At 48.9% G+C, this 230,686-nt stretch carries 151 protein-coding genes, 4 tRNA genes and 7 pseudogenes (2 of these 162 cut by a window edge); 98 read left to right on the forward strand and 64 right to left on the reverse strand.

Going from position 1 to position 230,686, the window contains the following annotated elements; all coding sequences use genetic code 11:
* The 6 genes from ACX9GV_RS06910 to ACX9GV_RS06935 all read right to left on the reverse strand — a co-directional run.
* A protein-coding gene (locus ACX9GV_RS06910; RefSeq protein WP_473197520.1) for a 5-bromo-4-chloroindolyl phosphate hydrolysis family protein crosses the window boundary here: on the reverse strand, positions 1 to 262 show its 5' end (the start). It extends 782 nt beyond the left edge of the window; the window shows 262 of its 1,044 coding nt (coding positions 1–262); the start codon lies at positions 260 to 262; its stop codon lies off the left edge, out of view.
* A 122-nt stretch (positions 263 to 384) separates the two neighbouring features.
* The gene (locus ACX9GV_RS06915) at positions 385 to 1,491 is read right to left on the reverse strand and encodes a toxic anion resistance protein (RefSeq protein WP_473197521.1); all 1,107 of its coding nucleotides are present in this window, start codon (positions 1,489 to 1,491) and stop codon (positions 385 to 387) included.
* A 420-nt stretch (positions 1,492 to 1,911) separates the two neighbouring features.
* Positions 1,912 to 4,215, reverse strand: a complete 2,304-nt coding sequence (locus ACX9GV_RS06920) for a heavy metal translocating P-type ATPase (protein ID WP_473197522.1) — start codon at positions 4,213 to 4,215, stop codon at positions 1,912 to 1,914.
* 211 nt (positions 4,216 to 4,426) lie between these two features.
* Positions 4,427 to 4,864: a universal stress protein UspF gene (gene uspF, locus ACX9GV_RS06925; RefSeq protein ID WP_023490403.1), complete on the reverse strand. Its 438-nt coding sequence runs from the start codon at positions 4,862 to 4,864 to the stop codon at positions 4,427 to 4,429.
* Between the two features lie 73 nt (positions 4,865 to 4,937).
* Entirely contained in the window at positions 4,938 to 6,395 is a 1,458-nt protein-coding gene (locus tag ACX9GV_RS06930) for a Cu(+)/Ag(+) sensor histidine kinase (protein WP_473197523.1), read from the reverse strand.
* Positions 6,385 to 7,068, reverse strand: coding sequence for a copper/silver response regulator transcription factor (locus tag ACX9GV_RS06935; protein WP_473197524.1), 684 nt, complete (start codon positions 7,066 to 7,068; stop codon positions 6,385 to 6,387). Before ACX9GV_RS06935 ends, ACX9GV_RS06930 begins: the two co-directional genes overlap by 11 nt.
* 191 nt (positions 7,069 to 7,259) lie before the next feature.
* Here ACX9GV_RS06935 and ACX9GV_RS06940 point away from each other — a divergent pair, with 191 nt between their 5' ends.
* The 11 genes and pseudogenes from ACX9GV_RS06940 (at position 7,260) to ACX9GV_RS06990 (ending at position 17,832) form a co-directional block, all read left to right on the forward strand.
* Complete coding sequence (locus ACX9GV_RS06940; protein WP_473197525.1) at positions 7,260 to 8,645, forward strand: Cu(I)/Ag(I) efflux RND transporter outer membrane protein; 1,386 nt, start codon at positions 7,260 to 7,262, stop codon at positions 8,643 to 8,645.
* Between the two features lie 29 nt (positions 8,646 to 8,674).
* The gene (cusF, locus tag ACX9GV_RS06945) at positions 8,675 to 9,028 is read left to right on the forward strand and encodes a cation efflux system protein CusF (protein WP_473197996.1); all 354 of its coding nucleotides are present in this window, start codon (positions 8,675 to 8,677) and stop codon (positions 9,026 to 9,028) included.
* 126 nt (positions 9,029 to 9,154) lie between these two features.
* The gene (locus tag ACX9GV_RS06950) at positions 9,155 to 10,453 is read left to right on the forward strand and encodes an efflux RND transporter periplasmic adaptor subunit (RefSeq protein WP_473197526.1); all 1,299 of its coding nucleotides are present in this window, start codon (positions 9,155 to 9,157) and stop codon (positions 10,451 to 10,453) included.
* Positions 10,454 to 10,463: 10 nt separating this feature from the next.
* Positions 10,464 to 13,600, forward strand: a pseudogene (locus ACX9GV_RS06955) (CusA/CzcA family heavy metal efflux RND transporter).
* Positions 13,601 to 14,074: 474 nt separating this feature from the next.
* Complete coding sequence (locus tag ACX9GV_RS06960) at positions 14,075 to 14,626, forward strand: aldehyde dehydrogenase family protein (RefSeq protein ID WP_473197527.1); 552 nt, start codon at positions 14,075 to 14,077, stop codon at positions 14,624 to 14,626.
* Entirely contained in the window at positions 14,601 to 14,768 is a 168-nt protein-coding gene (locus tag ACX9GV_RS06965; RefSeq protein WP_473197528.1) for a hypothetical protein, read from the forward strand. Before ACX9GV_RS06960 ends, ACX9GV_RS06965 begins: the two co-directional genes overlap by 26 nt.
* Positions 14,769 to 14,857: 89 nt before the next feature.
* Positions 14,858 to 15,388 (forward strand): hydrogenase maturation nickel metallochaperone HypA/HybF, encoded by a 531-nt coding sequence (locus ACX9GV_RS06970; RefSeq protein ID WP_473197529.1) that lies wholly within the window; start codon positions 14,858 to 14,860, stop codon positions 15,386 to 15,388.
* A gap of 325 nt (positions 15,389 to 15,713) precedes the next feature.
* Positions 15,714 to 15,789 (forward strand) — tRNA-Gly (locus ACX9GV_RS06975).
* Positions 15,790 to 16,120: 331 nt separating this feature from the next.
* A pseudogene (locus ACX9GV_RS06980) lies at positions 16,121 to 16,339 on the forward strand (Arm DNA-binding domain-containing protein); the annotation flags it as partial.
* 177 nt (positions 16,340 to 16,516) lie between these two features.
* Entirely contained in the window at positions 16,517 to 16,834 is a 318-nt protein-coding gene (locus ACX9GV_RS06985) for a tyrosine-type recombinase/integrase (RefSeq protein WP_473197997.1), read from the forward strand.
* Between the two features lie 80 nt (positions 16,835 to 16,914).
* Positions 16,915 to 17,832 carry a hypothetical protein gene (locus ACX9GV_RS06990; RefSeq protein ID WP_473197530.1) on the forward strand — a complete coding sequence of 306 codons (918 nt, stop codon included), beginning with the start codon at positions 16,915 to 16,917 and terminating at the stop codon, positions 17,830 to 17,832.
* Positions 17,833 to 18,689: 857 nt separating this feature from the next.
* Here ACX9GV_RS06990 and ACX9GV_RS06995 read toward each other — a convergent pair.
* From ACX9GV_RS06995 to ACX9GV_RS07005, 3 genes are read right to left on the reverse strand one after another with little or no spacing between them, the layout of a single operon-like run.
* Positions 18,690 to 18,845, reverse strand: a complete 156-nt coding sequence (locus ACX9GV_RS06995; protein WP_473197531.1) for a hypothetical protein — start codon at positions 18,843 to 18,845, stop codon at positions 18,690 to 18,692.
* Positions 18,846 to 18,847: 2 nt separating this feature from the next.
* Positions 18,848 to 19,018 (reverse strand): type II toxin-antitoxin system RelE/ParE family toxin, encoded by a 171-nt coding sequence (locus ACX9GV_RS07000; protein WP_473197532.1) that lies wholly within the window; start codon positions 19,016 to 19,018, stop codon positions 18,848 to 18,850.
* Positions 19,019 to 19,020: 2 nt separating this feature from the next.
* Positions 19,021 to 19,290, reverse strand: a complete 270-nt coding sequence (locus ACX9GV_RS07005; protein ID WP_473197533.1) for a type II toxin-antitoxin system Phd/YefM family antitoxin — start codon at positions 19,288 to 19,290, stop codon at positions 19,021 to 19,023.
* A gap of 208 nt (positions 19,291 to 19,498) precedes the next feature.
* Here ACX9GV_RS07005 and ACX9GV_RS07010 point away from each other — a divergent pair, with 208 nt between their 5' ends.
* The gene (locus tag ACX9GV_RS07010) at positions 19,499 to 19,714 is read left to right on the forward strand and encodes a HigA family addiction module antitoxin (protein WP_473197998.1); all 216 of its coding nucleotides are present in this window, start codon (positions 19,499 to 19,501) and stop codon (positions 19,712 to 19,714) included.
* A 49-nt stretch (positions 19,715 to 19,763) separates the two neighbouring features.
* Here ACX9GV_RS07010 and ACX9GV_RS07015 read toward each other — a convergent pair whose 3' ends face one another.
* Positions 19,764 to 20,150, reverse strand: a complete 387-nt coding sequence (locus tag ACX9GV_RS07015) for a nuclear transport factor 2 family protein (RefSeq protein WP_473197534.1) — start codon at positions 20,148 to 20,150, stop codon at positions 19,764 to 19,766.
* A gap of 1,207 nt (positions 20,151 to 21,357) precedes the next feature.
* Between ACX9GV_RS07015 and ACX9GV_RS07020 the strand changes: the two genes are divergently transcribed.
* The 9 genes from ACX9GV_RS07020 to ACX9GV_RS07060 all read left to right on the forward strand — a co-directional run bounded on the left by ACX9GV_RS07020 (position 21,358) and on the right by ACX9GV_RS07060 (position 29,729).
* Positions 21,358 to 21,921 (forward strand): fimbrial protein, encoded by a 564-nt coding sequence (locus ACX9GV_RS07020; protein ID WP_473197535.1) that lies wholly within the window; start codon positions 21,358 to 21,360, stop codon positions 21,919 to 21,921.
* Positions 21,922 to 22,136: 215 nt separating this feature from the next.
* The gene (locus ACX9GV_RS07025) at positions 22,137 to 22,868 is read left to right on the forward strand and encodes a fimbrial biogenesis chaperone (protein WP_473197536.1); all 732 of its coding nucleotides are present in this window, start codon (positions 22,137 to 22,139) and stop codon (positions 22,866 to 22,868) included.
* A complete protein-coding gene (locus ACX9GV_RS07030; protein ID WP_473197537.1) occupies positions 22,852 to 23,466 on the forward strand; it encodes an SH3 domain-containing protein in 615 nt (204 codons plus the stop codon). Before ACX9GV_RS07025 ends, ACX9GV_RS07030 begins: the two co-directional genes overlap by 17 nt.
* 16 nt (positions 23,467 to 23,482) lie before the next feature.
* Entirely contained in the window at positions 23,483 to 23,848 is a 366-nt protein-coding gene (locus ACX9GV_RS07035) for a hypothetical protein (RefSeq protein WP_473197538.1), read from the forward strand.
* Between the two features lie 23 nt (positions 23,849 to 23,871).
* Positions 23,872 to 24,117: a hypothetical protein gene (locus ACX9GV_RS07040; protein ID WP_473197539.1), complete on the forward strand. Its 246-nt coding sequence runs from the start codon at positions 23,872 to 23,874 to the stop codon at positions 24,115 to 24,117.
* Positions 24,118 to 24,134: 17 nt separating this feature from the next.
* Positions 24,135 to 24,878, forward strand: coding sequence for a fimbrial biogenesis chaperone (locus ACX9GV_RS07045; RefSeq protein WP_473197540.1), 744 nt, complete (start codon positions 24,135 to 24,137; stop codon positions 24,876 to 24,878).
* 32 nt (positions 24,879 to 24,910) lie between these two features.
* Positions 24,911 to 25,696 carry a fimbrial biogenesis chaperone gene (locus tag ACX9GV_RS07050; RefSeq protein WP_473197541.1) on the forward strand — a complete coding sequence of 262 codons (786 nt, stop codon included), beginning with the start codon at positions 24,911 to 24,913 and terminating at the stop codon, positions 25,694 to 25,696.
* A gap of 80 nt (positions 25,697 to 25,776) precedes the next feature.
* Positions 25,777 to 28,326 (forward strand): fimbria/pilus outer membrane usher protein, encoded by a 2,550-nt coding sequence (locus ACX9GV_RS07055; protein WP_473197542.1) that lies wholly within the window; start codon positions 25,777 to 25,779, stop codon positions 28,324 to 28,326.
* Positions 28,327 to 28,514: 188 nt separating this feature from the next.
* The gene (locus ACX9GV_RS07060; protein ID WP_473197543.1) at positions 28,515 to 29,729 is read left to right on the forward strand and encodes a hypothetical protein; all 1,215 of its coding nucleotides are present in this window, start codon (positions 28,515 to 28,517) and stop codon (positions 29,727 to 29,729) included.
* A gap of 131 nt (positions 29,730 to 29,860) precedes the next feature.
* On the opposite strand, the pseudogene ACX9GV_RS07065 reads toward ACX9GV_RS07060, so the two are convergent.
* Positions 29,861 to 31,747, reverse strand: a pseudogene (locus ACX9GV_RS07065) (glycosyl hydrolase family 28 protein); the annotation flags it as partial.
* A 770-nt stretch (positions 31,748 to 32,517) separates the two neighbouring features.
* Between ACX9GV_RS07065 and ACX9GV_RS07070 the strand changes: the two are divergent.
* A tRNA-Gly gene (locus ACX9GV_RS07070) sits at positions 32,518 to 32,593 on the forward strand.
* A gap of 473 nt (positions 32,594 to 33,066) precedes the next feature.
* Here ACX9GV_RS07070 and ACX9GV_RS07075 read toward each other — a convergent pair.
* On the reverse strand, positions 33,067 to 35,358 hold the full coding sequence (locus ACX9GV_RS07075) for an FG-GAP-like repeat-containing protein (protein WP_473197544.1): 2,292 nt from the start codon (positions 35,356 to 35,358) through the stop codon (positions 33,067 to 33,069).
* A complete protein-coding gene (locus ACX9GV_RS07080) occupies positions 35,355 to 42,011 on the reverse strand; it encodes an Ig-like domain-containing protein (protein ID WP_473197545.1) in 6,657 nt (2,218 codons plus the stop codon). The genes ACX9GV_RS07075 and ACX9GV_RS07080 overlap by 4 nt, the downstream gene beginning before the upstream one ends.
* A 285-nt stretch (positions 42,012 to 42,296) precedes the next feature.
* On the opposite strand from ACX9GV_RS07080, the pseudogene ACX9GV_RS07085 reads away from it, so the two are divergent.
* Positions 42,297 to 42,791 (forward strand): annotated as a pseudogene (locus tag ACX9GV_RS07085) (IS5 family transposase); the annotation flags it as partial.
* A gap of 51 nt (positions 42,792 to 42,842) precedes the next feature.
* Here the strand turns inward: ACX9GV_RS07085 and ACX9GV_RS07090 are convergent.
* The 3 genes from ACX9GV_RS07090 to ACX9GV_RS07100 form a co-directional block, all read right to left on the reverse strand.
* Positions 42,843 to 43,790 (reverse strand): OmpA family protein, encoded by a 948-nt coding sequence (locus ACX9GV_RS07090; protein ID WP_473197546.1) that lies wholly within the window; start codon positions 43,788 to 43,790, stop codon positions 42,843 to 42,845.
* 148 nt (positions 43,791 to 43,938) lie between these two features.
* Positions 43,939 to 59,238 (reverse strand): Ig-like domain-containing protein, encoded by a 15,300-nt coding sequence (locus tag ACX9GV_RS07095; RefSeq protein ID WP_473197547.1) that lies wholly within the window; start codon positions 59,236 to 59,238, stop codon positions 43,939 to 43,941.
* Positions 59,239 to 59,560: 322 nt separating this feature from the next.
* Positions 59,561 to 60,499 carry a LysR substrate-binding domain-containing protein gene (locus ACX9GV_RS07100; RefSeq protein ID WP_473197548.1) on the reverse strand — a complete coding sequence of 313 codons (939 nt, stop codon included), beginning with the start codon at positions 60,497 to 60,499 and terminating at the stop codon, positions 59,561 to 59,563.
* Positions 60,500 to 60,611: 112 nt separating this feature from the next.
* Between ACX9GV_RS07100 and ACX9GV_RS07105 the strand changes: the two genes are divergently transcribed.
* Positions 60,612 to 61,361, forward strand: a complete 750-nt coding sequence (locus ACX9GV_RS07105) for a DsbA family protein (protein ID WP_473197549.1) — start codon at positions 60,612 to 60,614, stop codon at positions 61,359 to 61,361.
* A 42-nt stretch (positions 61,362 to 61,403) separates the two neighbouring features.
* On the opposite strand, the gene ACX9GV_RS07110 is transcribed toward ACX9GV_RS07105, so the two are convergent.
* A complete protein-coding gene (locus ACX9GV_RS07110) occupies positions 61,404 to 61,838 on the reverse strand; it encodes a DoxX family protein (RefSeq protein ID WP_023492414.1) in 435 nt (144 codons plus the stop codon).
* A 783-nt stretch (positions 61,839 to 62,621) separates the two neighbouring features.
* Between ACX9GV_RS07110 and ACX9GV_RS07115 the strand changes: the two genes are divergently transcribed.
* Both ACX9GV_RS07115 and yrIlm read left to right on the forward strand, forming a co-directional pair.
* Positions 62,622 to 63,518, forward strand: a complete 897-nt coding sequence (locus ACX9GV_RS07115; RefSeq protein ID WP_473197550.1) for an SMP-30/gluconolactonase/LRE family protein — start codon at positions 62,622 to 62,624, stop codon at positions 63,516 to 63,518.
* 1,385 nt (positions 63,519 to 64,903) lie between these two features.
* Complete coding sequence (gene yrIlm / locus ACX9GV_RS07120; protein WP_473197551.1) at positions 64,904 to 72,541, forward strand: YrIlm family inverse autotransporter adhesin; 7,638 nt, start codon at positions 64,904 to 64,906, stop codon at positions 72,539 to 72,541.
* Between the two features lie 183 nt (positions 72,542 to 72,724).
* Here yrIlm and ACX9GV_RS07125 read toward each other — a convergent pair whose 3' ends face one another.
* Together ACX9GV_RS07125 and ACX9GV_RS07130 are read right to left on the reverse strand one after the other, a co-directional pair.
* On the reverse strand, positions 72,725 to 74,599 hold the full coding sequence (locus ACX9GV_RS07125; protein WP_473197552.1) for a beta-L-arabinofuranosidase domain-containing protein: 1,875 nt from the start codon (positions 74,597 to 74,599) through the stop codon (positions 72,725 to 72,727).
* Positions 74,599 to 75,861 (reverse strand): MFS transporter, encoded by a 1,263-nt coding sequence (locus ACX9GV_RS07130; protein ID WP_473197553.1) that lies wholly within the window; start codon positions 75,859 to 75,861, stop codon positions 74,599 to 74,601. The genes ACX9GV_RS07125 and ACX9GV_RS07130 overlap by 1 nt, the downstream gene beginning before the upstream one ends.
* Before the next feature lie 1,120 nt (positions 75,862 to 76,981).
* On the opposite strand from ACX9GV_RS07130, the gene ACX9GV_RS07135 reads away from it, so the two are divergent.
* Entirely contained in the window at positions 76,982 to 77,626 is a 645-nt protein-coding gene (locus tag ACX9GV_RS07135) for an acyl-homoserine-lactone synthase (RefSeq protein WP_473197554.1), read from the forward strand.
* On the opposite strand, the gene ACX9GV_RS07140 is transcribed toward ACX9GV_RS07135, so the two are convergent.
* Complete coding sequence (locus ACX9GV_RS07140) at positions 77,627 to 78,343, reverse strand: helix-turn-helix transcriptional regulator (protein ID WP_473197555.1); 717 nt, start codon at positions 78,341 to 78,343, stop codon at positions 77,627 to 77,629.
* 531 nt (positions 78,344 to 78,874) lie between these two features.
* Here ACX9GV_RS07140 and ACX9GV_RS07145 point away from each other — a divergent pair.
* From ACX9GV_RS07145 to ACX9GV_RS07160, 4 genes are all read left to right on the forward strand, one after another.
* Entirely contained in the window at positions 78,875 to 79,972 is a 1,098-nt protein-coding gene (locus ACX9GV_RS07145; RefSeq protein WP_473197556.1) for an ISAs1 family transposase, read from the forward strand.
* Between the two features lie 395 nt (positions 79,973 to 80,367).
* A tRNA-Cys gene (locus ACX9GV_RS07150) sits at positions 80,368 to 80,441 on the forward strand.
* 7 nt (positions 80,442 to 80,448) lie between these two features.
* Positions 80,449 to 80,535, forward strand: a tRNA-Leu gene (locus ACX9GV_RS07155).
* A gap of 332 nt (positions 80,536 to 80,867) precedes the next feature.
* Positions 80,868 to 81,917: a DUF2157 domain-containing protein gene (locus ACX9GV_RS07160; RefSeq protein ID WP_473197557.1), complete on the forward strand. Its 1,050-nt coding sequence runs from the start codon at positions 80,868 to 80,870 to the stop codon at positions 81,915 to 81,917.
* Between the two features lie 222 nt (positions 81,918 to 82,139).
* On the opposite strand, the gene ACX9GV_RS07165 is transcribed toward ACX9GV_RS07160, so the two are convergent.
* Entirely contained in the window at positions 82,140 to 84,098 is a 1,959-nt protein-coding gene (locus tag ACX9GV_RS07165; RefSeq protein ID WP_473197558.1) for a hypothetical protein, read from the reverse strand.
* Positions 84,099 to 84,987: 889 nt separating this feature from the next.
* On the opposite strand from ACX9GV_RS07165, the gene ACX9GV_RS07170 reads away from it, so the two are divergent.
* Both ACX9GV_RS07170 and uhpC read left to right on the forward strand, forming a co-directional pair.
* Positions 84,988 to 85,797 (forward strand): inositol monophosphatase family protein, encoded by an 810-nt coding sequence (locus ACX9GV_RS07170; RefSeq protein WP_473197559.1) that lies wholly within the window; start codon positions 84,988 to 84,990, stop codon positions 85,795 to 85,797.
* Positions 85,798 to 85,832: 35 nt separating this feature from the next.
* Complete coding sequence (gene uhpC / locus ACX9GV_RS07175) at positions 85,833 to 87,179, forward strand: MFS transporter family glucose-6-phosphate receptor UhpC (protein ID WP_473197560.1); 1,347 nt, start codon at positions 85,833 to 85,835, stop codon at positions 87,177 to 87,179.
* 193 nt (positions 87,180 to 87,372) lie between these two features.
* Here uhpC and ACX9GV_RS07180 read toward each other — a convergent pair.
* Positions 87,373 to 87,594, reverse strand: a pseudogene (locus ACX9GV_RS07180) (adenosylmethionine decarboxylase); the annotation flags it as partial.
* Positions 87,595 to 88,195: 601 nt separating this feature from the next.
* On the opposite strand from ACX9GV_RS07180, the gene ACX9GV_RS07185 reads away from it, so the two are divergent.
* From ACX9GV_RS07185 to ACX9GV_RS07220, 8 genes are all read left to right on the forward strand, one after another.
* The gene (locus ACX9GV_RS07185; RefSeq protein ID WP_473197561.1) at positions 88,196 to 89,182 is read left to right on the forward strand and encodes a substrate-binding domain-containing protein; all 987 of its coding nucleotides are present in this window, start codon (positions 88,196 to 88,198) and stop codon (positions 89,180 to 89,182) included.
* 160 nt (positions 89,183 to 89,342) lie between these two features.
* A complete protein-coding gene (locus ACX9GV_RS07190) occupies positions 89,343 to 90,839 on the forward strand; it encodes a sugar ABC transporter ATP-binding protein (RefSeq protein WP_473197562.1) in 1,497 nt (498 codons plus the stop codon).
* Complete coding sequence (locus ACX9GV_RS07195; RefSeq protein WP_473197563.1) at positions 90,832 to 91,821, forward strand: ABC transporter permease; 990 nt, start codon at positions 90,832 to 90,834, stop codon at positions 91,819 to 91,821. Before ACX9GV_RS07190 ends, ACX9GV_RS07195 begins: the two co-directional genes overlap by 8 nt.
* Before the next feature lie 2 nt (positions 91,822 to 91,823).
* Positions 91,824 to 92,777: an ABC transporter permease gene (locus tag ACX9GV_RS07200; RefSeq protein WP_473197564.1), complete on the forward strand. Its 954-nt coding sequence runs from the start codon at positions 91,824 to 91,826 to the stop codon at positions 92,775 to 92,777.
* Between the two features lie 18 nt (positions 92,778 to 92,795).
* Complete coding sequence (locus ACX9GV_RS07205) at positions 92,796 to 94,433, forward strand: FGGY-family carbohydrate kinase (protein ID WP_023490741.1); 1,638 nt, start codon at positions 92,796 to 92,798, stop codon at positions 94,431 to 94,433.
* Entirely contained in the window at positions 94,430 to 95,035 is a 606-nt protein-coding gene (locus tag ACX9GV_RS07210; RefSeq protein ID WP_473197565.1) for an SIS domain-containing protein, read from the forward strand. The genes ACX9GV_RS07205 and ACX9GV_RS07210 overlap by 4 nt, the downstream gene beginning before the upstream one ends.
* A gap of 726 nt (positions 95,036 to 95,761) precedes the next feature.
* A complete protein-coding gene (locus ACX9GV_RS07215; RefSeq protein ID WP_473197566.1) occupies positions 95,762 to 99,076 on the forward strand; it encodes an STY4851/ECs_5259 family protein in 3,315 nt (1,104 codons plus the stop codon).
* Entirely contained in the window at positions 99,077 to 105,364 is a 6,288-nt protein-coding gene (locus ACX9GV_RS07220; protein WP_473197567.1) for a DEAD/DEAH box helicase, read from the forward strand.
* A gap of 350 nt (positions 105,365 to 105,714) precedes the next feature.
* On the opposite strand, the gene ACX9GV_RS07225 is transcribed toward ACX9GV_RS07220, so the two are convergent.
* The 8 genes from ACX9GV_RS07225 to ACX9GV_RS07260 form a co-directional block, all read right to left on the reverse strand.
* On the reverse strand, positions 105,715 to 107,475 hold the full coding sequence (locus ACX9GV_RS07225) for a UvrD-helicase domain-containing protein (RefSeq protein WP_473197568.1): 1,761 nt from the start codon (positions 107,473 to 107,475) through the stop codon (positions 105,715 to 105,717).
* Positions 107,472 to 109,466, reverse strand: a complete 1,995-nt coding sequence (locus ACX9GV_RS07230) for an AAA family ATPase (protein WP_473197569.1) — start codon at positions 109,464 to 109,466, stop codon at positions 107,472 to 107,474. The genes ACX9GV_RS07225 and ACX9GV_RS07230 overlap by 4 nt, the downstream gene beginning before the upstream one ends.
* A gap of 13 nt (positions 109,467 to 109,479) precedes the next feature.
* On the reverse strand, positions 109,480 to 110,100 hold the full coding sequence (locus ACX9GV_RS07235; protein ID WP_473197570.1) for a restriction endonuclease subunit S: 621 nt from the start codon (positions 110,098 to 110,100) through the stop codon (positions 109,480 to 109,482).
* Positions 110,082 to 110,654: a restriction endonuclease subunit S gene (locus ACX9GV_RS07240; RefSeq protein WP_473197571.1), complete on the reverse strand. Its 573-nt coding sequence runs from the start codon at positions 110,652 to 110,654 to the stop codon at positions 110,082 to 110,084. The genes ACX9GV_RS07235 and ACX9GV_RS07240 overlap by 19 nt, the downstream gene beginning before the upstream one ends.
* The gene (locus ACX9GV_RS07245) at positions 110,651 to 112,246 is read right to left on the reverse strand and encodes a type I restriction-modification system subunit M (protein ID WP_473197572.1); all 1,596 of its coding nucleotides are present in this window, start codon (positions 112,244 to 112,246) and stop codon (positions 110,651 to 110,653) included. Before ACX9GV_RS07245 ends, ACX9GV_RS07240 begins: the two co-directional genes overlap by 4 nt.
* 118 nt (positions 112,247 to 112,364) lie before the next feature.
* On the reverse strand, positions 112,365 to 115,757 hold the full coding sequence (locus ACX9GV_RS07250; RefSeq protein ID WP_473197573.1) for a type I restriction endonuclease subunit R: 3,393 nt from the start codon (positions 115,755 to 115,757) through the stop codon (positions 112,365 to 112,367).
* Positions 115,758 to 115,828: 71 nt separating this feature from the next.
* Positions 115,829 to 117,331 (reverse strand): sigma-54 interaction domain-containing protein, encoded by a 1,503-nt coding sequence (locus tag ACX9GV_RS07255; RefSeq protein WP_473197574.1) that lies wholly within the window; start codon positions 117,329 to 117,331, stop codon positions 115,829 to 115,831.
* Positions 117,332 to 117,728: 397 nt separating this feature from the next.
* Positions 117,729 to 117,812: a helix-turn-helix domain-containing protein gene (locus ACX9GV_RS07260; protein ID WP_473197999.1), complete on the reverse strand. Its 84-nt coding sequence runs from the start codon at positions 117,810 to 117,812 to the stop codon at positions 117,729 to 117,731.
* Positions 117,813 to 117,907: 95 nt separating this feature from the next.
* Here ACX9GV_RS07260 and ACX9GV_RS07265 point away from each other — a divergent pair, with 95 nt between their 5' ends.
* The 3 genes from ACX9GV_RS07265 to ACX9GV_RS07275 all read left to right on the forward strand — a co-directional run bounded on the left by ACX9GV_RS07265 (position 117,908) and on the right by ACX9GV_RS07275 (position 121,565).
* Complete coding sequence (locus ACX9GV_RS07265; protein WP_473197575.1) at positions 117,908 to 120,109, forward strand: DUF4401 domain-containing protein; 2,202 nt, start codon at positions 117,908 to 117,910, stop codon at positions 120,107 to 120,109.
* On the forward strand, positions 120,099 to 120,638 hold the full coding sequence (locus tag ACX9GV_RS07270) for a GDYXXLXY domain-containing protein (protein WP_473197576.1): 540 nt from the start codon (positions 120,099 to 120,101) through the stop codon (positions 120,636 to 120,638). Before ACX9GV_RS07265 ends, ACX9GV_RS07270 begins: the two co-directional genes overlap by 11 nt.
* A gap of 429 nt (positions 120,639 to 121,067) precedes the next feature.
* Positions 121,068 to 121,565 carry a hypothetical protein gene (locus tag ACX9GV_RS07275; RefSeq protein WP_473197577.1) on the forward strand — a complete coding sequence of 166 codons (498 nt, stop codon included), beginning with the start codon at positions 121,068 to 121,070 and terminating at the stop codon, positions 121,563 to 121,565.
* 211 nt (positions 121,566 to 121,776) lie between these two features.
* On the opposite strand, the gene ACX9GV_RS07280 is transcribed toward ACX9GV_RS07275, so the two are convergent.
* From ACX9GV_RS07280 to ACX9GV_RS07315, 8 genes are all read right to left on the reverse strand, one after another.
* Positions 121,777 to 123,237, reverse strand: a complete 1,461-nt coding sequence (locus ACX9GV_RS07280) for a TrkH family potassium uptake protein (protein WP_023490746.1) — start codon at positions 123,235 to 123,237, stop codon at positions 121,777 to 121,779.
* A gap of 278 nt (positions 123,238 to 123,515) precedes the next feature.
* On the reverse strand, positions 123,516 to 125,237 hold the full coding sequence (locus ACX9GV_RS07285; RefSeq protein WP_473197578.1) for a potassium/proton antiporter: 1,722 nt from the start codon (positions 125,235 to 125,237) through the stop codon (positions 123,516 to 123,518).
* A gap of 338 nt (positions 125,238 to 125,575) precedes the next feature.
* Entirely contained in the window at positions 125,576 to 127,129 is a 1,554-nt protein-coding gene (locus ACX9GV_RS07290; RefSeq protein WP_473197579.1) for a peptide MFS transporter, read from the reverse strand.
* Between the two features lie 227 nt (positions 127,130 to 127,356).
* Entirely contained in the window at positions 127,357 to 127,641 is a 285-nt protein-coding gene (locus ACX9GV_RS07295) for a YciI family protein (protein ID WP_473197580.1), read from the reverse strand.
* Between the two features lie 22 nt (positions 127,642 to 127,663).
* Positions 127,664 to 128,587: a Kdo(2)-lipid IV(A) acyltransferase gene (locus ACX9GV_RS07300; RefSeq protein WP_473197581.1), complete on the reverse strand. Its 924-nt coding sequence runs from the start codon at positions 128,585 to 128,587 to the stop codon at positions 127,664 to 127,666.
* Positions 128,588 to 129,097: 510 nt separating this feature from the next.
* Positions 129,098 to 130,192 carry an NADH:flavin oxidoreductase/NADH oxidase gene (locus ACX9GV_RS07305; protein WP_473197582.1) on the reverse strand — a complete coding sequence of 365 codons (1,095 nt, stop codon included), beginning with the start codon at positions 130,190 to 130,192 and terminating at the stop codon, positions 129,098 to 129,100.
* A 235-nt stretch (positions 130,193 to 130,427) separates the two neighbouring features.
* Positions 130,428 to 131,009 (reverse strand): YceI family protein, encoded by a 582-nt coding sequence (locus tag ACX9GV_RS07310; RefSeq protein ID WP_473197583.1) that lies wholly within the window; start codon positions 131,007 to 131,009, stop codon positions 130,428 to 130,430.
* Positions 131,010 to 131,033: 24 nt separating this feature from the next.
* On the reverse strand, positions 131,034 to 131,588 hold the full coding sequence (locus tag ACX9GV_RS07315; protein WP_473197584.1) for a cytochrome b: 555 nt from the start codon (positions 131,586 to 131,588) through the stop codon (positions 131,034 to 131,036).
* Between the two features lie 775 nt (positions 131,589 to 132,363).
* Here ACX9GV_RS07315 and ACX9GV_RS07320 point away from each other — a divergent pair.
* Positions 132,364 to 133,422 carry an AI-2E family transporter gene (locus ACX9GV_RS07320; RefSeq protein ID WP_023492570.1) on the forward strand — a complete coding sequence of 353 codons (1,059 nt, stop codon included), beginning with the start codon at positions 132,364 to 132,366 and terminating at the stop codon, positions 133,420 to 133,422.
* A 10-nt stretch (positions 133,423 to 133,432) separates the two neighbouring features.
* On the opposite strand, the gene ACX9GV_RS07325 is transcribed toward ACX9GV_RS07320, so the two are convergent.
* From ACX9GV_RS07325 to rne, 5 genes are all read right to left on the reverse strand, one after another.
* Positions 133,433 to 134,056: a LuxR C-terminal-related transcriptional regulator gene (locus ACX9GV_RS07325; protein ID WP_473197585.1), complete on the reverse strand. Its 624-nt coding sequence runs from the start codon at positions 134,054 to 134,056 to the stop codon at positions 133,433 to 133,435.
* Between the two features lie 478 nt (positions 134,057 to 134,534).
* Positions 134,535 to 134,789, reverse strand: coding sequence for a biofilm formation regulator BssS (bssS, locus tag ACX9GV_RS07330; protein ID WP_037386300.1), 255 nt, complete (start codon positions 134,787 to 134,789; stop codon positions 134,535 to 134,537).
* 257 nt (positions 134,790 to 135,046) lie between these two features.
* On the reverse strand, positions 135,047 to 135,286 hold the full coding sequence (dinI, locus tag ACX9GV_RS07335; RefSeq protein WP_023492207.1) for a DNA damage-inducible protein I: 240 nt from the start codon (positions 135,284 to 135,286) through the stop codon (positions 135,047 to 135,049).
* Positions 135,287 to 135,365: 79 nt separating this feature from the next.
* Complete coding sequence (gene pyrC, locus ACX9GV_RS07340) at positions 135,366 to 136,418, reverse strand: dihydroorotase (RefSeq protein ID WP_473197586.1); 1,053 nt, start codon at positions 136,416 to 136,418, stop codon at positions 135,366 to 135,368.
* A gap of 240 nt (positions 136,419 to 136,658) precedes the next feature.
* A complete protein-coding gene (gene rne / locus ACX9GV_RS07345) occupies positions 136,659 to 139,967 on the reverse strand; it encodes a ribonuclease E (RefSeq protein WP_473197587.1) in 3,309 nt (1,102 codons plus the stop codon).
* A gap of 615 nt (positions 139,968 to 140,582) precedes the next feature.
* Here rne and rluC point away from each other — a divergent pair.
* Complete coding sequence (gene rluC, locus ACX9GV_RS07350; RefSeq protein WP_473197588.1) at positions 140,583 to 141,545, forward strand: 23S rRNA pseudouridine(955/2504/2580) synthase RluC; 963 nt, start codon at positions 140,583 to 140,585, stop codon at positions 141,543 to 141,545.
* A gap of 3 nt (positions 141,546 to 141,548) precedes the next feature.
* On the opposite strand, the gene ACX9GV_RS07355 is transcribed toward rluC, so the two are convergent.
* A complete protein-coding gene (locus tag ACX9GV_RS07355; RefSeq protein WP_473197589.1) occupies positions 141,549 to 142,130 on the reverse strand; it encodes a Maf family protein in 582 nt (193 codons plus the stop codon).
* Positions 142,131 to 142,271: 141 nt separating this feature from the next.
* On the opposite strand from ACX9GV_RS07355, the gene yceD reads away from it, so the two are divergent.
* The 20 genes and pseudogenes from yceD (at position 142,272) to ACX9GV_RS07455 (ending at position 160,033) form a co-directional block, all read left to right on the forward strand.
* On the forward strand, positions 142,272 to 142,793 hold the full coding sequence (gene yceD / locus ACX9GV_RS07360) for a 23S rRNA accumulation protein YceD (protein ID WP_023492213.1): 522 nt from the start codon (positions 142,272 to 142,274) through the stop codon (positions 142,791 to 142,793).
* Positions 142,794 to 142,809: 16 nt separating this feature from the next.
* Positions 142,810 to 142,977 carry a 50S ribosomal protein L32 gene (gene rpmF, locus ACX9GV_RS07365; RefSeq protein ID WP_004943042.1) on the forward strand — a complete coding sequence of 56 codons (168 nt, stop codon included), beginning with the start codon at positions 142,810 to 142,812 and terminating at the stop codon, positions 142,975 to 142,977.
* A gap of 12 nt (positions 142,978 to 142,989) precedes the next feature.
* Positions 142,990 to 144,024: a phosphate acyltransferase PlsX gene (gene plsX / locus ACX9GV_RS07370; RefSeq protein ID WP_473197590.1), complete on the forward strand. Its 1,035-nt coding sequence runs from the start codon at positions 142,990 to 142,992 to the stop codon at positions 144,022 to 144,024.
* A gap of 6 nt (positions 144,025 to 144,030) precedes the next feature.
* On the forward strand, positions 144,031 to 144,984 hold the full coding sequence (locus ACX9GV_RS07375) for a beta-ketoacyl-ACP synthase III (protein ID WP_473197591.1): 954 nt from the start codon (positions 144,031 to 144,033) through the stop codon (positions 144,982 to 144,984).
* An 18-nt stretch (positions 144,985 to 145,002) separates the two neighbouring features.
* A complete protein-coding gene (gene fabD / locus ACX9GV_RS07380) occupies positions 145,003 to 145,932 on the forward strand; it encodes an ACP S-malonyltransferase (RefSeq protein WP_473197592.1) in 930 nt (309 codons plus the stop codon).
* A gap of 16 nt (positions 145,933 to 145,948) precedes the next feature.
* Positions 145,949 to 146,683 carry a 3-oxoacyl-ACP reductase FabG gene (gene fabG, locus ACX9GV_RS07385; protein ID WP_473198000.1) on the forward strand — a complete coding sequence of 245 codons (735 nt, stop codon included), beginning with the start codon at positions 145,949 to 145,951 and terminating at the stop codon, positions 146,681 to 146,683.
* 154 nt (positions 146,684 to 146,837) lie between these two features.
* The gene (gene acpP / locus ACX9GV_RS07390; protein WP_004719003.1) at positions 146,838 to 147,074 is read left to right on the forward strand and encodes an acyl carrier protein; all 237 of its coding nucleotides are present in this window, start codon (positions 146,838 to 146,840) and stop codon (positions 147,072 to 147,074) included.
* Between the two features lie 80 nt (positions 147,075 to 147,154).
* On the forward strand, positions 147,155 to 148,396 hold the full coding sequence (fabF, locus tag ACX9GV_RS07395) for a beta-ketoacyl-ACP synthase II (protein WP_023492220.1): 1,242 nt from the start codon (positions 147,155 to 147,157) through the stop codon (positions 148,394 to 148,396).
* 105 nt (positions 148,397 to 148,501) lie between these two features.
* Positions 148,502 to 149,302 (forward strand): aminodeoxychorismate lyase, encoded by an 801-nt coding sequence (gene pabC, locus ACX9GV_RS07400; RefSeq protein WP_473197593.1) that lies wholly within the window; start codon positions 148,502 to 148,504, stop codon positions 149,300 to 149,302.
* A 10-nt stretch (positions 149,303 to 149,312) separates the two neighbouring features.
* The gene (gene mltG / locus ACX9GV_RS07405; protein ID WP_473197594.1) at positions 149,313 to 150,341 is read left to right on the forward strand and encodes an endolytic transglycosylase MltG; all 1,029 of its coding nucleotides are present in this window, start codon (positions 149,313 to 149,315) and stop codon (positions 150,339 to 150,341) included.
* On the forward strand, positions 150,331 to 150,969 hold the full coding sequence (gene tmk / locus ACX9GV_RS07410; RefSeq protein WP_473197595.1) for a dTMP kinase: 639 nt from the start codon (positions 150,331 to 150,333) through the stop codon (positions 150,967 to 150,969). Before mltG ends, tmk begins: the two co-directional genes overlap by 11 nt.
* Positions 150,969 to 151,948 (forward strand): annotated as a pseudogene (holB, locus tag ACX9GV_RS07415) (DNA polymerase III subunit delta'). The gene tmk and the pseudogene holB overlap by 1 nt, the downstream one beginning before the upstream one ends.
* Positions 151,949 to 152,072: 124 nt before the next feature.
* Entirely contained in the window at positions 152,073 to 152,861 is a 789-nt protein-coding gene (locus ACX9GV_RS07420; RefSeq protein ID WP_473197596.1) for a metal-dependent hydrolase, read from the forward strand.
* 393 nt (positions 152,862 to 153,254) lie between these two features.
* Positions 153,255 to 154,688, forward strand: a complete 1,434-nt coding sequence (gene ptsG, locus ACX9GV_RS07425) for a PTS glucose transporter subunit IIBC (RefSeq protein ID WP_473197597.1) — start codon at positions 153,255 to 153,257, stop codon at positions 154,686 to 154,688.
* A 163-nt stretch (positions 154,689 to 154,851) separates the two neighbouring features.
* Positions 154,852 to 155,202, forward strand: a complete 351-nt coding sequence (gene hinT / locus ACX9GV_RS07430; protein WP_023492230.1) for a purine nucleoside phosphoramidase — start codon at positions 154,852 to 154,854, stop codon at positions 155,200 to 155,202.
* Positions 155,203 to 155,246: 44 nt separating this feature from the next.
* Positions 155,247 to 155,825 (forward strand): penicillin-binding protein activator LpoB, encoded by a 579-nt coding sequence (gene lpoB, locus ACX9GV_RS07435; protein WP_473197598.1) that lies wholly within the window; start codon positions 155,247 to 155,249, stop codon positions 155,823 to 155,825.
* Positions 155,806 to 156,675, forward strand: coding sequence for a phosphotransferase (locus ACX9GV_RS07440; protein ID WP_473198001.1), 870 nt, complete (start codon positions 155,806 to 155,808; stop codon positions 156,673 to 156,675). Before lpoB ends, ACX9GV_RS07440 begins: the two co-directional genes overlap by 20 nt.
* Before the next feature lie 19 nt (positions 156,676 to 156,694).
* Positions 156,695 to 157,723, forward strand: coding sequence for a beta-N-acetylhexosaminidase (gene nagZ / locus ACX9GV_RS07445; protein WP_473197599.1), 1,029 nt, complete (start codon positions 156,695 to 156,697; stop codon positions 157,721 to 157,723).
* Between the two features lie 66 nt (positions 157,724 to 157,789).
* Positions 157,790 to 158,332, forward strand: a complete 543-nt coding sequence (gene ycfP, locus ACX9GV_RS07450; protein WP_473197600.1) for an alpha/beta hydrolase YcfP — start codon at positions 157,790 to 157,792, stop codon at positions 158,330 to 158,332.
* Between the two features lie 396 nt (positions 158,333 to 158,728).
* Entirely contained in the window at positions 158,729 to 160,033 is a 1,305-nt protein-coding gene (locus ACX9GV_RS07455; protein ID WP_473197601.1) for an NAD(P)/FAD-dependent oxidoreductase, read from the forward strand.
* Between the two features lie 107 nt (positions 160,034 to 160,140).
* On the opposite strand, the gene ACX9GV_RS07460 is transcribed toward ACX9GV_RS07455, so the two are convergent.
* The gene (locus tag ACX9GV_RS07460; protein WP_473197602.1) at positions 160,141 to 161,916 is read right to left on the reverse strand and encodes a sigma 54-interacting transcriptional regulator; all 1,776 of its coding nucleotides are present in this window, start codon (positions 161,914 to 161,916) and stop codon (positions 160,141 to 160,143) included.
* 455 nt (positions 161,917 to 162,371) lie between these two features.
* Here ACX9GV_RS07460 and ygeW point away from each other — a divergent pair, with 455 nt between their 5' ends.
* The 5 genes from ygeW to arcC all read left to right on the forward strand — a co-directional run bounded on the left by ygeW (position 162,372) and on the right by arcC (position 168,635).
* Positions 162,372 to 163,559, forward strand: coding sequence for a knotted carbamoyltransferase YgeW (ygeW, locus tag ACX9GV_RS07465; protein WP_023492242.1), 1,188 nt, complete (start codon positions 162,372 to 162,374; stop codon positions 163,557 to 163,559).
* A gap of 74 nt (positions 163,560 to 163,633) precedes the next feature.
* On the forward strand, positions 163,634 to 164,827 hold the full coding sequence (dpaL, locus tag ACX9GV_RS07470) for a diaminopropionate ammonia-lyase (RefSeq protein WP_473197603.1): 1,194 nt from the start codon (positions 163,634 to 163,636) through the stop codon (positions 164,825 to 164,827).
* A 92-nt stretch (positions 164,828 to 164,919) separates the two neighbouring features.
* The gene (locus tag ACX9GV_RS07475) at positions 164,920 to 166,134 is read left to right on the forward strand and encodes a YgeY family selenium metabolism-linked hydrolase (RefSeq protein ID WP_473197604.1); all 1,215 of its coding nucleotides are present in this window, start codon (positions 164,920 to 164,922) and stop codon (positions 166,132 to 166,134) included.
* Between the two features lie 58 nt (positions 166,135 to 166,192).
* Positions 166,193 to 167,593 (forward strand): dihydropyrimidinase, encoded by a 1,401-nt coding sequence (gene hydA / locus ACX9GV_RS07480; RefSeq protein ID WP_023492245.1) that lies wholly within the window; start codon positions 166,193 to 166,195, stop codon positions 167,591 to 167,593.
* Between the two features lie 109 nt (positions 167,594 to 167,702).
* A complete protein-coding gene (gene arcC, locus ACX9GV_RS07485; protein WP_023492246.1) occupies positions 167,703 to 168,635 on the forward strand; it encodes a carbamate kinase in 933 nt (310 codons plus the stop codon).
* Between the two features lie 487 nt (positions 168,636 to 169,122).
* On the opposite strand, the gene ACX9GV_RS07490 is transcribed toward arcC, so the two are convergent.
* The 3 genes from ACX9GV_RS07490 to yqeC all read right to left on the reverse strand — a co-directional run bounded on the left by ACX9GV_RS07490 (position 169,123) and on the right by yqeC (position 172,983).
* On the reverse strand, positions 169,123 to 170,142 hold the full coding sequence (locus ACX9GV_RS07490; RefSeq protein ID WP_473195432.1) for an IS110 family RNA-guided transposase: 1,020 nt from the start codon (positions 170,140 to 170,142) through the stop codon (positions 169,123 to 169,125).
* 328 nt (positions 170,143 to 170,470) lie between these two features.
* Entirely contained in the window at positions 170,471 to 172,060 is a 1,590-nt protein-coding gene (gene yqeB, locus ACX9GV_RS07495) for a selenium-dependent molybdenum cofactor biosynthesis protein YqeB (RefSeq protein WP_473197605.1), read from the reverse strand.
* 116 nt (positions 172,061 to 172,176) lie between these two features.
* Positions 172,177 to 172,983, reverse strand: coding sequence for a selenium cofactor biosynthesis protein YqeC (gene yqeC, locus ACX9GV_RS07500; RefSeq protein WP_473197606.1), 807 nt, complete (start codon positions 172,981 to 172,983; stop codon positions 172,177 to 172,179).
* Between the two features lie 569 nt (positions 172,984 to 173,552).
* Between yqeC and ygfK the strand changes: the two genes are divergently transcribed.
* The 7 genes from ygfK to ACX9GV_RS07535 all read left to right on the forward strand — a co-directional run bounded on the left by ygfK (position 173,553) and on the right by ACX9GV_RS07535 (position 186,237).
* A complete protein-coding gene (ygfK, locus tag ACX9GV_RS07505) occupies positions 173,553 to 176,660 on the forward strand; it encodes a putative selenate reductase subunit YgfK (RefSeq protein WP_473197607.1) in 3,108 nt (1,035 codons plus the stop codon).
* A gap of 2 nt (positions 176,661 to 176,662) precedes the next feature.
* The gene (gene ssnA, locus ACX9GV_RS07510; protein WP_473197608.1) at positions 176,663 to 177,991 is read left to right on the forward strand and encodes a putative aminohydrolase SsnA; all 1,329 of its coding nucleotides are present in this window, start codon (positions 176,663 to 176,665) and stop codon (positions 177,989 to 177,991) included.
* Positions 177,992 to 178,046: 55 nt separating this feature from the next.
* Entirely contained in the window at positions 178,047 to 178,823 is a 777-nt protein-coding gene (gene ygfM, locus ACX9GV_RS07515) for a molybdopterin-dependent oxidoreductase FAD-binding subunit (protein WP_473197609.1), read from the forward strand.
* The gene (locus ACX9GV_RS07520) at positions 178,823 to 181,702 is read left to right on the forward strand and encodes a molybdopterin-dependent oxidoreductase Mo/Fe-S-binding subunit (RefSeq protein ID WP_473197610.1); all 2,880 of its coding nucleotides are present in this window, start codon (positions 178,823 to 178,825) and stop codon (positions 181,700 to 181,702) included. The genes ygfM and ACX9GV_RS07520 overlap by 1 nt, the downstream gene beginning before the upstream one ends.
* A gap of 300 nt (positions 181,703 to 182,002) precedes the next feature.
* Positions 182,003 to 183,418, forward strand: a complete 1,416-nt coding sequence (locus ACX9GV_RS07525; protein WP_473197611.1) for a nucleobase:cation symporter-2 family protein — start codon at positions 182,003 to 182,005, stop codon at positions 183,416 to 183,418.
* A 26-nt stretch (positions 183,419 to 183,444) separates the two neighbouring features.
* Positions 183,445 to 184,761: a guanine deaminase gene (gene guaD / locus ACX9GV_RS07530; protein WP_473197612.1), complete on the forward strand. Its 1,317-nt coding sequence runs from the start codon at positions 183,445 to 183,447 to the stop codon at positions 184,759 to 184,761.
* A 114-nt stretch (positions 184,762 to 184,875) separates the two neighbouring features.
* Positions 184,876 to 186,237, forward strand: a complete 1,362-nt coding sequence (locus tag ACX9GV_RS07535) for an NCS2 family permease (RefSeq protein WP_473197613.1) — start codon at positions 184,876 to 184,878, stop codon at positions 186,235 to 186,237.
* A gap of 66 nt (positions 186,238 to 186,303) precedes the next feature.
* Here the strand turns inward: ACX9GV_RS07535 and xdhC are convergent, their stop codons facing one another.
* From xdhC to xdhA, 3 genes are read right to left on the reverse strand one after another with little or no spacing between them, the layout of a single operon-like run.
* Positions 186,304 to 186,780, reverse strand: coding sequence for a xanthine dehydrogenase iron sulfur-binding subunit XdhC (gene xdhC, locus ACX9GV_RS07540; RefSeq protein ID WP_473197614.1), 477 nt, complete (start codon positions 186,778 to 186,780; stop codon positions 186,304 to 186,306).
* Entirely contained in the window at positions 186,777 to 187,655 is an 879-nt protein-coding gene (xdhB, locus tag ACX9GV_RS07545; RefSeq protein WP_473197615.1) for a xanthine dehydrogenase FAD-binding subunit XdhB, read from the reverse strand. Before xdhB ends, xdhC begins: the two co-directional genes overlap by 4 nt.
* Positions 187,648 to 189,954 carry a xanthine dehydrogenase molybdenum-binding subunit XdhA gene (gene xdhA / locus ACX9GV_RS07550; protein ID WP_473197616.1) on the reverse strand — a complete coding sequence of 769 codons (2,307 nt, stop codon included), beginning with the start codon at positions 189,952 to 189,954 and terminating at the stop codon, positions 187,648 to 187,650. Before xdhA ends, xdhB begins: the two co-directional genes overlap by 8 nt.
* A gap of 198 nt (positions 189,955 to 190,152) precedes the next feature.
* Here xdhA and ACX9GV_RS07555 point away from each other — a divergent pair, with 198 nt between their 5' ends.
* A complete protein-coding gene (locus ACX9GV_RS07555) occupies positions 190,153 to 190,287 on the forward strand; it encodes a hypothetical protein (RefSeq protein WP_473197617.1) in 135 nt (44 codons plus the stop codon).
* Between the two features lie 421 nt (positions 190,288 to 190,708).
* Here the strand turns inward: ACX9GV_RS07555 and mfd are convergent, their stop codons facing one another.
* Positions 190,709 to 194,188: a transcription-repair coupling factor gene (gene mfd, locus ACX9GV_RS07560; protein WP_473197618.1), complete on the reverse strand. Its 3,480-nt coding sequence runs from the start codon at positions 194,186 to 194,188 to the stop codon at positions 190,709 to 190,711.
* Between the two features lie 533 nt (positions 194,189 to 194,721).
* Between mfd and lolC the strand changes: the two genes are divergently transcribed.
* From lolC to cobB, 5 genes are all read left to right on the forward strand, one after another.
* A complete protein-coding gene (lolC, locus tag ACX9GV_RS07565; RefSeq protein WP_473197619.1) occupies positions 194,722 to 195,924 on the forward strand; it encodes a lipoprotein-releasing ABC transporter permease subunit LolC in 1,203 nt (400 codons plus the stop codon).
* On the forward strand, positions 195,917 to 196,621 hold the full coding sequence (lolD, locus tag ACX9GV_RS07570) for a lipoprotein-releasing ABC transporter ATP-binding protein LolD (protein ID WP_023491788.1): 705 nt from the start codon (positions 195,917 to 195,919) through the stop codon (positions 196,619 to 196,621). The genes lolC and lolD overlap by 8 nt, the downstream gene beginning before the upstream one ends.
* Positions 196,621 to 197,868 (forward strand): lipoprotein-releasing ABC transporter permease subunit LolE, encoded by a 1,248-nt coding sequence (lolE, locus tag ACX9GV_RS07575; protein WP_023491786.1) that lies wholly within the window; start codon positions 196,621 to 196,623, stop codon positions 197,866 to 197,868. Before lolD ends, lolE begins: the two co-directional genes overlap by 1 nt.
* 51 nt (positions 197,869 to 197,919) lie before the next feature.
* Entirely contained in the window at positions 197,920 to 198,849 is a 930-nt protein-coding gene (gene nagK, locus ACX9GV_RS07580; RefSeq protein WP_473197620.1) for an N-acetylglucosamine kinase, read from the forward strand.
* Between the two features lie 64 nt (positions 198,850 to 198,913).
* Positions 198,914 to 199,750 carry a Sir2 family NAD+-dependent deacetylase gene (cobB, locus tag ACX9GV_RS07585; RefSeq protein ID WP_473197621.1) on the forward strand — a complete coding sequence of 279 codons (837 nt, stop codon included), beginning with the start codon at positions 198,914 to 198,916 and terminating at the stop codon, positions 199,748 to 199,750.
* Positions 199,751 to 200,141: 391 nt separating this feature from the next.
* On the opposite strand, the gene ACX9GV_RS07590 is transcribed toward cobB, so the two are convergent.
* Both ACX9GV_RS07590 and ACX9GV_RS07595 read right to left on the reverse strand, forming a co-directional pair.
* Positions 200,142 to 203,543: a calcium-binding protein gene (locus tag ACX9GV_RS07590; protein ID WP_473197622.1), complete on the reverse strand. Its 3,402-nt coding sequence runs from the start codon at positions 203,541 to 203,543 to the stop codon at positions 200,142 to 200,144.
* Positions 203,544 to 203,780: 237 nt separating this feature from the next.
* The gene (locus tag ACX9GV_RS07595; protein WP_473197623.1) at positions 203,781 to 204,206 is read right to left on the reverse strand and encodes a hypothetical protein; all 426 of its coding nucleotides are present in this window, start codon (positions 204,204 to 204,206) and stop codon (positions 203,781 to 203,783) included.
* Positions 204,207 to 204,449: 243 nt separating this feature from the next.
* Between ACX9GV_RS07595 and ACX9GV_RS07600 the strand changes: the two genes are divergently transcribed.
* Complete coding sequence (locus ACX9GV_RS07600; RefSeq protein WP_473198080.1) at positions 204,450 to 204,602, forward strand: hypothetical protein; 153 nt, start codon at positions 204,450 to 204,452, stop codon at positions 204,600 to 204,602.
* Positions 204,603 to 204,874: 272 nt separating this feature from the next.
* Positions 204,875 to 206,107: a peptidase T gene (pepT, locus tag ACX9GV_RS07605; RefSeq protein ID WP_473197624.1), complete on the forward strand. Its 1,233-nt coding sequence runs from the start codon at positions 204,875 to 204,877 to the stop codon at positions 206,105 to 206,107.
* A 57-nt stretch (positions 206,108 to 206,164) separates the two neighbouring features.
* On the opposite strand, the gene ACX9GV_RS07610 is transcribed toward pepT, so the two are convergent.
* Positions 206,165 to 207,286, reverse strand: a complete 1,122-nt coding sequence (locus ACX9GV_RS07610) for a ribosomal protein uL16 3-hydroxylase (RefSeq protein ID WP_473197625.1) — start codon at positions 207,284 to 207,286, stop codon at positions 206,165 to 206,167.
* 254 nt (positions 207,287 to 207,540) lie between these two features.
* Between ACX9GV_RS07610 and ACX9GV_RS07615 the strand changes: the two genes are divergently transcribed.
* Positions 207,541 to 208,248, forward strand: a complete 708-nt coding sequence (locus ACX9GV_RS07615; RefSeq protein ID WP_473197626.1) for a GNAT family N-acetyltransferase — start codon at positions 207,541 to 207,543, stop codon at positions 208,246 to 208,248.
* A gap of 130 nt (positions 208,249 to 208,378) precedes the next feature.
* Here ACX9GV_RS07615 and purB read toward each other — a convergent pair whose 3' ends face one another.
* From purB to ACX9GV_RS07635, 4 genes are all read right to left on the reverse strand, one after another.
* Positions 208,379 to 209,749, reverse strand: coding sequence for an adenylosuccinate lyase (purB, locus tag ACX9GV_RS07620; RefSeq protein ID WP_473197627.1), 1,371 nt, complete (start codon positions 209,747 to 209,749; stop codon positions 208,379 to 208,381).
* 21 nt (positions 209,750 to 209,770) lie between these two features.
* Positions 209,771 to 210,397, reverse strand: a complete 627-nt coding sequence (hflD, locus tag ACX9GV_RS07625; RefSeq protein ID WP_023492469.1) for a high frequency lysogenization protein HflD — start codon at positions 210,395 to 210,397, stop codon at positions 209,771 to 209,773.
* 2 nt (positions 210,398 to 210,399) lie between these two features.
* On the reverse strand, positions 210,400 to 211,503 hold the full coding sequence (gene mnmA, locus ACX9GV_RS07630) for a tRNA 2-thiouridine(34) synthase MnmA (protein ID WP_023492470.1): 1,104 nt from the start codon (positions 211,501 to 211,503) through the stop codon (positions 210,400 to 210,402).
* A 111-nt stretch (positions 211,504 to 211,614) separates the two neighbouring features.
* On the reverse strand, positions 211,615 to 212,061 hold the full coding sequence (locus ACX9GV_RS07635; protein ID WP_473197628.1) for an NUDIX hydrolase: 447 nt from the start codon (positions 212,059 to 212,061) through the stop codon (positions 211,615 to 211,617).
* A gap of 131 nt (positions 212,062 to 212,192) precedes the next feature.
* Here ACX9GV_RS07635 and ACX9GV_RS07640 point away from each other — a divergent pair, with 131 nt between their 5' ends.
* The 3 genes from ACX9GV_RS07640 to ACX9GV_RS07650 all read left to right on the forward strand — a co-directional run bounded on the left by ACX9GV_RS07640 (position 212,193) and on the right by ACX9GV_RS07650 (position 215,706).
* Positions 212,193 to 213,476, forward strand: a complete 1,284-nt coding sequence (locus tag ACX9GV_RS07640) for an IS4 family transposase (protein WP_473195461.1) — start codon at positions 212,193 to 212,195, stop codon at positions 213,474 to 213,476.
* Positions 213,477 to 213,767: 291 nt separating this feature from the next.
* Positions 213,768 to 215,021, forward strand: coding sequence for an NADP-dependent isocitrate dehydrogenase (gene icd / locus ACX9GV_RS07645; protein WP_023492472.1), 1,254 nt, complete (start codon positions 213,768 to 213,770; stop codon positions 215,019 to 215,021).
* A gap of 373 nt (positions 215,022 to 215,394) precedes the next feature.
* Positions 215,395 to 215,706: a hypothetical protein gene (locus ACX9GV_RS07650; protein ID WP_473197629.1), complete on the forward strand. Its 312-nt coding sequence runs from the start codon at positions 215,395 to 215,397 to the stop codon at positions 215,704 to 215,706.
* A gap of 28 nt (positions 215,707 to 215,734) precedes the next feature.
* Here ACX9GV_RS07650 and ACX9GV_RS07655 read toward each other — a convergent pair whose 3' ends face one another.
* The gene (locus tag ACX9GV_RS07655; protein ID WP_473197630.1) at positions 215,735 to 217,585 is read right to left on the reverse strand and encodes an NACHT domain-containing protein; all 1,851 of its coding nucleotides are present in this window, start codon (positions 217,583 to 217,585) and stop codon (positions 215,735 to 215,737) included.
* Positions 217,586 to 218,220: 635 nt separating this feature from the next.
* On the opposite strand from ACX9GV_RS07655, the gene ACX9GV_RS07660 reads away from it, so the two are divergent.
* Together ACX9GV_RS07660 and yddG are read left to right on the forward strand one after the other, a co-directional pair.
* Positions 218,221 to 220,188 (forward strand): gamma-glutamyltransferase family protein, encoded by a 1,968-nt coding sequence (locus tag ACX9GV_RS07660; RefSeq protein WP_473197631.1) that lies wholly within the window; start codon positions 218,221 to 218,223, stop codon positions 220,186 to 220,188.
* Between the two features lie 396 nt (positions 220,189 to 220,584).
* The gene (gene yddG / locus ACX9GV_RS07665) at positions 220,585 to 221,481 is read left to right on the forward strand and encodes an aromatic amino acid DMT transporter YddG (RefSeq protein WP_473197632.1); all 897 of its coding nucleotides are present in this window, start codon (positions 220,585 to 220,587) and stop codon (positions 221,479 to 221,481) included.
* Positions 221,482 to 221,571: 90 nt separating this feature from the next.
* On the opposite strand, the gene hutG is transcribed toward yddG, so the two are convergent.
* From hutG to hutC, 3 genes are all read right to left on the reverse strand, one after another.
* Complete coding sequence (gene hutG / locus ACX9GV_RS07670; protein WP_473197633.1) at positions 221,572 to 222,381, reverse strand: N-formylglutamate deformylase; 810 nt, start codon at positions 222,379 to 222,381, stop codon at positions 221,572 to 221,574.
* On the reverse strand, positions 222,378 to 223,598 hold the full coding sequence (gene hutI, locus ACX9GV_RS07675; protein ID WP_473197634.1) for an imidazolonepropionase: 1,221 nt from the start codon (positions 223,596 to 223,598) through the stop codon (positions 222,378 to 222,380). Before hutI ends, hutG begins: the two co-directional genes overlap by 4 nt.
* A 149-nt stretch (positions 223,599 to 223,747) precedes the next feature.
* Positions 223,748 to 224,503 (reverse strand): histidine utilization repressor, encoded by a 756-nt coding sequence (hutC, locus tag ACX9GV_RS07680; protein WP_473197635.1) that lies wholly within the window; start codon positions 224,501 to 224,503, stop codon positions 223,748 to 223,750.
* Between the two features lie 176 nt (positions 224,504 to 224,679).
* On the opposite strand from hutC, the gene ACX9GV_RS07685 reads away from it, so the two are divergent.
* From ACX9GV_RS07685 to ACX9GV_RS07695, 3 genes and pseudogenes are all read left to right on the forward strand, one after another.
* Positions 224,680 to 226,047 carry a formimidoylglutamate deiminase gene (locus tag ACX9GV_RS07685; RefSeq protein ID WP_473197636.1) on the forward strand — a complete coding sequence of 456 codons (1,368 nt, stop codon included), beginning with the start codon at positions 224,680 to 224,682 and terminating at the stop codon, positions 226,045 to 226,047.
* Entirely contained in the window at positions 226,047 to 226,610 is a 564-nt protein-coding gene (locus ACX9GV_RS07690) for a HutD/Ves family protein (protein WP_473197637.1), read from the forward strand. Before ACX9GV_RS07685 ends, ACX9GV_RS07690 begins: the two co-directional genes overlap by 1 nt.
* Before the next feature lie 146 nt (positions 226,611 to 226,756).
* A pseudogene (locus ACX9GV_RS07695) lies at positions 226,757 to 227,142 on the forward strand (ASCH domain-containing protein).
* A 50-nt stretch (positions 227,143 to 227,192) separates the two neighbouring features.
* Here the strand turns inward: ACX9GV_RS07695 and rsmF are convergent.
* On the reverse strand, positions 227,193 to 228,629 hold the full coding sequence (gene rsmF, locus ACX9GV_RS07700; RefSeq protein ID WP_473197638.1) for a 16S rRNA (cytosine(1407)-C(5))-methyltransferase RsmF: 1,437 nt from the start codon (positions 228,627 to 228,629) through the stop codon (positions 227,193 to 227,195).
* Positions 228,630 to 228,770: 141 nt separating this feature from the next.
* On the opposite strand from rsmF, the gene ACX9GV_RS07705 reads away from it, so the two are divergent.
* From ACX9GV_RS07705 to prc, 3 genes are all read left to right on the forward strand, one after another.
* A complete protein-coding gene (locus ACX9GV_RS07705; RefSeq protein ID WP_473197639.1) occupies positions 228,771 to 229,268 on the forward strand; it encodes a GAF domain-containing protein in 498 nt (165 codons plus the stop codon).
* Between the two features lie 109 nt (positions 229,269 to 229,377).
* On the forward strand, positions 229,378 to 230,136 hold the full coding sequence (proQ, locus tag ACX9GV_RS07710) for an RNA chaperone ProQ (protein WP_473197640.1): 759 nt from the start codon (positions 229,378 to 229,380) through the stop codon (positions 230,134 to 230,136).
* Between the two features lie 19 nt (positions 230,137 to 230,155).
* Positions 230,156 to 230,686 carry the 5' portion of a carboxy terminal-processing peptidase gene (gene prc / locus ACX9GV_RS07715; RefSeq protein WP_473197641.1) on the forward strand. Its footprint extends 1,518 nt past the window's final position, so the window shows 531 of its 2,049 coding nt (coding positions 1–531); its start codon is at positions 230,156 to 230,158; the stop codon falls past the right edge of the window.

Consider the following 230,686-nt stretch of genomic DNA (forward strand, 5'->3'; position numbering starts at 1 on the left):
CGGCTGGGTTTGGCTGAAAGGGGAACAGTAGCAGCATATTTAAATAGATCAGCCCGTAGATATCTCCCTCGAAGTCCTCTGGGGTCTTAAGTGGGAAAACAGCCATCATGTTCAGAGGGCTCTGGATTGCTTTTGCGGAAATAATTACGCCCGTTAAGAGGGCAACAAAGTGGAAGCCAATACGCCGGGCAACCCGTTTGATTTTACTTTTGGTCGACGTTAAAACGTTGACGACGGGATTATTTTGGGGGTTGTCTGACATCAGGTGCTCCGTATGGTCCTTAGTGAATGCTGCGATAACTGGGCAGAGGATAAGGTTTTAGCCCACACCTCATGCCAGTGCGACGAAAGCCACACTAGCATGAGGTGCTATATACCCGCTTATTAGTAGCGTGAAGTGGCCTCTGTGAGTCGCAGACGCAGATTCTCTTCCATGGTGGCGAGTTCTTTTTCCGCTTCGGCACGGCGTGTACGTGCATTATCGGCGATTTTCATTGTCTCTTCGATGGTATTGATCAGTTTGTTTTGTACCTCACGCAGCGTACCCACATCGACGATCGAACGTTCTACCTCGTTGGCGGTGGCAATGCTGCTTTGCTGCAGGATCTCGGCATTTTTCAGCAGAAGCTGATTCGTGGTGTCCGAGACCTCTTTCTGCAGGCGTGCCGCTTTGCTCTGCGCATTCAGTGTCATCGAGAGCACCATTTGGCTTTTCCAAATGGGTAGGGTAGCCAGAATACTGCTCTGTATTTTTTCAGCAAGTTGCTGGTTGGTACTCTGTACCATACGAATCTGCGGTGCAGTCTGAATAGCAATGGTTCTTGACAGATCAAGGTCATGCAAGCGACGTTCAAAGCGGTTGATGTTCTCGATCATGTCTTTGACCTGCTGTGCCATCATCAGGTTTTTAGAGGTATCAGCCTCCTGTTTGAGTGCAGGGAGTTCGATTTCGCTGACGTGTTGCAGCTTTTGCTTGCCCGCATCAATGTAAAGCGTCACTTCGTTGTAAAAATTGAAATTCCGCAGATAAAGCTGCTCGAGTGTTTCGATATCCCGCATTAGGGTGATCATCGATTGGTCGAGGTGGTTTGCAATGTTGTCAACCTGCTCAGTCAATACTTGATTGTTGACTTTGAATTGCTCAGCCTGCTTGAACAGTTTGCCCACAATAGGCAGGCTGGCGAGAAAGTTGCTGCTCTTCTCTTCCTTGGTAAACGGGTCATTTTCACGGATACGTAGAACCAGATCAGACAGCAACTGGCCGACTTCACCACCGTCTCTGGCTTTGATCTTGTGGAGCAGGGTATCGGCAAACTGGGCAATTTCAGCCATCGGTTTTGCCCCATATCCCATCACCATACCGGTTTCGGCAATATTGATCTGCGAAGCCAGTGCGGTGACTTGCACAGGGTCAGGATGGTAGGTTTCAGGGAGCCCTTCCTGGGGATTCTGGATGGCGGTAGAGCTGACAAGTTGTTGGTTATTATCCATGAACATCACTTCCTGGGGATCTGTTTTTGAGGTCAGCAGTAGAGTAAAAAACTGCCCGGATGTTTTGCTGAAAATTTATATAAAAATCAGTGTGATGTCAATCGGTTGCTTTTAGCAGAAAAAGAAGACTCAAGGGTGACTTATCCCGGCTGTTTTTTGGGGAAATACCAGGAAAAGCCTTTTATCTAAGACGCGCACAACAATATGATTGTTTGATGTTTTCACCCTGCTTGAGCTGAACAAATTCAGGTTGATTCCAATTTTTGAAGGCAGCACAAATTCAGGTGAGCTGATGGTACAGCCGATTAAAAGATACCCAACAATTCCCGTCAGGTTTAATCAATCACAGCATTGATGCATTCGGCATTGATTATTTTTATCCAAGCGACAATAAAATTGGCAGACAAGGTGGTTATATTCTCACTGCAGATTTTGGTAAATCTCTTCTTCCTGAGCAAAGTGCAAACGTAAAATGGCATCCAAACTATAGAGAACACGCTGTAATTCGGTGATGGTTTCGCTGTTAGTGCTGCCGTCAGCTGGCATGCTATCAATAAGGCGTTTGAGTCGTCGGCCTAATTCAAAGATTTCTCGGTGAGTTCGACTCATGGCTGCCATGGGGTCGTCACCACCTAAGAGGTCAGCAAGCACCGGATACACATCGCTATCATCTGACCGTTCATGGGGGAATAATTTTTCTTGTAGCATCGCTTCCAATGCCACCGCAGCTTGTTTGACTTGAGCGGGTGCTGTCATATTCAGCCGATTAGTGAAGTCAGTCAGGTGGTCGAGCACCGGGGTGAGAGCAAGGTGATCACCGCGCAGAGCTTGCAGTTGGTTGGCGGATAATGTGTGGTGGCTGACGCGCAGAGGGGCAATCTGCAGCGCGCGCAATGCGTTCAAGATAACCGCAACGTCAATCAATTCCTGGAGTAGTGCACCGTAGAGCGGCGGCAGATAACCCAAGGCGGCAACCAGCATAGCGACGGCGGACAGGCTCATACCGGCAATAACACTTTGTACTGCAATTGAACGCGTCAGGCGTGCGGTATGCAGTGCTTCGGCCAGGCGGTCGAGTCTGTCCACCAAAAGCACAACATCTGCGGCTTCGGACGATGCCGCCGCACCACGCACCCCCATGGCGATGCCCACATCAGCAGCAGCCAGCGCTGGTGCGTCATTCACGCCATCACCCACCATCATCGTGGTACCCAAGGAACGGCCTGATTCAATCGCCGCTTGTTTCCCTGCCGGCGTCTGCTCAGCCAGTACCTCATCAACCCCCACGGCGGCACCAATGGTTTCGGCAATTTGTCGATTGTCGCCGGTCAGCATCACAATACGTTTGATACCCGCTTTGCGCAGCAATCGCAAAGCGCGCGGAGTTTCAACCCGGATCTGGTCCGCTAAATGCAACGCGCCAGCGATTTTCCCATCCAGGGCGACAAAGACCGCAGCGCCACCATCCTCGGCCACTTGCTGAAGAAACGCCGGGATCCACTCAGGGGATGACGCCAGTGTAGAAACGAATTCGTAAGAGCCGATGGCTAAGGGTTGCCCATCCAGTATCCCGCTCAGGCCTGCGCCGCCTTGTTCCTGAACGGCGGAGGGGAGCGATAAGGGAAGGCCTCTTTCCCGTGCGGCAGCGACCACGGCGTTGGCAATCACATGCCCGGACATCTGGTCCATTGATGCAGCGACACCCAGAATGACGTTAGGGTTAATATTGCGACTGGTTCTAATGGAAACCAGGCGCGCCTGTCCGCTGGTCAATGTGCCAGTCTTGTCAAAAAACAACACTTTGGCTTGTGCCAGTTGCTCCAAGGTACCGCCGCCCTTGATCAGAATACCGCGCTTTGCACATATCGACATACCCGACACAATGGCGATCGGAACTGAGAGGATAAGGGGACAAGGGGTGGCGACCACCAGTACCGCCAGTGCTCGCACCGGGTCACCGCTCAAAAGCCAAGCTGCACCAGCGACCCCCAGCGACAAGGGGACAAACCACAGCGCATAGCGGTCAGCAAGGCGAGATGCAGGCGCTTTCGAACTTTGAGCGGCAGAAACCAGCCGAATAATACCGGCGAAAGTGCTTTCATCTGCATTGGCCGTCGCCAGCATTTCAAATGGTGCACCCGCATTGAGCACGCCACTGCGCAGCGCGTCCCCTTTTTTGCGCTCAACGGGGGTTGACTCGCCGCTTAGCATAGATTCATCCAATAGAGCCATTGTCGAGATCAAACTGCCATCAACGGGAATCGTTTCTCCACTGCGCACCAATAGCCGGTCGAGAGGGGCCACCTGCTCCAAGGGGATCTGCACCAGTTCATCTTGGTTGTTGTCAACGCTTTTAAGTCTGTTAGCGGTTCGTGGTGCCTTTGCCAGCAAAGCAGACATTTCCCGCCCGGCACGACGTTGCGCGAAGCTTTCCAGCGCTCTTCCGCTGGCCAGCATGACGGCGATCACCACCCCGGTGAGATATTCATCCAAAACGATAGCGCCGCCGATGGAAATTAAAGCCAGCAGGTCGACTCCGGCCTCACGCCTGGCAAGTGCGCGCAGTGTGTCATATAACAAAAATGTAATCGCAGGGGCCGAGCCGCCGATCCAAATCCAATGAGCCCATTCTCGATAGCCACTCCAGAATAACGCCAGGCCAAAGAACAGGGCTCCCCCAGATATAGCAAGGATCAGTAAGTTGACGGACCAACGTTGTTTCATAGTGAGAAATTCCCCCCAAGTACGGTCATCGACGTATTGGAACCCGTGGGTAAAATACCGGAGTATTAACTCCCAACCTCCGGATAGAGTTGAGTATGACCATTTTTTTCATCTCAAGAGAGGAGAGTGATCGCATTTTGTACTGGAAGAACGGCTGGGTGACGAAACCTTACTATTTCAGTAAGGTTTCGTGTAAAGAGTGATTAGGTATTTAACGGACAACAAGAACCGAACATTTTGCGTGACGAACTACCGCCGCCGCATTTGAGCCCAGTAGATAGTTGATGATCCCAGGATGGTGTGAAGCAATGACAATCAAATCGGCGTTAATGTAATCAGCAAGATTGAGGATTTCGTCTTTGGGGGAGCCTAACGCTAGGTGTTTTTTAATCTTGTCTTTCGGGAGGCCAAATTTATCAATAATTTCAGAAAGCATTGATAGCGCTTCATTTTTAATCTTTTCTTGGTCTGGAACTTCGCCTGAATAAGCCAAGCCAAGAGAGGCGTAATAAGGGAAAATTGGAATCACTGTCAGAAAATGAATCTGAGCTGCATCAATCAGGCCAGACTGCATTTCAACATGAGCCATGATTTTTTGGGTAAATTCGGGATCTGAAATATCTATGGGCACTAGAATTGAGTGATACATATAATCAATCTCCTGCTTTTATGCCTGTGCTAATTATAGCAGCTATCTTGAGCTGTCATTGTCAAGAGAAAGATTATCGGGGCAGAGAGAAGGTGAAGCGGGTTGAAACTGCATCGGAAACAACGCTAATTTTACCCTGATGGGCCGTTACGATGGATTTTACGATAGCCAGGCCGATACCACTCCCTTCACTTTTTCTTTGCCTGGAGGGGTCAACACGATAAAAGCGCTCAAACAGTAACGGTAAGTGTTCATCTGGGATGGGTGAACCAGGATTTTCAACGGTAATATCAACCCAAGCAGCCAATGTGTTAACACGAACGCTGACTTTCATTCCTCGCGGGGTGTGACGAATGGCATTCGATATGAGGTTATTAAGGACTCGGCGCAACATAAGCGGATCGCCGGCAATAATGGCAGGATTACCTTCAAATGACAGGCTCACTTCCTGTTCTTCCGCCCAGGCTTCAAAAAACTCAAAGACCTTAATGGTTTCTAAGCGGATATCTATCATTGATCTTTCAAGAATCAATTGGTTATTGTCCGCCTGAGACAGAAACAGCATGTCATTCACCATTTTTGCCATACGGTTATATTCTTCAAGATTAGAGTAAAGCACGTCTTCCAACTCTTTATCTGGTCGGCGCTGGCTTAGCACAATTTCTGTTTGCGTTACAAGATTGGTAATCGGGGTTCTAATCTCATGGGCAATGTCGGCGGAAAAATTAGCTTGCCGGGTAAAAACCTCCTCGATACGTTCAATCATATGATTGAAGGAAATAACCAATTGCTCCAGTTCAATGGGCACCTGTTCGGGTTTGAGTCTGACATCCAAATGTTCAGAAGTAATATTCTTTATCTTCCGGCTGACATTTCTTAACGGCTGATGCCCTTTATGAACGGCAAATAAAACAATTAAAATAATCATCAGGCTGATGACTGAGGCGATCATCACCAAATTACTTTTTAATTCATTAATATAATGCAGGTGAAAATCGATAGAGAGCGCGACCAGTAAACTGTAGGTGTGCGGTGTGGCGTTTTCCGTTGACTTCACTGCGGACGCAATAAGGCGGTACGGGGTTTTTTCCATCTCTCCACTATCATGCCCGGCATCGTGCCCAGCATGACTGCGCTTTTCTCCTGACCAAAGGAATACCTCACCAGAGCGCAGATATCGTGAAAAATCGGGTAAAGAGGGCACAGGTAGCAGGTCGGGGCCGGTCGGTGAACGATAAAGTAGCTGATTATTTTCATCACGAAGTAATACCGAAATATTGTGATAATTGTCCAACATATTGCTGAGTCGCTCGATTTTCTGTTGTTTAGACTCATCAGGATTTTGCAGTATATTTTCCAACGTCATACTGATTTGTGTCAGATCGCGAATATCCTGTTCCGCAAAATGCTTGTTCACGGAATGCAGCATAAACCAGGTAAAGGCGACAAAGGCGATGGTGGTAGAAAGGCTGATAAAAAAGGTGAGACGGGTGGCAAGAGAGAAAGGGCGATGACGGTAATTAATCTTCATCGGGCACCTCAAGCACATAGCCGACACCGCGTACCGTCTGAATCAATTTGGGGTCGAAATCGTTATCAATTTTTGCCCGTAACCGTTTCACCGCCACATCAATAGCATTGGTATCACTGTCAAAATTCATATCCCAGACTTGTGACGCTATCAATGAACGTGGGAGTACCTCTCCCTGGTGGCGGATGAAAAACTCAAGGAGTGTGAATTCCTTGCTGGTTAGTGTGATTCGGCTCCCCTTACGGCTGACTTTTCTCGACACTAGATCCAGCGTCAAATCGGCTATCTGAAATTGACTTTCCGTTATGACGGCAGCGCCCCGGCGCAACAGCGTTCTGACGCGTGCCAGAAGTTCTGCAAAGGCAAAGGGTTTGACCAGGTAGTCATCAGCGCCCAGTTCGAGGCCTTTAACGCGATGCTCGATGGTACCGAGTGCGGTCAGGAGCAGAATGGGCATGCCTTTATTCGCCGCCCGTAACATTTTCACGATATCCCAGCCATTCACATCCGGCAGCATGATATCCAGCACAATCAGGTCGTAATCAGCGGTCATCGCCAAGTGAAAACCGGTCATACCATTATCTGTCAGGTCAACGACAAAGCCCGCTTCAGTCAACCCCTTGCTAAGATATTCACCCGTTTTAACCTCATCTTCGACGATCAGTATTTTCACGCATCCTCCGCAACCTTGCTACCGTGCAGTCATTCTAGTGGGCCAAGGAACGATATCAATGGATTAAACCGAAAATGACAGTTTTGTCATTATTCTGTCACTCCCCCAACAGAGTCACTCAGGTAAGGTTTTCATCATCATGAAGAAATCATTTGAATCAGCTATCCAGGAGAGTCTGGATGAGAAGCGTTATGTACAAATTAAAACGACTCACGCTCAGTACATTATTTATTTTGGTGGGCTGCACTTCGCTGGCACCGGAATATCACCGGCCTGAACTCCCGGTACCCCAACAATTCTCGCTCTCGCGCAACGCCCTGGTGCCGGCAACAGCAGGCTATCAGGATGCCGGTTGGCGAGTATTCTTTACCGATCCCCAGGTACAAACGCTGATTGATCAAGCGTTACATAACAACCGTGATCTGAAAATGGCGGTGCTCAAAGTCCAAGAAGCAAGGGCGCAATATAAAATAACCGACGCTGACCGATATCCGCAACTGAACGCCTCTGCCGGTATTACTTATAATGGCGGGATTAAAAGTAGCACTACCACCACCAATACCTATACAACAGGCGGGGAGCTCAGCTTTGAGCTGGATTTCTTTGGTAAATTGAAGAGTTTAAGTGAGGCTGATCGCCAGAATTTCTTAGCCAGTGAGGAAGCTCAGCGTGCGGTGCATATTCTTCTGGTCTCCAACGTTTCACAGAGCTATTTCAACCAGCAGTTAGCTTATCAACAGTTGAATATTGCTCAAGAAACCCTGAAGAATTACCAGCAGTCCTATGCCTTCGTGGAACAACAACTGATCACCGGTAGCTCGAATTTACTCTCCCTTGAACAGGCCCGGGGGGTGATTGAGAGTACCCAAGCTGAAATTGCCAAAAGAGAAGGCGACCTCGCGCAGGCGAACCATGCCCTGCAATTGATTGTTGGCAAATATACCGCATTGCCCAGTCATCAAGGCCAGGTGGGAAAAGAGATTAATCCGTTAGCCCTGCCATCGAAACTGTCATCCGATATCTTGTTACAACGGCCGGATATTATGGAGGCGGAACACTTACTGCAAGCCGCAAATGCCAATATCGGGGCGGCCAGAGCGGCATTCTTCCCTTCAATTTCGTTGACGGGTGACCTTTCAGCAAGTAGTACCGAGCTTTCAAGCCTGTTTAACGCTGCGAGTGGAATGTGGAGTTTTATTCCCAAAATTGAAATACCGATATTTAATGCGGGCCGTAACAAAGCCAACCTGACACTGGCGGAAGTACGCCAGCAACAATCCATTGTTAGCTACGAACAAAAAATTCAGACGGCGTTTAAAGATGTTGCCGATGCACTGTCACGTCGAGACAGTATCAATAAACAATTAGCGGCACAACAACGTTATCTGGAATCCCTCCAGGTCACCCAGTTGCGGGCTCGCGGATTATATTCCAGCGGAGCGGTAAGCTATCTCGAGGTACTGGATGCACAGAGATCAATGTTTTCAACACGGCAGGCAATTCTGGATCTGAAATATGCCCAGCAAGTTAATGAAATAAACCTCTTCACCGCTTTGGGTGGTGGGTGGATTGAATGATCTTTTTTAAACAGCAAGGAGTTATCAACATGCGTCAGTCTATAAAAATTGCTTTATTTGCTCTCTTTTCGGTGGGCATGGTGGCAGGAACTCAAGCAGAAGAGCAACACCACAGCGCGACAACCACTACCGCCAACGCCGCGACTCAGGCGGTTATCAGTAGCGAAGGGGTCGTGAAGAAAATTGATCTTAAGAACAGGAAAATCACCATCGCACACGAAGCCATTCCTTCAATAAACTGGCCTGCCATGACCATGCGATTTACCTTTACGGAAGTGAATGACAGCATAAATGTACTGAAAGTCGACAGCCATGTCAATTTCACTTTTATACAACAGGGTGATATTTCATTACTTCAAGAAATTAAAAGCGATCAGCCTTAACTGTTTAGCTCGAATCGGATTTTGGCCTGCCATATCTCGGCTATGGCAGGTTGGTTTCCATTGCCATGACAGTTGCGAGGTGTTTGCTGCTTTCATTCACCCGAATAGTATTCAGTGGAATTAATTATGGCTTCTCCCAAACTAAAATATACCGCAGTGATTATTAGCAGTTTTTTAATAGGTGGGCTGATATCCATTGGCGCTTATCATTATCTTTTTTCTGCTGATGAAACTGAAATGCAGCCACCAGAGCGTAAAGTCCTGTTCTGGTATGACCCGATGAAACCGGATACCAAATTCGATAAACCGGGTAAATCACCGTTTATGGATATGGACTTGGTGCCGAAATATGCCGATGAAGTCGCAGCAGAAAGTAGCAACGCTATCCGTATCGATCCCACTCAGGTACAAAATCTGGGTCTTAAAACAGAAAAAGTCCGCACTGGGCGTCTGACCTATTCTCAGACTCTCCCGGCGACGGTCAGTTTTAACGAATATCAGTTTGTTATTGTCCAAGCGAGATCGGATGGATTCATTGAAAAAGTTTATCCGCTGACGATTGGCGATAAAGTTAAAAAAGGCACTCCGCTGATCGACATGACTATTCCTGCTTGGGTCGAGGCGCAGAGTGAGTACCTGTTACTTTCCGATACCGGCGGGACTGCGGTGCAACTGAAAGGGGTGTTGGAGCGCCTTCGTCTTGCGGGGATGCCTGAAGACGATATTCAGCACTTGCGCAATACACGCAGCATTCAGACCCGCTTCACGATTAAAGCGCCTATCGATGGTGTGATCACCGCGTTTGATTTGAGAACCGGGATGAACATTTCAAAAGATAAGGTTGTTGCCCAAATTCAGGGGATGAACCCGGTCTGGGTTAATGCCTCGCTACCGGAGTCGACCGCTTATTTGCTGAAAGAGAACTCCCAGTTTGCAAGAACACAGTTTGCAATGACTGTCCCCGCTTACCCAGATAGAACATTCAACATCGAGAAATGGAATGTTCTCCCTAGCGTTGATCCAACCACCCGAACTATTCAGGTTCGTCTGCAGGTAAACAATAAAGATGAATTATTAAAACCGGGGATGAATGCTTACTTGAAACTCAACACCCAGAGCCAAGAGATGTTACTTATTCCTTCTCAGGCGGTCATTGATACCGGTATTGAGCAACGTGTTATTACAGTCGACGATAAAGGGCATTTTATCCCTAAAATAATCAAAGTATTACATGAGTCACAAAGCCAGGCCGGAATTGGTTCCGGTTTGACCGAGGGGGAATCGATTGTTGTTAGTGGCCTTTTCCTCATCGACTCGGAAGCGAATATTTCCGGTGCGCTTGAACGTATGCGCCATCCGGAACAACCAGCCACTACGTCGTTAGAAATGTCCGCTCCTTCAGCCAACGAACATTCGGGTCACTGAGGAGACGAAGATGATTGCATGGATTATCAGGCGTTCGGTCGCCAACCGCTTTCTGGTGCTGATGGGCGCCTTGTTCCTGAGTATCTGGGGCGCCTGGACGGTCATCAATACGCCGGTCGACGCTCTGCCTGACCTCTCTGATGTTCAGGTCATTATTAAAACCAGTTACCCGGGGCAAGCGCCACAGATTGTAGAAAACCAGGTCACGTATCCCCTGACAACCACCATGCTGTCGGTACCCGGTGCCAAGACAGTGCGAGGCTTTTCCCAATTTGGTGACTCCTATGTGTATGTGATTTTTGAGGATGGCACTGACCTGTATTGGGCAAGATCCCGTGTATTGGAATACCTGAATCAGGTTCAGGGTAAGTTACCTTCAGGGGCCAGTTCCGCTATAGGCCCAGATGCCACTGGGGTGGGCTGGATATTCGAATATGCGTTGGTCGACCGTAGCGGTAAGTATGACCTGGCAGAATTACGCTCTCTGCAGGATTGGTTCCTGAAATATGAGCTGAAAACTATCCCAAATGTGGCCGAGGTGGCCTCTGTTGGCGGCGTGGTCAAACAATACCAGATCCTGGTAGACCCGATAAAGCTGACGCAGTTTGGTGTCAGCCTGCAGCAAGTTAAACAGGCCCTGGACTCATCCAATCAGGAAGCCGGGGGGTCTTCTGTTGAGATAGCCGAAGCTGAGTATATGGTTCGTGCTAACGGTTATCTGAGCAGCCTGGATGACTTTAATCATATCGTCCTCAAAACCGGTGAGAACCGGGTCCCGGTTTACTTAAGCGATGTGGCACGGGTGCAGATTGGGCCAGAAATGCGTCGCGGTATTGCCGAGTTGAATGGCGAAGGTGAGGTTGCGGGTGGGGTGGTTATTCTGCGCTCAGGCAAGAATGCACGTGAAGTCATTTCGGCGGTCAAGGAAAAACTGGAAACGCTGAAAAGCAGCTTGCCAGAAGGTGTGGAGGTGGTGACCACTTATGACCGTAGCCAATTGATTGACCGCGCCATTCATAACCTGAGCAATAAACTTCTGGAAGAGTTTCTGGTGGTTGCCCTGGTGTGCGGCCTGTTCCTCTGGCACGTGCGCTCCGCACTGGTGGCCATTATTTCGCTTCCTCTTGGGCTATTTATCGCCTTTATCATCATGCGTTTCCAGGGGCTGAATGCCAATATCATGTCACTGGGGGGGATTGCCATTGCGGTTGGGGCCATGGTGGATGCGGCCATCGTTATGATTGAAAATGCCCACAAACGGCTTGAAGAATGGGAACATAATCACCCCAATCAACAAATTGATAATCAAACCCGTTGGAAAGTGATCACCGATGCTTCCGTTGAAGTCGGGCCAGCCTTGTTTATCAGCTTGTTGATCATCACCCTTTCGTTTATTCCTATTTTCACCCTGGAAGGACAAGAAGGGCGTTTGTTTGGCCCGCTGGCTTTCACAAAAACCTATGCGATGGCGGGGTCTGCACTATTGGCCATTGTGCTTATTCCGATCCTGATGGGGTATTGGATCCGTGGCAAAATACCGGCAGAAACCCGCAACCCCCTGAACCGTTTTCTAATAAAAATTTACCATCCGTTATTGCTCAAGGTTCTTCGCTGGCCAAAAATGACGTTACTGGCAGCAGCCCTGTCAATGTTTACCGTTATATGGCCACTTAGCCAAATGGGGGGGAATTCCTACCTAAAATCAACGAAGGCGATTTGCTGTATATGCCTTCAACGCTGCCCGGTGTCTCACCCGGCCAAGCGGCGGCGCTGTTACAAACCACCGATAAACTGATTAGAACGGTGCCGGAGGTGGCCTCGGTTTTTGGTAAGTCAGGTAAAGCGGAAACTGCAACAGACTCGGCTCCACTGGAAATGGTGGAAACCACCATCCAACTGAAACCACAGGATCAGTGGCGCCCAGGAATGACCATTGACCAGATTATCGAAGAGCTGGATCAAACGGTTCGATTACCGGGGTTGGCAAACCTTTGGGTTCCGCCTATTCGTAATCGCATTGATATGTTGTCCACCGGTATCAAGAGCCCGATAGGCATTAAAGTGTCAGGCACGGTTCTCGCTGATATTGATGCTACGGCGCAACATATAGAAGAAGTGGCGAAAACCGTTCCTGGCGTGGTCTCTGCGCTGGCTGAACGTCTGGAAGGCGGGCGCTATATCGATGTCGATATTAACCGGGAAAAAGCAGCACGCTATGGCATGACGGTGGGCGACGTACAGTTGTTTGTCTCGTCAGCCATCGGTGGGGCGACAGTAGGGGAAACCGTCGAAGGGGTCGCTCGCTATCCGATCAATATCCGTTACCCTCAAGGGTTACGTGACGGACCGGGAGCATTGCGACAACTAGCGATATTAACGCCGACCCAGCAGCAAATCACCTTGGGAGAAGTGGCTGAGGTCAAGGTCATTTCAGGCCCGACCATGCTGAAAACAGAGAATGCCCGTCCTGCGAGCTGGATTTATATTGATGCCCGAGGCCGTGACATGGTGTCGGTGGTCAACGACCTTAAAGCGGCCATCAGTGAAAAGGTCAAGCTGAAGCCAGGTACCAGCGTGTCGTATTCGGGACAGTTTGAGTTACTGGAGCATGCCAACAAAAAACTGAAGTTAATGGTTCCCATGACCATCATGATTATCTTCATTTTGCTGTACCTGGCATTCCGCCGCGTTGATGAAGCGTTGTTGATTCTGATGACGCTACCGTTTGCGCTGATTGGCGGTATCTGGTTCCTCTATTGGCAGGGGTTCCATATGTCCGTTGCTACGGGCACCGGGTTTATCGCCCTGACTGGCGTAGCCGCCGAGTTTGGTGTCGTGATGCTGATGTATTTACGTCAGGCGATTGAAGCGGACCCCACCTTGTCCAAGCGGGAAACCTTCACCAGTGCGGGGCTTGATAATGCGCTTTATCACGGCGCGGTATTGCGTGTTCGTCCGAAGGCCATGACGGTCGCGGTGATCATTGCTGGCTTGTTACCTATTCTGTGGGGGACCGGAGCAGGCTCAGAAGTGATGAGCCGAATTGCCGCCCCGATGATTGGCGGCATGATCACCGCGCCTTTGTTGTCTATGTTTATCATTCCGGCAGCTTATAAATTAATCTGGCTGCGGCGACATAAGAAATAAGTGATAAAAATGGCGGGGCTACAGCGCTGTAGCCCCGCCATCAATGCGATGCAAACGGCAAATGTAGCGATGCAAACAATAAATGTAGCGATGCAAACAGCAAAGACGAAAAAGCGTCATCTGTCTCGGTCAACATGACAGCCCTGCACCAGAAGGTAAGCAGATGCAGGGGAGTACTTATCCGCGCCATTCCACATAAACTCTCCTTAAGTTTCCAATACCAACAGCTAACCCACATCTACACCAACGTTGTCGCTGCACCCAGCAAACGTCATTCTCTGCCTTGACGATTTAGTCTTTACAGCAGACGAAAGTATCGATTGTGACGCTAAGCCAACATCCCCCTATTTGTGTGTGTTAACGAACAGACCCCTGTTGAGAATACACGCACAGTCAATCAAGTCAGTTCTGCCGCATGAACTCCATTGTTTGTGCAGAACACTGCGTTCACCCTACCTAAAGAAGGATCTCATCATGGCCTATCAAAGTATCAATCCGAACACCGGAAAGCTCTTGAAAACACATGATCACCTTACCAGCGCGCAGCTCGAAAAATCACTCGCCAAGGCTGAGTCATGCTTCCAGCAGTGGAGGCACACCAGTTACCCTGAGCGAGCCGCTATTGTGAATAAGGCCGCTTTATTGATGGCGGCGCATATTGATGACCTTGCCAAACTGGCCGCGCTTGAGATGGGTAAACGGATCGATGAAGCGCGGGCTGAGGTTAAGTTCAGCAGTGACATCTTGGCCTATTACGCCAAGCATGGTGAAGCATTCTTGCAACCGACCAAGCTACATCCTACCGATGGCACAGCACATATGGAAAGTACGCCTTTTGGCGTGCTGTTATGCGTGGAACCTTGGAACTTTCCTTTCTACCAACTGGCACGTATCGCCCGGCCGCATTTGATGGCCGGTAACACCGTGGTGGTTAAACATGCGAGCTGCGTACCGCAGTGTGCAATTGCCTTCGAGAAACTTGATCAAGCTCGGGGCTCGGTTGCATATGCTGCCGGGGGCGGGTGAGGCGATTCACCTAGAAGATAACGCGTTTCATGGCATGACCTTCATCCCTGATCGCACCGAGTTGGTCAAAGATGCCGATGTGGTGCTTTGCGTTCAACCGCCAGCGCTTGAGGTTGTCGATGCGATGAAGGAGGGGGGGTAATCCTCGCGTGCTTTATCTACGCCAACAATGAGCCAGAACTGGTCAAGCACTTAATCAAACGCAAACTTACCTGCTTCGCCATGGAGCAGGTGCCTCGCATCACGCGAGCGCAGGCGATGGATGCGTTGTCTAGCCAATCGGCGCTGGCGGGTTACTACTCGGTTGCACTTGGCATGGTAAATCTGGCGCGTGTCATTCCAAAGATTACATCGGCCGCTGGGGCGATCGGCCCGGCGCGGGTATTGGTTATGGGGCTTGGCGTTGCCGGGCTTGAGGCCATGGCCACGGCTCAACGGCTCGGGGCAGTAATGGTGGAGGTGGCGGCTGAACGTGAACATTTCACACGGGTTGGGCAATTGCGGCTGGAGGCGGGCGCGTTAGCGTGCATCGAGCCGCAAGCACTGCATTTTGCGTTGGCGGCCCTGGCCCCAGGAACCTGCTTAGACGCTGCAGAGATCACTATTATTGAAACCCCGGGCACTGCCTGGTGCGAGGGATGCAAGAATGAGGTCAGCATAGATAGCCACACAGAACCCTGCCCGCGATGTGGTGCTTATCCATTGCGAATCACAGCGGGCACCGACCTCCGGGTGCTCGATCTAATGGTGTTTGACGACTGAATTCTGCCGTGAAAATTTGCCCACCCTGTCACCGCTCTGGTGATTGGGGTAGGGTATCCCCTTTGCTCAGGTAGCCAAATTCAGTGTGCCGTAATAAGCCACGATCCCGGTGGCACGGTTACGGCTGTTCAAGAATGCATCTTTATGAACGGAAAATATTCACTTGGAATGTCACCGATGTTTTATTAAGAACAGGGGGTTGCCAAGGCAAAACGATTAGTAGATAATGCACTCCATATTGATAGCCGATTCTGTTAAAAGCTTTTGGATATCAACAGGTTAGAACCAAAGTTTAGTCAAGATATTAAAGTAATACCCATGCGACGCGGGAATAGCTCAGTTGGTAGAGCACGACCTTGCCAAGGTCGGGGTCGCGAGTTCGAGTCTCGTTTCCCGCTCCAAATCTCCTCCAGTGCGTGCCTTTGAGCACCACATTTCACTGAAATCAAAGCATAATATTTTCAGTGACAGCCAAGTAGTACCATCACCAAAACACACTCAAAACCATACAGTTAAGCCTACCGATAACGCCATTGCGCTCGTTCAACAAGTCCATCAGGCAATTTCCCTTATCAGCATCTATACCTGCCTTTAACGGTAGTAGGCGTCCGTTTTCTATTCCTCGTCACCACGACCCACAACCGGAAACCAATACAGACGAAATGAACTGCCAATGGTTCACCTGACCGATTTAGCCATTCGCCGTGCCAGAACCACCGGAAACCCTATACGCTTAAAGATGGGGTAGGGCTGTATCTCAACATCAACCCCAATGGCACCAAAAACTGGCTTTTCCGTTTCTATTGGCAAGACCGCCAGAAACGTATCTCTTTTGGCACCTATCCTACTGTAGACCTCAAAAAAGCCCGATCCCTGCGCCAGCAGGCTCACGACCTGTTAGCCAACGGCATCGACCCACGCACCTACCGCACAACCGAACAGGGCGGCTGATCCTCCCGCTACCCCGCAACCGTTTCAGACCGAAACCGTTGGCATCCGCTTTACTGACTATGCCGAACACTGGAAAGCGTTCAAACTTAAAAGACTTGGCATCGCCGACCGCCGCCAAAGCACCGCCATCCAGATTGAACGCTATATGCGGCTGGATATACTGCCGCTACTTGGCAAATTGCCCCTTCACACCATCCCCGCCAGACCCAACTCGGCCTTAAATTTCTGCTTCTGACCGGCGTCAGAACCGGCGAACTACGCCAAGCCAGACCGGAACATTTCGATCTGGATCAATCCCTATGGAAAGTCCTGGCCGAAACCGTCAAACAACTCCAGAAAAAAGTCCGCACCAGCAGAACAGAAATCCCGCCCTACCTTGTCCCGCTTTCCCGTCAGGCCGTTCAATTCATCCGGGAACTGCTGGACATGCGCTTTGCCTCCCAGTCCTACCTAATGCCGTTCCACAGCAATGTGCTAAATCAGTGTCCGATTTGAGTTGACCGGTACAACCGGCCAACTCAAACTACTGAAGCAAGGCCTGAGAGTAAATATTAAATAATAATGGGGCTAGAGTAATGAAAAAAACCAGCAATCCTTTGGAAGTCCTTGCATCATGTGTTGATTTTTTAAAATTGAAGTCCGCTGATGTAAAGAAGTCTTCACTAGGGAAATTCCCAGATAAGAAGGTACTTCGCTCTGATATGCCCAGGCAACTCGCTATTGTTGCGGAGCAGGCTGAAAAGCTGTTATTTCTAAAACCCGGAGATACGTTATTTGGACTGGTATATCATGAAGACGATCGCTTGGCGTTGATTGAGTTATTCATGACAGACTTGGTGCAGTTCGCAACGCTTCATCGCATCGATCTAGGTATTCATGTCGCGATGTGGGGGCAGACGAGGATTGCCGAAAGTGCATTTTTTCACCTCGCTGTTTCCCCATTGCTTCCATCCACATACAAGACGATTGACCAAGTCGGTGGTAGTGTATTTGATATATATTCCATTCCTTTCAAACTGCGTGTTGCGTTGGAGTTGAAGCTCAGGACCATTACCGGATTTGAGAAATGCGAAATTACGCAAAACAGGAAGTTCGCGCCGATTGTTTCTAATGAGCTGCCTTTCTCGCCTTTGCTTAAGGGTCTGCAATCAGTGAATTGCCTTGAACTACCCTGCTCCCTGGGTAACATAAAAAATATTTATCAGTGGGCCTGTAATTTTTGCCATACCGGAGAGAAGGAATATGTGTGGCTCTCTATGAAGGCCTTGGAGCTTGTCTCTCCGCTTTTTATTTATCAAGAACAAAAGAAGACCGAGATAGAAATTTATAAAATTTGGCCGATGGAGGGGATGAGTGAGAAAGAGCAGTGTGAGCGTCTACTGGAGTTTAAGGGGCCTGTAAAGCCGCTCTATTACTTCCAGAAGGGCTGGACGGTTCAACGCTTACAGGACGCCCTCAATGTCGAAGAAGAGAAAAAAGAGGGGCGGTGGTAACGCAAGGCCGCAAGAAGTCAGTTACTGGACCAATCTACAAATATTACTTGTCTGAGATAAATCTTGCTGAGATCTCCTCTTACTATTGCGGTCGTACTTGTCAGCATTATTGAGGATTCCAACGGGCTTTTCTGGAAGCCTATTTATGTTCGAGTAACCATCAAGACGGCACTCAAAATTGGCACGCACTGGACACTCGTCGACCATCAAGTGCGTGCTCTCCAGCAAAACCAGGCAGCTAGAGCGGTGAAGCTGCACCTGGATACAGTGCGCTTCGCCTTCCTTCGCTGGTCAGTTCAAGCGGATTCCGGCCGTCTTACGCCTTGCTTGCTCGCAGAAACAAACCTGCTGATATAAAATCAACCACAAGCCGCAACAAAACAGCCCATTCACGAACCAACTTGTAGACACAGACAAATAAGTCTAAAATAAGTCCAGCGGCTCGGAGAGGAGCGGAAAAACTGTTCGTTTTTCAGTGAGTTAGAATGAGTTGGTCGAGTCTCGTTTCCCGCTCCAAATCTCCTCCAGTGCGTGCCTTTGAGCACCGCATTTCACTGAAATCAAAACATAATATTTTCAGTGGCTGCCAAGCACCATCACCAAAACACACTCAAAACCAGTACAGTTAAGCCTACCGATAACGCCATTGCGCTCGTTCAACAAGTCCATCGGGCAAACTTCCTTATCAGCATCTATACCTGCCTTTACCGGTAGTAGGCGTCCGTTTTCTATTCCTCGTCACCACGACCCACAACCGGAAATCAATACAGACGAAATGAACTGCCAATGGTTCACCTGGCCGATTGTAAGCGTGGATCCCGGCAGGGCCGGGAAGTCACTGAAAGGGAAACGCACTCCTACCGCTCCAGCAATCTGTGGATCAGCAATGACTGCATATCCCGTCGTCCATCCACAATCACAAAAATCACCACTTGCTGCCCGAGAACCCGGTAAATCAGCCGATACAGCTTAAAAAACGTCTGCCGGAACTCACGGATCCCCAGACTCTGCACTCCTACCGAACACTTCCCTTTGCTGGAAAACTACTCAGCGAATGGGAAACTTCAAGCAACTGATCAAGCGCATAATCCGCACGCCCAACCCCATCATGCGCGGCGATATCATCGTAAATATCCTCCAGATCGTCCTCAGCACCCCGAGTTAGCACCACCTCAAACGGTGTCATATTCAGCCCCGCTTGTTCTTCAAACGCTGCACCACCGACTCCACAGGTGCCACCTCACCCGCCTCCACCTGCTGCTGACCCAGCTCCAGTACCTTCAGCAAAGCCAGCGACTCTTGTATTTGCTTATACGCCACAACATCCTGAAGCACCGCCTTCGCCTCCCCATTCTGCGTGATAATCATCGGTGCACCCGACTCAGACAGTGCCGTCAGCACCTCAGCCGCATGCGTCTTCAAATAACTGATAGAGCGGATCTGCTCAGAAAACCGCATAAATACCCCCATACACACAACATACTGAATTAAGACCTTAAAAACACCGATTCATAATGGCTTAGAAAGTGAGGGTTTCTATGCAGGAGGAAGAAATATCAGCGGTGAGTCTTCTGGCTACAACAATTGTCGTGGTACCACCAGTTGGGGCAGCGTAAGGTGTCACCTAACAGCTTTCCTATTCATAAGTTTGCAGTAGGTGGTTTGTATGCCACGGCATAATCCGCCGCATCCGGGTGAGGGGCTGCGTCTGGATGTGTTGCCTGCCCTCGGGTTGAGTGTTACGGCGCTGGCGGCACATCTAGGGTATTCGTGGGGGCAGTCGTCGACGGTGCTGAATGGCCGGGAGGTGATCAGCGCGGAGCTGTCGGTGCGGCTGGAGTTGGCGGAGCAGGGGAGTATGACTTGTGGCCTTGTCGGCTAGGCATATTGCTGATCTCACGCTATGCCAAGCCTTTTGTAGTTGTGTGGGCTCAGCCGGGTTGGGCAAAGGCTGTTTCTCTGTAGATTTGCCATGCGCCCGAGGTGTTTCGCAAATCTAGGCTGAAGATGATTTTTTCAGGTCGTTGACCCATGTTCACGTAACGGGTCACGATGGCATGTGCGGTTGTAGCATTGGCTTCGAGGTAGTTGAATTCAACACTGGTACTCAGTGGTGGGGCTCCACTGGCTTTTTTGGCAGCAAAGAAGTCCATGTTTTCTTGACGATTGAGAGTAATGACCTCGCCTGTTTCGTTGATGATGACGATGTAAAGGTCGGGGTGGTAGAGTTTGTCAAGCTCTTCCAGGTTGTAATGACAACCATTGTGGATAAGCCGCTCAATGGTGGCGCGTACTTCTGTGGTGTAGAGTGTAGTCATATGCCAATAGTCCATATCTAATTATGAGTTGAGACTTGTCGAGGTGACGAATGTCACGTGCTTCATGGAATGCAGATGGGGCTGATCGTGGCAAAAAACAAGGCCAGTTATCATTCGCTCCAATCACTGAAATAAAAGCGTAAATTTGTTCAGTGGCTGCCAAGCACCATCACCAAAACACACTCAAAACCATACAGTTAAGCCTACTGATAACGCCATTGCGCTCGTTCAGCAAGTCTATCAGGCAATTTTCCTTATCAGCATCTATACCTGCCTTTAACGGTCGTAGGCGTCCGTTTTCTATTCCTCGTCACCTCAACTTGTAATTGGTACAAACAGTCAGAGAGGAACTGCCAATGTTTCACCTGGCCGATTGTAAGCGTGGATCCTGGCAGGAGAGGGGCGTCACGAAGCGCAAAACGCACATAAAGAAAAAATCTACCGCCCCAGCAACCTGCGGATCAGCAATGACTGCATATCCCGTCTGCCATCCAAAATCACAAAAATCACCACCTGCTGCCCGAGAACCCGATACTCAGTATCACTGGATTAAACTGCCGATTTCGTTGGCTGCCAGCAGGAATATTACCCCCGACATCATCAAGATAAATCACTATAAGGATAGGATTTCTTGGCTAAGATGGTTGCAAAAGTAATTTTGTGTAGATTATTGCATCGAATATTCATAATTTGTTACTTATTACCCTTGTATTGCTGATTTGTTGTTCTTACAAAAAATCAGCATTTAATGTCGCCAAGTTGTGCACAGACGATATAATTTTTCAATTTAATGGTTTCTTCTAGTTGTTTGCAATAGGATTATTATTACTTATCGGAATATTAATCTATAAAAATAAAAAACTGCAGTTCATAAAACTACTTAAAATATTTGATATGGGTTTTTATATCGCGTATAAAACGGACCAACAGGACAGGAAGTACTGCATTTTATTACCAGACGAACGATGAACTGGTGCCAATTTTTTGGGCTAGATTTGCTAAAGCTGAGCTGACCGGGTTTGAACAATGCTTTTAAGTATAACGTTGAATGCCAGACACCGAATGACCGTCACATCAAACACCGTAGGTTTCATTGTATTGGGACAAACGGCATCAAGGCTTGCCATCCATAAATCCAAACTGTAATGCACTCGTGAATAGGGGTCATATCTGTGTTTTTTTTCATCAAGCCAACATAGGAATCATTATGATTTTAAGAAAGAACGTATTATCCATGGCATTATTTAGCGCGATAGCTGGGTTAAGCTTAAGCGCGAATGCGGCAGATCAAAATACGGCTAATGTCACACTCAGTGGTCTTATCTCTGCCGTCACGTGCGATATTGATGTTAACGGTGTTACTGGCGGAACGACTGTCAATACCGGCGTTCATATCTCCGAGGCGTTTACGGGTAATACCAATAATGTGTCTGGGACACCTGTGACCATGGAAGTGACACTGAAAAACTGCCAAGGTGACACAGGTGCTGGTGAAGGTGGTGGCAATTTATATATTTCCGGCACCACCGCCAATAATGGTAATAACAATATTTTTGTGGGTAATGATTCAGCAACAGGCTTTATGGTACTAAAATCCGGTGGCTCCGATTCAGTTGATGCATTACAAAATCACGCCTCTGTACCTCTAAAGGTATCAGTACCCGATGGCGGCGCGTCATATACCTTTAATGTAGCTATGGCTTCAACCTTAGCTGCGCCCACTGCAGGTTTATATACTGCTCCAATTATTATTTCTTATGCATCAGAATAATTTCCCTGCTAATTAAGAAAGAAAAGTAACTATGGGGGAAACCTCATAGTTATCGCACACACACATTATTTTTTATTGGAAGCCTATGCCAGGGGGAACCAACGTTGTTGCCTGAGCATGATATGAATAGTGTGGAAAAAGCACAGTATAAAAAGAATACCCAAATGGGTTCAGTTTTCGTTGAAAAATTGTTGATAAAGAGAGCACGGGGAAATATGCAGATTCATTCTTATGGGTTAATGCGCCATGCCGCCTTAATGTTGACAATAATGTTATGGTCGGCATCTTCCGTTGCGGGCATTTCACTTACCGCCACACGACTTATTGTTGATGAAAGCCGTGGGGGGAGTAGCATCGGTGTGCGTAGTGATGATAACGCTACAAAACCTTTTCTAATTAGAGCTCAAGTTTTTCGTGATATTGAAGGCCAAGATGCTCAGGTCCCTTTTGTGATCTCCCCCGCACTGTTTAGGCTTGAGCCAGGAAGTCAGCATCAGTTCCGGGTGATGAAAAAAGGGGGAGCATTGCCGCAGGATAAAGAATCCCTTTTTTATCTTCGCGTGGCTGCCTTACCAGCAACATCAGGGCCATCTCAAACCGCGATCCCGACTCCAGAAGGCGCCTTGACGGTGGCGACGGGCAATATCATTAAGTTATTTTATCGCCCTAATGGTTTATCGGTGACACAAAAAGCGGCGATGGGGCAATTGCAATTCACTGTCGTAGGCAACCAGCTCAACGTCGCCAATCCTACACCGTATTACATCACCCTCAGTTCACTGAAGGTGAATGGTAAATCGGTGAATATCCGCACCACGCGTGAACAAAATATGATCGCCCCCTATGGCAACCAGCGCTATGGGAATGCCCCAACCACGGGAAGTGTTCAATGGAGTGCCATTAATGATCATGGTGGCCGGGAAGCGTTTCATGGCTCAATCCAATAATTATCTGCAGCTATTCATCGCTATGGGCTGCTGCCTCATCGGCGGTCAGGTTATCGCCAGTACCCCGATAGGTAGCGCTGGAACAACTCAATTTGTTGCCATCATTAACGATGGCAGTTGTGAGCTGGACTATACCAGCGGGTATGCACTGGCCTTTATGCCGCGGAATGCAGCGGACTTTTCGCCAGGCAAAACGGTTGAAGTTAAGCCGATTGAGGTCAATATGCGCTGCAATTACGCCGTTACTCCGCAAGTGATGATCACCGGTAAGACCCCCTATTCAGCCAACCAGCAGGTGTTTCTTGACGCCAATAGTCAATGGCCCACGAATACTAATGGGGTGGGGTTTATGGTTCAGCCGGTAACGTCGGTGGCAGAGCGCGATACACCGCCGTCATTGAGTGATTTTTATCCCAGTGGTCTGGCAGGCAAGGCTATTGCGAATGGTGAAACCATGACGCTGCTACCACTAAACCAGGCTAACGGGTTCAGTGAAAACCAAGTGCTGTGGGTCGGTTTGGTGGGCATGGTTGACAGCAACCAAATAACACCAGGCGCATTTCAGGCGACGTTAACCATCACAGGGATCATTCCATAATGGAAGGACGGTCAAGATGAGAATGTTAGCATTATGCCAGAAGTCATCTTGGTGTTATGTCGGGTCGTTACTGCTAGGTTTGGGCGGCATAAGTATCACCGCTAGAGCGGCGGATTCGGTGAATGTTAACTTTTCAGCGGAATTTGTCGCACCCACTTGTACCATGAAGGTGCCCTCTTCGGTCAATTTCACCGCCAATGGAGCCTCGCTTCAGTCTTCAACCTTAACCGGTGAAGGGGTGGCAGCGATTGGCGGGGTGGAGCTTGCTTTTAGTAATTGTAGTAACCAGAGTTTTGCCGCCGCAGTCCCACAGATTATCGTTACCGGAAGAACGGTGCGATTGGGGGGAGTGATTACTATTTTGCTGATGCGCCGACGTTAGCAACGCCTGCAAACGGCTATGGCGTGAAATTGTCGGTCAACGGCCAGTCGCTTTTTCAGGACAACAGCAATATTGCTGTGACTGGCGGTGTACTTGGCGGGGGCGTAATTCGTGCAAAAGCGGGGAGTACGGTTACGTCATTAAATGGCACCGCGTTGAATTTAACAGCGCAATTATCATGTGGAAGTTATTCCCCTTGTAGTGATGCACCGTCTCATAAATTGGGGGCGTTTAAAGCAACGGTGACCTTTCAATTGGCTTATGAGTGATCCCCGGAAAAAAACAGATGAAAAAAATTCGTAATGTGTTGACGGTGTTGTGGGTTGCATTATGGGGGGCTTACCCAATGGTGGGGGCTACGGAAGGGATCAAACTGCCCCAGACGCGTGTGATTTATCACGCAGAGAATAAAAGCACCACTGCGGGCATTCAAAACCTGAGTGATATCCCTTATCTGGTGAAGGCCGAGGTGGTGAATCTTCCCGGGCAGCCTGATCAACAGGCCATTCCTTTTTTGGTGACACCGCCCTTATTTCGTTTAGAGCCACAAGAGCAGTTTCGGGTTCGTATTTTACTACAGGGAAAAACAGAGTTACCCACTGATCGGGAATCTGTGTTTTATCTGAGTTTTTTGGCGATCCCCTCCACATCCCAACCGGGTCAGGCGGTGGATACTACAGTCACCGTCCGGTTATCGATAGGGATACAGCCGCTGATTAAATTGTTTTATCGCCCAGCAGCATTACCGATGACGGCGGGTGAAGCACAAAGCAGACTGGTATTTCGTGCTTATCAGGATGAGGTGGTGATGGAAAATCCTACCCCCTATTATCTGACGTTAAATACGCTCGAGCTTAAAGGGAAAAACATCGACTTGGCGCAAACCGGAGCGATGATCGCCCCATTTTCCAAGAAAACCTACCGAGTCATTGGGCAAACAACGAAGGCGACTTATAGCACCATTAATGATTACGGCGCAGTGAGTCAACCCTATCAGTTGGCCATCTCCGTTTCGGGGGGCAGACCATGAGTTTGGGCTGGCATCAAGCATTTGGATATGCAGTGAGAAATCACCGATGTCTGTGGATGGGGATATTACTGTTTCTTTGCGCTGGGCACACTTGGGCTGGAAATGCCAATGAACGCCAGGGCATTACCTTGCAATCTACGCGCGTTATTTATCCGGCTAATGAGACCAAAGGGATAACCTTTGCCGTCACTAACGATACTCAGTCGGTGTATTTGGTGCAATCGCGCGTTGAGGCCTGGCCGTCTTCACTTGCTGAACCGGTCGATGCATCCAGTGAGGTGAAAGCGGCTTCCCCGTTTATCGTCCTGCCGCCATTAACTCGCCTAGAGTCCAAGGATACGCTGACATTGCGTATTCGTTTGATTGAAAAAACATTACCCGCAGACCGTGAGTCTGTCTTTGCGTTTCAGGTCAAAGCGATCCCGAGCCAAAGTGAAGATGACAAACAGTCTGAGAGCAATGGGGCTGGGCAAGCGCGCATTATCCTGGCATTACAAAATACCTTGAAGCTGTTCTATCGCCCTGAGGGGTTACCGCCGTATGACGTTCAACAGGTTGCCCAGGCCTTGCAATTTCAGCGTCAGGGAACGCAGCTTGTCGTGACCAATCCTACCGCGTTTTATGCCACGTTTGATGAGTTGTCAGTAGCAGGAAAACCCATTGAGGCAGACGCATTATTTAGCATGGTGCCACCGTTGGGGCAGCAAAGTTACCCGTTACCCAACGCGTTGCATTCAGGCGAAGTTCGCTGGCGGTTACTTGATGACTATGGTGTCAAGACAGAGCCTGTGACACGCACACTCAATAATAATCGTTGAGAAGATAGATGATTAGGCCTTATTACACCCAGCCTTCCTACAAACGGCTAGGTAAAAAAAAGTTTTCGTATCATCCTTTAATGTTTGCCTTATGTTTGGGGTGTCACCCGGTGTTGGCGGATGATTACTTTGACCCCGCTTTTTTGGGTGAAGCAACACCGGTGGATTTATCGGCATTCTCTAAGCCTGGCGGTGTGGCTGAAGGGGAATACACGGTAGTGGTATTGATCAATCAGCAGGCCACCGGGGAATTTACGCTGAACTTTCAGAAAAATACTCAAGGCCAAGTGGTTCCCTTACTCACGATCGCACAGTTGGAACAGTGGGGGGTGGATGTCAATAATATTCCGACACTCAAAGCCCTTGACCCCCAGACGGTGATTGATGATTTAGCCTCTTATATTCCTCAGGCGACGACTAAGCTGGATCTTGCCAATTCGCGTTTAACCGTCAGCGTGCCACAAATAGCCATGCAGCGTTCCTATGGCAACTGGGCTGATCCCAGTTTATGGGATCACGGCATTCCGGCATTTTTGACTAACTACAGTATTAGCGCTGGTCGGACAACCAATACGGCGGACGGACAAAGAATACAGAATGATAATATGTTTGCCTCGTTCCGCATGGGGGCTAATGTAGGCCCGTGGCGGCAACGCAGTACCATGACCTATACCCAATCCAGTGATAGTGGCGGGGACTATAGTGCTAATCATTCACAAACCCAATTCTCCAATACCTATTTGTCCCGTGATCTTCGGGGATTACGTTCAAGCCTGTTGTTGGGAGAAAGCAGTACCGGCAGTGAGATCCTGGACAGTGTGCCTTTCAAGGGGATCAAACTGAGCTCGAATGAGCAAATGCTGCCCAATCAGTTACGCGGGTTTGCGCCGATTATAAGCGGGGTCGCCAATAGCAACGCGCGCGTCACGGTGCGCCAGAACGGGAGTATTGTCTATGAAACCTATGTGGCGCCGGGGCCTTTTGCGATTAATGACATTCAACAATCCGGGATGTCGGGCAATTATGATGTCACCCTGACCGAAGCGGATGGCACGGTGCGCCAGTTCACTGTGCCTTACTCGTCTTTACCGATGATGTTACGTCCCGGTGGTTGGAAGTATGAATTGACCGGCGGGCGTTATGACGGAGGTTATACCACTCAGTCACGGGATGCCGATTTTCTCTTGCTGACCGGTGTGTACGGGTTACCGCAAGATGTCACGGTGTACGGTGGGACACTGTTGTCCAAAGATTATCGAACGGCCAGTGGTGGCATGGGGATATCGTTGGGCCATATTGGTGCCATTTCTGTTGATATGACTCACTCTGCCGCGCAGTTTGAACAAGAGGGTACCAAAACTGGGCAATCTTACCGTGTGCGCTATTCCAAAAGTCTGTTGTCAACCGGGACCGGGGTTGATTTAACGGCATTACGTTATTCGACCAAGCATTATTACAGTTTCAGTGAATTTAATAGTGAGGGATATCAATTAAGTGAGGGGGTGACTCCGTGGGTGGCACAACGTCGGCGTAGCAGTCTCCAAATCCAGTTAAGTCAGCAGATGGGAGATTGGGGGGCATTGGATTTCCGGGCTAATCGAGATGATTATTGGGGCAGTGACCGAAGCTTGAGGGGGGTGTCTCTGGGCTACAGTAATAATATCAAAGGGATAAACTATGGTATTAATTACAATATTGACCGGGTGAAAAGTAGTTCGGGGTACTGGCCGGAAAATCGCCAAATCTCGCTGAATATCAGTATACCCTTTAGCATGTTGGGCTCTTCACCGATACTGCAATCTCACTATGCGACGACATCGATTACCCATGATAACCGTGGGCAGACGCAGAGCCAAACGGGGCTGAGTGGCCATTTACCGAACAGCAATGTGAATTACAATTTATCGCAAAGCTGGGGTAATCAAGGCCAAACGGCAAACAGTAATCTCAATGTGGGCTATCTGGGAAGCAAAGGGACATTGAGCACCGGGTATAGTTACAGCCATCAATCAAATAGCCTAAATATGACCGCCAGTGGAGGGGTATTGGTACATGCAGAGGGGGTCACTCTGTCCAATACGCTGGGGGATTCAGTGGCACTTGTCAGTGCCCCTGATGCATTTGGGGTGAAAACAAATAGCAGCAATGCGATTACTGATTGGCGAGGTTATGCGGTTGTTCCTTCTCTTTCGGCTTATACCAGAAACAATGTCGGGCTTGATCCGAGTAGTTTACCTGACGATATCGAATTAGTGCGTTCCAATATCAATGTGTATCCGACGCAAGGTGCGGTAGTTAAGGCGACTTTCGCTACCCGTGTCGGTTATCAGGCATTGATTACCTTAAGACATGACTATGGCATGGTTCCTTTTGGGGCCATCGCATCGTTAATGGGTGTCCCTCCGGGGGAGGAAAATAGTGCAATTGTCGGGGATAATGGCCTGGTCTATATGAGTGGGTTACCGAAATCCGGCAGTATTGTGGTGAAGTGGGGGAATATATCCTCGCAACGCTGTACGGCAATCTTTGACGAAAAATCATTAGCCCTTAATCCTGAAAGTGGTATTCGCCAGGTGACATTGAGATGTTTATTTGAAGTGCCTGAAATTCAAGTGGCAAGTAACGGCTAGCCGAATTTGGTGACATAAATGAATACTAAAATAGACACTGCCATTGGTTTTCTTGGGCAACAGAAAGGGTTAATAGCGCAAGCTAAAATTAATCTATTTTTTATTTTATTAAACTGAACTTATTTATCGTGGTGTTTTTAGAACGCTATAAGTTTATATTTAACACTAGCAATGACAGGATAAGGATAATGAAAAATATTACCATGCCCTATTCAGGTTTAGTCTCTCGACGCGTGAAACGTCAGTTTTTGTGGTTGAGACAGGGCGCGATTGGTGGCGTCGCTCTTTTCATGCTTTGTCCTGCTTTTGCGGTTGACTATACCGTTTTCCCTGGGAGTGTGATGCAGCTGACTACCATTAACGGGCAGCTTAGCGGCGGGACCGGCACGACAATTACCACCTCAAGCTATTCTTTGCGTATGGCGGGTGGTGGGCTGACAACCGCTAGTATTGATAGCTCCTGTCAAGTACCCGTCACGGTAAATGGTTATACCGGGACCGCGGCAGTGGGTGGGCGTAATGATATTGTGGTGGGGGTAACGGGTACCAGTAGCGGGGCGCAAGTTAATATCGGCACCACATCTGCGGCGGTGTCTGGTAAGCAAAATATCTACTCCATTGCGGGCAGTTGGGACAAGTATGGCAAGATAAGTTCATCCACCGCATCCGCAGCGAGTTTGGGCCGGAATTGTCTCTACCCGGCAGGGGCCCCAAGCAGTGGGAGCATATATTATAGTGGTGCCGCTAATGCGTATGTAGGGAATGTTCCAGCCACCCTTAATTTGAATATCTGGGCTTATATTGGCCCTAATGTTCCCTATGGAACTTATAACTTGACGCAATTATTTTTTCGTCAGGGAGTTTCAACCGGGACGGCAACATTGGTTTCAAGTAGAGCTATTCTCAATCCAGGCGATAGGCTGATTGTTAGAGCGCCCCCTTGTTCGTTAGGTGTGGGCAAAAGTACGGTCACTTTTACTAACCTGTCGACATCTTCCGATATGTCAGCATCAGTCGGGGATAGCTTATCAGTGAATTGTACTGGCAGCTCAGTCAGCGCTAAAGCCTATGTTAGAGCCACTGGGATAACAGGAACGGCAACGGCTGATCTGTATGGGTTGGGGCTGATCAATAGTGATACCAAACAATCAAAGGTGGATGGTACCGGGATCATTGTCCGTGGTGAGCTGGGAAATTCCCGCGCAAAAAACTGTTCGGGAGGTAGGGAGGCAAGTTCAGTTTTATTTGCTCCCCAATCATTATTGCCGGGATATTATGTGTTCGATCTCTCTGCCACTAGCCGTAATATCGCAATCCCACTGGAGTGGTACGCCTGTACAACATCTAAGACTGTTCCAGGAAAATACACTGGTGCGGTAACACTGGGTATTACCTATCAGTAAATGGCTATTTTACCCCAGACGAGAGAGTGCCGCTTAGTGACCTCTAACATGCCTGGCTTTCTACATCACAGTGCAGTGAGTAGAAAACCAGGACATGAATCTACGGCGGACTTAAATTAAGTTACGCTCCTTTAATTTGTTGCGGCTTCATAAGTCAGCACTTCATCGGCCTGCGTGGTCAGGGTGATGTTATTGACTGAGTCATGTAGCAAAACATCTTGTATATAGCTGAAGTTCCATGCCTTTTGCGTATCAAGATAAGTTACATTATCGAATTGGCTGTTATGTAGAAAGGAGATATTGGTCGCAATGGCGTGGTTAAATCTGACATTTTCAAAATGCAGGTTTTGATGATACGCATCACGTGGGAAAGTGAAGCCATAAGCCGCTTCCATCTCCGCAACGGTCATACCGTCAACCAAAATGCTATTTTGGGTACCCCCATCAATGCTGATATTTTGTACTTGTACATCACGAAATTGCGCCGGTTCTGATGCAGGCACCGCGTCATTAACATCGGAAGCGTACTTGATAGTAAAGATAAACGGTTGCTTGCCAAGGGATGACATCGCATTGTCGCGAAATACTACATTACGTGCACCACCACCATAGTAAGGGCGGCTTTTCATCCGTAGACCAACATCGGTCAGGTACATCACATTATCTTCCGCCAGAATATTCTCGATCCAGGCACCAGTGTGGCTACCAGCGACAACGGCCCCGTGACCATTACGGAAATAGTTATTGAAAATCCAGGTGCCACTTTGCGGCGGTTGGTGATACTCCTCAACTCCTGCGCCGAAACCTGCCGCGAAGTTTACGCAGTCATCGCCAGTATCGAAGAAGCTGTTAAACACCATGGCGTTCTGGCTATTACCAAACTCCAGCCCATCGGCGTTATTGGCATCGTAGGTTTTATTAATAATGCCATTGATGGCGATATTCTCGTTTTCCAACATCATGATGCCATGATAGGCCGGGTTTAATATCGTCAACTCGCCAATGTAGAGATTCTCGACACCGCGTAAGGTGATTAAGCTGGAGCGTCGGTTACTGTATGCGGTACTGGCAGGCAGACCATCAGCAATCCCCTGTGCAGTTTGTGCCGCGGCGAGAATACCGTCCGTATTGACCTTATTGACATTACTGGCACGATATTGTGGCAGCGTGTTACCCGTTTCATCGGTGAGATTTTCTGGGCCACCCGCTTTGATGCCGCGTACCCAGCCATTGCCGTCAATGGTTCCCTGACCAACAATGCGAATATTCTTGAAGGTACCGGCATGGGCAGAGCCAGTATCATTGGGCTTTAGCGCATTAATCAATGATGGCGGACGTTTTGGCAGTGGGGCAGGGAGCTGATAAGGATAGAGGTAATAGCCTTTTTCCAGCGGGTAATCGTCAGGGGATGCCGACCCTAGCAAAGTGGCATTGGCGGTGATTTCCAGCGTCATATCACTGTGTAAGAACAGTGCGCCGGTTTTAAAGGTGCCCGGGGGAATGAGCACTTTACAGCCTTGTGGATACAGTTCAATGGTGCAGCTATCAATGGCCTTTTGGATTGCCGCGGTATCCAGTGTCGTACCATCACCTACTGCGCCGTAGTTTTGGATATTGACTACTTGGGGCGCGGTGGGGGTTGTAAATGCCAGTGGTAAACTTTCTATCGATTCGGTTCCATCAGCATAAACTGCACGTACCGTAAATTGGTAGGTGGTTTCAGGCGTTAAGTTCTGAACAGTAAAATTATGCAGGCTGATTTTGCTATGCCACTGATTAGGATCCCGGTTTTGATAAAAATTATCGATATAGGGCTTAGCCGGTGAGTAGGCATCGTGGTTGGCTTTGGTGCCACCAAGCAATTTGCCATTCATATAGACGTTATAATCGCTGATATTGTTGTATTGTTGCGGCTTGTTCCATACTAGCACCACACTATGTTCATCATAGGCAAGTGGCGGAATACGCACATTTTGTGGTGCGGCAGAGCGATCAACGGGGGAGTCTGAATTCGAGTTCTCGTTTGAGTTCTCGTTTGAGTTCTCGTTTGAGTTTGAGTTCTCATTCGAGTTCGAATTTTCATTCGAGTTCGCGTTTTCGCTTGAGTTCGTGTTTGAGTTCATGTTTGAACTCGAGCCATTATCGCACCCACTAACTAATACACTGAATACCAGGGGTAGACAGCAGGCAATACGGCGAGAAAATAAAAAACCAGACATGTTCTTCTCCAATCAGGTTAACGTGATGTTTAAACATCATTTTTCTGGAAAAAAATTCTATTTTTTGATTGCCGCAGTGACCAGTATCGATAAGCGGCATCACGGCAATAATGTAGTTTTATTTATTGAAATACAATTTCAATAAATAGAAAATATCATTCTTTTTTTGATTAAAATCGATTTTTTGTTTGTTATTGTCAGGAAGATCACAGAGGAGGGGGGAACGCTGCGATATCAGTCGCACCGCTAAGGGTGTTCAAGAATAGATCGCTATGAACGGAAAATGTTCACTCAGAATGTCAGACAGCATTTTATTGAAAAGTGGGGGTTGCCAAGGCAAAACGATTGGTACATAATGCGCCCCACATTGGCAGAGAATGTTGAAAATCATTTAATATCAATGTGTTAAATTTAAGCTTGGTTTTTTTCTGGCTAAAAATGAGAAAATCATGCTGTTGAACAACAGATGACGCAGTAATAAGTAAGCCAGTAATAAGTAAGCCAGTAATAAGTAAGCCAGTAATAAGTAAGCCAGTAATAAGTCAATGATAAGATAGTACCTATGCGACGCGGGAATAGCTCAGTTGGTAGAGCACGACCTTGCCAAGGTCGGGGTCGCGAGTTCGAGTCTCGTTTCCCGCTCCAATTCTTCTTCCAGTGGAAGCTTTTTGGTTCCACAACTCATTGAAATAAAATCGTAAATCTTCTCGTAACTTCCATGCAATAACATGGGAATGTACTCAAACTCAGATTATTTAAGTCCACTGACAACACCCTCGAGCCTATTGAGTAGCTCAATCGGACAATTTTCCTCATCAACAGTCTGTAGCTACCTTTAATGGCAGTGCGTGTCTGCTTCCTATTCCTCTTCACCAGAACCACAACTGAAAACCAATATAGATGAGAGCAACCCGCAATGGCTCACCTGACCGATTTAGCCGTTTGCCGTGCCAGAACTACCCGCAAACTATTTCATCCATCAATATCAATAAATTGCTGTTGTTGTCATCACCCTGAATTAGGTCATCCGTAATCTGTTGATCAGCTATGCAAAAGAGCCCACAGTGTTTCCACTGTGGGCTCCCAATTTATTGGTTAGACAATAATTTGGTTATTGCTTAGACAATAATTTGGTTATTTTGCAACAACGTTTCCAGATCAGTATGGACATTAGCCAACGTAATGGCACTGGTAAAGACGTTCGCATTGCCTGAACCATCGCGATCAATACTGATCACCGTGTCATTGCCGACGTTCTCCACCTTCAGGTACTTAAGAATACCTTGGGAAGAGTAGTCCAATTCCATATTGCCATCATCCTGGAAGAAGGAGATTGAGCCGTTGTAGTCCAGCAGATCACTCAGGTCAATCAGGTCCGCATCACCGTCAGTCACCACGTCACCCACATGGAAGCCATGGACGATATCGCTGCCATTACCGCCGGTGCCGTCAGTTTCCATCCCTGCCAAGACCTTATACATCAACGTATCGTTACCACCGTTAATCAGGTAGAACGTATCGTTGCCGCCGCGGCCTTCAAACAGGTTGTTAGCCGAGTTATCAGTAAAGGTATCGCCCTGGCTAGAGCCAATCAAGCCTTCGATACTGATCAACTTATCAGAGCCTTGGCCTGTGGCCGTACCTTCCCACAAATTAGCCGTAATGGCCGCAGACGAACGGCTGTAATCAACGATATCCATCCCCGCTGTGGCACTCCAGACTGCCTTACCACTGACAATCTGGTTCCAGCCACCACTCCCGTTGTAGGTATCGTCACCCGCTGAAGCAAAAAAGGTATCGTTATAGCCGGTACCGACAATGCCCGTTGCAGTGGTATTGGTGGCAGCAGTATCACTTTCCGCCGTCAGTACATACGCATCATGGGATTTACCGGTGGTTAAGCCACCCCAGTTCTCATTAACCGTGCTATTGGTGTAACCGCCTTGGCTACTTTCTGCGCCAACATGGTTGGTCTGGCCATTGGTAATACGCAACAACTGCACCGAGTAAACTTCATTCGGATCCAACCCGAAGAAGCTTACCAGACCCATACTGTTGCTCGAGCCCGAGGACTGTGGGTTAATCAACTGCGTTGCCACCAACTCACCCTTCGAGTTATACAGCTTGACGGTATTGCTGTAGAAGGTATTGATGCCTTGGCCATCAACAATACGGATCTGCAGGCTGGTACCATCAGCGGCAATGTTGGTGTTTTTCACCAGCAAGGTCGGTGCAGCATTATCACTCGACACCACTGCGCCATCTGCACCTGAACGATACAGCACCAGGTCCATTGAACCATCCCAATCATAATCCAGGGCGACTGCACCCGTCAGATTACTGTAGGTGGTTGCTGTCAGAGCAATGCCGGCAGCCGACCAGTTGTTAGTGCCAGTGTTGAGATAGAGTGCAGGGCTAGCGGTAACACCCGAGCGTGGCACTTCAACGATGTCCATTTTACCATCATGGTTCCAGTCAACCGCCAATGAAACACCACCATCCAAGTTGTCACCAAACCATAATGCCTGAGCGTCTGTAGCATTCAGATTACCCGTGCCATCGTTCAGATAGATACGGCTTTCATCAGTGTTACCAACAGTAGCGCCTTTAGAACCACGGCTCAGGAACAGATCCAACCAACCATCACCATTGTAATCGGCATAGGTCATGGAAATGGCCCTATCACCGGCATCTTCATGGCCGTCATTGCGGAACACATTGGAATAAATATCTACTTTGCCAAAGTTGGTCTGGTTGGTACCTGTGGTCTGGTTATACAAGACAGCAAGACCGCGCCCGAGGTTACCTCCGTTCGACGTAAGTGTGTTGAAGTCGACATGGCCAGTAATATCAATGGTACCGTTATTATCGATATCCACCGCCCCAAGTTCGTGCATAAAGCTCAAGCCAGCAGGCAGCGCACCACCTGGATTACCATTTGTGCCGTCAGCACTCAGTACACCATTTTCGTTCTTAAGGAACGATATAGAGTCTGCTTCCGAGTCCGCCAACACAAAGTCCAGATAGCCATCACCGTGACGGTCATAGGCTATCACCCCCCCTAAGTGGTTAAGGCTGCCTTGGTCTACTGATTTCGCCGTGTAACTGCCATCAGCATTCTGCATCCAGTAGGCAGTACGTCCACCGTTACCATAAGAGCTGACCTGTGACATCACATCAGTCAAACCATCTCGGTTAATATCCGCAAAGGTCGCCGAGTTAATAAAGCGGCCATAACTTCCCTCGGTTACATCGCTTGGTTGTGCCAGGTACTTGGAGTTGTAATCCTCCAGGTTTTGCATATTGTAGACTCGCCCAGCGTTAGCGGTACCTGTGCCCGTTGCAGCACGCGCACTCTGGAAGAATGACCACAAGCCATTTGTCCCAATGGTCACTGCTGCCGCATTCACGCCAAGGCCTTCCCCATCGGTCGTCCCCCCCACTTCTGCACGATCAGCGTATTACCATCACCCTCAGTGACCCCGATACTGGTGGAGGCACTTAACGAAGAACGGTTACCAGCCTCATCCCACACCATAAAGGCCAGATTATGCGCGCCGGCTGGTAGTGTGCTGCTGATTGACCAGCTACCGTCAGCATTGGCTCTAGCAAAGCCGATAATCTGATCCAGCCCTTCCTGGTAGGTCCCATTACCGTTGACATCACTCACCAGTGAAACAATCGCCCCTGCTTCAACCTTACCGTACTTGGCTTCGTTGAAGGTGTAGGTGGTGGTGCTGTTAACAATTTGCGGCACATCAGGCGCACCAAGGATCGCATTCGGTGCCTCCAGATCAATCACAACCTTATAGTTGCTATTGAAATTGACGTTCGTGCCCAGGTTACCGGCAGCATCAATCACCCGCAGTTGGTAGTTAAACGTGGTGCTCTGAGTGACCGCAGCCAACTGATGACTCCAGTTAGTCCCGGCTTCAGACAACAGCGTGGTCCAGTTACTCCCATTATCAAAGGAGATCTGCAGATACTGGTCGTTCTGCAGCGCAGCGCTCAACGCCCCCTTGATGGTCACCGTACGGTCGCGGGTGTTCATATCGCTGTTTACCGCTGTCGCACTGTGGCTGAACAGATCGCCGGTGGTCAAACCGTTCGAGGTATCGGTGGTAATACCCGCTGTGGTGGTCAAACCATTCAGGTTCGGTGCCACGGTGCTCACGGTCAGCGCATGTGCATCGGTGTCACCAATATTACCCGCCTGATCAACCACACGCGCCTGGATGGTATAGTCAGCTGACGTCAACGGCTTGCTTTGCAGATCTACCGTCCAACTGCTGGCGGTCGTGCTGCTCGCTTTGGTCCAGGTTTGGCCGCCATCAACACTCACTTCGACCCACTCGTCTGCCAGCAGGGCCTTGTTCAGTGTACCGTTAATCAACAACGTGGTATCGCTGGTGTTGAAGTCGGTATTGCTGATACCCAAATCATCACTGATTGAGGTGATGGTAATTACCGCATCAGAAATCGTCGCATCAATGGTGATGGTTTGAGTCGCACTCGGCGCACTCTCCTGATCTGCATCGTTGGTCCCCGTCACTTTGAAGTTGTAAGTACCGTCTGCCAATGCCGGGTTGGGTGTAAAGCTCCAACTACCACCTGGGCCTGCAGTAGTCGTACCTACCACAGTTTTATCGTTATAGATGGTAATCGTATCGCCTTCAGCCACCGAAGAGGTCCCGCTCAAGGTTGGCGTATTGTCCTTGGTCAAACTACCGCTAGCCAATGGCATACGGGTAGCGCCGGTATCATCAATAATACTGTCGATAACCGGAGTGCCTGGGGTCAATGACATAATAACGTCATAGCTGGTGCTCGGCTTGGCGCTATTACCTACCTTGTCAGTCTCTTCTACTGTCAACGTGTTTTTACCGTCATACAGTGAGCCCGTCGCGGTCAACGTCCACTGGCCATTGCTGCCTACGGTGGTGGTACCCAGTACTTTGGTCAGCCCATTGCCATCGGTGCTGTATACCGTGATGGTGTTACCCTCTTCAGCACCGGTACCGTTAATCAACGGATTGCGATCATCCAACACGTTACCCTTGCTGACCGGGCCTGTCACCAAACCATACTGATCGACGACTTCAGTGATCGCCACCTTGCTCACATCCGGTGGCGTGAAGTCCAGCGTCAGGGTAAAGGTTGTCGATTGTTGGCTGACGTTACCCGCCTTGTCGGTGGACGTGACGTAAAAATCATGCGTGCCTTCTGACAGGCCGCTGGTTGGCGTAAAGCTCCACTGGCCGCTGCCATTAACTTGTGCTGACCCTATCTCACCATGTTGGTCATAGATCTTCACTATGCTGTTGGCTTCCGCATGGCCGCTCAGGGTAGGCGATGGATCATCCGTCGCGCTGCCGCTAGTCATGCTCTGTGGCTGGATATCACCCACATCGTCTGCTGCCGAGTCGATAACCGGTGCTGTCGGGGCCACGGAGTCCACAGTAAATACCCAGGTGCCAGTGGTGCTGACATGACCGGTCAGATCTTTGGCACTGGCACTCAGGGTATGTAAACCTTGGCTCATGTCACTGCTTGGCGTAAAGCTCCAGTTACCACTTGCCTCTACTGTGAGGCTGCCCAGTACGCCATTTTCATCGCTGATGGTCACCACACTGCCCACCTTCGCGGTACCGGTCAGCGTCGGACGGGTATCATCCGTCACCCCATTTTGTGTTACGGAACCCGTGATACTGCCCACGTCATCTTGCAGACCAGTCAGTTGTACCTGGCCTGGCACCACATCTACGTTGAAAATCAGGTGTTGCCCTTCACCGCTGGTGTTACCCGCCGGATCCGTCACCGTGGTGGTCAGATCATGTGGGCCGTTATTCAATGGCGTGCTTGGCGTAAAGCTCCAGTTACCCTGGTCATTCACCAACGCGGTGCCAATCACCTCGTCATTATCCCACACAGTCACCACACTGTTCGGCTCTGCCTTGCCACTCAGGGTTGGCGTGTTGTCGTCAGTGGTTTCATCGGTGCTGATTGGCCCGGTCACGCTGCCCACATCGTCGGTCACCACCAGGTCTGTGACCAGTGCCGGTGCCTTGGTATCGACCATGATGTCGAAGATACCTGTCGGTTTGCTGGTGACACCAATCTCATCGGTCACCGTCGCGGTCAGCTTGTGGTTGCCATCAATCAATGCCGTTTCTGGCGTAAAGCTCCAGCTACCATTATTTTCCACTTTCACGCTACCAATGACTTCACCATCGTCATACACCTTCACGATGCCACCTGCCACGGCGGTACCCTTCAGCGTCGGGGTATTATCGTCAGTCACTTTACCCTTCTGCAGCGGTCCAGTCACAGGTCCGACATTATCGTCCACCGACGTAATCACTGGTGGTACTGGCGCGCCAGTTCTGATGGTAATGCTGTATTCGGGTGATGCCACCGTGGTGTTGCCTACCGCATCACTCTCTGTCGCGGTCAACTCAGCAAGACCATCCACAAGCAGCGCTGTCGGCTTCATTGACCAGGAGAGATCATCCTGCACGATCGCCGTGCCGATAATCTCGCTGCCGCGGTACACCGTAATGATGTTACCTTTTTCCGCACCGGTGCCGCTGATGGTTGGGCGGGCGTCATCGGTGGTGGTACCCGAAGCCACATTGCCGGTCTTACCACCCACTTGATCATCCACGCCAGTGATCGTCACTTTGCTGGCATCCGGTGCAGAGTAGTCGGTGGTCAACTTAAAGATGTCAGATGGCTCACTGGTGTTACCCGCCTTATCCGTCGCAGTAGTGGTGATCTTGTGCTCACCTTCCACCAATGGGGTGGTTGGGGTAAACGACCAGACACCATCGTCGCCGGCAGCAACCGACCCCAACAGTTTGCCATCATCATAGACATTGATGATGCTATTTGGCTCTGCCGTCCCTTCGAAGGTCGGGTTGGCATCGTCAGTAGCACTGCCGTTGGTCAATGGACCACGGTTATCGCCTACGTCATCAATGGCGTTACCCATCACCGGCTGCTCTGGGGCGGCGGTATCTACCTTCAGTTCAAAGGCGGGAGAGGTTACCTTCTTACCGGCGGCATCTTCTGCCGTCACGGTCAGGCTGTGGTTACCCTCGATCAGATCGGTCTCTGGCGTAAAGCTCCAGCTACCATCTTTCTTGACGATAGTGGTGCCCAGCACATCATCCCCATCCTTCACGGTGATGACACTGCCTGGCTTGCCGCTGCCGTTCAGTTCTGGACGTGCATCGTCGGTGACCTGACCGGGTTGCAGGTTACCGGTTACAGACCCTACGTTGTCATTGACTGACCCCAGCTGTACCAGCACCGGGGTATCGTCCACCACAATCTTGATATCCGGGCTTGGCTCACTCACGTTGCCCGCCGGATCAGTCACCGTGGTATTGAGGGTGTGGTCGCCATTATCCAGCGGATCAGTCGGGGTAAAAGTCCATTTACCTTCATCATCGATCTTGGCAGTACCGATTTCTTCACCGTTGTCATAAATAGTGACCGTGCCGCCCGGTTCGCCGGTACCGTTCAGGTTTGGTGAACGGTCATCGGTGGTATCTCCCGGATTCACTTCACCGGTCTTCTCACCCACGTTGTCGGTGATAACGATATCGCCAGCCGGATTAGGTACGGTGGTGTCAATATTAATACCGAAGCTGCCGCTTGGTGCGCTGACATTACCTGCGATATCCGTTGCGGTGGTGGTCAGATTATGGTTGCCATCTTTCAGGGCCACATCGGGGGTAAAGCTCCACTCACCCTTGCCATTGGCCGTGGTTGAACCGATCAGTTCACCGTTATCATAGATCTTGACCAGGCTGTTGGCTGTTGCACTCCCACTCAGGGTTGGGGTGGTGTCGTTGGTTAAATCGTCCTTCTGCAATGGGCCCACGTGTGGCTCTGCGTTGTCCACCACACTGCCGATAGACGGCTGAGTAGATACCGGGATGTACAGCGTAACGTCATAGCTCGGAGAGGAGAAATTACTGCGGTTGCCTGCAGGATCCTGAGCAATAATCACCAGTTGGTTGCTGCCTTCTAACAATGGCAGTTCTGGTGACATGCTCCAGGTATTATTGTCTTGCACGACTGCGCTACCAATCAGATGCTGACCAGCAGCATCGGTGGTGTAGACAAATACCGTATCACCCGCAGTACCAATACCGCTGATCAACGGTTGGCTGTCATCAGTCACCGCACCCTTGGCCACCGCACCCTGGCTACCACCCACGCGGTCTTCGACGGAAGTAATCGCCAAATGGGCAGGGTCATCTAACGGAGACGTGGTATCCACAGTAAAGTTCAACGGCTCAGAGGGCTTACTTTCGTTACCTGCTGGATCGGTTGCCGTGATGGTAATACTGTGATTGGTTTCGTCGAGTGGTGTCTCAGGCGTAAAGCTCCACTTGTTGTTATCCCCAACCACCGTTGAACCAATCTTTTCACCGTTATCATAGATATTGATAATATCGCCAGGCTGGCCGCCACCACTGAATTTAGGCTGAGTATCATCGGTTGTACCGCCATTCTTGATTGCGCCGGTGATAGCACCCACGTCATCCTGGGCATTCGACACATCAGGTTGAGCTGGAGCCGTGGTATCAACCACGATCACAATAGGATCAGAAGGTGTGCTGGCATTACCGGCCGGGTCAACTTCACTGACCGTCAGGCTATGGTTGCCCTCGGCCAGGGGCTCTTCAACCTGATAGCTCCATTCACCTTTACCATTAACGACCGTCGAGCCAATCGGCTTACCATTGTCACTAATAATAATGACATCGCCAGGTTGCCCCACACCTTTCAGTTCAGGTTGGGTATCATCCGTGGTGCTGCCACTGGTCAATGGGCCGGTAACGGCACCGACGTCATCGATAACGCTCCCAATAGCAGGCTGGGTAGGGGCTTGTGTATCGACGTTAAATTCCCAACCACCACTGTGCTTACTCTCATTACCCACAGGGTCGGTTTCAGAAACCGTGATGTTGTGCTTTCCATCAGTCATCGGTGTCTCTGGCTGGAAAGACCAACGACCATCGTCATTGACGACGGTCTCGCCAATCACATTACCGTTGTCATAGATAGTCACTTTGTCACCTGGCTGACCGCTACCGGTCAGGACAGGACGTGAATCATCCGTGGAATCACCCGGTTTTATTTCACCGACAACGTTCCCCGTTTTGTCCATGACATGCTGCATACCAGGGACATCCGGCGGTGTGGCATCAACCGTGAAGTTCAGAGGATCAGAAGGCGAGCTGACATTACCAGACGGATCAGTCTCGGTGATCACCATTTGGTGAGCGCCGTCACCCATTGCTTGATCAGGGGTAAATGTCCAGTTGCCATTGCCATCAATGACCACGCTGCCAATGGCACTACCGTTGTCATACACGGTGATGATGTTACCAGCGACACCTGTACCACTTAAGGTAGGATGAGATTCATCTGTCTGGCCGCCGTTTTTAATTTGGCCCTGAATAGAACCCGTATGGTCAAGTGCACCGCCAATCGCCGGTTTTGCCGGAGGGGTCGCTTCAGGGGTATTATCATCTTTACTACGGTTATGATAGGCAACCGCGGCCCCAGCGCCGATCGCTGTCGCTGCCGCCAGAAAACCCAAAAAACCAAATAGCGCATCATGATTATCATCAGAAGCGACAAAAATGCCTTCACCACTGCCTTGAGATGGACCACCTAATGCTGCAGGCGATGACTCACCATCAGTAAAGAGATAGCCGTGCTCATAGCCTTCCCCGGACAAGGGAACATAGGCATACAGCTGGCCATCTTCAGCCATTCCCAGTAACACCGGGTTGTTGGCTTCACCATTAAAGTAGTCTTCAATAATAATACTGGCTTGTGTGTCCCCTTCCTGGATCACGTGCAACGCCTTGCCGACACGAACTAAAGTCACGTTCTCCGGAGCAAAATCATTGCCTAGATTCTTTAAGACGTATTTATTACCGTGAATTAATTTAACTTTAACTGCATTGTTGGCATTCGCGGTTAATAAACGGGTTTTCCCTTCGCCATTGTTAACAGCCAAAACTATCGTTTTTTCCATTACTTCGTAACTCCACCTGAGACTTAAATGATGTTTTAACCTTTGCTCCGTGATGGTTCTCTGACCTCCCTTGGTGGGAACAGATATCGTACGCTACGTGGAGAACTGGTTAAAATGTAGATACAAGACTGATTAAACTTCCACCATTGTTGCTGAAAAAAACAACGTTTTGAATAAGAATGTTCCGAATAACTTAGGGGGAGATGATCTTTCGTGGTGGATTATTAGGTGGCATGATGGACAGCTACAATTACTTTCGACAAAAACCAACCAAAACAGCATAATCTGCTAAAAACGATATCAGCAGATGAATACTGGTCAACGCTAATCCACTTGATGCTGAGAACAGGTCGTGTCTATAGCAAGCCAGAACCCAGAAATAGGGTGGAAGGTATTTTGTATCGAATGCAGGTTGGCTGCCCTTGGCGTGATGTCCCAGGCGCTTTTGGACATTGGCGTGCCATCTATCGGCGGTTTAACTTGTGGTCAAAGAAAGGCGTTCTTAATGTAGCTCTTTGTCGAGCTTAGGCAATTGGCTGATATTTATAGACGGTCGCATCGTTAAAGCCCATCAGCATGGCAGGTGATTGCTCTGAGGGGAAAGCGTCTATAGAAAAAGGGCAGGGTGGCAACACGACGAAAATCTATCTGGCTGTTGATGGTTGTGGCTTACCGATAGATTTCATTGTCACGGGTGGTGACAGTGAGAAAATCCGTGAGCAGGTTCGGCATAAAAGAGGTATACCGACCCTACCACGGAAACGGAACTCAAAGATTGGGAAGCGTTATTCACTGCTATTTAACAACGCATTGCTATTTAACAATGCACTGCTATTTAACAACAATATCTACCCGACGTCCCTGGGTGTTACAGCTACTATCTTGATGCTTGGCATTGGCTTCACACTGCTCAGCATCTTTGGCGATCCCCATACCACTGGTATGAGTGATCAAATTTTGATTAACGCCGGCACGGATCAGTGTATCGCGAACCGTATTTGCCCTGGCCTGTGACAAGCGTTGGTTTGCTGCCGCATTACCAATAGCATCGGTGTAACCAATTAACTGAATGTCAGAGACGTTATTCCCTTCCTTAAGGAATGTTATGACATGGTCCAATTTAGCTTTTGAGGCCGGTAAGATTGAACCATACTGACTTTTGCCGGTAGGAAAATGGAGACTTTCCTGCAACAACACGGCGGTACCACCCTTAACATATTCGCAGGCTTTCACTTGCTTCGCGCGATTAATAATGCGCGACTGTAGACGCATAGATTGCAAATCCGCCTCAGCCACAGAGCGTTTAGCTAACGCTGTCGTGGTCCCGGTCTCACCTGGATTAACCACCAGGAAATAGGTCGTTGCACCCAGGGTTTTCAGTTGATGTTTGGGGGCCAGTTTACCTTGATACAACGGTTGATCCTGGAAGTAGGACTCAATGGCGTGCCCACCAGGGACAACACAAAAGACCGTATACTCGCCAGGCAATAGTACCGATTGCAGTTGACGATCCACATAAACCGTCGCAGGAAGTTTACCTTCCGGATAGTAGAAGACAATTTGCGCCAACTCCGGCACAACCTCTCCGACAGGACGATAACCGTTTGCAATGGTCCCTGAACCAGCGGTCTGCCCATTGGCATCTAACACCGTAGACACCGTATTGTTATGCCCACCAGAGAGTCCCTCCTGCGCAGAAGCTGGCAAAGAACACCATCCGCTGGCTAACATTAATGACACGATAGTGGCGTACTTGAATTTATTACCAAAAGCTTTCATTAAAATCTCCATATAGGGCGATATTTCATCCATCAATATCAATAAATTGCTGGCGTTGTCATCACCCTGAATTAAGTCATCCGTAATCTGTCGATCAGCTATGCAAAAGAGCCCACAGTGTTTCCCCTGTGGGCTCCCATCTTATTGGTTAGACAATAATTTGGTTATTTTGCAACAACGTTTCCAGATCAGTATGGACATTAGCCAACGTAATGGCATTGGTAAAGGCGTTCGCATTGCCTGAACCATCGCGATCAATACTGATCACCGTGTTATCGCCGATGTTCTCCACTTTCAGGTACTTAAGAATACCTTGGGAAGAGTAGTCCAATTCCATCTTGCCATCATCCTGGAAGAAAGAGATTGGGCCGTTGTAGTCCAGCAGATCACTCAGGTCAATCAGGTCCGCATCACCGTCAGTCACCACGTTACCCACATGGAAGCCATGGATAGTATCGCTGCCATTACCGCCGGTGCCGTCAGTTTCCATCCCTGCCAAGACCTTATACATCAACGTATCGTTACCACCGTTAATCAGGTAGAACGCATCGTTGCCGCCGCGGCCTTCAAACAGGTTGTTAGCCGAGCTATCGGTAAAGGTATCGCCCTGGCTAGAGCCAATCAAGCCTTCGATACTGATCAACTTATCAGAGCCTTGGCCTGTTGCCGAGCCATTCTTACCCGTACCCTCCCAGAGTACAGCGGTGATAGCGCTTGCTGAACCGCTGTAATCAACGATATCCATCCCCGCTGTCTCACTCCAGACTGCCTTACCACTGACAATCTGATTCCAGCCACCACTCCCGTTGTAGGTATCGTCACCCGCTGAAGCAAAGAAGGTATCGTTATAGCCGGTCCCGACAATGCCCGTTGCGGTGGTATTGGTGGCAGCAGTGTCACTTTCCGCCGTCAGTACATACGCATCGTGTGATTTACCGGTGGTTAAGCCACCCCAGTTCTCATTAACCGTGCTATTGGTGTAACCGCCTTGGCTACTTACCGCGCCAACATGGTCAGTCTGGCCATTGGTAATACGCAACAACTGCACCGAGTAAACTTCATTCGGATCCAACCCGAAGAAGCTCACCAGACCCATACTGTTGCTCGAGCCAGAGGACTGCGGGTTAATCAACTGCGTGGCCACCAACTCACCCTTCGAGTTATACAGCTTGACGGTATTGCTGTAGAAGGTATTGATGCCTTGGCCGTCAACAATACGGATCTGCAGGCTGGTACCATCAGCGGCAATGTTGGTGTTTTTCACCAGCAAGGTCGGTGCGGCATTATCACTCGACACCACTGCGCCATCTGCACCTGAACGATACAGCACCAGGTCCATTGATCCATCCCAGTCATAATCCAGGGCGACTGCACCCGTCAGATTACTGTAGGTGGTTGCGGTCAACTTCACTGGCGCAGTATTCCACCAGGTATTAGTCCCCTGGTTCAGATAAAGTTGCGGACTAGCAGTAACACCTGAGCGTGGAACTTCAACGATATCCATCTTACCATCGTGGTTCCAGTCAACGGCCATTGAGATCCCGCCATCAAGGCTATCGCCAAACCATAATGCATCAACATCCTGCGTTAACAGATTCCCTTTACCATCGTTCAGGTAGATACGGCTTTCATCACTGTTATTCCCGCCTTTAGAACCACGGCTCAGGAACAGATCCAACCAACCATCACCGTTGTAATCGCCATAGGTCATGGAAATGGCTCTATCACCGGCATCTTCATGGCCGTCATTGCGGAATACATTGGAATAAATATCTACCTTACCAAAATTGGTCTTATTGGTAGCTGTGGTCTGGTTATACAAGACAGCAAGACCGCGCCCAAGGTTACCTCCGTTCGACGTAAGTGTGTTGAAGTCGACATGGCCAGTAATATCAATGGTACCGTTATTATCGATATCCACCGCCCCAAGTTCGTGCATAAAGCTCAAGCCAGCAGGCAGCGCGCCACCTGGGTGACCATTTGGACCATCTGGGCTCAGTACACCATTTTCGTTCTTAAGGAACGAAATAGAGTCTGCTTCCGAGTCAGCCAACACAAAGTCCAGATAGCCATCACCGTGACGGTCATAGGCTATCACCCCCCCTAAGTGGTTAAGGGTGCCTTGGTCTACTGATTTCGCCGTGTAACTGCCATCAGCATTCTGCATCCAGTAGGCAGTACGTCCACCGTTACCATAAGAGCTGACCTGTGACATCACATCAGTCAAACCATCTCGGTTAATATCCGCAAAGGTCGCCGAGTTAATAAAGCGGCCATAACTTCCCTCGGTTACATCGCTTGGTTGTGCCAGGTACTTGGAGTTGTAATCCTCCAGGTTTTGCATATTGTAGACTCGCCCAGAGTTGGCGGTACCTGTGCCCGTTGCAGCACGCGCACTCTGGAAGAATGACCACAAGCCATTTGTCCCAATGGTCACTGCTGCCGCATTCACGCCAAGGCCTTCCCCATCGGTCGTCCCCCCCCACTTCTGCACGATCAGCGTATTACCATCACCCTCAGTGACCCCGATACTGGTGGAGGCACTTAACGAAGAACGGTTACCAGCCTCATCCCACACCATAAAGGCCAGATTATGCGCGCCGGCTGGTAGTGTGCTGCTGATTGACCAGCTACCGTCAGCATTGGCTCTAGCAAAGCCGATAATCTGATCCAGCCCTTCCTGGTAGGTCCCATTACCGTTGACATCACTCACCAGTGAAACAATCGCCCCTGCTTCAACCTTACCGTACTTGGCTTCGTTGAAGGTGTAGGTGGTGGTGCTGTTAACAATTTGCGGCACATCAGGCGCACCAAGGATCGCATTCGGTGCCTCCAGATCAATCACAACCTGATAATTGCTCTTGAAATTGACGTTAGTGCCCAGGTTACCTGCAGAATCAATCACCCGCAGTTGGTAGTTAAACGTGGTGCTCTGAGTGACCGCAGCCAACTGATAGTTCCAGTCAGTCCCAGTTTGAGACAACAGCGTGGTCCAGTTACTCCCATTATCAAAGGAGATCTGCAGATACTGGTTGCTCTGCAGCGCAGCACTCAAGGCCCCCTTGATGGTCACCGTACGGTCACGGGTGACCATATCGGTGTTAATCTCTGTCGCACTGTGGCTGAACAGATCGCCTGTTTTCAAACCGCTAGAAGTATCGGTAGTAATAATTGCGCTGGTGGTCATACCATTCAGGTTCGGTGCCACGGTGCTCACTGTCAGCGCATGCGCATCGGTGTCACCAATATTACCTGCCTTATCAACCACACGCGCCTGGATGGTATAGTCCTTTGAAGTCAACGGCTTGCTTTGCAGATCCACCGTCCAACTGCTGGCGGTCGTGCTGCTCGCTTTGGTCCAGGTTTCACCGCCATCCACACTCACTTCGACCCACTCGTCTGCCAGCAGGGCCTTGTTCAGTGTACCGTTAATCAACAACGTGGTATCGCTGGTGTTGAAGTCGGTATTGCTGATACCCAAGTCATCACTGATTGACGTGATGCTGATAGCCGCATCAGAAATCGTCGCATCAATGGTGATGGTTTCAGTACCACTCGGCGCACTCTCCAGACCTGCATCGTTGGTCCCGGTCACTTTGAAGTTGTAAGTACCGTCTGCCAATGCTGGGTTTGGTGTAAAGCTCCAACTACCACCAGGGCCTGCGGTAGTGGTACCGACCTTAGTACTACCGTTATAGATGGTAATCGTATCGCCTTCAGCCACCGAAGAGGTCCCGCTCAATGTCGGCGTATTGTCCTTGGTCAGACTGTTGTTGGCCAACTCCATACGGGTAGTGCCGGTATCATCAATAATACTGTCGATAACCGGAGCGCCTGGGGTCAATGACATAATAACGTCATAGCTGGTGCTCGGCTTGGCGCTATTACCTACCTTGTCAGTCTCTTCCACGGTCAACGTGTTTTTACCGTCATACAGTGAGCCCGTAGCGGTCAAACTCCACTGGCCATTGCTGCCTACAGTGGTGGTGCCCAGTACTTTGGTATTACCATCGCCATCGGTGGTGTATACCGTGATGGTATTACCCTCTTCTGCACCGGTACCGTTAACCAACGGATTGCGATCATCCAACACGTTACCCTTACTGACCGGGCCGGTTATCAAGCCATACTGATCGACGACCTCAGTGATCGCTACCTTGCTCACATCCGGTGGTGTGAAGTCCAGCGTCAGGGTAAAGGTTGTCGATGGCAAACTGACGTTACCGGCCCCATCGGTTGCCTTGACGTAAAAATCATGCGTGCCTTCATTCAGGCTATTGGTTGGCTTGAACGTCCAGACACCGCTGTCATTGGTTTTCGCTGAGCCTAACAGGCCGGTTTGGTCATACACCATCACCACACTGTTGGCTTCCGCACGACCTGTCAGGACCGGGTAGGGATCATCTGTGGCACTGCCACTGGTCATGCCTTGCGGTTGTGGCGCACCCACATTGTCTGCGGCCGAGTCGATAAACGGCGCGCCTGGTGCCACCGTATCGACGGTAAACACCCAGGTACCGCTGGTGCTGACATTCCCTGCCGGATCTTTGGCGCTGGCCCTAAAGGTATGCTCACCCTGGCCCATATCCTCATTTGGCGTAAAGCGCCATTCACCGTTGCTTTCGGCAGTGGTACTGCCCAGAATGCCGCTTTCATCGCTGACGGTGACCACACTGCCCGCCTTCGCGGTACCAATGAGGGTCGGACGCGAATCATTCGTCACCCCGTTCTGGGCTATCAGCTCCACCTTATCGACTGGGTTATTATCTTCCAGACCGGTCAGTAGTACCTTCGTTAGATCCACATCCACTTTGAAGATCAGGTGTTGCCCTTCATCGCTGGTGTTACCGGCCTTGTCGGTCACGGTCGTGGTCAGGTCATGTTGACCATTACCCAATGGGTCGCTCGGCTTAAAGCTCCAGTTCCCTTGAGCATCCACCGGCGCGCTACCGATTTCCTTATTGTTATCATAGACATGGACCACACTGCCCGGTTCAGCCTTACCACTGATGACTGGCGCGCTGTCGTCGGTAGTTTTGTTAGCAAGGATATCGCCTTGCTCGTCACCCATCTTATCTTCCACCTTCAAATTGGTGGCCGGTGCTGGTGCCTGCGTATCGACAACAATATTGAAGATACCGGTTGGGTCACTGGTGACACCGACACTGTTGGTCACCGTCGCTGTCAGGTCATGTTTACCCTCACCCAGTGCAGGCTGTGGCGTAAAGCTCCACTTACCGTCGTCGTCTACCTTGGCCGTACCGAGTTCATTCTTACCGTCGTAAACCGTCACCGTGCCGCCTGGCAACGCAGTCCCGTTCAGGGTCGGGGTGTTGTCATTGGTGACATCCCCTGGCTGCAATGCCACCGTTTCTGCTCCTGGCCCCTCATTATCGATGACCGTACCCAGCACCGGTGGTGCCGGTGGGACTGTACTGACGGTAATACTGTAAGCCGGTGACTTCTCCGTGGTATTACCCACCGCATCGCGCTCTGTTGCGGTCAACACCACCACACCATCCACAAGCGGCAGGTTCGGCTGCATCGACCAGGAGAGATCGGTCTTCACAACCGCCGAGCCAATAATTTCGTTGCCACGGTATACCGTAATGATATTACCCGCTTCCGCACCGGTCCCACTGATGGTTGGACGTCTGTCGTCAGTGGTGTCACCTGAGGCCACGTTACCGGTCAGGCCACCCGCTTGGTCGTCCACACCGGTGATTGCCACTTTGCTGGCATCCGGCGCGCTGAAGTCCAGCGTCAGGGTAAAGGTTGTCGATGGCAAACTGACGTTACCGGCCCCATCGGTTGCCTTGACGTAAAAATCATGCGTGCCTTCATTCAGGCTACTGATTGGCTTGAACGTCCAGACACCGCTGTCACTGGTTTTCGCTGAACCTAACAGACCGGTTTGGTCATACACCATCACCACACTGTTGGCTTCCGCACGACCTGTCAGGACCGGGTAGGGATCATCTGTGGCACTGCCGCTGAGCATGCCTTGCGGTTGTGGCGCACCCACATTGTCTGCTGCCGAGTCGATAAACGGCGCGCCTGGTGCCACCGTATCGACGGTAAACACCCAGGTACCGCTGGTGCTGACATTCCCTGCCGGATCTTTGGCGCTGGCCCTAAAGGTATGCTCACCCTGGCCCATATCCTCATTTGGCGTAAAGCGCCATTCACCGTTGCTTTCGGCAGTGGTACTGCCCAGAATGCCGCTTTCATCGCTGACTGTAACCACACTGCCCGCCTTCGCGGTACCAATGAGGGTCGGACGCGAATCATTCGTCACCCCGTTCTGGGCTATCAGCTCCACCTTATCGACTGGGTTATTATCTTCCAGACCGGTCAGTAGTACCTTCGTTAGATCCACATCCACTTTGAAGATCAGGTGTTGCCCTTCATCGCTGGTGTTACCGGCCTTGTCGGTCACGGTCGTGGTCAGGTCATGTTGACCATTACCCAATGGGTCGCTCGGCTTAAAGCTCCAGTTCCCTTGAGCATCCACCGGCGCGCTACCGATTTCCTTATCGTTATCATAGATATGGACCACACTGCCCGGTTCAGCCTTACCACTGATGACTGGCGCGCTGTCGTCGGTAGTTTTGTTAGCAAGGATATCGCCTTGCTCGTCACCCATCTTATCTTCTACCTTCAAATTGGTGGCCGGTGCTGGTGCCTGCGTATCGACAACAATATTGAAGACACCGGTTGGGTCACTGGTGACACCGACACTGTTGGTCACCGTCGCTGTCAGGTCATGTTTACCCTCACCCAGTGCAGGCTGTGGCGTAAAGCTCCACTTACCGTCGTCGTCTACCTTGGCCGTACCGAGTTCATTCTTACCGTCGTAAACCGTCACCGTGCCGCCTGGCAACGCAGTCCCGTTCAGGGTCGGGGTGTTGTCATTGGTGACATCCCCTGGCTGCAATGCCACCGTTTCTGCTCCTGGCCCCTCATTATCGATGACCGTACCCAGCACCGGTGGTGCCGGTGGGACTGTACTGACGGTAATACTGTAAGCCGGTGACTTCTCCGTGGTATTACCCACCGCATCGCGCTCTGTTGCGGTCAACACCACCACACCATCCGCAAGCGGCAGGTTCGGCTGCATCGACCAGGAGAGATCACTCTTCACAACCGTCGAGCCAATAATTTCGTTGCCACGGTATACCGTAATGATATTCCCCGCTTCCGCACCGGTCCCACTGATGGTTGGACGTCTGTCGTCAGTGGTGTCACCTGAGTCCACATTACCGGTCAAGCCACCCACCTGGTCATCCACCCCGGTGATCGCCACTTTGCTGGCATCCGGCGCGCTGAAGTCCAGCGTCAGGGTAAAGACTGCGGATTGTTGGCTGACGTTACCCGCCTTGTCCACCGCCTTGACGTAAAAGTCATGCGCGCCTTCATTCAGGCTACTGATTGGCTTGAACGTCCAGACACCGCTGTCACTGGTTTTCGCTGAGCCTAACAGGCCGGTTTGGTCATACACCATCACCACACTGTTGGCTTCCGCACGACCTGTCAGGACCGGGTAAGGATCATCTGTGGCACTGCCGCTGAGCATGCCTTGCGGTTGTGGCGCACCCACATTGTCTGCGGCCGAGTCGATAAACGGCGCGTTCGGCGCCACCGTGTCGACGGTAAACACCCAGGTACCGCTGGTGCTGACATTCCCTGCCGGATCTTTGGCGCTGGCCCTAAAGGTATGCTCACCCTGGCCCATATCCTCATTTGGCGTAAAGCGCCATTCACCGTTGCTTTCGGCAGTGGTACTGCCCAGAATGCCGCTTTCATCGCTGACGGTGACCACACTGCCCGCCTTCGCGGTACCAATGAGGGTCGGACGCGAATCATTCGTCACCCCGTTCTGGGCTATCAGCTCCACCTTATCGACCGGGTTATTGCCCTGGTTATCTTCCAGACCGGTCAGTAGTACCTTCGTTAGATCCACATCCACCTTGAAGATCAGGTGTTGCCCTTCATCGCTGGTGTTACCGGCCTTGTCGGTCACGGTCGTGGTCAGGTCATGTTGACCATTACCCAATGGGTCGCTCGGCTTAAAGCTCCAGTTCCCTTGGTCATCCACCGGCGCGCTACCGATTTCCTTATCGTTATCATAGATATGGACCACACTGCCCGGTTCAGCCTTACCACTGATGACTGGCGCGCTGTCGTCGGTAGTTTTGTTAGCAAGGATATCGCCTTGCTCGTCACCCATCTTATCTTCCACCTTCAAATTGGTGGCCGGTGCTGGTGCCTGCGTATCGACAACAATATTGAAGACACCGGTTGGGTCACTGGTGACACCGACACTGTTGGTCACCGTCGCTGTCAGGTCATGTTTACCTTCACCCAGTGCAGGCTGTGGCGTAAAGCTCCACTTACCGTCGTCGTCTACCTTGGCCGTACCGAGTTCATTCTTACCGTCGTAAACCGTCACCGTGCCGCCTGGCAACGCAGTCCCGTTCAGGGTCGGGGTGTTGTCATTGGTGACATCCCCTGGCTGCAATGCCACCGTTTCTGCTCCTGGCCCCTCATTATCGATGACCGTACCCAGCACCGGTGGTGCCGGTGGGACTGTACTGACGGTAATACTGTAAGCCGGTGACTTATCGGTGGTATTACCCACCGCATCGCGCTCTGTTGCGGTCAACACCACCACACCATCCGCAAGCGGCAGGTTCGGCTGCATCGACCAGGAGAGATCACTCTTCACAACCGCCGAGCCAATAATTTCGTTGCCACGGTATACCGTAATGATATTCCCCGCTTCCGCACCGGTCCCACTGATGGTTGGACGTCTGTCGTCAGTGGTGTCACCTGAGTCCACATTACCGGTCAAGCCACCCACCTGGTCGTCCACCCCGGTGATCGCCACTTTGCTGGCATCCGGCGCGCTGAAGTCCAGCGTCAGGGTAAAGGTTGTCGATTGTTGGCTGACGTTACCGGCCCCATCGGTTGCCTTGACGTAAAAGTCATGCGTGCCTTCATTCAGGCTATTGGTTGGCTTGAACGTCCAGACACCGCTGTCATTGGTTTTCGCTGAGCCTAACAGGCCGGTTTGGTCATACACCATCACCACACTGTTGGCTTCCGCACGACCTGTCAGGACCGGGTAAGGATCATCTGTGGCACTGCCGCTGAGCATGCCTTGCGGTTGTGGCGCACCCACATTGTCTGCGGCCGAGTCGATAAACGGCGCGTTCGGCGCCACCGTGTCGACGGTAAACACCCAGGTACCGCTGGTGCTGACATTCCCTGCCGGATCTTTGGCGCTGGCCCTAAAGGTATGCTCACCCTGGCCCATATCCTCATTTGGCGTAAAGCGCCATTCACCGTTGCTTTCGGCAGTGGTACTGCCCAGAATGCCGCTTTCATCGCTGACGGTGACCACACTGCCCGCCTTCGCGGTACCAATGAGGGTCGGACGCGAATCATTCGTCACCCCGTTCTGGGCTATCAGCTCCACCTTATCGACCGGGTTATTGCCCTGGTTATCTTCCAGACCGGTCAGTAGTACCTTCGTTAGATCCACATCCACCTTGAAGATCAGGTGTTGCCCTTCATCGCTGGTGTTACCGGCCTTGTCGGTCACGGTCGTGGTCAGGTCATGTTGACCATTACCCAATGGGTCGCTCGGCTTAAAGCTCCAGTTCCCTTGGTCATCCACCGGCGCGCTACCGATTTCCTTATCGTTATCATAGATATGGACCACACTGCCCGGTTCAGCCTTACCACTGATGACTGGCGCGCTGTCGTCGGTAGTTTTGTTAGCAAGGATATCGCCTTGCTCGTCACCCATCTTATCTTCCACCTTCAAATTGGTGGCCGGTGCTGGTGCCTGCGTATCGACAACAATATTGAAGACACCGGTTGGGTCACTGGTGACACCGACACTGTTGGTCACCGTCGCTGTCAGGTCATGTTTACCCTCACCCAGTGCAGGCTGTGGCGTAAAGCTCCACTTACCGTCGTCGTCTACCTTGGCCGTACCGAGTTCATTCTTACCGTCGTAAACCGTCACCGTGCCGCCTGGCAACGCAGTCCCGTTCAGGGTCGGGGTGTTGTCATTGGTGACATCCCCTGGCTGCAATGCCACCGTTTCTGCTCCTGGCCCCTCATTATCGATGACCGTACCCAGCACCGGTGGTGCCGGTGGGACTGTACTGACGGTAATACTGTAAGCCGGTGACTTATCGGTGGTATTACCCACCGCATCGCGCTCTGTTGCGGTCAACACAGCCACACCATCCACAAGCGGCAGGTTCGGCTGCATCGACCAGGAGAGATCGGTCTTCACAACCGCCGAGCCAATAATTTCGTTGCCACGGTATACCGTAATGATGTTACCCGCTTCCGCACCGGTCCCACTGATGGTTGGACGTCTGTCGTCAGTGGTGCCACCCGAGTTCACCGGGCCGGTATCGCGACCCACCTGATCGTCCACACCGGTGATCGCCACTTTGCTGGCATCGGGTGCTGAATAGTCAGTGGTCAGATTAAAGACGTCGGATGGTTCGCTGGTGTTACCCGCCTCATCCGTCGCCGTGGTGGTGATCTTGTGTTCACCTTCCACCAATGGGGTGGTTGGGGTAAATGACCAGGCACCCTTGTCGTCGGCAGCAGCCGAGCCCAACAGTTTTCCATCATCATAGATATTGATGATGCTATTTGGCTCTGTCGTTCCCTTGAAGGTTGGGTTGGCATCGTCAGTGGCATCGCCGCTGGTCAATGGACCACGGTTATCACCGACGTCATCAATGGCGCTACCAATCACCGGCTGTTCTGGCGCGGTGGTATCTACCTTCAGCTCAAAGGCGGGAGAGGTCACGGTCTTACCGGCGGCATCTTCTGCCGTCACGGTCAGGCTGTGGTTACCTTCCTTCAGGTCGGTCTCTGGCGTAAAGCTCCAGCTACCATCTTGCTTGACGGTGGTGGTGCCCAGCACATCATCCCCATCCTTGACGGTGATAACACTGCCTGGCTTGCCGCTGCCGTTCAGTTCTGGGCGTGCATCGTCGGTGACTTGACCGGGTTGCAGGTTACCGGTTACAGACCCTACGTTGTCATTGACTGAGCCCAGTTGTACCACTACCGGTGAATCATCCACCTCAAATTTGATATCCGGGCTTGGCTCACTCACGTTGCCCGCCGGATCAGTCACGGTGGTGTTCAGCTTGTGCTCGCCGTTATCCAGCGGCTCAGTCGGGGTAAAGCTCCACGTGCCGTCATCTTCAATCTTGGCGGTACCGATTTCCTTACCGTTGTCGTAGATGGTGACTGTACCGCCGGGTTCGCCGGTACCGTTCAGGTTTGGTGAGCGGTCATCGGTGGTATCCCCCGGGTTCACTTCACCGGTCTTCTCACCCACGTTGTCGGTGATAACGATATCGCCAGCCGGATTAGGGACGGTGGTGTCGACCACAATATCAAAACTGCCGCTTGGCGCGCTGACGTTACCTGCTGCATCCGTTGAGGTGATGGTCAGGGTATGGTTGCCATCTTTCAGTTCAGCGCCTGCTGCTGGCGTAAAGCTCCACTCACCCTTGCCGTCTGCCGTGGTTGAACCGATCAGTTCACCTTTATCGTAGACCTTGACCAGGCTATTCGCCTCGGCACTACCTTTCAGGGTTGGGGTGTTGTCGTTGGTGACATCCCCTTTCTGCAGAGCGCCAGCTTTCGGTTCAACATCATCCAGCACGCTGGTAATGGCTGGTTCTGACGGTATGGTGATGTCAAGATTGATGTCATAAGACGGTGTGCTTGGGGTGGTCTTGTTACCCGCCGCATCGACCGCCACGATGGTCAGTTGGTTGTTACCTTCCAGCAGTGGGGTGGTTGGCGTCAGTGACCAGGTGCCATTATCGAGTACCTTGGTGCTGCCAATCGGGTGATTGCCGGTCGCATCAGTGGTGTAGACAATGATGATATCGCCCTTGGTACCAATACCACTGATCACAGGCTGGCTGTCATCGGTGCTGTTTCCTGATGCAACGTTACCTGTCTCATTGCCCACGCGGTCTTCCACACCGGTGATCTCCAGGAAGCCTGGCCCAATTGGCGATGCAGAATAGTCGGTAGTCAGATTAAAGACGTCGGATGGTTCACTGGTGTTACCCGCTTTATCCGTCGCGGTGGTGGTGATCTTGTGCTCACCTTCCACCAATGGGGTGGTTGGGGTAAACGACCAGGCACCATCGTCGTTGGCTTCAACTGAACCCAACAGTTTGCCATCATCATAGATATTGATGATGCTATTTGCCTCAGCCGTCCCTTTGAAGGTTGGGTTGGCATCGTCAGTAACACTGCCGCTGGTCAATGGACCACGGATATCACCCACATCATCAATGGCATTACCAATCACCGGCTGTTCTGGCGCGGTGGTATCTACCTTCAGTTCAAAGGCGGGAGAGGTTACGGTCTTACCGGCGGCATCTTCTGCCGTCACGGTCAGGCTGTGGTTACCCTCGCTCAGATCGGTTTCTGGCGTAAAGCTCCAGCTACCATCTTTCTTGACGATAGTGGTACCCAGCACATCATCCCCATCCTTGACGGTGATGACACTGCCTGGCTTGCCGCTGCCGTTCAGTTCTGGACGCGCATCGTCGGTGACCTGACCTGGTTGCAGGTTACCGGTCACTGACCCTACGTTGTCATTGACTGAGCCCAGTTGTACCAGCACCGGGGTATCATCCACCGCAATCTTGATATCCGGGCTTGGCTCACTCACGTTGCCCGCCGGGTCAGTCACCGTGGTATTAAGGGTGTGGTCGCCATTATCCAGCGGCTCACTCGGTGTAAAAGTCCATTTACCTTCATCATCGATCTTGGCAGTACCGATTTCTTCACCGTTATCATAAATAGTGACCGTGCCGCCGGGTTCGCCGGTACCGTTCAGGTTTGGTGAACGGTCATCGGTGGTATCCCCCGGTTTCACTTCACCGGTCTTCTCACCCACGTTGTCGGTGATAACGATATCGCCAGCCGGATTAGGTACGGTGGTGTCAACATTAATACCGAAGCTGCCGCTTGGTGCGCTGACATTACCTGCGATATCCGTTGCGGTGGTGGTCAGATTATGGTTGCCATCTTTCAGGGCCACATCGGGGGTAAAGGTCCACTCACCCTTGCCGTTGGCCGTGGTTGAACCGATCAGTTCACCGTTATCGTAGATCTTGACCAGGCTGTTGGCTGTTGCACTCCCACTCAGGGTTGGGGTGGTGTCGTTGGTGACTTCGCCCTTCTGCAATGGACCCACGTGTGGCTCTGCGTTGTCCACCACACTGCCGATAGACGGTTCAGTAGATACCGGGATGTACAGCGTAACGTCATAGCTCGGAGAGGAGAAATTACTGCGGTTGCCTGCAGGATCCTGAGCAATAATCACCAGTTGGTTGCTGCCTTCTAACAATGGCAGTTCTGGTGACATGCTCCAGGTATTATTGTCTTGCACGACTGCGCTACCAATCAGATGCTGACCAGCAGCATCGGTGGTGTAGACAAATACCGTATCACCCGCAGTACCAATACCGCTAATCAACGGTTGGCTGTCATCAGTCACTGCGCCATTGGCCACTGGGCCTTGACTGCCACCCACGCGATCTTCGACGGAAGTAATCGCCAAATGGGCAGGGTCATCTAACGGAGACGTGGTATCCACAGTAAAGTTCAACGGCTCGGATGGCTTACTTTCGTTACCCGCCGGATCGGTTGCCGTGGTGGTAATACTGTGATTGGTTTCGTCGAGTGGTGTCTCAGGCGTAAAGCTCCATTTGCCGTTATCCCCAACTACCGTTGAACCAATCTTTTCACCGTTATCATAGATATTGATAATATCGCCAGGTTGGCCGCCACCGCTGAATTTAGGTTGAGTATCATCGGTTGTACCGCCATTCTTGATTGGGCCGGTGATAGCACCCACGTCATCCTGGGCATTCGACACATCAGGTTGCCCTGGTGCTGTGGTATCAACCACAATCACAATAGGATCAGAAGGTGTGCTGGCATTACCCGCCGGGTCAACTTCACTGACTGTCAGGCTATGGTTGCCTTCAGCCAGGGGCTCTTCAACCTGATAGCTCCATTCACCTTGACCATTAACAACCGTTGAGCCAATCGGCTGACCATTGTCACTAATAATAATGACATCACCAGGTTGCCCCACGCCTTTCAGTTCAGGTTGGGTATCATCCGTGGTGCTGCCACTGGTCAATGGGCCGGTCAGGGCACCGACGTCATCGATAACGCTCCCAATAGCAGGCTTAGAAGGGGCTTGTGTATCGACGTTAAATTCCCAACCGCCGCTCTGCTTACTCTCATTACCCACAGGGTCGGTTTCAGAAACAGTGATGTTGTGATTTCCGTCAGTCAGCGGTGTCTCTGGCTGGAAAGACCAACGACCATCTTCATTGACGACGGTCTCGCCAATCACATTACCGTTGTCATAAATAGTCACTTTGTCGCCCGGCTCGCCGCTACCAGTCAGAACAGGACGTGGATCATCCGTGGAATCACCCGGTTTTATTTCACCGACAACGTTCCCCGTTTTGTCCATGACATGCTGCATACCAGGGACATCCGGCGGTGTGGTATCAACCGTGAAGTTCAGAGGATCAGAAGGCGAGCTGACATTACCAGACGGATCAGTCTCGGTGATCACCATTTGGTGCGTGCCGTCACCCATCCCCTGGTCTGGCGTAAATGTCCAGTTGCCATTGCCATCAATGACCACGCTGCCAATGGCGCTACCGTTGTCATACACGGTGATGATGTTACCAGCGACACCTGTACCACTTAAGGTAGGATGAGATTCATCTGTCTGGCCGCCGTTTTTAATTTGGCCCTGAATAGAACCCGTATGGTCAAGTGCACCGCCAATCGCCGGTTTTGCCGGAGGGGTCGGTTCAGGGTCATTATTATCATCTTTACTACGGTTATGATAGGCAACCGCGGCCCCAGCGCCGATCGCTGTCGCTGCCGCCAGCCAACCCAAAAGACCAAACAACGCATCATGATTATCATCAGAAGCGACAAAAATGCCTTCACCACTGCCTTGAGATGGACCGCCTAATGCGACAGGCGATGACTGACCATCAGTAAAGAGATAGCCGTGTTCATAGCCTTCCCCGGACAAGGGAACATAGGCATACAGCTGGCCATCTTCAGCCATTCCCAGTAACACCGGGTTGTTGGCTTCACCATTAAAGTAGTCTTCAATAATAATACTGGCTTGTGTGTCCCCTTCCTGGATCACGTGCAACGCCTTGCCGACACGAACTAAAGTCACGTTCTCGGGAGCAAAATCGTTGCCTAGATTCTTTAAGACGTATTTATTACCGTGAATTAATTTAACTTTAACTGCATTGTTGGCATTCGCGGTTAATAAACGGGTTTTCCCTTCGCTATTGTTAACAGCCAAAACTATTGTTTTTTCCATAACTTCCTAACTCCATTTGATATTTTAATGATGTTCTAACCTTACTCCGTGATGGTTCTCTGGCATCCCTTGGTGGAAACAGATATCACACGCTACGTGGAGAACTGGTCAAAATGTAGACATCGGACTAATAAAATAACTATCATTGTCGCTGATGAGGGTATCACAAGAGAATAAGAATATTCTGAATAATTCAGGGGCTGCTGATCTTCTGTGGTGAATGATTAGGCTGCATGATGGATGGAGACATTACTTTCTCAACTGCGCTGGGTGCCATGCCGAGAATTTTATCTATTCGTTCAGTTTTATGGTTACCCCGGCTTTAGTCTAAATTACGTGTTAATTCAATAGGTGTTAAATGCAGGCTGTTGTTTTGCTGCATCAGTTCCAAAGACCAATCGACGAAACAGCGTATTCGTGCGGACAAATGCTTTTTGCTCGGGTAAATAATATGAATAGGGCGAGGCTTGAAGTGCCATTCAGGTAATACTGGCACCAGTAAGCCGTTGCGCACATAAGATTCGACAGCAAAGGGGGCAGCAGGGCAGATACCTGCGCCCGCCATACAGGCAGTGAGCGCGACGTTGGGATCATCAAATAGCATAGTATCCGGTTCCGGGAGAGTGGCTTGATGCACTCCCTGAGCCAGTTGCCAAACAAAGCGCTCTCCTTCACGGGAGCCAAACCAACTGAGGCGTGGCTGGCAGATAAGATCTTCAGGTGCTCGAATGGGTTTTTCAGACTTCAAAAAAGCCGGCGCTGCGTACAAGCCGAGATAAACATCGGCCACATGCCTGGCGATCATGGATGAATTTTCCAGCTTCCCACCTCTGATGGCACAATCGATTCCCTCTTCAAGCAAATGGCTGATGCGGTCACTACTCCCGAAACGCAGGGTAATATTGGGATACATCTTCTGAAATTTATGGAGATGGGGGGCAATCACCCAGCGCGCAATCGAGGCAAGGGCGTCGACACGGAGATTGCCTTCTGGAACCCGAGTGGTGCCTTTCAGGCTATCCTCCAGTGCGTCGATTTCCCTGAGAATATGACGACATTGCTCAAGATAGGCCCGGCCATCCTCTGTCAGATTCAGAACCCGTGTCGTTCGATGCAGCAGCCTGACGCCTAACGCTGATTCTAAATCAGCAACCCGTTGCGATACCCGCGCTTTGGGCAAATTCAGCATGGCGGCGGCTCGCGTAAAGTTCCCCGAGTCCACCACGGTAATGAAAGTCGCCATCGCTGTCAGCTTGTCCATTGTTCGCAAATCCTGAACAGTAAGTTAAATTTATTGGTTATTCTATTTGAAATGCATCCCAATTAAAATCGACGGCATCCAACCTTGCTTTTACATCTATGGAGTCAAAACCATGTTCAAGTGCGACCCGTTATCAGGAACCTGTGTTTTACCGGAGACACAAACAGAAAGTGTGCCTGCTATGCTGCAAGAGCAATCTGAGGTGAAGGTGCGTTATATTGGTGACCCTATGTGCTCCTGGTGCTGGGGTATTGCGCCAACACTCAAGCAATTGGCCGCATATTGCGCCCAAAATAGACTTGATTTTACCGTCACTGTGGGCGGGTTGCGTGCTGGGGGTGGTGATGAGTGGAATACCACTTTCAAAACATTTTTACGCCACGAATGGGAGCAAATTCAACGTACTACCGGTCAGCCTTTCGGGTTTAGTTTGTTGGAAAGAAGCGACTTCAATTATGACACTGAACCCGCTTGCAGAGCTGTGGTTACCGCATCGAACCTGCTTTTAAACCAACCGGATCGGTACAATACCGTTCTGACATTTTTCTCTGACATCCAGCAAAAATTTTATGTTGATGGCTTTGATCCAAAAGAGGTCGAGTTTTACGCCGACCTTTGCCAGAAGGTGGGTATCAGATATGAAGATTTTCGGTCAGAATTTCTTTCTTCACAGGCTATTCAAGCGACGTTGCAACAGTTCGCACTGACTCGCCGTTGGGGGGTACGCGGGTTCCCGAGTATTCTACTGGAACAAAACGGTGAAACCAGTCTGCTTGCCTCCGGTTACATTAGCTATGACGCCCTGATTACGCGGCTGGAAGAGGAACTACAAGGCCCCTCGAATGAGAGACCATCTAGATGAGGATAGACTTTCCCTCTCCCGTGAATGTGAGAGGGAATGGTGTTACCGCCAGGCGGGGTCCTTGGCCAGTGAATAACGACCTGCGCCAAGAAACGCCACGGTTAACGAGCTGATAAAGTAATAGACCAGGCTTTCAATCGCCCAAGCACCAACCGCATCAAGTTGGAAGGTTTTACCGGTACCCACCATCAGCCACGCGATAATCATGGTAAATGCCAGCAAAAGTGCCGCTGGGCGGGTCAAGATGCCAACGATAATCAGGCAGGGAGCCACGACCTCGCCAATTAGCACGCCATAGGCGATAAAACCGGGAAACCCTTTTGCGATTAGCATACCGCTGATCCCTTCCACGCCGTAAAATAGCTTATGTAATCCGTGGAACAGCATCAGGCCGCCTACCGTAATCCGTAACAGAAGTTTGCCAGCATCTTCATGATTCAGTGATTTATTTACTAAGCCTAACAACGATTTGATCATTTCTGTTTCTTCCTTTTCTTCCACGCAAACATAAATTATGCAGAATAATACCTCTTTACGGGAGGGGGGGTTAGGAAAATTATCAGAAGGTCATTTCTAGCAGTGTATGCCCCCTTTTTTGTTGTAAATGAAAAAGAGTGGAGGTCAGGTGGACTCGGGGAGCGGGTAATGATTCGAAACTGAAGGGTAACTGATGCTATCGGCATGTTAGACGTAGCGGTAGAACAGCTTTTTAACTATGTGGTTTTTTGAGAAAAGCAAATGTGGTTTTTTGAGAAAAGCCAAAGCATAGCTCGGTTTTTAATCATAGGAACCTCTGCAGAGGGTGTGTGAACGGCAGTAATTAGCGGTCAAATGCGATTCGCTTCTAAGGTTTTGTACAATCGTATTCTGAAAATGGCGCATTGCCTGTTAGATGGAACTTCTGTAATCGCCGTTAAATCGACGCACTTGTCCTATTCATATTGCGCACATTTTTTGAAAAAGGGGCAAAGTCAACGTTCCAGGGTAACACCGCCTCAATTTATTCCAACGTATCCAGAGGCAGAACAGGAGCGCGAGGAAATCGAGGATTCAAATTGTTGCAATGGGTGTAGATGATCTTGGTTGGCATCGAACTGATTCAAATGATACGTAAAGGACGATATCAACCTCAGCAATGTAAGGGATGGTGGCATGTGGAACAATGTTAACGATTGGTTGCCTAACCAAGCGAAATGTGAAACTTTACTAACTTATCTACGCAAATATAATCGAGTGAAAATCAATCAAAGAGAATGAGAGATGATGATCAAAAATGTATTCCTAGGCCTTTTGTTTTGCCTCAGTATGCCTTTAGCTGCGCAGTCTCCCCAGAAACCCGATACCGAGTTGATATCTCCGGAATCAGTATCCTACAGCCCTAGCCAGGACGTTTATTTTGTTTCAAACATGAACGGCCCTAATGGTGATTTGTCCAATGACGGGTTTGTCAGCAAGATGGCACCCGACGGATCAATTTTGGAATTGAAGTGGATTGAGGGGGGAAAAAACGGGGTCGTACTTCACGCTCCGGCAGGCATGGCGATAGGGAATAATATATTGTGGATGACCGACTACAATACGGTAAAGGGTTTTGACCTGACCACAAGAGAGTTGGTAGGAGAATACGTCATTCACCAAGCATCTATGCTCAACGACATTGCTATAGATAGCCAAGGCAATTTATACGTTACCGATAGCGGCATCTTGTTCAACCAGGATAAAGAGACCAAAGATAAAAACAAATTTATCCCCACGGGTACAGATGCCATCTACAAAATAGACGGGCAAGGTAAAATTATTCGTTTAGCATCGGGGGTGCATTTAGATAACCCCAACGGCATAGCCATATCCCCCGATGATCACGTCTATTTTGTAACCAAAGGTGGGGGAGTATTCCTGATGCAGAATGACGGTACGGTACAGGAATATATCAAATTGCCCCATGGCCGCCTTGATGGGATCGCATTCTCCAAAACGGGGGCGTTGTTTGTAACCAGTTGGGCAGGGGAAGGTGTTTATAGGATCAAGGACGGCAAAGTTTCATTGTATGCCGAAAACCTCAGTTCGCCGGCATCCCTTGGCTACGACTCAAAACGGAACACACTGGCCATTCCGCTACTATTGGGAAATCAAGTGTCGCTCATTAGCGCAGGCTGATGAGATAGCACAGCAAAAAACAGATTGTGCCGCGTTAAACAATACTGTGTTCATTTCTGCCATAACGTTTCTACCATAACGTTTCTACCATAACAACGGCTAAGCGATGGCTAAGCGATTTTCAGTATGACGGAATACAGGTGAGTTCCGTCATGCTCTGCTGTTTGCGGAAATTGAGAGCATACACTTGAGATTTTTACAGTGCGTTCACGTCACTCTGTTGGTTGATGGTTTGCCGATTTTGATGTCATTTCAGATCTCCTTTTATTGAAAGTTTTGTCTCTAAAAAAACCGGTGCCTTAAGTTAAATACCGGTTGACTGATTATTTCCCTAACCTCTTTGGGTGCAATGCCCAGAATCTTGGCGTTCTGCTCTACTTTTCAGCTGCTTCGCGAAGTGTGCCGAGCCATTTTGGAGAAGGGGCCAACTCATCATCCCTTTCGGCCAATTGGCGCTTGACCAGGTATTATTATTTTGCTATCGGATTATTGTTACTTAGCGATAATTGTACATTGGGTAGGCATGCCATTATTGCTTAGCGCGCTGCATGGCATTCTTTGAGTCTAATTAAGACTTTTCCTATATAAACAATTATCTCTGTTGTTCTATCTTTGATTCGACTTAAAGCTCGATCGATATGTAATTCGCTCATGGTTGAATATATTTTATTCTGATCATGAGTCGCCATGCGCTAAATAATAGATATTACTGGCATAAATCACCTTGGTTTAAGCAAGTATGAGTTTGATATTTTTAGTTTTTATGATTGAGTCACAAGAGGTTGCTTGATATTTCATTGGTTACATTTTTGCAACATAAATATGAATAACAATACCTTTGTGTTGACCAAATTTAGACCAGTTTAATGGTCTCTATTTAAGTACATAAGGCCTACGATTAAGAATTTCATGATGGCTAGAGTGAGTGGGAAACAGCTCATTTTAGGATGAATGGCGTAATACGCATAATTAGGGAGGGCTATCATTATTTATACACTAAATAATTCGAGTTGCTTGTAGGCAGCCAACGATGGAGTCCCCAGAAGCATAGCTGACTATGTGACTGGGGTGACAGAGTGCAGCTAACACCCAAGCAGCTTGAAGGATGACGAGTATATAGGTTGAAACGAGAACGACTGTTCCATATTTGTTCTTTTTTTAGTAGATGCCAATCAGGGATAAGGCGGCGTTGACTTCACGTTATATTGCTTCCCCATTTTCCCCATTACGATTACACGATTTTTATCATGAACCCTATTACCACTTCACGGCTTGATACCAGATTGAGTCAGTGAGCATCTTTAATGCTTTTTAGAAAATAGGGTGGAAATTGGGCAAATTTGAGAGATTTTGCCTTGCCCGTTATTAAATAGGATAACTGCGTAATGCCACATAAAGTTGATAAAAAAAACTATGGTAATGCATCAGAACCGGAGGGGCCGGTGATTGGGGCTCCGCCACGGAAAATGAAAATCATTACCTGGATTAATATTCTCGTTCAGTTGCTGTTGCCTGTAAGCTTGTCGTTTACTCCGGCGATTGCAGCAGCTTCTTCTGAGCACACCACGTTAACGTCGGTAGCGACGGATTCCTATACGCTGGGGGTGGGTGAAAGTGTCACGACGGTAGCCAAAAAGTACGGTGTTTCCGTTGATGAGTTAAAAAAACTTAACCGCTATCGTACGTTCTCCAAGCCTTTTAATACATTAACGGTTGGGGATGAAATTGATGTGCCGCGCAAGTCTTCCCTGGTTGAAGCAGGCACACAACAGCCTGATCTGACAGACAATAAACTGGCAGATTACGCCATGACCGGTGGTAAGGCGCTGGCCAGTGAGAATGCCACCAAATCGGCAGAGGCAATGGCCCGTTCTGCGGCTAGCAATAAACTCAATGATTCGGCCCAGCAGTGGTTGAGTCAGTTTGGTACTGCCCGTGTTCAGTTGAACGTCGATGACCATGCTCATCTTGATGGCAGTGCTGTGGATGTGTTGGTACCGTTGTACGACAACCAGCGCAACATGCTATTCACTCAACTGGGCGTTCGTAATAAAGACAGCCGTAATACCGTGAATGCGGGGATGGGATTTCGTACTTTCAATGATCACTGGATGTACGGCATCAATACCTTCTTTGACGATGATATCACCGGAGATAATCAGCGGGTCGGCGTGGGGGCTGAAGTCTGGACCGACTATCTGAAATTGTCGGCTAACAGCTATTTTGCTCTGAGCGACTGGCATCAGTCGCGCGATTTTGCCGACTATAATGAACGCCCGGCCGATGGCTACGATGTGCGAGCCGAAGCCTATTTGCCTGCTTACCCACAATTGGGTGGTAAGTTGATGTATGAGCAATACTATGGCGATAACGTCGCGCTATTTGGTAAAGATCACCTCCAGAAAGATCCCTATGCAGTGACTGCAGGTATCGATTATACCCCTATCCCGTTGCTCACTGTGGGGGCGGAACATCGCATGGGGAGCAGTGGGAATTCAGATGACAGCATCAGCTTGCAGTTTAATTATCATCTAGGAGAGAACTGGCGTTCCCATATTGATCCGTCAGCCGTAGGCACTAGCCGGACACTCGCAGGTAGCCGCCTTGATCTGGTTGAGCGTAATAATGATATTGTGCTGGACTATCAGAAGCAGGAAGTGATCCATCTGTCCATGCCAGAAGAGTTGGTCGCTGATGCCGGTTCAACGCTGATGCTAAGCGCACAGGTTACCGCTAAATATGGTTTGGCGCATATTGACTGGGACAGTGGGGCACTGATAGCTGCAGGGGGAAAGATACAACAAACAGCTACCCAGACATTAGCCATCACCCTACCTAATGACCAGACTGAACATAGTTACCTTTTTGGCGCCGTTGCCTACGATACGCAAGGTAATGCCTCTAACCACGCGACAGTACTGATAAAGGTGATGCCACCCAGTTTCAATACTCAGTTATCGACTTTGATAGCTGACCAGACTCATATGCTCGCCAACGGTAGCGATACCTCGCAGGTAACCTTAACGTTGCGGGATGGTAACAACAATCCAGTAAGTGGTCAGGTTGTGACCTTTTCTTCAACGCTGGGTACCGTTGGTGCGGTCACTGAGACCAGCCGAGGCGTGTACAGTGCGAGCTTGATGGCGGGTACGGCGGCCGGGCAGGCCAATATCACGGCCAGTGTCGGTGGGATTGAGATAGCTATAGCCCCAGCCAAGGTGATGCTGACTGCTGATATCAATAACCTGAGGGCATCCACCTCGAGTTTGGTAGCCAGTCCCTCGACGATTGAAGCTAATGGCAGCGCCACTTCGGTTGTGACCTTAACGCTGCGTGATGCTAACAACAATCTTGCTTACGGCCAGACGGTCAACTTTGCCACGACACTGGGTACTCTCAGTGCGGTGAGCGAGATTGGCAACGGGGTCTACAGTGCCACATTGACCGCAGGTATGGTGGTGGGGCAGGCGAATATCACGGTTACTGTCGGTGGTACCATCCTGAGTGATCTTAGCACCAGTATTACATTAAAAACTGGAGCGATTAGTGCCAGCAATTCGACGCTGGTTGCGAGCCCGTCCACTATCGTGGCGGATAACAACAGTGCATCGACCCTGACGCTTAACCTCAAGGATGCCAACGGTAACTCAGTGGTAGGCCAGAATGTTACTTTTATCAGCAGCTTGACCAATAGCCAGATTGGTACCCCCATTGATCACCAGGATGGCACTTACACTGCGCTGTTGACGGGTACTACCGCCGGTCAGGCTGATATTACCGTCAAAGTAGGGGGTTCGGCCTTAGCGGTCAATGCGGCCAGCGTAACGCTAACGGCGGACAGCAGCAACCTGAGCACCAGCAAGTCAGCGCTGGCGGTGAGTGATGCCAGCATTGTGGCTAACGGGACCCAGACCTCGACGCTGACCCTGACCCTGAATGATGCCAATGGCAACGGGGTGAGTGGTCAGACGGTGGAGTTTGTCCCTGACTTGACCAACAGCAAAGTGGGCACGGTGACCGATAACGGCGACGGCACCTATACCGCAACGCTAAGCGGCATTACCGCGGGCACGGCGGCGATTACGGTGACGGTGGGCGGCAAGGCTTTTGCGGTCAACACTGCCAGCGTGAAGCTGACGGCGGACAGCAGCAACCTTAGCACCAGCAAATCAGCGCTGGCGGTGAGTGACGACATCATTGTGGCTAACGGCACCCAGACCTCAACGCTGACCCTGACCCTGAATGATGCCAATGGCAACGGGGTAAGTGGTCAGACGGTGGAGTTTGTCCCTGACCTGGCTAATAGCAAAGTGGACACGGTGACCGATAACGGCAACGGGACTTACACCGCAACGCTGAGCGGGATCACCGCAGGCACGGCGGCGATTACCGTGACGGTGGGGGGCAAGGCTTTTGCGGTCAATAGCGCCAGCGTGACCTTGACGGCGGACAGCAGCAATCTGAGCACCAGTAAGTCTGTGCTGGCAGTCAGCCCGCCGAGTATTGTGGCTAACGGCACCCAGACCTCGACGCTGACCCTGACCCTGAACGATGCCAATGGCAACGGGGTGAGTGGTCAGACGGTGGAGTTTGTCCCTGACCTGGCCAACAGCAAAGTGGACACGGTGACCGATAACGGCGACGGCACCTATACCGCAACGCTGAGCGGCATTACCGCAGGCACCGCAGCGATTACCGTGACGGTGGGCGGCAAGGCCTTTGCGGTCAACCCTGCCAGCGTAACGTTGACGGCGGACAGCAACAACCTGAGCAGCAGTAAGTCTGTGCTGGCAGTCAGCCCGCCGAGTATTGTGGCTAATGGCACCCAGACCTCGACGCTGACCCTGACCCTGAATGATGCCAATGGCAACGGGGTAAGTGGTCAGACGGTGGAGTTTGTCCCTGACCTGGCTAATAGCAAAGTGGACACGGTGACCGATAACGGCAACGGGACTTACACCGCAACGCTGAGCGGGATCACCGCAGGCACGGCGGCGATTACCGTGACGGTGGGGGGCAAGGCTTTTGCGGTCAATAGCGCCAGCGTGACCTTGACGGCGGACAGCAGCAATCTGAGCACCAGTAAGTCTGTGCTGGCAGTCAGCCCGCCGAGTATTGTGGCTAACGGCACCCAGACCTCGACGCTGACCCTGACCCTGAACGATGCCAATGGCAACGGGGTGAGTGGTCAGACGGTGGAGTTTGTCCCTGACCTGGCCAACAGCAAAGTGGACACGGTGACCGATAACGGCGACGGCACCTATACCGCAACGCTGAGCGGCATTACCGCAGGCACCGCAGCGATTACCGTGACGGTGGGCGGCAAGGCCTTTGCGGTCAACCCTGCCAGCGTAACGTTGACGGCGGACAGCAACAACCTGAGCAGCAGTAAGTCTGTGCTGGCAGTCAGCCCGCCGAGTATTGTGGCTAATGGCACCCAGACCTCGACGCTGACCCTGACCCTGAACGATGCCAATGGCAACGGGGTGAGTGGGCAGACGGTGGAGTTTGTCCCTGACCTGGCCAACAGCAAAGTGGGCACGGTGACCGATAACAGCGACGGGACTTACACCGCAACGCTGAGCGGCATTACCGCAGGCACCGCGGCGATTACCGTGACAGTCGGCGGCAAGGCCTTTGCGGTCAACCCTGCCAGCGTGACGCTGACAGCGGACAGCAGCAACCTGAGCACCAGTAAGTCTGTGCTGGCAGTCAGCCCGCCGAGTATTGTGGCTAACGGTACCCAGACCTCGACGCTGACCCTGACCCTGAACGATGCCAATGGCAACGGGGTGAGTGGGCAGACGGTGGAGTTTGTCCCTGACCTGGCCAACAGCAAAGTGGGCACGGTGACCGATAACAGCGACGGGACTTACACCGCAACGCTGAGCGGCATTACCGCAGGCACCGCGGCGATTACCGTGACGGTGGGGGGTAAGGCCTTTGCGGTCAACCCTGCCAGCGTGACGCTGACGGCGGACAGCAGCAACCTGAGCACCAGTAAGTCTGTGCTGGCAGTCAGCCCGCCGAGTATTGTGGCTAACGGCACCCAGACCTCGACGTTGACCCTGACCCTGAACGATGCTAATGGCAACGGGGTAAGTGGTCAGACGGTGGAGTTTGTCCCTGACCTGGCCAACAGCAAAGTGGACACGGTGACCGATAACAGCGACGGGACTTACACCGCAACGCTGAGCGGCATTACTGCAGGCACCGCAGCGATTACCGTGACGGTGGGTGGCAAGGCCTTTGCGGTCAATAGCGCCAGCGTGATGCTGACAGCGGACAGCAGCAAGCTTGACCCTACTAAATCTACCCTGACTGCTAACCCGGTGAGTATCGTAGCGAACGGGACGGCGACCTCGGTGGTGACTTTGACGCTGAAAGACGTCAACAACAATACGGTAAGTGGTCAAACCGTGACTTTCGCAACCTCATTGGGGGCTATAAACACCGCGACTGAAACGGTGGCAGGTTCCGGTATTTATACGGCCACCCTGACCGCCGGCACGCTGGCGGGTATGGCAAATATCACCGTTAAGGTGAATAGCAATCCGCTGAGTAATACCGCGACGGTGACGTTGAACGGTGATAGCAGCAAGCTTGATCCTACCAAGTCTACTCTGGCCGCTAACCCGGTGAGTATCGTAGCGAACGGGACGGCGACCTCGGTGGTGACTTTGACCCTGAGAGACGTCAACAACAATACGGTGAGTGGTCAAACCGTGACCTTCGCAACCTCATTGGGGGCTATAAACACCGCGACTGAAACGGTGGCAGGTTCCGGTATCTATACGGCAACCCTGACTGCGGGTACGCTTGCTGGTAAGGCTAACATCACCGTCAAGGTGAATAGCAATCCGCTGAGTAATACCGCGACGGTGACGTTGAACGGTGACAGCAGCAAACTTGACCCAGCCAAGTCTACCTTGATCGCTAACCCGGTGAGTATCGTAGCGAATGGGGCGGCGACCTCCGTAGTGACCTTGACGCTGAAAGACGTCAACAACAATACGGTGAGTGGTCAAACGGTGGCTTTTGCAACGTCGTTGGGGGCTATAGATACGGCGACAGAAACGGTGGCAGGCTCCGGTATTTATACGGCCACCCTGACTGCGGGTACGCTGGCGGGTACGGCGAATATCACCGTCAAGGTGAATAGCAATCCGCTGAGTAATACCGCGACGGTGACGTTGAACGGTGATAGCAGCAAGCTTGATCCTACCAAGTCTACTCTGGCCGCTAACCCGGTGAGTATCGTAGCGAATGGGGCGGCGACCTCGCTGGTGACCTTGACCCTGAGAGACGTCAACAACAATACGGTGAGTGGTCAAACCGTTGCCTTCGCAACCTCATTGGGGGGTATAGATACGGCGACAGAAACGGTGGCAGGCTCCGGTATTTATACGGCCACCCTGACTGCGGGTACGCAGGCGGGTACGGCGAATATCACCGTTAAGGTGAATAGCAATCCGCTGAGTAATACCGCGACGGTGACGTTGAACGGTGATAGCAGCAAGCTTGATCCTACCAAGTCTACTCTGGCCGCTAACCCGGTGAGTATCGTAGCGAACGGGACGGCGACCTCGGTGGTGACTTTGACCCTGAGAGACGTCAACAACAATACGGTGAGTGGTCAAACCGTGACCTTCGCAACCTCATTGGGGGCTATAAACACCGCGACTGAAACGGTGGCAGGTTCCGGTATCTATACGGCAACCCTGACTGCGGGTACGCAGGCGGGTACGGCGAATATCACTGTTAAGGTGAATAGCAATCCGCTGAGTAATACCGCGACGGTGACGTTGAACGGTGACAGCAGCAAACTTGACCCAGCCAAGTCTACTTTGACTGCTAACCCGGTGAGTATCGTAGCGAATGGGGCGGCGACCTCCGTAGTGACCTTGACGCTGAAAGACGTCAACAACAATACGGTGAGTGGTCAAACGGTGGCTTTTGCAACGTCGTTGGGGGCTATAGATACGGCGACTGAAACGGTGGCAGGCTCCGGTATCTATACGGCGACCCTGACTGCCGGTACGTTGGCGGGTACGGCGAATATCTCCGTCAAGGTGAATGGTAATACCCTGAGCAAAACCGCGACGGTGACGTTGACTGCCGATCCATCTACTGCTGCAATCACCGCTTTGACTTCTACTGTACCTAAGGTTGCGGTGGCAGTAGTCACGGATAGTGGTAACAACCCAGTTCAAGGTATGACAGTCACATTCAGTGTGCCGGGTGGCAGTGGCGTATCTTTTGTCTCGGGTAATACCGCAGTCACTGATGCAACGGGTAGCGCTTCGATCAACTTTACTACTACTGATGCAGGTGCTGTTACTACGCTTACCGCGACGGTGACGAATAGCAGTAATCAGGTAAGCAGTAAAACTTTGAATATTGAGGTAGCGCCAAACTTTGCCAAAGCAACGGTGGATACCCAATTAAACTCTTCACCGTCACTGTTTGGTATCGCAAGTGGTTTCCCGACAACAGGGTTTACCAATGCGACCTTCCAGTTGGCACCACATGGTAATACTGCGCAAAACAGTAATTATACCTGGACGAGTAGTCAGTCATCTGCCGTGTCAGTGTCTAATACTGGGGCCGTGACAATGGCTTCACAACCTAGTGGTGAGGTGACGATTACTGCTAAATGGAACAGTGATACGTCAGTGGTATTTACCTATAAGTTCACGGTTAAAACATGGATTGCCTATGTTTACAATGGGATATCCTCCGGTTCGGCGGATATTGCTACCCTCAACTGTATTAACAGTGGTTATGCAAGGATACCGACGATGAATGAAATGTTACTAACCACACCAGCCAGTGGTAATGGGCAAAGAGGGCTCGGCGCTGTTTGGGCTGAATGGGGTAATCTGGCGAACTATCCTGGTTCAGGTTTCCCGGGGGCCCAACAGCGGATCTGGGTAAAAACAGATTCAGGATCAGGTCAAGTTATGGTGACAACAGGAAATGTCTCCACAGCAATTCCTGCGATCTTGGCCTGTATGAAGTAACAGGATTGACGATGTTTTGCCGCCCTTACCCAGGGCGGCTAATACTGAATATCAACAAAATTAGGGTATTGGAAATAAGCAGGCGAACTTACTAAGTTCGCCTGTTTTTGTAATCAAAACTCTAAACCGCTACTCCATTGAACTTGGGTATAGTCACCAAAGAACCCTTGGGGTCACTTCCGCTTACAATTTCTGGTACCAAGGCAATTCGCCCATACGCAGATGAGTACAGCCGAACGGGATCATAATAAGTTCGGTTTCCTCACCTTGCACAGATAGCGGGCTCTGTGGTGGTGCGCTGGCGAGACAAGGTACGGCAGACTGCCAGTTGGGCAATTGAATACCTTTGATCCGCATGGTGGATGGCGGGTTCTCTCGGCTAAAGGGGATGGCCCCCGGTATCGCCAAGGTGACCTCAACACTGCTGGGGTCGATTGCCCAGTTCCACGCTGAGGTGGGTGTCACGCTGTAGTCACAGTGCGGAAACTCGCGGTACGGCTTATCGCTATTGATGCGTTGCCATTCCTCTTCCAGCGGCAGGGCATAGACCAATGGACCATAGCTGAGGGTCAGTGCCCCTTGCTCACGAGATTCTTGCTGTAACTGGAAGTCGAACTCGATGTCGATTTGATGGCAGCCTTGCCAGTTGCGCTGTATCACTACCTCTTGCCGAGCTCCGCTACTGAAAACGGCACCATCTAGCCGGATAACTGTCCGTTCTGACCAGGAGGGAATGCGCAGGCGCACGGCAAAGTCAGCATCGTTATCGCACTCGAGTGTGATGCACACACGGTTTGCGAAGGGGTAGTGGCTGTTATTGATGACCTTGACCGCTTGCCCTTTGAGCTGGGCGGTGAACTCGAGGGGTATATAAGAGACCGCGACCAATTCCTCTGCACTTTGTAACCAGGCATGGGTAGCAAATTTGGGCAGCCCCTGATGATAGTTTGAGGTACAGCAGCCGAAGTGCGGCATCAAACCGTAGGTATTGGCATCAGGATCATTGGTATTCCATGGCATATCGGGGTCAACCACACAGGCAACCTGGTTGACCTGCTGGTTATACTGGTGCGCCCACATATCCCGGGTGAAATAGCCCGGCAAAGCGTTAAAGGCGATCTTCTCAAGGCGATCGGCAAAACTGAGATCCCCATAGATGGTGATCAGTTGCTCCAGCGAGTACATATACTCTACGGCGGCACAAAGCTCGGTACCGCGTAATGGGCTCTTACCTGCCAGGCATTCGTCACCGGTGAAGGTCCCCACCGCGGTACCATGGTGGCGATCCAGTTGGTTGATAAAGTCATAAGGTGTTTGCCGGTCACGCGCTTCACCGGTCAATTTCCACACCAAAGCATAAGCCTTGACAGCCATGGCATTGTTGACCACATGGCTCATAAAGTTCCACGCCCCTTTGGGTGTGGCTTCAGTACAGGGCCAGGCAGCAATGAAGCGCTGCCAGTTGAACCCTTGTGCCTCCAGCTTGACACAGAGGTCCAGCAGCCAAGGAGCCGGTTGGCGTTCATAGAGCCAGAAGATGGCAATAAAGGACTCGAACCAGCGGGCTTGACCCCAGTCGAACAGTGGGGTCCAGTTGATAGCGCCCTCTATCTTGCGCAGGGCCCGTTCCACGGCAGCTTCAACCCGCGCATCTTCGGTGAAGGCGTGGTATTCGATCAGCATTTTAACTGCCAGAAACTGTGCCCAGATATCATATCCTTCTTTGGCTTCTGGATTGACTGTGTTGGCATTTTTAGGGCCAAGCCAGCCATCTTCCTGCTGATGGGTGAGGATATAATCGACATAGCCGGTGATACGTGCGATTAGCCCCTTATCACCGCTCAACCAGGCAAGCGGAATGCTGCCGTCGAGCCAATAGGGCGCGCGTTCCCACCCTTCGGAATCGCCCCCGAACCAGGCGCTATCTTGCACATCAGGCCAGAATTGGTCGAGATGACCACTCATGCCGTTGCACTGGATGGTTAATTGGTCGCGTAGCCAACCGAGCGGCTGTAATTGATGCAATGGAATACGACTATAGGCGTTCGCTGTAATCATCAGGATGCACCTTTGATATCTGACTGGCCCGATGGGGATTTACCAGACACTGAGCCCTTGAAGAACAGCATAAAGCTGAAAGCAACCAGCAAGTTGAAGGCGGCAAAGGCGATCATAATGCTACGCCAGTCACGAATGCCATCATGAGTAAAGAATGCGTCGATCATCCAACCACTGGCGAAGCCGCCGAGTGTTCCGCCGACACCGATAATCATCACCTGGAGCAGGCCTTGTGCCGTGGCCTTCATGCCGTTATCAACGTTGGTTTCGAGAAATAGGGAACCTGCCAGGTTGAAGAAATCGAAGGCAACGCCCCAAACCAGCATGGAGAGGATGATCATCCACCACAGCTCGCCAGGGTTACCAAAGCCGAGCAGCAACCAGCGGGCAACCCAAGCCAGCATACTGATGAGCATGACGGTTTTCACGCTGTAGCGAGTTAGGAAATACGGCACTAGCAACACAAAGAACATCTCTGACATCTGGCCGATAGAGACGATCACCGCTGGGAAGCGGATCATGATGCTGTCACTGTAAAGAGGATTACTGGAAAAATCATGCAAAAAGGTACCGGCATAGGCATTGGACAACTGCATGCTAACCCCGAGCAAGCCGGAGAAGATAAAGAAGGCACCAAACCGTTTGTCGGCAAATAGCTTACCGAAGCTGAGGAACTGTTGTGCGACCGAGCCGGCAGTTGAACCGCTTGGGCGACACTGCGGCATGCTCATGGCGAGCACCGCTACAGCCAACGAAGAGGCTGCGGAAATATAAAACTGAAGGGGAGAGGTCTCTAACCCGGAGAGGCTGGTCAGCCACATGCCGCTGGCAAAGCCCAGAGTACCAAATACCCTAAGGGGCGGATATTCCTTGACGATATTCATGCCAGCTTGGGTCATGACACTGAAGGAGACCGAAAATGCAAGGGAGATGGTCGGGATATAACAGAGCATGTTAACCAGCATCAGCCAGAAGAGCTGTTGTGGCGTTTCCATTTGGGGGACCATAACCATGCTTGCGGCACAACCGAGTTGCAGTATGGCGTAGAGGCGTTCAGCGTTAATCCATTTGTCGGCCACGATCCCTGCCAGCGTAGGCATAAAAAGGGCGGCAATACCAATGGTGGCGAAGATGCTGCCAAATTCAGAAGCACTCCACTGTTTGGTGTGCAGGCAGTATGCACCGACTGATATCAGCCAGCTTCCCCAGGCCAGAAATTGTAAAAATTGCAGCCCTGCAATCTTGATTTTTAGTGGTTTCATATAATGTTACTCATATTATGTATGTGGCTGGGTTGATTGTTTCAGTCTACTTATGACCTGACTCTCTGTTTGTTCCCTGAAAAATGGCCCCAAAGGCATCTATAAGCGGCTAAGCCGGGCTTGGCCTGGGGCAGGCAGTAACGAAGGTGATGGTGGAGATCATCAAGAAAATGCCTAGGAAAATTTTACCTGAGGGATGGTAACTAAACTGTGATGTTGTTTGCAAAAGAGATGTAATCGATTACAATTTATTGTTAGCCCCTTCCTTTACACCTGCCGTTCGCCTCTTTTTATTCTGATTATTACTTTACAAATAGCATGAACGCCTAATATTAATTGAATAAAAACAAGTGTATATATTTTATTGTGTCGAGCATTCACAAAAAGGCTTATATCATAAATGACTTTGGTAACGATACCACCAAGTAAGCGTGATGATAAAACAGACGATGCCATGTTGGTGATCATTTGGGCGTTCACTGAATCCCCGGAGTTTTATCCAGTGAGATGAGTTTTAATGCTCAGCCCAGTAGGGCGAATAGATTGGCTGCCATACCCTGGCATTATCGTAGATACTCGCTGCCATCACGTATGCGCTTATTTCAATATGGTTTGAGCGAATATTCTGGCGGGTTGCGTAAAATTGCGTGGCGAATAGCTCTGTCCGCAGCAGAAAATGCAGCGCCTAGTGCAAGCGCAACCATGGATTCGCCAGTTTTATTGGCTGTAATAGGGGGATAGCGCGGAAACTGATACACAAAATTAGCCAAAGCAGACTAAAAAGATTTATCATCCCTATAGCTCGGCATGCTATTACTGAAACTTCACTGATTTTGTCAAATAAACTTATTTTTATCCATGTTTATTCAAGCTGCAGGAGGATAGTAATAGAGTGGTAAGTTGAATGGTCTGAAAGATCGGTTAATCACCGGTTTGAATATTACAATGTTACATGATTAGGGTAAATTAACAGGGAAGTGATTCCTGGCCTATTTAAAAACCACTTTCACTACTAACGAGTACGAGGCTAATTAATCCAATAACTTGATAGGGAATACTAGACTCACAAGTACACCTGCAACTTGATATATAACGGATATATACATATACAGGTGACACTATGTTTAATATTTATAGTACTAACTATCTATCCCTAAGTAATGAGGTGTTCGAAGACTTATCTATGTTAAGAAAGACCACATTTAAAGATAGATTGCAATGGGCAGTGACTTGCTCAGATGACAAAGAAATTGATCAGTTTGATAATGAAAGGGCGAACTATATCTTTGGGGTTGAACAGGATATGGTTATATGCGGAACCAGGATTATTGATATGAAAGATAGCAATATGTTAGACAGTACATTTTCATCGTTTTTTAATAATGTAACAATCCCAGAAGGAAGTTATATTGAATCCACACGATTCTTCGTCGATAAAAAAAGAAGCCGCACCCTGTTAGGGAGCCACTTTCCTGTTACTATGGTGCTGTTCCTATCGCTGATTAATTATGCCCGGTTACATCATTATGACGGTATTATTGCTGTTGCAAGTCATTCAATGATGCAAATCATCAAAAGTTCAGGTTGGGACGTTACCGTGTTAGCGACCGGCATGTCTGAAAAGGATGAGCCTGTTTATCTATTACTGGGCAATGTCGATATTAACAGTCAACATAACATAAAGGAAAAAATCAACAGCCGGTATATCATGCCGGATGAAAAAATACTAAGTGATTGGCCACTCTCATTTGAGCCTTCAATCTAATTAATCAACTGGTTTAATCAGTTGAAGTTCCATCCCTAGACGTATTGCATGCCGAGCATTCGTCACTCCCATTTTCTTAACGATGTTTGCCATATGAAATTTAACCGTAGGCATCTTTATGCCCAGGATAATCCCGGTCTCTTGATAGGTTTTCCCCATGCTTGACCAATAAAGGATCTCATTTTCCCTCGTGGTGAATTGATACCTGGTTTCACTGTCAGAGAGCTTTTTTTCTGATAACGAGGTTAATGCAAGATACATCTCATGTACTGAGGCTAATAATATTGAAATCTCACCTTTATTTTTGATTAAAGCTTGTGTGACTTCAGCGCTGCGCTCTGGCGCAATAATAAAGGATAAAGTAACCAGATTGTTGTTAAAGTCATGTAATACAAAGGTATAGCCATTGGTTACAGAAAATTCACGGGACTTATTAAAGATTTCATGGGATTGATGCCCTGGAGCAATGGGCAGATTTTCATCCCATGAGAATGGAGTCAATCGGTTAAGCGCAGTGATGACCACGGGGTCAGTATATTGCAAGCCTTTTTCTTTATAATGGTTGACCCAATCGCTAGGGTAGTTGGTCACTCCATAGATACAGGACATATCCCTTTTAGATAAAACCACATAGGCCCAGACAAACTCACCAATAGCATTTAATGCTTCTTCAAGGTGCTGTCGAATAATACTACTGACATTATTTTCCTGTTCCATCAATAACTCCCAACTCGTCAAATAGCCCTATGTATACTTGCCTCACCCTCGCTGGACAAGGGCGGAGTGACAAGAGATTTCAGTCGCATCACTCATGTACTTCTAAAGAAAAAGACTTGGAGATAGGTGGTATTCCCCGCTAAGGGTATAAAAAACAGTGGATTGTGTCGAGCCCTGACCACTAAAAAGTCAATATCGGTTGCCTAAAACACCGTCTCATAAAAGTACATCGTCTATTTTCCACAAAAATAAAAGATAAGCCCTGTATGCGGTCACTAATTGGACTTGCATCTCGAGCACAAGTCAAAAAAAACGCTCAAAAAACAAGCATAAACCGAACCGGCACCGATGCAATAAGTACGACGAGTATAGTAGGTTATATTGAAGATAGATCAATTTTATCCCAAATAGAGCAAAACACTGCATTGCTGCACCGGTTCCAAGGCAGGGCGGGATCGCACTTTGTTAATGAAACTTGAACGGGCAGATCGTCTGTGATCTAATCACGTCTCCATGTAGGAGGCACGCTCGATGACATTGATTGAACACCTTACCCTTGTTGAAGAAACTCGCTCTGACATCAATCGTAAACATGACCTTGTTGACGTCATGTTTCTTGTCATCAGTGCCATCATGAGTGGTGCCGAAGGCTGGCGGGACATAGAGACCTATGGCAATTCAAAGGCCGATTGGCTCCGTCAGTATCGACCTTTTGCCAACGGTATCCCGCGCCGTCACACCATTGCCCGCATTTTGCGCTGCATTGTCATCGATACCCTGCTTGAAGCGTTGCTCTGCTGGGTCAATGAACAGCGCACCCATCAGGGAAAACCCATAATTGCCTTTGACGGCAAGGTGTTACGTGGCTCCTACCGCGGAAATGCCGCCGAAGCTCTGCAACTGGTTACAGCCTACGATACCGAAAATGGTTTGGTTTTAAGCCAGAAAACAACCCCAAATAAGAAAGGGGAACTCGAAACGGTCAAAGAAATGCTGGAAATTCTTGAGCTCAAAGGCGCTGTTGTGACGCTTGATGCCCTGCATTGTCAGCGTGAGACGCTGGAGAAAATCAGCGAGAAGAAGGCGCATGTGGTGGTTCAGGTAAAGAAGAACCAACCGAAGCTGTATCAAGCCGTTCAATCGCAATTTCAGGCACTCTTTGACGCACAGAAAGAGAAGATAATCGTCGAGCACAAAGAGAGTGGTCATGGCCGCCAAGAAGAGCGTTATGTCTTTCAATTAAAATCAAAACTACCGCCTGAGCTGGCGGAGAAATGGCCGACAATCCGCAGCATCATCGCCGTTGAGCGTCACCGTAGCGCCAACGGAAAAGGAACGGTAGAGACCGCCTACTATGTCAGCTCGTTATCTCCCAAACACAAGCTGCTCGGGCACTATATTCGTCAACACTGGCGGATTGAGAACAGCCAGCATTACATTCTTGATGTGGTGTTCAATGAAGATGCCTCCAGAATAGCGATGGAGGATGCGGTCGAGAATATGGCACTATTCCGGCGCTTTGTTCTAAACATCATAAAGCAGAGTAATTGTGGTGCGCCGAGTCAGAGAAACAAGCTAAAAAAGGCAAGTTGGGATGACAATTATCGGGCCCAGTTATTCTTTGGTTAAATAAAAAGCAAAGTGTGCTCCCGCCCTGGGTTCCAAGGGTGGGCTGCCATCCAGTGATACCACCACCTTATTGCAAGTAGCAAGTTTCCTGCCATGATAAATGTTCAAGAATGCATCTTTGTGAACGGAAAATATGCATTCAGAATGTCAGAGCGCGCTTTATTGAGAATAGGGGGTTGCTAAGGGAAAACTATTGGTACATAATGCAGACCGTGTTGACAGCCAATGTTGTTAAATAACGTTGAGTATCAACAAGTTGAACCAGAGTGTGGAAGGCTTTCCCGCTTGTGGTTTCAAGTTAAAACAGATAATTATCAGCTTTAACTTGAAAAAGCAGATGTTTGAAAAAACAAATGTTTGAAGAAGTAAATGTTTGAAAAAGTAAAGAGTACCAAGGCGCGTTAACAAAGCGGTTATGTAGCGGATTGCAAATCCGTCTAGTCCGGTTCGACTCCGGAACGCGCCTCCAATTTTCAGCCCGGGTGGTGAAATCGGTATACACAAGGGATTTAAAATCCCTCGGCGGCAACGCCATGCGGGTTCAAGTCCCGCCCCGGGCACCATTTCGAAATCATAGACGCAAAAAGCGTCTATTTTTTTGTCTCAACCCATGGCATCACTCACTTTTCTCCCTTTTATACTCTCCATAAGTCAACGCAATTCAACCTACATCAAGCTACTTGCAAGTATACATTTGGGTATATACGTTGCTTCTATGATTCTCTGTATACTCACCGCAAGCACATGCGAGGACATGGATATGGCCCTGACAGATATCAAGGTACGTTCGGCAAAACCAGAAGGCAAAGAGTACTCATTTGACTGATGGAGACGGCGGGTCAAGATCAGGCAGGTATATACTGGCAAAAAACTTTTGCTATTCAAGGGTATAAAAATGAAAATCAGCAAGAAAAATGCCGTGGTAGTGCGTAAAGCACTCGACAGTTGGGAGGAGGAAGGGGCACTTAGCGCTGAACAACATCAACAACTACTGCAAAATATGCAGGTTCAACCTTTTGACTGGCGTCGACTGGCGCGTTATTCATTTCTAGCTGCCCTGGCTTCACTGTTGATCGCGATTACAAGCCTGTTCACCGACAGTGAGTTGTTGGAAAAACTCAGCGCTCTGTTCCGCTTCGATGCGTCCGTGCGTATGGTAAACGCCGCGATACTAGCAACTCTTTCCTATATCTGGGCGTTTCGCCGCCGCATACGTTACCCTGACAAACGTTACAGTAATGAAGCCATCCTGTTTATTGGCGTGCTGCTGACCGCCTGCTCATTATGGCAACTGGGGGTCTGGCTGGATAACGGCAGCGGGCGGGTGTCTACACTGCTGATAATGGGCGCAGTGTTGTACGGGGTTATCGGCTGGTTCAGCCGTTCTGGGCTGGTTTGGTGGTTTGCCTTGTTATCACTCGGCAGTGCCTTTGGTGCAGAAACCGGCTACATGTCTGGTTGGGAGGCCTACTGGCTGGGCATGAGTTATCCGATCCGTTTTATTGCTTTCGGTCTTGTCCTGATCGCTGCCGCATTTATGCTGAAACCTGCGTTGGTCAAACGTGGTCTGGAGCGGGTTTCACTGGTAATGGGGTTGCTGTATCTGTTTATCGCACTGTGGATCCTGTCGATATTTGGTAACTATAGCGATCTTGACCGTTGGAACAACGTACGCCAGATCGAACTGTTGCATTGGAGCCTGCTATTTGGCATCGCGGCAGCCACCGCTATCTGGCTCGGGCTAAAGCAAGACGATGGCGTGTTGCGTGGATTCGGGTTGACCTTCCTCGGTATTAATCTGTATAGCCGTTTCTTCGAGTTGTTCTGGGATAGTATGCCAAAAGTTATTTTCTTTGTTGTGCTGGGGATCAGCCTGTGGGCATTGGGTCACTATGCGGAAAAAATTTGGCAGTTAGGTCGCCAGCCGCAGGATGTGACAGATTGATACCAGCTAATTTTTTCTAAATTACCGCTGCTATTACCATTCCGCAATCTTGTCACGTTTGCAGGGACGACTGGAAGCGGAGCGGAATGCCAAAGGCATTGACCTGGATGAGCGGGTTGCCGGGCTGAAAGTGGGCTGGGAGCCCACAGAGTGGGCTCCCAAAACGTGCGTTCGAACTTAACTATAAGACGTAATACTCAAAAAATGAGGGATTACGCAAAATTAAGGCGTCGGACAAAAACCTATCAAAGATAAATTATAAATCTGGCCACTGTTGTTAAAGAGACCATCTTTCGGCAAGTCATAACCAGCATGGAAGAAACACTCTTCACGAATCTCACTCACCAAACCAAGTGAACTGACCGCTTTAAGATAAAATGTTTCATATTCAGGAGCAATCCATTCAGGAAGAACGGCTAGAGGATAAACCACTCCTGCAGGAATAATCGCAGAAACAATAGACGGCTGTGTAGGCAAGTTTGGCTCCCAATATTGAGACCCCACTGATACTTCACATTCTTGAATAGCAAAATATTGTTGAAGGTTCTGATAGTCAATTGCTTGAGGATCGCAACGAACATAAACATAATGCTGGTTAATTTTTTCCGGCTGAGCAGCAAAGGTCATCACTAACTTATTTTCATTCAGTGACGCATTGCTAGCTTCTGCAGTATATTTCCAAATCTCACCATTCTCTTTGGATATGTACTGATACGCGCTCCAATTAATCAATTGCGGTGCCTGTAGCGTATAAATGACAGATCCATCAGCAGGTAAACTATATTGGTCAACCTCTGTGCTGCCATTGAGTGTTATCTTGGCGTTACAGGCGATTGGTGTCGAGTCAGGTAACTGACATTGGGCGGTAAATTGATAAGGGGCAGATAAAGGAATAGATATCGAGCCAGGAATCACAACACCCGATCCCGTCGTATCCAATGGGTTCGTAATTTTGCCCATCAGACGTTTATTATCTCCTGACAAACCCATCGCTTTCCAAGTGATCGCCTTAACCCGATCGGGCATATTGTAGGCTGTCTCACCTTCAGCACCAATGTTATTGCTTTTTACCAGTTTTGAGCCGTCCACGAGTACTACAGAAGCGGTTATGCTACAGGCAATAGGTTTGGATTCGGGATCTACGCATTGCAAGAAAGTACTGCCAGCAGATTCAAATTTAAAATCCCAGTTCCATGATGAGAAATGCGGCACGGTAGCTTCTACCATCAACATTTTCTCGCCGTCGCGGGTTATCACGATTGCCGACCCTTTGACATCAGGCGTTTCTTCCCATAGCCCCAGGCTTTCGTTGAAGTACCACATTGGGATTTTGCCACCTGCCGATAAATCATGACCATCAATGTTGGAGAACGGCAAGCTCATCTGCAGGGTTGCGGTTTTACCTTCAGCTAAATTCAAGGCGTTACCGGCTTCATCATAAAAAGCGACGGCCATTAGCCCTGCGCTGATCAAGTCAACCTCTTGGCTATCTGCGGTGATAGCGCGTCCATTGGCAGGCATGGCTTTCAGGTCATCGCTGTCAATATTCCAAGGCGTCAATTCAACTCGCGCTTTGCCTGTTGCAGGGGTTCCGTCCGCATTAACCAATGCAGCCTCAGGCAGAATAACGTGGGCATTCATAGTCAGGCTGGAAATACCTTGCGCTTTTTCAATATTTTCAAGGTATTTGGTTTCTGTTACTGGCATCAAATGTATGACAATCGGCGGCATTTTTTTCTGCACCGCAACTTTGACAGCTTGCGTCACATAACCCGCTTTTTTCACTTTCACCACCCAGAAACCCTTCTTATCCGCAGGAAGAGTAGAGAGTTGCGCTACGCCATTTTGGTCGCTGGATGATACCTTTACTTCATCAAAGAATATTTCAGCGCCAGACAGGATAATGCCATCTTTGCTTTCCGTAATAATATCTAGAGTCGCAATCTCTGGTGGAACAACAGGCTCTGGGTCTGGAACGGGTGGAACTACAGGCTCTGGAACAGGTGGAACAACAGGTTCTGGGTCTGGAACAGGTGGAACAACAGGTTCTGGAACTGGCGGTGTAACTGGATTGACCGGCGGGTTGGTGTCTGAAGATTCTCCCCCACCAGAATCGCAGGCGGACAACATAGCAACAAATATACCGATGCATAAAGCGCGTAAGAAACGTATTTTGTTCACAGCATCTCCTTCCTAGAGTTATTGTTAGGGCAATTATTATATTTTATAGTGCAAATATCGCTGGTACCTTTCAGAAAGCATAGATGCGAACTTCCTAGCTTATCCTAATCTGGTTTACCCAGCGTCCGGGAGTTCGCCTATTACCATCTACTTATATTCTGAAATCTATTAGATATATCGTTTTGAATTCTTTATTGCGCTTCCTGTTGTCAGCTTATCCTGTACCTGTTGAACCCGCTCCATACACTGGCAGTGTAGTTGCGCATCCATGGTGACTGATTGACCCTTGCTAATGGTCAAGGGAGCAGCCAGGTAGCCAGTAATAGCGTATCAATAAGATCAGCAGTATCGATATATTGTCCTTTCCGGTTAGTCTTTTCCGGTTAGATACCACGACGGCCTGCCATAAATATTAATGTGGCTAATGAGTGTATTCTGAACAACAGCGATTATTCAAGTTAAATAGTTAGCAGACTGGGGGTACGTCACGGTAAGTGAGATACGGGCTGTTGGGATGGATGCGTGAAGTGTTGATGGTATATCCCCCTCAACAATTTCAAGTTTTTCTAATTCCAGCAGGTTGAGCAGATTTTGCAATGCCTAGCTCATAGGGTAACAACCTTTTTCATCATCGTTTAAGCAGTGTGTTCAACAGAGGCGCAATTTAAATATAACGCCAGATATTGTTCAGTTTACGCAGTCATAGGTGCATTGAAGCCATCATTATTCTCCCATCAGCTGGTTATTATGCCAATTTCGCCCCCTTAACTAAAGAAATCCCTCAAGTATAGAAACCTTTTTGGCGCGACCCTCATTGCTTGCTGTAACAAAAGTGAAACATAAACTTCACATAGGTTCTCTTGCATCACTGTTTGGGAGTTATGGAGATATGCAGACACAACAACTACAACACTTCGCGCAGATAGCTGAGTCTATCACTGATCAGACCCGCCAGCTGCTTAAACAGGAGCGCCAGCGTTATCTCTACGGTGGGCGGGAATTTGTCACTAAAGATGATCTTAGCCCGGTGACGGTGATTGATCAGCAAGTCGAGCAACTGATACGTGAGCAATTAACCCGGGCTTTTCCTGGCCACGGCATCCTGGGTGAAGAGTATGGCGCTGAGGCTCAGAATGAAGAGTGGGTGTGGGTGATTGACCCGATTGATGGCACTAAGCAGTTTATTGCCGGGGTACCCGTCTACGGCACCTTATTGGCGTTATGCCACCATGGTCGCCCAGTGATAGGGATCATCGATATTCCGGCAGTGGAGGAGCGCTGGGTGGGCATTGCCGGGCAACCCAGTACCTTGAATGGCCACCCGATCCGCACTCGCTCTTGTCAACAACTGGCTGATGCTTTGATGTCTACCAGCAATACTGAGCCAGTTCTTGCCGAACATCGTCCAGGCTACAACCACCTGTTGAGTGCCAGCAAATGGCGGATCTACGGTGTTGCTTGCTATGCCTACGGTTGCCTTGCCTCGGGGCGTATCGATCTGAGTGTCGATAGTGGCGGTATGCGAGAAGTCGATTACTGCGCCATGGTACCCATCATCGAAGGGGCTGGCGGCAAAATTACCGACTGGTATGGCGAACCTTTGACCATGTATTCCCAATCGACGGTTGTCGCCGCCGGCGATCCGCAGCTCCATGCACAGGTACTGGATGTGCTCGCTAGCTACCCAGCATCTTTCTAATCCTGGCGTCTGCGCCTTAATGATGGGTGAATATAATGATTAAATGGATAAAGTCAGCACCGGAACAAGCGGCAGCCCTAGACAGTGAGCAGGTCAACCGTACTTATCGCTACTGGCGTATTCATATCATGTTGGGAATGTATGTAGGCTATGCGGTGTACTATTTTACGCGCAAGAGTTTTACTTATGTTATGCCGGATATGTTGGCGGATCTTGGGTTGACCAAAGCGGATGTGGGTTTAATGGGCACTCTGTTTTACTTTATGTACGGTGCCTCGCGCTTTATTTCTGGCGTGATGAGTGATGCCTCTAACCCACGTTACTTTATGGGCATTGGCCTGATCCTGACCGGTGTGATCAACATTCTGTTTGGTTTCAGCTCCTCGCTGTTGGCATTAACGTTGTTCTGGCTGTGTAACGCCTTTTTCCAGGGCTGGGGCTGGGCACCTTGTTCCAAACTACTGACAACCTGGTACTCACGTAATGAGCGGGGCTTCTGGTGGGCTATCTGTAATACTTCCCATAATGTGGGGGGAGCGATTATTCCACTACTGGCAGGGGTGCTGGCGGTTAATTATGGTTGGCGTTACGGCATGATAGTGCCAGGGGTGATCGCCATTCTGGTGGGGTTTTTTATCTGTTTTCGTTTGCGTGATCGCCCTGCTTCAATGGGATTACCCACCGTAGGCCACTGGCGTGCGGATGCATTGGAGCTAGAGCAGGAACATAAAAGTGAGCGATTACCGATCTGGGAAATCTTAAAACGTTATATCTTTACCAATAAATATATCTGGTTATTGGCCATCTCTTATGTCTTTGTTTATGTGGTACGCATCGGTATCAATGACTGGGGTAATCTCTATCTGGTAGAGACCCATAACTATCAGTTAGTGAAAGCAAACTCTGCTTTGACCATGCTGGAGATTGGTGGTTTTCTCGGTACCCTCGTTGCCGGTTGGGGATCGGATAAGTTATTTGCAGGTAATCGCGTACCGATGAATATCATTTTTATGATTGGCATCTTCGTCAGTGTTGCTTTGTTGTGGTTGTTGAGTGTCGACAGCTATTTCCTCAATGCCGCCTGTTTCTTCTTTATCGGCTTTTTTATCTTTGGGCCACAGATGTTGATTGGCATGGCAGCCGCAGAGGCAGCGCATAAAGATTCTGCTGGTGCCGCCACTGGATTCGTTGGCGTCTTTGGCTATCTGGGGGCGGGGCTTTCTGGCTGGCCGTTGGCGAAAGTGATGGAAACCTGGAGCTGGGACGGCTTCTTTACTGTGCTATCAGCCACAACCTTGCTGTCTGCGTTACTGTTGCTGCCCTTGGTGGTTAAACCCAAAGCGAATACCAAGTGTTCCCCGGCAAGTTCATTGAATAGTTGAGCAGTAAACCCTCCTGTGTATTGGCAGGAGGGGGTTATGTTTGCCGCGTGAAGCTGGCAAAAATCCGTTGGGCTATGAGGGAAAGCAGAGCCAAGCATTGGCGATGAATTTTTTCTTAATATGGTGTAAAAATTTTTTATAGCAAGGGGTTGTGTCATCAGTCCCTTGCGATTGTCATCACTGTCACTTCGTATCACTTGTTATTAGAGTGCGGGGTATTCCGACCGTAATAAATTTCATGCATCTCTTTCCAAAGCATGTTGGTGATATTTTGTTGTTCCTCTGCACTCAGCTCATCGGGTTGTGCGTTGAACAGATAGTGTTTCAGATCAAAATATTTCAACAACATTTTGGTGTGAAACATGTTCTCCTGATACACATTCACATCCGTCATATGATAGAGGTCTTTAATATCCTCTTTAATATCCTCTTCAACAAAACGGGATAGAGCGTCTTATTATTTTTCAGCAAAGATACACTCATGCATAACCGGGATAAGTGAAATAAAAAGATCAACGCTAAACGTGATGTTGACGTTATCTGCATGCAAATAACACGTTTATCACGGTCAAGACTGAGATTGATGGCAGAAAGTGCGCTTAGAATTCCTAGAGTGATAAGGAAATGAGATCTTCATCTCAGTTCCAGCTAATTGTTATAGCGAACATGAGTACTGTGGATCAAATGACGTGCTACAAGAATATCAAAACGCTATTTATGTTTCTTATTTGTTAAGGATTGGTTTCTTTTTGGTTTATTTTTAACATTAATCTGATCATTATTATTCATCAAGATATTTTATTAACATAAATTTAACCCAATAAATCACGAAATTTAACAATTATGGACTTGAGTCACATTCCAATCTGACTCATCTCGCTACCTCTTGTATTCCTTTGTTAATCTCCAGCATGTGAAAAGCAGCCACATGAAAATAATACCGTCACGGTACAACACCATGGGCTCGTCACCCTGCAACCAACCCGTTACCTGAACGAAAACAAAAAGGTACTGCTATGAAACTTAATCTCGCATTACTGAATGCATGTGTTGTTTCTGCATGCATGCTATTTACCACGCAAACGATGGCAGAGAAAAAACATGAAATTGCTGTCGTGGCGAAAGTTACCGGTATTCCTTGGTTTACCCGCATGGAAGTTGGCGTAAATGAAGCGGCAAAAAAATTGGATGTTAATGCTTATCAAGTTGGGCCGGCAACACCCGATCCAGCACAGCAAGTTAAAGTAATTGAAGACCTTATCGCCAAAAATGTTGATGCCATTATTGTAGTTCCGAATGATGCTAAGGTGTTGGAACCGGTACTGAAAAAAGCACAAGAGAAAGGCATTGTGGTGTTAACCCATGAATCTCCGGATCAGCGTATCGGTCAGTGGGATGTTGAGACTATCGATAGTGAAAAATATGCTCAGGCCAATATGGATGAGTTGGCAAAAGCGATGGGTAGTAAAGGTGGCTATGCCATTTATGTAGGCTCGCTGACTGTGCCGCTGCATAACGCTTGGGCCGATTACGCTATTAAATATCAGAAAGAGAAATACCCGGACATGTTCGAAGTGACCCCGCGCCTGCCAGTGGCGGAGAACATTGATAAGTCTTACTCCACCACACTGGATCTGATGAAGACCTATCCGCAAATGAAAGGGATCATTGGATTTGGCTCACTGGGGCCAATCGGTGCCGGTCAGGCGGTTGCCAAGAAGCGGGCTAAAGATCAAATTGCCGTCGTCGGTATTGCGATGCCAGCACAGGCTGCACCTTATCTGATGCGCGGTGATATCAAGAAAACATTGCTGTGGGATCCGAAAGATGCGGGTTTTGCGGTGGTGGTTATTGCTGATCAACTGCTGAAAGGGCAAAAAATCACGCCGGAACTGACCATTGAAGGTTTGGGTAAAGCTGATGTCGATAGTGAAAAAGGGGTGATTCGTTTTAACAAAATTCTCGAAGTTACCAAAGATAATGCAAAAACATTAGGTTTCTGATTTTCAGTCGCCACACCAAGGATAGTAGTAATCATAAGTTATTGGTAAGAAATAAGTTATCAGTGAAACAGGCGGCGGGAGAATAGCCCTGCCGCTCTGACCACCACCCAATGGCTGCAAAAAATAGCGCCATGATTACGGCGTTAGGGAAGGTATTGTCATGACACAGGCTAACGCATTTATCACTCTTGAACATATCAGTAAGCGATTCCCCGGCGTGCTGGCGTTGGATAACGTGAATCTTACGCTGAATAAAGGAGAAGTGCACTGTCTGGCAGGCCAGAATGGCTGCGGCAAAAGCACCATTATCAAAGTGATTTCAGGAGTTTATCAGCCAGAGAAAGGTGCAAGTATCCTGATAGACGGTAAGCTGTTTCATCAGTTTACGCCACAACTCTCATTCTTTTATGGTGTACAGGTTATTTATCAAGACCTGTCATTATTCCCCAATTTAAGCGTATCCGAGAATATTGCTGTTCACCGTTATCTGCCTGGTGGTGATTTTTGGGTGAAACGCAAGAGTATGCGTGAGCGTGCATTAGCTGCCATGCAGCGAGTGGGCGTCACCCTTGATCCAGATAAAAAAGTTGAACAACTCTCCATTGCTGACCGCCAGTTAGTGGCGATTTGCCGCGCTATCGCCGCCGATGCTCGCTTGGTCATTATGGATGAACCTACCGCCTCGCTGACCAGTCAGGAAGTGAAAGGTTTGCTGAATGTGGTACGCGACCTCAAATCACAAGGTATCTGTGTGGTGTTCGTCAGCCACCGGTTGGATGAGGTGATGGAAGTGGCTGACCGTATCAGTGTGATGCGCGATGGTAAGTTGATTGGCACTTGGCCTGCCAGCGAATTAGATAGCCATGAGTTGGCGTTCCTGATGACTGGTCAACGCTTTACTTACAGCCAGCTCCCCCCGCTGCCCGCGAAGGCCGAGCCATTGCTGGAAGTAAGAAAACTTAGCCGAGGGGCGCAATTTCGTAATATCGATTTAACCCTCCATCAGGGGGAAATTGTCTCTATTACCGGTCTGTTAGGTGCAGGCCGTACTGAGCTGTGTCTGAGCTTATTTGGTATGACCCAACCTGATAGTGGTGAGGTATGGGTAGCCGGTGAACAAGTGCATTTTCGTCATAACCGTGACGCGATCCGCCACGGGATAGGCTATGTCTCTGAGGATCGTCTAACGCAGGGATTGATCATGGAACAGTCAATCTATGACAACACTATCGTTTCGGTTTTCGACAAGTTACATACTCGTAGTGGATTGCTGGATCACGCTAAAGCCACTGCGCTGGTCAATCAGTTGGTGCAGGATCTGAACATCAAAGTATCGGATACCGCGCTACCAGTAAAAACACTATCGGGCGGTAATGCTCAGCGGATTGCCATTGCTAAATGGGTGGCAACGCAACCGCGTATTTTGATCCTCGATTCGCCGACGGTGGGGGTGGATATCGCCAACAAAGAGGGGATTTACCACATTGCCAAGGCGCTGGCAGAGCAGGGGATGGCAGTCTTGATGATTTGTGACGAGATCTCGGAGGCTTATTACAACAGCCATCGGGTGCTGGTGATGCGCAAAGGTGAACTGGTCGCTGAGTTTTACCCTCATCAGTGTACCGAACAAGAGATAGCCGAGGTGGTTAATGGATAGGCTAAAACTGCGTCAACTGACGGGGCGGCATGAGTTTTATCTCGGCCTGCTGATATTGCTACTGGTTATCGGTCTGAGCTTGAAAAGTTCGGAGTTCCTGACATTAGGTAACTTAACCGATGTTGCGACCAGTTATGCCATTTTGGGGATTCTGGCTTGTGGGCTGTTTGTCGTACTGATCGCCGGTGGTATCGATATCTCATTCCCGGCAGTAACGGCAATCGCACAATACGTGATGGCATCATGGGTCATTACCCACGGTGGCAGCTTCCCGCTTGCTTTCGTCTTGGCGATGACCGTGGGTTGTGTGCTGGGGTTGGTGAATGGATTGCTGGTGTATTGGCTGAAAGTACCGGCGATTATTATCACGATTGCCACGTTGAATCTGTTTTACGGCTTACTGGTTTATGTCACTAACGGCACCTGGCTGTACGGCTTTCCAGACTGGTTTATGACCGGGATTAACTGGTTCTCGTTTACCGGCAGCGACGGTTATGACTATGGCCTGACATTACCGCTATTTTGTCTGGCGGCCACCATTATCTTTACCAGTGTGCTGATGAATTACACGCGGCTTGGGCGGCAGATATTTGCGATGGGCAGCAACAAAGATGCGGCTTCCCGTTTGGGGATTAACATTCTGCGGTTGCATCTTTATGTCTATGGCTACATGGGGTTGCTGGCGGGGGTTGCGGCGGTGGTTCAGGCGCAGATTTCTCAATCGGTTGCACCTAACTCATTGATGGGATTTGAGCTGACGGTATTGGCAGCGGTGGTGCTCGGTGGCACCAGCATGAGCGGCGGTCGTGGCACATTAACTGGCACAGTGCTCGGTGTCATGTTGCTGGCATTTTTGCAAAATGGACTGACGCTACTGAGCGTCTCTTCTTACTGGCATACGGTTTTCAGTGGCGCAATCATTTTGGTGAGTATCAGTAGTACCGCATGGAATGAAAAACGCAAATTGCTGAGGGAGTCCTGATAATGACCTGGCTAAACCGAATTATTCCTGACGACCGTATTATCCGCCTGCAATTGTTGATTCTGGTGGCGGTCATGTTGGCCTTCTCTTTGACCTTGGGGCAACGTTTTTTCAGCTTGGGTAATTTCCAGTCTATTTCCTCACAGTTGCCGATTTTAGGCATGTTGGCACTGGGAATGGGGCTGACCATGCTGACTGGCGGCATTAACTTATCGATAATTGCCGGAGCCAATGCTTGTTCATTAGTCATGGCTGCCATCATTGTCAGCCATCCGGATCAACCACTGTTTCTATTACTGGCTTTAGCCGCCGGATTGCTGGTGGCGGTAGCGATTGGCACCTTAAACGGTATGTTGATTTCGGTGATTGGCGTATCACCGATTCTAGCCACGCTGGGTACCATGACACTGATTACCGGCTTGAATATTTTGTTGTCTAACGGTGATGTTATCTCCGGATTCCCGCCAGTAATTCAATACATTGGTAGCGGTAATATTGCTGGCATTCCTGTCGCGATGATCCTGTTCTTGCTGGTTTCGGTTGGGTTATGGGTGCTGCTTGAACATACTACATTGGGGCGCAGCATCTATCTGGTCGGCTCTAATGAGCAGGCGACCCGTTTCAGCGGCGTGAATACCCATCGGGTGCAAATTGCGGTCTATATCCTGTCAGCCTTATTGGGTTGGGGGGCAGCCATCCTGATGATGGCAAAATTTAATTCCGCCAAAGCCGGTTATGGTGAGTCCTATCTGTTGGTGACCATTCTGGCATCGGTGCTGGGTGGGATTAACCCCGATGGTGGCTTTGGTCGCATTATCGGACTGATTCTGGCGCTAGTAGTCCTGCAATTATTGGAAAGTGGCCTGAATTTGCTGGGGGTAAGTAGCTACCTGACTATGGCGCTATGGGGTGGGGTGTTGATCCTCTTTATCGCATTACAGAATCGTAAGGCTTAAGAATTGAGGGATAAAACAATGGCAAGTTACTTTATCGGCGTAGATGTAGGAACTGGCAGCGCAAGAGCCGGTGTATTCGATTTGCAGGGCCGCATGGCCGGGCAGGCCAGCCGTGAAATCGCCATGTTTAAGCCCAAGGCCGATTTTGTGGAACAGTCATCCGATAATATCTGGCAGGCGGTGTGTAATGCGGTGCGCGATGCGGTTAATCAGGCCGATATCAATCCTATTCAGGTGAAAGGATTGGGGTTTGATGCTACCTGCTCGCTGGTGGTACTGGACAAAGAAGGAAATCCGCTGACGGTCAGCCCATCGGGGCGGAGTGAGCAAAACGTGATTGTCTGGATGGATCACCGTGCGATTACGCAGGCGGAGCGGATTAATGCCACCAAACACCCGGTGCTGGAGTTTGTTGGTGGGGTGATTTCACCGGAAATGCAGACGCCAAAGCTACTATGGCTAAAACAACATATGCCAACCACGTGGAGCAATGTCGGGCATCTATTTGATTTGCCAGATTTTCTGACCTGGCGTGCAACGAAAGATGAAACCCGTTCGCTCTGTTCTACTGTTTGTAAATGGACCTATCTGGGCCATGAAGACCGCTGGAACTCATCCTATTTCAAATTGATCGGGCTGGCTGATTTACTGGATAACAATGCGGCAAAAATCGGTGCTATGGTTAAACCGATGGGCGAGCCATTGGGACGCGGATTAAGCCAACGGGCGGCGTCAGAAATGGGCCTGATCCCCGGCACTGCGGTTAGCGTCTCCATTATTGATGCTCACGCCGGTACGATTGGTATTTTAGGTGCGAGTGGGGTTGCTGGTGAAAATGCCAATTTTGATCGGCGAATAGCATTGATTGGTGGTACCTCAACGGCGCATATGGCGATGTCCCGCTCAGCACATTTCATTGGCGGTATCTGGGGGCCATATTACTCCGCCATTTTGCCGAAATACTGGTTGAATGAGGGGGGGCAGTCGGCAACTGGGGCCTTGATAGACCATATTATTCAAACCCATCCGTGCTATCCGGAGCTGCTGGCACAAGCCAAAAGCAAAGGGGAAACCATCTATGAGGCGTTGAATCATATTTTGCGCCAGCTGGCCGGGGAGCCGGAGAATATCGCCTTCCTGACCAAGGACATTCATATTTTGCCGTATTTCCACGGCAACCGTTCGCCGCGGGCAAACCCGAATCTGACCGGTATTATTACTGGGTTAAAGCTTTCGATAACCTTTGAGGATATGGCGCTGCGCTATCTGGCGACCATCCAGGCGCTGGCTTTAGGGACGCGGCATATCATCGAAACCATGAATCAGAATGGCTATAGCATTGATACTATGATGGCCAGCGGTGGAGGCACCAAGAACCCGATCTTTGTACAAGAGCATGCCAATGCTACCGGCTGCGCCATGCTCTTGCCTGAAGAGAGCGAAGCTATGCTGTTAGGTAGCGCCATGATGGGCACAGTGGCCGCTGGCGTATTTGAGTCGCTGCCAGAGGCAATGACGGCGATGAGCCGAATCGGCAAAACAGTCACGCCGCAAACCAATAAAATCAAAGCCTATTATGATCGCAAATATCGGGTATTCCATCAGATGTATCACGACCATATGCGCTATCAGGAATTGATGCAGGAGGAGGCATGAGCCAAAGTGATGAATGGCAGTTGGCCAGTGATGCTTGGATGACTTACAGCCGTGAGCTGGCAGTATTAAAGGAGAATGTCGACCAACGGGTATGGTTACAAGTGCTGGATATGCTGGCCGGATGTTGTGGAAAAATTGCGGTAACTGGCGTAGGTACATCAGGTATTGCGGCACGAAAAGTGGCCCATATGCTGGCATGTGTGGAACAGCCGGCTATTTACCTGAATGCGACCGATGCGGCCCACGGCGATCTGGGTTTTTTGGGGCCACAGGACATTATTATCCTGATCTCCCGTGGCGGTAATTCCGACGAGCTGACCCGTTTGTTACCGACGCTGCAACGTAAGCAGGTGAAGATTATCAGTGTGACGGAGAATGATCAGTCAGCTATCGCGCAGGTTTCTGCTTTAGTGCTAAAAACACATGTGCAGCAAGAAATCGACTCGCTAAATATGTTAGCGACGACATCCATCGTTTTAGTGCTGGCACTGTTTGATGCCATCTGTGTCTGCCTAATGGCACGGCGTGGTTTTAGCAAAGAAGCATTACTGGCGGTACATCCCGGCGGGAATGTGGGCATAGAATTACGCAAGCAGTCATAAGCGGCATAGGGCATACAAAAAAAGCATTAAGGTGTAATGCCGACCATTTAAGGTTCAGTTGCACGCTCCTTGCACGGTGAGAAGATCCGGAACAGATTATGTTTCCGGATTTTTTATGCAGAGTGCCTTTCCAAGCATTTGACCTTATTTCTCAATTCAACCTGGCAGAAAATTCTTTGCCTGCTAAAACAATGATGCTCACGGTTCGACACTCAGATAGTTATTATCCAGTGTGCTCTCACAGGGCCGTTCCCACCGCAGAGTTTTCACTCAGTTTTGCTACTATGCTCTACTCACCGCATGGCCACGTCCATTATTAGTATCATCATCCCTATGGTGTATTTCTTGATTAGTTATGCCACATACTGAATTAACCCGCCCTCAACAACTAATAAATACAGCCATACGTACTGCTGGAAGCTGGGTCAGAAATCAGATGACAATTTAGTCAGTTGTGATCTATAGCAAGGAATCTAGTGTCATCAATTGAGTAGAATCTTTAATGATTTTGAAGTTCTCATAGAGTAGGACATTGTCTTGCGCTGTTTCTAGTTGAACGAAGCGCTAACTTACTTTCCCATATTGATTGACAAAGAATGTGCTCAGCTCCTCTTCAGGAAGAGCTGATTACTTGTGTGCAACCGACACCCAGGTAGCTTTAAATACTTTACCATCACAACCAAGATTTGATTCCGCACTCTTCTTATTTTACAAGGAATTAGTAATATGCCTGCATCAAGTTTGTCTTCTTTGGTTAGTGTCAAGTCTTGGCTCAATATCTTCCTTAGCCGTCGTGGCTTGACATCGCCCATGCATATTCCCTTGTATCAGTATCAGGTCACCTCACTGGAGTATGGGGAGATGAAGGGAGTACTTGCCGATTTTTTCAGATTCGGAGTACCTAACAGGTTCTCTTGCGAATGGTGTGGAGCCTTTACTCTCTATTGTGCTGAGTGGTTTCGCAGAGAGTACAACCTGGAATGGAGTTGGCAGCCGATATTTAAATCCTTAGGGCTGGAGTTGTCACCTAGCCAGGTCAGTGATGTGGTAAGAGCAGGGTTGGAGGGCTACTGGGGGAGGAGCTTATCCCGTTACAACTTGGAGCGGTGTGACTACCTAGGCTCTGTATTCAAAGAGGGGGGATTACCTTCCAAACAGTTGTCACTTGATTCGAATAATTATCAGCAAGCGTTTTCAGCGATTTTCAACCGTTATCAGCAGGTAAAAGAGTGGGGCCATGAGGCGATCAACCAGCTAATCAGTAGCCGAATTTCTCGTTTACCAGAAAATCTACAAGGGAATGAATCTGTTGAGTTGATCGCCAATATGGTTGAGCAATTAGACGCCCTGGTACATCAGTTTAGCCTTGAACAACAGCAGTATCCTGCGCGTTATCTAGACGAGCATTTTCCACAGTGGCGGTATAGTTTCCCTTTACCACTGGAGAGCGAAGTGGGTTCTGCGTTCTTAGGTCAACTTCTCATAGGTGCTTCTGAAGCAGTCCGGCATGTGGCAAGTAAGCGTAAAGAGCTTGCTTGTCGGCATTTTTTATCTTTCGACAATCAGTCTCTCAGTACAGAGGTTATCTTACCTCTTAATTGCCGTTTCAATCTTTCAAAACTGCAATTGCGCTCAGGCAGAGTGGAACTTGCGATATTTGAGGGGAACAAACAAATTGCGGCTCTGGGGCCCGCTTTTGTCCAGTTTGAACTGGAAAAGGCGCTGGTCCGCATGAGAATGGCCAGTACTGTAGTTAGGAGAAGTTATCCACAAAGTGAACTCTATTTAGTGGCGATGCAAGCAGGGCAGCGACTTTCTGACATCAGACTGGCAGACAGCGCTATAGATGTGGGGGAGGTGCCGCTGATTCTGGCAGAAGATACCGAAAAATGGCGGGTATTGGGGCAAGCGTCAGTGACGACTACACGCGAGGAGGTTTTATTGCTTTGCCCACCATTATCGGAAATGACGTTGGTACACGGGAATTGGGAGCGTGATGAAGGTGGGCTTCGCTTTGGTGACTTGGTCCCGGTAAGGCTTAAAGGGCGTTGTGAGATTTATACGGCAGATTCACAGCGTTTTGTTATCACAACGGGGGCAGAAGACTTTGGTTTTGCTTCTATGGTGCTTAAAGGGGAACAACTGACTTGGAAGACGACCCCATCGTTGGTGTTTCTTGGCATTCCGACTGTAAAACCAATAGACAGTATTGCAGAGCCCAGCAAATCACGTTATCTGATTTATTTGGGTTCTAACAATACTGAATACTTAGTCGGCTCAACATTGTATGGACGCCATACATTATCAGTGAAAACCCACGAAGGGGTGACGTTACTCAGAAAGCGGATAGGTATTCTGCCAGCGGATTTTGAGATCGTGCTGATTGCAGGGGGGGCACCAAACCGGGGGGGCATACAGATCTCAACGGCAATGCCTTGTATCACCAAAGTTCAATCTGAAATGGTGAACGTTGATTCTCAGAAGAAGCACGGCTGCGTAACAGAAATCTTATTATCTGCGAAAGAATTGCCTCCAGAGTCGGTGTGTTTGGAGGTAATGGTAAGTCTGAATGCTGACCCTATTTATATCGAGGTGCCATTCCCATCCAAAGGTGCGTTAACCTTTGATGCTCAAGGGCAGCGACTCCAGAGCGGACTTTCTGTTGAAGAGCTCTTGGGGTGCCGATTACATCTTTTTGCTCAGCAGGGATGCCCAGCGAATTTTCAGGTGGAAGCCGTCAGCCTGTCTTCTTCGGCAAAGAACCGAGCCCCTTATTACCGTTGGCAATACAAGGTAACGGATCGACCACTTGAAATCAGTCTTTATGGATTGAGGGAATCAATACTGGCGTTGTTATCTACTACAGATGCGCTCGATGCTCGGGTTGAATTAGCTATCAGTGGCCCCGGCAAAACAATCAGGCATCAGATTAGTCGTTATGCAATGGTTCTTGAGTATGACAATCGTAATAACACCGTATCTTTGCAGTCACGGAATGGATTTGATGTCGATACGCTTAAACCTGCGTTGATGAATCTGACCAATCCTGAACAGAAAGCCCTATTATTAACAAGCATACAGTCAGAGGGGGTAAACACGGGCGTGTATGAACTACCTAGCTATGTGAATGAGGGTGGGCCGTGGTTAGTGATCCCCCAGGATGTCAACGGGATAAAGTTCAGAGCTAAGTTTATTCCAGGCTCGGCAGAGGGTGTTAATCGTGACGAACTGAGCACATTACAAAAAGCTGTCCGGCTTTATCACCCGACAGTATCGCCTGACACGATAAGTACCGTTTTCTTGCAGATGGCACATGACTGGTCACACAGTGGTTGGCAGTACCTTAAAGATATTTACCGGAATTTTGGTTATTTACCGCTTTCTACATTCGAGGTGTGGCGTCACTTGGTGAAAGATCCACAAGTGTTAGCTGTTGCACTGCTGCGTTTTGAATGTGACCACAAACTCATCTCAAAAATTGAGCAGGAGCTTCCTGTATTTTGGGTGTTTATTAAGCTAACGCATTGGCAACACGCCATTTCCCTGATGAGAACCCACTTTATAGAGTCTGGGATTACAGATGCTCTAGTGTACGGCATTGTTTCAACTATGGTCGATAAGTTGGCTTTGGCTATACCGGTGTTGGAAGATACGGTAGCCGGGTTCCTGAAGAATGGGACGCTGTTACAGAAATTAAATGCGGCTTCTATACAGCAAATGATGTCCGGTTGGTATCAAGACCTGCTTAGCAAGCAAGTTGATAATCCTCAATGGCCTGAGGAACTGGGTGAACAGATTAAAGACAGTTGTTTGGCTTTAAAGGAAATGCCGTTTGAGTTTCCAACAGTGAGGACTTATCACCATGGTGTGGTGTATGCCCCTATTTATGCCGCAGCAATAGCCGTAGGCAAGTTGCAGGTGGCTGATTGTCACTTCCTTTCTGACGAAGCGATTTTCCATATTAAGAAGCTCAGAGATTTTGACAGAGACTGGTTTGAGCCAGTCTATCGCTGTTTCATTAGTTATTTCAGCAAGGTATAGATGATGACACGATTTTTTTCTGAATTGGTTACTCAGTCTATCTCCCGTGCCAGGGAAGCGACGTTAAGCGTTTTGGGCATTACCAACCCATCCCTTAGAAATCATTTGACTGAGTTACTGTCTGCTGATTGTGGAAATCCACAGGCAATGCTTGCTCCACCGGTGTTTGAACATACCTTCGGTTGGGAACCCGCAGACAAAGAAATGACGCAACTGAGTGGAGATTTACTTTCTGCTGAAGTGATCGCCGCCTTGGATGATAAAGACAACGGTCGATATCGGTTTGAGAAAACCTTTAAGCCATTCAAGCATCAACTGACCGTTTGGAAAACTTTATTGGATAAAACACCGCAATCGGTTGTTGTGACTTCAGGTACCGGATCTGGGAAGACCGAATGTTTTATGGTGCCAGTGCTTGAAGACTTATATCGAGAATATCGTCATGCCCAAAAGCCATTAGTTGGTGTCCGCGCGCTATTTTTGTATCCGCTCAATGCTTTGATCAATTCTCAGCAAGAGCGGCTTGACGCATGGACCAAACACTTTGGTAAAGGTGAAGACAAAGGTAAAGCTATTCGTTATTGCTTATATAACGGCAACACAGAAAACAGCGAGAACAAAAAGCGCAAAGAGCAAGAACTACGTAAAAATGAAGTCTTATCGCGTGAGTTGATGCGTAAGTCACCGGCCCCCATTTTAGTGACTAATGGCACCATGCTCGAGTATATGCTGGTGCGTCAAATTGACTCCCCTATTATTGAGATATCAAAGCAACAAAAATCGCTTCGGTGGATAGTTTTGGATGAAGCGCACACTTATGTTGGTTCTCAGGCTGCCGAACTGGCGTTGCAACTTAGGCGAGTTCTGCAGGCTTTTGGTGTTGAGGCAAAGAATGTGCGTTTTGTCGCGACCTCAGCCACCATCGCCGGTGCGGATACTCATCACCAGTTGAAGCGGTATTTGGCTGAGCTTGCTGGTGTGCATCCGGATCAGGTGAAGGTGATTGGCGGGCGCCGTGCTATCCCTGAACTGGATTTTGTTGATGGACCTGATTTGCCATTGGAAGAATTAGAGACTATTGAACCCATGGGGCAGCCAGTGGCGAAGGGACAGTCTGAGCCAGATGTATCGGAGGACAGGTTCAATGCCCTTTTGGCATCAACTTTTGCCAAAACCCTTAGAGAGGTTTTGGTCGAAAGTAAAACGCCACTGAAGCTTGATGATATTGCTTCCAGAATGGGTATGCGCCTTAATAAAAGAGCGCGTCCTCAAGCTGAGTTACTGCGTTGGTTGGATTTATTATCCGGCACCAAGTCGTCATCAACCAAAGAGGCCTTCCTTAAATTGCGGGCGCATTTTTTTCAGCGCATGACTAACGGTCTATGGGCCTGTATCGATAAAAACTGCGCCCATAAGCAAGGAACAGCTCTCGATCAAGATTGGCCCTTTGGTTATGTTTATGCAGTCCATACGCAACATTGCCAATGTGGTGCCCCAGTACTCGAACTGAGTTTTTGTACTGACTGCAACGAGCCACATCTGATGGCCCGCGATAGGGGTGGGAAGCTGGCTCAGTGGAGTAGTCATGCTGTTGATGAATTTTCTCTTCAGCAAGAAGCCGGAGAGGATGATTCTCCCATACAAGATAAGAATCAGTCTGCTTCCTGCCCCGCAATCATTGCTGCCGAGCTCGACTCTAACGGAATTTATCAGCAGATTCGGATTGGTAAGTCCGGTGAAATAGGTTCTTTTGATTCTGAGGGTTATTTGGTTGCCTATGATGTTAGCACCAGTTTGATCTGTAGCCGTTGTGAATGTCGCGGTACTCAACAAGGGTTGCCGTTCAGGCGGGCTCTGTTGGGAACCCCCTTCTACATTTCTAATGTCGTCCCTACCTTACTGGAGTTTTGCCCAGACTTTGACGAAAAAGATTCTGTAGGGCCACAATCATTACCTGCACGTGGCAGAAGGCTGATTACCTTTACCGATAGCCGGCAGGGAACAGCACGCCTTGCGGTGAGGATGCAGCAGGAAGCGGAGCGTTCCAAGTTACGTGGGGCAGTGGTTGAAGTTCTTAAACAAAAACAATTGGAACAGCCCGCAGACCTGAATCAACCAGCGGAAGGCGTGACTGCCGAAACGCTAAGAACATCAGCAAAAATGATGAGAGACCAAGGGATGCATGGCGTGGCCGATGAACTCGACGCGAAGGCAAATACCATCGAATCGGGTGTTGATCAGCGGTCATTAGCCGTCGTTAGCTGGCAAGAAATGGTACAAGCATTGGCGCGTAAAAGTGATTTTCAAGGGGCCATGCTCGAATATAACCAATACATGTCACCGGAGATATTCAAGCAAACAGACGGCAGTGTCAAACTGGCTGATATGTTGTTGTTTAGGGAGTTTGCCAGACGGCCAAAACGGCAGAACAGCACGGAGACTCAAGGACTGGTCAAAGTGGGTTATGCCGGCATTGAGAAGATAACTGTCTCTCCAGACAGATGGGAAGAACATGGGTTCAGTTTGGCTGATTGGCAAGACTTTATCAAAGTGGCACTGGATTTTTATGTGCGTGAAAATACATTTGTCAGAGTAGAGGAGGGCGGCTGGTTAAGATGGATTGGCATCCGCTTCTCGTCCAAATCACTGAGAAGCCCCGAGTCAGAAGATTACGATGAAGGCCGTATCAAGAAGTGGCCGCAGATCAAAACCGGTAACATGCATCGGCTGGTAAAGCTCCTGTGTATGGCAACAGGGCTCAATATTAATTCTGCGCAGAGTAAAGACCTTATCAATGTTTGGTTAAAAGCGGCTTGGCTGGACTTGACTGAAAAGGCACGAACCTTGGTTTCTGATGGGAACAGATTCGCTCTGGAGCGGGAAAAGCTGACTTTTTCCTTTGTTGACAAGGCCTATGTTTGCCCGATAACCAATAAGCTATTGGCTACCACGTTCAAAGGTTTTACCCCTTATTTACCTCGTAATGTCGTTAATGCTGCTGATTATTTGTGTGAGGAAGTCACCTTTCCCTCAATTTGGAAATTTGATTCCAGTCAGTTGGACTTTCAGGAAGGCTTGTCCTATACGCGTGAATTAGTGGAGAAAGACGTAAGCGTCCAACCGCTTCGCGAGCGTAATCTTTGGACAGACCTTAATGACCGAGCAGTGGAGGGGGGATTTTATTACCGTACAGCGGAACACTCAGCTCAACAAAGTGCGGAACGGCTGCAGGATTATGAAGACAAATTCAAGACTGGCAATATTAATGTACTCAATTGTTCCACAACCATGGAAATGGGCGTAGATATTGGTGGAATTACAGCCGTGGTGATGAATAACGTTCCTCCCCATCCGGCAAATTATCTACAGCGGGCTGGGCGTGCTGGGCGGAGTAAAGAATCACGGTCCATGTCTTATACCTTGTGTAAAAGCAACCCCCATGACCAGCAGGTGTTTGCTAATCCGCTATGGCCATTCGAATCTAAAATACCCGCACCCTATGTAGCATTTAATTCGGAACGATTGGTGCAGCGCCACATAAACTCTCTGTTGCTGTCACTATTTTTGCGTCATGTTGTTGGCCAGACATCAACAGAAAAAACGGCATTGAATCTGGAGTGGTTTTATCTGCCGGAAAATAATTCGGTGTGCTCGCATTTCCTCGATTGGCTCAATGATGCTGCATCTTCCTTCGACCACGATCTGCAGGCTTTGGTCAGGGGAACAGTACTGCTAGGATACCCATCCCATCAGTTAAGAGCTAACGCTCTAGAAACAATAGAAAAATTGCAAAAACAGTGGTTGAAAGAATATCAATATCTTGAGTCAGAGCAGAATAAGGCGTTACCGGACAGCCCTTATGCTTATCGCTTAAAACTTGAGAAGACACGGCTTGCAAAAGAATATTTACTGCGTGAGTTGGCGTCTAAGAGCTTCCTCCCAGGTTACGGCTTCCCAACCGATGTCGTTAATTTTGATACTAATAACATTGAAGATTATTTAAGAACCCGTAAAGATCACAAGCCTGATAAAGAAGATCGGGAAGATAACGTTTCGCGTTTGCGAGGGTTACCTAGCCGTAACCTTGCAGTGGCTATCCGGGAATACGCACCCGGTGCCGAGATAGTGTTGGATGGGCGGGTGTTTCGCTCGGGTGGTGTTGCCCTGCATTGGCATAATGTGTCTAAGATCAATGCGAATGAGGCGCAAAAGTTTGATCTTGCCTGGCGCTGTGAATGCTGTGGTCAAACAGGTTACGAAGAAGAAGTCACCGCCTCTGCTCTGGACATGAAATGCAGTAACCAGAATTGTGCTCAACCTATTAATCAAAAGCATATTCGGCGGGTCTTGCAGCCGACAGGTTTTGTGACTGATTTTTATAGTTCACCTTCAAACGATGTCTCCAGTCAGAAATTTATACCGGTTGAACCGGCTTGGGTTTCTGTTGGCAAAGCCACTCAGGTAGCGTTACCTAATAATGTGATGGGGTATATGGTTTCCAATCCTGAGGGGACGGTTTTTAATCATACCTCGGGGATTTATGGAACAGGTTATGTGTTATGCATGCAGTGTGGTAGAGCGGAATCTTTGGACAGAAACGGTGACTTTCCCAATGAGTTATCGCCCACTAAATCACATAGACCTTTAAAAGCGCCAAAGTCTGATCAACGAGGTGATATTAACGCGGAATGCGAAGGGGCAGGTACTTTGATTCAAGGGATCCACCTTGGCAGCCATTCTAAAACAGATGTCTTTGAGCTTGTTTTAAAACATCCGGTGATTAATGAATATATACCGGATAATGCACAGGGGAAAATCATAGCTTACACGCTGGCGATTGCATTGCGATCGGCTCTGGCTGATAAATTGGGTATTGGCACGGGTGAATTGGGGTATGCGGTTAGGCCAGCGATTGTTGATAATTGCCACACAGTTTCAGTGATTCAATTATATGACATGGTTGCTGGTGGTGCAGGGTTTGCGAGTTCGGCCAACCGGCACATCCAATCATTGATTAGCTCAATGGTCACAAAATTGGCTTGTGATAAATGTGTGACGGGCTGTAGTGAATGCTTGCTTGAGTCTGACACAAGACACGATATCGACTTTATCGACAGATCACTGGCTCTCAGTTGGATTGGCGCAGAATTTGCCTTATATAATGAGATCCCTGCGGAAATGAGGATTGCTGCTGATGCGACTTATCAACCTTACTCTGTTGTCCATTTGATCCGCAGTCATATCAATAAAGGTGCCTCCCACCTTACCTTTTGGTTAAGCGAAGAGCTTAATGATTGGGATCTTAATCATCCGAATTTCAAGCGCACAATAGCAACCTACTTGTCAGTGAATGGGGTAGCTGTGACTTTGGTGGTACCCGAGGCTCATTTGGAAGCTGAGTTGTCAGATGAGCTGTGGGTATTACAGAAATTTGGGGCGACAATCGCGACAGGTAGCCCTCCACATCAAAAAATGGTTGCTCAGTTGCTGCTGAGTAACGATGAACTGATTTCAATTGCCTCATCTAACGGTGATGATGCAGTGCCAGGCGATAGCTGGCTCAAAGCAGATTCACTCGTCGTTTCAAGCACTATAGTAAAAGCTGCGACAATCAATGTGTTTGAAATTCAAGCAATAGCGGATTCTCAACAGATTGGTCACTCAGTGGAAATAGGCCTGGAGCTTAATGGTAATCTGTTGAAATTTGGTGAAAAATTTTGGATGCATTTACTTAACGGCGATAAGAAACTACTTGGCATATTAAGCAATAAGAATGTAGAAACAGTTCATTATTCTGACCGATATATCCAAAGCCCCTCGAGCATGTTGATGTTGGCCCAAATCATTTCAGCGTTAAGTGGTGTAAAGCCGGGCATAAAAGATATTAAAATTGATACTCTCTTTCATGAAAAAGAAAAGTCTGGTTTTTATTTACACCATGATTGGTCAAACGAAGCAGACTTTATCAGCGCTTATCAGGTTTGGTTAGAAGCTAAGACGAAAATAAAAACAGATATTATTTGCCATGCTTCAAAGTCCGAAATAGCACATAGACGGCAGCTAACCTTGATGTTAACTGGTGGAGAAAGAGTGATAATTAAATTAGATCAAGGTGTGGGCTATTGGAATATCAAGGATGAGTATTCAAAGTTCTCAACGGTTAAGTTTGATTTTGGGGCTGACCTAAGTAGCCAATTACGAGCTTTAAAGGAAATGGAGAGTCATTTTATTGTTTATAATTCCAGTGACTGGAGTACGGATATTTACTATAAGCATGCGATCAATTAATCCACCAATAGTGGATTAATTGTAGAAAGAGCAGCATACAGATATCACTATCACCTGGCACCGGCTTCAAGCTGGTGTCATTTTTGTAACTGAACGGCGAATTCGCATGGTGTGTTATTAATTTCCCGCGGAAATAACATTGAATCGCTTTATCACCCAATGCATCTTTTTTTGGATTCCAATGCCAATTGGAATATTTGCTGTATATAATTGAAAGTGGTTAATATAGGTTTTCTCCAACAATCCTCGAACAAAATAAATATCAATGGATGCCAATGATATTTTTTAATATATTCAATTTGGCATTGGTGTTCTATTTTTATTTAACATGTTAATAAACACTATAAAATCTAAAACGGGCTCCCTAATATATTTTCATTACCGAATATATTTTTAAGTACCAAAATAGACGTTTCAGATAACTCCTGCGTGAAAAGTAAAGTGAGTTTACGCTTGGCACGTGAGCAGCTTACATAAAACAAGTTTCGGTTTCGTTCAAATGTATCTTTTTTATCAATAGGATAAGAGTTATTCATCCATTCCAACATCTGATTCCAGTTATATTGGTTCCAGCCACGACCACAAACAACAAGTATATTTTCAAACTCAGCCCCCTTCACTCCGTGCTTTGTTGAAAATGGGGTCTTGTCATCAATATACTCACCGAGGTTTGATACCTCCCGATAATTTATAGAACGCAATTTATTGATCTGTTGAACATGTCTCATCTCATCGACATTCAGCTCACCAGGTAGTTTTGATAGAAGATGTTTATATTTTTCTTCTGACTCTTCAATTTTTGAAGGAACCCTAGGTATCCTAGTCTCCATCAATAGATCCAGCATATCGCCAATTGTACCAGAGACTTTTACTTGCGATGCCTTGTAAAGGTTTTTAAGCCAATCGGTTTTATCGGATTGGCGTTTCAGCTGAGGATGACTCTGCTTTTTAATTTGTAATAACTCGCCATAATGATTATTTTCATAGGCCAACAAAGTTGGATCAACCACTTCAAGGAAAAATTGAATATATTTGTCTTTCTTTTTTAAATAGTCATCCGTGTAAGAGAAGCAGTCAGCTAGATTTTTAAATTTTTGCTCACTCGCTATAAGGTTGTTGGTTAAAAAAAGGATCTTTGTTTTGTCAGAAGATATATCCCATCCGTCAAGGCACATTAACTCTATAGTTTTATCGATATATTCCTTTACACTAAGTTCAGGAAGATCTCCAGACCAATGTCCGCCACCTTTACCATCTCTTCTAGCACCACGCCAATCATTGGAATGGAAAACCTTAATAGTTCCCTCTGAGAATGGGTTTGATTCAGCTTGGGGGAGGTCAGGACGCATTCTGTTTAAACATTGAACAATTTTTTTATCAGACCGGAAATTTGCTTCCTTTCCAATTTCTACTATTTTCCCTTTAGTGCTGAGAATTAAACCGCAAGCGGAAGAACCATAAATTTTCTGCCAGTGATCACCAAAAAGACCAACCATCACACCTGAGTCGTTATCAATGAGGTTATTGACGATGCTGTCAGCTAACTTGCTGTTGGTATCCTGATATTCATCAATGAATACTATGGGGAACTTACTTTTTAGTAGTTTCTGAAATTTTGGATAGACGAGCATACTAGCCATTAATATGACTACATCATCATGATGCAAGGTTATCTCTCTTTCATTAATCGAAGGAAACCCTAGGTCATATTTAACATTTTGATCAGTTATGCCTGCAGAAGCAGATATTCTCTCTTGCCACTTTTCACCAAGTTTCGGAAGATGTTCGCGAAGCTTGACTTGGTAGTGTTGTAAAATGTTCCAACAAAAAGCATGGATTGTGTCGGCAAAAATCGCTGGATGGTGATCGGTTCTATCTTTTATTTCGTCCTTTGCAACGTTTGTGTATGTAATGCAAGCAATTTGCTGCCGATTACTTAACAAAGCATCTGCTTGGTTTGATACCAGATAATTAATAGACTCAATCAATGAATAGGTTTTACCGGCTCCGGCTCCAGCTTCTAATCGAAAACACTGATTATTATCAATACAGTGCCTAATTCGCTCTAGTGCCTCTATGGAAGCCTGCTCGGCTGGGCTGATCATTATCATAATTTGATTTCCTCCGTTTGGCCTAAATCGTCTTTATCCAGCCACTGCAATCCCTCACGAATATACTTAGGGACAATCCAGTTTGTTTTATCAACTGCATATTCAATTGCGAAATTTGCTTTGCTGTCTTTCCCAATTTTTTTTGCTTTTTCAAAAACAGCCTGTTCCAGGTCCACCCCACCTAAACCCTCAAGTTCAAAGAGGCTTGCATTCGCCAGAATAAACGTATCTTCAAAGCTTCGGCCACAGAGACCCACTCCGTCTTCATCCACCTGGAATGCTAAGCGACGACATCCGGAAATTTTGTCTTTGTCGTCTTTTCTTCGTATATCCGATAAATTAGAATGCCCATCCCTTCCAAACCATTGGGATATTCCTACGTTACTAGAGCGGTCTCCCTTACTCACAATTACTGAGGAACTGTGTGATTTTGAATCTACAGAGTCCAAATCAGTAATAAACAAAGTCTTGAGCTCAAGAAAATCGATGAACTTATAAAAATGGTGAGCATATGCACCTCCCACCTCGACTACAGATAAATACTTTCTGCGCAGGTTGCATTGTTGACTTCCATCAATTTTTTTAATCATCTCAGGCAAAAGGATTCTTTCCGTAGCGCCCTCAATTAGAATAGCCCTGTCTGCAAAATAAAGGTCACATTTTGTAAGTGTTAAATACTTGTGTAAAAACTCTTTATCCTTTTTAACTTCATCGCTGCAAAAGGCTTCACTCAAATCTTTAACTTTGGTCTCCTTACCACTTTTGGATAAAAAATAACGAACTTTGCTAAAGTCTACTTCGTTGGCGATATGTGATGAATGGGTGCTAACCACGAATTGTACTGACCATGTATTTCCATCATTAAACTGTTTTTGGAACTCTTTGACTATTTTCTCTAGCTGCCGAATAAATACCTCTTGCATTTGCGGATGTAAATGCGCTTCTGGCTCTTCAATGAAGATCAAATGGCCTTTTGGTGGGGTGGGTTGAGATTGAAACTCTCTGAAATATTCATAAATCCTGAAAAGAATAAATATCAAATTACGAACACCTAAACCATTGTAAGTTTCTGGCAGAGAAAAATAATCATCACCTTCGTAAAAAACCTTGGTGTTGCTCTCTAATAAAGACTTTACATTCAACTCAGTTGCAGCACTTAAATTCGGGTCTTGCAGTCCTGGATAGCCGAAAATATTTAGTGTGGGCAAAAGTGCTTTTACTTTCTCCTGAAAATCAGTATCAACCTTCTCCTGTAATTCCTTTACTACTTTATTGACTTCGTCAGACTGGGCTTTAAAATCATCATGAGCGCCTGAGCTGTTTGCACTTTTAAATATATTCCCGAGTGATTTACCAAGTACGTCACGTTCGCTGTGGGTTTCATCATCGAGACCTCTTTGTGCATTAATTAGCCCAAATAAAGTCAATTTCTTAAAAGAAGAAAAATCAACCCTTACTTTGTTGCTGGGATTGGTCGGATCTATTGCATATATCACCGCTTCATAATGGTGACTTATTAGTTCTTTGAGGTCTGAAAAATATTTTTTACGGTCAGTCACATCAAGTGACTGAAAAAAATTTTTTACATTCCCATCTCTCAACTGATAAGAAAGCAACACGTGAGTTTCAAAAATTGTGTCATCGAGATCTATGATAAAGTCGCCTAATACACCGAAGTCATTTTCATTATCTTTATAATCAATTCGGAGCTCTAACTCTATCATTGGCATCAGAGCTCGAACATCATGCTCTTTTGCGGAGGCCAAGAAGGCGCTCAGAGCTTCTTCAAATCCTGAAAAGCACGCCTGATTAAAGTCCTCATATCGAATTTTCGGGCCCTTTGAACTGAGGAAACTATGAAAAATCTCTGCAAGCGAAGTTTTTCCAGTATTATTTCGACCAACAATTAACGTCGTGCTGTCATCCAACGTAAGGCATACGTCTTTTAGCAATCGATAATTTTTTATGCGAGCGCTTTTAATCTTCATCATTTATCCTTACCAATTAATGTAAGTTTCCGGAAAAAGCTTTTTGGCTTAGAGAGTTGAATAGCTCTTCCTTACGTTCTAAAGCTGCCCTATGTCTTATCAACTTAGCATTGGTCGATACCACAATGTCTTGATAACGATTTTGTAATTCAACTGGAGGAATAAGGATTGGGATGTCTTGCATTTCCTGAGCGTTGATATTTGCCATGCCAACAATACTCTTACACATATTTTGTAATGTTTTTTTTCCGTGCGAAGAGTTCAAATATCCGGATAGATAATAATTGTTTCCTTTCGCGTTGGTTCTCACTCTAATCAAATATCCAGCAATCGCGACTGGTTCATCCCTGTCGTATACAGCAGTTTTTCCAACCAGTTCTTTGCTATTCGTTCTGTTAAAAAGTAAATCTCCCTTACCAACTAAATATTTTGATTTTTCCTTTTCGCTCAGGTCGATGTACTTTAAATCCATCATGTCGATATAACCCTTATAAGTAATATTACCCATTCTTAAAATCGGGTAGTCACCACCTATTTCGGATGCCTTTGCAGAAGAACCATAATTAGCTGACTCTACAAGATCACGAATTGTGCCAATCGGGAACCCCTTCGGATTGGTCACCGGGTCACCAAACATCTCCAGAAACACCGCACGGAGGAAGTCGTCGGCGAGCTGGATGGCTTGCTGGCGTTTGCGGCGGATGGCATCGGCTTTATCGAGAATGGCGGCAATGCGTTTTTGTTCGGGTAGGGGGGAAGGGGGATTTTTGTGTCCTTGATCATTCCTTGGCTAATATTGGGCTGAGCCCCACCAACCGCATTCCTAAGAAACTCTGGTACTTTAGCCATAAGTGCATAATATACATACTTTGTAACCGCATGCTTTTCATCAGGAATAATGCTGCAAACTGCTTGATTAGTCGCCGCCTCAATTCCTAGCATTGCCATTCGACCGACAGTTGCTCCGTACATTGCTAAGAGAATAGCGCCAGAAGGAATAATTTTCGCGTTGCTCTTTTGTACAGCAAGCTCAGTTATAAATTCTGTCGCCTGGTTGACGCTCTTTTCCTTCAAGTCACCAGATTTTATCCACGGTATTTCACCACCGTAATACTCCGAAACTTCTCTTGAAGGAGTACCCCCACTGCTTGTTTTACAAAAATCAGCGATCGGAACCAAAGGCCAACTCATAGCATCCCCTCCAACTCATCCAGATCCGTCATAATCTCGCTTTCCAGCGCTTTTAGCTTTTGCAGAATGGCCTTCGGGTCTTCAAACGTTTCCTCCGCATACACCACTTGTTTATAGCGGTTAATGGAAAGATCAAACTTGTTGTCGGCGATATCTTTGGCATCCACCACAAAGGCTTTCTGGGTTTTGTCACCAAAGGCATGGTTGATCGCTTCCGCTGAAGCATTTTTCTGCACTAAGGCGCAGTATTGCTTCCACTTGGCAATGGCATCGGGCAGGTCGTTGCTGTCTGCACCTTTCAGTGGGGTGCGCTTATCGTCCAATGAATAGCCATCGGCTTGTAGGTCATAGAACCAAACCCGATCGGTTGAGCCCCCTTTGGTAAATAGCAAAATGGCGGTGCTGACACCGGCATAGGGCTTAAACACCCCACTGGGCAGGCTGACAATGCCTTCAAGTTGGTTATTTTCAATCAATGCTTTACGCAGTTGTTGGTGGGCGTTAGACGAGCCGAACAGCACGCCATCGGGCACGATCACCGCAGCACGGCCACCCAGTTTCAGGGCGCGTAGAATATGGGCGACAAACAGCAGTTCGGTCTTTTTGGTTTTCACCAGCCCCAGTACATCGGGGTTGGTGTTGGTTTCATCCAGGCTACCTTTGAATGGCGGGTTGGCGAGGATCACATCAAAGAAGTTTTCTTCCTGCTGGGGGAAGTTCTCTTTAATGGATTTACTCAAGCTATCTTGGTAGAGAATATTGGCGCTATTCACCCCATGCAGGGCCATGTTCATACTGCTAACGCGCAGCATGGTGGTGTCGAAATCGAAGCCCCAGAACATCTGTTTGTTGATATGTGGGCGGTAGGGCTCTAGCTGGTCGCCGGTATAGTGCTGGTTACCCTCTTCATCGGCAAAAATACCCGCTGGGCTGGAATGCATGCGGTTGAGGTATTCCATGGTGCGGGCAAGGAACCCGGCGGTGCCGCAGGCCGGGTCGCAGACGGTTTCTGTCGGTTGCGGATCCACCAACTCAATCATGGTGTCGATGATATGGCGCGGGGTGCGGAACTGGCCATTGATACCGGCGGTAGTGAGTTTACTGAGCAGGTATTCGTAAATATCGCCTTTAACATCGCTTTTGGTCAGTGGCAGTTCATCCACCATTTCCACGGCGCTGACCAGTACCGATTCGTTTTTGATCTCGAGATCAGCATCCTGCATATATTCGCCAATATAGCCTAAGGCCTCAATGGCGCTGCCCTGGCTGGGTTGGTCATCCGCGCTTTTCCCCAAGGTGCCGAAGTAAGGGAAAACGTTTTGCTTAAGGTGCTTGTGCAGCTCTTTACCGCTGAGGTTTTTAAAGTTTTTCCAGCGCAGCAGTTGCCCTTGTGCAGTATTGGGGAACAGACGGTCAAAACCTTTACCGGTGCGGTTGGCTTTGCGCTCGGCCATATCTTCCTGCATGTCGAGCATACGGGCGAACATCAGGTAGCTGATCTGCTCAATCACGGTTAAGGGGTTGGTGATACCGCCGGTCCAGAATTTTTCCCAGAGTTTGTCGATATCGTTACGTATTTGGCCTGTTAGCATGTTTGTTCTCTGTTGATGAAAATAGGTCGAATGTGCGGCTTTTCCGCTGATTCAACCGATAGTGGTTCAATTCGAGTGATGATGTCTTTGGCATCGTGACTCATTGCCCGGGTTTCAGTTATCCTCGGGCATCTTCCTGGGTTAAAAATGGCTCTAATACATCGATCAGCACGTTCACATCATCGGGGGGAAATATACCGTCAATGCCCTCGTGCGAGACAGAGGTAAAAGGGGCATCGTACAGTTTTTCTATCATGATTGAACCGCGTTCGGCGATGTAGTTTTTCAGCAAGTTGATAAAGCGCACCTGCTGGGCGGTCAGGGTAGGGTGGCTGTGCAGGAAGCCTTTGAAGTGGTCTTCAATGGCTTGCGGGTTGAGCCCGATAATTTCGCGCACTGTCAGGTGTAGTTGGTCGGCGGTGCGGCCATAGAATTCATTCAGCACTTCCAGACTCACGCCGGGGTGGCTGGTGAGAATAGTCGAGGTGAGGGTTTTCAATTCCGATTCGGCAATGGGTTCGCCTTGGCGGATTTTCTGCAATGTGGGGTTGGCAGCAATCATCTGTTGCAAAATATCTTTCAACCTGCGGCGGTAGATCATCGCCTGGTTGGCACCGAGAAAGTATGCCTCACGTTCTTTTAATTGCAGACCGCTGTCACTGGTTTTGGTTGCGGGCATCGTAAACCCGCCACCGCTGACAGCTTGGCGATACTTCATAATGCCACGCAGCGCTTTGCGAGCTTGTTCCAACCTTTCGATGCTGGGGTTTTGCCAGAAGTCGGCACTGCGTACTTCTGCAATCAGGGTATCTTTCTGGCGCACTGCCTGGATGTTGACGGCCAGCTTATCAAGCTCTGCCAGCAGTTGATCACGGCCATCCTCAAAACAGCTAGCTTGTTCTACCAAACAGCGTTCTAGGGTGGCTGTCAGTCTATCCAACTGAGTGGCATGTTTGTCGCGCAATACTCGGGTCGACATTAATGGCGCGATGCGATTGGCCAACAGATGCTGAGTTTTAGCGTCAAAGCGCTGCAGTAAATCGCTTTGCAACAGTTGGTGTACCACCCGCAATTCACGCTTTACCGCGATACTGCTATCCGGCAGGTCGCTAATATCGGCACGCAATAACTCAATAGCGGTATCGAAGGCGGCAGCATGGTTTTGCCGTAAGGCCGCCTGTGCCAGTTCTAATCGTGCTTCAAAGGTAGTTTGCAGCAGGGATTTACTGCCGGTGTCCTCTGGCTCCTGATATTCCTGTTCAAAGAAATCAAAGTTGCCATAGTGGTCAAAAATAAAGAATTCTTTTTTGCGTTTGCCAGGGCCGAAAAGATCAGGGCGCAAGCGCGTACCGCGACCAATCATCTGCCAGAATTTCACCGAGCTTTTCACCGGTTTGGCAAACACCAGGTTAACCACTTCCGGCACGTCAATACCGGTATCGAGCATATCGACGGAAATCGCAATGCGAAATTCGTTGTTGGCCTTTTTAAACTCTTTGATCAGGCTTTCCACATGGGGAATGCCATTATGGATCACCTTGCACACCTTGGTGCCGTACTGCGGATACAGTTTGCAGAACTGTTTTTCCAGGTGTTCGGCGTGATCCTGACGTTGAGCAAAGATAATGGTTTTACCCACCAGGGAGCCGGTTTCATCTTTGATGCCATTGTTGATCAGGTTTTCCAGAATAATGCGGTCAGTATCTTCACTGAAAATCTTACGCCCAATGTCCTTACCGGCAATGGTGGTGTTACGGGCGGCTTCTTCCCCCAGGTCCTCTTCCAGTTGGCGCTGCTGCTCTTCAGTGAGGTCATTGTAGTGAATGCCATCACGCAGGAAGTCAGTGGTGAGATCTTTCACCCGGAAGGGCACCAGATAGGGGGGCTCGTTGTTAATGGCAGCATCCAGCCCGAATTCAAAGGTGGGGTCGGTGGTTTCGCAGTCGAAGATATCGAAGGTATTGCGGCTGATAAACTTCACCGGGGTGGCGGTTAGGCCCACTTGTAGTGCGTCGAAGTAATCGAATAGATCGCGGTATTTATTGTAGATACTTCGATGGGATTCATCGGCAATGATCAAGTCGAAAAAGCCCACATCCAATTGAGCGAAGCGGTTCATCATGCCGGGGTAAGTGGCAATATAGATGCGTGCACTTTGGTCAATCTTGTTGGTTTCACCAATCACACAGCGCGGCTCAGAAGGTAGGTTTTGTTTAAAGGCATCGTCCGCCTGCACCCGCAGTTCTTTGCGATCACACAGGAATAGCACACGTTTGGCCCAGCCGGTGCGCAGCAGCAATTCAGCCAGTGCAATGGCAACACGGGTTTTCCCGGTACCGGTGGCTTGAATAATCAGTGCCTTGCGGCGCTGACGTTGAAAGTGGGCCGCTACCGTTTTGATGGCTTCGATCTGGTAAGGGCGGTCGGCAATGTGGAGATCCGGGTTGAATTTTTCCAGCTCTGCAGTGCGGTAGTGGCGTTGATAAATTAAATATTCCAGGCTGTCTTTGCTGTAAAAACCATATACCGGGCGGTAGGTGTTGTATTGGTGGTCGTCCCAGATAAAGGTTTCGTAGCCGTTGGAGTAGAAAATTACCGGGCGCTGGTAACCCATATACTCAAAGGCATCGGCATAGAGGCGGGCCTGCTCACGACCTGCTTGCAAGTTGGTATTGCCAGATTTTTTTGCTTCGATAACCGCCAGCGGTTGGCCGTTATCGCCCCACAGCACGTAATCTACATAACCCTTACCCGAGGGGTTATCAGGGTAGCTGACTTCAAATTCCTGGCCAACTTGCTCGGGGTTCTGCACATCCCAACCGGCTTGCAGCAGCATGGCGTCGATCAATAACGCACGGGTTTTCGCTTCGTTCCATTGCAGGCTGTCGGCGACTTGCTGGCTCTGCTGTTGACGTTGTTGTTGTTCGGGCTGAGTGAGTGGCTTAAGTTGGTCACTATTTCGAGTGCGTTCACACTCCAGTTGCTCGATTACCCTTTCCAGCTCTTCCTGCTGTTTTTGCAGCTCTTTTTCGTAGCTTGAAACGGATTTTTGCAATTGATTCAGGGTTGCAGTCGGGTCTTTGACCTCGGCAAATGCAGGCAGCAGCCCCTTCTTTTTACCGTAGTACTTAATACCCATGTACATGGCTAACTGGTGCGCCGTGCTCAGTGCTATTTGGGCATTACGCAGTTCACCTTTTGCGCCATGGGCGGTATCGTTACCTTGCTTTCGCAAAAAGTTGATTTGGTGAATCAGTGATTTATTGACGCAATCTTCAAAAACCGGGTTTTTGGTCAGCTCATAGAAGCTCGATTGTGGCACGCGCGGCAGCTGTTCTTGTTGGTAAATGGCTTTGGTCAGTTCTTCAGCAAAGCTGCGCAGGCGGGTCAGGGCACTGCCCGGATCAATATGCAGTACCGCCTCGGCTAAACCACCAAGGTTAGCTAGCAGGTCATTCTCGGGTCGCAAGAATTCGAAGTTTACTGATTTCATAAAAATTATTCTGTCCATATTGGCCCCTTCGCTAAACACAAGGTATCTGTAGCAAAGGCAGTGAGCAAAGGCCGTGCCAAGTTAGTTAATCACGAGGAAATGCCGTATTTTTCCATCCAATTATTCAGTGTCTGGTAGTTTTTTAGACCCAACAGTTGGGCTGCACGAGTCTTATTTTGGCCGCTATATGCTAACGCTTGGCGGATATAATCCGCCGCAATATTACCTATTATCTGCTGTATATCAACACCTTGAGAAACATCCTTATTCATCAAGCCGGTATCACGCTCAGGCATATGGAACAGCGCCTGGCGGATATCCGTGGCGGTAATGTCATCACCTTGGCACCATAGCGCGGCGCGTAACAAGGTGGATTGCAATTCGCGCACATTGCCGCGCCACGGGTGTTGAAGGATAAGATTTTTTGCGTCAGGAGAAATTTTCTTATGTTTGAGCATCGCATCATGGTTGCCCATGGCCTTGAGCAAGCTTTCCGCCAGTAATGACAGGTCGCCTTCACGTTCCCTTAGGGGCGGTAAGTGCAGCACACCAACGGCCACCCGATAGAACAAGTCTTCCCTAAAGCTGCCATTGGCGACCGCTTCCATCAGGTTACGGTGGGTGGCGGTAATCAGGCGAACATCGACTTTCTGCTCTTTGCTACCCCCCACTGGGGTGAACGTCCCTTCCTGCAATACACGCAATAAACGCACTTGTACGTTAGGTGCCAGCTCGCCAAATTCATCCAGAAATAACGTTCCACCATGAGCTTGCTCGAATACCCCGGGTTTGTCGGCTAGCGCACCGGTGAAAGCCCCTTTCTTATGGCCAAACAGGTGTGAATCGATCAGCTCGGTGGGAATCGCACCGCAGTTAACTGGCACAAACGGCTTGCTGGCCCGATGGCTGGCATTATGAATCGCGCGGGCAAAAAGCTCTTTACCGGTGCCGGTCTCCCCATAGATCAACACCGGTACTTCACGTTCTGCCAGTATTTGCGCCTGCGCTTTCAGGGCATGCATACCAGGGTTACGGGTGACTATGTTGTCGAAGGCCGCATTGATGGCGACACGGGTTTCTGACAGTTGGCTCATTGTTGCACTGTTAATGCGTTGAGCGGCAGGTAAGTATTCTGCAGAAAGTGCAAAGGGGATATCCACTTGCTGGACACCCTGCTCGAGTGAAGATTGATAAAACTGGCAGGGATAACGGGTTTTACCCAGCAAAATCCACACCGCTTGCATGGCGGGTGTACCAGGGCTAAGCAGGATGGATAACTCGCCGCCCTCTGCAGTAAGTTGGGAGAGTTGCTGATTGGCCTGAAGATAGATTTCACCAAAGTTAACTGGCGAAGAGAGCACAATAGCGTGAGCCTGGATGGGTGTATTAACCAGCCCTTGCAACCAGGCTAAATAGGGCTTCACCTGATCTTCCGGGTAGTTGTAGAGCAGCGTTACGGCATCAAAGGCTTGTGCTGTCAGCGTCGCCGCAATCGGCCCAAGCGTTTGGCTATCATCCCCGGTGCTGCCGGTGGCTTTAAGGTCGTTCCCACCAATCCAACTGACCAGCGTATGGGGCTTAGCCTTGCGCATCCGCGAACTCCTGCCTATCAGCCACCGTATTTATCAATAGGATTTATCAATAGGTGGCAAAGTTTGCCGAAAAATTTGATGCCAATCTTTTGCGCCGTGCTTGAGTCAATCAGCATCACGGTATTCCGGTTAAGGCCGGTGCACGCAAAACATTGGGGATCTTGATAATTTCGAAAGAGAATAGCACTATTTTGCGGCCCGTATAGCATTTTGCAGGTTGAAATAACGGCGCATGCATTTGAAATGTGAGCTCTGTTGGTTAGGGAAAGCATAAACAAGGTAAGTAGGCCTTCTTCTTGATTCTCTAGCCCCTTATTTAGCGCTGGTTATACCCGTATTTGGTCGATTTTCTTTGCAAGTTACTGCCACTTATCTCCGCCTCCGTACAACGCTTTACTCAAACATACAGCGTCTGTTTCGTTAGCCCGAACTCATCAGCAATAGCCTGCACCGGCTCGCCCGTTTGGTGGCGGCGCTGCATGTGTAATACTGTGGGTGGTGATTTTGCCACCCGGTGCGCTTATCCGTACAATACAGCCTCTGATGAGTTAAACGTAAAATTGCAAGGATGTCGGTATGGAACTATCGTCACAGCACCAAGGGGTTATGCCTTCAAGGGCCGCAGAGCATCTGTGTCGAACCCTCCCGGTATTAATGAACGCCTCATCAGAAAGCAGCAGGCTGTCGCCAACTGCGTACCAGCAAATCCTCATCTATTGTGGCGTGCGGCCGGATATTATAGGTTGGCGCCGCTTTCTTAGCGTGTTTCTCGCCTTGCTTGGGCTTTTGGCTCTGGTGGCTGGGGCGATATTTTTCATCGCCTGGAATTGGGTCGCCATGCCGAGAATGGCAAAATTTGCCCTGATTGAATTATTGATTTTAGCGCTGGCGCTGGTGGTCTGGTGGCGCTGGTATGATGCCTTATCCCAGATGGCATTGCTCGCCGTGGGGTTGAGTTTTGGCGGGTTATTTGCGCTGTATGGGCAAGTTTATCAAACCGGTGCCGACAGCTGGGAGTTGTTCCGCGCTTGGGCTTTTGTGTTGTTGCCACTGGCACTGATTGGCCGGCAAAATGGCTTGTGGCTCTGTACTTGGGCCATCGCTAATCTGGCATTTCAACTTTACCACGCCAGCCAGACAACGTCCCTTTTTGACTCTTGGATGACCGATTTCACTCTGCCAGGCTACCTCGCTGTGCAGGGGTTATGCCTGATTGTGCGTGAAGCATTGGCTGAATATGCCAGTAAGAAAGAGCCGACTAGCTGGTTGGCCAGTCGCTGGCTGCCCCGGGTGATGATGGGCTACCTGCTGCTAACCATAACCCCGCTGATTAATCAGGCGATTTGGAACTGGCAAGGCTCCTACACGGCTATAATGGTGCTCATTCTGTGGGGAGCCACGCTACTGGCCGGGTATTTCTATTACCGATATCGTCGTCCTGATCTCTGCATGCTGACATTGGGTGTTATCAGCTTGATGGTCGTTGGCTGCGTATTGCTGACGCAAATGTTCGACAGTAGATGGGATATCGGCACGCTGTTTGCGATAGGTCTCCTGATGGCGCTATGGCTGGTTGCAGGGGGCGCACTATTATTGCATTGGCGGCGTGAGTTGTATCACCGCCAGGAGGTGGACGTCGCACAAAACGAAGTCGCCAGCCTGCTGCAGGAACTCCGCCAGCAGCAATTGTTAAATGATGATCAGCTTGCCGAGGTGGGTCAAATCGATCATTCGCATCATTTGCCGTGGTATTTACGTGCTGCGTTGGCGGTCGGTGGCTGGTTTGCTGCGATAATCATTCTTTTTCTGTTGGCATTACTACTGTTTGTTACCGACATGCTTGATTCGTTAAGTGGCGGCGGGCTGATTATCTGTTCATTAATTATCGCCATCCCGGCGGTGGCGTTGTTACGGGCTCCGGGTATTGGCAAGCACCAGATCGGCCTGGCATGGGCCATTGCCGCAACCTTTGGATTATGCTTCGGTGTTTCTTTACTACTGGATGATTTAGGTTGGAACAACAACCTTATGTTTAGTTTGCTGGGGTGTCTGCCAATATTGGCCGTAATGGCATGGGTCATGCCGGATGCGATGTATCGTTTTATGGCCGTTGTCGCTTTCATCGTCACGTTGATCTTGCCTTTGAGTGTCCTGGCCAGTACGCATTTACCGCAAGAGATCGCCATTGGGATGATTGCTTTGTTGATCGCCGGGGTGGTGGCAATCTGGCTGTGGGTGATCGCGCGGCAAAATATCTGGCAAGCAGCCCGCAATCAGCAAACGGCAGCAATTGCGCCACTGTTGTATGGTATTCCTGCCGGTATGATGTTGTTGTGCTATAGCAGCATTAACTACTCTCTTGTTGATGATCTTTTCTGGCATTCATTTTTTCATGCCTCTTTGCCGCTGATGGTAGGTATCGGTATCGCTGCTGGTTTAATCAGCGCGGCATTGCTTCAGGTCTTCAGATTCCCATCATCAGCCTCGGCAGTTTATCTCTCTGCCGCACTGTTTTGTGGTGCTATCGCCATTTTTTCCCCAGGGATTGGCTTCGGGCTGGCATTATTGTTGGCAGCGCGCTATCAGGGCAGTAAAGGATTGTTGGTGGTTACTGGTTGTTTCTTTATGCTTTATCTTATCGGCTGGTATTACTTTCTCGGTGTCACATTGCTGCAAAAATCACTGTTGCTGTTAGTCAGTGGTCTGCTTTTACTGGGGCTGGCCTTGGCCGCGAAAAAGTTACTACAGGTTAAAACCGGAGAGAGTCATGCAAACTAAAAGCGTGATGAAGTGGCTAATGGCCGGCATAGTTCTGCTGGTGCTGATTATCGTCAACCTGTCTATTTATCAAAAAGAACGGCTGCTGAAACATGGCACGGTGGTGATATTAGAGTTGGCCCCGGTAGATCCACGTTCGCTGATGCAGGGCGATTATATGGCACTGAATTATGCGTTAAACCGTCAGCTTCTGGATGATGGGGAGCAGCAGAGCCTAGATTGTCAAAATGACGCCACCCTCTGCACTGAACCGGTAAACCGTGAGAAAATTGTGGTTGAGCTTGATGCGCAACATCGGGCGGTTAACGCCAGTTTCTACCGGGGTCAACCGCTGAAAGCCCAAGAGGTGCTGATGAAATATCACCTGTCTAATGGTTGGTTGAATATTGGCACGCCAAGTTACTTTTTTCAGGAAGGGGATGCCGAACGTTTTGCCGATGCCCGCTATGGCGAATTTCGCGTAGGCCAGGATGGCACCGCAATATTAACCTATTTGCTCGATGCTCAGGGAAAGCGCATTCTTCCTTGATTAGCCGTGTTTACCGTTTAGTTGAGCTTTAATTTTACGCTTTAAGCACAGGTATAGTGTTCACTACCACACATATAGTGCCTTGATGAATTCTGCGGTTCGTCAGGCCTTGATACACCAGGGTTTGGCAAGCGCTTATTGTACTCTAGCGGGTTGGGCAAATAGCGCGTAAGGCTAGAAATATAACAGAACCGACTAGCGCGGATAGGTGCAGTATTCTATATTCATTTAACTTTATGATATATGCGGTAGTTCTCTGCTAAACCTGTGCTAAAATCTTTATAGCTGACAGCGTGTTATGCAGTCATGCCACTCGATAAAGCAAAATTCGCCCAGAGGAGTCAGATTCTGGTCTGAAAGCGGTAGGGCCCCACCTTGTTAAGGGGGGATATCAATCCTGTATAAGAATTAAATTGTGTGGAGATAGGTATGGAGACGAAATTTAACGATTTAAAGGCGAAGCACTTACAATTGGTTACTGCTCAACTGCAGCTTCGGAATAACTTGCAGGAGAAAGCATCTGTACTTGTACAGGAGTATTTTAAGTCGTTGTCTTTGCCAGCAGATCGTTGGTTTATCGCGCAAAATGAACCGCGGGCTTATGTGGAAATTGGTGTCTTGAATGCGAAGGGGGAGTTTGAGTCTGCCTATCTACCAAGATTACAATTAGACAATAATTATCGACTGAATTTTCTCATCGTCACAACGTTGGATGATACCCCAATAACCGGTGGCTATCGCCATGGTGTCAGTATTTCACTTTATTATGAAGGTCCTAAGCTGTATGCGGTGGTGGGCGTTGGTGATGATGCTTCTACTTGCGAAGTGGCATCAGTACCAGAAGACTTTGCAGAAGTCTGTGAAGCGATTAAATCGCTGATTATCTCCGGTATTGAGAAATCGATGCCAAAAGCTGTTTTAGAGTAAATAGACCTAAGTTCATTCAGGTTGCAGATCGTTGGCGAAGTGTACTGAGCTAACTTTTCTGCAGCTTGAATGGCGTTAATATTTAGTTTTTGTTTTTCATATTTTGCCTCAAGTAACTCACTGTACGCTGGTAACTCACTCCGGCAGCACCGCTACCAGGAATGAGCTCAGTTTCACAAACGCATGTTGCTGAAGATTCCAGTGAGGTTATTCAGGAGCGCCAGAACGTGCGTGAGCACAAAATAAGAATAGGATAAATTTCCAAACGGCCAAAGAGCATAGTTGCGCACATCAACCATTTTGCTGGTGAACTTAAGACCCCAAAGCCAGCGGCCGTTTCACCGATTCCCAATCCCATATTGTTAATACAAGCCGCGACGGTGCCAAAAGAGGTCATCAAGTCGTAGCCCATCGAGTTTAACGCCCATATAAAGAAACAACTGAAAAAGATATAGAGAAAGAAAAAACTCCATACTGAACGTAATACGCGATCGGGTATCGGGGAACTGCCCACTTTGATGATATGAACTGCATTGGGATGTAATAACTGATGGAGTTCACGCCGACTTTGTTTGTACATGATCAAGAAGCGTAGAGCCTTGATTCCACCACAAGTCGAACCGACGCAACCACCAAAGAAACTGGCTGCCAGCAGTAAAATCACTGTATTGGAGGGGAGGGTGGCATAATCCCCGGTTGCCAAGCCATTGTCGGTCATCATTGAGGCGGTAAGAAGAAAACCATGGACGACGGCTTCTAGTGATGGGTACCTGTCTGAATTCACTAACTGAGTGCAGACAATCACGGCAATCGTCGTAAAGATAAATAAAAAGAAACGTAATTCAGTGTTTTTAAATAATGGCATCAAGCTGCGGCGTTGAGCGGCAACAAAGTAAAGCGTAAAGTTGACTGCTGAAAGTAGGGAGAAGACGCCCGCCACTATCTCTACTGGCGCACTGTTAAAATAGCCCAAGCTCTCGTTACGGGTGGAAAACCCCCCCAGTGAAATCGTAGAAAGGGCATGGCACAAAGCGTCAAACCATGGCATACCTGCAATACGGAATGACAAGGCACAAAGCAAGGCAAGCAGCATATAGGTTGACCACAGGGTTTTAGCCGTATCGGTCAGCCTTGGCGTGAGCCGTTCTTCTTTAAATGGGCCGGGCATTTCAGATTGGTATAGCTTACTGCCCCCTATCCCCAGCAGCGGTAATATTGCCACTGCTAAGACGATAACCCCCAAACCACCGATAAAATTGAGTTGAGCACGGTAATAAAGAATAGATTTCGGGACCTTATTCAGGTCACTGAGAACTGAGGCACCGGTGGTGGTGATACCAGAGACACCCTCAAACATCGCATCAGTAAGGCTGATATTTAGTGTGTTATCTATCCACAATGGCAGCGCACTGATCAGAGAGAAGAATACCCAGAACAGTACAATGATTAAAAAACCATCTTGGGTATGCAGTTGAACTTTTTTCTGGCGCGTTATCTGCCAGCATAGCCCGCCGACCAAACTGGAGATGATCAACGTATAAAAAAATGAAAACAGGCTCTTCTCTTTATAAATGAGAGCAATGAGCATCGGCGGGATCATGGAAAGGCTATAGAGCAAAACTAAAAAACTGCATAAGTTAATAACGATTAATGTTTGCTTTTTATTGACCATAGTTTTATGCGTATTACGTCAGTGGCAGTTGAACACCATTTATGAGCCTTGCGCTGAAGGATAATGCAACTGATGTGAAAAGTATAAAGATTTAGAGGTTCAGAGCGAAACATCCACCATTCGTTCATCGTTATCAGTGGCAGTTGTCAATCTGGCGGGTTGATGTTGCTGGCAATGGCGGCAGCCAAGCGGCAGGGAATAGGCTTGAACGAAACCCCCTGCAGTTGGCGGCATAACCCATATATCGTCATAGTCAGGTCATGGTGAGCAACCCGTTGTTAGTCAGTGGTAATTTTTACCCCGACTCTGCTGATTTGGTTGGCGTCCATCTCTGCGATGGTCCAGGTTAAACCCGACCATTCCACCTGATCACCGATGACCGCTTCCCCGCCGATCTGTTGGGCAATAAACTGCCCAAGTGTTTGCTGTTCGTCGATCTCCGCTGGAAAACTAAGGCCGTAGATCTGCGATATATTACTCAGCAGGGCATCAGATTGTAGAACAAAGTCACCAAAGAAACGGTCATCAAGGGTGACACTCGGTGCCTGACTGAATAGTTTACCCAGTGCAGGTAAATTGTGTTCGTGGCCAATGACACACAACACATCACCTTGCTGCAAGCGGGTACTGCCGGTTGGATGCAGCCATTCATTATCACGAAATAATACCGCGATATGCGTCCCCTGGGGCATTTTCAGTTCACGTACTGCCGCCCCAATGCACCAGTTTTCGGCGGTTAAGTGGTAAATAAATTGTTCCCATTGGTTTTCGAGGTCAATATCCAGCCCGACGCGGGAAGAAGGCGCCAATGTAGGGGGAATAACCACTTTAGCTTTTTTAGCAGCCAAGGAGAGTGTAGAGCCTTGCAACAGTAGCGAAACCAATACCACAAAGAAAGCGACGTTAAAGAATAGGCTGGCGTTGGGCAGGCCAGCCATCATAGGGAAGACTGCCAGGATCACGGGAACGGCGCCACGCAGCCCTACCCAAGAGATAAACAGGCGCTCACGCAGGTTAAAGTTGCGAAACGGCAGTAAACCGGTAAACACCGAGATTGGGCGGGCAAACAGGATCATCCACAACGAGAGAAGCAGCGCTGGGAGGGCAATGGGCAGCAGCTCCCGTGGATTAAGAAGTAACCCCAAGACCAGAAACATACCAATCTGGCTTAGCCAGGCCAAGCCATCGAATGTTTGCATAATGCCGTGATAGTTGCGAATCGGTCGGTTGCCGAGCATTAAGCCACACAAATAGACGGCCAGAATACCACTACCATTGAGTGCGGTGGTCAACGCAAAGATCAAGATGCCGCCACTTACCGCCAGCAGGGGATATAGCCCTTCAGCGAGTTTGATGTGATTGATTAACGTCAGCAATAACCAGCCACCACCGAGCCCGAATATCACCCCCAGAGCGAACTGCTGCAATAATTGAACCAGGAATAGCCAGCTAAACGAGGTTTCTCCGGCAGAAATCATGGCGATGAGTGCGATGGTGAGAAACACTGCCATAGGATCGTTGCTGCCAGACTCAATTTCCAATGTTGCATTGACGCGTTCGTTCAGTCCTTTGCCATCTAACATGGAAAATACGGCGGCGGCATCGGTAGAGCCAATAATGGTGCCAATCAATAACCCTTGGATCAGGTCGATATTAAACAACCAGGCTGCAGCCAGACCTGTGAGCCCGGCTGTGATCAGAACCCCCACTGTCGCTAATGACAAGGCGGGCCACAGTGCCATACGGAATGAACTGACACGAGTGCGCATACCGCCATTAAGCATTATGACGGCTAATGCCAGGTTACTGACCAGGTAGGCAATAGGATAATTGTCAAAAATGATGCCACCAGGGCCATCGACGCCAGCTAGCATGCCAATTGCCAAAAAGATTACCAGGATCGGGATGCCTAAACGAGATGAGAAAGAGCTAAGAAGAATGCTTGCGCCCACCAACACTGCACCGATGATGAACAAACTGTTGATTGTACTCGCATCCAAGATAATGTTCTCCTGCAAAAAGGACTAAGAGAGGGGGCTAATAGAGCAGCATAATAGCCTGTTTTACCAGTAAAGTGCCAAGGATGATTGTAAAAATTAGGTGTATTTATTGCCTATTTACCTATTATTTGATTTGAAAAGCATAAAATGAGCATGTTTATTATTTTTATCAATAATTATCAATTGGATATATTTACATGAGTGTATAGATTCAAGCGGCATTGAGAGGCGATAAACGAACTTGAATCGAGACCAACATCGGTGGAATTGAGTTACGCGACTCATCAATGAGCCGCGTAACGGCAAGCGCTAGCTTGAATAGGTCTGACTATCAGCAATCAAGCATGAGTGGTTGAATTAGGGTCACTATTACTTTGTGTATTCGCTAGCATCCGGCGAATTGGTACGATGAGCAGCATAAGAACCGCAGCACAAATAACCAGAGCAATGGAGCAACGAGCAAACAGGGTAGGCAACAGGTCTAATTGGTCGGCTTTCACATGGCCACCAATCAGGCCTGCGGCCAGGTTGCCAAGTGCACTGGCACAAAACCACAGGCCCATCATTTGGCCACGCATTCTTTCTGGTGCCAGTAATGTCATGGTTGCTAACCCAATCGGGCTTAAACAGAGCTCGCCTAACGTCAGTAATAGAATACTGCTTACCAGCCACAGTGGGGATACACCAGCACCTTCATGACTGAGTACCTGCTGTGCCGCCAGCATCATCACCCCAAAGCCTGCCGCAGCAAATAAAATGCCGATAACAAACTTGGTAATACTGCTAGGGCGAATCATATTGCGTGCCAATGCTGGCCATAGCCAACTGAATACCGGAGCCAGCAAAATAATAAACAGTGCATTAATAGACTGGAACCAGACCGCTGGAATTTCGAAATCACCGATCATTCGCTGGGTATAATCTTGGGCGAATAGATTGAATGAAGTTGGCTTCTGTTCAAAAGCAGACCAGAAAAAAGCCGCAGAGAGCAGCAGGATAAAACAGACCAGCAGCCGCGCACGCTCGCTACGGTTCATATTGGCAAAGAAAAAAAGATAGATAAAATATAATGTTACTGAGGAAGCAATCACATAAACCAAGGTGCTGGCAATGGTCACCGGGTTAATGGTGATGATGCCTTGTGCCAGTAGTGTGGCGACCAATGCGATAGCGGCGGCGAGTACCACAATCCAGCGGCCGACACCGCGTTTTTTTGTTACTGGCTGATTCCAGGTTGAATCCAGACCACCTTCACTGTCATAACGCTTCATCGCAGGTACGGCAAATAGGCGGAAGATAACCAACGCAACCAACATGCCAATACCGCCAATACCAAAGCCCCAGTGCCAACCGTGTGAGCGAAGTAACCAACCCGTCATCAACGGGGCAATAAAAGAGCCGATATTAATGCCCATATAAAAGAGAGAAAAACCACCGTCACGGCGGGCATCCCCTTGTTTGTAGAGGGTACCGACCATCACCGAAATACAGGTTTTGAACAAGCCGGAACCGAGCACGATAAACATCAAGCCGATGAAGAACAGGTCATTACCCATAATGGCTGACAAGGCAATGGAGAGATGCCCCAGTGCGATTAGAATCGAACCATACCAGACCGCTTTTTGCTGGCCGAGCCAGTTATCGGCCAACCAACCGCCCGGTAATGCGGCCAGATACATACTGCCAGCGAAGATACCGACAATTGCCGAAGCATTTTCTCGTGCTAACCCCATTCCACCGTCATAAACGGTGGCGGCCATAAACAGGATCAGTAGTGGGCGAATGCCATAAAAAGAGAATCGTTCCCACATCTCGGTGAAAAAAAGCGAACGGAGTGGATAGGGGTGGCCGAAAAAGGTTCGGCTTTGTTGTTGATTAACAGAGGATTGCATAACGTTATTCCAGGGTAGTGTATTGCACAAGGGAAGCGAATATTGTTGTAAATCTGTTGGTGCTCAAGTTATAGCATAGGCGACGGTATGGCGAATTTCACCTCGCCATTGGCCGGATGTTCGATATAGGTGATTATTTGTTGATACTTCACGTAGCGAAGTTACTACTACAGACGGTGCTACTATAGGCTATGTCACTACAGACTATACCGCTACAGACTATACCGCTACAGACAAGACAAGGCCTCAAACCCAGCAGATGTGGTAGTGATAGCCACATGAGTCACTTCATAATGGGCTACCGCATTAAATGGATCTTCTGCCAGTATTTTATCCAACTGTGCTCGCTCAATCTCTTTAACCAGGATCACACCACCGGTACGGGGATTTTTACGACCCGAAGCCATAAAGATCTCTTGCGAAAAATAGCGTTTTAACCAAGCGACATGTTGTTCAAGGTACCCGTCAACTTCTTCAATTGGGCGGTGGTAGGTCAGGCTGATGATGTACATGGTGTTTCCTTTTGTCAGGTTGTTAGTTGTAAAGATAAGGCTCACCCGCTGGGCGGGTCTTAAAACGGCGATGTAACCACATATATTGGTCTGGTGCCAACAGGATCTCTTTTTCAACCACCTTGTTCATAAAGGCGGCAGCATCAAGTTCGTTATCCAGCGGAAAGTTTTCTACCGCAGGTTGAATGATAAGTTCATAACCTTGGCCATGGGGTAGACGCCGTGGAGTAAAGGGAATAATTGCCGGTTTACCCATACGTGCCAGCATGTAGCTACCGGAGGTGGTCGCGGCATTGTCTACCGCAAACAGGGGAACAAAGACACTGCTGCGTGGGCCGTAGTCATGATCGGGGGCGTACCAGATAATCTCGCCTTGTTTCAGGGCGCGGATCATCCCTTTAATATCTTTACGATCCAGCATGGATTTATTGGAGCGCATACGTCCCCAAGTTTGTAGCCAATCTATCAGTTTGTTGTCATGAGGGCGATAGACACCTATTCCTGGATTATAAATACCAAAGGTACGTGCGCCCAATTCCAACGTCAGAAAATGCAGGCCGATCAGCAGAACACCTTGCTGGTTATCCCGCGCTTTTTGTATCTGTTCCAGGCCCGTGACAGTAAACCAGCGCTCGATACGCCAATTGGGCCAGAACCAGGCCATACCGGTTTCAAGTAATCCCATTCCGACGGATTCAAAGTTTTTCCTGACTAAGGCGTCACGCTCAACGCTTGTCATCTGCGGAAAACAGAGCTCAAGGTTACGCTGTGTGATTGCTACTCGGCGCTTGAGAAAATGCATGGAAAAGCGACCTAGCCCTGTCCCCAATTGATAGAGGAGCGGGTAGGGAAGCATAACCAGCAGGTAAAGCAAACCAATGCCAAACCAAGTGAGCCAATAGCGAGGATGGAGTAACGAACGATTGAAGGTAGGAACTTGCGTCATAGTTTCTCAGCTTAGAAGCAATCAGTTAACACTTATCGCAGAGAAATCGTATACACCTGGCCATTTTCTAATAGGGGGGCACTCATTGCCCCAGGTTTACTTGATCCACCTTTGAGCTTGGCCCTGGTCACCAGTTTATTGTGTTCGGTTGCTTTTGGGGCAACGTCATCAATCAGGCTATAGACCGGTTACTTTGCTAAAGGAACAACAAAATCCATCACGTAGAAAGGATTCGGTGTATATGATGATTCGTCTGCTATTTATCCTCTATATTGTGACATTTTTTCTCTGTAACGGGAAAAACAACAGCATTACTCAGCCTGTTTGTTGGAAAAAAAAGGATTAAGTGATGTTTTTTTAAGATAGGCAATATAAATTGTCGAGAGCGCCATAAACTGGCGACTGGCTATGGTGTTTAATGCTGCGTGGCTGTCGTAAGGGTAGCAACCGGTCATCCTTCTTACAGGTGGGCACTGAGGAGCTGGGAACTCAATGCCCAATTCACAGTCGCTACTCTTTAAATAATCCTTTCACCGCTTGTGGCTCTGAGCGCCAGTATTGGGGCGGTGCTTTTACATTGGCCCCTAATTTTGCTGCGGCATGCCATGGCCAACGCGGGTTATAAAGAATACCACGACCTAGTGCCACCATATCCGCCTGCCCGGTGGCGACAATCGCTTCCGCCTGTTCAGCTTCGGTGATCAGCCCAACAGCGATGGTGGGCATACCAACTTTTTGCTTGATAGTTTCAGCAAAGGGGACCTGATAGTTCGGCCCGATAGGGATCTGTTGCTGAGGAGAAAGTCCACCGCTGGAAATATGGATATAGTCACATCCCAGTTGTTTTAATGCGGCTGTTAATTCAACAGACTGCGGCTCATCCCAGCCGCCATCAACCCAGTCACTGGCTGAAATTCTTACACCAAGCACTTTATGTGCTGGGATTACCTGGCGTACTTCGCTGAATATTTCCAGTAGTAGACGCATCCGGTTTGCTAAACCACCGCCGTATTGGTCGGTACGCTGGTTGCTCAGTGGTGACAGGAATTGATGGAGCAAGTAACCGTGCGCGGCATGTAATTCGATGAGGTCAAAACCAATACCATCAGCACGTTGTGCGGCGGCGACAAATTGCGCCTTTAATTGCTGGATTTGTTCCAGGCTCATGGCTTGCGGAATTTGATCCTGGCTATTAAAGGGCAGGGCGGAAGCAGAAAGCGTTTGCCAACCTCCTTCAGTTGCCGAAATTTGTCTCCCACCTTGCCAAGGGACAGCACATGAGGCTTTACGACCAGCATGGCCTAATTGAATACCCAGTGGCATGCGGCTGTATTGTTTTACTGCTGTTACCACATCCGCCAGTGCCTGCGTGGTTGTTTCATCCCATAGGCCGAGATCTCTGTCGGAAATGCGCCCTTCTGGCGAAACTGCCGTGGCTTCAACAATCAACAAACCCGCACCAGAGTGGGATAGATTTCCCAGGTGAATAGTGTGCCATGGAGTGGCTTTGCCATTATCGGCAGAATATTGGCACATAGGGGCGATAATGATGCGGTTAGGTAGCGGTAAGGCGCCTAGGGTAATGGGGGTAAAAAGTTGGCTCATAATGTCCTTGTGATTGGTCAAAACCGTGATTTTGGTTAACAGGCGGTATGCTCTAATTACACCTGAGTGGGCGGGGGGTCAATGAATATTGCTGGTACTTGCTGCGATGCAAGTTGCAAGAAGGGCACTGATGCCAGTCATCGGTTTTACTTAATGCCGATGCTTGCTGGTGTTGTCCTACTTGCAACTTGATTAAACGTGACTAGATACGCTTTTTTGAGTCGTTGCCTGATTACTATTTCTCGCGCACACCTTCAACGGAGATGATCAGTTCAACTTCCTGCGAGGCTGGGCCGAGGTCAGTGGTGATGGCAAAATCTTTCAGTTTGATTTTCCCCGCTGCTTCAAAGCCAGCACGGTAGCCGCCCCATGGATCGTTACCTTGACCAGTCAATTTGGCATTGAGGGTGACTAGCTTGGTGACGCCATTCAGTGTCAGGTTGCCGGTGATGATATAGTCTTCACCTTGTTTCTTCACTTCAGTGGACTCAAAAGTGGCTTTCTGGTGTTTCTCTGTGTTAAGGAATTCACCACTACGTAGGTGTTTGTCTCGCTCTGCGTGGTTAGTATCTACACTGGCGGTATTGATGGTGACATTAACTTTATCTTGAGCGGGGTCTTTTTCATCAAAAGTGAAGCTACCGTCAAAGTCTTTGAAGGATCCGTAGAGCCAGCTATAGCCTAAGTGTTGAATACGGAATTCAATAAATGCGTGTTGACCCTGCTTATCTATTTTGTAGTTGGCTGCCAAGGCTGAGCCTGCGTTTAATAACAGGGCTGCAGTGACAAGACCCAATAATTTTTTCTTTAATAACATAACATTCTCCATATAGCCAAGAGGTTAATCGGCGCTGCGACCCAGCATCCGTTTTAAAGTGACATCACTATCGATAAAGTGATGTTTAATTGCTGCCAAAGCGTGTAGTACCGAAAGTACGACAACGGCCCAGGCAAGATAAAGATGGACTGTTCCTGCAGTATCTGCTTGCTGCGGTAAATTGGTCAGCAGTGCCGGTAGATTAAACCAGCCGAAAACACTAATCGGCTGACCATCACTGGTGGAAATAAGGTAGCCGCTGATCAAAATAGCAAACAGAATAACGTATAGAGCAATATGAGTTAGGGTGGCACTGATGCGGGTAAAACGGCTATAGCTATCAAGTGGTTTCGGCGGTGGTGAAATCCAACGCCAAATTACTCGAATGACCAGAACAATAAACAGTATAACACCGATACTTTTGTGGATTTCTGGTGCTTGGTGGTACCAGTTATCGTAATAACCGAGTGTTACCATCCAGAGGCCTAAAGCAAACATGCCATACAGGCTAAGGGCTACCGACCAATGAAGCAGAATAGAAATGAACCCAAAGCGATGGGCAGTATTTCTCCAAAGCATAATAATTCCTTTTGGTGTCAACAGTTGCTGGCTAATAGTTATATATGAATGAAAGCTAATGCAATAATTAAATGTGTTTTATTGACTTTTAAATTTTCTTATTCAGTTTATTTGCCTAAGTTATGGTTAAGTTGGTCAAATAAATGTGGTAATGGGTTGTTTTTAGGCGGAGCCTATAAGGATGTTGTTTTTTGAGATCGGCTCGATCTTTGTCTGAATTATTCATTTTATAAATTTTCCACCGGTTTATTATAAGCGGGATGATACAGGACCGCCGAATGTGTTTTATTGTCATATTTTGTTTTTTTAAGTAAACATTACTGTGCACGCTAATTAATAAGTGGTTAATTAAATCGGTGTTGAACGAGAACCAAAGGAAACAGGGTGGTAAGGTTAATATCTCTGTAGTCACTCAAGGAATTAGATTTTTTATTAGGTTAAAAATTAACAGTTGTCCATTTTATTCATTCTATAACCTAAATAATTCGAGTTGCTTGTAGGCAGCAACTGAGCGACAAATCGGTCAGGACTGATTTGTACAACGCTTGCGTTGGCCCCATCAGCGGCGAGTCGCATGGATGAGACGAGTAACCGCAGCCAGAACCCAAGCAGCTTGAAGTATGGCGAGTATAGATAATTTGCCTCAAGTTACCACTTAACGTCACTTGAGTGACTTTGTCAGGGCGAGTAATGCAGTCAATCCCTCACAACGTGAATGTGATGTGTATAATAGACGTGTTCTTGAATCTGCAGGCCTTTGACGCAAGGAAATCAAATGAATAACGTTGAGTTTAATGATCGTAAACTTCGTTTGCTGATAATGCTGGCGATGTTGGTGGTGATCCTTGCTGGAATAAAGGCGGCTGCAGATATCGTCGTACCGTTCTTGCTAGCGGTGTTCCTGGCGATTGTGCTGAATCCGTTAGTCGCTTTGTTGGAACGCTGGCGGGTACCCAGAGGATTAGGGGTGATGCTGATAGTGATGGCGATAGTGGTGATATTGTTCACATTCATCAGTATGCTTGCCTCATCACTGAATGAGTTTGCACGGACATTGCCACAATACCGCGGGATAATGCTGGAAAAGTTGCATGATCTGCAATATTACGCTGAACGTTTCAATATCGACCTGACTTTTTCGGCTGATGCGATAATTAAGTTGGTTGATCCTGGCACCACGATGAATCTGGTGACCCGGCTGTTAAGCCAACTTTCCGGGGTGATGACCAGTGTTTTCCTGCTAATGATGACCGTGGTTTTTATGCTGTTTGAAGTCAAGGTGTTGCCCTTCAAACTACAGCAGGCATTGGATAAACCTAAAGAAGGGATGGTTACCATCAAACGTGCCCTGAAAGGGGTTACACATTACTTGGTGATCAAAACTATGTTCAGCTTGGTGACAGGGCTGATTGTCTGGGGCTTTCTAAGTTGGATTGGGGTACGCTTTGCCTTTATCTGGGGCATGATGGCCGTGATGTTCAACTACATTCCTAATATTGGTTCTGTCATTGCGGCTATCCCACCGCTGATTCAGGCGCTGTTATTTAATGGATTTGCTGATGCACTGGCGGTAGCAGGGGGATATATCCTGATTAATCTGATTATCGGTAATATTGTGGAGCCGCGTATTATGGGACGTGGGCTCGGGCTTTCTACATTGGTGGTGTTTCTTTCGCTGATTTTTTGGGGCTGGTTGATGGGGCCAGTGGGTATGTTGCTATCGGTGCCACTGACTATGATTGCCCGCATCTCGTTGGAAACGATGGACGGGGGCTATAAGGTAGCGGTGATCCTGGGGGATGGGCAGGTAAAAAAAGAAACAGCGGCAGAATAAGTTGCCGTGATTACACGGCTAACAACTCCATCGCAGGCTGGGTTAACGTTGGGGTTGATGGATAAAAATAACGTAACACATTATACAGTGAGTAAAATTCTAACCGGTTACGAACATTGACCTTTTCGGTGATATGACGTTTATGTACATATACAGTATGGGTGCTGATATCCAGCTTTTTGGCAATGCGATAGTTGGGTATTTCAGACATCCAATATCTCATTACCGCGAGTTCTTGTGGGCTGAAGAGTGAATAGTACCCATTGTTCATTAAGCTAACCGGTCTATCACGCAATAAACTCAATACGTCAAGCATCGCCGCCTTATTGAACATAAAGGTGTTATCGGCAATTCGCATTGGCATATCGCTGTAGGGATAAGGTGCATCAAGGTAGATATACAGTGTTGATTGCCGGGCTGCGTTGAAAAAGGTCTGAATCAGCGGGTTATTTTCACTATACCGGCAGTAATCGGTTAAGTTCAGCAGGATATGGGTAGGTTTGATGTTGGCTAATAGCAACAGCGCAGATTGAATGTCTTGGCAACAGGTCACAGAAGCGAAGACATGATCAGTAAAGCAGTTGGCGACCCCCAAACGAGTGAAGCCACATTCATCCATAACGAGCAGTTTCATACTGACATCCTTGTTAGTAGTATATTTTTATTACATGTAAGTCGCTGGTGAGTGCCAACCAGCATAAACCTGCAGATTATACAGGTTTAGATCACTCCCTATGCAGCAGTACGTTCAATCCTGAATCCTGATGCGATAGCTGGGTATCCTGACGGCAAACTATACTACAAATAATTTGCGTTACAAGATGGAGACGCTACTCAATTCTAGGTTATTTTCGAATTAGGTTTTCCCAGATATCGAGATGATGAGGTACTTACCTGGTAGACATACCTAGTCTATTCAAGTGGCTGCATTGTATTAGCTGCTAACATGCCTAACTCCTACCTGTTACTCTATTACGTGCAGTTATTCCGCCCTGTAATTTTACTGGCTTTTAGCAGCGATTCAAGATGAAAGAGCAAACAATCTAGTGAGCGCCATTTAGGCGCTCTTACTGGATTACTACTACCTGCAACTTGAATGACGCTGGGGCAAATTAATGTTTTCTTCGGTCAAGATCTTGGTAATCGGTTGATTCTATTTTGGCGATGCCAGCCTCAAGGATATTGATTAATTGGCGGGCAACATCCGTGGTTAGCCAAAGCGTCCGGTCAACTTGTGCCTCTTCGGCTGATTGGTCTTGTGAAGATAGGTAATGAAGGCGAATCATCATGGCATTATAAACATCGACTGTGCTGATATCCCAGCCAACCAGTGGATGTGTTTGTATTACTTCATCATTTCTGCCCATAGAGACCCCTTATCAAGTAGTGACAAGCATAGGTTAGTTACGAGGAGCAGTGCATATCATCGTTGAGATGAGTTATTACAGTATAAGCGTCAATATTCAGGTGTGGATCTTTTTATACTCGTCATTCTTCAAACTGCTTGGGTGTGAGCGGACTTGCCACCTACAAGCAACTCGAATTATTTAGAGTATAGGGCGAATTAGAGAAAATAAAAAAGCCGAAGAGCGACCTCCGGCAAAACAACGACTACATGGCAGAATTACTCTGCAGTAAACCAATCGTCGGCACTTTCCCAGGTTTCCTGAAGTATTTCCGCGATCAGCTCTTTCTCTGTTTTATTACCGCCCAACACCGAGAGCCCGTTAGCACTGGCATAGCGAATTTGTACTGCGGCGTCAGGAAATTGACGATTCACCCGCTTACTGAATTCGTTTGTCAGGGCTTCAATTGCTCCTGGTGGCAGTGGTTTGGTTTTATCAATAGTGATTTCAACACGCATGGTAACCCCCAGCATTCAAGACTGTTTATTTATACAGTATATGAATGATGGAGGCAAGTATAAATCAAGATGAAAAATATTAGCAATCAACCACTGACCAATTGATGTTCTCACCAGCAAGAAAAGGCACAATCGCTTCTTTATTATCTAAAGTAATTTCCTCTGGTTGGCTAACGGCTAGCCGCTGCAACACGATGAAATCCTCGTTGACGGGTAAGTCATAGAAGCGCGGGCCATTGAGAGAACTAAAGGCTTCCAGATGCTCCAATGCGCCCAGTTGTTCAAAGATCGTCGCGTATACAGCAATGGCATTCGGTGCGTTAAAAACACCAGCACAACCACAACTTGATTCTTTGCGATGCTTTGCATGAGGAGCAGAATCCGTTCCCAGAAAGAATCTGTCTGACCCGCTGCTAATAGCCTGGCATAACGCATCTTGGTGAATGTTACGCTTGAGGATTGGGAGACAAAACAGGTGAGGGCGAATACCACCAACCAGCATATGGTTACGGTTGAACATCAGGTGCTGCGGGGTGATGGTTGCTCCCAGAAATCGGTCGCCTGCCAATACGTATTGCGCCGCTTCTTTAGTGGTAATATGCTCGAAAACGATTTTCAATTCAGGGAACTGGCGGCGAATAGGTTCCATTACTTGATCGATAAAATAGGCTTCTCGGTCAAAAATATCGACATGTTTATCAGTCACTTCACCATGGATTAGCAGTGGCATCCCCATTTTCTGCATTTGCTCGAATAAAGGATAAATCCCTTTAACGTCACTGACACCATGGCTGGAGTTGGTGGTCGCATTGGCAGGATAGAGTTTAGCTGCAGTAAACACACCCTGTTCGAAACCCTTTGCCAATTCCTCCGCTGTCAGTGAATTAGTCAGATAGCAAGTCATCAAGGGCTTGAAATGATGATTCACCGGGATGGCGGCCATAATTCGTTCCCGATAACTTAATGCTGCGGCAACGCTAGTGATGGGGGGGGCCAGGTTTGGCATCACAATTGCCCGGCCAAATACTTGACTAGTATAGGGCAGAACCGTTTTCAGCATGTCATCATCACGTAGATGGAGGTGCCAATCATCAGGACGGCGGATTTTCAGGGTTTGAGGTTGTGCTGTCATAGGGTGGGGCTCCGGCAGTTAAAAGGCTGAATAGAAGCGCGTAACTGTGGGTTATTTACGCCGGGGTGTAAGGATAAGCGGAAATGGCTTGCGATGCATCTATTTGTTGATAATGGGTTCTTAGCGACATAGATGAGAACGGTCTGTATCGGCAGATATAAAAAACCGCCCTGACCAGACTGGTTCAGGGCGGGTTAAGGTCATTTGCCGTTAAACGGCTATGCGAGCACGCCGTATAACTTAATCATTAATCGGCTGTGGCTTGGTAGCCGGTGCAATCGCTTTATTGACAGCTGCATGCCCACCAGCGGCACCTTTACCTGTAAAGTCAAAGGCAGGACGTTGCCAGTCACTCGCGGGTACCACTTCCGCTTGGTAAGCCGGTGCCGGTGCTTTAGTCACTGGCGCGGTTGCTATGTGCTTATACAGCACTGGTTGTGCATTAATAACCGGTGTTGGCGCTATTTGCTCAACCACAACAGGCATTGCTTGTTCTGGCAGCACTTGTTCTGGCAGCACTTGTTCTGGCAGCGCAATAACTTCGCTTACTGTTGTTGCTTCTGGTTCAGTAGTCACTACTGTAACCTCTGCTTCGACGGGTTGCGATGTTGTCATGGCAACCGGTGTTTCAACCAGCACGTTTTCACTCGGTACTTCAGCGATGACTTCTACCGATGCTGTTTCTATCACTACTGATTCAGGCGCTATTGATTCAGTCACTACCGATTCAGTCACTACTGATTCAGTGGCTGCAGGCAGAAGGACTTCTTCCACAACTGGCTGGATCTCAACGGTATCGACAACAGGTTGTTGTACGGAGACCATTTCAACCATGACCGGTAAAGTGGTTAGTGATTCTGTTACCACTGCTGCGTTTTCGGTTGTGGCTTCAGTCTGAACTTCAGCCGATGGCACCGCTTGTACGATTGGATAGCTTACCCAGACCTTACCTGAAGCTAATTCCGGTGAGGCAAAAGCGCCAGCCAGTGGCATTGGTGCGTGGGTTGGATAGCGCTCGTCACGATAGCGACGACGACGCTGACCACTGACGCGCAAATGACGCGGCGAACGACGAGAGCGGCGCGGCATACCATTTTCAGTATTATTGCGATCACGGTGATCGGCTGGTGCATCAGCGGTAGACGGCTCTGCGATTGCCTGTGGCAGCAGCTTCACACTATCTTCTTGCACCGGAAGGTGTTTTTCTTCTGCCGGAACCTGAGGCGCTTTAGGAGCCAGTAACTCTTCTGCTGCACGGTGCAGCTCTTCCTCTACCGACAGAACGCGAACTTTCTGCGTGAGCTGACGGCGTTGGCGGCGCTGTGATGGCTGCTGGTAACGATCTTCTTGCTCTTCGTCATTAGCGATGATCACCACATCTGCACTTTCGATCGCTTTGACTTCTTGCGGGGATTGGCGTTTTTCGTCCTGACGGCGGCGTTGACGTTCAGGGCGTTGTTCACGACGCTGTTGTTGGTCATCCCGTTGCGGTTTCGCTGCTTCTTCAGTAGGTTGAACCTCACTGTTGACGGTAGCTTGCGCATTCTGCTGGCTGTTACGGCGATTATTTCTACGCTGTTCGTCACGATTGTCACGATTGTCACGATTGTCACGCGATTCACGGTTATCGCGACCTTCGCCACGATTGCGATCACCGCGCTCACCTTTATTATTACGGCCAGGGCCTTGGCGGCGTTGACCTCGGCGGTCTTGACGACGGTTGTCGCTCTCTTCCTGGGCCGGACTTTCTGCCGGTTTGTCTGCACTTGGCGCATCAACACCCGAGAACATCGATTTAAGGCCACCAAACAGGCGGCTTAACAGCCCGGGTTTGTCAGCAGTTGTTGCGGACACCGTTGTTTGAACCGTTGTTTTAACGGTTGTTTTAACCGTTGCTGCTGGTTCACTGATAACAGGGTCGTCAGTTGATGGTGGTGCCTCGGCTGCCAGTGTAAAAGAGGCTAATGCCGGTTGTTCCGGGCGTTTGCGCTCCATCGGCGCATCTTCTTGCGGCTGTGCCATCTCTTCTTCATACAACTTCGGTAAGAGATAACTCAGTGTTGGGGTATCTTCACCCTTACGCACACGGAGCACTGAATAATGCGGTGTTTGCATTTGATCATTAGGCACGATGATCGCTTTCACACCACCTTGGCGTTTTTCAATCGCACTGACAGCATCACGTTTTTCATTCAACAGGTAAGATGCCACTTGAACTGGAACGATAGCGTGGACTTCTTTGGTATTCTCTTTCAGTGCTTCTTCTTCGATCAGACGAAGAATAGAGAGAGCCAGGGATTCGTTATCACGAATAGTGCCGGTGCCAGTACAACGTGGGCACACATGATGGCTGGACTCACCTAATGATGGGCTGAGGCGCTGGCGAGACATCTCCAACAGGCCAAAGCGGGAAATACGTCCAATCTGAATACGGGCACGGTCCTGACGCACCGCGTCACGCAGGCGGTTTTCTACTTCACGCTGATGACGAACCGGTGTCATATCGATAAAGTCGATAACGATCAGGCCACCCAAGTCACGCAGGCGCAATTGGCGCGCAATTTCATCTGCAGACTCCAGGTTGGTATTGAAAGCGGTTTCTTCAATATCACCACCGCGAGTGGCTCGGGCAGAGTTGATATCAATGGCGGTCAAGGCTTCAGTGGTATCGATAACGATGGAACCACCAGAAGGCAAGCGCACTTCACGCTGGAAGGCCGACTCGATTTGCGACTCAATCTGATAATGGCTGAACAGTGGGATCTCACCACTATAAAGCTTGATCTTGCTAGTGAAATCCGGGCGCCCCAGTGCAGCAATATGCTCTTTGGCCAGATCGAGCACTTTAGGGTTGTCGATCAGAATTTCACCGATGTCTGGGCGCAGATAGTCACGGAACGCGCGGACTATCACATTGCTTTCCTGATGGATCAGGAAAGGGGCCTGGCGTCCTTCTGCCGCTTTTTTGATGGCTTCCCAGTGTTTGAGACGGAACGACAGGTCCCATTGCAATGCATCAGCAGATTTGCCCACACCTGCAGTGCGCACAATCAGCCCCATGCCGTCTGGTAGTTGTAGCGAAGAGAGTGCTTCTTTCAGTTCGGTACGGTCGTCACCTTCAATGCGGCGTGAAATGCCCCCAGCGCGTGGGTTGTTAGGCATCAGAACAAGGTAACTACCTGCCAGGCTGATAAAGGTCGTTAAAGCGGCCCCTTTGTTGCCACGTTCTTCTTTATCAACCTGAACGATGACTTCCTGACCTTCACGCAATACATCTTTGATGTTTGGGCGGCCATGAGAGGAGTAATTATTGGGAAAGTATTCGCGAGCGATTTCTTTCAGAGGGAGGAAACCATGTCGTTCTGCGCCGTAATCGACAAACGCGGCTTCAAGACTGGGTTCAATGCGAGTGATTTTTCCTTTGTAAATGTTAGCTTTTTTTTGCTCGTGGCCAGGGCTTTCAATATCCAGGTCATACAGCCGCTGTCCATCTACAAGGGCAACACGCAACTCTTCTTGCTGAGTTGCGTTAATCAACATTCTTTTCATCTTAACTTACTCATTATTTTTACATTATCGACAAAGCTGCGGGCACAATCACTTCATGGCCGTGTTCAACCGAAAACCCCGTGTCATCTCGCAAAGTCGTCAACCTCACGGTTGTCGCTTGCATAGGGGCGCATAATTTCGGCAAGCCTGAATTTCTTTTTGAAAAACAGCGCTTTTTAACTTTGGGAATAGCCTCTGACTTATGTTGACAGATCTGATTCCATCTAGCGGCCAAGCTGCAACCCGCAGCCCGCTAATTGTTTGATTTCACATTGCGTCTTACGCCATTGCTGCGCTTTTGTGCTATCAGACAAACTATATAATTCCACAATTTTCCCCATGTTAATGGGAATCAGCACGGAAAGTTACTGCATTATTCCATTGCTGGTACTGCTATAGCAAGATGACTTTTCCTTATGACGCCGACAACCTTACAATTGACGGGGTCTTGTAGTATCCCAATGACCTGTAGCTTGTATGAAACTTGGGTCTCTACCTGCCACTTTTCAAACTGCTTCATGTTGACAACAAGCTGAACAAAGCAAGGTATAGATTGTAGTTAAGCACATAAAAAGAGGTGGCGCTATTCACTGGCTCTATTTAGAATCTCGCACCATGAAAACGACCAATCCGACAGTACAGTTAATCACGATTTCTGATGATGAAGCCGGTCAGCGAATCGACAATTTTTTGCTTGCACGCTTGAAAGGTGTGCCTAAGAGCATGATTTATCGCATTGTGCGAAAAGGCGAGGTGCGGGTCAATAAAGGGCGCATCAAGGCTGAATATAAATTGGTGGCGGGTGATGTGGTGCGTATTCCACCGGTACGTGTTGCCGAACGTGATGATGCCCCGGTTTCTGCCAAGCTGGATAAAGTAGCCGCGTTGGCGGACTGCATCCTTTATGAAGATGACCATCTGTTGTTGTTGAATAAACCTTCCGGCACCGCAGTTCATGGCGGCAGTGGCTTGAGTTTTGGTGTGATTGAAGGGTTGCGTGCATTACGTCCTGAAGCCCGCTTTCTTGAATTGGTGCATCGGCTGGACCGTGATACCTCTGGCGTATTGATGGTGGCCAAGAAAAGGTCAGCGCTGCGTTCCCTTCATGAACAATTACGTTTAAAAGGAATGCAGAAAGATTATCTGGCGCTGGTGCGGGGGGAGTGGCAATCCCATTGCAAGGTGGTACAGGCACCGTTGCTGAAAAATATTTTGCAAAGTGGTGAACGCATTGTCCGGGTTAATAGTGAAGGTAAACCTTCAGAAACCCGTTTTAAGGTGGAAGAGCGTTTTGGCTATGCCACCTTGGTAAAGGCCAGCCCAATCACGGGGCGCACACATCAGATTCGTGTGCACACCTTGCATGCTGGACATCCTATCGCGTTTGATGATCGCTATGGCGACCGGGAATTTGACCGTCAGTTGGCGGCTACAGGCCTGAAACGCTTGTTCTTGCATGCGGCCATGCTGCGTTTTGAACATCCTGCCAGTGGTGAAACCGTTCGTATCGAAGCACCAATGGATGACGAATTACGTCATTGCTTACAAGTGTTGCGCGCGCAGGCCGCTAAAAAATAATCTTTATGCCAGCGGGTTGATGCCTTCGACCCGTAGCATGGCCAATAATGCAATCAGCGGCAGGCCAATCAGTGTATTTGGGTCGCGGCCTTCGAGTTTTTGAAATAACGCAATGCCTAATCCTTCACTTTTGAAGCTACCCGCACAGTTGAGCGGTTGTTCCCGTTCAACATAGGTAGCAATTTCGCTGGCAGTCAATTCACGAAAATGGACATGGAAAGGCTCGCATAGGGTTTGTAATTGTTTGCTGCGGCTGTTGTAGAGCGCTAACCCAGTGTAGAAGGTCACCCGTTGACCGCTAGCATGGTGCAATTGTTTGCAGGCATTTTCGACGGTATGGGGTTTGCCGGTGATTTTGCCGTTGATAACGCAAACCTGATCTGAGCCGATAATCAGATGATCAGGGTAGCTCAAGGCCAAAGACTGCGCCTTTGCTGCGGCAAGACGTAATACCAGCGCTTCTGCATTTTCCCCCGCAAGCGGGGTTTCATCAGTCTGCGGGGCGGCACAAATAAAAGGCAGATGCAATTTTTCCAGCAGTTGTTGGCGATATATTGAGGTTGAAGCCAGTAAGATTTGTTGCATTATTTTTTCCACAAACCATAGCGCAAAGAGGTCACTCATTTTAAACTGTCTGCCGCTCTGGAAGCGAATATTGGTGAAAGGTGCCATTTTATGGCCTTTTTCTTTGACTCTAAGTCGTTACAAAGTTAATATGCGCGCCCTATGCAAAAGGTAAAATTACCCTTGACCATTGATGCGGTACGTACCGCTCAGAAGCGCCTGGATTATACAGGTGTTTATACTCCTGAGCAGGTGACACGTATTGCCGATTCTGTGGTCAGTGTGGATTGTGATGTCGAAGTCGAGTTGTCGTTTAATATCGACAACCAACGTCTAGCGGTGATAACAGGGCATGCGGATGTCGCGGTAACGTTGATGTGCCAGCGCTGTGGTGTGCCGTTTGCACATCAGGTCCACACAACATATTGTTTTAGCCCGGTCGTCAATGATGAACAGGCTGAGGCATTACCGGAAGCGTACGAGCCGATCGAAGTTGACGAATTTGGTGAAGTCGATCTGCTGGCAATGATTGAAGATGAAATCATTCTTTCACTGCCTGTCGTTCCGTTACATGAATCTGAACACTGTGAAGTGTCCGAAGCGGACATGGTATTTGGCAAACTGCCTGCAGAGGCGGAGAAACCTAATCCATTTGCCGTATTAGCCAGTTTAAAGCGTAAGTAATCAAGGAGTAAGGTCCATGGCCGTACAACAAAACAAACCAACCCGTTCCAAGCGTGGTATGCGTCGTTCACATGATGCCCTGACCACAACTACATTGTCTGTCGATGCGACTTCTGGCGAAACTCATCGTCGCCATCACATCACTGCCGACGGTTTCTACCGCGGTCGCAAGGTTATCGGCTAAGTAAGCGATATCTTGGCTCGTCTAACCCTGGCGTTAGATGCAATGGGCGGGGATTTCGGTCCCTGCGTTACGGTGCCTGCTTCACTGCAGGCATTAGCTTCTAATTTACAGCTTCATCTTCTTTTGGTCGGTGATCCCGACGCTATCTCTCCGTTACTCACCACCGTTGACCCGTTATTACTGAAGCGTTTGCAGGTTATTTCTGCCGAATCGGTGATTGCTGGTGATGCTAAACCGTCACAAGCGATCCGTGCCAGCCGTGGGACTTCGATGCGAGTTGCGCTGGAGCTGATTAACAGCGGAGATGCACAGGCTTGTGTCAGTGCGGGTAACACGGGTGCGTTGATGGGCTTGGCTAAATTATTGATCAAGCCGCTCGATGGTATTGAACGACCCGCTTTGATGACGGTGTTACCTAACCAGCAGCACGGTAAAACCGTGTTGTTGGATCTGGGAGCCAACGTGGAATGCGACAGTACCATGTTGGTGCAATTTGCCGTGATGGGATCGGTGATGGCGGAGGCGGTATTGGGTATTGTGCAACCACGTGTTGCTTTGCTCAATATTGGTGAGGAAGAGACCAAAGGCCTGGATCATATCCGCAAAGCGGCAAGCGTGCTAAAAAGTACGCCAGCAATCAACTATATTGGTTACCTGGAAGGGAATGAATTGCTCACCGGTAAAACCGATGTCATGGTTTGCGATGGATTTGTCGGTAATGTCACCCTGAAAACCATGGAGGGCGTGATAAGAGTGTTATTGTCACTCTTAAAGTCATCCTCTGAAGGGGGGAAGACGTCATGGTGGTTGAAATTGTTAGGCCAATGGCTGCAAAGAAAGGTGGCAAAACGTTTCGGTCATCTGAACCCAGACCAGTATAATGGCGCATGTCTGTTAGGATTACGGGGAACTGTAATCAAGAGCCACGGTGCAGCGAATCAACGCGCATTTGCCGTTGCTATTGAGCAGGCGGCACAAGCGGTGCAGCGGCAAGTTCCAGACAGGATTGCTGCGCGCCTTGAAACTGTATTACCCAAGAGTGACTGATCGTACATGTATACTAAGATTCTCGGTACGGGGAGTTATCTCCCGGTACAAGTACGCACCAATGCCGATTTAGAAAAAATGGTGGATACCACTGACGAGTGGATTGTCACCCGTACTGGTATTCGTGAGCGTCGTATTGCTGCCCCAGACGAAACAGTGGCAACCATGAGTTTCCATGCCGCATCTAAGGCATTGGAAATGGCCGGTGTGGCTAAAGAAAATATCGGTTTGATCGTGGTGGCAACCACCAGTTCAAGCCATGCGTTCCCCAGTGCGGCTTGCCAAGTGCAGCAGTTATTGGGGATCCAGGATTGTGCAGCCTTCGATATTGCAGCCGCTTGTGCTGGTTTTACCTATGCGTTGAGTGTAGCCGATCAGTATGTGAAAAATGGTGCGGTGAAACATGCACTGGTGATCGGTTCTGATATGTTGTCACGGACACTCGACCCAGAAGATCGTGGCACCCTGATCCTGTTTGGTGATGGGGCAGGTGCGGTGGTATTGGGGCGCTCTGAAGAGCCGGGTATTATCTCTACTCATCTGCATGCGGATGGTCGCTATGGCAACCTGCTGACCTTACCGTATCATGATCGCCAGGACCCGGAAAAACCGGCCTATCTAACCATGGCGGGGAATGAAGTCTTTAAGGTCGCGGTGACGGAATTAGCGCATATTGTCGATGAAACACTGGCGGCTAACCAGCTTGAACGTAGTGAACTGGATTGGTTGGTTCCGCACCAGGCAAATCTACGTATTATCAGCGCGACGGCAAAAAAACTGGGCATGGGAATGGATAAGGTTGTGGTGACGCTTGATCGTCATGGCAATACGTCAGCGGCTTCCGTTCCTGCAGCGCTCGATGAAGCAGTACGTGACGGGCGGATACAACGTGGGCAACTGGTGTTGTTGGAAGCCTTCGGCGGCGGCTTTACCTGGGGTTCGGCGCTGGTTCGTTTTTGATTTGACAGGAAGATAGATATGTCGCAATTTGCTTTTGTTTTTCCAGGCCAAGGGTCACAAACCGTTGGTATGTTAGCTGATTTGGCTACGCAGTACCCCATTGTGGAACAGACGTTCAGTGAAGCTTCAGCCGCGTTGGGGTATGATCTATGGCAATTGGTGCAACAGGGCCCGGTGGAAGAGCTAAATAAAACCTGGCAGACACAGCCAGCGTTGTTGGCTGCCAGTGTGGCTATTTTCCGTGTCTGGCAACAGCAGGGCGGTAACATGCCTGCCATGATGGCCGGGCATAGCTTGGGTGAGTATTCAGCCTTGGTATGTGCTGGGGTGTTGGATTTTACCGCTGCTATCCGCTTGGTGGAGTTGCGTGGTAAGTTGATGCAGGAAGCGGTGCCTGAAGGTACTGGCGCCATGTATGCCATTATTGGCTTGGATAACGAATCTATTGCCAAAGCCTGTGAAGAGTCGGCCCAAGGGCAGGTGGTTTCACCGGTAAACTTCAATTCACCAGGTCAGGTGGTGATCGCTGGGGAGAAAGAGGCAGTAGAACGTGCAGGGGCAGCGTGTAAGGCTGCTGGTGCAAAACGTGCCTTACCACTTCCTGTGAGCGTTCCTTCCCACTGTGCATTGATGAAACCAGCGGCTGATAAACTGGCGGTAGCGTTACAAGCGGTGACGTTCAGTGCACCTCAGGTGCCCGTCGTCAATAACGTTGATGTGCGCATCGAGACTTCACCAGACGCTATTCGTAATGCGTTGGTGCGGCAGTTATATAACCCGGTACGCTGGACTGAAAGCGTACAATTTATGGCCGCAGATGGGGTAACTCTGCTGCTGGAAGTGGGTCCAGGTAAGGTGCTGACAGGGTTAACCAAACGCATTGTTGACACTCTGGCAGCCGCTGCGGTAAATGATACTGCCAGCCTGGCTGCAGCACTAGGCCAATAAAGAAAAGAGGAAAATGATGAGCTTCGAAGGAAAAATTGTTCTGGTTACGGGGGCAAGCCGTGGTATTGGGCGGGCCATTGCCGAATTATTTGTTGAGCGCGGTGCTAAAGTTATTGGTACTGCAACCAGCGAGAGCGGTGCTGACGCGATCAGTAACTATTTGGGCAACAACGGCAAAGGGTATATGCTCAATGTTGTGGATGCACAATCTATCGACCATGTGTTGTCCTCAATTCGTGAAGAATTTGGCGAAATCGACATTTTAGTCAACAATGCCGGTATTACCCGTGATAATCTATTGATGCGCATGAAGGATGAAGAGTGGCAGGAGATTATTGACACTAATCTGACTTCAGTATTCCGTCTGTCAAAAGCGGTAATGCGCGCAATGATGAAAAAACGCTTTGGTCGTATTATTTCCATTGGTTCCGTTGTGGGGACGATGGGTAACGCTGGGCAAGCCAACTATGCGGCAGCCAAAGCGGGTTTGATAGGGTTTAGTAAATCTTTGGCACGTGAGATCGCTTCACGTGGTATTACGGTCAACGTCGTGGCGCCAGGTTTTATTGAAACAGACATGACGCGGGCATTGACAGAAGATCAACGTGCTGGCATTTTGACACAGGTTCCGGCTAGCCGACTTGGGGATGCTAAAGAGATCGCCAGCGCCGTTGCATTTTTAGCCTCTGACGAGGCGAGTTACATCACCGGTGAAACGTTACATGTCAATGGCGGCATGTACATGATTTAAAAAATGTGAAAACTATTTGCGTTATTTGCGGGAAAAACCGCAAAATAGCGTAAAATCATGGTTTGAGCAGCCGGGTTTTAGTTGCATCTTTTTTAACTTTTTATAAACTACGAAAACCATCGCGAAAGCGAGTTTTGATAGGAAATTTAAGAGTATGAGCACTATCGAAGAACGCGTTAAGAAAATCATTGTTGAGCAACTGGGTGTTAAGCAGGAAGAAGTTTTGAATAATGCTTCTTTTGTCGAAGACTTAGGTGCTGATTCTCTTGACACCGTTGAACTGGTAATGGCATTGGAAGAAGAATTCGACACTGAGATTCCAGACGAAGAAGCTGAGAAGATCACTACTGTTCAAGCTGCAATTGATTTTATCAACGCTAGCCAACAGTAAGCGAACATATCTAGGCGGTCACTCGACCGCCTAAGTTTTTTCAATTCCTAGTGTTATTTTTCCCTCCTTGGAGGACAAACGTGTCTAAGCGTCGAGTAGTTGTGACCGGACTGGGCATGTTGTCTCCTGTCGGCAATACGGTAGAGTCCACGTGGAGTGCTCTTCTTGCCGGTCAGAGTGGCATCAGCCTGATCGACCATTTCGATACTACTGCCTATGCAACGCGTTTTGCGGGCTTGGTAAAGAATTTTAATGCTGAAGATTTCATTTCGCGCAAAGATGCGCGGAAAATGGATATCTTCATTCAATACGGTATCGCTGCTGGCATACAAGCCATGCAAGATGCTGGGCTGGATATCAACGAAACAAATGCTGGCCGTATTGGTGCCGCTATTGGTTCTGGTATCGGTGGGCTAGGGTTGATTGAAGAAAACCATAGCGCACTGATGAATGGTGGCCCGCGCAAAATCAGCCCGTTCTTTGTACCGTCAACCATTGTGAACATGATCGCAGGTCATCTGACGATTATGTATGGTATGCGTGGCCCGAGTATTTCTATTGCCACTGCCTGTACATCAGGGGTGCATAACATAGGTCATGCTGCGCGTATCATTGCTTATAATGATGCCGACGTGATGTTGGCGGGTGGTGCAGAAAAGGCCAGTACGCCTTTGGGCGTGGGTGGCTTTGGTGCCGCGCGCGCACTATCTACGCGTAATGATAACCCTCAGGCAGCTAGCCGTCCTTGGGACAAAGACCGTGATGGTTTTGTTTTGGGTGATGGTGCAGGGATGTTGGTACTGGAAGAGTACGAGCATGCTAAAAAGCGTGGTGCCAAAATTTACGCAGAAATTGTCGGCTTTGGTATGAGCAGTGATGCTTATCATATGACATCGCCACCAGAAGATGGTGCCGGTGCAGCCTTGGCAATGGAAAATGCGTTAATTGATGCGGGTATAACTACTTCACAAATCGGTTATATCAACGCGCACGGTACCTCGACCCCTGCGGGTGATAAAGCAGAAGCGCAAGCAGTGAAATCGGTGTTTGGCAGTGATGCCAGCCGGGTATGGGTCAGTTCTACCAAATCGATGACCGGGCATCTTTTAGGTGCAGCAGGGGCGATTGAGTCGATCTTTACCGTATTAGCACTGCGTGATCAGGTTGTTCCTCCAACTATCAACCTGGATAACCCAGATGATGGTCTCGACCTGGACTTCGTGCCGCATGAAGCACGTCAAACCAAAGATCTGGAGTTTACACTCTGTAATTCCTTTGGTTTTGGTGGTACTAACGGTTCGTTGATTTTCCGTCGGATATAACGCCGGCTATCTGCCGTTGATAAGAAGCCTGGTTTGTTTTGTGACCGGGCTTTTTTTATGGTGCTGTTATAGTGTTGCAATGAACACAGCGGAGAGGAAATGACCATGTACTGGGTCAATGGACACCAACAGGATGCTCTGGCACTCAGCGACCGTGGCTTGCAATTTGGTGATGGTTGCTTCACAACGGCCAGGGTGGTTAATGGGGAAATTGACCTGTTACCGTGGCATCTTGAACGCATGCAACAGGCGGCGCAGCGCTTGCTGTTGCCAACCGTAGATTGGCGGGCATTAGAGTGTGAGATGCAGCATGCCGCAGAAGCCATTTCGCTGGGGGTGATCAAAGCGATATTGACCCGAGGCAGCGGGGGGCGGGGATATAGTCCGCACGGCTGTGGGCAGCCAACGCGCATTGTCTCTCGTAGCATCTATCCTGCACATTATTTACCATGGCGTGATCAGGGGATCACCCTGGAGTTGAGCCCGGTTCGTTTGGCTCGTAACCCTCAACTAGCCGGATTGAAACATCTCAATCGCCTGGAACAAGTGCTGATCCGTGCGCATCTGGACCGGGGGGCTGCCCAGGAAGCGCTGGTGCTTGACACCAGTGGCATACTGGTGGAATGCTGTGCGGCTAATTTATTCTGGCGTAAAGGGATGGGTGTCTTCACGCCGAATCTTGATCAGGCGGGTGTAGCCGGCGTGATGCGCCGTCGGCTAATCGAGCTGCTGGCGGAGAGTGAATACTCATTGCATGAAGTCAGTGAACCACTAGAGACGCTGGCCAGTGCGGATGAAGTTTTGGTATGCAATGCGTTAATGCCGTTGCTGCCAGTGAATGCAGCGCAAGCGTGGCATTATCGCTCACGCCAACTGTATGATTTTTTGCGACCATACTGCGAATGACGACGAATTAATGAATAGAAAAAGAAAACTGAGTATTGCCTTGCTGATAGTGACTGTGGCGTTGTCGCTTCTCTATTGGTGCCATCAGCGGATTGAACATTTTGCTGATAAGCCGTTGAACATTGAGCAGGAGACACTGTTCAAACTCCCTGCGGGGACTGGGCGTGTGGGGCTGGAAGAGCTGCTGGTACGGGATAAACTGATCTATAGCGGCAGGTGGTTCCCCTGGCTGTTGCGTCTGGAGCCTGAATTGGCCGGGTTCAAAGCCGGGACTTACCGTTTTACGCCAGGTATGACGGTACGCCAAATGTTGAAATTGTTGGCCAGCGGTAAAGAAGCCCAACTCAGTGCACGTTTTATTGAGGGCTCACGTCTGCGTGATTGGCTACAGCAGTTGCAGGAAGCGAAATATGTCAAACAGACCCTGACCGGCAAGAGTGAAGCAGAACTGGTTTTGGCATTGGGTTTACCCGAAGGGAGCAGCCTGGAAGGGCGTTTCTACCCGGATACCTATCTCTATACCGCAGGCACCAGTGACTTGGCATTATTGAAGCGTGCTCATGCGCGGATGGACAAAATATTGCAGGAGGTTTGGCTCGCACGGGATGTCAGCCAGCCCTATAAAACCCCCGAGCAGTTATTGATCATGGCATCAATTGTTGAGAAAGAGACAGGGGTAGCTGAAGAACGCACCAAAGTCGCTTCAGTATTTATCAACCGCTTGCGTTTGGGGATGCGGTTGCAGACAGACCCGACGGTGATTTACGGCATGGGTGAGAGCTACACGGGTAATATCAGCCGTAAAGATCTGGAAACCGCAACGCCTTATAACACCTATGTGATTAGCGGATTGCCGCCAACACCGATAGCCATGCCGGGCCGGGCCTCACTGGAGGCGGCGGCCAACCCGGCAAAAACCGATTATCTTTATTTCGTTGCAGATGGTAATGGGGGGCATACCTTCACCACCAATCTAACCAGCCATAATCAGGCGGTGCGCACCTATCGCCAGGTGCAAAAGGAAAAGAATGAAAAGTAAATTTGTGGTGATTGAAGGGTTGGAAGGTGCAGGTAAAACCACGGCACGTAATACCATTGTCAGTGTACTGAATCAGCATGGTATCAGCGATATTGTGTTTACCCGTGAACCCGGTGGTACCCCGCTGGCTGAGAAGTTGCGTGCGCTGTTTAAACATGGCACCGAGGGGGAGTTGCCCACCGTTAAGGCCGAAGTATTAATGCTCTATGCCGCACGTGTTCAACTGGTTGAAACGGTAATTAAGCCCGCGCTCGAGCGGGGGGCATGGGTGGTTGGCGATCGGCATGATCTTTCATCCCAGGCTTATCAGGGTGGGGGGCGAGGGATTGACCCGCAATTGATGACCACTCTGCGCGATACGGTGCTGGGTAATTTCCGGCCAGATTTAACGCTGTACCTTGACCTTCCGCCGTTGATCGGCTTGCAACGGGCAAGAACACGGGGTGAGTTGGACCGTATTGAGCAAGAGACATTGCCCTTTTTCGAACGTACTCGCGCACGTTATCTGGAATTAGCCGCCCAGGATCAGCGCATTATCACCGTAGATGCCGCACAATCGTTGGAGCAAGTGACGAGTGATATCCAACAGGTCCTTACGCACTGGCTGCAACAGCAGGAAGTGGCGTAATGGAATGGTACCCGTGGCTTAACGGTAGCTACCGCCATTTGGTGGGGCAATATAGTGCGGGGCGCGGTCACCATGCCTTGTTGCTACATGCTGCCCCAGGCAACGGTGATGCGGCGTTGCTGTATGCGTTAAGCCGCTGGTTAATCTGCCAACAGCGCAATGGTGAAAAAAGTTGTGGTGAATGCCACAGTTGCCGTCTGATGCTGGCGGGGCATCATCCTGATTATCATGTACTGGCACCAGAAAAAGGTAAAAGCAGTTTGGGGATAGAGCCCATTCGCCAGGTGATCGAGACTTTGTACTCCCATGCCCAGCAGGGGGGGCAAAAGTGGTGTGGCTTCCCCAAGCAGAATTGCTGACCGAGGCGGCGGCCAATGCACTATTAAAAACGTTGGAAGAGCCGCCAGGCAAAACCTACTTTCTATTAGGCTGCCGCGATCCTTCACGCCTATTGGCGACACTACGCAGCCGCTGTTTCTACTGGCATCTTGCCAGCCCAGATGAACAGTTTAGCCTGCAGTGGTTGAACCGCCACGGGGAGGGGGATGCAACGCATCGTCTTACCGCTTTGCGCTTGAATGATGGTGCACCCATCGCCGCCGAACAGTTATTGCAACCTGAACGTTGGCAACAACGTGTGACATTATGCAGTACACTGGCGTCGTGCTTAATTCAGCGCGATATGTTGCTGCTATTAGCGGTACTTAATCATGATGACGTGGCGGAACGGTTACATTGGCTCTGTACATTGCTGATGGATGCCATGAAATGGCAACAGGGTGCCGCGCATTATGTATTGAATCAGGACCAACTACCGCTGGTACAGCAATTGGCCGCGCAGTTTAGTGCGTTCTCACTGCAAAAAACGTTGCAGTCATGGCTCAATTGTCGTCATCAGTTACTGAATATTGTCGCGGTTAATCGTGAACTATTGTTAACAGAACAACTACTCGGTTGGGAGCAAGGGGCACGCACCTGATATCAACGGATGAATGGCAAGTCGTCAGTAAAAGTAAATCGAATTTAACAGCTATAACGGCGGGCGCTAATATCCCCGCTATTGTTATCCCCTTAATCACCTGGTTGTAAAAGAGCTTATTATTATGTTGTTAGTAGATTCCCACTGCCATCTTGATAGTCTTGATTTTGAAAATGTGCATCACAGCGTAGATGATGCCTTGCTCAAGGCCAAAATGCAGGATGTGGGTTTTGTTCTGGCGGTGGCCACGACGTTGCCCGGTTATCAGACTATGGTGCAACAAATTGGTCAGCGTAAAGACGTTGCCTTCTCTTGTGGTGTCCACCCGCTGAATCTGGATGGTGGCTATGATTATGCCGAATTGCATACCCTGGCGACAGCAGCGCAGGTTGTCGCATTGGGTGAAACCGGGCTGGATTACTTCTATCAGCAGGACAATATACCGTTACAGCAGGAATCGTTTCGCCAGCATATCCGCATTGCCCGGCAACTCGGTAAACCGGTGATTGTACATACCCGTGATGCCCGTGAAGACACCTTGGCCATTTTGCGTGAAGAGAACGCGCAAGCTTGTGGCGGGGTACTCCATTGTTTCACTGAGGATCTCCCTACCGCACAGGCGTTACTGGATCTGGGTTTCTATATTTCATTTTCTGGTATTGTCACTTTTCGCAATGCCGAATCATTACGTGAAGTTGCGCGCTATGTGCCACTGGACCGGATGTTGATAGAAACCGATTCCCCTTATTTGGCACCAGTACCTCATCGAGGTAAAGAAAACCAGCCAGCTTATGTACGTGATATCGCGGAGTATCTTGCTGTTTTGAAAGGAGTCAGCCTGGACCAACTGGCAGAAGCGACAACAGCCAATTTTTTACGTCTATTTCATATCGAACCCGGCACTCTAGCCTGATTATACCCATCACCGGTGAAGGGCTGAAACAAGCGCCCTTCATTTAAGTCACATCTCAGCAGCGACCCCTTCAGAGCCTGCATGGCAGTGGATAATTATTTTTTTTCAGCTCGTAATTAATCTCACTAATGAGGTATATTCCCCGCGGTTCTACGCAGGTGGGTGGCTTCTTTTTCATCGTCTATTACAAAAAATAGACAAATAATGAAAACAAAATGCTTCATTTATCGAAACGTGACACCCGTCAAACATTGTTTTGGGTATTTATTTTACCCTGCGTAAAAATTAAAGGGGTGCTCAGACACCCTTAAATACAGAGGTCTATATCCCCCTCTGTAACGCGAAGATTCGCAACCAGCAGCAAAGCACTATTACTCAGGAGTTCTTTCAACTATGTTCAAAAACGCATTTGCCAACCTACAAAAAGTAGGTAAATCGCTAATGCTACCGGTTTCCGTATTGCCTATTGCAGGTATCCTGCTTGGCGTCGGTTCCGCTAACTTTAGCTGGCTGCCTATGGTGGTCTCCCATGTGATGGCGGAGGCGGGCGGCTCTGTATTCGCCAATATGCCACTGATTTTTGCCATCGGTGTTGCTTTGGGTTTCACCAATAACGATGGTGTTTCTGCATTGGCTGCCGTGGTGGCCTACGGCATTATGGTCAAAACCATGGCTGTGGTTGCGCCGTTGGTGCTGCAACTTCCACCAGAAGAAATTGCCGCTAAACACTTGGCAGATACCGGTGTGCTCGGGGGGATTATTTCCGGTGCCATTGCTGCCTACATGTTCAACCGCTTTTTCCGCATTCAATTGCCAGAATATCTGGGTTTCTTTGCCGGTAAGCGTTTTGTGCCGATTATTTCCGGGCTGGCTGCCATTTTTACCGGTGTGGTCCTGTCCTTTATTTGGCCTCCTATCGGTACCGCTATCCAAACCTTTTCACAATGGGCCGCTTATCAGAACCCGGTAGTGGCTTTTGGTATCTACGGTGTTGTTGAGCGTGCGCTGGTACCATTTGGTCTGCACCATATCTGGAACGTGCCATTCCAGATGCAGATTGGTGAATACACCAATGCGGCGGGCCAAGTGTTCCATGGCGATATTCCACGCTATATGGCGGGTGACCCAACGGCAGGTATGTTATCAGGTGGGTTCCTGTTCAAAATGTATGGTCTGCCTGCTGCGGCAATTGCCATTTGGCACTCTGCCAAGCCTGAGAACAGGGCTAAAGTCGGCGGTATCATGATCTCCGCAGCACTGACCTCGTTTCTGACCGGTATTACTGAGCCGATCGAGTTCTCTTTCATGTTTGTTGCGCCGATCCTCTATGTTATCCATGCGCTCCTGGCAGGCTTGGCATTCCCCATCTGTATTCTATTGGGCATGCGTGACGGTACCAGTTTCTCACACGGGTTGATTGACTTTATCGTACTTAGCGGTAATAGCAGTAAAATCTGGTTGTTCCCGATCGTCGGCATTATCTACGGCTTGGTGTACTACACCATTTTCCGTCTGTTGATCACCAAACTGAATCTGAAAACACCGGGTCGTGAAGATAACAGCGCGGAATCTTCGGCTCAGAGTGGCACAGAAATGTCTGCTGCCTTGGTTAAGGCGTTCGGTGGTAAAGAGAATATTACCAACCTGGATGCTTGTATCACTCGTCTGCGCGTCAGTGTGGCGGACATCGGTAAAGTTGACCAAGCGGGTCTGAAAAAACTGGGTGCGGCGGGTGTCGTGGTGGCCGGTTCCGGTGTTCAGGCCATCTTTGGTACCAAATCTGATAACCTGAAAACTGATATGGATGAATATATCCGTAACAGTTGATTCAGGCAGGTGAGTTGATCAAGGGGGGCGAAAGCCCCTTTTTTTATCTGATTTTTTGCATAATTCCGCATCATTCAACATGGAGAGTGCGTAATCAGGTTGAAAGCAGTAGAATTTTTCACTCATACTGCGTAAGTCTTTTAGGCTGAACAAGGAGAACCCAATGGCTGAAGAAACGATTTTCAGTAAAATTATCCGCCGTGAAATTCCTGCTGATGTGGTTTATCAGGACGAGTTGGTCACGGCATTTCGTGATATTTCTCCACAAGCACCGACCCATATCCTGATTGTGCCCAACATCCTGATCCCAACGGTGAATGATGTTACCGTGGAGCATGAAGCCGCGTTGGGGCGGATGATTACCGTTGCGGCTAAAATTGCTGCACAAGAGGGGATTGCTGATGATGGCTATCGTCTGATTATCAATTGCAATCGCCATGGGGGGCAGGAGGTTTATCACATCCACATGCATCTCGTTGGTGGGCGCGTGTTAGGCCCAATGTTGTCACGTTAAGGCAAATCCGATTTACTGATAATAGGTTCCGCTGGAGAAAGGTAATGAAAAAGTATCTATTGGTGGCGTTTGCCGCGTTGGTGTTAACCGGTTGTCCGTCACATCCACCAGAACCTGTTGCGCCACCGGTGACGGTTGTCCCTGAGCCGCAACCTGAGCCTGAACCTGTGCCGCCGCCTCCTGAGCCCGTACCCCAACCACCAAAGATACAACAACTTGATTGGCCAGGTAGCTTGCAGCCGCTGATTGATCAGATGCTGAAAGTGGAAGGTGTCACACCTGGCAGTGTGTTGTTGTTGGACACGGTTAAAAACAGTACCAACGGGTCATTACAGATAACCCAGGCGACTTCGGCGTTGTATCAGGCGTTAGCCTCTAACCAAGTCTTTGCGTTGGTGCCAGAAGCGCAGTTGGCCAGTGCTAAACAGACATTGGGTCTGTCAGCAGAAGATAGCTTGGGCTTACGTAGTAAAGCGATAGGCTTGGCGCGTATGGTTAATGCGCAATATGTGCTGTATAGCGACGTGAGTGGTGATGTGAACGCTCCCCAGTTGGAGATGCAATTGATGCTGGTGCAAACCGGTGAAATTATCTGGTCAGGTAATAGTGACGTCAAACAGTGAGGCCCAGCTACGGCAATTGCTCAAGACTTGGAAGCCGGGGCTAAAGAGTACCGGTTGTAATTTCATACCGGTACAAGGGCTGACAGGTGAAAGCTGGCGTATTGAAAGTGACCATCTGCACCTATTGGCTCGCCAACAAACAGCAGAAAAGCGCGCGTTGGGGGTGAGCCGTCGGCGTGAGGCGGCGGTGTTAAACCGAGTAGGGCAAGGCATTGGGCCAAAGGTGTTGTTGTGGCAGGCTAATTGGCTGATTGTCGAATGGCTTGAAGGTGACAGCCTGGATATCACCACTTTTGCTGCCTTGAACCGCAGTGGTGAGTTGCCACGGTTGGTTGCCGGGTTACATCAGCGCAAATGCAGCGGTTACCCACTGGCGTTACAGCAGCAGTTGGCCGGCTATTGGCAGCAGGTTGATCGCCAACGTTTGACGCCTGCCTGGTTGCGCTGGCAGCGTTATTTTATGCAACATAAGATGCCAAGCCCACTGATGTTGGCCCCGCTGCATATGGATATCCATGCTGGCAATCTGCTCCGGCAAGGGGAGCGGTTAAGGCTGATCGATTGGGAATATGCTGCTGATGGTGATATCGCCCTGGAACTGGCGGCACTGTTTCGCTTTAATCAATTTTCACCCGCAGCCCAACAGCAATTTTTAAATTACTATATCCAGCAGGGTTACACCGATTTGCCGCAGCTAACAAGGCAGATACAGCGTTGGTTACCTTGGGTGGATTACCTGATGTTGATGTGGTTTGAAGTGCGGTGGAACCAGTGTCGTGACCCGGTATTTTTGCTTTGGGGAGCGGAATTGTATCAACGGTTCTGTTTAGCATCATCAAATCATCCATAGATATACAAGTGAGGTGGCCGTGGGCCCAGTAATGCTAGATGTGGTCGGCTATGAGCTGGATGCAGAAGAACGCGAGATTTTAAAACATCCGTTGGTGGGTGGCTTGATCCTGTTTACCCGCAATTTCCACGATGTGGAGCAACTTGGTGAATTGGTGCGCCAGATCCGCGCTGCTTCCCATAGCCGGTTGGTGGTGGCGGTGGATCAGGAAGGGGGGCGGGTACAACGTTTCCATCAAGGTTTTACCCGTTTGCCCGCAGCACAATCCTTTGCTGCGTTAAATGATCGACCAGAAGGTGAGCGTTTAGCTCGGGAAGCCGGTTGGCTGATGGCATCAGAAATGATTGCCCAGGATATTGATATCAGTTTTGCACCGGTGCTGGATATTGGTCACGTCAGTACGGCAATTGGTGAGCGCTCTTTCCATAGCGATCCTCCACTGGCATTGGCGATGGCCGAGAAATTTATTCAGGGAATGCACAGTGCAGGTATGAGAACCACCGGCAAGCATTTTCCAGGGCATGGTGCTGTCAGTGCGGACTCGCATAAAGAGACCCCGCGGGATCCGCGTCCATTGGCGGAAATCCGTGGGCGTGATATGACTATATTCCGTGAATTGATCCAACGTGGTTTACTGGATGCCATCATGCCTGCTCATGTCATCTATACTGAAGCAGACCCGCGTCCAGCCAGCGGTTCGCCCTATTGGTTGAAACAGATTTTGCGTCAAGAGTTGGCGTTTGACGGTATTATTTTCTCTGACGATTTATCGATGGCAGGGGCAGCCATTATGGGCAGCTATGCCGAGCGTGGGCAGGCGGCGTTAGATGCGGGTTGTGACATGATTTTGGTGTGCAATAATCGCCAAGGGGCGGTCAGTGTGTTGGATAACTTGTCGCCGCTCAAAGTGGATAAGTTACAGCGGTTATATCATCGTGGGCAGTTTACCCGCCAGGAGCTAAGAAACTCCGAACGCTGGCAACAGGCGCATAAGGCGCTAAGTAATTTGAGTGAACGCTGGGAAGAGCACAAGCGTTTAATAGGGTGATGTGCCGTCAGACGGCGTTAATGATGGGGGCGGAGATCTTGGTCCCTGCTTGTTGTGAGGTTTCAGATGATTATCTATTTGCATGGCTTTGATTCTACCAGTCCCGGCAATCATGAAAAGATTATGCAGTTACAGTTCATCGATCCGGATGTCAATTTTATCAGTTATAGCACTTTGCATCCGCGCCATGATATGCAGCATTTATTGAAAGAGGTGGATAAAGCGGTTAATCAAGGGGGAGACAGCAACCCATTGATTTGTGGTGTCGGGTTAGGGGGTTTTTGGGCTGAGCGCGTCGGTTTCTTGTGCGGGATACGTCAGGTGATATTTAACCCCAACCTGTATCCGGAAGAGCATATGCGTGGCAAGATTGATCGCCCCGAAGAGTATCGTGACATTGTCACTAAATGTATCGAGGACTTTCGCGAGAAGAACCGTGATCGTTGCTTGGTGATGCTTTCTCGCCATGATGAAGTGTTGGATAACCAACGTAGTGCAGAATTACTGCATAAGTATTATGAAATTGTCTGGGATGAGCAGCAGACACATAAGTTCAAAAACATCTCCCCCCATTTGCAACGCATTAAGGCCTTCAAGACGTTGCCTTAATCAACACATGCAATATGTCCCGATAAGCCACGATGAGGTGGATGAGGGACAAATCTGCTGGCGCTCTGACGTTATCCTTCTGATTCCCTCTTTACCCTGATATTACGATGAGTCTTCATCGCTTGCGGGCGTCGGTTTTTGCCTGTTCATTATCGAGCTACCAAGATAATCCCCAGTCAGTTTGGCGGCTAATTCATTGAGTTGAAATCGTAAAAAATCACCCTGTCTATTGTTTGTTCATTGAAACTTGATGTATGTCAATTTCTGGTATGACCAAATAACCTGTCGTGTTATTCTTAACCTAGATGATTGCATTGATTTAAGTGAACGTACTGTATTCTAAGAAGATTATTTTTAACGCTTAGAGAACAATTGGTTCACATTTTGGAGGTTATTTTGACAACACCAAGCAAGAAAATTGTTATTGTTGGGGGCGGCGCGGGTGGATTAGAACTCGCCACCAGTCTGGGACACAAACTGGGCCGTAAGCACAAAGCGGAGATCACGCTGGTTGATCGCAATCATAGTCATTTATGGAAACCGTTGTTGCATGAAGTGGCTACCGGTTCTCTGGATGACGGTGTGGATGCATTGAGTTATTTAGCCCATGCACGTAACCATTACTTCAACTTCCAACTCGGTGCTCTGGTCAATATTGACCGTGAGAATAAGACGTTACAGTTGGAGCAAATTTGCGATGAACACGGTGAAGAACTGGTTCCGGCACGTGAATTACATTACGACATTTTGGTGATGGCATTAGGCAGCACCTCGAACGACTTTGGTACGCCAGGGGTGAAAGATCACTGCATCTTCCTGGATAATCCACATCAGGCACACCGTTTTCATAATGAGATGTTAAACCTGTTCCTTAAGTTTTCAGCCAAACCCGGGGATAAAGCTCGGGTTAATATTGCCATTGTCGGCGGTGGGGCTACCGGCGTTGAACTCTCTGCGGAGTTACACAATGCGGTTAAACAGCTTCATAGCTATGGTTTTGAAGGGATCGATAGTAGCGCATTGAATGTGACCTTGGTGGAGGCGGGTGAGCGTATTCTCCCTGCGTTACCTGCGCGTATTTCCAGTGCGGCACATCAAGAGTTGAGCAAACTTGGGGTGCGAGTATTGACCAATACCATGGTGACTTGCGCTGATGAGAAGGGCTTGAGCACCAAAGGTGGCGAATTTATCAATGCCGACCTGATGGTTTGGGCGGCGGGTATCAAAGCACCTGATTTTATGAAAGAGATTGCGGGTCTGGAAACCAACCGTATTAACCAATTGCTGGTTGAACCCACCTTACAGACCACACGCGACCCCCATATTTTTGCTATTGGCGATTGTGCCTCCTGCCCTCAACCGGGTGGTGGCTTTGTTCCACCGCGTGCCCAGTCTGCACACCAGATGGCGTCGCGCTGCTATACCAATATTTTGGCGCAGTTGAATAATCAACCACTGAAACCGTATGTCTATAAGGACCACGGGTCATTGGTATCTCTTTCCCGTTTTAGTACTGTGGGCAGCCTGATGGGGAATCTGATGCGCGGCTCAATGATGATTGAGGGTCGCATTGCACGGGTGGTCTATATTTCACTTTATCGCATGCATCAGGTTGCGTTACATGGTTACACTAAAACCGGTTTGATGATGCTGGTGGGGGGGATTAATCGGGTGATACGGCCAAGGCTGAAAATGCACTGAGTTACCCATCACCATGCACGCTGTCGGCGTTATCCCCGACAGCGTGCAGACTCAAAAATCACTTTATTATCCATCAAGCCACGTAGATTGACTGCGTGGCTTGGCGGTTATTGCAACTCATACTTCTTGATTTTGCGATATAAGGTCGCGATACCAATACCCAACTTTTCTGCAACCAGCTTTTTATTGGAATACTGGCTGAGCGCTTCCTCGATCATCAATTTTTCCATATTCTCCAGACCCAGAGTGTCACTATTTTCACAGGTTTCAATCACTTCATGAACCGATGAGGGGCGTGGGTGCTCCACATGCTGACCACGGGTGATATTAGGCGGTAACAAATAAGTGTCTATGATCTCACCACTGGGGACCACGTTAACCAGATACTCAATCAAGTTACTGAGTTCACGCACGTTACCTGGCCAGCGATATTGCTGTAACAGCTTGAGCACTTCAGGGGCGATGCCTGGATAGCTAATACCAATCCTTTTGGTATGTAAACTGAGGAAATAATGCGCCAGTAATTCGATGTCGCCTTCCCGTTCACGCAGCGGCGGTAAGGTGAGTGGAATAACATTCAAACGGTAATAGAGATCTTCGCGGAATTTCCCTTCGGCAATAAACTGCTCCAGATTTTGATTGGTAGCAGAAATAATGCGGATATCCACGGGAATCGGCTTACTGGAGCCGATGGGCAAAACTTCGCGGGATTCAACCGTGCGTAGCAACTTTGCCTGTAACATTAATGGCATATCGCCAATTTCATCTAAAAAAAGTGTGCCATGATTAGCCGCCTGGATTAACCCCACTTTTCCATTGGTGGACGCGCCGGTAAATGCCCCTTTCAGATAACCAAACAGTTCACTCTCAAGGAGTTGCTCTGGAATGGCGGCACAGTTAATGGCAATAAAAGGCTTGTCGCTACGATGACTTAACCGGTGTATCGCCCGGGCGACTACTTCTTTACCGGTGCCGCTTTCGCCAACAATCAATACGCTTGACGGGCTGGGCGCGATACGGGTAAGCAGGTTTTTCAGTAAACGCATGGGTTTACTTTCACCCGCTAGATGTTCAATGCGCGGGTCTATATCACCGACTCTTTCATTAAAAGAGGAATGTGACTGGTGGAACGCCATCAAGAATAATTGGTGGTCTTGAATCTGATGTAACTGACCAATCATAATCTCCTGTTTATCATCGAAAGAGATGATGTGTTGTAAATGCCCACTGGTATAATTCTGTCGGAAGGTAAGGGCGCGGATATCGAGAGTTTTTCCTATAAAGTTTTCTTTGGCCAGATTAAACTGCTTCAATGCCATTGAGTTGGCAAATTTAATCTGACTTTTCTCATCGAGAATTAACACCCCTTGGTCCATATTTTCAATCAGGCTGAAGAGCACCTTATTTAACCCATTGCTACTATTTTGCGACTCCAGCAGATTGGAAACGAAAACGTTGGATATATTTCTCACGTAATCGGAAAATTCCTGCAAGTTGTCCCGCAACCGCTGTTGCTGCTCCAGATTGAAGGCCACCAGGCTGATCACCCCGATACAAGCGCCTTGGAAGATGATGGGGATGCCGAGAAATGCCTTTTCCTGACACTCATCCTTATTACTACACCCATCACAGACTGGGTCAAACTTTGAGCGAGTGACGATTTTTTCTTTTTTTGTCTCAATAACATAACTTAGCAGTCTCGAGTTGCTGCCAAGTTTCATACCAAAATGTTTTCCATAGGGACCGGTACCAGCCACCCGAACCAGGTTGTCGTCGACAATTTCAACCTCTAGCAGCAGTACACTGGAGAGCATTTTCGTAAAGCGTAAAATTGTCGGCTGGATCTGCATAAGTGCAGACTGGACATTGGTGGGTTCTATCATTACGCCTCTCTCTCGCTTTTTTCATCATTGAAAAAAACAATAGTACACTACAGACCCGTGTAATTTGATAGCTATCCAGATAAGTCTGAGACAGAAAATAGATTATGTAGTTAGCATCACATTTCATTATCAAAATGATAATTCTTGATTGTCTCTATCATTTTGGTTGCGATATCAGTGGATAAAATTATAACCAATGCCCAGGTCGGCTTCTTATAATGACCTTCGGTGTTCAATCTTTGTGAAAAACAATCGGTAAATATCATCGTAAATTGCATTTTTTTGTGATGATAATCACGTTAACCCCTGATTAGGTTTTATTTCTGACCGCTTTGAGTCTCTTGGCATGCTTATTGAAAGCATTTTAACAGAGGCAGTAAAAGCGTATTTGTCATTAGTAGGATATAGACCTGTCATATCGCACAATAAATCACACTCTCTATTTAGGGGCAAAGATGAAAACAGTTAACCAGTTGATTAAGGAAATGAATACGTTAAAGTCCAATTTGCATCAAAAGGACTTTTTGTTGACTTGGGAGCAAAGCCGTGAAGAGCTGGAATTGGTGCTCAAGTTGGCTGAATCGTTGAAAACCATGCGTTCAGAGAATATTGCGACCAAGGTGTTCAATAGTGGGTTAGGTATTTCAGTTTTCCGTGATAACTCAACACGTACCCGTTTTTCCTATGCGTCAGCACTCAACCTGCTGGGTTTGGCACAGCAAGACCTGGATGAAGGTAAATCCCAGATCGCCCACGGTGAAACCGTGCGTGAAACAGCGAACATGATTTCATTTTGTGCAGATGCTATCGGTATCCGTGATGATATGTATCTGGGGGCAGGTAATGCCTATATGCGTGAAGTGGGTGAAGCACTGGACGAAGGTTTTGAAAAAGGTGTTCTGCCGCAACGTCCTGCACTGGTCAATTTACAATGTGATATCGACCACCCAACTCAGTCAATGGCTGATCTGGCCTGGTTGCAGGAGCATTTCGGTAGCCTGGAAAATCTGAAAGGCAAGAAGATCGCCATGACTTGGGCTTATTCACCAAGCTACGGTAAACCGCTGTCAGTACCACAAGGCATTATTGGTCTGATGACCCGTTTTGGGATGAATGTCACGTTGGCCCATCCTGAAGGTTACGATCTGATTCCTGACGTGATCGAAGTTGCCAAGAATAATGCAGCAACCTCTGGTGGCAGTTTCCAACAGGTGACATCAATGGCAGAAGCGTTCCAAGGGGCGGATATTGTTTATCCTAAATCTTGGGCACCTTATAAGGTGATGGAACAACGTACCGACCTGTTGCGTGCCAATGACCATGATGGCCTGAAAGCGTTGGAAAAACAGTGTCTGGCACAGAATGCCCATCACAAAAACTGGCACTGCACCGAAGAGATGATGAAGCTCACCAAAGGCGGTGAAGCGCTGTATATGCACTGCTTGCCAGCGGATATCACCGATGTGTCCTGTCGTGAAGGTGAAGTTTGCGCCAGCGTGTTTGAGAAGTACCGCATTGCCACCTATAAGGAAGCCAGTTGGAAGCCTTATATTATCGCCGCGATGATCATGGCGCGCAAATTCCCCAACCCAGGTCTGGTGTTGAATCAATTACTGCAAGAAGCAGAAAAACGCATTAAATAAACCAGCTCTGGTCAGGAACACCTGCGGGTGTTCCTGAGTTATGAACTGTCAATATGACCAGAGGAGGTAAGGTTATGTCGGTTTTTTCATTGAAAATGGATATTGAGGATAACCGTAATTTTAACGGAGAAACGTCTCCACTGTTCTCACGCGCGGAAGCACAGAAAGCGCGGGAGTTTCATAAAAAAATTACCGGATATCAGCCTACACCACTATGCGCGTTGAATGATCTTGCTCATTTGTTTGGCGTGCGGAAAATTCTGGTAAAAGATGAATCCAAACGTTTCAGTTTAAATGCCTTCAAAATGCTGGGTGGTGCCTATGCTATCGCCCGGTTGTTATGTGAAAAGTATCACGTTGATATCAGTACTTTTTCGTTTGAAAAATTTAAATCCTCACTGAACGAGAAAATGACCTTCGCTACGACCACTGATGGTAACCACGGTCGGGGGGTTGCCTGGGCAGCCAAACAATTAGGGCAACACGCCGTGGTGTATATGCCAAAAGGCTCTGCTCAGGAGCGGGTCGACCATATTCTCAATCTTGGTGCGGAATGTATCGTTACTGACATGAACTATGACGATACCGTGCGGCTGACCATGAAAACCGCCAAAGAGCGGGGTTGGGAAGTGGTACAGGATACCGCCTGGGAAGGGTATACCAAGATCCCCACCTGGATTATGCAAGGTTATGCCACCTTGGCGGATGAAGCGATCGAGCAGATGTATCAGATGAAAATTGACCGGCCAACCCATGTGTTTTTACAAGCGGGGGTCGGTGCCATGGCCGGGGGCGTATTGGGCTATCTGGTGGATGTGTTTGGTGCTGACAAACTGCACTCGGTGATCGTAGAGCCTGAGTTGGCTGATTGTATGTATCGTTCTGGCGTCAAAGGCGAAATCGTTAATGTCGGTGGCGATATGGCGACCATTATGGCGGGGTTGGCCTGTGGAGAACCTAATCCGCTGGGTTGGCCACTGATCCGTAACTGCGCCACTCAGTTTATCTCTTGTCAGGATAGCGTGGCGGCATTAGGCATGCGCGTTCTCGGCAATCCACTGGGTGATGACCCGCGCATTATTTCTGGCGAGTCAGGCGCGGTTGGGCTTGGGGTACTGGCTGCGGTGCACTATAGCCCACAGCGGAAAGAACTGATGGAAAGGCTCGGCCTCAATAGTCAATCCGTCGTCTTGTTGATCAGTACGGAAGGCGACACCGACGTTAAGCATTATCGCGAAGTGGTATGGGAAGGGAAATGTCCTGTGTGAAAGGCTTAATTTATTAAGCGGCAGCGGGACCCTCAGATTATGTCATCTCTCGTATGGACGAGAGGCAATAAAAGATTGGAGAACAGAACATAATGGCCAAGCAAATTCCTTTTGAAATGGTGTTAGAAAAAGCCTACCAATATAAAGATGAGATGGCGCGTTTCCTGCGGGATATGATTGCTATTCCCAGTGAAAGTTGTGACGAAAAGCTGGTGGTGCAATGTATCAAGAAAGAGATGGAAAAAGTCGGTTTCGATAAAGTTGAGATTGACCCGATGGGCAACGTCTTGGGCTATATCGGCCATGGTCCGCACCTGATTGCCATGGATGCGCACATTGATACCGTCGGCATCGGTAATATTAAAAACTGGAATTTCGATCCCTATAAAGGGATGGAAGACGATGAAATTATCGGGGGTCGCGGTGCATCGGACCAGGAAGGCGGTATGGCTTCCATGGTGTATGCAGGTAAAATCATCAAGGACTTGGGGCTGGAAGACCAATATACCTTGCTGGTCACTGGCACTGTGCAGGAAGAGGACTGCGATGGCCTGTGCTGGCAGTATATTATCGAGCAATCCAAGATCCGTCCGGAGTTTGTCGTCAGTACTGAACCTACCGATTGCCAGATTTACCGTGGGCAACGTGGCCGTATGGAAATCCGCATTGATGTACAAGGTATCAGTTGCCATGGCTCTGCACCAGAGCGTGGCGATAATGCGATTTTCAAAATGGGGCCGATCCTCAATGAGTTGCAGGAATTAGCTGGCAACTTGGGCCATGATGATTTCCTGGGTAAAGGAACGCTGACGGTTTCCGAGATTTTCTTCACTTCACCGAGCCGTTGTGCCGTAGCAGATAGCTGTGCAGTATCCATCGACCGCCGTCTCACCTGGGGTGAAACCTGGGAAGGGGCATTGGACGAGATCCGCGCGTTACCGGCAGTGAAAGCCGCTAAAGCAACCGTATCCATGTATAACTACGACCGTCCCTCTTATACCGGTCTGGTTTATCCAACTGAATGTTACTTCCCTACCTGGAAAGTAGAAGAAGACCACATTACGGTGAAAACATTAAGTAAAGCCTATCAGCAGTTGTTCAAGAAAAAACCGGTGGTGGACAAGTGGACTTTCTCCACCAATGGCGTATCCATTATGGGGCGTCACGGTATTCCAGTGATCGGTTTTGGTCCAGGTAAAGAGCCTGAAGCCCATGCGCCGAATGAGAAAACCTGGAAAGAGCATCTGGTGACCTGTGCTGCCATGTATGCGGCAATCCCGTTGGTTTATCTGGAAGAACTGAAGTAAGTGTTGAACCTTGCCCCGGCAGTTTTTGCCGGGGCTGTTTTTTTCAGGGGCACCAGCGATGAAAAAACTCATCAAGAACGGCATTCTGGTGGATAGCGAAGGGCAGTATTCGCAAGATTTGTTGCTTGAAGATGGCGTGATTATTCAACGGGACGCCATGATTGAGCCCGATGCTCACTGCGAGGTGATTGATGCTTCTGGTTGCTATGTGATGCCCGGGGGCATTGATGTTCATACCCACTTTAATATTGATGTCGGCATAGCACGCAGTTGCGATGACTTTTACAGTGGTACCCGTGCGGCAGCCTGTGGCGGTACCACCACCATTATCGACCATATGGGCTTTGGCCCCGCAGGCTGTTCACTCCATCATCAGCTCAATGTCTACCATCAGTATGCCGAGGGTAATGCAGTCATCGATTATGGTTTTCACGGCGTCATCCAGCATATTAATGACGGCATTCTGAAAGAAATGAATAGCATGGTCCATGATGAAGGGATCAGCAGCTTCAAATTCTATCTGACCTATCTCTACAAATTGGATGATGCGGATGTCTTGCGCGCTTTATGGCAATTAAAGCAGGTGGGGGCACTGACGACGGTTCATCCAGAAAATGATGCCGCCATTGCATTTCGCCGAGCGGCGCTGATTGCGGCGGGTAAAACAGCACCGATTTATCATGCTTTAAGTCGCCCCGTTGAGTGTGAAGCGGAAGCGATTAGCCGGATGATTAACCTGGCCGAGTTGGCTGATAATACACCGCTCTATATCGTTCATTTATCCAGTGCGTTAGGGCTGGACTACTTGCGCTTGGCACGCAGGCAGCGGCAACCGGTCTGGGTTGAAACTTGCCCGCAGTATCTGTTGCTTAATGAGCAGTGTTATCTGCGTGAAGACGGTTTGAAATACATTCTTAGTCCGCCACTGCGCAATCAGCAGCAGGTGGATCGCCTATGGGTGGGCATTGCCGATGGATCTATTGATACGGTAGCCACCGATCACTGCAGTTTTCCTTATCATCAGCGGTTAGAAATGTCACAAGGCAACTTTACCCGCTGCCCCAATGGCCTGCCCGGGGTCGAGAACCGCATGGCACTGCTATTTTCCCATGGTGTGATGAGCGGTCGAATTTCACCTTCGCGTTTTGTCGCGCTTACCAGCAGTAACCCGGCGCGGTTGTTTGGCCTATGGCCACGTAAAGGCAGTTTAAACCTGGGTGCTGATGCGGATGTGGTGATCATTGACCCGCGCCAATCTAGGGTTATCAGCCATAACCAGTTGCATGATAACGCAGATTATTCCCCCTATGAGGGCTTCCATTGCCAAGGTGCGGTGGTGTTGACGATATGCCGGGGTGAAATCGTGGCGCGCAATGGTGAATTTACCGGCCGACGGGGATATGGGCAGTTTTTGCGCCGCCGACCCTTTAATGCCGAGATTGCCGCAAAAATGGGATAACGAAGGTAATTATCTGAACGATCATATTATTAATATTTATTTATGGATTATCTCTCCCCTAAAGGAACAGATTAGGCGGAACTAACATTGAGCTAAAACGAGGTTCAGCATGAAGAAGAAAATAGTATTGGCACTAGGTGGCAACGCATTGGGGGAAGGTCTGGCAGAACAGATGCAGGCAGTAAAGACCACGGCACGGGCGATCGTTGATTTAATTGCCCACGGTCATCAGGTGGTCGTGACTCATGGCAATGGCCCGCAAGTGGGGATGATCAACCTGGCATTTGAGGCTGCCGCCAAAACTGAAGCCCATACGCCGATGTTACCTATGTCAGTCTGTGTTGCCTTAAGCCAGGGGTACATTGGTTATGATCTGCAAAATGCGCTACGTGAAGAGTTGTTGGATCGTAATATCGACAAACCAGTGGCAACGCTGATTACCCAGGTGATCGTCAGTGCCGATGATCCGGCTTTCCTTAACCCCACTAAGCCCATCGGCTCCTTCTTTACGGAGGCAGAAGCCAAGGTGATGACCAAGAACGGCTATAACATGAAGGAAGATGCCGGGCGGGGTTATCGTCGAGTGGTTGCCTCACCTAAGCCAGTGGATATTGTGGAGAAAGAAACAGTACGCACTATGATGGACGCCGGGCAGGTGGTGATTACCGTTGGTGGTGGGGGTATCCCGGTAATAGCAGAGGGGCATCACCTGCGGGGTGCCAGCGCGGTGATTGATAAAGATTGGGCGAGCGCCAAACTGGCCGAGATGATCGATGCTGATATGCTGATCATCCTGACTGCTGTAGAGAAAGTGGCGATTAACTTTGGCAAGCCGAATGAGCAGTGGCTAGATAAATTGAGTGTGAGTGATGCACAACGTTTTATTGCCGAAGAGCATTTTGCTAAAGGATCTATGTTGCCGAAAGTGGAAGCCGCAGTGGCTTTTGCCGAGTCTAAACCTGGGCGTCAGGCGCTGATTACGGTCTTAAGCAAGGCCCAAGAGGGGATTGAAGGGAAAACCGGGACGGTAATTAGCTATTAATGGTGGGGGTGTTTAGATATCGGTCGCTATTTGCTTTTATCGTGGCATATTTCGGTCGCCTTGCATTTTTCATCCCATGAACGAGTTGCGTCTGCGACCGAATTAGGGGCCAAAGGCGTGGCCCCTAATAACCCGCGCCTTTGCCAAATCAGGCGGTCGCTGCGCGACTCCCCTCACTACGCTACGGCGCATCACGGCCGGCTGCTACAGACGTATATGGACGCTCCCGATAATGCGAGTGTTTTCTTGAAAAAAGTGAACAGGTATTGCAGCCATATATCCGGTTTCTTTCTGGGTCTTGTTGTGACCCGAACCATGATGAAATCCGCCAGGTGAGTTCCTTACATCCCTACGGGTCAAAATACCCTCGTCTGTATCGGATTGTCTCACCTGCGGTCTTACCTGTTTCGCCATCTTCTTGATTACACATGCAACTACCGGACTGCGTTTTACTCTTGCTGACCCGTTATCACCCTTTGAGCTTGTCTCAATGGGTGATAACGGGTCGATATTCTGTTTCTTTCACCAGCATTGACCACAGAATACGTGCCGTTTTGCTCGCCTGCGCCACCACCGCTACGTTGTAGTTTTTCTTTTGCAGCAAGGCGAATAACCACGGCATGTCTTCTTTATGGCGTTCAATCACCGAGGCTACAGCACGGGCACCGTGTACCAGCAAATATCGAAAGTAGCCATCGCCTCGTTTGCTGATGCTGCCTAGCCGCTGTTTACCACCGCTGGAGTGTTCACGTGGTGTCAGGCCCAGCCAGGCGGAAAACTGTTTCGCACAATGAAATTGCTGTCCGTTACCAACCGACGCAACCAGATAGGTCGAGGTCAGCAACCCGACACCCGGCACTTTCATTACCCGCTGACAGGCTGGCTGGGTCTGCGCCCACTGGCTGAGCTCTTGCTCAATCAAGGTGACTTGGTCTTCCAACGACTGGATATGCTCAAACTGACGAGCAACACTGCGTCGAATAAATGGCGATAGCTCGATATCCCCATTTTCCAGAATATCGGGAATACCTTGATTAAACGCTTTCCGACCAACTGCCATAATGAGGCCAAACTCGGCCAGTATAGCCCGTAGGCTGTTTACACAGGCGATACGTTCCCGAATGAGGATGTCTCGCTCGGTATGCAAAGCAAGAACTGCCTGCTGCTCAGCGGTTTTTACCTGCACAAAGCGCATGTTGGGACGTGTAACTGCTTCACAAATCGCTTCGGCATCAGCAGCATCGGTCTTGTTGGTTTTGACGTAGGGTTTGACATATTGCGGTGGCATCAATTTGACCTGATGGCCAAACTGAGTCAGCACCCGAGCGAAATGATGACTCGAAGCACAGGCCTCCATCCCAATAAGGCAAGGTTCCAGTTGCATGATAAAAGGCACGAATTTATCGCGAGTCAGTTTTTTCTTCAGAACCGTCTTGCCATTGTGATCAACGCCATGAAGCTGGAAAACATTTTTTGCCAAGTCGATACCGAGGGTAGATACTTTCATTTGGACGCTCCTTCTTTTGAGTTTTCACGCTCACATTTTGGCACTTTGATGCCGTAAAAGTTGGAGCGTCCATCTCATTATCCTTGTCTGTCTCGCCTAAACTCGCCATCCTTGGCGAGTTTGCCTATGCGCCGTAGCTGCGTTCAGCGCCTTCAATGGCGTCAATCACTGTGCACTCGTCAGCACGGAGGCGTCTGTTAATTTTGTGGGCGTTTGTCTGTCAGGAACAGATTTAACACTACTGGTCGTGGGCCTTAGGGAGGAGGTGAACAACTGCAGCAATTTAAAGGATGACGGAACTTGGGCCAACGGTGTTGGCCCGTGGTGGTTATTGGCGGTTGAGTTTTAGCATGGCTTCTAATACTGCACCGGCGATGGCGCGTGCTTTATCGGAGACGGTGGTGTAATCCGCTTCGATACCTCGGGGGTCGATATCACCGATTTTACTGCCTGCCTGGGTTGCTAAGCCTTGCTGCAGTAATCCCCTGACCATACCGCTAATCGGGGCGATGACGGGTGCTTCGCCACAGTGAGCGATAATCGCTCCCTCTTGTACCAGGTCACCTAAGGCTACATGGCACTGCATCAGTCCGTCAGCGGGGGCGCGGATTACCCGGCGGAGAGTATGACCACCAATATCACCGGGGATACCGGTATTGGGGTGAGCATAACCTTGATAAATCACCCGGCCGAGGTTGTGTCCTCGGTTAGTCTCAATGACTGCATCACAATCATGACCAGCATTAAATCCTGGGCCGAGGGCGATGGTAATCGGGGCCATGTTGCGCTGGGTCCCCAGATTCTGCTTGGCCAGAATGGCATCCACCAGAAAACGTGGGTTGAGCTGTTTCAGATTGTGGGCCTCTTCATCCACCAGCAGCGCGATTTCACCTTGGTTGATGAAATCAAAGGCTTCATTGACATCTTTTGCCACCCGAGCGGTAACACCTTCTACGCAGGTTGAACCATCAAACATCGCCTGAGCAAAGGCGACGCTGCGGCGGATTGCGGTAGGTTGAGCGACATCCAACATCACGATTTGAAAACCAGCATGATAAAGCCGCAGGGCGACGCCGGTGGCGATATCTCCGGCACCACGGATCACCACCAGCTTTTGCCGGCTTAATCTGATGTCGTTTTTCATCAGCCCGCCCGCAGCCTGATGACGTACTTGCAGCAGTTCGGCTAGAACACTGATGGCAATTTCTTCCGGGGTTTCCGCACCGATGTTGTAACCGATAGGCGCATGTAACCGGGCGAGTTCATCTTCACTGGTGCCTTGCTGTTTGAGCAACTGGGTGAAGGTCTGTACTTTACGGCGGCTGGCTAATAGTCCCAGATAGCGTACGGGGTGCTTGATCAGCACATTCAAGGCTTCACAATCCTGATTGTTGGTGGCGATAATTACAAAGTTATCGGCGGTGATATTCATTTTGTTGATGGCATCAGGAAATGTTTCGCCATGAACCAATGTCGAGCCCGGTGGGAACAGGGCGGGCTCTAGGCTAGCGGGATAGATATCAGCGACATGAATATCAAATCCTAACGGCTTGGCGGCGTTGGCGATAGCGCGATTAACGTGCCCAGCACCGATCAACACCAGACGTGGACGCAAACCATGTACATCAATATAAACCGACATCGCCCCCCCACAATCAGAACCCACCGCATCTTGCCCGGTACGCGCCATGCGACCATGGAAAACTCTAGCTTTGCGTTCTGTAATGGCTTCAATCGCTTGCTCAATCACCAAGCGCTCAATCATACCGCCACCAATAGTACCTACCGTGCGACCATCCGCCATCACCAGCATTTGTGCCGAGTGGCGCGGTGTAGAGCCCCGGCTTTCAATAATCTGGGCTAGTGCAAAGGGTCGGTTTTCTTCTTCAAGTTGCGCCGCGGTGGCGAAGATATTCATGCTGACCTCATCAATAACCTATACTCTTCATCCTTCAAGCTGCTTCGGTGTTGGCTGCCTTCGTTCACCCCAGTCACATAGTTATCTATGCTCCTGGGGATTCGCTCAGTTGCCGCCTACAAGCAACTCGAATTATTTTGGGTATAGAAAGTAGAATTACGTTGTAAATAGTGGGTGATCGCCGGGGTTTCCTGCACTGCACCAAACCAGATGGCACTGAGGGTTGGCGCATTTTGCAATAACGCCTGCCAAGCGGGAGCGGTTTGATTATCATAATGATAAAACTGATTAATCAGCCAGATGCGTCGCGCTTGCGGCGGAGTGCCTTTGAACATGCCTTCTGGATGAGCGATCAACCTGCCGAACACTTGCAGATCCAGCCGTTCACCCGCGCCCACCCCGGTGAGGGCAGAGAAGATCTCCCAACGTTGGATCTGCTGCGGATTAGCGGGTTGGTCGATCACTTGCCCTCCGGTTAATGCAATCACACAATCACTACTAGCAGGAATGCAAGGTTCATGCCTTGCCGGGGCTTTCAGCGGTAAACCTTTCGATCCATCGGCCTCCACCAAAATAACGTCAAACAGGTCACGTTGTTTGATCTCATCAAGCCATTCGGCAGTTGGCCCGCTAACCTTGTTATCTTGCGGCTGATATTGACAGAACCAGGCCGTGATAGCTGGCTCTCGACTTATGGTGGGGGGCGCGCCTAATAACAGATGATGATAGTTTTCCGCAGTAGGACGATACATTTTGGTGGTGGTAGTCAACAGGACACGTTTGTCTTGTTGATAGAAGGTGCGTGCCAGCCAATACAAGGAACTGGTTTTCCCCCCGGCACCAATCAGGCTTATCAACAGAGGTTCACCATTATCGAGGCGACGATACTCCTCGGCAAATAGCGCCTTTAGATCTGGTGGCATAAGTCTCCTTTTGGCAGCGATAAAAAATAATACGCAGTAATAAAAGCCAATATGCCGTGTTTTATTTTCAATTGGCGATTTAATAATAAATTTTTGTTGATGCAGTCGAGATTTTTAAAATTATTTATATTTTATCGATTGCGCTCACGAAATAGTATCGAGTTTATCTGAACAGGGCAATGAATAGGGCGCTATTTTAAACGTCAGCCAATTTGGCATGATGCGCAACAGTGAGTTAATCAGCATCATGCCACCTGTATCACCAGTCAGCGTTGCAAGGGTGTATCAAAGTGATAGGCGAGAATGTTTTTTTGATAATTGAGGTTATCCGGTGACATTTTCAGGTTAATGGTCTGTTATCACTGATTTTCATTCTTATTTGCATCTGTGAGGCTCCTCACAAATAAAAATAACAATTAGAACTGCCTCACGAATTTAATCTAACACAAAAGTTATCAGAAAATTTGGCCTGATTGTTGCTGCATGTATGACTAACCAAGGTCAAAAACTGCCATTCGGTTTTAACCGATTCTCATTATTCAGGCATTTCGTCACAAGGAGATTAAGTTATGGGAGATATAATGCGTCCCGTTCCGTTCCAGGCGCTGTTAACTCGTATTTTTGATGAGTACCACGAGAACCGTTCTATCTTTGGCATACCTGAGCAGCAGTTCTATCGCAAACGTGACGATCGTAAGATCAAAGTCTTCAGCGAAAGTTGTGAAACCCCCTTAGGTCCAGCCGCTGGGCCTCATACGCAATTGGCGCAGAATATCATCGTCGCCTGGCTGACCGGTGGGCGGTTTATCGAGTTAAAAACGGTACAAATCCTCGACCGCTTGGAGATTGAAAAGCCTTGTATTGATGCAGAAGATGAATGCTTTAATACCGAGTGGTCTACCGAATTTACCTTGCTTAAAGCCTATGATGAATATTTGAAAGCCTGGTTTGTCTTGCATTTGCTGGAAGAGATGTTTGATCCTCGCTCTCCAGGTGAAAGCAAATCCTTTATCTTCAATATGAGCGTAGGCTACAACCTGGAAGGGATTAAACAAGCTCCGATGCAGGACTTTATTCATAATATGATGGATTCAGCCCAACATCCGAAGTTTGCCGAGTATGAAAAGATCCTCAGCAAATGGGTGGCTAATGATGAGTTTATTAATCGCTTTGCTTTAACCTCTCAACGTAGCGCATTAAATCAGTTACCTGGCCATATCCCCGCTCGCATGGTCCATGGTGTCACACTGTCTACCATGCATGGTTGCCCGCCGAATGAAATTGAAGCCATTTGTCGCTATATGCTGGAAGAGAAACACCTCAATACCTTTGTAAAATTAAACCCAACACTGCTGGGTTACTCACGGGTCCGCTCCATTTTAGATACCTGTGGTTTTGATTATGTCGGGTTGAAAGAGGAATCTTTCGAGCACGATCTTAAACTGGAACAAGCACTGGCCATGTTGCACCGCTTGGCGGATCTCGGTAAGCAGCACCAGCTGGGCTTCGGGGTCAAATTGACCAACACTTTGGGAACGATTAACCATAAAGGGGCACTACCTGGCGAAGAGATGTATATGTCTGGTCGTGCGCTATTTCCGCTTTCTATCAATGTGGCTGCAGTGCTATCCCGTGAATTTAACGGTGAATTGCCGATCTCCTATTCTGGCGGGGCCAGTAAGTTCAATATCCGTGATATTTTTGAAACCGGTATTCGACCCATCACCATGGCGACTGATTTGCTGAAGCCGGGCGGTTATTTGCGCCAGGTAGAGTGCATGAAAGAGCTGGATGAGTCCGAATGCTGGAATATGGCACGGATTGATGTGAACAAGCTGAATGCATTGGCAGACAAAGCAGTCAGCATGGAGTACACGCAAAAACACTGGAAGTCTAATGACAGCATTGATGCTGGCGGCCCATTGCCGATGATCGATTGCTATGTAGCGCCTTGCGTTACTGCCTGTGCGATCAAACAGGATATTCCAGAATATATTCGTTTGATGGGTGAACAGCGTTATGCCGATGCCTTGGGGGTTATCTACCAACGCAATGCGTTACCTGCTATCACCGGGCATATTTGTGATCACCAGTGCCAATATAACTGTACCCGCCTTGACTATGACAGTGCGTTAAATATTCGTGATCTGAAAAAGGTCGCCTTGGAAAAAGGCTGGGATGAGTATAAACGCCGTTGGCATAAGCCTGCTGGCGTGGGCAGCAAACGCCCCGTCGCGGTGTTAGGGGCGGGCCCGGCGGGTCTGTCGGCCGGTTACTTCCTGGCGCGTGCCGGTTATCAGGTGACCTTGTTTGAGCGCGAGGCCAATGCCGGTGGTGTGGTGAAAAATATCATTCCACAGTTCCGTATTCCGGCTGAGCTGATTGAGCAAGATATCGATTTTGTTGCGGCACACGGGGTGAAGTTTGTTTATGGCTGTGACCCTGATTTGACGGTAGACAAGCTGCAACAGCAAGGTTTTGAGTATGTCTTTGTCGGTATCGGTACAGATAAAAACAGTGGCGTACAGTTGGCGGGTGATAACCGCAATGTGCATAAATCATTGCCATTCCTGCGCAGTTACAATCAAGGGCAGTTGTCGAACCTCGGCAAGCATGTTGCGGTAGTGGGGGCCGGTAACACCGCCATGGATTGTGCTCGGGCTGCACTGAAAGTACCGGGTGTGGAAAAGGTCACGGTGCTTTATCGTCGTACGCTGAATGAAATGCCAGCCTATCGTGAAGAGTATCTGGAAGCGGTAGAAGATGGTGTGCAATTTATGTTCCTCACCAACCCAGAACGTTTTGATGCCGATGGGAAGTTGACGGCCAGAGTAATGATCCTCGGCAAGCCGGATGAGAAGGGGCGTTGCCGCCCAGTGGCCACCGATAAAACCGTTACCTTGCATGTTGATACCCTGATCACCGCCATTGGTGAACAAGCTGATGGCGAAGTGCTGCGCAAGCTGGGAATACCACTGGATGCCGAGGGCTACCCACAGGTCAATATCACCACGGGTGAAACCACTCGGTCAGATGTGTTCCTGATTGGTGATGTTCAGAGTGGCCCGTCATCCATTGTTGCGGCAATAGGTACCGCACGTAAGGCTACCGACGTGGTACTGGCTCGGGAGAATATTAAATCTCACCATGCCGACAAATATTGGTCGAATGTTGATCCTGCCGAGGTGTATCGCCGTAAAGGGGTTATTTCGGTCACGATGGTAGATAAGAGTGAGCGTGACGCTTTTGTGGCTCAGGAAGCAGAACGTTGTCTGGAATGTAATTACATTTGTAGCAAATGTGTCGATGTTTGCCCTAACCGTGCCAACGTGTCGATTGCCATTCCTGGTTTCCACGACCGCTTCCAAACGCTGCATCTGGATTCTTATTGTAACGAATGTGGCAACTGTGCCCAGTTCTGTCCATGGCAGGGTAAGCCATACAAAGACAAGGTTACCGTGTTCAATTTGCCACAGGACTTTGCCAACAGCAGTAACCCGGGTTTCTTGGTGGAGGGCTCGCAGGTCAGTGTGCGTCAGGACGGTAATGTTTACCAACTGAAAATAAACAGCCACGGTCAGCTTGAACAAGCCCCCGCAGAGCTGGATGAAATGTGCCGTATTATCACCCATGTGCACAATCACCATCATTATCTGCTTGGTCAGGTGGAGGCTTAATTATGTTGATTTTAACCAATGCAACTGCCGTGCAACTTGATCCACCACTGGTTCAAGAAGGGGTTGATATCGCCATTGAAGGCGCGTTGATCAAAGAAGTGGGCGTGAGCTTGGCAGCCAAATATCCGCAGGCTGAAACGCGCAATATGCAGGGCAAGTGGGTCATGCCGGGGATTGTCTGTGCTCATAACCATTTTTACTCTGGATTATCACGCGGCATCATGGCGAACATTGCACCGTGCCCAGATTTTATTTCTACCTTGAAAAACCTGTGGTGGCGCCTTGATCGGGCGCTGGATGAGGAGTCGGTGTATTACAGTGGGTTAATCTGCTCACTGGAAGCGATCAAAAGTGGTTGTACGGCGGTTATCGATCACCACGCATCGCCTAATTTTATTGCAGGCTCACTGAAAACCCTGCGTAGTGGCTTTATTAAAGCTGGGTTGCGCGGCATGACTTGCTATGAGACTACCGACCGTAACGGCGGTAATCATGAGTTGCTGGCCGGGGTTGAGGAAAACGTTGCCTTTGCCAACCTGATCGATGCTGCCAAAGCGGCAGGTAAAGAGCCCTATCTGGTGGAGGCGCATATCGGTGCCCATGCGCCGTTCACGGTCTCGGATGCGGGTCTGGAGATGTTGAAGGGGGCAATACAAAGTACTGGGCGCGGGTTACATATTCATGCCGCTGAAGACCGGTACGATGTTTCTCACAGCCACGATAAATATGGCAAAGACTTGATGGCACGCCTGGCGGAATACGGGCTGATTGGGTCGAAAACCTTAGTGGCTCACGGACTCTATTTGTCTGCTGCTGATATTGAGCTGATCAACCAGCATGATGCTTTCCTGGTGCATAACGCTCGCTCCAATATGAACAACCATGTTGGCTATAATCATCAACTGGCACAGTACCGTAACCTGGTGCTCGGTACCGATGGTATCGGGGCGGATATGTTTGAGGAGCTTAAGTTTGCGTTCTTCAAGCATCGTGATGCCGGTGGGTCATTGTGGCCAGACAGCTTTGCACGTTTCCTGTCAAACGGTAACCAACTGTTAGCCCGTAACTTTGGGGCGCAATTTGGTCGTTTGGCGGCAGGCTATAAAGCGGACCTGACGATTTGTGATTACTCATCGCCAACACCATTGGTGGCACAGAACGTCCCAGGGCATCTGGCCTTTGGTATGGGTGCCAGCAGTGTTAACAGTGTGATGGTGGAAGGGCGCATGGTTTACCAAAACGGCGAGTTCCCATTTGATGTGGAACCTATCTATGCTGAGGCACGCAAGGCGGCGGCACAGTTGTGGAAACGTATGGATGCCTTGAAATAAGCCGGTTGCCGCTCGGTGAACAGCCGAGCGGCTAACCCTATAATGAGGGTGAAAAATGATTGAACAATTCTATCGTCCAGAATCGGTGCAGCAGGCTCAGGCGTTGAAGCATCAGTTTCTTGCAGACGCTATTTACTTTGCCGGGGGTAGTAAAATTAATGCCACGCCAACCAAAGCGCGGCAAAAAATCGCCATTGCACTAACACATCTGGGCCTTGACCAAGTGGATTGGCAACAGGGTGAATTGCATATTGGTGCTACCACCACCTTACAACGTTTATTCGATCATACCTTGACGCCACCGGCCCTACGCGAGGCGCTGGGTTTTGTCTATTCCCGCCATATTCGTAATCAGGCAACCCTAGGCGGCGAAATTGCTTCAGCCCCTAAAGATTCTGTACTGCTGCCAGTGTTGCTGGCGTTGAGCGCCAAAGTAGAGCTGGGTAGTGGTAAAACCTGTTCGTTGGAAGAGTATCTGGCCAGTGATAAACAGGCGTTATTGTTGGCGGTGGTGCTACCTGACCCTTATCGCCAATGTGCAACCCGCAAAGTTGCCCGTTCAGCCGCTGGGTTGCCGGTGGTGACCGCAGCGGTTTCTCGCGATACACAATCTAAAGTGCGTATTGCGCTTAGTGGTGTGGTGGCGCAACCGACTCGCTTACGTGATGCAGAGCAAGCAGGTTTACAAGGTCCAGCGCTGGAAAAGCGGGTGGCCGATATGGTGACGCCTCAAGCGGATGTTTGCGGCAGTGTTGCCTATAAGCGTTATATCGCCGGTGTGGTGGTGGCGGATCTGCTTGCTGAGTGCCAGTCATCAGGGGAGAAACAATAATGAATATTTGTTTTACGCTTAATGACCGCCAGCGGGAAATAGCGTGTCAACCTGGGGATAATGTACAGCAGTTACTGTTTAAACTGGGTATGCATTCAGTACGTAACAGTGATGATGGTTTCGGTTTTGCCGGGTCTGATGCCATTGTGTTTAATGGCGTGGTGGTTAATGCCTCATTGCTGATTGCCGCCCAACTGGAAGGAGCGGTTGTCACCACGGCGGAAGCCTTGGGCAGTTGGAACCAGCTTAGCCTGGTACAGCAGGCGATGGTGGATGTCGGCGTGGTCCAGTCCGGCTATAATGACCCGGCCGCCGCGTTGATCCTCACTGATCTATTAACGCGTATTACCACACCGACTCGCGATGAGATTGATGATGCATTATCGGGTTTATTCAGCCGCGATGCCGGTTATCAGCAATTTTATCAGGTGGTGGCACTGGCGGTGGCACGCCGTAATGATCCTGATTTTCAGGCCCCTTCAGCGCCAGAGTTTCGTACTGATTTGAAGGTGGTTGGCAAACTTTGTCCGAAAGTTGATGCGGCAAAAATGGTGCAAGCCAAACCCTGTTATGTTGAAGACCGCGTTGCCCATGATGCCTGTATTATCAAAATATTACGTAGCCCGCACCCCCATGCACTGATCACTCATCTGGATGTCAGTGCTGCGGAAGCATTACCTGGGGTAGTGCATGTCATCACCCATCTTAACTGCCCAGATATCTATTACACCCCAGGCGGTCAGAGTGCCCCGGAACCTTCACCTCTTGATCGGCGGATGTTCGGCAGGAAACTGCGCCACGTGGGTGATCGTGTTGCTGCCGTGGTCGCAGAAAGTGAAGAGATTGCTTTGGCTGCTCTTGATTTAATCAAGGTTGAATACCAAGTATTGCCTGCAGTGATGTCCATTGACGAGGCGATGGCACCCGGTGCACCGCTGGTTCACGACGAACCCATTGTTTATGTTAACGGTGCTCCCGCTGATTTGGCTGAACAAAATCAGCATAGTGCGCAACGGGGTGATGAACATCTGATTATCAACTTCCCCATCGGTGCCAAACCGCATAGTAATATCGCGGCAGCAGTACATGGGCAGATTGGTAATGTGACGCAAGGGTTTGCCCAAGCGGATGTGGTGCTGGAACGCACCTATGAATCCCGGCAGGTACAGCAGTGTCCAACGGAAAAACACGTCTGTTACACCTATATGGATGGCGATCGACTGGTTATCCATGCCTCCACTCAGGTGCCATGGCACTTGCGCCGTCAGGTCGCGCGTATCGTTGGTCTCAAGCAGCATAAAGTGCATGTTATCAAGGAGCGTGTCGGCGGTGGTTTCGGTTCAAAACAGGATATCCTGTTGGAAGAGGTGTGTGCCTGGGCGACCTGTGTCACCGGGCGTGCGGTCTATTTCCAATATACCCGTGAAGAAGAATTTATCAGCAATACCTCGCGCCATGTGGCTAAGGTCAAGATTAAAGTCGGTGCCACCAAAGAGGGTCGCTTAACGGCGATCGACATGAACTTCCTGGCGAATACCGGCCCTTATGGCAACCATGCTTTGACGGTGCCCAGTAATGGCCCGGCATTATCATTGCCGCTCTATCCTTGTGAGAATGTCAATTTCCAGGTGACCACCTACTACAGCAACATCTGCCCGACGGGGGCTTATCAAGGCTATGGTGCACCTAAAGGGACCTTTGCCTTGACGATGATTCTGGCTGAATTGGCAGAGAAACTGGGGCGTGATCCACTGGAGATTATTGAGCTTAACCGCGTGGTGGAAGGGCAAGAGTTGAAGATCCTCGGGGCGATTGGTGAAGGCAAAATGCCGACATCGGTACCCACTGCCGCCAGTTGTGCCCTTGAGCCTATTTTGCGCAAAGGGAAAGAGCTGATCCATTGGAGCTCACCAAAGGCAAAAAATGGCGATTGGCAAGTGGGTCGTGGTGTCGCCATTATCATGCAGAAGTCAGGTATTCCGGATATTGATCAGGCTAACTGCATGATCAAACTGGAATCAGATGGCACGTTTATCGTCCATTCTGGTGGCGCGGATATTGGTACCGGCCTGGATACGGTGGTGGGGAAACTGACGGCTGAAGTCCTGCGTTGTCCGTTTGCCGATGTGCATGTGATCTCCGGTGATACTGACCATGCTTTGTTCGATAAAGGGGCCTATGCCTCTTCCGGCACCTGTTTCTCCGGTAATGCGGCGAAAAGTGCGGCAGAGAACCTGAGGAAAAAGATCCTGTTCCATGGGGCGCAGATGTTGGGCGAACCAGAAGCCGATGTGGAACTGGTGGTGCCTGGGGTGGTGCGCGGCAAACGCGGTGAAGTGACATTTGCACAGATTGCTCATAAGGCTGAGACCGGCACTGGTTTTGGTACCTTGGTGGCGACAGCCAGTTATATTTCTGCTGACTTTGCTTTCCCTTATGGTGCCAACTTTGTCGAAGTGGCCGTCAATGTGCGTACCGGTGAAATCCGCTTGGATAAGTTTTATGCCTTGCTGGATTGTGGTACCCCGGTTAACCCAGAGCTGGCATTGGGCCAAATCTATGGTGCTTCTATGCGAGCCATTGGTCACAGTATGACGGAAGAGATTGTTTATGATCGCCATGGTTCACCGATAACCCGTGATTTACAGAGTTATGGTGCACCGAAAATTGGTGATATCCCGCTCGACTTCCAAGCCTTCCTGGTGCCCAGTGATGATCAGGTCGGGCCTTATGGTGCTAAATCGATTTCTGAAATTAGTGTCAATGGTGCTGCACCGGCGATTGCCATGGCGATTCATGATGCCTGTGGTGTCTGGTTACGTGAATGGCATTTTACCGCAGAAAAAGTACTACAGGGGCTGAATAAACTGTCAGCGTAATTAAATACCGCTGTCTTAATGAGGGAATGGCCGATTAATGGTCATTCCCTGAAATACCCGAATTATTGAGGATGGCAGCTAAATCCCAATAATGACCTGGCTACAAAGGTCAAGGCTATAAAGGGTTCAATATATTAGCTGAACATAATCGCTGATCTGTTATTGTCGCCATAAAGAATTATGAGTCAATTGTCAGTGTTTGAGTAATCCGTGGGAGTAATATGGCGAAGTGCAGAATGTGAAATAAATAACGCATATTTATTGAATCAGATGATCAAATTTACGTAAGGGAGTAAAGGGATGTCTGATATAACCAATGAAAAAAGTGATCTAATTTATTCACTGGAAGATAAACCACCATTTAATCAATCGATGATAAGTGCCATTGTTCATCTATTGGCCATTTTTGTGCCCATGGTGACGCCGGCGTTAATTGTCGGTACGGCATTGTCATTACCCGCAGATATGACAGCTTATCTGGTTTCTATGGCGATGATTGCCTCGGGGATTGGTACTTGGCTGCAAGTAAACCGCTATGGTCCTATTGGTTCGGGATTATTGTCAATCCAGTCAGTCAACTTTTCTTTTGTAACGGTGATGATTTCTCTGGGCAGTACCATGAAAGCAGATGGTCTGCATGTAGAGGCGATGATTTCCACCTTGTTAGGCATCTCGTTTGTTGGGGCATTTCTGGTGGCCGGTTCCTCGTTTATTTTGCCTTATCTTAAACGCGTGATTACTCCCACCGTCAGCGGTGTGGTGGTACTGATGATCGGTCTTAGCCTGATTAAAGTGGGCATCATCGATTTCGGTGGTGGTTTTGCGGCTAAAAGTAGTGGTACTTATGGTAATTATAAAAATATCGGCATCGGCCTTTTGGTCTTAATGGTGGTGATTGGGTTTAATTGTTCACGGCATGCTTTGCTGCGGATGAGTGGTATTGCCATTGGCATCATCGTCGGTTACGTGGCCGCTCTGTTTTTGGGTATGGTGAAGTTTCCAGAGATGGAAAACCTACCGCTTATTACAGCACCTGTTCCGTTCAAATACGGTTTTTCTTTTGATCTTCATGCTTTTTTAGTTGCCAGTACGATCTATCTACTCAGTGTATTAGAAGCCGTAGGAAGTATCACTGCGACGGCGATGGTTTCTAATCGACCTGTCGCCGGTGAGGAATATACTTCGCGCCTGAGTGGTGGGGTATTGGCGGACGGTTTGGTCTCGGTGATTGCGACTATGTTGGGTTCATTGCCGCTAACGACATTTGCGCAAAATAATGGCGTTATTCAAATGACCGGCGTTGCCTCCCGCCATGTCGGTAAATTTATTGCGGTCATTCTGGTTGTGTTGGGTTTATTCCCGGTGGTAGGGCGATTTTTTACCACCATTCCATCACCTGTCCTTGGGGGCGCAATGACGCTGATGTTTTCGATGATTGCCATCGCCGGGATCCGCATCATTATTTCTAACGGTTTAGACCGCCGGGAAACCATTATTGTCGCCACCTCGTTGGGATTAGGTCTGGGGGTTTCTTACGATCCTGAAGTATTCCGCGTATTACCTGCTTCAATTTATGTTCTGGTGGAAAACCCGATTTGTGCTGGTGGGTTGACGGCGATCATTCTCAATCTGCTGATACCACTGAATGAGATTAAAAACCGCAGTGTGGAAATATCTTCATTAGAAACAGTCCCTGAAGGGGAAAATAATAATTAGTTTCATATAAAGTAAGGGATTGGAAAATGGAAAGTGAACAATCAATCAAGGCTGTACGGGGTAGTTTTCTGGATATTAGTCGCACGGTGGAATATCCAGAAGAAATAGAAGGACATCTGCGGTTTATCAAGGATGGTTTATTACTGATCCAGAATGGACGTGTGGCATGGTTTGGCACCTGGGAAGAAGGGCACCACCAAATTCCAGACAGCGTTCGGGTGCGTGATTATAGCGGTAAAATGATCGTGCCAGGCTTTATCGATACCCATATTCATTATCCGCAGTGTGAAATGGTCGGCGCTTATGGTGAGCAACTGCTGGATTGGCTGAATAAGCACACCTTCCCAGCAGAAAAGCGTTATAACGACATTGAATACTCGCGTGAAATGTCGACGTTTTTCATTAAACAGTTGCTGCGCAATGGCACCACCACCGCATTGGTTTTTGGTACGGTTCACCCTGAATCCGTTGAAGCACTATTTGAGGCCGCCCATCACATCAATATGCGTATCATTGCCGGTAAGGTGATGATGGACCGCAATGCGCCAGATTATCTATTGGATACCCCAGAGAGCAGTTATAGCCAAACTAAAGCCTTGATTGAGCGTTGGCATAAAAAGGATCGTTTGCTGTACGCCATTACACCGCGTTTTGCCCCCACCTCGTCACCACAGCAACTTGAAATGGTGCAACGGTTACGTGAGGAATATCCAGACACCTATCTGCATACTCACTTATCGGAAAATAAAGACGAAATTGCCTGGGTAAAAGAGTTATTCCCAGAGCGCAAAAATTATCTTGATGTCTATCACCACTACGGTCTGACCGGCAGAAAAAGCGTGTTTGCGCACTGTATCCATTTGGAAGAGTCAGAGTGGGATTGCTTGCATGATACCCATTCATCTATTGCATTCTGCCCGACCTCCAACCTGTATCTGGGGAGTGGCTTGTTCAAACTCTCTCAAGCCTGGCGGAAAAAGGTCAAAGTGGGCATGGGGACCGACATCGGTGCTGGAACCACGTTCAATATGCTGCAGACCTTGAATGAAGCCTACAAAATCATGCAACTGCAGAGTTACCGTTTGTCCGCTTATGAAGCATTCTATCTGGCGACATTGGGGGGGGCTGATGCCCTAGGGCTGGCAGACACTATTGGTAATTTCAATGTCGGCAAAGAGGCAGATTTTGTGGTCCTTGAGCCGACGGCGACACCATTGCAACAATTGCGTTACGACAATTCGAAAACATTGATGGATAAGCTATTTGTCATGATGACACTCGGGGATGATCGCTCAATATATCGGACTTATGTGGATGGCCGACTGGTATACGAGCGCACTTAAACACATGACTGGAATTGACCCGGATTGGCTTTACCCCATTTATTGGTCAAGGCAAGAGAACGATAAAGAGCACTGACAGGGGTAAGCCTCAATGGACCTTCAGAGGGCATAAATATGTCACAGATAGAGACAGAGCAAACAAAGAAACCCACCAGTTTAATAGATAACTATTTTAAAATTACCGCGCGGGGGAGTACGGTCCGGCAGGAAGTATTAGCCGGGTTGACCACTTTTCTGGCAATGGTGTACTCAGTGATTGTGGTACCAGGCATGTTGGGCCAGGCTGGTTTTCCACCTACGGCGGTGTTTGTGGCGACCTGCCTGGTTGCGGGTGTCGGTTCGCTGGTGATGGGGGTGTGGGCGAACCTGCCCATGGCGATTGGTTGCGCCATCTCATTAACGGCTTTTACCGCCTTCAGCCTGGTACTTAATCAACAGATCAGCATCCCGGTGGCGCTAGGGGCTATCTTTTTAATGGGCTTTTTCTTCACTGCTATTTCGGTAACCGGTATCCGCTCATGGATATTGCGTAACTTACCGATAGGCATCGCCCACGGTACCGGGATTGGCATCGGGCTGTTTTTACTGTTGATCGCCGCCAATAGTGTGGGCATGGTGGTCAAGAACCCAATGGCAGGGTTACCTGTGGCGTTAGGTTCCTTTGTTTCCTTCCCGGTCATTATGTCACTGGTGGGGCTTGCATTGATTTTTGGCCTGGAAAAGCAGCGTGTTCCTGGTGGGATTTTATTGGTGATCATCGGTATTTCGCTGGTCGGTTTGGTTTTTGATCCCAACGTAAAATATCAAGGGTTGTTCGCACTACCCAGCCTGTCAGGGCCGGATGGCAAATCACTTATTTTCAGTCTGGATATTAAAGGTGCGCTGAATCCGCTGGTGTTGCCCAGTGTACTGGCACTGGTAATGACGGCAGTATTTGATGCGACGGGGACTATCCGGGCAGTTGCTGGGCAGGCCAATCTACTGGATGAAGATGGGCAGATTATCAATGGGGGCCGTGCATTAACCACCGACTCCATGAGCAGTATGTTTTCTGCGTTGGTGGGGGCTTCTCCGGCGGCAGTGTATATTGAATCGGCAGCGGGAACCGCAGCCGGGGGCAAAACCGGGGTGACGGCCGCAGTAGTAGGGGTGCTTTTCCTGCTGATGCTGTTCTTGTCACCGCTGTCTTATCTGGTACCGGTTTACGCTACCGCACCAGCCCTGATGTATGTCGGGCTGTTGATGTTAAGTAACGTCGCCAGGTTAGACTTTGATGACTCGGTGGGAGCCATGTCAGGCCTGGTCTGTGCGGTGTTTATTGTGCTGACCTGTAATATTGTTACCGGCATCATGCTGGGCTTCAGCACCCTGGTGATTGGCCGCATCTTCGCTAATGAATGGCGCAAACTGAATATCGGTACGGTACTGATTGCGGTAGCGTTAGTGGCCTTCTATGCGGGGGGCTGGGCGATTTAATCGGCGAATGTTTAATCGGCAAGTGTTGTGTTGCCCCCTCACAATCAGGTGAGGGGGATTGCCCCATCAGCGCGGGGTTTCTTCATCCAACTGTTGCGCTTTTTGTACTGCTTTGATGATGCTGGTATAGCCAGTGCAACGGCATAAATTACCCGCCAGTCCACGGCGAATTTCCTGCTCGGTGAGCGGTTGTCCACGAAAACGTTCCACCATCGAGGTACTGGTCATTACAAACCCGGGGGTACAGAAGCCACATTGTACCGCGCCGGTATCCACATAGGCTTGCTGTACCGCAGAAAGGCTGTTGCCTTTGACTTCCCCTTCAGCAGTGCGAATGGACTTGCCATCGGCCCAAAGCGCCAGATAGATGCAGGTATCGGTGGCTATATCATCGATCAGCACCGTACAGGCACCGCATTCCCCGACGCTGCACCCCTGTTTGACACTATTGAGCCCCTGTTGGCGTAGTAACTCCATCAGTGACATGCGTGGGTCAATATTAAACTGATAGGCACGACCATTAATGGTGCAATTGATCATCATAATAGTTCTCCTCCCGCCCGTTGAGCGGCCTGGGCCAGAACACGCTCAGCCAGGGTACGAATAATTTGCATACGGAATTCTTTGGCAGCACGCCATGATGAACGGGGCTGTACATCACGTATCACCGCTTCACCCACCGCCGCCAGGGTTTGCCGGTTAAACGGTTGGCCCAGGGCGGTACGCTCGGCATGAGGGGCGCGGATAGGCGTCGGTGCGGCAACACCAAACGCCAGTTTGACCTCACTGAAACGGCCATTTTCAATTTTGCAGGCAGCAGCACAACCGATGGTGGCGATATCCATGGCGTCACGCATGGCGTATTTGTAATAGCTGGCCCCTATATTCTGATAGTGCTGAGCTTTGAACAGAAAGGCGACTGCCACTTCCCCTTGCACCAGCGCCACTTTGCCGGGGCCAGTGTGAAAGCCAAACATTGGGGTACGGCGTAGGCCATTAACAGTGGCGATTTCCAATTCTGCTTCCATCACCACGCAAGGTGAGGCGGAGTCTGCACTGGTGGCACCATTACAGATATTCCCCCCCAGTGTGGCTCGGTTGCGCACTTGTGGCCCTGCAATGGTCGTGGCGGCTTCAGCCAATACCGGAACATGGCGCTGAACCAACGGCGAGTCGATGATCTGGCTGAAGGTGGTGCCGCTGCCAATGCGTAACGTGCCGTCTGGCAGTAGGGTGATGCCGTTTAACTCAGCCAAATCATGGATATCCACCAGATGACGATATTTACCATTCATATGATGGAGCTGGATCAACACGTCGGTACCGCCAGCAATTAATCGGGCTTGCGGGTTGGCAGCCAAGTGGCGCACGGCATCGTCGATACTGGTCGCCTGATAATAATCTGCGATGTCATACATTGTTGTTCTCCTGTGGCTCGAGCAGACCCGCCTGCACGAAATGCCGATAGAGTGCTTTGGGTGTCAGGGGCAAGTCATCAATTTTCACGCCGGTTGCCATCCAGATGGCATTACGAATGGCTGGTGCCGGGGAGATCAACGGCGGTTCACCCAGAGCCTTGTGCCCATAGGCGGATTGCGGTTCATAGGTTTCAATAAATTCGCAGTCCAGATCCGGCAGGTCGAGAATCGTTGGGAACTTGTAATCCAGCAGGTTGTTATTGCGCACGATGCCGGTTTTTTCGTCTACGATCATCTCTTCGAACAGGGTCCAACCGATCCCCATCCCCATGCCGCCATGCACTTGGCCTTCCGCTAATTGTGGGTTGAGGATCTGACCGGAGTCATGCAGGTTGATAATCTTGTTGATAGTGACTTTGCATAATGGAATATCCACGGTGAGGTCGACAAAGGTACAACCAAAAGCCGGGGGATTACTGCGGGTCTTGCACGAGACCTCGGCGATCAACTGCCCACCGACCTCCTGGTCGTAATGCGCACTCATGGAAACGTCTTGTACTGAGAACAAGACCTTTTCTGGCATCTCGCTCAACACCACATTGCCGTCAATAATATCGAGCGCCCATTCTGGCTGGCTGCTCATATAGGCGGCATGTTTCAGGATCTTGGCACGCAGTTCTGTGGCCGCCTGGCGAACGGCCGGGGCGGTGACATAACTTTGCCTTGAAGCAAAGGCACCGGGGTCGAAGGCGGTGATGTCAGTATCTTGCGTTGAGTTAACATGCAGGGTCGAGAAGGGGACGCCAATGGTTTCAGCTGCCATTTGGGCGAAAACGGTATCTGAACCCTGGCCGATTTCTGTGGCACCAACGTGCAGAATGATGGTGCCATCCTGGTTCATCAACAGGCGGGCACTGGCGATCTCTACCCCTACCGGATAAGTATTTGATGAATAGCTCAAACAGGCGACTCCCACGCCACGGCGGATCGGGCCTGTTTGATTCAGGCAGGCACTGCGCCGGGCATCCCATTCAAACAGTTCCTTACCCCGTAACAGGCACTCAAGAATACCGGCACTCTTAATCTCTTTATGATTAAGTGGGTTGGTGTCCCCTTGGCGGGCGACATTTTTGATTCGCAGCTCGAGGGGGTCGATGCCCAGTTTGGCGGCTGCCTCATCAATCATGCATTCCAGCGCAAAAGTGACTTGTGGTGCGCCGTAGCCGCGCATGGCACCAGCGTTGGGCAGATTGGAATAGAAGGTGGTGGCTTTATAGCCCAAGGCAAGACGTGGGTAGAGATAGGCAATTTTATTCACCCCGGCGGAGGCAATGGAGTGCCCATGGGAGGCATAGCCACCGGTGTTAGAGAGCACGTCCAGGCTATAGGCTTGCAGTACACCGTGCTGATCGACCGCCATCTTGCCGCTGATATCAAAGGAGTGGCGCGTACGTGATGCCAGAAAACACTCCTCACGGTTCAGCTCGACTTTAACGGGGATGCCACCGAGTTTCCAGGTGAGAAATGCCGCCATCGGCTCTTCCAAGACATCCTGCTTATTACCAAAACCCCCACCGATATAGGGTTTGATCACCCGGATAGCGGACCAGGGCAGCCCCAGTGCCTGACCGACTACACGGCGCACAATATGGGGGATCTGGGTACTGGAGACGATCACGATACGATCCATCTGGTCCATATAGGCGTATGAGGTTACCCCTTCCAAATGGCAGTGCTGCACGACATGGGTGTAGTAGTTACCGGTGACCAAAATGTCAGCGGCGGCGAAGGCGGCTTCAGGATCCCCCCCTTGCAGTGCATGTTGTTTCAGCAGGTTACTTTCCCCCCCATGCAGTAGCGGGGCATCAGCGGCTAACGCGGCTGTGGCAGTGGTCATCACCGGCAGTTCCTGATATTCAACCTCCACCAGCATAGCGGCCTTTTCAGCCGTCAATGGGTCACAGGCCACCACGATGGCCACCCCATCACCATGGTGGCGCACATGGTTAGTTAATAGCTGTTTATCGGCGACATCATGTTTATTGGCATCCAACGACCAGGCATGGCCAGCGGTTGGGAAGTGATAGGACGGGATATCTTGATAAGTGAAAATGGCTTCCACACCAGGGAGTTGCAAGGCTTTTTCGGTGTCGATGCGGGTGACCAGGCCATGGGCGATGGGGCTACGGACATACTTGGCATAGCGCATACCAGGCATAGTTAAATCATCGGTGTAGCGAGCTCGACCAGTGACTTTTGCCTCGGCATCTACACGCTTATGTGATGTTCCTAAAGACATCTTAGCCTCCTTGATGAGGGCAATGAGTTGTGATCAGAGAATACAGCAAGGAACAGGCCAAAAAGTGTCGATTAGCCAGCAGGAAGGGGATTTTGTTGATTGAGTTTGAACAATTTTATCGGTAATACCCAAAATAATTCGAATCGCTTGAAAATGCTTGTTTAGCCTTAGATACACGGGATAGGCATATTGAGGGCTATGATTGGACATCTCCCTGTATCCATTAGTTATCATTATCTGCTTTATGACAAAAAACCAGCAGACAAAATAATTGTTGAAGAAAGCACGGTGGTTGACGCCATTGAAGGCGTTGAACGCAGCGGCGGCGCATAGGCAAACTCGCCAAGGATGGCGAGTTTAGGCGAGACAGACAGGGAGGTCTGTAGTAGCCGGCCGTGATGTGTCGCAGCGTAGTGAAAGCAGTCGCGCAGCGACCGCCTGAGTTGGCGCAGGCGCGGGTTATCAGGGGCCACGCCTTTGGCCCCTGATTCGGTCGCAAGCGCAATGAATTCATAATATGGAAAACGTAAGGCGACCGAAATTTGTCACGATACCAAAAATATATCGTGTGTTACCTATTTATCCGAATGCCAGTGAAATCACTTGGGTGGTTGATTAAAAAGACGAGTTATTATCATATTAATAACGGGAATTATCAGTTTGATAATGAGGTGATGGCAGGTTGGCGGCAGATGCCGCCTGTGCTTGTCAGACGCTGTTGCTTGAAGCGGGGCAGATAGATAGCTATTGCTATTTAAGCCGCCAAGGTATGTTCCCTGAAGGCCACCAGCAACTCGGCGATAAACGTCAGCCGTTTCAACCGGTCGGAGAGATCAAGCGTAAACTTGAGCTTGGTGGGTCCATCCAGGCGGTAGACCGGTGGTTTGCTTTGCAGCAAGCCAATCAAATACCCGGGATCAACCTGATTCTTGTCACCAAATTCAATAAAACCACCACGCTCGTTACCTTCAATGCGCTTGATACCCAACTTGAGTGCCTGTTGCCGCATGGCGGCACTTTGTAGCAGGTTACGAGCCGCATCCGGCAGCAAGCCAAAGCGGTCAATTAACTCGACTTTTAACTCTTCCAGTTCCCCTTCATTTTTAGCGCTGGCAATGCGTTTATAAAATGATAAGCGGGTATTGACGTCTGGAATAAAGTCATCCGGTAGCAGAGTTGGCATGCGCAGTTCAACTTCGGTTTGCTGACTGGTGAGATCTTCCAGTGACGGTTCGCGGCCATTTTTCAACGCATCAACCGCACTTTCCAACAGTTCCATATACAGTGAGAAACCGACAGTGGTCATCTGGCCGCTTTGTTCCTCCCCCAGCAACTCCCCAGCACCACGGATCTCCAGATCGTGAGTCGCCAGGGCAAAACCGGCGCCCAAATCCTCTAACGAGGCAATGGCTTCCAAGCGCTTATGTGCGTCGGTACTCATCACTTTCGGATTAGGTGTTAACAGGTAAGCATAAGCTTGATGGTGGGAGCGGCCAACACGGCCACGCAACTGATGCAGTTGCGCTAAGCCGAAGCGATCTGCCCGCTCAATGACAATGGTATTGGCGCTGGGAATATCAATCCCGGTTTCAATAATGGTGGTACACACCAAGACATTGAAGCGTTGGTGATGGAAATCGTTCATCACCCGTTCCAGATCACGTTCACGCATCTGGCCGTGGCCGATGGCGATACGTGCTTCGGGCACCAGTTCTGCCAAGCGCTGGGCTGCTTTATCGATACTGTCCACGTCGTTATGCAGGTAATAAACCTGACCACCACGCAGTACCTCACGAAGGATTGCTTCACGGACCACCAGACTGTCGTACTCACGAACAAAGGTCTTCACTGCTAAACGGCGGGCCGGTGGGGTGGCGATGATCGAAAGATCACGCATGCCACTCATGGCCATATTCAGGGTACGTGGAATCGGCGTGGCGGTGAGGGTCAGGATATCAACATCAGCCCGCATGGCTTTGATGCGCTCTTTATGGCGCACGCCAAAACGGTGTTCTTCATCGACAATCAGCAGCCCCAGATCTTTCCAGCGCAGATCACTCTGTAACAGCTTATGGGTGCCGATAATGATATCCACTTTACCTTCTACGGCTTCTTGCAGGGTATGTTGCTGCTCTTTAGCACTGCGGAAGCGTGACATCATCTCAATACGGATTGGCCAGTTAGCGAAGCGATCACGGAAGTTATCGAAGTGCTGTTGTGCCAACAACGTGGTGGGGACCAGCACCGCCACCTGTTTGCCATTTTCTACCGCCAGAAAAGCGGCACGCATCGCCACTTCTGTTTTGCCAAAACCAACGTCACCGCAGACCAGACGGTCCATTGCCAGTGGTTGGCACATGTCGCTCAGCACGGCGTTGATGGCCTGCTCTTGGTCCGGTGTCGTCTCAAACGGGAAGGTTTGGCAGAACAGTTGATATTGCTCACGATCATGTTTGAACGCAAAGCCGGATTTAGCCGCCCGCTGGGAATAAATATCCAGCAGCTCTGCCGCGACATCGCGCACCCGCTCCGCCGCTTTTTGCCGAGCACGGGACCAGGCATCACTCCCCAGTTTGTGTAATGGGGCGTTATCATCAGCTCCCCCGGCGTAGCGGTTAATCAGATGCAGGGAGGAGACCGGGACATAGAGTTTGTCTTCACCGGAATATGCGAGGATCAGGTATTCCGCCTTGATGCCGCCGGCTTCCAGCGTGGTCATCCCCACATAGCGCCCAACGCCATGCTCAAGGTGGACTACCGGCTGCCCCGGGTGTAGTTCCGCCAGGTTACGGATCAGGGTATCGGTGTTGATGGTACGGCGGTTATCTCGCCGACGGTTGCTGACACGTTCACCAAGCAGGTCACTTTCACAGATCATGGCTCGGTTACGTAACGTATCAATAAAACCGCGCTCGGCCGCCCCCACCATCAGGTAACTGCCGGTGGCGTTGAGCTCATCAAGGCGCTGGATCACGGGTGGATTGAGTTTGATGCGGCCCAGCAATTCTTGCAGGGTTTCACGGCGGCCTTCACTTTCAACCGAAAACACCGTACTACCGGTAAAATGCTCAATAAAGCGGCGCAGATTATCCAGCGGTGATTTATGCTGAGCTTGAACGGCCAGATCGGGTAAGGCTTGATAACCCAAGTTACAGCACCCGGCTTTGTCAGGTAACTCTTCAGGCTTCAGAGCAATCCGTGGCCAGGCTTTTAGCTCACCAAACAGCGCATCAACCCGTAGCCACAATGTTTCTGGGGGGAGCAGGGGGCGCATTGGGTCAATTCGCCGGCCTTCATAGCGCTGATTAACATCTTGCCAGAAGCGCTCTGCGGCACTTTCCAGATCGCCAGTATTCACCACCAGTGTATTGGCTGGCAGGTAGCTGAACAGAGAAACCAAGGGTTGGCTGAAGAACAGGGGTTGCCAATATTCAATGCCCGCCGGCCAGGTGCCTTTACTGACTTGTTGATAAATATGTTCGGCATCGCGGCGGACTTCAAACTGTTCGCGCCACTGGCTACGGAAGAGCTCAATGGCATTTTTATCCGTCGGGAATTCGTGTGCGGGCAGCAGATTGATCGACTCGACTTCACTCAGCGTCCGTTGACTATCTACGTCAAAGATGCGCAGGCTGTCGATTTCATCATCAAAAAAGTCGATGCGAAAAGGGGCATCGCTCCCCATGGGGAACAAGTCCAGCAGGGCGCCGCGAGTGGCGAATTCACCATGCTCCATCACCTGATCGACACAACGATAGCCCGCCTGCTCTAATTGGGTACGCAGCAGGTCCCTTGACAGGCGCTGGCCTTTCTTCATCACCAGGGCGTGTCCGCGCAAAAACTCATGCGGGCAAACACGCTGCATCAAGGTGTTGACGGGCAGAATAATAATGCCGCTCTCCATAGTAGGCAGATGGTATAGCCTGGAAAGACGGGAAGAGATGATCTCCTGGTGAGGTGAGAAACTGTCGTAGGGCAAGGTTTCCCAGTCGGAGAGGGTGGTCACCATCTGGTCGGTAAACTGCTGGATTTCATCACGTAGCCGCAGCGCGTTTTGCATATCTGGGGCAATGAGCAGCACCGGGCCGGAATGGCGCTCAGTGATTTCAGCACATTCAACGGCACAGGCTGAGCCGGTAAGCTGCCCAAGTTGACGCAAATCACCCGCACGAACAGGGAGTGGGTAACGGGCAGAGGGTAAAGCAGAACGGCGACTATTATCAGAAGTACTCATGCAGTTATCTTTACTTAATCAATGAAATGTCCCTGTTGTCATACAGGCTGAGGGAAAGCGTTTCTCCCATTAAGTGCTTTTGACCTGAGGCAACGTGGATAAACTTGAATATATACTAGCCCAGAGCGCTATAAACTGACACCGCTAAAAGTAAACGCAAGAAGTTGGCTGGTAGTTATTTAACCAATCCAATTCGCTGTGTGTAATAGCACTTTACTCAAAGCGTCAGGTCGGTGGGAGTGACGCGGAACGCCGACACGCCGTAAACCCGTCCTTGGGGGCTCGTATCGCGCGTCCATGCGCTCAACGGTCGGCTAACCTGCATCACTCGCACCTGTAGCAGCCACTATTTGTCTGGAATGAAAAAGAAATTGTCTGGAATGAAAAAGAGAGCCTAGGTGTGCCAGCCACAAAAATTGGCTCAAAGCGAGGGTGCTTGCGAGAATAAAACCGTGCAGGTGGTTCCATAAAGCGGGTAGAGCCTTTATTATCCTTGATTACTTTGCTTAAGCTACCGCAATAAAACGGATTTCATGTATCAACCTGTCGCGTTATTTATCGGCCTGCGCTATATGCGAGGGCGTGCCTCAGACCGCTTTGGGCGGTTTGTCTCCTGGCTATCCACCATCGGCATTACCCTGGGGGTGATGGCGCTGGTCACTGTGCTTTCGGTGATGAATGGCTTCGAAAGAGATCTCGAAAACAACATTCTAGGCTTGATGCCGCAAGCGCTGGTTACCAGCAAACAGGGCTTTATTAATCCTGAACAGTTTCCCGCCTCCTCATTACAAAGCTTGCAAGGGGTGAAACGTGTCACTGCGTTGACCACCGGTGATGTGGTGTTGCAAAGCGCGCGCAGTGTGGCGGTGGGGGTGCTGTTGGGGGTTAATCCTGATGAGGCTGATCCACTGGCCCCTTATCTAGTGACGGCTAAACAGCAGCAACTTCAGCCGGGTGAATACAACACTATTCTTGGTGAGCAGCTTGCAGAACAACTGGGGGTGAAACCCGGTGATCAACTGCGCTTGATGGTACCTAGCGCCAGCCAGTTCACCCCGATGGGGCGCATCCCAAGCCAACGCTTGTTTACGGTGATCGGCACCTTCCACGCCAATAGTGAGGTAGATGGTTACCAATTGCTGGTCAATCAGCAGGATGCTTCACGCCTGATGCGTTACCCAGCAGGCAGCGTCACGGGTTGGCGGCTGTTTCTTGAGCAACCGCTGAAGGTGGATACCCTGAGCCAACAAACGTTGCCAGAAGGTGGCGTATGGAAAGACTGGCGCGACCGTAAAGGGGAGTTGTTTCAGGCCGTCAGGATGGAAAAGAATATGATGGGGTTGCTGCTTAGCCTGATAGTAGCAGTGGCGGCCTTTAATATTATTACTTCCCTGGGGCTGCTGGTGATGGAAAAGCAGGGGGAAGTGGCCATTTTACAAACCCAAGGCCTGACGCGACGCCAGATTATGGCGGTGTTTATGGTACAAGGTGCCAGTGCCGGCATTATCGGTTCACTGCTGGGTACCTTATTAGGGGTGTTGCTGGCCAGCAACTTGAATAACCTGCTGCCGATTCTGGGGGCGCTGATCGATGGTGCCTCGTTGCCAGTGCTGGTTGACCCGCTACAAGTGACCTTGATTGCCCTGGTCGCAATGACGATTTCGCTGTTATCTACGCTTTACCCTTCATGGCGCGCTGCCGCCGTACAACCTGCGGAGGCTTTACGTTATGAATAATCAACTTTTGTTGCAGTGCGACAACCTGTGTAAAACCTATCAGGAAGGCAACTTGCACACCTCGGTACTGCGCGATGTCAGCTTTGCCATGCAACCCGGTGAGATGATGGCGATTGTCGGCAGTTCCGGCTCAGGTAAAAGTACCTTATTACACCTGCTGGGTGGGTTGGATTCGCCCACTTCTGGCGAGGTGATTTATAAAGGGCAGAGCTTGAATACCCTTTCTTCTGCTGCCAAGGCTGAGCTACGTAATCGTCAACTCGGGTTTATTTATCAATTTCACCACTTACTGCCTGATTTCACCGCACTGGAAAATGCGGCAATGCCATTGCTGATTGGCGGCACCAAGCCCGCATTGGCTGAGGAAAAAGCCTTGGCAATGCTGGCAGCGGTGGGGTTGGAAAAGCGCAGTAAACATCGCCCCTCTGAACTTTCCGGTGGTGAGCGCCAGCGTGTGGCCATTGCCCGTGCTTTGGTTAATAGCCCGTCACTGGTACTGGCAGATGAACCTACTGGTAACCTGGATAAGCGCACCGCCGATAGTATTTTCGATCTGTTGGGTGAATTGAATGTGCGTCAAGGGACGGCATTTCTGGTGGTGACTCATGACCTGCAATTGGCAAAACGCTTGAGTCGTCAGTTGGAAATGGTGGATGGCCAGTTACAGGCTGAATCTGCCTTGATGGGGGCCAAGTAATGCGTGCATTGCCACTTTCATTGTTGATGGCACTGCGCTTTAGTGGTGGCCGGCGGCGTGGCGGTATGGTTTCGCTGATTTCGGTGATTTCCACTATCGGGATTGCGCTGGGGGTGGCGGTATTGATCGTTGGCCTGAGTGCCATGAACGGTTTTGAGCGTGAACTGCAGGACCGTATTCTGGCGGTGGTCCCCCATGGTGAGATCGAAGCCGTAGAGCAGCCGTTTGCCGATTGGCCCGAGGCGTTGCAGCGTATAGAACAAGTACCGGGTATTTTAGCCGCCGCGCCCTATATCAATTTCACTGGGTTGATGGAAAACGGTGCACAACTGCGTGCAGTGCAGGTCAAAGGGGTCGATCCTGCACATGAAAGCCGACTCAGTGCGCTACCCAACTTTGTACAAGGTGATGCTTGGGCTAATTTCAAAAGTGGAGAGCAGCAGGTGATCTTGGGTAAAGGGGTGGCCGAAGCCTTGGGCGTATCGGTGGGCTCCTCTGTCACGGTGATGATCCCAAACAGTGATCCGCAGATGAAACTGTTGCAGCCTAAGCGTATTCGCCTACAGGTTAGCGGTATTTTACAACTGAGCGGTCAACTTGATCACAGCTTGGCGATGGTTCCTTTGGCGGATGCCCAGCAATATCTCGATATGGGTGACAGCGTTACCGGCATTGCTATCAAGGTCAATGATGTGTTTGCGGCGAATAAGCTGGTGCGAGATGCCGGTGGCGTGACCAATAGTTACGTCTATATTAAAAGCTGGATTGGTACCTATGGCTATATGTACCGTGATATTCAAATGGTCCGTACCATCATGTATCTGGCGATGGTTCTGGTGATTGGTGTGGCCTGCTTTAACATTGTTTCCACCTTGGTGATGGCAGTAAAAGATAAAAGTAGCGATATTGCGGTGCTGCGTACCCTGGGAGCCAAAGACGGTTTTATCCGTGCCATCTTTATTTGGTATGGTCTGCTGGCTGGGTTGGTGGGTAGCCTAAGTGGCGTTGTGATTGGGGTGATTGCCTCATTGCAATTGACACCTATCATTAAAGGGTTAGAGAAGTTGCTCGGTCACTCGTTCCTGTCAGGCGATATCTACTTTATTGATTTTCTGCCCTCCGAACTGCATGGGTTAGATGTGGTCATTGTGTTGGCAACCGCGATTATCCTTAGCTTGCTGGCCAGTTGGTATCCCGCCAGACGAGCCAGTCGCATTGATCCTGCCCGCGTCTTGAGCGGCCAATAATAAAAACCTGGGGCTCGATGAAGGGCTCCATTTTTTTAGCTGGAGAGTGTGATGTACTATGGTTTCGATATGGGTGGCACCAAGATTGAACTGGGTGTATTCGATACTGATTTGCAGTGCATCTGGCAAAAACGGGTACCAACACCGCGTGAACACTATCAAGAACTGTTGGCGGTGTTACGTGATTTGACCGTTGAGGCCGATAATTTTTGTGGTTCAGCGGGTAAGGTGGGGATCGGTATTCCCGGGTTGCCAAATGAAGATGGCACGTTGTTTACCGCTAATGTCCCTGCAGCCATGGGGCAGCCATTACCTGGTGATCTGAGCCGCTTGATTGGTCGTGAGGTCAGGGTCGATAACGATGCCAACTGCTTTGCCTTGTCTGAAGCCTGGGACCCAGAGTTTCGCCGTTATCCGGTGGTACTGGGTATCATTCTGGGGACAGGTGTCGGTGGTGGTTTGATTGTTGATGGTAAAGTGCTGGCTGGGCGTAACCATATTGCCGGTGAATTTGGCCATTTCCGCTTACCGGTGGATGCGCTGGAGGTACTGGGGCGTGATATTCCTCGCGTTGCCTGTGGTTGTGGTCATGCGGGTTGCATTGAAAATTATCTGTCAGGCCGTGGATTTGAATGGATGTATGCGCATTTTTATCAGCAGCAACTGTCGGCACAACAAATTATTGCACATTATCACGCCGGTGAGCCGCAAGCGGTGGCGCATGTTGATCGATACCTAGAGGTGTTGGCTATTTGCCTGGGCAACTTGCTAACCCTTATTGATCCCCATTTAGTGGTGTTCGGTGGCGGTTTATCGAATTTTAGCGAGATTTATCAGGCATTACCTCAGCGCTTGCCGAACTATCTATTATCCGTCGCCAAATTGCCGCGCATCGAACAGGCACGTTATGGTGATGCGGGTGGCGTTAGAGGTGCGGCGTTGCTTAATCTGCGCGATGGCAATAGAGCCAGCCCCATTTAAGTTGCAGAGTCACACTCAGTGCGTTTTGAACAGCGCTGACCCGGGTATAATTTAAGGAGAGCTTATGCGTACTCATCATCAGCTGTTTCAGTTTCGTAAGAGAAAACACCTGCTACATCAACGTTTTCGTTCAAGAATTTTTCATCGCGATACCATGGCGACAGCAGAGCTGAAAAAACCGTTTGTGGTGGTATTGACCGGGGCGGGCATCTCTGCCGAGTCCGGTATCCGTACTTTCCGGGCCGTTGATGGGTTATGGGAAGAGCACCGAGTAGAGGATGTGGCGACGCTGGATGGCTTTAAACGCGACCCTGCGTTGGTACAGGCATTTTATAATGCCCGGCGGCAACAGCTTCAGCAGCCTGAAATTGCCCCTAATGCCGCACATCGGGTATTAGCCAGCCTGGAAGAGTGGCTGGGGGATAACTTTCTACTGGTGACACAGAATATCGATAATCTGCATGAGCGGGCCGGCAGCAAGCGGGTAGTGCATATGCACGGTGAGCTATTGAAGGTGCGCTGCACCAGTTCTGGGCAGGTGTTTGAGTGGTCAGGAGATCTCAGCGTGGATGAACGCTGTCACTGCTGTCAGTTCCCGGCACCGCTACGGCCACATGTGGTCTGGTTTGGGGAAATGCCGCTGAAAATGGATGAAATCTACGCCGCATTAGCCAAAGCTGATTTCTTTGTGGCGATTGGTACTTCGGGTAATGTTTACCCGGCGGCGGGTTTTGTACATGAGGCGCGCCTTGGTGGGGCTTATACGATGGAGTTGAACCTGGAGCCCAGCCAGGTGGAAAGCCAGTTTGAAGAGAAACATTATGGCCCGGCCAGTGAAGTGGTGCCCTACTTTGTACATAAGTTTTTGATGGGGAAGATTGAGCGGGCAGACAAATTTTGATGCTTTTAAACATTGATGGTTTTAAACATTGATGGTTTTCCTGCTCAGTGGTCAGGGAGAATATCTACTTCTTCGCCGCTTGACCACTGGCGGCAGACCAACCTTGGTGAATGCGCCAAAGTGGCTGTTCGGATGGTGTGCTTTGGCTGAAAACACCTTTATCAGGTGAGCCGGTTTTGCCTGATGCAAAACCGGTGCATTGAATTAAGCTAATTTCCCCAGACTAATCTGATCTCAGCTAGCATTATCGGTGTGTGCTCCACCGTCAATAGCGACCACCGTGGCCAGCTGACGCGCCCATCGACGTGGCTTAAGAATGATAAGAAATAAGCAACACCCACTTAAAGTGAACGTTGCTTATGTGGTTTATATGCTGCTGGTTAAGTTGATATTAACCCATTATTATTGACGTTTGTGTCATATAATCATCAATAATTGATGAGTTGTAAGCTGCTGGCATCGCATACGAACTCATTACGTTGACCATAGATTCAATTTGGTCAGTGGATAAGGTGACGCCATCTTGGGTTTTTATTTGCTCTAGCGTGGCATTACCAGAATACCAGTTGCTAACAAGTATCTCATCGGTAGTACCAAGCACATTAATCAGCAGTGACTCACCGCCATTGGATAAATCTTTGGTAAACCATAACTGGTTGGATGAAATATCCGTGAACAATAAGACATCGGTTCCGGTATCTGCATAAGTATTATTTTTGGCTTCTTTAATGATGTCCTGACCATCCCCTTTATTGAAGACATAAGTGTCACCACCTAAGGAGCCGTCTAAAATGTCATTACCTTTTCCTCCGGCAAGAATGTTATTTCCATGGTTACCCTGTATGAAGTTATCTAAATCGTTACCGGTAATTTTTAAAGCATATGTTTCGGTAGTATTCATTACCATCATATTTTCGACATTATCCGGAATGACATAGTCAATAGCCTTATTTGTATATAACTGTATTGTATCAAGCCCGGCATTTTTTTCTTCAAACACATAAAGCGTTGTTCCATGTATTCCATAAACATCGTTTCCATTACCACCATAAAGCATATCATCGCCTTTGGAGATGATTTTATCGTTGCCATTGCCACCGTAGAAGGTGCTACTGGCTGCATCATTGGAAAGATAATCTTCACCGTGAGTGCCGTAGACTACGTTGGTTTGTGTCAGGTAATCCTGAATAACAGTGGAGCTATTGCCTGTTGGCATGGTTTGTTGGGACATCATGCTCACTAACGCTTCAACCTGAGCAATAGACAGTGTAATTCCATCCGCGGTTTGAATTTGCTCCAGCTTGTCGTTACTGGAATACCAGCGATTAACCAGTATCTGGTCACTGGTTCCAAGAACCCGTACCATCAGTGATTCATAGCCCCCGTAAGAATATTTACTAAACCAGAGTCTATCGGCATTGATATCAGTGAAACGTAAAATATCGATATCGGTGATGGGTACCGTATTGTTATCGTACTCCCAGATGGTGTCCTGACCATCGCCTAAATTAAATACATAGGTATCGCTGCCTTGATATCCCTGTAAGGTGTCTTTTCCTTTACCGCCAATTAAAAGATTATTGCCAACGTTGCCAGTAATACCATTATCTAGCGCATTACCAGTGATTCCTGAGTGGATCATATAGGGGTAAATTAGACTGATGTTCTCGATATTATCCGGTGTAATAAACTGAATGGTATCTGATGTATATATATCTACTCTATCGGTTCCTCCCTGACTCTCTTCTATAATACGGTATTCATTTTCCCATATTTGATATTTATCATTTCCTGCGCCACCAATCAGGGTATCGTTACCGTTGGTGGATATTAATGTATCATTACCGGCACCACCGATAAGAATATTTGTTCCAGCACCACCGGATAGTGTGTCATCTCCATCATTACCATATAGTGTGTCATTACCTGCTCCACCGGTTAAGGTGTCATTGCCCGAACCACCATACAGTGTGGAGTTTGCTGTTCCGGTGCTGATTGAATTATTCTGCTCATTACCATAGAAAAGTTGGTCACCGGAAGGGGATCCGGTACCAGTTTGCGCCAGATAGTCATGAATAATCGTTGAGGTATTTCCTGAAGGCTTAGTCTGGCTAGCCATAATACCAACCAGAGCTTCTATCTGCGCAATGGACAGCACCACGCCATCCTGAGTTTTTATCTGTTCCAGTTTAGCATTATATGTGTACCAGCCATCAATATTAATCTCATCGGTTGTGCCTAATATTGAAACTCTTAGTCCCATATAGCTGGAGGTGCCTGTCTTGGTAAACCATAACTGATTAGCTGAAATATCGGTCAGCAGTAAAACATCGTTATCGGTTGAGGCCGTCTTGTCGTTATAGTATTCACCAATATAATCTTTACCATCGCCACTACTGAATATATAGGTATCACTTCCTTTATAACCCTGTGACAGGTCACTTCCTTTTCGACCTGTAAGGATGTTGTCACCATCGTTACCATACAAATGGTTATTTAAGCTGTTTCCCGTCAGGGTAGAGTTGTAGGTTGCAAGACTATCTAGTTCAAGATGTTCGACATTATCCGAAAGAATATAGTTGGTAACGCCTTTGGTATAAACCATCATAACGTCGTTATAGCCAGCATTCTCTTTTTCAATAACCTGAACATAATCATTGCCGCATATCTGATAACGGTCATCACCCATACCTCCGTATAGTGTGTCCTTACCGTAAGAGACTAGGGTATCGTTGCCATCATCTCCATAGAGAATATTACTACCTTCGCCACCATGAATCCAGTCATTACCGGCACCGCCGTAAATAATGTCATTGCCGGCATTACCGTAAATCTTGTTATTCAGTTCATTGCCGTAAATAATGTCATTACCTTGAGTACCCTTAGCGTTTTCAATATTGGCGCCATAAGCAATACCAATACTGTTTTTTCCGTTATAGGCATTCATAGCTTCTTGTATTATGTTGGTTGAAATATAGACGGAACTACGAGTCCCGCCATTGAGATTCAGTTCAGCACCGTTATTGAAAGCAGAAATATCAATAGTATCGTTACCGCCACCATCCCAAATGGTTTCAAAGAAACTTAGGCTATCAGGGGTATAGGTATAGGTTGTATCTCCAGCGTTGTAGCTGGTATTTGCACCATAAATATGCTGTAGAACCAGCATATCGTAGATACCATAAGTGTGGTTAAATGCATGAGCGGTACGATTTCCTATTTCATCCAGAATATTCAGCCGTTCACCAGTACCATTAGCTATTTCACCTGTATTATATGACATGACAGTATCAATTCTATTCATGTCTGAACGATAAGGATCGAAAACCCACTCTCCATTTACTAATGAATGTGTATGGCCAAGCCCCATAATATGACCGAGTTCATGACCTGCTACAGTCCAATTATTGTATATAGTAGGAGATGGTCGATCCTTATACTGCAATTCTGCGTATTCAACACCATTATCGCTTACCGCTACACCTTCATAATTAGCCGAATAGGCAGGGGAGTAAACGTGGATATCTCCGGGGGTATTTATTGAGGCATCAATTTCTCTAAAATTAACATTAATAATATTGCTCATCTGCTGAAAAGCATATCTGGCATATTCTTGAGAGGTTTCTGAAATTATTCCGCCATAAAGTTCATATGTTGGTGCTCGATCCAGATGTACAAAGCTCCATGTATAGGTGTTTTCACCTTCTGAAGGAAGAAACTTTTGATTGTGAGCTAACAGAAAGTCGATATATTCATTGCCTGTTTTGCTGATTGGTGTTTTATAGATTGTCATATAACATCCTTATTGTGTTTTGTAGTGTAGTGGTCAACTAAAACTGACCACTGATTTAGAGTTTTTACAGTATCGGTTTTCCGATTCGTTTGCGGGGTAACCCACCGTTATATTCATGCAGCCTTAGTGAAGTGTTCAACAAAAACTAGGCTTTTTTGAATAAATCAGATTTGGGGTAAACATCCCCATAGTTGTTTGTGCTGTCATCTATCATGGCGCGTGGCGTGGCTAAACAGGTTATTCAGAAGGCGTAGCAGGTACAGTATTGTACTGAGCCAGCAGTCCTTTCACTTCCTGCTCGTTTTGAGGGGTTAGGCAAAAATATATTTTTTGCACCCTACCACCATTAAATGGTTTGAAAACGATGGCTTCACCATTTCCTTTGAAAAACATAAACCATGACATCAGTGGCGAAACCTTTTCGAAAACAACAGTACCTTCACTAAAGCGGAACTTTCTCCTTCCCTGCGAAAGCATTTCTGGCGTGACTTTAAGTTTCATCCAAAACATGACAATAGATACCCCAATGGTGGTACCAATAACACCACTAAGGGGTAAACCACGACCGGTAAAGATAGCGAAGAGGAAAAAACTGCAAAAGACACCTACACCGGTCATCCATACGATTTTTTTACTCATTGAAAAAACACGTTCATTTGTCATTGTTTACCTTAATTCCATATCAAAGTTGACGGTTGCTCACTTGGGGCTCAATAAGCCAAGCGAAGAATACTTGAAGAATAGTTGAAGAATAGTTTCATTATCAAGGCAGGGATACAGAAAGACACCCTGTACAAAGGATTAGGGTGAGATGTTAATTGCTTGTTATTTCAGCAGAATATCAAAAAAGGGAGTGTTAGAAATTATGTGTCATTCCAGTAATATATCAAAAAAAAGCAATGACAGATGTCCCAGCCCTTCGATTTCGATAAAGCCCTGAAAGCACTTCAGGATGGTCAAGCCTTAACGGGAAAAGATGGCATGGTTAACTTCGCTAATCAATCTGTTGAAATATTGACCATTAATCATGTGGCAACAAAATCTCAGGGTGATAGTTGATGTAGGCCTAGCAACAATTTGCGGTTCATTCTTTCAAGCGTTTGTTGGCAACAGTAACCAATAGTTTGAAGGGCGTAGTTTTACGATAGGCGGGATAACCTTCCCCGTTGTTATTCAGATCGCACCAGCCTGCAATCTGCATGGCCTAACCTATGATATTGATCATTACCGAACTTAATGATTATGACTCAATCTGACTATTAATGACCTGTCTCAATATTTTATCCAGATCGGTTCCGCATAATGAAATAAGTAATGTTGAGGGTGGAACCATGGATAAATTACTTGATCGATTTTTTAGTTATGTCTCTTTTGATACGCAGGCTAAAGCGAATGTAAAAAATGTACCCAGTACCGATGGGCAGTTGAAATTGGCGCGGGCCTTGCAACAGGAGATGATTGCGCTCGGTTTTGAGCAGGTATCCCTTAGTGAGCATGGCTGTGTGATGGGAACATTGCCTTCTAATGTGGCCTGGTCGGTTCCGACCATCGGATTTATTTCTCATCTTGATACCGCCCCGGATTTTTCTGGCCGTAATGTGGCTCCGCAGATTGTGGAAAACTACCGTGGTGGTGATATTGCTCTGGGGATCGGCGATGAAGTGCTGTCGCCAGTGATGTTCCCAATCCTGCATCAAATGTTGGGGCAAACACTGATCACCACCGACGGTAAAACCTTACTGGGTGCCGATGATAAAGCGGGCATTGCTGAGATCCTGACGGCCATGGTGCGCTTGACGCTGCGGAAAATTCCCCATGGTGATATTCGTATCGCCTTCACCCCGGATGAAGAAGTGGGTAAGGGAGCGCGTTTCTTCGATGTCGAGACGTTTAATGCCGAATGGGCGTATACCGTTGATGGCGGTGGAGTGGGCGAGTTGGAGTGTGAAAACTTCAATGCGGCATCGGTGACGGTGAAAATTGTTGGTAATAATGTCCACCCGGGAACCGCCAAAGGGGTGATGGTCAACGCGTTATCACTGGCAAGCCGCATTCATCAAGCCTTACCTGCGGATGAAGCACCAGAAAATACCGAAGGTTACCAAGGGTTCTACCATCTCTCTGCCATTAAGGGGAATGTAGAACGTGCCGAGATGCACTACCTGTTGCGTGATTTTGAGCGTGAAGGCTTTGAGGCACGCAAGCGCAAGATGATAGAGGTGGCGCAGCAGGTGGGGAGAGGGTTACCACGGGATTGTTATATTGAAGTGGCCATTGAGGACAGTTATTACAACATGCGTGAGCAGGTGGCTGAGCATCCTCATATTATTGCGTTGGCGCAACAGGCCATGCGTGATTGCGATATCGAGCCGGTGATAAAGCCGATTCGTGGTGGCACCGATGGAGCCCAATTGTCATTTAAAGGTTTACCTTGCCCGAACCTGTTTACTGGGGGGTATAACTTCCACGGCAAACATGAGTTTATCACGCTGGAAGGGATGGAGAAGGCGGTAGCGGTGATTATGCGTATCGCGGCGCTGACCGCCGACCGCGCCAAAAAATAGCCGCTGACAGATAGGGGGCAGTCATTGCCCCACTATCGGGTATGGGCCCATCAAGGCTCAGTCGTTAAAATACCAGTAACCACTGTTGATCAGCGCAGTCAGCAAGGAGAGGAAAGCCGGGTCGTTCAAGGCCTCTCCCAGCATGTCTGCATTAACCTCGAAGTGTTGGCAAAGTGCGTCGGCAGCTTGCAGATGCTCAGTAGTGATTAGCTCACCATTAACGAAACATTGCTCACCAATCCGCAGTACCCGCAGCCCCCCCAAGCGCTGCAAACATTCCCCTTGTTGCAGCAGGTCATAAATTTCCCCCGCCTGATAAGGGGGCTCTGGTGGTGCAATATCCAATTCATGGCGTGATTGAGAAATAAACTCCCCCAGCCAGCTTTGGAAATGTTCAGGTTGTTGAACCAGTTCCAATACCATTTGATGCAGTATCGCCGTTTCCTGTGGCAAAACTTCAGCCGGGTGCTCACGTAGTGCGATGTCCGGGTCGCTATAGCGTTGGTGACCTAACTCTTGGGCCAAAACATAGTCTGCATAGCCATTGAGCAGTTCACGGCCATTGGGTGCCCGCAGCCCTACCGAGTAATTCAGGGAGTTTTCCAGTGAATAACCTTCATGGGGAAAGCCGGGTGGAATATAAAGGATATCCCCTGGCTCCATTTCGCTATCAATAATGGCGTCAAAGGGGGCAACCTGTAGCAAATCTGGGTGCGGGCAAAACTGTTTCATCAATACTTTTTCGCCAACACGCCAGCGGCGGCTACCAGTACCTTGAATAATAAACACGTCATATTGGTCAAGATGTGGCCCAACGCCGCCTCCCGGTACCGAAAAGGAGATCATCAGATCATCCATCCGCCAGTCGGGGAGTTTCCGGAATGGCCGCATCAAGGCACTGGAAGGGGCATGCCAATGGTCAACGGCCTGCACCAGCAGCGACCAGTTATTCTCATCCAGATGGTCGTAGCTGACGAAGGGGCCATGAGCTACCTGCCAACGCCCTTCTTGGTGGCTGACCAAGCGGCTGTCCACTTCACTTTCCATCGCCAACCCGGCCAATTCATCGGGGGAGATCGGGTCGATAAAATTTTTAAAGCCGTGCTTGATAATAACGGGTCGTTTTTGCCAATAGCGTTGCAAAAAATCGTTCCAGTCCAAATCCAAGTGGTATTCCATAGTGTTATTCCAGGATAGAAAGGGGCCTAAAGCCGGCAGTTATTCAAGCTGCTGGGGCGTGCGACGGTATCAGAGAAGTTTACTCGAGTTACCGGCAGTCAGCCAATGGTGAGGCCACAATAGCTGAATTTAATCATAGTGGTGGCGGCTATGCTGCCGGGCAAAAGTCACCTCCATGCAGGTATAGGCTAGATGACCAAGGTGGCGTATTCTGTTGGCATCGTTCAGGCTGGTTTTTATAGCGGTATCAATTTATGCGAATCAATCAATATGGTCAGCCGGTGGGTGATCCATTACCACAATGGCAAGCTTGTGCCAGACCAAACAACGTGGTGCTCAAGGGGCGGTTTTGCCACCTGGCACCGTTAGACTGCCAACGGGATTACTCTGCATTGTTTGCTGCCTATCAGCAGGCGCCAGATGGCTGTGACTGGACTTATTTATCAAGAGAGCGACCAGACACCCCTCAGCAGTTATTAGAACACTTGGAAAAACTGCAAGCTGACTATTCACTGGTGAATTTAACGGTGTTTGATGTGGCAAGCCAACTGCCCGTAGGCACCGTGGCGTTTATGCGCATTGAAGAAAAAAGTGGCGTGCTGGAGATTGGCCATATCTGCTGGTCGCCATTGATGCAACAGCGCGCTATTGCTACCGAAGCGATTTACCTGATGTTGCGCCATACCTTCGATGAGTTGGGGTATCGCCGCTGTGAATGGAAATGCGACAGTTTGAATGCCCCTTCAAAACGTGCAGCCCAGCGTTTTGGTTTCAACTATGAGGGGCGATTCCTTAAGGCGATTGTTACCAAGGGACGTAACCGGGATACCGACTGGTTCGCGTTAACGGATGACCGCTGGCCTGCAGTTCGCTCGGCCTTAGAACAGTGGCTGGATAGGCACAATTTTGATGCCTCGGGCCAGCAGTTACAGCGGCTACAGGAGTTTATGCCACAGTTATAATATTGGCTGGAAGAAGGGGGGATGGCAGGGAGCGTATGGTTCGCTCCCTGGGGGAACTGCATGCACCGTTTCTGGTTGATTCACTTTAGTGGTTATCAACTCGTCACTTGAGCATGGTTTGCAGAAACAGTTATTTCAACTCATCAACCATGGTAATAGCGCGACCAATATAATTGGCTGGCGTCATGGCTTTCAGACGTGTTTTTTCCTCTTCCGGCAGGGCCAGGCTGTCGATAAAGGCCTGCATACCCGCTGCATCTACCCGTTTGCCACGGGTTAACTCTTTGAGTTTTTCATACGGTTTTTCGATGCCATAGCGGCGCATAACGGTTTGGATCGGCTCTGCTAACACTTCCCAGTTATGGTCCAGTTCATCCAGCAGGTGCGCCTGGTTGACTTCAAGTTTACTGATGCCTTTCAGCGAGGACTGATAAGCAATCAAGGCATAACCGATACCCACACCCAGGTTGCGCAGCACGGTGGAGTCGGTCAGGTCACGCTGCCAACGGGATACCGGCAACTTACTGGACAAGTGGCCCATAACCGCATTGGCCAAGCCAAGATTACCCTCGGAGTTTTCGAAGTCGATAGGGTTGACCTTATGGGGCATGGTGGAAGAACCAATCTCACCAGCAACGGTTTTTTGCTTGAAGTGATTCAGAGCAATATAACCCCAAATATCGCGGTCGAAGTCGATCAGAATCGTATTGAAACGGGCAACACAATCGAACAGCTCGGCAATATAGTCATGGGGTTCAATTTGCGTGGTATAGGGGTTCCAGTTAACGCCAAGTGAAGTGACAAACTCTTCACTGAAACGGTGCCAATCAACTTGTGGATAGGCCGCAATGTGGGCGTTGTAGTTACCCACAGCCCCATTGATTTTACCAAGGACTTCCACTTGCTCTAACTGGCGATATTGGCGTTTCATCCGGTAGGCCACATTCGCCAGTTCTTTCCCCACCGTAGAGGGTGTCGCGGGCTGACCGTGAGTACGTGACAGCAGCGGAATATCGCGGTACGCCTGTGCCAACTGCTTGATGGCATCGATGATTTTACGCCAATAGGGGAGCAACACCTCCTGACGTGCGGTTTGCAGCATCAGGGCATGTGACAGGTTGTTGATGTCTTCAGAGGTACAAGCAAAGTGGATAAACTCTGATACTGCATGCAGCGCAGGTACGGTGGCGACTTTCTCTTTCAGGAAGTATTCCACGGCTTTCACATCATGGTTAGTGGTCCGCTCGATCGTCTTGATGCGCTGAGCATCTTCTTCACTGAATTCGGCAACGATTTTATCAAGGTAAGCGTTTGCGTCAGAGGCAAATGCAGGAACTTCGGCAATTTCAGCGCAAGCGGCCAGTTTTTGCAGCCAACGTACTTCAACTTGCACGCGGAATTTTAGTAAGCCGTACTCGCTGAAAATGGTGCGCAGTACGCTGACTTTTTCACCATAGCGTCCATCAACGGGGGAAATGGCGGTCAGTGAGGATAATTCCATCGGTAGCAACTCCTGGGAAGGTTAACAATGAGCAAGGATATCTTGTGCCTGCTTAAGCAGACGACTACGGGAAAACATTAATTGCAGGCGGCTACCGCCAACCTGTTGCCATAGCACAGCGGCACGAATACCGGCGAGCAGAATGGCACGAACTTTGGCTTGAACCTGCGTGTTCTGCAGGATAGCGGGTGAACCAGCAACCTGGATACGCGGCCCGAGTGGGGCGATAACGTCAACATAAATACCTGCCAGCGAACTAACGATGGTATCCGATCCCAGTTCAAAGTGAGCTAATTGGCGCTCTAGCTGACTTAACCGCTCGCCGAGGGTATTCATCGCTTCTTTGTTGGCGTTTAACTTGCGCTCCAGCACCATTAAGCTAAGCGTATAGCGTGTCAACTCGGCACCCAGCCCTTTATTATTGGCATTGAGCACAGCGATTAAGGTTTCCAGGCCCATCTTCAAGTTACGCTCCTCACCACCAAATACCGCCAGTGTGGAGGGGGGATCCATCTGCAACAGGCTGTTGAGCGAGGTATGGAACGCTTCGTTGTCCATTTGCCCGTCATGTGCCAATTGCTGTACCAAACGGGCTGATTGACTGACCCCGGCCATCGCCAGTGTAATGTCGTAATAATTCTTCGCCACAACTACTCCTGTATCCGTTGTTCGATAATGCCACCGCCCAGGCAGATATCACCCAGATAAAAGACCGCCGACTGCCCTGGGGTGACGGCGGCAACGGGTTCATCGAAATGCACTTCAATACGGTCGGCATCAAGAGGGGTCACCAGGCAAGGGACATCTTGCTGGCGGTAACGTGTTTTTACTGTGCATCGTAGCGGTTGCGTCAAGGGTAAACGATCAACCCAATGCAGTTGTTGTGCTACCAGGCCAGTGGACATCAGGCGTGGGTGCTCGTGCCCTTGGGCCACAATCAATATGTTGTTGGCGACGTCTTTGTCTACCACGTACCAAGGGTCTTCTGCACCATCCTTGATACCGCCAATCCCCAGCCCTTTACGTTGCCCCAGGGTGTGGTACATCAAACCTTGGTGCTGCCCCAGGGTTTGCCCATCTACCGTGATAATGTCACCGGGTTGTGCGGGGAGATAGCGCGCCAGGAAATCACGGAATTTACGTTCACCGATAAAACAGATACCGGTTGAGTCTTTCTTCTTGGCGGTCACCAGCTCCAGTTGTTCTGCAATACGGCGCACTTGCGGCTTTTCCAGCTCACCAACCGGGAACAGGCTTTGCGCAATCTGCTCGTGACTCAGGGTATACAGGAAATAACTTTGGTCTTTGTTGCCATCAACACCGCGCAGCAGACGGCTTTTACCGTCAACATCCTGCCGACGGACATAGTGGCCGGTAGCAATATAATCTGCCCCCAGATCTTCTGCGGCAAACTCAAGGAATGCTTTAAATTTAATCTCTTTATTGCACAGGATATCGGGGTTGGGTGTGCGACCAGCCTGATACTCGGCAAGGAACAGTTCGAATACGTTATCCCAGTATTCTGCAGCGAAATTGACCGTATGCAATTCGATGCCCAGCTTGTCGCAAACCGCTTGTGCGTCGGCCAGATCGGTGGCGGCTGAGCAATACTCTTCGTTGTCGTCCTCTTCCCAGTTTTTCATAAACAGCCCAGCGACCTGATATCCCTGTTGCTGTAACAGATAAGCAGTAACGGATGAGTCGACGCCGCCGGACATCCCGACGATCACTTTTTTCTGGCTGTTGTCTGACATGGTGATCTCACGAACTGAGCAATAAAAATGAGCGCAGGATTTTACCACGTTGGGCGTCAGTGCGCACGGTCGTTATTTTAAGCCCCAGGAAGGAGCCTTACTGAGTGTGGCTTAAAAGGGCCAATTAAAGCTGGCAATAAGGGATAACGGATAACGCTCCGCTTGCTGATAACAGCGGATACTTTCGCTTACCAGCGGCGAGCGCAGGTTATCGGCGCTAAAAATCTGCTCGGCGGTTAGCCACAGGCAGCGATCAATATCGTCGTCATGGGGGGTGGTTTCGCAGGGGGAATCTAGCTCAATCACAAAACTGAAACGCAAAAATGGCGTGCCATCTGGCGCCAGCCATTGGTGCATGCGTAGAAAAGTGTGTGGTGTGGCATGGATCCCGGTTTCTTCCCAGAGTTCACGCTCTGCAGCCTGAACCAGGGTTTCATCTGCTTCGAGATGACCGGCTGGCTGATTCCAGAGTGCTTTATTGTTAATGGTTTCTTCAACGATTAAAAATTTACCGGCGGCATGAACAACACAAGCGACAGTGACGTGTGGTTTAAACATAGATTATTTATCCTTCATAGGTAGGATCTTAGCGTAATACATTGATAAAAATCAGAAAAAACTTGAAGTTGCGCCGTGACTATGATCAGATATTTTCACCACAAAAAGGTCCACTCAAGGCCACGACACCTATGAAGATTACCACGCTGAGCGATACGCTAAAAGCCCTGTTTAACCCTTTTTATCTACTTGAATTAGCTCGTAGTTTTAAATTTATTCAACGATTACGTAATGTACAACCTGTCCATATGGTTTTTGCCATTGTCCGAACACTCAGCGATCAGCGTCATGCCAATTTGGCTGACATCCATAGGACATTGGGAAGTATCTCTAACTCACTGATTTATTATAAACCTTTTCACAATCAATTAAAAAAACCGCAGTTGACAAGGCTCATGCAAAAACTGGTTGAAGAGGCGATGACACAATGGCTAATCCAACCGTTTCAACAGGACCTACCAAAAAAATTTCCATTTAAATATATACATATACATGACGGCAGTTCGCTCACTCTACATCCTGACCTTCGGGATGTATTCCCGGGGCGATTTCCAACCGCACCTGCCGCCATTGAGCTTCATATGACTCTTGATCTGATGAGTGGCACCGCAAACTACCTGGGGATTGATGCCGATAAAGAGAGTGAGCGGTTATACCAACCCTATGCCCATGAATTGAAAGAAACCTTGGTGATGATGGACGCAGGCTACTTTAGCCTCAACTATTGCTATAACATTAACCAATCAGGGGGTTACTACATTTTCCGAGCGAAAAAAAATCTCAAACCAGATTCCTGTATTGTTCGGGATTGTTTTGGTAAACCCGTGATGGAGCTGAAAAAGGGTGAGTTCAATCAGTTAACCGTAGAGCCGGGTGAATATCGAGATTTAAGCCTCGAGTGGAGTAATCGTCCTGGAAGCTATCGGCTGATCGCCTTTTGGGATAGACGGAACCAACGTACCGGTTACCTGATCACCAATTTATCTCGGGGTGACTTTTCTGCATGGGACATTTGTCATCTTTACTCAATGAGATGGCAGATAGAATTATTTTTCAAAGAGTTAAAATCATTTTGTGGTCTGAAAACGTTCATTACACGAGATAAAAACATTGTGCAAACCCTGGTCTGGGGCAGTATGTTGGCCGTTCTACTAAAGAGGAGTGTGGCTTTCACTACTGGACTGATTGCAGGTGTCTGTATTTCAACTCAAAAGGTGGCCCGATGCAGCTTACTCTGGATGCAGAACCTTCTTGAAGCCTTACTCAACCCAGTGGTTCTAGAGGATTTTCTGTGTACTACAGTGGCATTTTTGGCAGAACATGCGCGACGAGCAAATCTCAAACGGGATAAAGAAACATCATTATTTTCAATGGGCTTAGATATTTACTCGGGTGCTGTAGTGGGTGATTTATGACCTTAAGTACCTACGTATGATTTATCCTTGGTGGCTTGCAGCCTATTTTTATCGGTAAATTAATAGAATTACATCATGCATAAATGCCGCTATCACACGTTATTTACCACAAATTTATTGTGGCTGAATCGGTTAACGCTGTGATTTTTAACTAACAATCTTTGAACTAATTAATGATAAGTGCATTATAGCAGCGTTGTTTTGAGATTGGCGCGGATTGAATATTCAAGTAGTATTGACACGTATCTTACAAAGCATTAACAAAAATTGCGTTTGAAGAAGGAGAGGTTGATGGAAAGCAAAGTTGTTGTTCCGGCAGATGGTAAAAAGATCACGGTCGACGCCCAAGGTAAATTGGTTGTTCCTAATAACCCGATCATCCCATTCATTGAAGGTGACGGTATCGGTGTAGATGTTACCCCAGCCATGATCAACGTGGTTGATGCCGCAGTTAAAAAGGCCTACCACGGTGAGCGGAAAATTTCCTGGATGGAGATCTACACCGGTGAAAAATCCACTCATGTGTACGGCAAAGATGTCTGGTTGCCAGATGAAACCCTGGATCTGATCCGTGAGTATCGTGTTGCCATCAAAGGGCCACTGACAACTCCAGTGGGTGGCGGTATTCGCTCCCTGAACGTTGCTCTGCGCCAACAACTTGACCTTTACGTCTGTCTGCGCCCAGTACGTTACTATCAAGGCACGCCAAGCCCGGTAAAACAGCCTGAGCTGACGGATATGGTGATTTTCCGTGAAAATGCGGAAGACATTTATGCCGGTATTGAATGGAAAGCCGGCTCTGCCGAAGCCGATAAAGTGATTAAATTCCTGCGTGAAGAAATGGGCGTGAAGAAAATCCGCTTCCCTGAGCAATGTGGTATTGGTGTGAAGCCATGCTCAGAAGAAGGAACCAAGCGCTTGGTTCGCGCGGCGCTCGAATACGCCATTGACAATGATCGTGACTCGGTGACCTTGGTTCACAAAGGCAATATCATGAAGTTCACCGAAGGTGCCTTCAAAGATTGGGGTTACGAACTGGCTCGTGAAGAGTTCGGTGGTGAACTGATCGATGGTGGTCCATGGTTGAAGATCAAGAACCCGAAAACCGGCAAAGAGATTGTGGTCAAGGACGTTATCGCTGACGCCTTCCTGCAGCAAATTCTGTTGCGCCCAGCAGAATACGACGTTATCGCTTGTATGAACCTCAATGGTGACTATATTTCTGATGCACTCGCTGCACAGGTTGGCGGTATCGGTATTGCACCGGGTGCCAACATTGGTGCTGAATGTGCACTGTTCGAAGCGACCCACGGTACTGCACCTAAGTACGCCGGTCAGGATAAAGTGAACCCAGGTTCGGTAATCCTTTCTGCTGAGATGATGCTGCGCCATATGGGCTGGTTCGAAGCGGCTGACCTAATCGTTAAGGGAATGGAAGGCGCTATCGCTGCCAAGACCGTGACCTATGACTTCGAACGCCTGATGGAAGGCGCTAAGTTGCTGAAATGTTCAGAGTTTGGCGACGCTATCGTTAAGCATATGTAAGATTGTTTTAACGCTAAATGATTACGGGAGCTTATGGCTCCCGTCTGTTTTTCCCCCTCAAAAAATTCTTCCCCAAAACTTCCCCAAAACTCTTCTGCAAAACGGTATGAAAAATGAGCTAATTAATCCCATAATAGCCAAGAGCATTCCTGCCACAAAAAAGCTGAAACTCAAGTGTCACGCGGATACACCCAAAAGCCGAACCGAAGTGTTGGTAGAAGATAGTAAAAGGAAGCATTCTGGTGGTTTTTAGTGCATTACAGAGCGTCTATACGTGGTGCTCAATAATACCCCTTGATAAAGAAATATTACTCCCCACTTATGAATAGCTACAGACCATTCCGGTTGGTGCCTAGAATAGGAATAAGTGGTTATGGATACTGATGCAGTTGCTCTGTGGACTATGATTGGGACTTGTATTGCAGCTGTGGCAACTCTAGTAGGTGTTGTTGTGGCGATATGTGCATTAAATACTTGGTGTAAACAGTATATTGAAACATTGAATGGGATTTTCATCGGTTCACTTGTTGATTACTCAACAACTTTACCGTATCTGCCTGAATTAATTCAGGATGATGACCTGAATAGAATGATTCATATTGAGCGTATTGTAGGGTCGTCATTGACCTTTTTAACATATTTTGTCTATGCCTCTATCTTTTACTCAGTTGCCGCCTGTAAGTAAATAAAATATATTTCGTGTATAGTTATAATTATGTTAGATCGAATATTTCCTTAATGCTGATATCTTCATTTTTGACTTTATTCAACGATTCCTGATAAACATCTCTATATACGTTGTGAATGTTCTCAATAAACAGAGCTGTCATCTCATCCTCTAAATCTAGAAGCATCATCGCCTTTGTAAAGGAAATTTTAGAGTTATTGTGGTCCGGGTTTGTTATGTGGTTAATTTCGTTTATCAGAGAAAAAGATTTTTCTGTAAGCATTGTAAAAGCAGATCTATAGATTTCATTATAACCGCTATTATAACCGCTAATGTCTAATATATGCATCCAACCATTAAATCCAGATGATAAACTGAATCCTAGTACATCAAATGTGTTGTTGTTGTTAATTAGATGTATGTATGTGTCGGAAAAAAACTCACGAAGTAAATCTTTGTATTCTAATTCACTAAGTTTATTCCATTTTGAGACGCCGAAGTGTTCACACAGAGGAATGATAAAAAATCGCGCACAGTCAATTTCATCAATTTCTTTTAAAAAATTCACGATGTTATAAAATCGCAACTCGTTCTTTTTAATATCTTCAACAATAAGCCCATAGAATTTATTCTTCTTGTCTGATGATACAGTCTTTATGAAGTCTGCAGCATGATACTCTTGAATTGATTTGTGAATGTAAATATATTTGTCAAAGCCTTCTTTTTGAATTAAACATGTGACATTAATAAAATCTAATGCTAATGCCTCTGGCTTGCATTCATCAAGTTTTCCCTTCAATTTCATTGATTTTTCAGTGTATTGATATAATGATTGCTCTGTGAATTCATGATGGTTAGTAAAAATAGAATAAAAGCAGAGCGTACAGAAACAATTATAAGCTTCGTTATGACTTAAGGATGAGGATTTTTCACGATCGAAATTTTTTACTTTGTCGTGCCGTAAATACAAAGTCATGAAAAGGTTAGAATAAAAATCCACAGTATTATTTGGGATTATATCCATATATGGATAACATACATGGAACAAGGTTACCAAAATTGGGGACGTCATTACTGAAACAAGATTATGATTATTCTTTATTGTTGCTTTAATTTTCGGTAGTTGTTCTCTATCTATTGCGCTGTTTTTAGAATTCAATTTTTCAATTATTGAAAGAATGTCTTCTTCTCTAAGCTTTTCTACTTTAAAGTTAATAATTGAAGCCTCATTACAGACAGAGGTTCCTGGCCTTGATGTTATTATTATTTGAAGCGAGAATTTAACATTTAAACTAATGACCTCTTCTAAAATTGCATCTTTCTGCTGTGAAATTACTTCATCAAAACCATCTAACATCAAAGTTATTTTATTGCTGCTTAGTAATTCATTTATTGTATCTTCTGTTGGTTTGAGACCAATGTTGGTCAAGGTGTTTTTAAACGCTGCTAACACTCCATTTTTTTCAATTCTTCTCAGTTCTATAAAAAAAGGAATTTTTTCGCCATTATTAACCTGTTCAATAAATAGCTTTCTTAGTATTGTACTTTTACCTTGCCCAGCTATGCCAATTATATTTATTATTTGCTGGTTTTCTATATAAAAATCATCGTCAACTTTATGTGTGATATCCGGTGATAATAGTGAGGTAATACTCAATGGGTGGTATAAGTCCTTTAAAAGAATATCATAGTCTGCACTATGAATTGTCCGTAATCGTACTACTCTTGATACATGCTTAACAAGATAGTTCATATACGCATCTTGTCCATTGAGGTCCCTGACAAGTTGCCTAGCATTTAGATTTTTGTTATCCCATGCTTTTACAACTCGATCAAACAACTCTTTGACTGCAACTGCTACACCCGCTTTAGCTAGCTCCTGAAAAAGAACGTCCATGGTAAGTTCCATTCAAATTTTTTTATAGATTATCCATAAAAAATTTTTTTTTCAATATGGTAACGAGATTGTTTCTTGGCTTGTTTTAAAGAACCATTTTACCTTTAAGTAGGCTACGCTATGCGTGGCCTTTTTCATTTCTACCGCCCGGCGTTCGCTAAGCGAACAGCAGTTGGTAAACATGTCAGAGCCGATGAGTACCGGCGCGACAACTACTGCAGTAACCAGTGTCACTTATATTGAATTGTCATAAGGCATAGATGCGGGGTAGTTATTGTCGCATCAGCAGTAGTTCTCCGATTGCTGATGTTTATCAGTAAACAAAACAGGCTGGCAATCCTACGAGCTTAATTGATCGTTTAAGGGGGCCCAAATGAGCGCTAATCATTTTCTACTTATTATCAACTCCATCGACCGTGGCTTATTGGCATTGCGCTTGATGTTCTATAGCCGCGAGGGTCAACATATAAGCCCTTTATATCGATTGCCGCATACCTGATTACAGTGGCGGCAGGCTCGGTATCGGGGAGATAAAACAACCTAATTTTGCGTTCTAACCGGGGAAGCCTGTATTGGCGCATTTAGCAAATACTGCTATCGTCAAAACGAATCGTTTGATGACAACAGGATGGTCAATGATGAAAATAAAGGCATATTTACCAAAAAAATGTTGGGTATTAGCGCGCCGATTTCTGGTGTCTGCTGTTGTAATGGTGTCGCTGCAGGGGGCTTTTGCGCAGACCCCAGCGGCGAGTAATGTTCAGGGGCAGGTGCCTAAACAGGATCAACAACCGGCGAATATGGGGCTGCGGCCAGCGATTATGGGCCCTACCGCCGCAGTTTCAACTGGGGATCCACTGGTCACAGCAGTAGCGACACGTATTCTCCTGCAAGGGGGTAATGCTTTTGATGCGGGTGTCGCGGCATTGATCGCGGGTGGTGTGCTTGAGCAGGATCTCTACAGCCTAGGGGGCGAGGCGCTGGTGCTGGTGTACCCTGTTGCAGACGCAAAAGTGACTTCCATCGTCGGGCAGGGGTGGGCACCGAAAGCGGTGGACGTTGATTGGTATCTTTCTAGAGATAAAACGCTGCAAGGAGAAGGGCTTGACCCCGCAGTGGTTCCCGGTGCGTTGCATGCGGCGCTGACGGTGTTGGAACGTTGGGGAACCATGAGTTTTGAGCAGGTATCGGCGCCCGCTATCGATTATGCGGAAAAAGGTTTCCCAATGCGCATAAGTACCGCACGTGCCATTGCCGCGCAGTCCAAACTGTTTGAACGTTGGCCAGGCAATAAAACTTATTGGTACAAAGCGGATGGCACCCCGTATAAGGTAGGTGAGACTATCACTCTGCCCGCAACGGCAAAGACCTTGCGGCGTATGGTGGAAGCAGAACGCACTGCCAAAGCGCAGGGGCGTGAAGCAGGTATTGTGGCAGCACGCGATCGCTTCTATAAAGGTGATATTGCCAAAGAGATGGTTGCTTTTCTGCGCCAGAACGATGCGCCATTTGATGAGAGTGATTTTGCCGAATTTTATGCCCGTATCGAAGAGCCCACCAGCACCACTTATCGCGGTTACACCATCTATAAGCAGGGTTTTGGCAGCCAAGGTCCGGTGCTTTTGCAAACCCTCAATATCCTTGAACAGTTTGATTTAAAAGCGATGGGGTATGGTAGTGCTGACTATCTGCACACGATCGTTGAAGCGTTGAAATTGGCCTATGCTGATCGCGATACCTATTACGCGGATCCTGCCTTTGTGAACGTTCCTGCAGAAGGGTTATTGTCCAAAGCCTATGCCAAGGAGCGTGCTGCACTGATTAATCCCAAACATGCCTCGACTCAATATGTCGCAGGTAATCCGCTTAAATTTGATAGCCAGGTCAAAGAGTGGCCGTATGCGGTTATCAATGTCCAGGATGTGAACCGCAAGGGGCAATCTGCGGCACTGTTGTCTGAGCCGATCATGTTGGCTTCCTTGGGCCGTGATTCGGCCGGGATTTCAAAAGACACGACCCACATGGCGATCGTCGATAAAGACGGCAACCTGTTTGATGCTACGCCCAGTGGTGCTTGGATACCTGGTGCGGTGATCCTTGGTGATACCGGGATTGCCATGAGCGTGCGCGGCGAACAGTTTTGGTTGGACAAACAACACGCTAATCAGGTTCGTCCTCATGCTCGGCCACGCTACACATTGACCCCCAGCCTTATCTTCAAAGATGGGAAACCCTTTATGGCGCTAGGTTCGCCGGGCGGTGACAACCAGGAGCAGACTATTCTCCAGGCGATGCTGAGTACCATAGATCGCTGGGAGGATTGGTACCCGAATCTGAACAAAGCCTTTGAGATGCCGCGAGTGCAAACATCGCACCTGTACGGGTCATTCTGGCCGCATGCTGCTGGGTTCAACAAGCTGGCAGTTGAGGCGACAGTGCCTGATGAGGTGTATAACGAGCTAAAAGCGCGCGGACATGATGTTAGCCGCTTGCGCACGTTTGGGATGTCCGGATGTGCAACCTCGGTGCTGATCGATCCCAATTCGGGTAACCGTTTTGCCGGGGCAGATCCACGCCGTGACTGTTATTCAATTGCTTACTAACCTGTGATACGGGTAGACGGGTGGGGTGGTCACACAGTTTGAGCCGATTCCATCAGTATTATATCCGTCACACTTCACAGGTTATTTTGAACCCGGGCAGTGCTCGAAATTCTCGCGCACTCGCTGTACGCCGCAGCTTTTGTGTGTTGTCTGGGTCCAAACTAGCTCTGCCAATAGTGCCTATTGGCAGAGGTTCTTAGCCGTTAATCCTTGCCGTTGTACGGCAGAAGTACCCTGCATCGTGCTGTCGGGGTTGAATAAGCAGCAGAGAAAAGCCGATCGCTTGGCTGATAACAAATTATCGCGATCATCCCCCTGATGTTCACCCACCTTTATTTTTACCCCGTGGCGCAGTAGAGTAAAAATCCGATAAAAAATAAATAATTGGATATGGCTGTGACGTTATCGTTGTCCGCTTCTCATAAATCGACGCTGCTTGGTTTGCTGGCCATTGTGCTATGGAGCAGCGTGGTGGGGTTGATCCGCAGTGTCAGTGAGGGTTTGGGGCCTGTTGGGGGGGCGGCGATGATTTACAGTATTGGCACGCTGTTCCTGCTGCTGTTGATGGGAATACCCAAGTTGAGTGAGTTCCCCCGTGTCTATCTGGTGGTTGGCAGTGTGTTGTTTGTGCTCTATGAAATCTGCCTATCACTCTCTTTGGGGTATGCCAATAACCGGATGCAGGCGATTGAGTTGGGTATGATCAATTATCTGTGGCCCTGTTTTACGGTGTTAATGGCGATTGCGTTTAATGGTCAACGGGCCAAATGGTGGGTGCTACCTGGTTCGCTGCTTTCATTAGTGGGCATTGGTTGGATCATGAGTGGTTCCGGTGGTTGGTCATTGGCGCAAATGTTGGATAACGTGCGTAGCAATCCATTAAGTTATGGTTTGTCGTTCAGCGGGGCGGTGATCTGGGCGGTTTATTGTAATGTCACCAAGAGGATTGCTCAGGGTAAAAATGGCGTGGTGTTATTTATTTCTTTGACCTCACTGGCACTCTGGGTGCTCTATCCTTTTACCGATGAAACAGCCATGCACTTTAGCTTGCCGGTGACTGTGGCGTTATTGTGCGTGGGGATCGCCATGGGGGCCGGGTATGCCGCATGGAATGTGGGGATCATGCATGGCAATATGACGCTGCTGGCGACCGCCTCTTATTTTACGCCGGTGCTGTCGGCGGTGTTTGCCGCTATCGTATTGAGCACATCCCTGACCCTGCATTTTTGGCAAGGTGTCATTATGGTCACGCTGGGGTCATTGATTTGCTGGCGAGCGACACGCGTGGATTAACACCTGCTGGAATAGGCCCATTTCTGGGCCTGATTACGTTTTTGTATGGCAGCCTAGGCTATTGAAATTTTACTCTTTAGCTGGGGCAGCTCAGCGACCTGCCTGTTGTTCACCCCATGCTACCATTGTGTTGAGCAGTTGCCGTAACAGTTGCTGCAAAGGGACAGCGCGAGTGGCGTCAAAAGCAAATGGGTATTGCTCAGACATATAATTCACTTGTGCCAACTCCAACTGCACCGCATGGTGATGCTTATCCGGCTGACCATAAGCCCGTGTGATATACCCCCCTTTAAAGCGCCCATTGAGTATATGGGTAAATTGTTGTTGCTGTTGGCAACAGTTGACCAATTGGTCACTGAGCGCCTGCGCACAACTTTCATCACTATTGGTGCCGAAATTAAGGTCAGGCAGTTTGCCACTGAATAAACGGGGTATCACTGAAGCAATTGAGTGGGCATCAAACAACAGGGCATAGCCAAATTTAGCGGTTAAGCGTGCCAGTTCATGTTGTAACTGTAGATGATAGGGGTGCCAGAGTGCTTGCAAATAGCCCGCACGCTCTTGGTCGTCAGGGACGGCACCAGGGCGAAAACTTGGGCGGCCATCAAACAGCACATCAGGGAACAACCCGGTGGTGGCGGTGGTATAGAGCGGCTTATCATCTGCTGGGCGGTTAAGGTCGATCACCAAGCGGGAATAGTTGGCAATCAGAATGCTGGCTCCCATGGACCTGGTGAAATCGTATAACTGCGGTATATGCCAGTCAGTATCGGATAATGGCCGGGCATCATCACTTAGCCCTTGCTCTACCGCAGGGGTCAAGCGGGTTCCTGCGTGGGGGATGCTGATTAGCAGCGGCAGATCACCTGCCTGGAACTCAAAAGGGTCACGAAGGGTCATTGGCGGACTTCTCCTCGGAAGATGATAGTGCAAGGCAGTTGCCCGCCTAACCAGTAAGCTAGCTCAGCGGGGCGTGATAGGGGCCAATGAACAAAATCAGCCTTTTTACCGGTTTCCAGTGAGCCATGGCTTTCTCGCAGACCCAATGCCTGGGCAGCATGTAACGTAACACCCGCCAGCGCCTCTTCAGGGGTGAGATGGAACAAAGTACAGGCCATGTTAATCATTAACCGTAATGACAGGGCCGGTGACGTTCCTGGGTTTGCATCACTGGCAATGGCCATCGGTACACCGTGTTTACGGAATAACTCAACCGGTGGGCACTGGGTTTCACGCAATAGGTAATAGGCACCGGGTAACAGCACCGCCACGGTACCGGCACGGCTCATGGCGATGGCATCTGCTTCCGTGGCATATTCAAGATGGTCGGCAGAAAGTGCCTGATAGCGCGCAGCCAAGCTACTGCCCGCTAGCGGGGAAAGCTGTTCGGCATGCAGTTTAACCGGTAGACCGGCCGCTTTCGCCGCGACAAAAACTCGCTCAACCTGCTCAGGGGAAAATGCCAGATGCTCACAAAAGGCATCTACCGCATCAGCCAACCCTGCCTCTGCCGCTTGCGGGATAATGGTATCGCAGACCAGTTGGATGTAGTCATCGCTACGGCCACGGTATTCTGGCGGCAGGGCATGGGCGGCCAGACAAGTGGTCTTCACCTCAATAGCCAGTAATTCAGCTAACTGACGGGCGACGCGCAGCATTTTCAGTTCACTTTGTGGCGTTAACCCGTAGCCTGATTTGATTTCTACACAGGTTACGCCTTCTGCCAGTAACGGTTGCAGGCGGAATAGGGCTTGCTCCAGCAGTTGCGCTTCTGATGTATCGCGGGTGGCGTTGACTGTGGAAATGATACCACCGCCCTGAGCGGCTATCTCTGCATAGCTGACACCGTTCAACCGCTGTTCAAACTCACCGCTACGATCACCACCAAAGACCAAATGGGTATGGCAGTCAATCAACCCGGGGGTAATGATGCCACCATCAAATGTCACGATATTTGATGCGGAGATCGCTGGCATTGAGGCTTGTTCACCTATCCAGACAATTTCGCCATTACGCACGGCGATAGCACCTTGGTGAATCGTGTGATATTTGCCATCACGCATGGTGACAATATCGGCACCTTGCCACAGGCTGTCGCAGTGGATCACTGACGTCATGGTATTTTTGCTCCTGCATACTTGTATAGACAATTAAAAAGTAACCTAGCGCATTCGGCTACTGGCGACAAGTGAAGGTGTACGAATTTGTTACCAAGATGTGATTAAAGAGGAAAAAGCCGGGTGCAAGCAGCCACCCGTTGTAGCAATCAACTCTGGGTGCTAAAGCGCCCAAATAACTGGTAACGGCTGCCAGGATAGAGTAAACGCGCGGCAGTGACTGCCATTTTGCCTGACCAGGTGCGGCGGCGGATCAGTAAGCCGGGTTCATTTTCCGCCAATTGCAGTAACTCCCGTTCGAGTTGCGTGGGGATCACCGCTTCAACAATATGCTCAACGGCGGTCAGGGGGGCAGATTGTGTTAGATAAGTATAGGGCGTGACCTGATCGAAATTTTGCTTGATATAGTCAGGGGCGGCCAGGGGATTGATACAGCGGTCTTCCAATTGCACCGGCACATTATCTTCATAATGCACAATTTGCGAATAGAACAATTGCTGTCCGGGCTGAAGGCCTAAGGCGGTGGCTTCTTCCTCACTGGCGGCGCGCGCGATTAACTGCAAGATTTTGCTACTGTGCTGGTGGCCTCGGGCAACAATTTCATCCGCAATATTATGTACTTCCAACAAGGCGCTATGTGCTTTGGCCTCGGCAACAAAGGTACCGACACCTTGCATGCGGATCAGAAAACCTTCGCCGGTAAGCTCCCGCAATGCACGGTTGATGGTCATGCGGCTTACGCCCAATTCGCATACCAGTTCGCTTTCGGAGGGAATACGTTGATGTGGCTGCCAGTGACCTGTACGGATCTGACTGACTATTGCCTGCTTGACGCGTTGATAAATAGGAGCAGGAGCATCGTTCATTGCTGCAGACAGCTGTAACAGGGTTTGTTGATCGGCCACGACGTTAACCTCGTCAAATAAAAAAATAATAACATCAGATTACAGTTGATGTTGCAGAATATATATGTATATACAAGTAAGTCTGTTTCACCAATTCAATGACATTGTTTCACATTTTTTTTACCTGCGCGCCTGTCGCGTGTACTGATTCGTAATCTCGACTTTGGAATACTGCTATGCCTGCCTATTTTGCTTCCCGTGCACTGCTTCCCTCTGGTTGGGCGCACAATGTACGGCTTGATGTTAACGCACAAGGTCAATTGACCCAAGTGATACCCAATGCTGATTCTGCTGGCGCTCATCATCTGCACGGTGCTGTGGTGCCGGGTATGCCAAACTTGCATTCTCATGCTTTCCAGCGTGCGATGGCTGGGTTGGCGGAGGTGGCTGGTAAATCGCAAGACAGCTTCTGGACCTGGCGCGACCTGATGTATCGCCTGGTACAACGTGTAACCCCTGAGCAAATGGGGGTGATAGCGCGTCAACTGTATATTGAAATGCTCAAAGGTGGCTACACACAAGTGGCAGAGTTCCATTATCTTCATCACTCACCAGAAGGGAAACCTTATGCTGATGGGGGAGAAATGACCGGGCGCCTTAGCCTGGCGGCACAACAGGCCGGGATAGGGATGACACTATTACCGGTACTTTACAGCTATGCCGGGTTTGGTGGCCAGCCTGCGCAAGCCGGGCAAAAACGCTTTATTCAGAATGTAGACAGTTATCTTCAACAGCAGCAGGTGGTTGCCCGGCAATTGGTCGACCAGCCGTTACAAAACCATGGGCTATGTTTCCATTCACTGCGAGCGGTGGAACTGCAACAGATGCAGCAGATCCTGGCTGCCAGTGCTCCATCGTTGCCCGTACATATTCATATTGCCGAGCAGCAAAAAGAAGTTAATGACTGCCAGGCCTGGAGTGGGCAACGTCCCGTGGCTTGGTTATTTGAACATTTGCCAGTGGATCAACGCTGGTGTCTGGTACACGCCACCCATCTGGATCGCGACGAGTTGCAACAGCTAGCGAACAGCAAAGCGGTGGCAGGTTTGTGCCTGACGACAGAGGCCAACCTGGGGGATGGTATCTTCCCTGGCGATAGCTACCTGCATCATAAGGGGCGCTGGGGTATTGGCTCCGACAGCCATGTCTCGCTCAGCGTGGTGGAGGAGTTACGTTGGTTCGAATATGGGCAGCGGTTGCGTGATCAGCGTCGTAACCGTTTGACGACACCAGAACAGCCTTCCGTGGGTGATGTCCTTTATCAACAGGCCTTACAAGGGGGCGCGCAAGCCTGTGGTAGCAAGATTGGCAAGTTGGCAGCAGGTTACCGGGCAGACTGGCTGGTATTGGATGGGGATGATCCTTATCTGGCGGCAGCCCCTGATGCGTCTATTCTGAACCGTTGGCTATTTGCTGGGGGTAGCCAGCAGATCCGTGACGTATATGTTGCTGGGAATCAAGTGATTGAGCAGTGGTGTCACGCATTACAACAGCAAAGTAGTGCTGAGTTTCTGCAAGTACTGAAAACTTTGCAGGAGGTTTAATGAATCTGCATCGCTTTTGTTTTGACCAACTCCCGGTTAGCCCATGGCGCAATCGGGGCGGAGAAACCCGTGAAATCACCAGCCAACCACCGGGTGAAACCTTATTTGATTGGCGAGTCAGTATCGCTACCATTGCACAGGATGGCCCTTTTTCGTCGTTCAACGGCATTGACCGCATCATTACCCTACTTGAGGGGGATGGGGTGCATTTGTACAGCGCAGGGCAGATTGACCACCGGTTACAGCATATCGGTGAGCCGTTTGCCTTTTCCGGGGATTGCCCATTGAAAGCTAAATTATTGGGGGGCAGCAGCCATGATTTTAATATCATGACGCGACGTGGTGAGCATTCGGCACAGGTACAGCCTATGGTAACGACTACGGTGCTGGCACCACAGCATGCCGGAGTGCTCTATATATTGCGTGGTGAGTGGCAGTTGCCTGATGGTAGCCTGTTAACCCCCCGGCAGGGATGCTGGTGGTTGCCAGGAGACGGCCCACAACAGTTGACAGTACAAAGGAACGGTAGCTTGGCATTGTGTGCAAAGATAATGGCGGGCTGAGATAATGGCGAGCTGAGATCATAGCGGGCAGAGATAGCGGTGATCAGGTGCCAGTAGGGCACTACCCCCTGTAGCCTGCATGACGACGGCGCAAATACCGGGTATTATTCGACGCACAGTGATAGCACAATAAGTAGGGTACAGTCATGGTGATTCCTGAGAAGTATGAACATGTAGAACGCTGGGCATTTGGTGATACTGAGCAACAGGCCGATGAACTGGCCAGATTGGTGCTTACCGGGGTAAAGACCGCCACCTGTGCCAACCTTGATGGTGAAGGTATCCCACGGCCCGGTGATATTTTTGTGGTGGTGGGGGGAAGAATGAGCCGGTTTGTGCCATAGAACTGACCTCAGTCAATATCAGCAGTTTTGATCAGGTTGACGAAGCTCATGCTTTAGCCGAAGGGGAAGGGGACCGGACACTGGCTTATTGGCGTAACGAGCATCAACGCTTTTTTGCCGAGTACGATCTGTTCTCGCCAGATATGACGCTAATCTTGATGCACTTTAAAGTTATCGAAAAATTTTGAGTGCTTTCCCGTTGCCACTGATAAATAGAGCGGCAACGGGAACAAGAACCTTACTGATGAAAATCCAGAACGCCATCCCGTACCAGCTCCCGGGGTAAACTGTTTTTAATCCGGTTGCCTATGCGTTTCGCCAATCCTAGCGGTTGATGCTGATAGGTGAGAATACAATCGTTATTTTGTGGTGGCTGTGGCGGGTAGATATCGCGCCCTTGAAACCATTGCTGGGCTAATTCTGCATCAAGCTCAAATGCCTGCGGGTTATTGCTACCGGCTAAAGCAATGACGGCCTCATGCTGCCAACGCATTCCTTTAGAGAAGCGCTCGGCTAATTTTAGGCCGATGCGTGAAAAACGCACTTTGCCGATAAAGCTTTCCACTTCAGTAGGAAATAGCCAGACCTCGTTATCTCTCCCCCATAATCGGCTGGTTTCATCCCACACCAATCCACAAGCTTTGGCGGCTTGTATCACCGGAGCAGCATCTTTAGCCGCCAAGGGGGTGAAAGGGAATTTGCCAACTTTATAGTCGGGTTGGCTTAATGGCGCGATACTGTGGTTTTTACGTAGGCGAGCAACAAAAAATCCCTCACTGTCGTAAATCTGTGGAAAAACATGCAAAAAGCCTTCGGCGGTTAAGGCTTTTTCTGCACCGGGGAATAAGCCCCCTAAAGGTTCAATACTGACCGCATCCCCATAGGTAGCCAATAGATGGTTGATGACTTGCTGGTTTTCTTGGGCATTCAAGGTGCAAGTGGAATAAACCATTACCCCGCCCGGGGCTAAGGCATGAAAGGCACTTTCTATCAATTCACGCTGAGTTTGGGCGATGCTGGCAACGCTTTCCGTTGACCAGTTGCTCATGGCATCAGGATCTTTGCGCACCACGCCTTCACCTGAGCAGGGGGCATCCAGCAAAATGGCATCAAAGCTTTCTGGCAATGCACGACCAAACACTCTGCCATCAAAATGCGTCAGTGCCACATTTTTGACACCACAACGGCTTACATTGGCATGTAATACTTTAACCCGGCTGGCAGAGTATTCGTTGGCGACGATAATGCCCTGGTTAGCCATCAAGGCAGCAATTTGGGTAGTCTTGGAACCGGGGGCCGCGGCGATATCCAGTACCCGATGTGGCGGAGAACCATCAGCAAAAAGGGCACTTACCGGTAACATGGAGCTGGCTTCCTGTATATAGAACAGGCCGGTTAAATGTTCAGCAGCGTTACCCAGACGCAAGGTTTCATCGAGACGTTCGATCCAGAAACCTTCATGGCACCAAGGGATGGGTTGTAATTGCCAGCCATAGTCCTTTACCAATGCCTGAAAATCTGCGACGCTGATTTTCAGGGTATTGACCCGCAGGCTACGCCGCAAAGGTTGTTGGCAAATATTGATAAAGTCATCCATTGATAAATGGTCTGGCATAATGGCGCGGGTTGCGTCAAGAAAAGCAGCAGGCAAAAATGGCGTGGCAGGCTTGGCCAAGGGGAACTCTCAGGGCTAAAAAAAACCGAAGGGGCTAGTCTAGCATAGAGTGGGCTGCTGGGAATACAGTACCTATCGGATGGTCAGTGAAGGTGGTACTTCGCTAATTGTACCAATGACAAGAATAGAAATGGTTACTACATGACTCAAGAACATTTTTATACAGAATTAAAACGCGATTTGTGTGCATTACTGGCGGGCGAAACTCATTTCATTGCTGCCTTATCCAATGCCAGCGCATTGCTCAATGAACGTTTGGATAATATCAATTGGGTAGGCTTCTATCTGATGGAGGATAATCAACTGACGTTAGGCCCATTCCAGGGCAAGGTTGCCTGTGTGCGTATTCCGTTGGGTAAGGGCGTTTGTGGTACCGCCGTTACAGAAAAGCAGGTACAGCGTGTTGGGGATGTGCATGCGTTTCCAGGGCATATTGCCTGTGATGCTGCTAGCAATGCAGAGATCGTGCTGCCGTTAGAGATAAACGGTCATATCATTGGCGTTTTGGATATTGACAGTACAGTTTATCATCGCTTCGATCATCAAGACGAAATTGGCCTGAAGGCCGTGGTGGCGGGGCTTTGCGAGCAATTGGGACAGTGTGATTATGCAAAATATACCACCATAACGTTAAGTTGAGCTAAGGTTAACGTGGCATTTAGCGATGACGTCATTATAATATCGCCTGTTCATGCCCGCGGCTTGTTGGCAACCGCTCGTTGGCGACCCGTTGTAATCAGGAAATTTCATGGAAAATCAACCCAAGTTGAACACAGTCAAAGAAGTCATTGCTTTTCTTGCCGAGCGTTTCCCGCTCTGCTTTAGTGCCGAAGGTGAAGCTCGTCCACTGAAAATCGGTATTTTTCAGGATCTGGCAGAGCGTATGCAAGGGGAAGAAAACCTCAGCAAAACGCAATTACGTTCCGCTTTACGCCTGTATACCTCAAGCTGGCGTTACTTATATGGTATTAAAGTTGGCGCGCAGCGTGTTGACCTGGATGGTAACCCTTGCGGTGAACTGGAGCAGCAACATGTCGACCATGCTCGCCAACAGCTTGTTGAAGCCAAGGCGCGTGTTCAGGCACAGCGAGCTGAGAAAAATGCCAAAAAGCGTGAAACTGAGGGTGAAGCGACAGCTACTGAACCTCGTCGTCCACGTCCTGCAGGCAAAAAACCAATGGTTCGCCGTGAAAATGGCACCGCCTCAGAGAATCGTAGACCGCGTCCACAAACTGCTGGTCCACAAAGCTCTGGTTCACCAACCTCTGGTCCACAAAGAACACGCCCACAGAAAGAGCGTGAGCCTCAAGCAGTAAAAGAGGCAACCCAACCGCGTGCTGTGCCAGTTACCGATATTTCCAAGCTGCAAATCGGCCAGGGAATCAAAGTCAGGGCAGGTCAGAGTGCGATGGATGCGACAGTACTGGAGATTGCTAAAGATGGTGTGCGTGTGCAGCTCTCATCTGGCTTAGCAATGATTGTACGCGCAGAACACCTGCAGTTCTGATACGGAGGCCAACCAAGGCATGAACAAATTTTTCAGATTCACCGCCGCAGTGATGTTGTTGTGGGCGGGTGTCAGTTATGGTGCGGATACTGCCAACATTCGCATCGATCAGTTACCGCAGCTCGAGCAGGAAGTGCAGCATACTACCGTCAGTGAGCGTGTTACTTCGCGGTTTTTACGTTCTCATTATCGCCAGTTTGCTTTGGATGCGGACTTTTCAGGCAAGGTCTTTGATCGTTATCTGAATTTGCTGGATTATAGCCACAATGTGTTACTGGCTTCCGACGTGGCACAATTCGCCGATAAGCGCAGTACCTTGGGGAATGAATTAAAATCCGGCAACTTAGTGACCCCCTATGCGCTATTCAATCTAGCGCAGAAACGTCGTTTTGAGCGCTTCCAGTATGCATTATCGCTACTGGATAAGCCGATGAACTTTACGGGTAATGATACGATTGAGCTTGATCGTAGCAAGGCTGCTTGGGCGAAAGATAAAGCTGAACTGGATCGCTTGTGGGATGCCAAGGTTAAATATGATCAGTTGAGCCTC

Source organism: Serratia sp. 25CWL12 (assembly GCF_055790885.1).

Coding starts and splice junctions, on each gene's coding strand:
- ACX9GV_RS06950 (WP_473197526.1), top strand. CDS start 9,155: ATGGCTTCTCCCAAACTAAAATATACCGCAGTGATTATTAGCAGTTTT.
- ACX9GV_RS07005 (WP_473197533.1), bottom strand. CDS start 19,290: ATGCGGTTTTCTGAGCAGATCCGCTCTATCAGTTATTTGAAGACGCAT.
- ACX9GV_RS07045 (WP_473197540.1), top strand. CDS start 24,135: ATGAAAAAAATTCGTAATGTGTTGACGGTGTTGTGGGTTGCATTATGG.
- ACX9GV_RS07635 (WP_473197628.1), bottom strand. CDS start 212,061: ATGTTTAAACCACACGTCACTGTCGCTTGTGTTGTTCATGCCGCCGGT.
- ACX9GV_RS07300 (WP_473197581.1), bottom strand. CDS start 128,587: ATGACGCAAGTTCCTACCTTCAATCGTTCGTTACTCCATCCTCGCTAT.
- acpP (WP_004719003.1), top strand. CDS start 146,838: ATGAGCACTATCGAAGAACGCGTTAAGAAAATCATTGTTGAGCAACTG.
- ygeW (WP_023492242.1), top strand. CDS start 162,372: ATGAAAACAGTTAACCAGTTGATTAAGGAAATGAATACGTTAAAGTCC.
- ACX9GV_RS07555 (WP_473197617.1), top strand. CDS start 190,153: ATGATTGGACATCTCCCTGTATCCATTAGTTATCATTATCTGCTTTAT.
- ACX9GV_RS07535 (WP_473197613.1), top strand. CDS start 184,876: ATGTCACAGATAGAGACAGAGCAAACAAAGAAACCCACCAGTTTAATA.
- yrIlm (WP_473197551.1), top strand. CDS start 64,904: ATGCCACATAAAGTTGATAAAAAAAACTATGGTAATGCATCAGAACCG.
- ACX9GV_RS06930 (WP_473197523.1), bottom strand. CDS start 6,395: ATGAAGATTAATTACCGTCATCGCCCTTTCTCTCTTGCCACCCGTCTC.
- yceD (WP_023492213.1), top strand. CDS start 142,272: ATGCAAAAGGTAAAATTACCCTTGACCATTGATGCGGTACGTACCGCT.
- ACX9GV_RS07000 (WP_473197532.1), bottom strand. CDS start 19,018: ATGACACCGTTTGAGGTGGTGCTAACTCGGGGTGCTGAGGACGATCTG.
- hutG (WP_473197633.1), bottom strand. CDS start 222,381: ATGACCCTTCGTGACCCTTTTGAGTTCCAGGCAGGTGATCTGCCGCTG.
- ACX9GV_RS07235 (WP_473197570.1), bottom strand. CDS start 110,100: ATGTTTGGTGACCCGGTGACCAATCCGAAGGGGTTCCCGATTGGCACA.
- ACX9GV_RS07145 (WP_473197556.1), top strand. CDS start 78,875: ATGACATTGATTGAACACCTTACCCTTGTTGAAGAAACTCGCTCTGAC.
- ACX9GV_RS07475 (WP_473197604.1), top strand. CDS start 164,920: ATGGCCAAGCAAATTCCTTTTGAAATGGTGTTAGAAAAAGCCTACCAA.
- xdhC (WP_473197614.1), bottom strand. CDS start 186,780: ATGATGATCAATTGCACCATTAATGGTCGTGCCTATCAGTTTAATATT.
- ACX9GV_RS07205 (WP_023490741.1), top strand. CDS start 92,796: ATGGCAAGTTACTTTATCGGCGTAGATGTAGGAACTGGCAGCGCAAGA.
- cusF (WP_473197996.1), top strand. CDS start 8,675: ATGCGTCAGTCTATAAAAATTGCTTTATTTGCTCTCTTTTCGGTGGGC.
- ACX9GV_RS07305 (WP_473197582.1), bottom strand. CDS start 130,192: ATGAGCCAACTTTTTACCCCCATTACCCTAGGCGCCTTACCGCTACCT.
- xdhB (WP_473197615.1), bottom strand. CDS start 187,655: ATGTATGACATCGCAGATTATTATCAGGCGACCAGTATCGACGATGCC.
- ACX9GV_RS07280 (WP_023490746.1), bottom strand. CDS start 123,237: ATGGTCAATAAAAAGCAAACATTAATCGTTATTAACTTATGCAGTTTT.
- ACX9GV_RS07135 (WP_473197554.1), top strand. CDS start 76,982: ATGTTTAATATTTATAGTACTAACTATCTATCCCTAAGTAATGAGGTG.
- ACX9GV_RS06960 (WP_473197527.1), top strand. CDS start 14,075: ATGGCCTATCAAAGTATCAATCCGAACACCGGAAAGCTCTTGAAAACA.
- tmk (WP_473197595.1), top strand. CDS start 150,331: ATGAAAAGTAAATTTGTGGTGATTGAAGGGTTGGAAGGTGCAGGTAAA.
- hydA (WP_023492245.1), top strand. CDS start 166,193: ATGAAAAAACTCATCAAGAACGGCATTCTGGTGGATAGCGAAGGGCAG.
- arcC (WP_023492246.1), top strand. CDS start 167,703: ATGAAGAAGAAAATAGTATTGGCACTAGGTGGCAACGCATTGGGGGAA.
- ACX9GV_RS07250 (WP_473197573.1), bottom strand. CDS start 115,757: ATGGACAGAATAATTTTTATGAAATCAGTAAACTTCGAATTCTTGCGA.
- ACX9GV_RS07520 (WP_473197610.1), top strand. CDS start 178,823: ATGAATATTTGTTTTACGCTTAATGACCGCCAGCGGGAAATAGCGTGT.
- ACX9GV_RS07080 (WP_473197545.1), bottom strand. CDS start 42,011: ATGGAAAAAACGATAGTTTTGGCTGTTAACAATGGCGAAGGGAAAACC.
- ACX9GV_RS07640 (WP_473195461.1), top strand. CDS start 212,193: ATGAAGATTACCACGCTGAGCGATACGCTAAAAGCCCTGTTTAACCCT.
- ACX9GV_RS07600 (WP_473198080.1), top strand. CDS start 204,450: ATGTCCCAGCCCTTCGATTTCGATAAAGCCCTGAAAGCACTTCAGGAT.
- ACX9GV_RS07270 (WP_473197576.1), top strand. CDS start 120,099: ATGCAAACTAAAAGCGTGATGAAGTGGCTAATGGCCGGCATAGTTCTG.
- uhpC (WP_473197560.1), top strand. CDS start 85,833: ATGATTAAATGGATAAAGTCAGCACCGGAACAAGCGGCAGCCCTAGAC.
- ACX9GV_RS07315 (WP_473197584.1), bottom strand. CDS start 131,588: ATGCTTTGGAGAAATACTGCCCATCGCTTTGGGTTCATTTCTATTCTG.
- ACX9GV_RS07225 (WP_473197568.1), bottom strand. CDS start 107,475: ATGATAATGATCAGCCCAGCCGAGCAGGCTTCCATAGAGGCACTAGAG.
- ACX9GV_RS07705 (WP_473197639.1), top strand. CDS start 228,771: ATGACTCAAGAACATTTTTATACAGAATTAAAACGCGATTTGTGTGCA.
- ACX9GV_RS07130 (WP_473197553.1), bottom strand. CDS start 75,861: ATGAAACCACTAAAAATCAAGATTGCAGGGCTGCAATTTTTACAATTT.
- ygfM (WP_473197609.1), top strand. CDS start 178,047: ATGATTGAACAATTCTATCGTCCAGAATCGGTGCAGCAGGCTCAGGCG.
- ptsG (WP_473197597.1), top strand. CDS start 153,255: ATGTTCAAAAACGCATTTGCCAACCTACAAAAAGTAGGTAAATCGCTA.
- ACX9GV_RS07610 (WP_473197625.1), bottom strand. CDS start 207,286: ATGGAATACCACTTGGATTTGGACTGGAACGATTTTTTGCAACGCTAT.
- ACX9GV_RS07195 (WP_473197563.1), top strand. CDS start 90,832: ATGGATAGGCTAAAACTGCGTCAACTGACGGGGCGGCATGAGTTTTAT.
- ACX9GV_RS07060 (WP_473197543.1), top strand. CDS start 28,515: ATGAAAAATATTACCATGCCCTATTCAGGTTTAGTCTCTCGACGCGTG.
- ACX9GV_RS07490 (WP_473195432.1), bottom strand. CDS start 170,142: ATGAAAGTATCTACCCTCGGTATCGACTTGGCAAAAAATGTTTTCCAG.
- ACX9GV_RS06940 (WP_473197525.1), top strand. CDS start 7,260: ATGTACAAATTAAAACGACTCACGCTCAGTACATTATTTATTTTGGTG.
- proQ (WP_473197640.1), top strand. CDS start 229,378: ATGGAAAATCAACCCAAGTTGAACACAGTCAAAGAAGTCATTGCTTTT.
- ygfK (WP_473197607.1), top strand. CDS start 173,553: ATGGGAGATATAATGCGTCCCGTTCCGTTCCAGGCGCTGTTAACTCGT.
- ACX9GV_RS06915 (WP_473197521.1), bottom strand. CDS start 1,491: ATGGATAATAACCAACAACTTGTCAGCTCTACCGCCATCCAGAATCCC.
- ACX9GV_RS06990 (WP_473197530.1), top strand. CDS start 16,915: ATGAAAAAAACCAGCAATCCTTTGGAAGTCCTTGCATCATGTGTTGAT.
- ACX9GV_RS07200 (WP_473197564.1), top strand. CDS start 91,824: ATGACCTGGCTAAACCGAATTATTCCTGACGACCGTATTATCCGCCTG.
- purB (WP_473197627.1), bottom strand. CDS start 209,749: ATGGAATTATCCTCACTGACCGCCATTTCCCCCGTTGATGGACGCTAT.
- ACX9GV_RS07100 (WP_473197548.1), bottom strand. CDS start 60,499: ATGGACAAGCTGACAGCGATGGCGACTTTCATTACCGTGGTGGACTCG.
- cobB (WP_473197621.1), top strand. CDS start 198,914: ATGCGTACTCATCATCAGCTGTTTCAGTTTCGTAAGAGAAAACACCTG.
- hinT (WP_023492230.1), top strand. CDS start 154,852: ATGGCTGAAGAAACGATTTTCAGTAAAATTATCCGCCGTGAAATTCCT.
- ACX9GV_RS07275 (WP_473197577.1), top strand. CDS start 121,068: ATGGAGACGAAATTTAACGATTTAAAGGCGAAGCACTTACAATTGGTT.
- ACX9GV_RS07105 (WP_473197549.1), top strand. CDS start 60,612: ATGTTCAAGTGCGACCCGTTATCAGGAACCTGTGTTTTACCGGAGACA.
- ACX9GV_RS07020 (WP_473197535.1), top strand. CDS start 21,358: ATGATTTTAAGAAAGAACGTATTATCCATGGCATTATTTAGCGCGATA.
- ACX9GV_RS07525 (WP_473197611.1), top strand. CDS start 182,003: ATGTCTGATATAACCAATGAAAAAAGTGATCTAATTTATTCACTGGAA.
- ACX9GV_RS07210 (WP_473197565.1), top strand. CDS start 94,430: ATGAGCCAAAGTGATGAATGGCAGTTGGCCAGTGATGCTTGGATGACT.
- ACX9GV_RS07685 (WP_473197636.1), top strand. CDS start 224,680: ATGCCTGCCTATTTTGCTTCCCGTGCACTGCTTCCCTCTGGTTGGGCG.
- ACX9GV_RS07325 (WP_473197585.1), bottom strand. CDS start 134,056: ATGAAACTGCTCGTTATGGATGAATGTGGCTTCACTCGTTTGGGGGTC.
- lolD (WP_023491788.1), top strand. CDS start 195,917: ATGAATAATCAACTTTTGTTGCAGTGCGACAACCTGTGTAAAACCTAT.
- ACX9GV_RS07025 (WP_473197536.1), top strand. CDS start 22,137: ATGCAGATTCATTCTTATGGGTTAATGCGCCATGCCGCCTTAATGTTG.
- ACX9GV_RS07185 (WP_473197561.1), top strand. CDS start 88,196: ATGAAACTTAATCTCGCATTACTGAATGCATGTGTTGTTTCTGCATGC.
- ACX9GV_RS07010 (WP_473197998.1), top strand. CDS start 19,499: ATGCCACGGCATAATCCGCCGCATCCGGGTGAGGGGCTGCGTCTGGAT.
- ACX9GV_RS07230 (WP_473197569.1), bottom strand. CDS start 109,466: ATGATGAAGATTAAAAGCGCTCGCATAAAAAATTATCGATTGCTAAAA.
- mnmA (WP_023492470.1), bottom strand. CDS start 211,503: ATGTCAGACAACAGCCAGAAAAAAGTGATCGTCGGGATGTCCGGCGGC.
- ACX9GV_RS07595 (WP_473197623.1), bottom strand. CDS start 204,206: ATGACAAATGAACGTGTTTTTTCAATGAGTAAAAAAATCGTATGGATG.
- ycfP (WP_473197600.1), top strand. CDS start 157,790: ATGATTATCTATTTGCATGGCTTTGATTCTACCAGTCCCGGCAATCAT.
- lolC (WP_473197619.1), top strand. CDS start 194,722: ATGTATCAACCTGTCGCGTTATTTATCGGCCTGCGCTATATGCGAGGG.
- ACX9GV_RS07660 (WP_473197631.1), top strand. CDS start 218,221: ATGATGAAAATAAAGGCATATTTACCAAAAAAATGTTGGGTATTAGCG.
- mfd (WP_473197618.1), bottom strand. CDS start 194,188: ATGAGTACTTCTGATAATAGTCGCCGTTCTGCTTTACCCTCTGCCCGT.
- dpaL (WP_473197603.1), top strand. CDS start 163,634: ATGTCGGTTTTTTCATTGAAAATGGATATTGAGGATAACCGTAATTTT.
- ACX9GV_RS07015 (WP_473197534.1), bottom strand. CDS start 20,150: ATGACTACACTCTACACCACAGAAGTACGCGCCACCATTGAGCGGCTT.
- nagK (WP_473197620.1), top strand. CDS start 197,920: ATGTACTATGGTTTCGATATGGGTGGCACCAAGATTGAACTGGGTGTA.
- ACX9GV_RS07170 (WP_473197559.1), top strand. CDS start 84,988: ATGCAGACACAACAACTACAACACTTCGCGCAGATAGCTGAGTCTATC.
- bssS (WP_037386300.1), bottom strand. CDS start 134,789: ATGGGCAGAAATGATGAAGTAATACAAACACATCCACTGGTTGGCTGG.
- yqeB (WP_473197605.1), bottom strand. CDS start 172,060: ATGAATATCTTCGCCACCGCGGCGCAACTTGAAGAAGAAAACCGACCC.
- ACX9GV_RS07420 (WP_473197596.1), top strand. CDS start 152,073: ATGTTGTTAGTAGATTCCCACTGCCATCTTGATAGTCTTGATTTTGAA.
- hutI (WP_473197634.1), bottom strand. CDS start 223,598: ATGACGTCAGTGATCCACTGCGACAGCCTGTGGCAAGGTGCCGATATT.
- ACX9GV_RS07310 (WP_473197583.1), bottom strand. CDS start 131,009: ATGTTATTAAAGAAAAAATTATTGGGTCTTGTCACTGCAGCCCTGTTA.
- ACX9GV_RS07590 (WP_473197622.1), bottom strand. CDS start 203,543: ATGACAATCTATAAAACACCAATCAGCAAAACAGGCAATGAATATATC.
- mltG (WP_473197594.1), top strand. CDS start 149,313: ATGAATAGAAAAAGAAAACTGAGTATTGCCTTGCTGATAGTGACTGTG.
- ACX9GV_RS07615 (WP_473197626.1), top strand. CDS start 207,541: ATGCGAATCAATCAATATGGTCAGCCGGTGGGTGATCCATTACCACAA.
- uspF (WP_023490403.1), bottom strand. CDS start 4,864: ATGTATCACTCAATTCTAGTGCCCATAGATATTTCAGATCCCGAATTT.
- dinI (WP_023492207.1), bottom strand. CDS start 135,286: ATGCGTGTTGAAATCACTATTGATAAAACCAAACCACTGCCACCAGGA.
- ACX9GV_RS07255 (WP_473197574.1), bottom strand. CDS start 117,331: ATGCGCAAGGCTAAGCCCCATACGCTGGTCAGTTGGATTGGTGGGAAC.
- icd (WP_023492472.1), top strand. CDS start 213,768: ATGGAAAGCAAAGTTGTTGTTCCGGCAGATGGTAAAAAGATCACGGTC.
- rpmF (WP_004943042.1), top strand. CDS start 142,810: ATGGCCGTACAACAAAACAAACCAACCCGTTCCAAGCGTGGTATGCGT.
- ACX9GV_RS07160 (WP_473197557.1), top strand. CDS start 80,868: ATGAAAATCAGCAAGAAAAATGCCGTGGTAGTGCGTAAAGCACTCGAC.
- ACX9GV_RS07650 (WP_473197629.1), top strand. CDS start 215,395: ATGGATACTGATGCAGTTGCTCTGTGGACTATGATTGGGACTTGTATT.
- ACX9GV_RS07030 (WP_473197537.1), top strand. CDS start 22,852: ATGGCTCAATCCAATAATTATCTGCAGCTATTCATCGCTATGGGCTGC.
- ACX9GV_RS07115 (WP_473197550.1), top strand. CDS start 62,622: ATGATGATCAAAAATGTATTCCTAGGCCTTTTGTTTTGCCTCAGTATG.
- ACX9GV_RS07460 (WP_473197602.1), bottom strand. CDS start 161,916: ATGATAGAACCCACCAATGTCCAGTCTGCACTTATGCAGATCCAGCCG.
- ACX9GV_RS07035 (WP_473197538.1), top strand. CDS start 23,483: ATGAGAATGTTAGCATTATGCCAGAAGTCATCTTGGTGTTATGTCGGG.
- yqeC (WP_473197606.1), bottom strand. CDS start 172,983: ATGCCACCAGATCTAAAGGCGCTATTTGCCGAGGAGTATCGTCGCCTC.
- ACX9GV_RS07295 (WP_473197580.1), bottom strand. CDS start 127,641: ATGTACATCATCAGCCTGACCTACCACCGCCCAATTGAAGAAGTTGAC.
- ssnA (WP_473197608.1), top strand. CDS start 176,663: ATGTTGATTTTAACCAATGCAACTGCCGTGCAACTTGATCCACCACTG.
- ACX9GV_RS07690 (WP_473197637.1), top strand. CDS start 226,047: ATGAATCTGCATCGCTTTTGTTTTGACCAACTCCCGGTTAGCCCATGG.
- ACX9GV_RS07375 (WP_473197591.1), top strand. CDS start 144,031: ATGTATACTAAGATTCTCGGTACGGGGAGTTATCTCCCGGTACAAGTA.
- ACX9GV_RS07110 (WP_023492414.1), bottom strand. CDS start 61,838: ATGATCAAATCGTTGTTAGGCTTAGTAAATAAATCACTGAATCATGAA.
- ACX9GV_RS07265 (WP_473197575.1), top strand. CDS start 117,908: ATGGAACTATCGTCACAGCACCAAGGGGTTATGCCTTCAAGGGCCGCA.
- rluC (WP_473197588.1), top strand. CDS start 140,583: ATGAAAACGACCAATCCGACAGTACAGTTAATCACGATTTCTGATGAT.
- ACX9GV_RS07290 (WP_473197579.1), bottom strand. CDS start 127,129: ATGCAATCCTCTGTTAATCAACAACAAAGCCGAACCTTTTTCGGCCAC.
- ACX9GV_RS07245 (WP_473197572.1), bottom strand. CDS start 112,246: ATGCTAACAGGCCAAATACGTAACGATATCGACAAACTCTGGGAAAAA.
- ACX9GV_RS07355 (WP_473197589.1), bottom strand. CDS start 142,130: ATGCAACAAATCTTACTGGCTTCAACCTCAATATATCGCCAACAACTG.
- ACX9GV_RS07095 (WP_473197547.1), bottom strand. CDS start 59,238: ATGGAAAAAACAATAGTTTTGGCTGTTAACAATAGCGAAGGGAAAACC.
- ACX9GV_RS07215 (WP_473197566.1), top strand. CDS start 95,762: ATGCCTGCATCAAGTTTGTCTTCTTTGGTTAGTGTCAAGTCTTGGCTC.
- ACX9GV_RS06920 (WP_473197522.1), bottom strand. CDS start 4,215: ATGAAACAACGTTGGTCCGTCAACTTACTGATCCTTGCTATATCTGGG.
- fabD (WP_473197592.1), top strand. CDS start 145,003: ATGTCGCAATTTGCTTTTGTTTTTCCAGGCCAAGGGTCACAAACCGTT.
- lpoB (WP_473197598.1), top strand. CDS start 155,247: ATGAAAAAGTATCTATTGGTGGCGTTTGCCGCGTTGGTGTTAACCGGT.
- ACX9GV_RS07220 (WP_473197567.1), top strand. CDS start 99,077: ATGATGACACGATTTTTTTCTGAATTGGTTACTCAGTCTATCTCCCGT.
- ACX9GV_RS07090 (WP_473197546.1), bottom strand. CDS start 43,790: ATGAAAGCTTTTGGTAATAAATTCAAGTACGCCACTATCGTGTCATTA.
- ACX9GV_RS07260 (WP_473197999.1), bottom strand. CDS start 117,812: ATGCAGCGCCGCCACCAAACGGGCGAGCCGGTGCAGGCTATTGCTGAT.
- ACX9GV_RS07190 (WP_473197562.1), top strand. CDS start 89,343: ATGACACAGGCTAACGCATTTATCACTCTTGAACATATCAGTAAGCGA.
- ACX9GV_RS07125 (WP_473197552.1), bottom strand. CDS start 74,599: ATGATTACAGCGAACGCCTATAGTCGTATTCCATTGCATCAATTACAG.
- rne (WP_473197587.1), bottom strand. CDS start 139,967: ATGAAAAGAATGTTGATTAACGCAACTCAGCAAGAAGAGTTGCGTGTT.
- ACX9GV_RS07320 (WP_023492570.1), top strand. CDS start 132,364: ATGAATAACGTTGAGTTTAATGATCGTAAACTTCGTTTGCTGATAATG.
- ACX9GV_RS07055 (WP_473197542.1), top strand. CDS start 25,777: ATGTTTGCCTTATGTTTGGGGTGTCACCCGGTGTTGGCGGATGATTAC.
- fabG (WP_473198000.1), top strand. CDS start 145,949: ATGAGCTTCGAAGGAAAAATTGTTCTGGTTACGGGGGCAAGCCGTGGT.
- ACX9GV_RS07140 (WP_473197555.1), bottom strand. CDS start 78,343: ATGGAACAGGAAAATAATGTCAGTAGTATTATTCGACAGCACCTTGAA.
- pepT (WP_473197624.1), top strand. CDS start 204,875: ATGGATAAATTACTTGATCGATTTTTTAGTTATGTCTCTTTTGATACG.
- xdhA (WP_473197616.1), bottom strand. CDS start 189,954: ATGTCTTTAGGAACATCACATAAGCGTGTAGATGCCGAGGCAAAAGTC.
- ACX9GV_RS07655 (WP_473197630.1), bottom strand. CDS start 217,585: ATGGACGTTCTTTTTCAGGAGCTAGCTAAAGCGGGTGTAGCAGTTGCA.
- pyrC (WP_473197586.1), bottom strand. CDS start 136,418: ATGACAGCACAACCTCAAACCCTGAAAATCCGCCGTCCTGATGATTGG.
- guaD (WP_473197612.1), top strand. CDS start 183,445: ATGGAAAGTGAACAATCAATCAAGGCTGTACGGGGTAGTTTTCTGGAT.
- ACX9GV_RS07240 (WP_473197571.1), bottom strand. CDS start 110,654: ATGAGTTGGCCTTTGGTTCCGATCGCTGATTTTTGTAAAACAAGCAGT.
- pabC (WP_473197593.1), top strand. CDS start 148,502: ATGTACTGGGTCAATGGACACCAACAGGATGCTCTGGCACTCAGCGAC.
- lolE (WP_023491786.1), top strand. CDS start 196,621: ATGCGTGCATTGCCACTTTCATTGTTGATGGCACTGCGCTTTAGTGGT.